A 230,686-nucleotide genomic window follows, 5' to 3' on the forward strand; every position below is an offset into this window, starting at 1 on the left:
CTAACACCGTATCGCCTGAAATTCACGAAACGCTGCGGTCTGCAGGCCTATGGAAGTTGGAATCTTGGCGGCATTGGGCCAGAGTCTGATTGGCTCTGCAGCAGAGAACCTGCTGGAAAAAGTAATGCCCCACGAGATAGCAGCTCGTGAGGCATTTTGTAACCAAGGCATTGTAACCAATGCCATACAGTAACAGGGCAACTACGTTAACCCTTTGAATTCATTTGGCGTCCCCAAGGGGATTTGAACCCCTGTCGACGGCGTGAAAGGACAGTCTCTAAAGTTGTAAATTCAATAAATTAGCAATGTTAGAGTGCATCCAGAAGCATCAAAAGACATCCGCATACACCCCGAACTAACCCCTTTTTAACCCTCTCCACAAGCGAGCATGTGTGTATAACCCGAGGGGCGCACGTTTAAATCCCCCCTCGCATCCGAATAATTCACGCTCTTACGGAGACGATCCGTAAGGGCCTTTTATTTCCCTACTTTTATTGGCTAGCTGACACTAGAAGAATTCCGAAAAAAGAATTTATCTACAACTCACTAATTGTTGATATACGCAGCGGAAAATCAACAGTTTGCGCCAGTAACTGACTGTTCTGCCTAATAATTCCGTATTCGCGTTTATGATTTGCCGGAGTGCGCCTACTGGCAATCAATACCCAGAGATTCTGGCACCTTTTGGTTGCACACCAACGTCAAAAAACTCAAAGGTCTGCCAATGTCTGGCGGGGGGCTGGATTACAAGCACGAAATGTGCACCGAAGGCTTCAATCCAGAAACTGGCGTCCGATTTTTCCAACCGAACTCGGGCATTAGCAGGGCGTCTTGCGCACAAGCTATAAATTTTCGTTTATCTAGGTCTTTAAATTTTATTCATAATTGCGTATAAACAGATCGCTCTTCCATTGTGCCAAATGCACCCATTAATGTTTGATTTAATTAATAATTTAATTCTGGAATAGTCATGCAGCTTGGATGGATAGACTTTTCAAGAGAAGATCGAAAAAAAGCACTCAGTGTTATCGCCCTGCTAACGGAAGAAGGCGTTTTGGATGAGCTCGGCATCGGGCCAGTCAGGGACGGCTTTGCCGATGTATTTTTCCCGGGAACCTCGACCATTCAGACCCGGGCAAAATATTTTTTTCTTGTGCCTTACGCACTTGATTTCATAACGCGGCAACGGCATACGAACCCTCAAGAATTTCTTTCAGCACTGGATATTCTGGAGCGTAAGTGCGGGCAGCGCCTGGCTGAACAGAATGCTGAGGGCACCATCGGCGAGCGAACAATAGCTGCGGGCGGATGGGTAAAGCGTACTCCGGCGACCATCTATTGGTCAGGGATCCGCAAATACGGTCTTCTCAAAAGCCCCGGACCTCTGTCCCTTTCTGAATACGCACGGCTGACCTGCAGCGAAACGAAGCAGCAGGCGGAACTCAAGAGGTCCGGCTACAGCCCCAGAGATGCAGCGGGAAACGCCGCCGACGATTCGGACGCCGGAAAACCCCTCAAAAGCATATCCTGGATTCTGCCTCCTTATCCGCAAGACTTGCTGGAGCATGTTTGCATGACTCTTTCTCATGAAGAAGCACTCCACCTGAAAGAGCGCATTGAAACAACACAGGCACGTTGTCTTCTGGCCCACATACTGCGTACCGGCAACCGGGAAATTCTCGATATTGATGATTTCAACGCTATCCCTATGGCCATGACCGCAACCTTTCCGCCGCATCTGCAGGAAATGTTCCTTCTCGCCAGAGCCTTCTCATCGCTCATCTACGAGGTTCGAATCCGCTATAATGCAATGTTGCCGGGTGGCCTGAATCAGGAAGCCGAAGAGGCTTGGTCAGCATTTACCGGTAATATGGACGAAGTTCTCAATCTGGACGTTTCTGCAGGGCTAGAGCGCCTCGGTGAGGTCAACAAAAAGTTGTTGAACTTTCTGGTTGGAGTGCAAGACGATATGCGGAACAAAAATTCAGCCGCCCTTGACGCCCGGATCAAACAGCGCGAAATAGCCCTGAAAGGCGAACAACGCGCCAAACTGCTTAACGGCGATGCCGGGAATACGGAAAAATGGATCGGCGGACGCAGGCTGGAGTATCGTTTCAGCGTTGCCAAACGCATGTTGCGGGACATTTTTCAAGGGTTGGACGGCTGATATGTTGAACCCCACCTCGGACAGACTCGATTACGGACGCCTTCTTTCTCCGCCTTATGGTTACGAACTTGTGGCCGCCATCGGCACTACCTATTCACTCGACTTCAGCGCATTAATTGGTGTCTGCATTGCCTTGGAACTGGCGGAAGAGCCTGACAGTCAGCTCCTCAAAAATCCAATCTGCCTTCTGCAAGCCCTGCGCCGGGCTGGGGACAAAGTCGCAGTATTCTGTCAGGCGGGCCAGATACAGGCTCCCTCTGACGCATCATCGCTATATATTCTTCTGGAAACCATCGTTTATCAAGTGCTGCTGGAAAAAAGAAAAAATCATCCTGTTTTTCATTCTTTTCATCCTAAATTCTGGCTGGCACGCTATGGCAACGCACAAGGGGACGAGCGTTGGCGACTTGTGATTTTGAGCCGCAATCTGACCTTTGACCGAAGCTGGGATGTTGCTGTGGCCTTAGATGGCGAACCGGGTAAGGACATAACCCCAAAAAATCAGCCGATAATTGATTTTTTGGGCTACCTGCGTAGCAAACTGCCCAAGAGCGCATCTGGAAAAAGAAAGGGGGCGCTGCTAGGTTCGCTTATGAGCGCCCTGCCTCGGGTTGTGTTTTCCGCGCAATCCATCGACAAATTTCAGGACTTCGAATTTATTCCCGTCGGCGTGCCCAATAGCAACGGCGGCATCTACACAATGAATGAAACCAAGCTGTTCAGTCATTCGTTTCAGAACCTTCTGATTATGAGCCCGTTTTTGAGTAAAGAACTCATCAAAGAGTTTAACACAAAACCTATGCAGAGTAATGCTCTCAAACGCGTGCTTGTAACCAGAAAGGAGGCCCTGTCAGAGTTCCAGGCGAATGACTGCGATAAGTTCGCCATCTATACAATGAAAAATGACATTGTGAACGGAGAGGCTAGCCTGTCTGAGGAACCAATGGAAACGCGGCAGCAGGATATCCATGCCAAGCTTTATCTATGGCACGAGCACTCAAACAGCGAGCTGTACTTGGGCTCAATGAACGCCTCAAACAGTGGTCGGAACGGCAACGTGGAATGCATGATCTGCCTGAAAAGCAGAAGCAGATGGCTTAATCTGGAAATGCTGACTACGGCCCTGTTCGGAGCGGATCCAGACGGGCCGCAGAACCCTTTTGAGCTCACCCCACTACCTCCGGCACAGAAGCAGGACGCCAATAAAACTGCCGCATTGGAAAAAATGATCAAGGCGCTTTGCCATGCAACGCCCCAGGCCTCCGTACGCGAAGAAGATGGCACATACACCATTACGCTCTCGTTTAAGGACTTGGAGAGTGGCGAAGGGTTGACCGTCAGCCCGCTGCTGACCAAACAGACCCTCGCGGTCAGCGAGCAATGCCAGTTCAGCGGGCTTGCTCTGCTGCAATTGTCCGAGTTCTACAGGGTAACGGCAGCAAACGAAGAGGTTCGGATCAGTCGAACGATAAAAATCCCCACTTTGGGCATTCCAAAGGAACGGGACATGGCTGTTTTCACATCCATAGTTAAAAATACCGGATGCTTCTACCAGTATATTTCATTCCTACTTAGTGATGATTATCTCTCCACCGCAGTGGAGAACGAGAACCTCAAGCACCCCGGCAAAAATTCCCACGGAAACAGTCTGCCGCCCGGTCTGTATGAAGAAATATTGCAAACAGCCGCCAGAACGCCAGATAAACTAAAGGAAATCGGAAACGTCCTCACCATGATCAAGAGCAAAGACGTCATTCCATCTGGTTTTGCCGAACTGTACGACTCTCTGAAACGGGCGGTGAAAATCAATGACTAATGTTCCTTTCCCTCTTGAGCAGGCTGAAGATACCATACTGCGGGGGCTGAAAGATTTTCAGCTCGCTACAGTAGAGCATATAGACTCGTTGTATAGAAAAGGTCAAAAAAGAGTACTGGTGTCCGATGAGGTAGGATTAGGGAAAACACTGATCGCCCAGGGCATGATCGCAAAAGTGGGGAGGCTGCGGCATGAGGAAGGCGATACTCTCTTCAAGGTGATCTATATTTGCTCAAATGCTGCAATCGCCGGGCAAAATCTTAATAAACTAAGCGTATACAAGAGCGTTGATAGCAAAGACACTACAACGACGCATGCAGCCCGTCTTTCAATGCAGCATCTGGCCATCTTTCAGCAGGAACAGGAAACTCTGGGAAAAAAACACTACATCCAGCTGATTCCGCTTACGCCAGACACCTCGTTCAATATTACCACTGGAACAGGAACAGTGCATGAGCGAGCGCTGATATTCAGCATTCTCAGTCATCTGCCCTATCTGCAAGACCACCTGTCGGCACTGGAAGAGCTGCTAACCGACTGCGCCACTGTAAGCTGGGCTCGCTGCGCCCAAGAGTACAGGAAACAGGTCGAAAGCTGCAATGCCACATCCAACGGGGACTATCTCAAATACATGCATGGGCAGATAGCCGCACACATGGGAACCCCTAGCAACGCATCATCGCTCCTAGCCCATTTGGTCACCCACTGCGAATTGATCGCGCAAAAACGTGCCAACACAGCGGAAGGAAGACGCCTTATCGGCAAGCTGCGCGTCATGTTCGCCCGGATCAGTCTAGAGCGCCTAGAGCCAGATTTTGTTATTATGGATGAATTTCAGCGCTTTAAACACCTGCTCCATCCAGATATGGAAACGGAAGCAGGCATGCTGGTAAACAAGTTTTTTTCCACTAATAGTGCGCGAATACTGCTTTTATCGGCCACTCCTTACAAATTGTACTCTACCTTAGAGGAAATTGAGGAAAACAAACAGGAGGATGAGCACTACAAAGAATTTTTGGAAGTGATGGATTTTCTTCAGGGTGACGCAGGGAAAAAGGCTACGTTCAACAATATATGGAGCAACTACTCCCTTGCCTTACGCTCTTTTTCCAAGGGCGACAGAACCTTTGTCCAGGTGAAAAAAAAAGCGGAAAACGCCATGTTCGAGACCATGTGCCGCACGGAACGAATCTCAGCGCAGACGGGTTCGGATATCATCGACACCTCCGCTGTAAGTGATGTTGTGCCTTCTGTGGCGGATATACAAACCTATTTGCAAATGCATGAACTACTGGAGGAAATTGATAGTGGCAGACGCGTGCCAGTTGATTACGTCAAGTCATGTCCGTATCTGCTTTCCTTCATGCAAGGCTACCAAGTAAAAGAGCATATTCAAAAATGTTTAAAAGACAATCCACGTTTGACCGCCAAGGCGAACAAAAGCACGTTGTGGCTCAAGCGGACCGATGTCGAAAAATTCAAGGTGGTTCCACCGAACAACGCTCGCTTGGCCTGCGTTCAAGGGGCAGCATTTGAGCAGCAGGCAGAAAACCTTCTCTGGATACCTCCATCATGCCCATACTACCCGTTGACTGGGGCATTCAGCGGGAAGCAACAGTTTTCCAAAATGCTGATTTTCTCCTCTTGGCAAATGGTGCCACGCATGCTTGCGACGATGCTTTCATATGAAGCAGAACGAAAAAACATTAGCAAAATTGCCAAAAAATACAGAAAAGCCAAACAAGAATCCCGCTACTTCACCAGCGAGGGAAGAGGGAAACGCTACCCGCTGGCCAAGCTAAATTTCTCGGTCTCACAGAAAGAGCCAAAGGGTATGGCCCTATTCTGCTTGCTTTATCCGTCTAAGAGCCTCGCCGATTGTTTCAGTCCTCTCGCTACGCTGAACAGTAAGCTAGACCTCAAAGCACTTGAAAAAAACGTTGGACAGGCTATCCGGGAACTCCTAAGGCCGCTTGCTGTATTCCAAGGCAAGAGCACAAGACCGGATGCACGGTGGTACTACCTCGCCCCCCTGCTCATGGATGGCCCGGAGTACGCGCGGGCTTGGCTCGCTAACGGGGCCGAGTTGACCCGGCAGACGGAAACCGATGATGACAATCTGGAAGGCAAGAACAAAGACGGACTAAAAGGATTCATGCGCCATGTGGAAGAATTGCAAAGGCTTCTAAAACAGGCGTTTGATGACGAGAATGACCCCTTGCTCCTTGGAGCGCAACCGGCTGATCTCATAACAGTTCTAACCAATATGGCCATCGCCTCTCCGGCAGTGTGCCTGTATCGCACATATCAGTCCATCTGTCCCGAAGCGGATGTAGGGGTGATGGCAAGCCAAGTCGCTGCCGTGCTCAGAAACCGCCTGAACACTCCCGAATCAACCGCCGTTATCGAAGCTAACTTTGGCAAGTCTGAGGAAGCACATTGGAAAAACGTACTCACGTATTGTGTGCAAGGTAATCTTCAGGCCGTTTTTGACGAATACGCACATATTCTTGTTGAATTCAATGGGTTGAGGGGAACGCTAGACATACTCGCATCTCTTCATACACTGATTATTGAGTCAATGCACGTCCACACAGCCTCTTATGCCATAGACACCTTCAGCGCATTGGAAAATCGGATAAAAGGAGGACAATCTCGCAGATTCAATATTCGCAGTCACTTTGCCGTATCCTTTACCAAAAGCGAGGGCAGAGGCAGGGGTGAAAGCGACCGCAAGGAAGCGGTTCGCAAATCGTTCAACTCGCCTTTCAGGCCATTTGTTCTGGTCACAACTTCCATTGGACAGGAAGGGCTAGATTTTCATTATTACTGCCGTAAGATAGTTCACTGGAATCTGCCATCCAACCCCATCGACCTTGAACAACGGGAGGGGCGTATCAGCAGGTATAAATGCCTTGCTATCCGACAGAATATCGCTCTGCGATACGGAGAAATACGCTTCAAAAAAGACCCCTGGTCCGAAATGTTTGCCGAAGCGGACCGAAAAGAACGCGGCCCAGGAGAATCAGAGCTCATTCCCTATTGGGGGCTATCTGCGCGTGATGATATGATCAAAATAGAACGCATCGTGCCCAGATACGCCTTCAGCCGGGATATCTCTTCATACGAAAGGTTAATTAAAATCCTTTCGCTTTATCGCCTGACCTTGGGGCAAGCCAGGCAAGAAGAACTTCTAGAGTCCCTGCTTGCTTCTTGCGACGATGCCGAGCAGTTGAAAGAACTGTTTATCAACATTAGCCCCTTTTATAGGAGAGCGTAAAAAATACTTTTTTCTGATGGGGTACGAGTGAATCAAAGACCGTGGTCTTCTTTTGCGGACTCGGATGCTGGAACTGGCAGAAGATCGGCGACGTTTCGGAGTTCCGCGTCTGCATGAATTATTGCGTCGGGAAGGCTGGTGCAGAATCACAAGCGGACAGAAAGGATTTACCAAGAAGAAAACCTTTCACTGCGCACCCGAAAGCGAGTGAAGCGTCCAAGCCATGCCCGAATTGTCCAGGCTGGCCCTGCTGGCCCAGATGAGCAATGGGCGATGGATTTTGTAAGCGACGCCCTTATGGTGGGGGCGCATCCGGATTTTGACAATTGCCGATCTGTGGGATCGCTTATGCCCGGCGCTCGAAGTGAAGATGTCGTTGCCTGAAGTTCGAGTTGTGCGTGTTCTTGAAAGAATACGCCTTCAAGGTCGGCTGCCGCAGCGTATCAAGGTTGATAACGGGCCGAAATTTAGCCGTAAGGCCCTGGATGCATGGGCTTTTGAGCATGGAGCACAGATAGAGTTTACTCGTCCGGGAAAGCCTACGGATAATGGGCACATTGAAAGCTTTAACGAAAATTCCGGGATGTGTGTTTAAATCAGAGCGTGTTTCTGTCCCTGCACGATGCCCGCAAAACAGTTGAAGCCTAGCGGCAGGATTACAACCAACGGCAACCGCACAGCTCATTGGGCTGGCTGACACCGAAAGAATTTCACGAAAGAGTATAACCTGTAATCCATTGGGAACCACTAACTTACAAGTGGTATACGCAGTGGGGTAAGGTCAATTCAGCCTGAATATATAGTGAGCATTCTATGAGCAGACCGTTCTTCAATCGTAGCCTTGCCGAGCTTGAACAAATTTTTGAGCAGCGGTCAGATGACCCTCAATTTCGTAAGCAACTGCACGATGAATTGGCATATAGAACAACTCAGCGGGCGGAGCGCTTGAAAAAACAGCTGACTGCACTGGAAGAATCAACAGCGCATGTCTCCAGCAAAAATGCTGTGGAGAATAAGCTCGCTCCGACACCTGCGAAGGGAAAAAATATAACAACGCAAAATGTGCCGCTTAGCGCTGTGGACGTCAGGCCTGCACCTGAAAAAATTCAACCAAGGATAGAAGCACCTCAAGAGACAAACGAAACTCTGGCTATCCATCCTGTTGAACCGATGTCGCTTAACCTGCCGCCGATAGTGGACGACTTCCATACATATTCTGGCCCAGAGTCAGTATTAAATGCTTGGACAGCTATAGAAGTTTTATCCCCGGTTACTTTTCTGAAGCCTGATTCTCTAGGGGATGGAAGCTCTTACAGCGTTGTTAAGTTTTCCAAAGGTCTGATGCCATGGGAAGACGGACAAAAGCGGTATCGTAAGGGGTACCGCCTTTACTATCAGGTTATTCTGGGTACCATCTCCATGGAACCTGCGATAGATGCCCTACTTAAGGTTTACACAGACACAAGAGCTCAGCGCCCGGCTACGAGAGGCGAAGCCGTGCTGGCAAGTGTCATGGTAGATACGGAGGGCCACCTTGCTGGACAAAACCCTTTGGTGATTTCCAGCTTCGGGTGGGGTGTCCCTGTTGCGCTTACAGGTAACATGCGAAGTTTGGAGCAATGGCCGCTAGCTGAACAAAAACTCATTGAGGCACTGACAGAAAAGCTGACCGTTCAAGATGAAGGCGGCAACCTACTCCCGCTTACAGCACATCATATTGCTGAGGCTTTTACCTGGCTGACGGGTACATTGTCGTTACCGCCAGACATTGTAAACAAGCCATATTTTGCCTTAGGCTCATTCCAGTGGAATCCATTGCCGGATGCGCCGGACCCCGTGTTGCTTAACTCGTTTTATCTTAAGGACCTTGCTTGGGCGAAAGCTATGGCTCGAGCCGGAACCCTTCCTGCCAATATGAAACGCTACTTTGGCGTGACAGCACCTGAAGCCCGCTGGAATCTCATGCACAGCAACGATGCTGTCAGGCGGGTTCTTGCTCCGTCCAAGTTCCCCGTGGCCTCTTGGCCCGGCAAAGGGCGTTACCCTTTGGCTCCTTTGCAACAGTGTGCAGTGAATATTGCTCTGAGTGATTTAAAAAATGGAGGCCTTCTGGCTGTTAACGGCCCGCCGGGAACGGGCAAAACAACACTACTTAGAGATATCGTTGCTGCAATTGTCACTGAAAGAGCCAAAGTGCTGGCCACATACGCAGATCCTGAAAAGGCGTTCCGCACTACCGGGCATAAGTTTAAGCGCGGCAACGCATTTCTCCATATGTATGCTGTGGACAAAAAATTACGCGGCTTTGAAATTGTTGTGGCCTCCTCCAATAACAAAGCTGTCGAAAATGTCAGTGTTGAACTACCTGGGCGCAACGCTGTGGCCGAAGACAGTTTTGCAGAGGGATATTTTTGTACGGTCGCCAGTGCATTGTTTTCAGAGGATGCATGGGGAGTGATTAGCGCTGTACTTGGAAATGCCAAGAACCGCTCGGAATTCCGTAAAACATTCTGGTGGGATCAAGATTGCGGGATGCTTGGGTATTTAAAATATGCCTGCGGTACCCCGGTGTATTATACAGATGACAATGGGGTGCAGTGTACCCCGCGCATTATTCAGCAAGAAAAACCTCCGATGAACCACGAGGAGGCATTGCTCCGCTGGGAAAATGCCAGAAAGCATTTCCTGCAGACGCAGGCAAAGGTTGAAAGTAGCCTGGCAAGTCTTCAAAAAATTCATGACCTGTATGACTCAATCTGCCGTCGTCACACAGAAATAAATAATGCTCGTGAAGAGCTACCTGTGCTTGAAAAACAACTTGCGCCTTTAGAAAACTTCTTTTTGCTTAATCAGAGTGCTTTTTCAAAAAAAGAGACCATATTTAGTGCGGCTACTGAGCAATACAAGTCCGTAGCAGCGGGTAAACCTGGATTTTTCAGCAGTTTGTTTTCTCGGGAAAGATATCGTTTTTGGCTTACTACGCTCGAACAGGCAGCACAGGAGTTGCAACATACCAGAAAGGAATATCTGCAGGCAAAAAGTGACCTTGAGGCTGTGATTGCACAAAAAAAAGCTTTATCCGAGCGTATTCAAGAAAGGACCAAAGCTATTCAGATCCTTTCATGGGAATTGGAAAAAGAGACTGAAGAATACGCAAAGTTGGCTGCAAGGCATACAGGAGCATTTGTTGATGCGTCTTTCTTTTTCAAAAGTCATGAAGAACGACAAATAACACCACCTTGGCTTGATGCGCAGACGGCTCGATTGCGAGGGGATTTGTTTGAAGCGGCTTTAGCGCTGCAGAAAGCCTTTGTCGACGGTGCCGCCCAGAAAATACGCCATAATTGCAACATATTTCTTGAAAACTATGGTTCAAAATCTCTCGGCAGCCCCAAAAAGGACTCTTTTATTGCTGACTTGTGGACTACTTTTTTCATGGTAGTTCCTGTTGTTTCAACCACATTTGCCTCAGTGGGGAGCATGCTGTCCGGGCTAGGACAAGAAGACTTAGGCTGGCTGCTTATTGATGAGGCGGGGCAGGCATTGCCACAGGCGGCTGTTGGTGCATTGATGAGGACAAAACGAGCTATTGTGGTGGGTGATCCATTACAAATTGAGCCTATTGTTGTGCTCCCGGAAAGTTTGACAGAAAAAATATGCGACAATTTTTCCGTAGACTGCGCCATCTACAATCCCCCAGGTGCTTCTGTGCAAACCCTTGCGGATCGTGCCACGGGCTATATAGGCAGCTTTGAGACGCAATTCGGCACACGAGAAGTGGGGGTTCCTCTTCTTGTACATCGCAGGTGCGCTGAACCAATGTTCTCCATTTCAAATGCTGTTGCTTATGAAAATTTGATGGTTCAGGCAAAACGCTCTCAACCGTCCTCAATTCTTGAAGTGGCAGGACCTTCGCGTTGGCTGCACGTTGCAGGCAATGCACAGGGGAAATGGTGTCCTCAAGAAGGCCAAAGTACCCTGCAACTATTGCAAACTATACGCACTGGCGGTTGTGAACCCGACGTCTACATTGTCACCCCTTTTGTTGATGTGCAAAACGGTCTCCGTAGCTTGCTGGCGACTTCGCCGATCCTTTCAGGCTGGGTGCCGGAGCCTCGTGCATGGGTAAAGGAGCGTGTCGGCACGGTACATACGGTGCAAGGGCGGGAGGCGGAGGCGGTCATTTTTGTTTTAGGAGCGCCAGAGGCAGGACAAAACGGAGCTCGCATATGGGCTGGGAAGTCCCCGAACTTACTTAATGTGGCCGTTACTCGGGCGAAAGAAGCAGTTTATGTTATTGGTAATGCCACGGCTTGGAAGGATTGCGGTGTGTTTCAGACTCTATATAGACGACTTATTCACTAAAAGTGTGTAGGAGAGGAGTGATGCCGCCCACCGGTGCAGAATTGTTGTATGATCGAGTTCAGCCCCTCTTTCTCTTAAAGGCAATGGGCCTCATCTTGCTCCTCTCCTGCTTTGTATTTCTATGAAATTCATGTACTTTTTGAATTGAATCAATCTGATGCAACAAAACAAGCTGTGACGCAACTGACTGCAGTTTGGAGCGCGATCTGAGGAAAAGTAATTTTTCCATCGGCTCAGCGAGAAGGCATGTTTGATTGATTACAGTATGGATTCTAGAAGTTTTTTTGATTGGATGGCTGATTGGAGAAGGCCGGGGAGCAGACCACTCTGATATGCCCCCATCAGGTTACAGCGTTTAGCCTAGGTGGCCTTTATATCGCTGTCTATTCTGATGGGGGCATATCAGAGTACCCCGGCCCTTTTCAGCTAACCATAAGTGTTGTTATTGTCGCGGACAAAAATGCGGTTCATTCCCGAAGGCTGAATTTAAACTGTCGGCTACCCACTAGAACTTGTAGATAAAGCTCACGTTGACGTTCCAGGCGTCCTGCGTGCTTACGCCGCCCATACGCGTACCGCTTGTGGTGGTGTAAGCACCCCAGACGTCCTTGGATTGGTCAAGCCACAGGGCAATGTAGTTGGCTTCCACCAGAATTTTGAAGTTGTCGTACATCTGGTAGGTAGAGGTAACGCCAAATTCCGCAGCGTAGTCGCGTGAGGTCAGGTACAGGCCGTAATAGTTGGCTGTGTTGAAATCGCCCATTGTGCCCGGGGTAACATCAGGGCGGAACATGGTGTAGCCATCAACATCCTTCTGCCCCTTGATGTACTTGGCCATGGTGGGGCTGTTGGTGCCGCCCATAAGGTTGGCATGGAAGGTATGCTTGAGCTTGTCGAGAAAGCTCACGTCCTTCACTCGCGCGCCCACGCCCCAGGTTCCCACAAAGGTAGAACCTACCAACGTGTCTCGGCCAAGGGTGAGTGTGCCCAGCGTACCAAAGCTGTCCAGCCCGTTGGTGCTCTCGTTGTTGGCTTCAATGGTGGGCATGCGTTCGGAACCGTTTTTCACGTTGCTGTCGTCGCCGCTCGTGTACCAGCCGTAAATACCGGGAATACCCCAGTCCATGCTGTATTCTGCCAGCAGCGAGCCATACCAGCCCTTGCGGTTCAGGGTTTCCACGCCGGTGTCAGACTGCCCGTAGTTAAAGCTCCACGCCAGACGAAAGGGATTCCAGGCCACGGCTTCGCCCGTCAGCCCCGCCCAAAACATGGTTGAGTAGGCGTTGGCTATCTGCCGCCCCACTTTGCCATTATTAAGGGCGTACACGGCAGGGGCAACACCCAGCGCACCTGCGCCGTCGTTGTTTTTGCCGTAAAAATCATTGCCTTTGCGAAAGGTATTGCTGCCAAAAGCGCCCACAAGACCCCAAGGGGTGATGTTTACACCCTCAAAGCGCAGCGGGGCTGCAAAGCCAAAAAGATCAAAATTGTCCAGATAATTCTGCGGCGAATTTCCCGCACCGGCCCAGTTGTCGTTGTAGGCGCGCGCCCAAAAACCTGTGAGTGAAAGGTGCTCATTAACAGGCGCAGAAACCGTTATGCCTGCGGTGTCGGCGTCAAATGCTTGCGATGCTTCGGTAACGAAATCGGGCATAAAAATGCGCTGAATGCCCATGCGAACCTTTACGTTGGTTTCGGGCATGGTCCAGTCAAGGTAGCTGTGCTTGATCTTGATAACGTTACCGTCCGCACCCAGGGCCGCGCCAGATTTGTTGCCAGCCTGCCCCCAGTATTGGCGGCCAATTTCAAAATACACGGTGCCGGAAAGCGCTTCTGAGGCAACGGCATCAAGCTGAAGGCGCACGCGCGACTTGGCCTCAAACTGGTCTTCATTATATCGGCCCCAACCTGTTGTGTGGTTAGCCGCCACCCCATTGGTCGAGCGCCCGCGCTCCATAAAGTTGCCGCCACCACCGTATTCAAAATTCATTATCCAGACGCCCTTGGTCTTGAAATCAACCGCATGCGCAGTTGTTGCAAGGCTAGGCAGCAAGACTGCGGCAGCCAGAAGCGATAAAACTTTTTTCCGCATCGTTCCCCCAATTTTGACGATAAGATTTTAAGTGGACACGATTTATATATTCGTGCTACCAAATTTGCTTGTGACGGCAGTGTTATCTTTGCTAAAAAAGTGCTACCACTGTCAACCCTAAATATGCCTCAGCGCACGGAGCGCAACATGCAAAAAATTGGATTTCTGTTGGCGGCCATCATCTGCTGCCTGAACATAACCGCCTGCAAAAGTGATGAAAAATCCACCGCGCAGGCCCAGCGCACCGAAATGGTTTACGCCAGCACCAAGGATATACGCATCATTAATCCCCACCTGTACTCTGGTGAGATGGCTGCGCAAAACATGGTTTTTGAGCCGCTGGTGGTGAACACTCCCGAGGGGGTCAAACCTTGCCTTGCCGAAAGTTGGGACATCTCGCCCGATGGCCGCGTGTACACATTCCATTTGCGTAAAGGTGTTACCTTTACCGATGGGGCTCCCTTTGACGCTGCCGCTGTAAAGTTGAACATGGATGCCATTGTTGCCAACAAGCCGCGCCACGCATGGCTTGATATGGTCAACGAAATTGAGAGCAACGAAGTAGTGGATGCGCACACCTACCGCCTTGTGCTCAAGCATCCGTACTATCCCACCCTGGTAGAGCTTGGGCTTGTGCGGCCGTTCCGCATGCTTTCGCCCAACTGCTTTATCAACGGCCAGACCAAGGACGGCGTTTCTGGCTATGTTGGCACTGGCCCTTGGGTGCTGACAGAACACAAAGACAAGCAATACGCGCTGTTTACGGCAAACAAAAACTACTGGGGTGTCAAGCCCAGGCTTCAGGCCGTGCGCTGGCGCGTCATGCCCGACCATCAGACCATCATGCTTGCTCTGCAAAAAGGCGAAATTGATCTTGTCTTTGGCGCAGATGGCGACATGCTGAACATGGACGCCTTCAATGCTCTGCAAAAAGAAGGCAAGTATGCCACACTTATCAGCAAGCCCATTGCATCGCGGGCCATTTTGCTCAATGCGCACCAGCCCGTTACAAAAGACCGTGCCGTGCGCATGGCTTTGCAATACGCCATTAACAAGCAGGCCATAGTAGACGGTGTGCTCAACGGCACGGAAAGCGTAGCCAATACGCTTATTTCTCCCACCGTGCCCTACTGCGACCTTGGCCTGACCGTGCGTAATTATGACCCAGCCAAAGCCGCTGCCATGCTTGATGAAGCTGGCTGGAAGCTCGGCCCTGATGGCCTGCGAGCCAAGGACGGGCAAAAGGCCATAGTGCGCCTGTACTACAATTCGCAAAACGCGCAGGAGCGCACTCTGGCGGAATATGTGCAGAGCGACCTGAAAAAGGTCGGCATTGAAATGAAGATCATCGGCGAAGAAAAACAGGCTTTTCTTGACCGCCAGCGTACGGGCGATTTTGAACTGCAATACTCGCTTTCGTGGGGAACGCCCTACGATCCGCAGTCATATCTTTCGTCGTGGCGCATACCCGCACACGGCGACTATCAGGCGCAGGTGGGTATGGAACGCAAGGAATGGCTGGATAAAGCCATCACTCAGCTCATGATCGAACCCGATGAAGCAGCCCGTAAGGCCATGTACAAGGAAATTTTGACCTACGTGCATGACGAGGGCGTGTATGTTCCCATTTCGTACTCTCGCACCAAGGCCGTGCACGCCAAGGCATTGCAGGGCGTTGGATTCGGCGTGTCGCAGTATGAAGTTCCGTTTGAAAAAATGTATTTCGAGAATACACCCGCCCGCTAGGCTGCGGGCATGATCAGGGGCGCGGGTTTGTATAACCGCAAGACCGCGCCCCATGCTCCACACATATGAAAGCATACATACTGCGCCGCCTTCTGCTGACAATTCCGCTTTTGCTGGGAATTTCTTTTGTTTCATTTATCATTATCCAACTCAGCCCCAGCGATCCGGCTGAGGTAGCTGTTCGGGTTAACGAAATAGTGCCCACAGACGAAGTACTTGAGCTTACGCGCGAGCAGCTCGGCCTCAACAAACCCTTTTTAGTGCGCTATGCAGACTGGATGTGCGCCGTGGCCCACGGCGATCTGGGCAGACGCTATGTGGACAACAAGCCAGTTGCGCAGGAACTGGCACGGGCCTTGCCGCCCACCCTGTGGCTAGCACTTGCGGCAACCCTGTTCATGGCGGTATGCAGCGTGGGCATGGCCTTTGTGTGCGCCATGTATGAGGGCCGCCCAGTGGATTATCTGCTGCGCGGATTCATTTTTTCCGGCACGGCCACGCCAGGTTTTTGGGCGGGGCTGCTGCTCATGTGGCTGTTTTCCGTCAAGCTCAACTGGCTGCCCACCAGCGGCATGCAGGGTGCAAGTTCTGTTATTCTGCCCGCAGTAACGCTTTCGCTCACCTACATTTCCACCTATGCGCGGCTGTTGCGCAACAGCATGGTGCAGAACAAGCAGAAGAATTCCGTGCTCTATGCCCGGGCGCGGGGGCTTACACGCGGCATGATCTGGCGGCATATTTTTCGCAATTCCCTGCAATCCACACTCACTGGCCTTGGCATGTCGTTGCCCAAGCTCATGGCCGGAACCTTTGTGGTAGAAACCATTTTTGCCTGGCCCGGCCTTGGCTGGTTGTGCGTTACCGCCATTTTTAACCGCGATTTTCCCGTTATTCAGGCATATGTATTGCTGATGGCCGTACTATTTGTGGGCTGCAACCTGCTGGTAGACATTTTGTGCGCGGCCATTGATCCGCGTTTGCGCACGCGGGAGCAGATATGAGGGTGTGGCGACGGCTGCGCAACGACCGCGTGGGCATGGTCTGCCTGTGCTTTTTGTTTGCCGTGGCGGCGCTGGCCTTGTGCGCACCGCTGGCTGCACCGTGTGACCCCACGGCCATTGATGTGAGAAACAAGTTCGCGGGATACTCGCTGATTCATCCCCTTGGCACAGACCAGTTGGGGCGGGACGTGCTTTCGCGGCTGATCTGGGGCGGGCGCGCAACTCTTGGTTTTTCGTTGCTGACCATGGGCATCACCCTTGTTATTGGCAGCGGGCTTGGCATCGTGGCCGGGTTCTGCCGAGGCAAGGTTGATGAAATTATCATGCGTTTTTGCGATGTGATGATGTCATTCCCCAGCGAGGTGCTCATTCTTGCTATAGTTGGCATGCTTGGCCCGGGGCTGGGTAATGTGGTCATTGCCAGCGTAATTGCAAAATGGCCATGGTATTCCCGCATGATCCGCTCTGTGGTCATGCAGTATACAGACGTCAACTATGTGCGTTTTGCCCGCGTGGCGGGCTGTGGCATGTGGCACATATTCCGCAGGCATCTGCTGCCGGGAGCACTGGGCGAAATTATCGTGCTGGCTACGCTCGATACCGGGGCGGTGATCCTGTCTGTTTCGGCCCTGTCGTTTCTGGGTCTTGGGGTGCAGCCGCCCACGGCTGAATGGGGTGCCATGCTCAGCGACGCCAAGGACATAATGTCCATGTATCCGCAGCAGATGCTGCCCGCAGGGCTGACAATCTTGCTGGTTGTGGCGGCCTTCAACTTTTTGGGCGACAGCCTGCGCGATGCCATCGACCCTGCTCATACCACTTTGCAGGGGGTGAGCCTGTGAGCGTGTTTGGCGGCGGCCAGCCGCAGGCGAGGGCTGATGCTGTGACCGAAGAGCCTAATGTGCCCACGGTTCTGGAAGTGCGCGACCTGCGTGTGGTGCAGCGAGCAGGCGGGCAACCTCTTGTGCACGGCGTAAGCTTCACGCTTGCCGCCGGGGCCTGCCTTGGCATTGTGGGCGAAAGCGGTAGCGGCAAAACCCTTACCTGCCGAAGCCTCATGGGGCTTTTGCCGCCCACCCTTGCGGGCGATGGCGGTGCGATATTTAACGGTATTGACCTTGTGCACGCCCCGGCAGAACAGTTGCGCCAGCTCAGGGGCAGCAAGATTGCCATGGTTTTGCAGCAACCCATGACGGCTTTTGACCCACTGTACACCATGGGCGTGCATTTTCGCGAAACTTTGGCGGCCCACGGGGCATATTCCCCCGCACAGGCCGATGCGCTGGCCGTGGCCATGTTTGGGCGGGTGCGCCTTGAAGCTCCGCGCGAAATTTTGCGCAGTTATCCTCACGAACTTTCGGGCGGCATGCTGCAACGCTGTATGATTGCCCTGGCTCTGGCCCTTGAGCCGCAGCTTATCATTGCCGACGAGCCAACAACGGCGCTGGATGCGGAAACCCAGTTTGAAGTTGTGCAGCGCTTTCAGGAACTGCGGGTGCAGTGCAATACCTCCATGATCTTTGTCTCGCACGATCTGGGCGTGGTGCAGCGTCTGGCAGATGCTGTGCTGGTGATGAAGGATGGCCGCTGTGTGGAATACGGCCCTGCGGAAACCGTGTTCAATGAGCCGCAGCACGAATACACACAGTACCTTATCCGCACCCGGCTTGCCCTGACGCGGGGTTTTGAATCCATGCTGGAGCGTACCCATGCTTGAGGTAAGGAACATCTGCAAAAGCTACGGCAAGGGCGGCCTGTGGAATCCCCAGCCCAAACCTGTGCTGCACAACGTGAGTTTTGGTATTCCAGCTGGTGCGACTGTAGGGCTGGTGGGCGAGAGCGGCAGCGGCAAAAGCACCCTGAGCCGCATTGTGCTGGGGCTGGAACGCCCCGACAGTGGCACCGTGTTGCTTGAGGGACAGGCTGTGCCCCTATGGCTTCGAGGCAATCCTGGCCGCATGAGCGTGGTTTTTCAGGATTACACCACCTCGGTCAATCCAGGTTACAGCGTGCGCAGCATTATTCGCGAGCCTCTGCTGGCTTGTGGCCGGGGCACAGGCTCGGACAAAGCCGTGCTAGCGCTGATGGACCGCGTTGGGCTTGCACCAAATCTTGCAGACCGCTTGCCCCACGAGGTCAGCGGCGGCCAGTTGCAGCGGGTATGTATTGCCCGTGCCATCGCCACAGCCCCCCGCTTTGTTGTTTTTGACGAGGCCATAAGCTCGCTGGATGTTTCGGTGCAAACCCGAGTGCTCGAATTGTTGCGCGAGCTGAAAGGCAACATGACCTATTTTTTCATTGCCCACGACCTTCAGGCCGTAACCTACCTGTGCGACGACATTCTCTTTATGCATCAGGGGCGCATTGTTGAACAGGCCGCAGGTTCAGGTCTGGCCGGTGTTTCGCACCCTTACGCACAAAAACTGGTGAGCTCGGCCATTTTGTTTCGTTCGGCCTGGAATGGCTGAGCATGGTCAAGACGCAAAATTCAAGGAGCCGTTATGAGCCAATACACCGCAGATACCGCCCAATTTCAGCCGGATGTTTTGCCCGTTCCAGGCTCTGCGCTTACTGGTCGTATAGAAAAATACTGGTCGCGCAGGGCTGAAAGCTACGGCGAAACACGGCGACACGAGCTTGCCTGTGACAAAAAATCCCTTTGGTTGAGCGAAATCTTACCCCATCTGCCCGCTGATGGGCCGTTGCGCATTATGGATGTGGGCACAGGCGCGGGCTTTTTCGCCATTTTGCTTGCGCAGCAGGGGCACAGCGTTTGCGGCGTGGACATGAGCCAGGCCATGCTGGATGAGGGTACGGCTCTTGCGCAACAGGCCCGCTGCGCCGTCACGTTTCAGCGCATGGACGCCTGCTGCCTGGAATTTGAATCTTCAAGCTTTGATGCGGTGATTTCGCGCAACCTTACCTGGACTCTGCCCGATGCCGCCGCAGCCTACCGCGAATGGAATCGTGTGCTGCGTCCCGGCGGCGTGCTGCTGAATTTTGACGCTGATTACGGCTCGGTTTCTTTTATTGATGTTGTTCAGCAGTCGGGCGTTCACGCCCACGCGGGCATGAATGACGACATGATGCTTGAATGCGAGAGCATTCGCCGACAGTTGCCGTTGAGTGCCGAATCACGCCCAGTGTGGGATATACAAATTCTGCGCTGTTCGGGATTTTCGGCCTGCTGGTGCGACACCGACCTGAGCTCGCGCATCTACACCCACCGCGATGAAACCTACAATCCAGTACCCATGTTTGCCCTGCGTGCGGTCAAGTAGCAGCGAGGGCTTTTGATATAGTGGGTTGCGGGCGAGTATCCACTGTGGCGTGGAGGGAAACCAGATGTGCAGCATTGACAGCAAGGCAGAGACTGTAAACGGCGATGTATCGCAGTACCGGCAGGAATCGGACGCGCTGGGCACAGTGGCCGTGCCCGCTTCTGCCTACTGGGGCGTGCATACGGGCAGAGCTGTAGCAAATTTCCCCCTTTCGGGCCGTGCGGTCAGGCCGCAGCTTGTGCGGGCACTGGCCCTGGTCAAGCTGGCCTGCTGCCGCGCCAATGAGGAACTTGGCTATCTGCCGCAAACCGAAGCACAGGCCATTGCCGAGGCCTGCCGTGAGGTTGCCGAAGGCGGTCTGGTTGAAGCCTTTGTGGTGGACGCCCTGCAAGGCGGGGCCGGAACCTCCACCAACATGAACGTGAACGAGGTAGTCGCCAACCGTGCAGAGCAATTGTTGGGGGGGCGGCTTGGCGAATATGCCCGCATTGATCCCTTGCGGCACGTGAATCTGCACCAGTCCACCAACGATGTGTACCCCACGGCTGTGCGGGTTGCCGCCATGTTTTTGCTCAAGGATATGGAGCAGGCCATTGCCACACTGCAAACGGCCTTTCAGGAAAAAGAACTGGCCTTTAGGCATATTCTTAAGGTGGGGCGCACCCAGTTGCAGGACGCCGTGCCCGTCACCCTGGGTATGGAATGCTCTGCCTGGGCAGAGAGCCTCTCGCGCGACCGCTGGCGGGTGTTCAAATGCGCCGAGCGGTTGCGGGTGGTCAATCTTGGCGGCACTGCGGTGGGCACGGGCATAACCGCACCGCGCAGCTATATTTTTCTGGTTGTTGAAAAACTGCGTGAGGTTACGGGGCTGGGCCTTTCGCGGGCAGAAAACCTCATGGACGCCACACAGAACTGCGACCCACTGGTTGAAGTGTCTGGCATTCTTAAGGCGCATGCGGTCAATCTGTTTAAAATAACCTCAGACCTGCGGCTGCTGGCATCCGGCCCAAGGGCCGGTATTGGCGAGTTGCGGCTGCCAGCCGTGCAGGCCGGGTCAAGCATCATGCCGGGCAAGGTCAATCCCGTAATCTGTGAGGCCGCCGCACAGGCCGCACTGCGGGTAATGGCCAACGACAGCGCCGTGACTCAGGCCGCTTTTTTGGGGCAGCTTGAGTTGAACGCCTTTATGCCCCTGCTGGCAGATTCGTTGCTGGGCAGCCTGCTGCTGCTGACCCAGGCTTGCCGCATGCTGGCCGAAAAATGCGTGCAGGGCCTGGAGGCGGATGAAGCCGCTTGCGCCCGCCACCTTGGTAATTCACTGGTCACGGTTACGGCCCTTGTACCCGCGCTTGGCTACGAGTGTGCGGGCGAAATAGCCGCGCAGGCCCATAGCACAGGGCAAAGTGTGCGCACCGTGGTGCTTGAGCGGGGGTTGCTGGAAGAGCATGAACTTGACCGGCTGCTCAGTGCCGAGGCCGCCACGGCCCTTGGGCACAGGTAGGCGGCTGACGGGTAATAACGCAACGGAGTTTTTGCCATGAATGAAACGCCCAAAAGTCTGCGTCTGCACATCGGCATCTATGGTCGGCGCAATGTGGGTAAGTCTTCTCTGCTCAACGCACTGGCAGAGCAGCAGGTTTCCATTGTTTCCGACACGCCCGGCACAACCACAGACCCGGTGGAAAAAACGCTGGAGCTTGCGCCCCTCGGGCCGGTGGTTTTTATTGATACTGCGGGCATTGACGACGTGGGCGCACTGGGCGAGCTGCGCAAAGAGCGCACTCTCAAGGCCCTTGAGCGCACCGATGTTGCCCTGCTGGCGGTGGAGCCGGATCAGTGGGGCGAGTACGAAGACTTTTTTGTGGCCCAGCTTCGCGAGCGCAACATTCCTTTTGGCGTGGTCTTTGGCAAGAGCGATCAGGCTCTTCCCGCTGCTGTGCATACATCGGTGCTGGAGAAGGGCGGCATCCGCTGGATGAGCGTTTCTGCCCTGACAGGCAAGGGCATGGGGCAGGTGCGCGAGGCGCTGGCGGCACTGGCACCAGAGCACTGGTTTGCAGAGCCGCGCCTTCTGGGCGATCTGTTGCCAGCGGGTGAACTGGCCGTGCTGGTGGTTCCACTTGATCTGGGTGCGCCCAAGGGGCGGCTAATTTTGCCCCAGGTGCAGGCCATACGCGATGTTCTAGATAGCGATGCATCGTGCATGGTGGTGAAAGAACGCGAGCTTGCTGCGGCCCTCGCCCGTCTGAACAGGGAGCCATGCCTTGTGGTCTGTGATTCGCAGATTGTACTCAAGGCCGTGGCCGACACTCCGCCGCATATTCCACTCACTACGTTTTCCATCCTTATGGCCCGATTCAAGGGTGATCTGGCGGCCCTTGCCCACGGGGCGGCTGCCATCGACCGCTTGCAACCCGGTGACGCCGTGCTGGTGGCCGAGGCTTGCGGGCATCACCCCTCGGCAGACGACATCGGGCGGGTGAAGATTCCGCGCTGGCTGCGGCAGTACGCCGGGGGCGATATTCGCGTGGACAATCTGGCCGGGCGTGACTTTCCTGATGATCTGAGCCCATACAGGCTGGTTATCCACTGCGGCGCGTGTACGTTTAACCGTCAGAGCATGCTTGCGCGGCTGGCGCAGGCGCAAACGCAGGGCGTGCCCATAACCAATTACGGGTTGGCTATTTCGCATGTGCAGGGGGTGCTGCGGCGGGTTCTTGAGCCTTTCCCCGCAGCATTGGCGGCATTTGATGCGGCACGGTGATCTCTCTGCTTGTCGTGTTTGTTTATAATGCCAGCGTGTTGACTTTAAAGTTGGCCTTTTGATTGAGTAAAAATTTGCTACGATATTGACAAAAGTGTTACTGTGGCGCAATCTGCTCAAAGCAGTGCGCATCCGGACTGGCTCCCATGGGTGGGAATAGACAGTGCTTCATGTGGAAGCAAATGGAGTTTATGGACTTTTGTTTCTATTAGGTGTTACTTTTTTTAAAAAAGTAACACAAGTGACACCTGCGACCACACTCGGCATCAGCACTGCACGTTACTGCTTAACGGTATAGCGACAACTGGCACAGAACTGGATGGTAACCATGCGCCGTGAAGAAATCATAGAACTTCTTTTTGAAACGCCCTTCGAGGCGCTTTGCGAGCGTGCCGCCCGTGTGCTGGAAGAAGAAAAAGGCTCACATGTGCATGTGCGCGGCCTTATTGAATTCTCCAATGTGTGCCGCCGCAACTGCCGTTACTGCGGCCTGCGTGCCGAGAATGCAAATCTGCGCCGCTACACGCTTGATAAGACCGATATCATGGCCGCCGCAAAAAATGCCGTTGCCATGGGCGCAGACACCATTGTGCTGCAATCGGGCGAATCGGCCATTGAACCCATGTGGCTGGCAGATGTGGTGGATTGTTTGCGCGGCGATTTAAACGTGCCCGTTACCTTGAGCGTGGGCGAGCACTCGCGCGCCGCATACGCACTGTGGAAAGAGGCTGGCGCAGTGCGCTTTTTGCTCAAGCATGAAACAGCCGACCCCAAACTCTACACGGCCTTGCATCCGGGGCATGAGCTTGCCGAACGCATCAGTTGCCTGCGGGTGTTGCAGCGGCTGGGCTACGAAATAGGTTCCGGCTTTATGGTGGGTCTGCCCGGCCAAAGGCCGGAAACGCTGGCTGACGACATCATTTTATCGCGCAGGTTGGGTGTTTCCATGTGCGGGGCTGGGCCGTTCATTGCGCAGCACGATACGCCCCTTGGCGGGCATCCGTCGGGCAGCGCGCAGCTTGCCTTGCGGGTAATGGCCGTCATGCGCATAGCCATGCCCTGGGCCAACATACCCGCAACCACGGCGCTTGCCACAGTGGACACACTGGGCGGACAACGCAATGGCCTGCTGGCAGGGGGCAACGTGCTTATGCCCTCGTTTACGCCGCCAGCCTACGGCAAGCAGTACCGCATTTACGACAATAAAAATCGGGTGGACATGCTGGGCGCGCGCAAGGCCATTGAAGGCGCGGGGCGTAGCCACAGCCTTGCCGATTGGCAGCCTCCTGCCGCTCAGGATGCCATTGCCAGAGTTGCGCCCGCTTTCTCAAGTGTGGCGTGCATGCTGGCAGGATAAAAACTTGCTGTTTTTTGTATCAACAGGCGGGCGCACATGCGCCGCCGTAGAAAAATCAACCTGTTACCCGCCAGGAGGCTGCAATGCCGCGCATTGATATGGAACACATCGCATACGAGCTCAATGTGCCCCCACAGGGCGCGGACGGCGACAAAATGTTTTTTGTGCAGATTGATCCCGAAAAATGCATCGGCTGCGATTCTTGCCAGGAATACTGCCCCAGCGGTGCCATTTATGGTGAAACAGGTCTGACGCACAAGATTGCCCACCCCGAACCATGTATCAACTGCGCCCAGTGTCTTACACATTGCCCGGAAATGGCCATCTACGAAGTGCAGACCTGGGTTCCCGAGCTGCAAAAAAAATTGCAGGACAAAAGCGTCAAGTGCATTGCCATGCCCGCACCTTCGGTGCGCTACGCCCTTGGCGAAGCCTTTGGACTTGCCCCCGGCAGTGTCACCACCGGCAAAATGCTGGCTGCCCTCAAGCAGCTTGGATTCGCAAACTGCTGGGACACGGAATTTGCCGCCGACGTCACCATCTGGGAAGAAGCCTCTGAATTTGTGGAACGCCTTGGGGCAAAGCGTGATCTGCCGCAGTTTACCTCATGCTGTCCCGGCTGGCAGAAATATGCCGAAACGTTTTATCCCGATCTGCTGCCGCATTTTTCTTCGTGCAAATCGCCTGTGGCCATGAATGGCCGCCTTGCCAAAACCTATGGTGCAGAAAAGGCCAAGTACGATCCCAAAAGCATCTATACGGTTTCCATCATGCCCTGCGTGGCCAAAAAGTATGAAGGCCTGCGCCAGGAATATGCTGAAAACGACCTGCGCGACATCGACGCAACCCTCACCACGCGTGAACTGGCCTATATGATCCGTCAGGCGGGCATTGATTTCAACAAACTGCCCGACGGCCAGCGCGACAGCCTCATGGGCGAATCCACCGGCGGCGCAACCATATTTGGCGTGTCTGGCGGCGTTATGGAAGCGGCTCTGCGTTACGCCTATCAGGCCGTAACCGGCAAGCGCCCTGAATCGTGGGATTTCAAGCAAGTGCGCGGCCTCAAGGGCATGAAGGAATACACCGTTACCGTCAACGGCATTGAGCTGCATCTGGCAGTTGTGCACGGGGCCAAGCGTTTTGCACAGGTATGCGACGAGGTGCGGGCGGGCAAATCGCCTTACCACTTTATCGAATTTATGGCCTGCCCCGGCGGCTGTGTGTGCGGCGGTGGCCAGCCAATTATGCCCAATGTGCTGCAAAGCGCGGAACGCAAGGCCACAAGCCTGTTTGCCAGCCTGAAGCAACGCCTTGCCAACACCCAGCCCAAAGCCTAGAGGAGCACGCCATGTCTATTATTGCCACCACTCGACGCGGATTTTTGAAGGGAGCGTGCATTCTTTCCGGCGGCTTGCTGCTGGGCGTGCGCATGGCCAACAAGGCCTATGCTGCGGCCAAGGATTTTAAAGATTACATGGGCGACCGCTCTGCCGCTGTGTACAACGCCGATTCGGCCTTTCCCAAGCGCGCAAGCCAGGACAACGCCCAGGTCAAGGCCCTTTATGATTCGTGGCTGGGCAAACCCCTGAGCCACAAGTCCGAAGAAAATCTGCATACCAAATGGTTTGACAAATCAAAAGGCCTCAAGGCTCTTACGGCTTCAGGTGAATACCCCAACCCTCGCCACAAGGAGTTTGAAGGTACCACCTATCCGTACGAATAAAGCCCGGCCTTTGCCTCCTGAGGGACCCCAAGACCCTTAGGCCAGACCCACGGCCGACACGGTTTGCCCCCCGTGTCGGCCAATTTGAATGCAGGGCTGTTCCTGCCATTTATTCAGGTCATCAGGCAGCCCGCACACTGCGCACACTGGCCGTTCACATCCGCAGTGGACAGCCTTATGAATATTTTTTTTGATTTCGGTGAGATATTCAGTGGCGGAACATGCCGCCAGCAAAAACGTCAAGTTTGCAGCCTGTATTTTCTCTGTTTGCGAAAAAGTAATTCCCACGGGATGTTTTTTCACCGCCTGCCTGTCGAGTTCTCTATGCCACTATGGCTGGTCACCCGCCCGCACCGCCTGAGAATATGGGTCTTGCCGGAGGTCTTTTTATGTATAATCCCCAGTCGTTGTGCGCAGATGAATTTATTGACCACAGCGAGGTGCTCGACACCCTGAGCTACGCGGCCGAGCACGCGCGCGATGCAGAGCTTATTGACACCATCATTGCCAAGGCCGCCCTGAAGAAAGGCCTGACCCACCGCGAAGCCTCGGTGCTGCTTGCCTGCGAGCTGTCAGAAAAAGTGGAACAGGTGTACAAGCTTGCCAACCAGATCAAGCACGATTTTTACGGCAACCGCATTGTCATGTTTGCGCCTTTGTACCTCTCAAACCACTGCATAAACAGCTGCGTGTACTGTCCCTACCACTCGCAGAACAAAAACATAGCCCGCAAAAAACTTACTCAGGAAGAAGTGGCCCGTGAGGTCGTTGCCTTGCAGGACATGGGGCACAAACGCCTTGCGCTTGAGGCAGGCGAACACCCCACCATGAACCCCATCGAGTACATTCTTGAGTGCATCAAGACCATCTACAGCATCAAGCACAAGAATGGGGCCATCCGCCGGGTAAACGTGAACATCGCGGCAACAACGGTGGAAGAATACACAATGCTCAAGGATGCGGGCATCGGCACGTATATTCTGTTTCAGGAAACCTACCACAAGCAGAGCTACGAAAAGCTGCATCCCGCAGGCCCCAAGCACGACTATGCCTGGCACACCGAGGCCATGGACCGCGCCATGCAGGGCGGTATTGACGATGTGGGGCTGGGGGTTCTTTTTGGACTGGAGGGCTATCGCTATGAATTTGCAGCCCTGCTCATGCACGCCGAGCACCTCGAAGCCGTACACGGCGTTGGCCCGCACACCATCAGCGTGCCGCGCATACGCCGTGCAGACGACATCAACCCCGATGTGTTCGACAATGGTATCAGCGACGATACGTTTGCCCGCATCTGCGCCTGTATTCGCGTGTCTGTGCCGTACACGGGCATGATTGTTTCCACCCGCGAGAGCAAGGCCGTGCGTGAAAAGGTGTTGCCGCTGGGCATTTCGCAGATCAGCGGTGGTTCGCGCACCAGCGTAGGCGGCTATTATGAGCCGGAGCCGGAAGAAGACAATTCTGCGCAGTTTGACGTGAGCGACCGCCGTACCCTGGACGAGGTGGTGCGCTGGCTCATGGAACAGGGGCATGTGCCGAGCTTTTGCACGGCCTGTTACCGCGAGGGCCGCACCGGCGACCGCTTTATGGCCCTGTGCAAGAGCCAGCAGATTTTGAACTGCTGCCACCCCAACGCCCTGCTGACCCTCAAGGAATACTTGCAGGACTACGCCTCGCCGCAAACCCGGCAGATGGGCCTTGCCATGATAGAGCAGGAGCTGAACAAAATTCCCAGTGACAAGGTGCGCAAAAAGGCTGTGGAATACCTTGCCGCCATTAAAAACGGCCAGCGAGATTTTCGATTCTGAAATTTGCTTTTCTGAAGTTTTTGCCTGAAGGCGGATCGGCCTGCGGCGCATTGGAAATATCCCAATGCGCCGCTCTTTGTTGATATGTGGATATTACCCCACTGCGTATGCCACTTGTAAGTTGCTGCTCTTACGCGGGATATAGGTGATATTTTTCCCTGAGGAGTTTTTCAGGAATCAACGTATGTCCACAACTAGTAGCGTGAGAGAAGTGCGGTAAGCGAGTTATCAAGGCCATCATGTAAGTCGTCATGGATATTGGTGACGCCCCGCCACTACGATGCGGCGTTTGAGATTTATATTCGCCGTAAATTTTACTGTGAATACTGCTTTTGCTGAGAATCCTAGTCACATTCACCGCAAAAAATGCGGATATTATGCGCGATATTCATGAAATACCGGACTGGTCGACATCTCAGTGGGGCATTGGAAAACTGACGAAGCAGCTTGCCGCCGTACGACACAAGCGGGGGCTGCTCTTAGGATGGATGTGTACCTTGGCTTCTCCATTCGCGCAGAGGCTGGTTTGGAGACTTTGACCCTAGATGTGGTGAAGTCGAGCACCATTGAAGGGGAATCACTTGATGTGGCGCAGGTGCGCTCTTCACTGGCTCGAAGACTTGGAATTGACATCGGCCGGTCTGATGCCCCCGAGCAGAAGCGTGGAAGGCGTTGTGGAAATGATGCTGGACGCAACACAGCTCCATGCTGAACCGTTAACAGCGGAACGACTGTTTGGCTGGCATGCGGCGCTATTTCCTACCGGATTCGGGGCATCACGGTGCATCACCGTGGGCGTGTGGCGCAAGGCAGAAGCCGGGCCCATGCAAGTTGTCTCCGGCTACATCGGCCATGAGAAGGTTCATTTTGAAGCCCCGGCGGCAGAACGCCTTGATGCGGAAATGAACCACTTTCTGGAGTGGTTCAATGCACCGTTGCAGATTGACCCTGTATTGAAGGCTGGAGTAGCGCATCTCTGGTTTGTGACTATCCACCCTTTTGAGGACGGTAACGGGCGCATAGTCCGTGCAATTGCCGATTGTGCCCTGGCACGGGCCGACGACAGCTCACAACGCTTTTACAGCATGTCCGGACAGACCGAGCGGGAGCGCAAGGAATATTACGATATCTTAGAACGCACCCAAAAGGGCGAATTGGATATCACGCCTTGGCTGAGCTGGTTTCTTGGCTGCCTTGGGCGGGCTATTGATGGAGCCGACGAAACCTTGGCCGTTGTCTTTCGCAAGGCTCATGTGTGGCAATACGCCAATCAATACCCGCTTAATGATCCGCCAGCGAACTATCATGAACCGCCTGTTGGCCGGATTTGAGGGGAAATTGAACAGCGGCAAATACGCAAAACTGGCGAAATGTTCGCCGGATAGCGCCTTACGGGATATTCGGGAATTGATGGGATATGGTATATTACAGCAAAGCGAGAGCGGCGGACGCAGCACAAATTATACATTGGTGGAGAAGGCTGCCAATCAGTAACGCCCTGAGATAAACGTTTTTAGTAAAAGCTAAAATACCAAAAGCCTTGCAGGGGATAACGACATTGAGACGTCCAGCAGCAGCCTTGATTGCGTTGGCCTATCTATTTCTGTCCTCCATGCGGCTCAGCGTCCTTGCTGGGGACACATATTCACGCCGTGTTTTCACACTTCCGCCAGTAAATCCCGCACAGGTGCCCTGTGGGCTCTCGTGGCGTACCTCAACGTGAGGAACAGTGTCGAAATCTGTCGGAAAAACTGCCCGTCAAAGGGGCTTGCCCCGTCTTTGGTGTAGTGCCAGAATCTGGCAGGCAGCGCCGCTAACCAGTGCATAAAGAAAGCTGGCCGTAAGGGCCACAGCCTGTAGCGGGCGTACGAAAAAAGGGCTACATCTTTCGATGTAACCCTTTGAATTCAATTGGCGTCCCCAAGGGGATTTGAACCCCTGTCGACGGCGTGAAAGAACAGACTCTAACATTGTGAATTCAATGAGTTAGCAATGTTAGAGTGCATCCAAAAGCATCAAAAGACATTCGCACACACCCCGAACTAACTGGAGTTGCCCCCGCTAAACCGGACACTCTAAGTTTTGCAATGAACGGATAAACTCACGAGGCGAGAGCATCCGTAGTGCCTTGTGCGGGGCATTCTCATTATAATCTTCAAACCAGCCAGGAAGCAGTGCCATCACCGTTTCCGCATCTGGCCGATCATTGCAGAAGACGTAATCCCGTTTGAATGTTTTGACGAGAGCTTCAGCCATGCCGTTGCTTTGGGGGCTGCGCGCCGGAGTAAATTTGCTGACGATGCCCAGTGCGGCGGCAAAAGCTATCGTTTCTCTGGCTGTAGCAGGAGCCGTTGTCTGAGAGCCATTCAGCTGGCTGCAATGTTTTGACATCCCCGACCGTTTTTCAACGCAGGCCAGCATGACGCTTTGCGCCATGTCGGCACTGTCTCCACCAGTAGTGGCGGAAAAGGCCATCACTTGGTCTGCTCCCCGTCAAGTGGACAGGTCAAAAGAGGCCAAGGCAACTAATCAAGCGGCCAGCTTTTTCCGAAATTCTATCGGAGAGAGCTGGCCGAGCCTTTTTTGAAATCTCTCCGTGTTGTAAAAACGTATGAGCTCTTCTACCAACGCAATTGTTTTCTGTGGGCTGCACAAACTCTTCCCTGCGAACGCTTCGGTTTTAAGGTGGGAAAAGAACGATTCCATGCAGGCGTTATCCAGGCAGTTGCCCCGCCGCGAGTGGCTGCCGCGCAAGCCTAGCCGTTCCAGTTCCACTTGGTAAAGTTTGTGGGTATACTGAAATCCTTGATCGGAATGTAGTATTGCTCCTGCCATGGCGGGAAGCTTGTCTAGGCTGGCAAACGCCAGGTCGAGAGTATTTCTGGCTGAAAAGCTGTAGGCAACAATCTCGTTATTGTACAAATCTTGAATGGCTGACAGGTAAACAAAGCCCGTCAAGGTGGGCAGGTAGGTGATATCTGTAGCAAGCTTTTTGCCGGGGTCAACGCTTTGGAAGTCACGCATCAGTAGATTGGGGAAGATGACGCTGCCCGACCGGCCAAAGTATCGGCGCTTCCTGCGTATGATGGACTGAATACCCAGTTCGCGCATGATCCGATAAACTCGCTTGTGATTAGCAACAATGCCCTCACGCCGTAGAGCTGCCGCCACACGCCGATAGCCATAGAAAGGGCGCACTGAATGGATGCCCTTGATATGTTCTATTAGATCTCTATTCTATGATCTGCGGCGTTTGCAGTCTTCCATTTGTAGTACCCAGATCGAGACAATCCTGAAAAATCCAACAATATTGACAGCAGACAAAGCAAACGCAATTCATCAACTATTTTGAAAAGAAATTTTGTTTTTGCGCTCCCCATTCGTGCCAGAATATTGAGCGATACAACTTTTTTAGATAGTCACGCTCCGCTTCCACATAGGCTAGCTTCTCTTCCAACGATGAGAAATTGGTACGCGGACGTCCTTTTCGAGGGCTATCAACTTTCCCTCTGCCATCATCCAGCGACTCGCCAAGCCTGACTGCGGCAACCCACTTTTGTAATTGAGTTTTGCTCTTGATTCCTAACTGTTCGCTTAATTCGCGGTAGCTGATGCCACCTTCAAGGTATCGGCGAACAGCTTTCAGCTTGAATTCCACGCTATAAAGAGCGTTCTTTCTGCCAGACATAAAACACCCCCATCAGGTTACAGCGTTTAGCCTAGGTGGCCTTTATATCGCTGTCTACTCTGATGGGGGCATATCAACTTCCCGGTAACAAGTATCCAGTGCAAAAATGACGCGCACCCGCTCACCGTTGTCGCAGGCAATCTCAAACCCGTCAGACACCAACGCTGATTCCGTTGCAGTGTGGAGACTTTGCCTGTGTGCGCTTTGCCGGGCTGACTGCCGGTAAACCGCGCCAGCAACAGATTGTTCTGCCTCATAATTCTGTATACGCGTTTATGATTGACCGGAGTGCGCCCACTGGCAATCAATTGCCGGTTAAGCAGTCGCTGTATACGCCGATAGTCGGAAGTCTGGCGTCCGCCCAAGAAGTCGACGATCAGCGGCAGGAGCAGTGCATCCTCCGCCTTGTTGTACCGTTCCGGGCGAGGCTGTGGGTTACGGCAACGCTCATAGGTGTTGGATCGAGACACCGCCAGGGCGTCCGTGACCCGTTTCACTGGAAATCCTCCACGCCGGACAAGGGCAGCCGCGAGATGAGTTTTTTTTCGCGGCCAATGCGGACGGCTTCGTTAAGAATTTCAACTTCCAGCGTTTTGTTGCCGAGAACTCGCTCCAACTGGCGGATTCGCTTTTTAAGGGCCTTTACTTCAGCAACGCTGACAACTTCGTCATTGGCTTCAATGGCTGTTTTGCCGCCCTCACTCATTTGCTTTCTCCAGCGGTAAAGCAGATTCGGAGATACGCCATACGCCCGTGCCACCAGGGAGACTGACTGACCGGGTGCCATACTGGCCTCTACCAGGCGAACATTTTCGCCGACAGACCAGCGACGACGGGGCGTTATGGTTACTATCTCCACCGTTGAACTTGTTTTAGCACTAGTTCTAGCCATAGTTCCAGCACCTCCTCCTTAGTTAGAGGGGTGTCCGGTCGAAATGGGGGCTACTCCACAACGTGCCACGACTTCTGCGGTTTCTGTAAGGCTGTTGAGGCTAGTGTGCCGTAGTGGTAGCCTACACTTTTGAGCGCGCTAGGGTTTAGCACGCCGGCTATTCAAAAATTGATACGTTCTCCTCCCTCACTCACGGGAACAATAAAAAATTCTTTGCAGCATGGGTTAATATGTATGCTGCAGTTTCCTGCAGTTATATGAAGCCAGAGTCTGCCCCGTGATATATGTTGTATTGTGACCAGCATCACTCTTAAATGATTGAGTAATATAGTTCGCTTAAATATGACTTTTTAGCTGTGTTAGTTTTGCATAAAAAAGTATTTTCCATTTTGCGTATATTAAATTAAAAATAATGAAAATATTGTATTTTGTGGAGGACTGCATGGAAATTTGGAAGGATATTACTAGCTTCCATTCAGTAGGAAGATGTGTAGAAAAGAGAGCGTTGTCTGAATCTGATGTTCGTGATTTTTTACAATTTTGTACAGAGCTAGTTTATTGTGATAAAATTCACGTTTCATTGCATGGCCCAGAGTATATGAGTGAAAAAACTAGGAGTATCAGTAATAAATTGATTAGGTTAGGGGTAAGTAAAGAATTTATATGCCTGTACTCTTATCCAGAAATAAATTCGATTAAAACAACATGTAGTGAAATTTCAAAAGGGTTATTGCCTTATATTGAACTAATGGATTTGTCTCCGGATGTATTTTGTCCCGCGCATGATGCAGTATTTCCAGATAACTATGTAGAAAGACTTAGCGATACAATAAGTATTTTCAAGGAAGTTATTCTGTGTGGAAAGAATACTGGCGATTATTCAAGTTCAATTGAAGAATCTTTAAATGATGATAAGCTGAATATAATATTATATATATTGTTGAATGATGAGCGTATACGTCAATTACTACAGTGTAAAATGGGCTCGCAGAATTGGACAGATGAAAATATTTTGTGTCTTATTGCTAATTTTAGAGTTGCATTAAATCAGGCGCTTTCTTCGCAGCAGGAATTAATATATGCGCCATCTTATGCAAGAGCTTTAAATAACAGAACTTCTTTGAAAAATTATGTTAAAATTTTGAACAGGTGGCTTGATAGTTTTGCAACAGACATAAAATCTAAGCTGGATTGTCATTTAATGTCTGATTTAAGTGTGCCCTCTGTTGTGAAGTTTTATTTGCTTACAGATGATTTGCAGCCAGAAAAGGTTATTTCCTTAGCTCTTGATATGCGTAATTCTTTGGATTGGTTGAGGAAGACTATTCTTTGCAATATAAATTCGATTCTTTTTGATCAAAAAGATGAAAATAGTTTTTTTGAAATGCAAAATGAACTAAAAAAATGTGAGCGAGAAATAATTTCTAGTATAGGTCATAATAATATCGCACATGAAGTTTGCTCTGCATTTTCAATAGACTCTGGATTAAACTTTTCTTTAAGTGGTGCTGCTATTAAATGTGGATCTATAGCATTAAAAAAAATCTTTACTAATGCCAACTATTCGTTATTCACCCGTCTTGCTAAGGTAGCATGTGTCGCTGATAAAGAAGAGTTAGATCTTAAGATAAGAATGTTATATAATAACTGTAGTTCAAAAAAATATTCATAGTTATGTAGTGGTCGGGTTCTTCTGGCCCAATTTTAGCTCCCGCATCTCTGGCGGTAATTGCCGCCCCTCGACCTCGCTCTTGTCGCTCTCCAGGCAGTGGTTCTCATCGCCCAGGATGAGCGCCACACCATCCACCAGGCGGCGTGGCCAGCTACGCACGCCGTGGATGTGCCAGCGCCAGCAGTGGGCGCTGATGATTTCATCCCCCCACCACAGCCCCACCGCCGCCCGCCTGCCGGCAGGGCCACCACTGGCCGCCACAAAGCCCATAGCGGCATTGGCCAGCCTGATCCCGCGCGATCAGCAGCTGTCTGGCGTCAGAGATATTCATTCCAGCGAACTTGCTGCGCCATTTGTAAAAGGCCGCATCCCAGATGCCTTCTGCCAGCATGATCGACAACGCGCATTCCTGCCTCAGTGGATAACGTACGGTATTTTTCGCACATTGAAAAAATGGAAGTAGCCCGCCAAGTCGGTTAGGTTTGGTTATCGCCAAACAACCACCAAACCAACGTGGAGGGCTACAGATGGAAGCTATCAGGACGAACGGTAAAAATAAAGTTCCGGTGATTGCTGTCGATGAAGAAGAATTGCGGACACACGTTTCCGAGGTTGTGCGCCAAAGTGTCGAGGAGACCTTGAATGGCCTGCTTGATGCGGAAGCTGACACGCTCTGCCAGGCCCGACGCTATGAGCGTAATGCCGATCGAGCCAGTACCCGCGCTGGTCATTATGAGCGGAATTTGCAGACCAAGGCTGGCACGGTTCAGCTTAAGGTTCCCAAGCTGCGACACATGCCGTTTGAAACCGCGATAATCGAACGGTATCGTCGCCGGGAAAGTTCAGTGGAAGAAGCCTTGGTAGAGATGTACTTGGCAGGCGTGTCAGTGCGTCGGGTCGAGGACATTACCGAGGCTCTTTGGGGCAGTCGAGTCAGTCCAAGCACAATAAGCGACTTGAATCAAAAGATTTTTGAGCGGGTTGAGGAATGGCGCAATCGACCACTTGAGCCGAAATCCCCGTACATTTTTGTGGATGGAATATGGCTGAAACGCTCTTGGGGCGGTGAAGTTCAAAACGTATCTGTGCTAGTAGCCATTGGCGTGAGTACCAGCGGCTTCCGTGAAATTCTCGGCGTGGCAGAAGGATCACGTCAGGATGCAGAAAGCTGGCGGCAATTTCTTCGGTATCTCCGAGAGCGTGGCCTTGAACAGATAGACCTCGTTGTATCTGATAAAAGTCTTGGCTTTCTGGAGGCGCTAGGAGAATTTTACCCTGATGCAAAATGGCAGCGTTGCGTGGTGCATTTTTATCGCAACGTACTGCATGCGGTTCCTCGCGGTAAAGCCAAAGAAGTTGCTTTGATGCTCAAAGCTGTTCATGCCCAAGAGGATAAAGAAGCCGCACGCCGGAAATCGGTGGAAGTGATAAGCAAATTACGGGCGCAACGTCTTGAGAAGGCAGCCAGAATAGTGGAATCCGGTTGTGACGAAACGCTTTCGTACTATGATTTCCCCGTAGCCCATTGGCGGCACATAAGGACGAACAATCCGCTTGAGCGTTTGAACCGTGAAATTCGCCGCCGAACCAGAGTTGTGGGGAGCTTTCCGGATGGTCACGCCGCCCTGATGTTGGTGGCTGCCCGCCTGCGATATATGGCTGGGCAACAGTGGGGCACACAACGGTATATGAACATGAACCAAGAAATATCAGCTTAAATCAGAGCTTTTGCGGCTCGATACGAAACCATGCTTCACCGACTGGCTGCTTCAAAATGTGCGAAAAATTCTGGACACTACCTGTTCCAATGGTACTACGGGCCGGAATTCAGCAGTAACGCATTGGATGCATGGGCTTTTGAGCACGGTGTGCAGATAGAGTTTACTCGTCCGGGGAAGCCCACGGATAATGGGCACATTGAAACCGTTAACGGAAAATTTCGAGATGAGTGTTTAAATCAGAACGTATTTCTGTCCCTGCACGATGCCCGTGAACGTTTGAGACTTGGGGCAGATTATAATCAGCGGCGACCGCACAGCTCATTGGGCTGGCTGACACCGGAAGAATTCCGCGAAAAGAATATAACGTGTAACCCATTGGGAACAACTAACATTTAATCTGGTACAAAAAAGGGCTGGTCACAGTGGGGTAAGGTCAGCAAGGTCAACGCACTTTTCGATGGCATGCTGAGTATATTGATGATAACTATTTATAATAAATAAACTCTTCTGCAGTATCATGCCCATTATGGAAAAAAACAACAATGTAGGACAATTTTTGGCTGAAATGTCCTACATTGTTGTTGTGGAGGAGATAATACTATTGTAATACTATTTAAGTTGTGATAGATATTGTCTTGCTGAAAGTAGTGTGTTTATTTCTGCAGCCTCGTTTATTGTAATACGTAGTAACCAGCCTTTTTCGTAAGGGGAAATATTGATAAGTGTGGGGGTTTCGGCTAATGCCTCATTGACCTCCAACACCGATCCAGAGACTGGCATAAACAAGGCATTGACAGCTTTTAACGATTCTATGCTGCCGAATTCCTTCCCTGCGGCAAAGGTACAGCCAGCTGACGGTAGATCCACAAAAGAAATTTCGCCCAGTTGATTTTGTGCAAAATCGCTGATGCCCAAGATATACGAATCCCCATCAGCCTTCAGCCAAATATGTTCCGATGTGTAGCCGCGATCTGCGGGAATGTTTATCGATTGCATTTGAAAACCTACTCGGGAGACTCCCAGGTTTGCGTTGACCAGCAAAAAAAGGCTTCAGTTCTTTGCTGGTAATATTTTTTAGATTGTTCTAGCCATGTTGAAAAAGTTTTTTGCGTTTTATTTAAAAGTTGTACGCAAGGTACAAAGAAACGTTCCATGAGTCCTTCACGTTGTCGCTCTTGCCGTTCATGCGACTATTTCCCCATACATCTGCACTTTTATCTAGGAACAACTTCATGTACGAAGCATCAATGCCTAGTTTGAGGTTCTCGTAGATCATATAGGTGTTGGTAATTCCACATTCCAGTGCGGTGTCTTTGGTAGTCATATATAGATTTTCCATACCGGTGGAATTCTCATTGCTATAGTTATTAGGCGACATCCAAATGTTAGTCTTCCCATGCAGTTTTTTGATTAAATTGGGATCATTTGTTCCGCCGATCAAATTGATTCGTATGGAAGAATCCAAATTTTCCAGTAAAGAAATTTTAGTTGTGCGAGCTCCAACACCCCATGTGCCTGCCATTGAATGGCCAATCATACTGTTACGGTCGGTGCTGGGACGGCCCCCAAAAAAGGCATAGCTTCCAAAACTACCATAGCCAATTTCATCTACATTGGTATATGGCATACGTTCTGAACCGTTGGATGTGTCGTCGTCATCGCCGGAAGTGTACCAAGCGACAAGGCCAGGGATACCCCAATTCATTTTGTATTCCAAAACAAGAGAAGCAAGCCAGCCTCTGCGGCTAGCGCTTGCATCGTCATATTGCGTGGAGCCGTAGTTAAAGTCCCAGGCGATATGGAATGGGTCGAGGGCCGTCACTTCTCCCGTTAGGCCAGTCCAAAACGCAGTCCCATAACTGGTGAGGGCTTCTTTCTTCATACCCATAGAAAGAGCGGTGAGGTTGCGAGTGTAATATATAGGCGCAGAACCACAAAAGTAATTGTCACCAACACGAATTGTATTGGGTCCGATCATGCCTACCATGACCCATGGGGTGACATTTAATCCAGTAACTGTCATAGGTAGCGTGGCACCGAACAAATCCATATTGTCAAGGAAATTTTGGTGGTTATCTTTTATCCCCCCCCCAACATAGTTATCATTGTAAGGACGTATCCAAAAGGCAGAGGCACTGATGTTTTGATTTATTTTGTATCCTGTAACAATGCCAGCGACATCTGCGCCCAGAATATTTGAATCGGTTGTGAAGCTTGGTAAATTTAGTGTTTGAATGCCCATGCGGATTTTCAAATCGGTTTTAGGCATCGTCCAGTCCAAATATGAATGCTTAACCTTTACAGAGTTTGTACCATCCGCCCCCAAGGCTGCACCGGATGAAGTTTGGCCCCAACGAAATTTGCCGATTTCAAGATGCAAAGTGCCAGATAGCGCCTCTGATGCTACAGCATTCAGCTGGATGCGCATTCTTGAGGTCATCTCAAAATCGTCGTATCCCAACCTATTATTATAGCCTACTGCCCCATTCCCTCCAGTGAAACGGCCAGATTGACCATAATCACCTAAAAATATCCAGCGCCCTTTTATCTTAAAGTCAACAGCACTAGCTGCAGGGGCCGCAAGACATATGAGCAAGGCTGCAAGCAATATTTTTTTAAACAAAAAAGTCATCTGTAGCTCCTTTGAGTAGTTAGAAGGCCACTTCAGTCTTTTCAACACGTGCAAGGTCCCTATTATACAGTGCCCTGACGGCAAACCAACAAAAGGCAACAAAAAGTTCCAGGAAAGAAAGGATGGTAAGGCTGGTTGCCAAGCCGTATGAATCTGACAGAACACCAGCGAGAAATGGACCGATGGCCATGCCGAGGGCGTTTTGCGTGAAGGTAAGAACCCCCATTGCAGTACCCCGATGATGGGGAGGGGTCAGGTCGGCCGTGACAGTATAACCGATAGGCAAAATACAGCCCGTAGCGCACATGCCGGTTGCAAAGAGCGTTGCTTGGAGGGCGGAGCCAGGTTTGCTGCATGTGAAGGCTATAAATTCCATGATAAAACAGGTCAGCGTGCAGCAGATGACAAAGGTCAGTGCGCGTGGGCAGCCACTTGTGCGGCGCAGATAGTCGATAATGGCGCCGGTCAGGATGTGGCCTGCGGCAAGTCCAATCCAGATGACCGTTGACAGAAGGCTTGCCATCGTGGGATCCATGCCAGCTTCGCGGTTGAAGTAGCTGATGCTCCAGTTAACCAAAACGCTGGCAAACATGTTGTGCCCAGCAAGAGCTAAGAAGGTTATGACGCAGGAAGGGGTACGAAGTACCGAAAGAATGACCTTCCCCCAAGGCTCGTGCTGGCTACAGACACTTGTATTTTGCTCATTGTCGTTGGTTTTCGTGGCTACTTTGAAGTCCTTCATAGCAATGCACAGGAATGCCGCAATGATGCCGGGAATGGCCACAATGCCGAAGGCGTGACGCCAGCCCCAATGCTGTGCGATGTACGCCCCTGCAACTATGCCCAGCGGGCCGCCGATACTAAAACACGTGATGAAGATGGATAATGCTGTAGCGCGGGTTTTTTCAGGAAAGCTGGCGCTTATAAGGCTTTGAGCTGCGGGAACGTATCCTGCTTCCCCTGTGCCGATGAAGAATCGGCATACAAGCAGGTGCATATATGTTCCCGCAAAGGCGCATGCCCCTGTGGCCAAACTCCAGAAAAAAGTCATCACTCCCATCATGTATTTGCGGCTCCATCGGTCAATGAGATAGCCGGTGGGAACCGTGAAAATGGCAATGGAGATGTTGACGATGGACACCAGCAGCCCCAGTTGGGAGTCGGTCAATCCCATATCACTTTTAAGATATGGAAAGAGTGATGCGAGAACCTGTCTGTCCATGAAGTCCAGGATGCAAAAAAGACATGACAGTGCTAGAGTAAAAAAAGCCGCTTTTTTGCCTACAGGCCAGATGAGTTTGTCCCCTTCGTTAGGTGGGGAAATATTGTTGGTGTTCATTGTTTCTCCTTTGAGTACATGACAGTTCTATCCTGTGATTGTCGGCCCACTCTCTTGTGAGTGGGCCAACAATGTCTTTTTAGTCAGACAGCAAGTCTTCCAAAAATGTACTGAGTTCAGTGAGAAGCTTTTTGGCTACATCAGGATGTTTGTTGAGAACATTCTTGAGCTGGAAAGGATCATTTTTCCGATCATACAGCTCGTCGGTATCGGGAACTTCTGCAACACTACCTGGGGTGCAGGTCCACTGTGCTTCCCCATCCAACGTAGCGGCATCCCTGTATTTTTCTTGGGATTCATTACTGTCAAGGGTGCTACCCCCAGTAGCGGCTTTGCTTTTTTGAATTTCGGCATAAGCCTTTACAATACCATCAAACATGCCCTTACCACCCACAGCGTGCAGATGCGAAGAATCGACGCTGGTGGCGTAGAAATCTTTACCCATGCGGTCAGCGCCTTCTGTTCTGACCCAATGCACATAGCTCCAGTCGTCAGTGTAGATGGCCCAGGAATAACCATGGTAACCGGCAATGGCGAAATCCCGAACTTTCTTGGCTTCGCCACGAAGCACAGGTAGCAGCGATTTGCCTTCCATATCCGGGTGAACGCCAATTCCAAGCCAATCACACACAGTTGGCGCCACATCAACGCTCTGCACATAGGTTTTGATGCGCTGCCCGGGCTCAATGCCAGGCCCGCGGGCAATAAAAACGATGTGCGCCAGCTCTTCATAAGGCCAAGGACGCGTTTTACGCATAATGCCGTGCCCGTGTTCCTTGTTGCCCATGGGTTCGCCGTGGTCAGAAACTACCAGGACCAGAGTGTCTTTTTCGAGCCCAAGGCGGCGAATCGTATCAAGGAATTTGCCAAACTGCTTATCGCACAGCGTGATGAGTTCGGCATACAGCATGCGAACATGGTGAAGCTGTTCTTCGGTGAAAACGCCATCGACCACGGAAGAGAAGGGAAGGAAGACATCCTTTCCATTATAGTCGGGATCATAGGGACATTTCAGATCACAGTCATAGACAGACGGCGGATCCCAAGGTTCATGCGGATCAAAACTATCGACCCAAAGGTAAAACTGCTTGTTGCGGTCAACCTGTTCAAGATACTCAGTGGCCTTCTTGAACGTACGGGTAACGTACCTGTCTTCTTCGCCACGCCAATGTTGACGCTGGCGCAAATAGTTCGTTATCTCGTTCATCGTATACTGCGCCGCTTTTTCATTAGTCTTTGCGACGTAGCCGTCGTAGCTCTCCTGATCGACATAATCCATCGGACTGTATTGCAGCAGAGGATCTTTTTCGTAAAAATAGTCATCTGCTTCATGCCCATGGGTAAACCACACTTTGTCAAACCCTCGTGTATATCCAAACTTCGGCAGGCGGTACATGGGGCAGTCAAAGATCAAGGCAGTGTCAATGGGGCGTCCCCAGCATAAATCGGCGATAGTGGTATCTTCTTTGGCAAGCGCAACCCAACCAGTTCTGGGCAGGGTGAATCGCCCCGTGTGCATTGCATGACGTACTGGTACTGTGGGCAGACCTTCGGCATAGGCATTTTCAAAAACAGCCCCTTCCTTGGCAAAACGGTCCATATTCGGAGTCTTTATCCAAGAGTTTCCGTAGCAACCCAAATAGTTGTATTGCAGGCTGTCAAACATGACCACAATGGCGTTTTTTTCCACATCGAACTCCTTTATTGTGAAAAAATTAACGATAGTCTTGACTAGGGATGTCAGCATATTAAAAGCAATCACTGTGCCAAATGGATTGTTTGTGAAAAAAAAGCGCTAACCGCGTGAATTGTTGGACATGCATTGAACGTGGATCCACTGGCCAGTGGTTGGAAATAGTATTTTTGTCCTAAAAAAAAACAAAAGTTGAAAATAAAGACAAATTAGAACAGACTAATTTTGTTGGTAGCCATTGATCGACTTCATGGAAATAAAAAGGAATCTGCATGCAAAGACTTTTAGGACTTCCCTCAAACGCTGTGATTTGCCTTCTGCTTATGCATTATGCTGAAAAGCCTTGTGCGGTTGAGGATATTACGGTTTTGACAGCTGCTGATAACAATGTGGCCAGAACGGTCATTGCGCAGCTATGCCAGAGAGGAATGGTCTTGGAAGATGCTGATGGGAGGTATGTTCCAGCTGAACAGTGCCCGAATGTAGATAACATTGTTACGGCAATAAAAAAACGCAATACTGCTTCTGATAGTGTTCTGGTTAATACCCTTCTTACTTATTATGACAAAAACTATAAAAAATTTTTGAAAAATGTTATTAGCATACTACATGAGCATGCAAGTAATAAAAGATATGCATATTTGTTTTTTTGCTATGAGTATTTTGCAAAGCTCATATTGCGTATGAGGATACAAATAAAAGATAGGCAGTTTAGCCTGTTGTTTATAAATTCGTGTATGATTATTCAACAGTTGAGTTTTAAAATTCCTTCGAGGTCACGGTATCAAATATTGTTATTTTATAAGGCGAAGGGTATCGCCATTATCGTTGGTGATAGACGAAATATAGGATATATAGACATTAATATAGGGACATTAAACATTACTGAAAAGGGAATTCGTTCCAATATATATTGTCGTAGAATGGACGATGGTTATAATACTATAGCTTCAATTTGCGATAAAGATATAATATTACGATCTGCTGATAAGATAATGCTATATTATATAATTAATTCTAGGCTAAATGACGCTATCTCATTCTTCTTATATATTAATTCAATGGATGAAGAAGACGTAGCACCATATAGGAAAGGGTCCTGGTTTATTTATGCAACAATGGCTGCAAGCTATGCTGGAAATTTTAAACTTGCTGAAGAAATATCGATACTTGGAATAAAAAAAATAGAACTGGAAAAAGAAGATTGCAGCGCAACTGACACCCTTAAGGCAATACTCGCTTTTATTTATTTCTATACGGGTAAGGACGCTGAGGGATTAGAAATTATTGATGAAATTATTTCTACAAGTGATGAGGTGGTTGAGTCATATGCAGCATTGTGGGCTACTCGAGCATTATCATTTTACCAGTATAAAATAGGCGAGTTGGAAAAATCCTGGAGCAACTTTAAAAAGTGTTTTGTTGAAAAAAAAGATTCCCTTCAACTACATGCAAATTATTTTATTGCGGCTTTTGTCCTGGACTTGATGTTTGCATATCAAGAAAGTAAAGTTGTTTTTCCTAAACAATATCAGTTTTTTAAGGAGCTTTCATTCGCGGAGCATTCACCTTTTCTTATCCTTCGTGGAACAGCCTTGAGAATAGGTGGGCAAATTTTGGCCATGGATGGGGCGGATTTTGCTGCTGCTGAAAAAAAACTGAGGGCTGCTCTGCGGCTTTTTCTTGGCATTCCTGCACCAATCCTTGCCGCCAACTGCCTTTCCTCTTTGGCCATGTTACATGTGAAGGTCGGCGAGATGGGGCCTGCGAGGCAAGAGGCTTTCCAGGCAAAAATGCTTTTTGATGCTTTGTCACCAGCATCTTTTCCAACACTGCTACAGCCATTAATAGAAGATGATGCAAATGCAGATTTAGACCGGATTAGCCATAGAAAAACAGTTGTGACGCAGTTCCTGCAGTCACTGCGAAGTTGTATGCAGACCTCTGTTGGCGACAGCAATGACGTTACCCCAATATTGGCAGCTCTCATGGGGTCTTTAGGCCTAGTCTCCGGGTGTGTGCTTGAAATGACGCATGGCAGCCTGATCCCTAGAGGTAGTATTAATTTCCCTTCAGACGGTGGCAGCACCTTGCGTGCGTCTCTGGTCCATAAGTCCCGTGAGATGGACGTCCCGTTGCTTCGGGTTCTTGAGCGGGGCGATGATGTTGTCACATATAAGAATGCGGTGATTGTGTTGCATATCCCCATGGGGATTTATGGTGCATGGTTTTTTTATATGCAAGGCACGATACTTCGGATCATGTTTAACTTTCTCTTGCGGCAACATGGAGCTGGCTTGGTCGAGGCTATTGCTGTTGGCCTTACCGCAGTGATCAAAAATAGCAAGGCTGTAGAGTGTAGAGTCACAACATTTCCTGTCTCAAACCCACAAGATAAAATAATTCCGCTTGATATGATTGTTGCTAGTAAAGGGATGCGAAAGATTATCCAGAAAGTTGATGCAGTCTCTTCAAAAGACACTGCGGTGCTGCTAATGGGTGAATCTGGCTGCGGCAAAGAAATGGTGGCGCAGCGGCTGCATGAAAAATCGCGACGCGAGGGGAGGTTCGTTTGCGTCAACCTTTCTAACCTTCCTTATGAGCTTTTTGAAAGTGAGTGTTTTGGGTATGAAAAAGGAAGTTTTACCGGAGCGCTGCAACAAAAAATCGGGCTATTTGAATTAGCCGATAATGGAACATTGTTCATAGATGAAGTCGGCGATATCCCTCTGCCCATTCAAGTAAAATTATTAAGGGTATTGCAAAATAAAACGTTCATGCGCATCGGTGGCACAAAAAATATTCACTCTGATTTCAGGCTGATCTGCGCGACCAACAGGGATTTGGTAAAAGCTGTAAAATCGGGCACATTCAGGGAAGATCTATATTATCGGATTAACGTTGTTTCGATCAATATCCCACCGTTGAGAGCGCGAGAAGAAGATATTGGCGTCATCGCAAAGTATTTTTTAAGGTACTATGCAAAACACCACAACGTTCCCGTGCATGAGCTGACAGACGAAGAAATGCAGTATCTTACAAATTATAGTTGGCCTGGAAATGTTCGACAACTGCGCAATTTTATTGAGCGTTTTTGTTTACTTAAAGATGGCTTTATGGAAGAGATCAGTGGAGCCCTTCCAGAAAATTGGCCAGCGAAGCAACACGCGGCATCCTCCAGTCGGGAAAAAGAAATGGTTAACTGTGCATTCCCCTGTTTGGAGGAAAAACCAAGCTTACAGGAGCTGGAAGACGCTTACTTTACGAAAATTTATAAGATGACGGCAGGAAACGTAGGTGGAAAAGAAGGGTTAGCCGCCATCTTGAAGATCAGCCGTTCCAAGGCCTATGCTTGGATTGAGCGCTTACGTTTACGGGAACGTTATTGCTTGGAGGTTAGACCCAACGCTGAGTTTAAGGAATCTTAGGCCCCATGCCTTGGTCCTTCTTCCCGTGTGGAGGGATGACTTTCCCAGCTTGATCAACAACAACTTTTTGGGCGGAAGTGAAGATTAAATTGAGTGCTTTCTCGGCCATAAGACTTTCTGTAAGCGTGTCTCCCATGTCGCTGGCAAAGACTTTACCGCGTAACATTTCTTCGGTACTGCCTGTGCGATGGGCCATTTCTCGTATGCTTTTGGCTAAATCTTGCTGCGATACGGTAATATCATGGGCATAAGCGTAGGCAAGCAGATAAACATGGCGCCGAGCATTTTCTTTTGCTATAGGGATGCCCTCTTGGCTGGCTGCCCGAAGGGCTGACCGGATGTGCTCTTTTGCTTCGGGAGCGCTGGTGCCGGTGCCAAAAAAAGCGCGCACGTTTTTTATGTATTCGGCAAGAAACATCTGTTGCAGGCTTTCCGGTATGGGGATTTCTACCCCGTCCAACAACAGTTGCATGAGTCTATTTTTCGCCTCTACTGTATGTAGTCGGGAGCTTTCGTTCATGACATGCATAAATGCCTGGGTCTTTAGGGCAACAGCGCTTTTATAACCCAAGCGAACAGCTGCGGAATCAGTGAGTTTTGGCAATTCTCGCTGGTACAATGCCTTCAACAATACTGTAAGCTGAACGTCTTTTCCCCGCACAAGGGGATCAGGGTAATCCGCTGGACAGCGCATCGTGTACTCGACCTGCTCTCCAACATGTATTTTTTTGACGTGCTGCTCCACCTCTCCGAGGTTATGCTCCACAGGAATGGCATTAATAAGTATCTTTATGTCTCGATTCGTTAGCCCTGGAACAGACTTACCATCAATGTGTCCATTGACTCGCAGGTCAACTATGTCGCCTGGCTGTGGGAAGCGAATTTCCGTCACTTTTGTTACAGTTGTGATGGGAACCATTAATCGTTCTACAGCCTTATAAAATTTTTCTGAAGAAAATTCCGGTTCATGAACAGTGAGTCTTATGTCGGAGAAATTTTCGGGAAAGGCAATAATTGGCAGAACTTCAATCTCAATCTCAAAAGTATATTCGTGCCCGTAACTCAGCCGTGGAAGGTTTATTGGACGTGGGCGACTGATAGGGTGACGACCTTCTTCTTTAAGAATTCTGTCCACTAATGTGGAAATCATGATGGACGTGGCTTTTGCCGCTACCGGTTCCCAAAAATCATCCCTATCACACGCGCTGGTGACATCAAAAGTTGATGGAAGGTCTTCCCTCAATTCTTCCTGAGCTTGCTGCAAAAAACTATTCAGTTCTTCGAAGGGAACTGTGATGGAAAGGTGCACTTGGATATCGTTGGCAATGGAAAATATGCGTTGCATGATTGGTCCGATAAGTTAGAATTGTCCTGCGCCAAGCATTTTAACGCCAAGATCACGTTCAATCCCGTCGTGCCCCATGATGATAATGTTTTTGCCGCGATACTCCGGTCGTCCAACCAATTGCAGGGCGGCATACAGATTGGCCCCCGTGGTCAAACCGCAGGGCAGCCCTTCCTTGTTAAGTATTCGGCGACTAGCGCGTACGGCATCTTCTATGCAAACGGGGAAAATTTTGGGATCCAGCTTGTAATTGAAAATATCCGGTATAAAACCGGCTCCAATGCCATGAAATGCATGTGGCGCCGATTTGCCACCTGAGAGCACTGGGGATTCTGCAGGTTCTACTGCAACAAGCTGGATTGATGGAAATGCTTCCCGCAGGCGGCTACCAACGCCCATGAATGTGGCCCCAGACCCGACTCCGGCAATGAAAATGTCTGGTTGGATCGCTAATTCGTTGCACTGATCTACGATTTCTTTTCCAGTTGAGCGGTAGTGAGTTTGGGGCCCTTCATTGTTGTGGAATTGATCTGAGTAGTAGGAATTCCAAGTGTCTATGTGCATATTGCTCGCAACTTTTGCAGCTGCCGCCATTCCCTGATTGCGAGGGGTGAAAGTAACCTGTGCACGAAGTAACCTAAGCAGGTTGGGAATTCTGTCGTCCTCTGGTTCCGGCATGACGACCAACAGCGTTACCCGCTGCGCAGCACACAGATAGGCTAAACTGATTGCAAGATTTCCGGTTGAAGATTCAATAATGCAACCATCCGGTTTTAATTCTCCGGTATTAATGCCCTGTTGCAAATAGCTAAATGCTGTTCTGTCGAGTGCGGAGCCAAATGGATTGCATACTTCGTACTTGATAAAAACCCTTCCCCCAATCATATGAGAGATGTGCTCAAGGAAAATGAGGGGGGTATTCCCGATACGTTCAGATAAATGCATATTTTTACCTATGAATAATTTACGGTTATATTGGCGCAACACGTTGTAAAAGCATGATAGCTGCCTCTCTTGTAATTGCTTCTCCTTCTTTCCATGCCCAAAAATTCCCATTTATTTCCAGCGTCGGAAGTCGTCCTGTAAGCCCCATTCGTGCAATAAGTGGAGGTTCAGACATGATTTCTATCTGCAATTTAATATGCAAAAATTGCATTGCGAGGTGAATGTTGTTGCAGCTTGCAGAAATTCTATCGGTGTCTGAATCCCATATGACTACTTTTTTGGTGATCATGTTGTTCTCAGCGGCTATATGCAGTTTTAAATATTTTTCCGCATCAGTTTGACGTCCCGGAAAGGAGGGCGGCCGTTTCCATTATCCCCTCGGCTAATGTTGGATGGGCATGGATCGTGCGGGCAATATCCTTTGCAGTGGCATTCATTTTTAAAGCAAGGGCTGCTTCTGCGATGAGATCCGTGGCGTGAGCACCGATGAAATGGGCTCCCAGTAATTTTTTGGACACGGCGTCAACAATCAAACGGAATTCTCCCTGCAATTCTCCCATGGCATGGGCTTTGCCCAATTCCCGCACGAGTGATGTCGCCACACAAATTTTCAGCCCTTTGGCAGTAGCTTGATCCTCGGTCAACCCAACTTCACCGATTTCTGGCGTGGTGAAAATGCCTGAGGGAACTATGTCATAATCTGGTGTGCATGATGCACCGAAGCAGTTTTCGACGGCAACCTGAGCTTCTGCGGATGCAACGTGGGCAAGCATGATGTGTTCTGGTCCGAGTATGTCGCCAATTGCGTAAATTCCTGGCACCGAGGTTTCCAGGTGTTCGTTGACGGCAATATAACCGCGTTTGTTCAATTGTATGCTTGCTTCTATAAGACCAAGCCCCTCTATGTTAGGTTTACGGCCCACAGTCGTAAACACGCAGTCAACCTCAAGGGTGCTTGCTTCTTTTGCGTCTGCAGGGATCAGCTCTTGAGGTAGGAACGGTGAGGGCCCCAGCGTCACTCGAACAGTTGCTTCGCTTGTTTCCGTAGCTGTCACAGTTCGGCAAAGTAGAGTCTTGATGCCCTTTTTCTTGGCTTCACGCATCAAGACCTTGCACATGGCTCCATCTACGGAAGGAATAGGGAGTAAGCGATTTTGGCCTTCTACAATGGTCACTTCGCTGCCAAATGACCGGAAGATAAATGCAAGCTCACAGCCAACAACGCCACCACCGACAACCAGCAACCGGGCAGGCACTTGTGTCAATTCCAAAGCATCATCGCTGGAAAGCACATATCTTTTATCAATTGGCAAGCTGGGGAGGTTAAGGACACTGGACCCTGTCGCTATGATAACTTTGTCCCCCTGAACTTCGCACACTGTCGCGTCAGGCAGCATCACCCGTACGAGAGACGCGCTCACCACCGAGCCCCGCCCTTTGATAATCCTCACGCCCAGACTGTGGCAGGTTTTTTCCAGACCATTTCTTAACCCTTCAGAAATTTTCCTTTTTCTAGCAATGATGGCAGGCATGTCCACCTGCGCCTCAGTAGTCGTAATGCCAAATTCTTTACTTCTCTTAATGGCTTCGAATACTTCTGCAGAGGACTTCAATGTTTTTGTCGGAATACACCCACAATTCAGACATGTTCCACCAAGAAGATTGGCTTCGATCAGTGTAACTTTTGCGCCTCGCTTGGCAGCAGCAAAGGCGGCTGTGTACCCACCAGGCCCTGCACCTATGATAGTGATCTGCATATTTTTATCCTTTACAGGTATGGTTAAGTTTGTATTCCATTTCGATGCCATCGTGTAGTGATGAGGTTACAAGGCATCCCTTGCGCATTACTTTTTCCACACGAGCAAATATCTCCTCAGAATCACCAGGGATTGTAACATTTGCATCTATAATGATTTTTGTGATGCGCCCAAGCCCAATGTCGTTTTTGCCAACCTCAAGGGCTGCGGTTGCTGACACGTGCGAAAAAGGCACATTGCGCGCTTCCATTGAACCTACAAGTGCTGACATGTAGCAAAATACCGCGGCACACCCCAATAGCTGCTTAGCGGTTCCACTTTTTTTTTCTTCAGGAAGGCCAGTATTGTCCACAGTAATACCCGGAAACGCGCCATCTTCAGTTTTCAAGGTGTGGACATCCCCTTCGCGGTTGTATTTAATGTTCACTTGCATGATGTCTCCTTAGTCGTGAGTATAAAAATTGCAGTAGTGCAGCTCGCCAGTGTGTTTTTATGCTTTTTGAGTCAAAGCAAAAATTATTCCAAAATAAAAAAATAATTATTTAAGTATGTTAGAAAAATATAATTATATTTTTTTCAAATTGTGTGCTTTGATTTTTTATTGCACTGAATTAATTATAAAAAAAAGCACACAAAACACACCAAAAAGTGCTTATGAGGCCAATGATGGAAAATTTGTCTTTTCGAGACCTATCAGTCAAACTTATGCAAACGCTTTCACTAGATGAAATGGCGCGACAACTTTGTTTCTTTTTGATTGATGCTGTTCCATCAGACAGAATGTTGTGGTATACTGTTGACCGCACTGCTCATTCAATGGATGTTTTAGTTGATTATACACGTGGGAGCACCACACGATCATACACACGTAAAGTCCCTCGTCTGTTACGTTCAAAAGGGATGAAATCACTGCGCCATAACGTACATCGTGATGTTTTTGTGTGTCATCGCTCTGCAGCAGTTCAAGATGTTTATCGATATATGAGAGATGCTTTCGGCAGCTTCTATAATTCTTTTTTATGCATTTGTATCCCTTCAAAGGAAGAAAATATACTTCAGGTTGTTTTTTGGATGTCGTTAGACGCTGAAAATTATACTGAAAAACACGTTGATTTTATTGTTGATTTTCGTCCATTGCTACAGGCTGCAGCTGATAGGTTCTTTTATGAATGGGACACGGTGTCTTTATCAATAAAGGACGACGGTGTTGTTGACAGATCCTCAGAGGAACTGTTGCGGCGTTGCAAAGGGTTGGACCCTACCATGAAACTCGTTGAGGCTGTGGCAGCGACCAAGGCAACGGTGCTGTTATGTGGGGAAAGCGGCGTCGGAAAAGAAATTGTGGCAGCCGCTCTTCACGCACTTTCTCACATGCGGCAGGCGCCACTGATTAGGGTAAACTGTGGAGCTTTGCCGGAGAACCTGATTGATAGTGAATTGTTTGGGCATGAGCGGGGTTCTTTTACTGGCGCATCAGGAGCACATGTGGGTTTTTTTGAACAGGCCGCAGGGGGGACGCTTTTTCTCGATGAAGTAGGAGAGTTGAGTCTTGCAGCTCAGGTGCGATTGCTTCGAGCGTTGGAGACAAAAGAAATACGCCGTGTGGGAGGAACCCGTGACATCCCTGTTGACGTCCGTATAATAGCCGCCACAAATCGCGATCTGTGGGAACAGGTCAGCCATGGGGCCTTTAGGGAAGATTTGCTGTACCGACTTGATGTTTTTACCATTACTATCCCTCCATTGAGCGCGCGTGCTAATGACATTCCTGTACTGGCTGAGCACTTCTACTCAAGATTTGTGCATACCCAAGGCATTGCGCATCCACCTTTGCTGACCAGGGCATTCATCCAATCGCTGGTTGGGCTTGAGTGGCCGGGAAACGTACGTCAACTGAGGCATGCGGTTGAAAGATCAATTATTTTCAGCCTCGCACTGGAAGAAAAAAAATTGGGAGCTGTGGATGGTTATGTCCGTAATCAGCGAGAGAATCTCCCGATGAATGATAAAAAAAATAAGCGAGGGCTCGTTCCTGATGAGCAGAGAATACGAGATGCGTTGACGAAGTCGGTTAACAGGATTCAAGGCAGCGAGGGGGCGGCGAAGCTTTTGGGGATCCCCCCAAGCACGCTACGTAAATATATGCGTATGTATGGTATTCCGTTGCCACGAGAACAGCGTACTGGCAAGTTTACCTCTCATGGGGAGTGAGCCTCCGAGAGGTTTCCTATTTGGACCGGATACCCAGCCAGGAAGGAAGTGCTGGAACGATATTTTGAACTAGTGCCAAAACAAAGGTCATGGTGGAGATAGTAAGAACGCTCCATTGGCACTGCCGGAAAGGTCGGAAAAATTAATGAACCTGACAGACAACGCTGCGAAAAAACGGAGTGACTATCAGATCAAGTCTGAACTACTCATCTAAGCTTTCTCCTGAGCCGAGAGATACTGCTGGCCCTGCTCATGCCAAAACCACGAATACCATAGTTGAAAACTCTTTGGTGTGATCTTTAGCCAAATACATGGCATGTGGAGTAGCCCCCATTTCGACCGGACACCCCTCTAGCTAAGGAGGAGGTGGTGCTGGAACTATGTCTGGAACTAGTGCTAAAACAAGTTCAACGGTGGAGATAGTAAACATAACGCCCCGTCGTCTGGTCTGCACCCCGTCAAGTAGACAGTTTAAAATGCCCCGCTGGCGATGATTAAGCGGCCAGTTTTTCCCGGTATTCTACCGGGGAAAGTTGGCCGAGCCTTTTCTGGAATCGTTCAGTGTTGTAGAAACGTATATACTCTTCAATCAGAGTGCTGTTTTCGTCTTTGCCCTGCACTGATTTCCCGAGAAAAATTTCAGCCTTCAAATGTGAGAAGAATGACTCAACGCATGCATTATCCAAGCAGTTGCCCTTCCGCGAATGGCTTCCTTGGAGCTGCAACTTTTCAAGCTGGTTATGATACAACTTGTGAGTGTATTGAAATCCTTGATCTGAATGCACTACCGCGCCTGGCATTGCCCGAAGTTTGTCTAATGTGGCGAGCACCAGAGCCAGGTCATTTCGGGATGAGAGGACGTGTGCCACGACTTCATTGTTGTACAAGTCTTGCACCACAGACAGATAAATGAAGCCGCTAGTTGTGGGCAAATAGGTTATATCTGTCGCAAGTTTCTTGTTGGGGCGTTGAGCTTTGAAGTTACGTCCAAGCAGATTCGGGAACACGGTGCTGCCGGATTTACCAAAGTAACGACGCTTTTTGCGAATAACGGACTGGATACCGAGCTTGCGCATAAGCCGATAAACACGTTTGTGGTTCACGACAAAGCCTTCACGGCGCAAGACCACCGTCATGCGGCGATAGCCATAAAATGGCCGCATGGAATGGATAGTTTTAATATGGGCTGTAATGTCGGCCTCACTATCCGCTCTAGAGATTGCCATTCTCCATTTGTAATAACCGGATCTGGATAGGCCAGAAAAGTGTAACAATGTTGCCAAAGATGAACGAACGCGCATCCCATCAATTATTTTGAACAGAACTCTTTTGGGTGCGCTCCCCATTCGTGTCCGAATCGGGAGCGATACAACTTTTTTAAATAGTCTCGTTCTGCTTTTACATAGGCGAGTTCTTCTTCTACAGATGAGAACTTCGTTTTGGGTCGCCCACGATGTCCCGCATGGCTGATTTTACCGCGTCCATCTTCCAACGATTCACCAGAGTTAACCTTGGCAACCCATTCTCGAAGAGTCTTTTTATCCTTGATTCCCAATTCTTCACAAAGTTGCCGATAGCTACGCCTACGTTCAAGGAAAAAGCTTTACGGCTTCTTCCTTGAACGTAGGTGAAATGTAGTCTTCTTACCGTCGGGCATAAAAGACCCCCATCATGGTTTCAAAGTTTAAGCCTAGTGGGGCTTTTTGGCTCTACCTCAAAGACGGGGGCATAGCGCCTCGACAAAAAAATGGGCATACCAAGCAAAGCCGGTATGCCCACCAGGGCAACCTTTATTTTCCGACCAAAGAAAAGAAGAGAAGGCCCTGTGGAAAGATTGTTAATTGGCTTGCGGGATTTTGCAATCGAAAAAGTGGTGAGTCGTACGCCCCCGGTTTTTGAGGTCAGATGGACGGGCAAGAACGCTTGTCCTCATTGCGCGTGCGATAATTTACGCGTCAAGGACTCATTTTGGCGGACGATCCGTAATATTTCCATTCATGGAAGGGCGTCACGTCTGTTAGTTCGCTGCCATAAATACCGATGCGAGAGCTGCGGCAGATATTTTAATACCACAGACTTGCAGGAATAAAGGTGTGGAGCAGGACAACAGAGCTGCTTAAGCGCAACATATTTCAGGCTTACAACAAAGGTGTTACCTGTAAGGAAATCGCCGATGAGCACCGGATTGGCGTTGCCAGCGTGGAGCGGTACTACCACCAGATGATGCCGCACAAGAGCAGCCACTGGGCAAACCGTACATGCCCGCGCATTCTGGGCATTGATGAGCATAGATTTACGCGCAGGCAGGGATTTGCGACCACCTTTTGCGACTTGGCCCGCCGCAGGGTATTTGACGTGGTAAAAGGGCGCAGTGCCGCCGATATGCGCGATTTTTTGCAATCACTGCAAGGCCGCCATAAAGTCAAAATGGTCTGTATTGATATGAACTCTGCGTATCGGCGACTTGTGCGGGAGTGGTTTCCCAATGCGCGCATTGTTGCGGACAGGTTTCATGTTATCAGGCTGGTGAATCAACACTTTTCAGAGCTGTGTAAAGCAATTGATGAAAAACAACTTGCCCATGGGCGCGGCGGTATGATGCGTCTTTTGCTGACTCGCCGTGATCAGTTAACAGACTCACAGAAAGAGCGATTACGAACATACTTTGCTGACAGGCCGGACATTGAATCACTGTACGAATTTTTGCATGACACCGCCGATTTATTGCGTGTGCGAGCGCAAAGTATCGATTCTTGCCGCAAGTATGTTGCTGAATTATTAGATAAAATTGATCAACTTCGAAAAACTAGCTTCGCGCCGTTGCGTACCCTGGGCAAGACGTTGCATAATTGGCGGGAAGAAGTGGCCCGAATGTTCCGCTTTACCCGGAATAACGGCATCACAGAAGGTTTTCACCGAAAAATGAAGTTGATTCAGCGGCGTGCGTATGGCTTTCGTAACTTCGAAAATTACCGCCTGCGTGTGCGCGTTTTGTGCTGCTGAAATGGCTGGGGAATCGTTCAGAAACCTGTCGGGAAAACTGCCCGTTGAAGGGGCTTGCCCCTGTCTTTGGTGTAGACCCGGCATTGGGCCTGAGCCTGATCGGCTCTGCGGCAGAGAACCTGCTGGAAAAAGTAATGCCCCACGAGATAGCAGCTCGTGAGGCATTTTGTAACCAAGGCATTGTAACCAATGCCATACAGTAACAGAGCAACTACGTTAACCCTTTGAAATCAATTGGCGTCCCCAAGGGGATTTGAACCCCTGTCGACGGCGTGAAAGGCCGTTGTCCTGGGCCGGCTAGACGATGGGGACGCGTCGTGAGGGGTGTATGTACGTCAAAAGCACAGAGGTGTCAAGCGGCAAATCAAAATCAGCATACATTTCAGCCCAAAACATTTTGTTTAGGGTTCACAGGCTCCAGCAAGGATGATCTGAAGCACTTCTGCCCGCTCGGTGCACGGGCGACTGCGGGCATGAAACAGTTGCAGGGGGCAAGGACAGACCGCTGCACATGCTGGCATTAACCAGAGCGTTGCCGACAGTTGCAGGGGCGTCAGGGACAGCTCCCTTGGGGACCACCAAGTTGTAAAAGGCGATCTAAACCGACGCCGAGGGATAATCTCTCAACCCAAAGGATCTACCGCCATTGCCAGCTCGTAGCCAGTTACAACTGGCGGACCATAGTGGTAATAATCCTCCATGCGACTACCCACACAGCAGACCTGTCAGTGGTCCGCACAGCAGCGCGCCGTCATCCAACGCTGCAATGCAACCCGGTTATCCAGAGCCTGTACGCGGCGGCTTATCATATATAATGGTCGGCAGACTTCACCGCACTTACAGTGCAAAAGGCACGGTAGCCCGCCCTATGCAGTTGCCGCCAGTTGCTTACCTGCAAGTTTGGGGCGGGGCAGATATACACCACTGGCAGGGTACAGTCTCGCCCTACCCTGCGGGCCATAAACCCCTGACGCATTGCAAGTTTGCCCCGGCCTGAGGTATAAGCAAGCCATGCAAAAATCCGGCGCTACAACCTCCCGTTCAGGCAACGTATCTCGCGCATCCGCCAGTGTGGACAGCCACCGCGAAGAGCAGCTGCGCCTCCTTCTGGACCTGTCCAACGTGGTCAACTCGGCTACCGATGTGGGCGTTGCCCTGAACAAGGCGCTGCAGCTTATGGCCGAGCACCTGCACATGATGCGCGGGGCCATCACGCTTATCTCGCCCAACAGCGGCGAAATCCGCATTGAGGCGGCCTACGGTCTCAAACCGGCAGAGGCCCGCCGAGGCCGCTATGTGCGAGGCGAGGGCATCACCGGGCGCGTTATCGAAACCGGGCGCTCCATGTATATATCTAATGTTTCCGAAGAGCCGCTGTTTCTGAACCGCACCCGTTCACGCGATCTGGGCAAAGAGGGTATTTCGTTTATCTGCGTGCCCATCCGCCTCAACGATCAGGTTGTGGGCGCGCTTTCGGTTGACCATCTGCTGGTGGACGACGCCACGCTTGAAGACGAAATGCGCCTGCTCACCATCATTTCTACCCTGCTTGGGCATGCAGCCCTTGAATCACAGGGACGCATGGACGAGGAAGCCTCCTCCCCCCTACGGCCGCGCGGTTTTGTGGGCAATTCTGAAGTAATGCAAAAGGTTTACGCACAGATAGCCCAGGTGGCTCCGTCAAGCACGACGGTTTTTTTGCAGGGAGAATCCGGCACGGGCAAGGAGCTTGCCGCGCGGTCCATCCACGCGGGCAGCACGCGCGCCAACAAGCCCTTTATCTCGCTCAACTGCGCCGCCCTGCCTGAAAACCTCATTGAAAGCGAGCTGTTCGGGCATGAACGCGGGGCCTTTACCGGGGCCAACGCTACCCGCAAGGGGCGCTTTGAACTTGCCAACGGCGGCACGCTGTTTTTGGATGAAGTAGGCGAACTCTCACTCATGACCCAGGCAAAACTGCTGCGTGTGCTGCAAGAGAGGGCCTTTGAGCGTCTGGGCGGCATGGAAACCCACTACGTTGACGTGCGCTTTATCACCGCCACCAACCGCGATCTGGAAAAAATGGTCGAAGAAGAAACCTTCCGACGCGACCTTTTCTACCGTCTCAATGTGTTTCCCATATTTTTGCCGCCTCTGAGCTTCCGGCCAGAAGACATCCTGCCGCTGGCCAACCATTTCATAAAAAAATATGCGCTGGCCAATGGCCGCAGCAATGTGCGCCTGTCCCTTTCTGTAATGGATATGCTGCAGCGCTACAGCTGGCCGGGCAACATCCGCGAGCTGGAAAACGTCATGGAGCGCGCCGTGCTGCTGCTCGGACGCGAGGGCCTTGTACTGCCCCAGCATCTGCCCCCCGCCCTGCACGGCAACCGCGCCGCCGCCGCTACATCGGGACACGCGCCGGGCCTGCTCAGGCAAGGGCTATCTGGCAGCTTGCAGGAGCAGCTTGACGAGCTGGAGCGGGCATCCATTACCGAGGCCCTTGAATACAGCCAGGGGCAGATGGGTAAAGCCGCGGCCAGCCTGGGTCTGACAGAAAGAATCATGGCCCTGCGCATGAAAAAATACGGCATCACTTACAAGGCTTTTCGGCCTGTGTACCGTAGGGAAGAAGAGGCGTAGAAAAAGACGAATCTACTGAATAGTATTTTTTAAAAATGGCAAAACGATCCTCAAATAGATAAAATTAGCAAAGTATTTTATGCTGTTATATAATTAGCTTCTCAAACAATCCAACTTGACACAATAATTTCTACATTTTTGTACAATCTTTAAAAACTTCTGTAATACTCTTATTTTAATCATTTTTTACGTACGCCCCCAAGACGCTGCCACACGATGCATCTTGGGGGCTCTTTTTTTCAACACAAATGTAGAAATTATTCTTTCCTGCCAATCGCCCGCATTCCCTCCCCTTACCCAGCCAAACAATTAAATTAAAATATATCAATATATTATGCAAATTGAGCCCCATCAGAAACAGCTTTGGCACAATTCATGCCTATACAAGGCATTGCTGCGGTGCTGTATCGTGGCGGTGGGCATGGCGCCGCCCACAGAGGATGAGGTTTTTTTTAAACGCGGAACGGAACGACGGAGACCCAGCCCGCTGCATCGTGCAGCACGTTGTCTCCCGCGCCGGATCCGAATACGCTGAAGGATGTCCGTATGAACGCCTCGGATACTGCATTTATTCTGATCTGCGCCTCCATGGTCATGCTGATGACCCCGGCGCTAGCCCTCTTTTACGGTGGCCTTGTTCGCTCCCGCAATATTTTGTCCACCCATATGCACAGCTACGGCGCGCTGGCGCTCATCTCTGTACTTTGGGCCATTGTGGGATACACCCTGGCTTTTGGCGAAGATGTGGGCGGCATAATCGGCGATCTTTCCTACCTCTTCCTCAAGGGTGTTGGTGGTGAATCGGCTCCTGCTGCCGCGCAGCTGCCCCACACGGTATTTATGGGTTATCAGTGCATGTTTGCTGCTCTTACCGTGGCCCTTATTTCAGGCGCCTACGCTGAGCGCATCCGCTTTTCCGCCATGCTTGTTTTCTCTGGCTTGTGGCTGCTCTTTGTTTACTCGCCCATGGCCCACTGGGTGTGGGGCGGCGGCTGGATGAGCAAAATGGGCGCCCTTGACTTTGCTGGCGGCGCGGTTGTGCACATGTCTTCCGGCGCGGCGGCTCTTGCCTGTGCCCAGGCTCTTGGACCGCGGCTTTCTACCGGCGCTTCGCACGCCACGCCCAACAACCTGCCCCTCACCCTTCTTGGCGGCGGCCTGCTGTGGTTTGGCTGGTTCGGCTTTAACGCTGGCAGCGCCCTGGCTTCCGGTCCCCTTGCTGGTCAGGCCCTTGTAACCACCCATATGGCTTCTGCCTGCGGTATTCTTGGCTGGATGCTCGTTGAATGGATTCGTACCGGCAAGCCCACGAGCCTTGGCGCCATCTCCGGCGCGCTGGCCGGGCTTGTGGCCATCACCCCCGGCGCGGGCTATGTTGAAGTGCTGCCCGCCATGCTCATCGGTTTTGTCGGCGGCATCATCTGCTACGGCGGCGTGCTGCTGAAGAACAAGTTTGGCTACGACGACGCCCTTGACGTGGTGGGCATCCACGGCGTCGGCGGCACCTGGGGCGCGCTTGCTACCGGCCTGTTTGCCTGCGCCGCCATCAACAACACCGACGGCCTGTTCTACGGCAATCCCAGCCAGGCCTGGATCCAGATCGTGTCCATTGTGGCTACCTGGGGTTATTGCTACATTGTTTCCCGAATCATCCTCTATGTGGTTGACGCTGTAGTCGGCCTGCGGGTTACGCCTGAAGAGGAATTCACCGGCCTCGATTTGAGCGAGCACAACGAACGCGGCTACTCCCTGTAGTCAACGGGAAACAGCAAAGGAACGACCTATGAAAAAGCTAGAAATCATCATCCGGCCCAGCATGTTTGACAAGGTTAAGGACACGCTTACCGACATGGGCATCCACGGCTTGAACTACGTTGAAATCAAGGGTTTTGGTCGCCAGCGCGGGCATACCGAAGTGTATCGCGGCACGACCATGCAGGTGGACTGCCTGCCCAAGATCAAGCTCGAAGTGGTGCTGCACGATGACATGCTCGAAACGGTTCTGAACGCTGTGGTTTCCATCTCCCGCACGGGTCAGGTCGGCGACGGTAAAATTTTCATCAGTGACGTTATGGATGCTATCCGCATCCGCACTGGTGAACGCGGTGACGAGGCTCTGTAGTCCGGGTTTACGTCTGTGTTAAGCAACAAAATGATAAAGGAGACGCGGGTATGAGTTCCCCCCGTAAAAAGGCATTGTTCAAAGTAGTGAACACTGCGCCGGTTACCCCCAGCAGTGCTGATGAAGTGGGTCGCAGTGCAGAAGATATCTTTGGCCGTTATGTGTTTGGCATCGCTACCATGCGCAAGCGTCTGCCCAAGGATGTGTTCAAAAAGCTGGCCAAGACCATCCGCGACGGCGAACGCCTGAATCCCGAGATTGCCGACGTTGTCGCCAACGCCATGAAGGATTGGGCCATCGAAAACGGCGCCACGCACTACACGCACTGGTTCCATCCCATGACCGGCCTCACTGCCGAAAAGCATGACGCCTTTCTGTCGCCCACCGTCGATGGTCAGGTTATCAGCGAGTTCTCCGGCAAGATGCTGATCAGCGGTGAGCCGGACGCCTCATCCTTCCCTTCCGGCGGCATCCGCTCCACGTTTGAAGCCCGCGGCTACACCGCGTGGGATCCTTCCGTGCCGGTATTCATCATCCCCTCTCCTTACGGGGCTGCCCTGCACATTCCCACGTACTTCTACTCGTATTCGGGCGAAGCTCTTGACCGCAAGATCCCGCTCATGCGCTCCATCTCGGCCCTGTCGCGTCAGGCCATGCGTATTCTCAAGCTCTTTGGCAACGCCTCGGCCAACTATGTGCGCGCCAATGTGGGCCCGGAGCAGGAATACTTTCTGGTCGACAAAAACCTGGCCGCCCTGCGTCCCGACCTGCTGCTGGCTGGCCGCACCCTGATGGGCGCGACCTCGCCCAAGGGTCAGGAGATGGAAGACCATTACTTTGGCTCCATTCCTTCCCGCGTGATGAGCTTCATGCAGGATCTGGAAAACGAACTGCGTTCGCTGGGCATCCCGGCCAAGACCCGTCATAACGAAGTGGCCCCCGGCCAGTTCGAAATTGCCCCGGTCTACGAAGAAGCAAACATCGCCTGCGACCACAACATGCTGTGCATGAACATGATGCGCCACATGGCCGGCAAGCACGGCTTTGTGTGCCTGCTGCACGAAAAGCCCTTTGCTGGCGTAAACGGCAGCGGCAAGCACAACAACTGGTCCATCAGCGATTCTGACGGCATAAACCTGCTCAACCCCGGTTCCACGCCGCTTGACAATGCCCAGTTTCTGGTATTCCTGGCCGCCGTGCTGCGTGCCGTGCATCTGCACAGCGCCGCCCTGCGCCTGGGTACCGTGGGCGCGGGCAACGACCACCGCCTTGGCGCCAACGAAGCCCCGCCGGCCATTCTGTCCGTCTACCTTGGCGAACAGCTCACCGACGTGCTCGACACCATCGTGAACGGCAAGGGTTCCAAAAACAAGAAGAGCTCGGTCATGGAAGTGGGCGTTTCCACCCTGCCTCCGCTGCCCGTGGATCTGTCCGACCGCAACCGCACAAGCCCCTTTGCCTTTACCGGCAACAAGTTTGAGTTCCGCGCCGTGGGCTCCTCGCAGTCCGTGGCTCCGGTCAATATCGCCCTGAACGCGGCCGTGGCCAGCGCTCTTGACGACATCGCCACCGAACTCGAAGCCTCCGTCGCCGGCGGCACCGAGCTGAAAGCGGCCCTGCAGGCCCTGCTGCCCCGCCTGTTCAAGGAGCACATGCCCATCGTCTTCAACGGCAACGGTTATGCTGAATCCTGGGCCGAAGAAGCCGCCCGACGCGGCCTGCCCAACTACAACAACACCGTCACCGCGCTTGAGCATTACAGCGATCCCGACGTCATGAACGTCTTCCTGCGTCACGGCATCCTGACCGAACGTGAAATCCTTTCGCGTCAGGACATCCTGCTGGAAAACTACAGCAAGACCGTGTGCATCGAAGGCAACCTGATGGCCGACATGATCCGCGCCTCTGTGCTGCCGCCCAGCCTGGACGCCCAGATCAAGGCTGCCGACGCGGTTGTTAAAACCCGCGCCGTGCTTGGCGACAAGACTGCGACCAGCGAAGAAGAATACTTCAACGAGCTGCGTGGTCACATCGTTGCACTCCAGAAGGGTGTGACGGTGCTTGAAAAGGCCGTGGAAAAGGCCCAGTGCACCGAAGGCGCACTGGAACAGGCCAAGGCGGCGCGTGACGGCATCCTGCCCGCCATGAGCGAATGCCGCACCCATGCCGACGCTCTTGAGCGCCTGGTAGATGACAACCTGTGGGTTCTGCCCAAGTACGCGGAACTGCTCTGGGCTCACTAGGTCGTTAAGAAATAGTTGGGGGCAGGGTGTCTCATCCCGGGGGGGAAGATGGTCTCCTTGCCTCCGGCCCCTGCGGTTTAGCCGCAGGGAGCCACGGGCCTCGCCGTTCGCCGCAACGGACGGCGAAGGCCAGTGGTCATCAAGCGGAGAGTCTGGCGGCTCTCCGCTTTTTTTTGCGCCCCGGCGTACCGCGCACGCGCTCCAGACGGCGGCAAGGCCGCACTGTGTTTACTTTTGCTTTGAATCAGAATAAATACTTATTTGTGATACTGCCAAGATAATCATGGGCAGCCTGTTTGGCCCCCCGTAGATAAGGAGTATATATGGCTGCGACACTGCGCTTTACAAAAATGCAGGGCATCGGCAACGATTATGTCTACGTAAACGGCTTTGAAGAACGCGTCGAAAACCCCAACGACCTCGCCCGCCAGATCAGCGACAGGCACTTTGGAGTGGGGTCTGACGGTCTCGTGCTTATCATGCCTTCGGGCACCTCCGACGTGCGCATGCGCATGTTCAATTCGGATGGTTCAGAGGCGGAAATGTGCGGCAACGCCATTCGCTGCGTGGGCAAATATGTTCACGACCACGGCATTCTGTCCAAAGACGTCATACGGGTTGAAACCCGCGCCGGTGAAAAAATCGTCCGCCTGCTTTTTGAAGGCGGCGAAGTATGCGGCGCTACGGTTGATATGGGCGAGCCGGTGCTTACCCCGGCCAACATTCCCGTGCTGGTCGAGGGCGATACCAGCGCCCAGCGTTTTGTGGCCCGCCCGGTCGAAGTGGACGGCGCAGGCTACGACATCACCGCTGTTTCCATGGGCAACCCGCACGCGGTTGTCTTTATGAAGGGCATAGACGACCTGGACCTGCCCAAAATAGGCCCCAACTTTGAGCATCACCGGCTTTTTCCGCAGCGCACCAACACGGAGTTTGTGGAGGTCATCTCTTCCACCAAGGTAAAGATGCGCGTGTGGGAACGCGGCGCGGGCGAAACCCTGGCCTGCGGCACCGGCGCGTGCGCCGTGGCTGTGGCCTGCGTGCTCAACAAGCTAACAGGCCGCGAAATTGACGTGGAGCTGAAGGGCGGCACCCTGCACATCCACTGGGACGAAATTTCCAACCACGTTTACATGACCGGCGGGGCCGTCACCGTCTTCACCGGCACTTACCACATCTGATTCAGAGGAATGCGATGACCAGCGTAAACAGCAATTTTCTCAAGCTGCAAAGCAACTATCTTTTTGCGGAAATAGCCCGCAAGGTCGCCTCGTTCAAGGAGGCCAACCCCGAAAAGCGCGTGATCAGCCTGGGCATCGGCGACGTTACCCGCCCGCTTGCGCCCGCAGTGATAGCTGCACTGCACAAGGCTGTGGACGACATGGGCGAGGCATCCTCGTTCCATGGTTACGGCCCGGAACAGGGCTACGCTTTTTTGCGCGAGATCATCGCGGAGCACGACTACAAGGCGCGCGGCGTAGACCTGAGCGCTGACGAAGTGTTTGTGAGCGACGGCGCCAAATCAGACGTGGGCAATTTTCAGGAGCTGTTTGATCCTGACAGCATTGTAGCTGTGACTGACCCGGTTTATCCCGTCTATGTCGATTCCAACGCCATGGCGGGCCGTTCCGGCGAGTTTGACGGCAAGCAGTGGAACAGGCTTGTGTACCTGCCCTGCCTCAAAGCAAACGACTTCGTGCCCGATTTTCCCCAAACCAGGCCCGACATGATCTACCTGTGCTACCCCAACAACCCCACGGGCACGGTGCTCTCGCGCCAGGCGCTGCAGGGCTGGGTGGATTACGCACGCCGCGAGGGCTGCGTCATCCTGTATGACTCCGCATACGAGGCCTACATTACCGACAGCTCCATCCCGCACAGCATTTACGAGCTCGAAGGCGCGCAGGAAGTGGCCGTGGAATTCCGCAGTTTTTCCAAAACAGCCGGTTTTACGGGCCTGCGCTGCGCCTATACCGTAGTGCCCAAGGCCCTGCAGGTCAGCGACGGCAAGGGCGGCAAAATTGCGCTTAACGGCCTATGGAATCGCCGCCAGTGCACCAAGTACAACGGCTGCCCCTACATCGTGCAGCGGGCCGCTGCCGCCACCTACAGCCAGGAAGGCCGTGCACAGGTCATGGACGTCATACACGGTTACCAGCGCAATGCGGAAAAGCTGCGCACCGCCGTTACTGGCATGGGGCTCTCCGTCTACGGCGGCGTCAATGCGCCCTACATCTGGGTGCGCGTGCCCGACGGCATGACCTCGTGGGGCTTCTTTGACCATGTGCTCAACAGTACGGCCCTGGTCTGCACGCCCGGCGCAGGCTTTGGCGCGTCCGGCGAGGGTTACGTGCGCCTGACGGCCTTTGGCTCGCCTGCCGATACGGAAGAAGCCATCAAGCGCCTTGCTTCGCTGAGCTAGACCCGGCAGCCGCGCCGCAAAAGGGCAACGCCGGAACACCCGGCAGCCCGCGTAAAAAGCACAGAACAAAGCCCGTTTCCGGGGAATGACGATCATTCCTCTGAAACGGGCTTTTGCCATTGTTCCAGCGGCCCACGGCCAGTCTACTGGTTTAAAAGTCCTCGCCGTACTTTTACGTCCGATTCACTCATATTATATTTTTTGACCACGTCTTTTTCGTCAAAAAAGACCACAAGCTCTTTCTTTTTACCGCTTGAACTGGCTGCAAAAATGCTCACCACGGGAATATAACTGGTTGCATCAGCGCTTATCTTGGCCAGTTCATATTTCCAGATTTCCATTCCGCTGTCTGTGTAAGACGTGTTGAGGGGCGAGCCAAACATACCCTTTACTTCGGCTTTTGTAGTTTCGCCGGGTTTGATTTTGTCACTAACTGACGCTTCCGTTTCCTTTCTCAGGCTGTCGTTGCCCGCTGTGGCGCAACCACAAATACTACCGCAAAGACACAGCAAAACGCACAGCATCGACAATCGAAAAAAGATTCTGCTATTCATTGTAACTCCAGTTAGACTGTTTATCCGTATAATTCAAACTATTCACATAACTATCTGCGAACAGCCCAATATAACCTGAACACCACAAATACCTGTGGCAAATACAGGATAGAGTATTTGCGTATAGGCTGCAGAGACTACACCATCAGTCTTGCTTAATTTTAAAACACAGCTGCGATAAAACCTGTCAAACCAGATAAATAGAGACGTGGACGTCTGAACCCGGCGTATTGAAACGCACCGGTCAATTTTTCTACAATGCACTAAGATATTGTAATGTTTAAAAACTATTAGATATCATTGCAACTGATCGGTTTTTATATACTACCAGAGAGCACGCCTCAACGCAGCAATCCACTGTGGATTACCTGACTGAAACGGTGTTGCTGAATTTTTGTTGCATCATCACAAGCAGCCAAACACGATGGCAACAAACAGGGTTGCGGCACTGTTTATGGGTATTTATGTTAAAATACTGGACATTAACGCGCCGTACCCCATAGTAAAAACGTCCGCCCCACACGGTTGCCATGGGCAACCCTGTTGGAACGGACGTTTTTACCGATACTAATACGCAAAAATAAAAAAATTATTCTGCACGCTTCGAGAGGCGTCAAAACGGAGCATGAACATGGATACGACAGGGGCCGCATTGCTGCCAACCAGCCGCAACTACACGGAAAATTGCCTGAAAAAACAAAAAAGGGCTTACGGTGGTTACCGTAAACCCTTGATTTTGCTGGTCGGGATGGCGCGATTTGAACGCGCGGCCTCAGCGTCCCGAACGCTGCGCTCTAGCCAAGCTGAGCCACATCCCGTCGAGGAAGGGAACATAAGCGAGACAGAAAACTTTGGCAAGTGATTTTTTATTTGTAAAAAAACAATGCCTGACGTAGCATACCAAAACTAGTGAGAGAATTTTTTGGAGTGAGCCTACCCTATGATTAGTGTCCTTGTGGTTGATGATTCAACCTTTATGCGCAACACAATTACTTCGCTTCTGGAGCAGGATTCTGAAATCAAAGTCGTGGGTACGGCCCGCGATGGTCAGGATGCATTACAAAAAGCCGAGGCGCTAGACCCGGACGTAATGACCCTTGATGTGGATCTGCCGAGGCTGGACGGCCTGGGGGTTTTGCAGCAGCTCATGAAAACAACGCCCATGCCCGTGCTGATGGTCAGCTCGCTCACGCAGAGCGGCGCGGAAAGCACACTGAAGGCGCTGGAATACGGAGCGCTTGATTTCATACCCAAAACCATGAGCAGCGACCGCGAAAATTTTGCGGCTGAACTGCAAAAAAAGGTACGGGCCATTGCGCGGCGCAAAACCATTATCAAGCTCAAGTACCGCCGCATCAACCAGATTCAGGTTACGGCTCCGCGTCCGCAGCCTTCGCAGCCTGCGGATTATGTTCAAACGCCCTGCCCCGGCCCGCGTGATCTGGTCGTCATCGGCGTTTCAACCGGCGGGCCGCCGGTTGTGCAAAAAATTCTTTCGGCGCTGCCTGCGGACCTTCCGGCCTGTATCCTCATAGCGCAGCACATGCCGGCGGCGTTTACCAACCCGTTTGCCAAACGCCTCGACAGCGTTTGCCAGATCGGCGTTACCGAAGCCAAGGACGGAGACAAGTTCAAATGCGGCCATGCCTATGTATGCCCCGGCGGCAAGCATATCGGCATACGCATGCGCGGCCCCCTGCCGGAAATTTTTGTGGCGGAGGAGCCCCGCGACGCGCTTTACAAGCCTTCGGCAAATGTGCTTTTTGAAACTGCGGGCAAAGCCATGGGCAGGCGCACATTGGGCGTTATGCTCACCGGCATGGGCTCAGACGGATGCGAAGGCTCCAAGGTGCTTCGCGAGAAGGGCGGATGCCTCATTGCCCAAAATGAGGCCTCGTGCGTGGTTTACGGTATGCCCAAGGCGGTTGTGGACAACAAGCTCGCCAATCTCATACTTGATGTGGACGATATTGCCAACTCTATCATCACAACGGTCAGAGGCTGACCCTATCGCAGCAGGACATGACTATGAACATGGAAAATCCCCAGCACAAAGCAATTCTTGAAGCCTTGCAATCAGGCGCTAATGACGCGATCCGCGACGCGGCGTTCAGCGCGGGCGACCAGGGCATGCAAGATGCAGTTCCCATGCTCTGCGAACACATCAAAAGCCCCAGCGTGGGCGTACAGGAAGCGGCGGAATACGCACTGCGCAAAATTCGCGGGCAGCAGGTGGTCATTGCCCTGCTGCCTCTGCTACGCAGCGACGAAGCCCCTGTGCGCAACGTGGCCATGGACATTCTGCGCGAGATCGGCTCGGACAGCATCGAGAGCATCCAGCCGTACATGCAGGACGACGATGTCGACCTGCGCATCTTTGTAACCGACATTCTCGGCTACTGCCGCACGCATCAGGCCTGTCTGCTGCTGTGCCGCGCCCTGCTCAAAGACCCGGAGGTAAACGTGCGCTACCAGGCGGCTGTCAGCCTTGGTACGCTGGCCTTTCCCGAGGCCGTCAACTCTCTGTGTCAGGCCATGCACGACGAAGAATGGGTGCAGTTTGCCGTGGTGGAAGCCCTGGCAAAAATCAAGGATTACTCCGCTGTCAGCGCCCTTGTTAAGCTGCTGTCGCAAGCCTCGTCCCTGGTCAGCTCGGCCATTGTGGACGCGCTTGGCGACATGGGGGACGTAAAGTCCATACCCCTGCTTTTCAGCTCGCTCGAAAACGTCCGCGAGGCCCTGCGCCACAAGATCGTCAAGGCCATTGTGCAGATTCTCGGCGGCAAGGGCCTGTCACTGCTGGCGGTCAAATCGCAGGAGCGGTTGCGCACCTACCTGCTTGATGCCCTTACCGATAATGACGAGGATATCCTCATGGCGTCCCTGCAGGGTCTGAGCGCCATCGGCTCGGATGATTGCACCGAGGCCGTCATCAACATGGCCGCCGAGCTCGACAAGGAACGCCAGGACGAACTGTACGAGGCGGCAATCAAGGCCATTGCGGCCATTGGTTACAACGATTCCATACGCGCGGCCCTTGTCAGCAAGGAAGAATCACGCAACCTCCTGGCCATGGAGGCTTGCCACCTTATGGGCGACCACCGCTGCGTGGGCGACCTCAAGGATCTTTTCTGGCGCGTCAGCCCCGAGCTGCAACGCATGGCCGCTGCCGAACTGGCCCTGCTCGGAGACTGCAACGACGCCCCCTTCTTCGTTACCGTCATGAACGATTCTGAAGATGCCGAGGTGCTCAAAAGCGCCCTGGTGTTTTTTGGCAATCATCCCACCTGCCCTGATGTGGAAGACCTCGTCTTTGCCCAGATAGACCACAAGTACGTGGACGTTAAGGAAATGGCGCTGGAAGCCTGCATCAATTTGCACAGCCCCAAGCTCAACGAGCTTTTCAAGGAACGCGCCCGGAGCGACGACCCCATGCAGCGCATGATGGCCGTGTATGCCCTTGGCCGTTACAGCATTACCGAAAACATGGCAGAAATTACCGCGGCGCTTGACGACGAATCTCCCCGAATCCGGCAGGTGGCAGTGGAGGCATTTTTGAACCTCGGCGAAAACGCAGAAGAGAGTTTGCCCCTGCTGCTGCCCCGCCTGACCGATGAAGACAAGGATGTTCGCCTTGCTGTGGTTGACCTGCTTGGTCAAATCGGTTCTCCGACAGTGTTGCCATACATTCTCAATGCGCTTAACGATGACAATGAATGGGTGTGCATTCGCGCCATCGACGCGCTCGGCATGCACCGGGTTGCCGATGCCGTGCCCCTGCTTGCCCAGATGCTTGAAAGCGCAAGCCCCATGGTCGCCCTCAAGATCGTTGAGGCCCTGGGCAAAATTGGCGGCAATGTGGCCTTCAGCGTGCTACTTGGCATGATGAACCACGAAGATTCGGAAATTCAGCATGCGGCGGAAGAAGCGTTGGCAACGATCCAGGCCGAACAGGAGTAGGTATGTCCCAGCCCCCTACGTTATTTCCCAAAAGCCCGCTCGGCGCTACGCCGAATAGCGGCAACGCGCAGACCTCTGCCGGTGCCGCTGCTACCCCGGCAGAGCAACGTCCCCGGTTCGGCTCAACAGTGCCTGGGGCCGCGCCGGCAATGCCCGCAGCCAAACCGGCCACGCCCACACCGGCTTCACCTTTCAGGTCTGCCGTGCCCCCGCTGGGTGCGCAGGCCCAACCAGCGGGCGCGCAGGCGGCAGGCTCTGCCTTTCGCTCGCCCACTGCCCCTGCAGGCACGGGCCTAGGCGGTGCCGCCGCTGGTACGCGTCCGCCGCTGGGGCAGCCGGGATTTGGTCAAACCGCCAGGCCTCCGCTGGGTTCCACGCCGGGCTCCACCCTGCCCCCCCGCACGGGCGTCACGCCGCCAGCGAGCGGCATGGCGGCTCAGCGCCCCGCGCAGACCTCGCCTGCCACAAGCGCACTGCGTCCGCCGCTTACGCCCGCTGCCGCATTTCGCTCGCCCACGCAGGCAACCGACAGTGCCCGCGCAGCATCGCCCTTTCGCAAGGACCTGCAGATTTCTGACGAGGAATTTTTGCAGCTGCGCGACTTTATCTACCAGCAATGCGGCATTTTTATTGCCGAAAACAGAAAGTACCTTGTTGAAAACAGGCTCTCCAACCGCATTAAAGAACTGAACCTCAAAAGCTACAGCGATTATTACAACTTTTTGCGGTTTGACGGCAGTCGCCGCACCGAGCTCAACAAGCTGTTTGAGGTTGTCACCACCAACGAAACCAGCTTTTTCCGCAATCCGCCGCAGCTTGAGGTGTTTCAAAAAAGCGTGCTGCCCGACATTCTCGACCAGTGCCGCAAGGCAGGCCGCAAAAAGCTGCGCATCTGGTCCGCAGGCTGTTCTACGGGTGAGGAGCCCTACACCCTCGCCATCATCCTGTGCGAGGTGCTCAAGGGCGAAATTTCCAGCTGGGACATCAAAATCACCGCAAACGACCTTTCCGAAGCCGTTCTGGCGGCGGCGCGGCGCGGCGTCTACAACGACTACGCCCTGCGCACCACGCCCAAAGAGATCGCGGACGCCTATTTTATCAAAGAGGACGCCCAGTACAAGATCAAGCCGGAACTGAAAGCGCTCATTTCTTTTGGCCAGATCAACCTCAACGACAAGGAACAGCTCCGCCGGGTCGAAAAGTCGCAGATCGTCTTTTGCCGCAATGTTATCATCTACTTTGACGATGAAATGAAGCGCAAGGTCATCAACGCCTTTTACGACAACCTCGAAATTAACGGCGCTTTGCTTATCGGGCACTCCGAATCGCTGCACAACATCAGCCGCGCGTTTCAGCTAGAGCACCACAAGGGCACCATCGTCTACAGAAAACTGAGCTGATGCATGACAAATGTGCGCTAAAATTCTGGCTATTGCCAATCAGAAAGGGGGCGTAGGCAAAACTACAACTTCCATTACCCTGAGCAGCGCCCTTGCGCGCCAGGGCAAAAAAATTCTTATTCTTGATCTGGACCCGCACGCATGTGCCACACTGCATGCGCGCATATACCCAGAGGCCATCGACTGCAGCCTGCACGACCTTTTTCTTGCGCAGGAAGAAGCGTGGCCCGACATATGGCCGCGGCTTATTCATCCTGACGCCCTGCCGGGAGTGGATGTGGCCCCTGGCAGCATTCGGCTTTCCGAGCTTGAGGTTGATTTTCGCGAGCGGCAGGCCAAGGGCAGCGTGCTTTTGCGCAGCCTCGGCCAGATACGCGACAGGTATGATTTTATTGTTCTGGATTGTCCGCCGCATGTGGGCATACTGCTGGTCAACGCCCTTGTGGCCTGCGACCTGCTGATAATACCGATACAGACAGATTTTCTTGCGCTGCACGGGCTCAAACTGTTGTTCGATACGCTGCACACGCTGAACAAGGCTCTGGGCAGGGCCATCCGCTACCGGGCGGTGCCCACCATGTACGACAAGAGGGCCAAGGCTTGCACACGGGTTTTGGAACTGATGCGACGCAAAATGGGGCAATCCATGTTCACTACCGTTATCGGCGTTGACACGCACTTTCGCGAGGCAAGCGCCCAGGGTTGCACCATTTACGACATTGACGCCCGCTCAAGGGGCGCGGGTGGCTATGATTCGCTTGCTCAGGAAGTGGTAACGCTATGGTAAAAACGCCCGAAGAATACTTTGCCGACCAGTGCCTTGCCGTGCCGCAGGCTGCCGACGCAACCCTGAGCACGGCGGAGAAGGCTTTTGTGCAAAAATATCTTGGCAGCGATACGCTGCAGGATATGCCCGTACTCGAGCCGGAACAGGTGCTCGCCGGACCAGCGGCCCTGTCGCCAGACCACGACGCCGAGCCACGCGCTGCAAAGCGCGCAGGCGCGGAGGCCTCCTTGCCTTCGTTGCGCACACGGCTTGCAGCGCAGGAACAGGTGCAGATGGTTTCGTTTTATGTACGCGAACAGGTTTTTTTACTGCCTGTTTCAGTGATTGTGGAGGTGCTGCGCTACATGCCGCTGACCCGGCTGCCCATGGCGCCCCCGTTTATTGCAGGCGTAGTCAACCTGCGGGGCAAGGTAACCCCGCTGCTGCATCTCGACGCCTTGCTGACAACCGATCAGACCATGCGCTACACGCAAAAAAGTTTTATCATTGTTTGTGGAACAGATGATATGCAACTTGGCTTAATAATTGACAAAGTGCATACCATGTATATGGTTTCAAAAGACAGTATAAGCTGGAATATTGAAGCGCAACTGGGCGAAGGTGCAGATTTTCTGTGCGGCCTGGCCAATATCAATGAACGACTCCACGGCATTATCGACCCGGAAATGATTGTCGACAAACTCATTGAAATATAAACCGCCAAAGTGGTTGGCGCGTTTGCATGATCGACTTGCCAACAATCTGAATAATCTCTAGAGTTCGGTGAATTTTGTACGGCAGCCAACATCAGACGGACAGGATCACACACATGAAAAAACATATTATGGTCGTAGACGACTCCAAAACTATCCGTAACCTGGTGGCCTTTGTTCTGAAAGGCGAAGGCTTCAAGGTCAGTACTGCCGAGGACGGCCTGGACGCCATTGAAAAGCTCTACAGCCTTGAGCCTGTAGACCTTATTGTTTCGGACGTAAACATGCCGCGCATGGACGGCTTTACGTTTATCCGCACAATACGCGCCCAGGATGCCTATAAGGATATTCCCATTATCGTGCTTTCCACAGAAGGTCAGGAAAAGGACATTCAGACGGGCATGAGCCTGGGCGCAAACCTGTACATGGTTAAGCCGGCTCAACCTGAAAAAATGGTTCGTAATATAAAGATGCTTCTGGGCTAGCCGATAAGAAAGACAGTATATGTCCACTTCGGACAATAGTGTGCTTTCAGCCATATAAAGGTATAGGTTATGAGCCAGGAATTTTTTGATCCGGAACTTTTCGCCGACTTTATCGCGGAAGCCAAAGAACATCTCGAAACCATCGAGCCCAATCTGCTTGAACTTGAGAAGGCTCCGGACAATCTGGCACTGCTGAATGACATTTTCCGCCCCATGCACTCTCTCAAGGGCGCGTCGGGTTTTCTGGGGTTGAACCGCATCAACCAGCTTGCGCACAAGTCCGAGAACATTCTGGACGAGCTGCGCAAGGGCACCATGGTGGTGACCTCGGAAATTATGGATGTCATTCTGGCTTCCACGGACGCCTTGCGTCAGATGATAGATAACCTTGAATCCACCAACGCCGAAGGCGATGTGGAAATCGATCATATCATGGCGCAGATCGAAGCCATCATGGCTGGCGAAACTTCGCCCCAGGTGGCTGCCGAGCCCGCTGCCGAAGCGGCCCCCGCCAATGCCGTTTCCGCTGCCGAAGCAGTTGCAGACGACGCTCAGGCCGCCAAAGAAGCAGCCCCCTCACTTCAGGCAGAAGACAACGCTTCAGCCGCTGACGAGCCAGACAGCGAGGCGGCCCCCACGGGCAACGGCAGGCAAAACTCCGACGCTCCGGCCATGACAGGCAAGGAATGGGTGCTCACCCTGCCCGACATACCTTCGTATGCCCTCACCGCGTTTGGCGAGGGGCATCTCAAAGATTTTATCGACGAGTCCAACGACACCATCGAAAGCCTGACCAACGGCCTGCTCGATCTGGAAGAAAACCCCGTTGGCCGGGACGAACTGGTCAACGATATTTTCCGCTTTTTCCACAACATGAAGGGCAACAGCGGCATTATCGGCTACGCAGAGCTGAATGCCCTTACCCACGAGGCGGAAACCCTGCTCAACAATGTTCGTCAAGGCAAAATTACCCCGACCCACGAGCTCATCGACCTGCTGCTGCTTGTTGTCGACGTGCTTGAGGCTCAGGTGCAGCGCATCAACATTGAAGCGGGCACCGCCACCCCCTTCAATATCGAGCCAGTGGTCAAACAGCTTCAGCTGGCCCAGACCGGCGGCCCCATTTCGCTGCCGCAAGAGCTGCTCGACGCGCAGGCCAGCCAGAACGGCGCCGCAGCCGGGCAGCAGGAAGCTGAAACAGAGCACGCAGATGAACCGGCAGCCTCCGCCAGCCAGGAGGAGCACGCCCCGGTTGAGGTGGTCATGCCGACCATCATTGCCGTCGGTGCTGAAAATGACGACATCGACGCCTTCCGCGCCACCGTGCGCCAGCAGCTTGAAATAATTCATGCCGCCCTTGAAACGCTCAAAAAAGACGGCAGCCACAAAGATTCCATCGACGCCATCTTCCGCTGCCTTGTGGCGGTCAAAAACGCCTGCGGCTTTATGGACTTTGAAGAAATCAAGGTCTATGCCGAGCGCACTGCGGGCATTGTGGATCAGGGACGGATCAGCGGTATTGATTTTGGCCTGATGGTGGACCTGCTTGAACAGGAAGTTGCCATCATCAAGGACATGATACAGCAAAAGCTGGACGGGCCAGCCCCGGCTCCTGCGGCCCAGGTTGCCGCGCAGCCCGCAGCGCCTGCCAGCGCGGCCAAGCCTGCCGATGAGCCAGCTCCGCACGCGCAGAATGAGCAAGCAGGCAAGCATGAGCCTGCCCCTGCCGCGCACGCGCCTGCGGCCAAACCGGCGGAACACGCCGCTCCGGCCCCGGCGGCTGCAAAGCCCGCGCCCGCAAGGCCAGCGCCCGCCAAGCAAGCGGTTGCAGCCAGGCCAGCTGCGCCCGCCAAACCTGCCGCACCGGCCAAGCCCGCCGCGCAGGCGGCGGCCCCGACTCAGGAAAACCACAAGGGTTCATCCACCATCCGCGTTGACCATGAGCGCCTTGACCATCTGATGAACCTCATCGGCGAGCTCATCATTAACCGCAACCGGTACACCCTTATCGCCCGCTCGCTTGAAGACAACGGGCACGATGTAGATATTTCGCAGGTAGCCCAAAGCCTTTCTGAAACCACCTATGCCATGGCCCGCATTTCGGACGATTTGCAGGACACCATCATGAAGGTGCGCATGGTGCCGGTTTCCTCCGTGTTTTCCCGCTTCCCCCGCCTGGTGCGCGACCTTTCGCGCAAAAGCGGCAAGGAAGTGGACCTGATCATGGAAGGTGAGGAAACAGAACTGGACAAGAGCGTGGTGGAAGTTATCGGCGACCCCCTTGTCCACCTCATCCGCAACTCGGTCGACCACGGCATTGAACCGGAAGAAGTGCGCCTGGCCGCTGGCAAACCCGCCAAGGGCAAGGTCACGCTGCGCGCCTTCCACAAGGGCAACTCTGTGGCCATTGAGATTGAAGACGACGGCAAGGGCATAGACCCGGTAAAGATGCGTGAGGTAGCCGTGCGCAAGGGCGTCATCACCTCTGAGGAAGCCGCCCAGCTCGACGACCGCGAATCGCTGGAGCTGATCTTTGCCCCCGGTTTTTCGTCGGCGGAAAAAATCACCGACATCTCCGGTCGCGGCGTGGGCATGGATGTGGTGCGCACCAACATCAAAAACCTCAAGGGCAGCGTCAGCACATATTCCGAGGTGGGCAAGGGCACACGCTTCACCCTCAGCCTGCCGCTTACGCTGGCCATCATTGACGCGCTTATGGTCAATGTTTCCGGCCAGATGTATGCCATCCCCCTTGATGCTGTCTCTGAAACCACCAAGATTGAGGCCGAGCGCCTCACAGACGTCAAGGGCCGCAAGGCCGTTACCCTGCGCGGCGAAGTGCTTGGCGTTGTCGAGCTTTCAGAAATGCTGGGCCTGCCCCGCACCGACCCCCTGCCCGACGTTCTCTCTGTGGTAGTCATCCACGACAACGACCGCCGTCTGGGCCTCGTGGTCGACCGCCTGCTTGAACGCCAGGAAATCGTTATCAAGCCCCTCGGCGCATACCTTGGCGACCTCAAGGGCATTTCGGGCGCGACCATCATGGGCGACGGCTCGGTCATCCTTATTCTTGACCCGCACGAAATTTACATCCTGGCCACATCCAAGGCCTCGTCCATGGGATCAGGCGACCAGGGTAAACAGGCAATTTCCGCCAGAGTGTAAATGACAGGGGGCTACGACCCCCTTTCTGTTTTACAGCCTTATCGCACAGGGCATACCATGATCGAACTGTTGAGCAACCGTCGCAGCATACGCAAGTTCACCCCGCAGGCGGTGAGTGAGCAACACATTGAAAAACTCCTCGCCGCCGGGCTGCTCGCACCCTCCTCCAGGGATACGCGGCCGGTTGAGCTGGTGGCCGTGCGCGACAGGGCGGTTATCAAAGCCCTTGCCGCCTGCCGCGACTCAGGCACCATGCCCCTTAATACGGCCTCGCTGGTTGTGGCGGTAACGGCCAATACCGGCAAGGCTGACGTGTGGGTTGAAAACGCCTCCATTGCGGCCATTCTTGTGCAGCTTGAGGCCGAAAAACTGGGGCTTGGCTCGACATGGGTGCAGATGCGGCTGCGCACCAACGGCGACAAGTCCGCCGAGGACGAAGTACGCAAAACACTGGGCGTCCCCGCCAATTACGGTGTGCTCTGCCTGCTGGCCATTGGGCATAAGGACGAAATCAAGCAACCCCGCCAGCTCGACGAGGCAGATTGGGCGCGCACCCACAGCGAGCACTTTTAGGCTGTTTTTTGGGGGTCGGTTGCACACGCGAATACGCGGGTAGAAGCAGAAGACGCACCCCAGCCATGCGCCGAGGCATGACGGCTGGACGGGGTCGCCATTTTTTGAGAAAAATTCTTGCCTTTCCACTCTGCATGAGCTATATGACCTTTTCGCGCGGTTACGCCCACATGCAACGCTGTCATCTTTTCGGCGCGGGCTTTGTTTTACGCCGCATTTGAAATGAACTATTTTTTTGCATATACGGAGGAATGTATGAGCAAGGAATGCATCTTTTGCGGCAAAAAGCCCCAGGTCGGCAATCTTGTGAGCCACTCCAACATCAAGACCAAGCGCCGCTTTAATCCCAATCTGCAGCGCGTGCGTCACCAGTTCCCCGACGGTAGCGTGCGGACCCTTTCCGTCTGCACCCGTTGCCTGCGTTCTGGCGTTGTGGTTAAGCCCACGGTGCGCAAGCAGGCTTAATTGCCTTTTTTTTGCAGTTCTTAGCCCCGACAGGTTTCTGCCGGGGCTTTTTTGCTTATGCGCACACCAATACCCAAGGTATTTGCTTTTTCGCGCTACTGGCGCATCCGGCGCAGGCCCAACAGCCTGCCCCTCGACTGGCGTCCTGTGGCCGGGTCGCAGGGCTACACCCGCTATACGAGCTTTCGCGAATGGCTGCTTGTGCTCAATGCCTGCGGCATACCACACCAGACAGCCCAAATGGGCGGGCGGGAATATATTTATGTACCCGCGCTGTACGAAAATATCGCCCTGACAGAGCTTGGGGCCTTTTACCGCGAAACAACAAGGCCCGCCCCCGAGCCGACGCCTCTCAGGGTTTTTCCGCACGCTTTTTTGGCGGCTCTGGCCCTGCTGCCGGTCATACTGTGGCACGGCTGGCGCATGGGCTGGTGGCATGCCCCGCAGCCGCTGCCGCAGCCCGAGCTGTGGAGCGGCGCTGGCGTGCTCGACATCGTGCGGGTTCGCGTTTTTAACGAGTGGTACAGAACCGTCACCGCGCTTGGCCTGCACGCCAGCCTTACCCATCTGTGCGGCAATGTGGCCTTTGGCTCCATATTTCTTACGCTTCTGGCACGCCTCACAGGCGTCGGCAGGGCCATATGGCTTACGCTGCTTGGCGGGGCGCTGGGCAATGCCCTGACCGTGCTGCTGCGTCCGCATCCGGTGCTGAGCATGGGTTTTTCTACTGCGCTGTTTGCCAGCATTGGGGCTATTGCGGGTTTTATGGCAAACCAGCAAAGCGGCAGGCGCAAAGCCATGCTGCCGGTGGCGGCGGCAGCCGCCCTGCTGGCCATGCTTGGTACTGAAGGCGAAAATACCGATTATGCCGCCCATCTGGCCGGTCTGGCCTGCGGGCTGGCGTTGGGCGCGTTTGAGGCTTGGAGGGTGCGCAACCACCATGCTGGTCTGGGCCAGTGGAGTGCGGCCGCGGCAACGCTTTTTGTGGTCTGCGTCGCGTGGTGGCGGGCCTTTGCCGCCATAAACGGCTGACAATGCAAAAGGGCCCTGACGAGCATGCTCGTCAGGGCCCTTTTGCATTGTATTGCGCACACGACAGGCGGCAGGCGTCTTTGCCCCCAAGGCCGCGTTCCTTACTTCGACCCGCAGCCCGGCCCGGCTTTAAACAGTTTTGCCGTTCTTGCTCAACTTGTGCAGCGTACGCCCCAACGGAGCCTCCCTGTGAAAAAGCAGCAGAGGCAGTATGGCCCCGATAGCCAGAGCGCACATGATAAAAAAGGCCGTCAGCCCGTTGTAGACAACGCTCACCAGCACAGTCTCCCCCTGGGGGGTCCCCGCTGTATTGAGAAACTTCAGGGTAGCCAGAATAGCCTTATAGGCAAACATACCGGGTATCATGGGCAGCAAAGCGGGGAAAACAAACATCTCGGCCGGGGTGTGACACCGGCGCGCGATGGGCATGCTGCAAAAGGAAATGATCAGCCCGGCGCAGAGTGAGGCGCTGGCGATGCCCACATGCGCCTGCAGCAGCAAAAAACGGCTCATATGCCCTGTAGCCGCGAGCAAACCGGCCATAACGGCAATACGCTTGGTCGGCCGCGAAATGGCCGCAAAGCCCACGGCGGCAATCGCCGCAAGCAGCCCGTCAGCAAGACAATCCACCAGCATCATAGTGAATCCACCCCCATCAGCAGCATGGTTGTGGCCAGCCCCAAAGCAATGCAGATGATGAGCGTGCTGGCCTGAATAAGCCGCGAGACGCCCATGAGCACATGCCCGTCAAGGATGTCGAGCATGGCGTTGATAAGGGGGATGCCGGGGATAAGAAAAAGCACGCTGGCGGCAATGGCAGTCTGCGGTGTGCCGCCCAGCTGCAGCACTATGCCCACAGACGCCAGCAGCGAGGCTGCAAACGCGCACAAAAAAAAGGTGACCTTTACATCCAGGCCCCAATGCAGCAGCTTTTGCCGCAGATAAAAGCCCAGCAGGGTCGCGCAAAACACCAGACCCATGGCTGTCAAATCGCCGTTGAACAGGCCGCAGAAGGCCGCATTGGCGCACGATACAAGAAATCGCAGCAAGACGGGGTTGATGGTAGGCACCGCGCAAATGGCGCTGAAGCGCTGGCGCGCCTCGTCAAGGCTAAGGTTTTCGTCAGCGATGCTCCAACTCAAGGCATTGAGAGCGGCTACCCGCTGAAAATTGGGCGCGCCCGACACAATGGAGCTCACCGCAGTACGGCGCTCAGCCGGAATGCCCCCCTCGGCAGGCTTGATGACCGAAAGCATCAGATGCTTGGGAAAAATGGCCAGCTCAACTTCAAAACCATATGCGCGCGCAATGCGGCAGGCGGTGCGGTCCACTCGTGTGGTCTGCCCGCCTGCCCCAAGCAATGTTGAAGAAAATACCTGAATAAATTCAATAAGTTCTTTAGCTGTAAGAACGCCAGGCGCATTGCCCGAAGCCCCGGCGGCCATGCCGCCGGCAGCGTCCGCCATTGCCCTGTCGCCCTGCAGAGCGCATGGCGTAAACATAGACAGTTCGTTCAGACTGCCCTGCCTGTTTGTCAAACCCATAAACTAGATCCCTGTTTCATTATCAAGAAAAACCCAATGCAGCATGCGCTTGTGCACACGCAGCCGGTATTCTGCCTGCTGCACCAGCAGCGAGGCCTTGCTTGCCAAAATGGCGTCGTCAACCCCAATGGCCGCCACGGGCGAGGCGCTCAACATCAGATGCACATCGGTCGCCGCCTTGGACAGCAGCTCAGGCCCAACGCGCCAGTGCGCACGCTCCTCATCCGTCAGGCCGCTGCGGCAGCCCGCAAAAACATAATTGGCCCCGCGCACGGCTTCTTCGGGGCTATCCACAAAGGTGACATGCGTGCCCAAACGGGCGGCGGTCTCTTTGAGCGGCCCTGCGTCGCTGCGCGAGGGCAGCGCCACCCGCAACGCAAACGGAAACCACGCCGTGGCTTCTATGAGCGAATGCAGCGTGCCGTTGACGCAGCCCATCCAGCCGCAGCTAACGCCGTTGAGATAGCGCGAATTGCGCAGCATACAGGCAATGTCTGCAAGGGCGTGCGCGGGGTGCGCGTCAGGGCTGCCAGCATTGATCAGGGGGAAGCGCAGACACGAGGCCTCCATGTCCCACCCGCCCACGGGCATGCCGTACATATACAGGCAGTCGATATAATAGCTGAAAACCGGCAGAAGCTGTTCCTGATAATCGCTCATTTCGGTACGCCAGCTGCCGCGGTTGCCTTCATAAACCACGGCGCCGCCCATCTGCCGCACAGCCGCCGACACGCAAAGCCGCTCGGGCAACGAGTGTTGCGAAAACATCAGCAACGCTACGCGCTGCGCCATAAAATCGGATTGCATTTTCGGTTCCGGCATGCCCAAAGCCTGCTGCACCAACAGCCAGGAAGCCTTTTCCCCAAGGCTTTTGATACTCAAAATATGTCTTGCCATATATCCTCCGTGACGGGCGTCACATACAGATTCTTTGGCCCGTAATAATATCTTATCAATGCAATAAATTTCTGTCCAGCAGCGCAAAAACTAGAGCCAGCAGATGACAAGGGTTGCCGTCCGTGGCCAGGGCATTTTTTACCATCATGAAAAAAACAGCACATGGCTATTTTTGTCGCATTAATACCCATTGTGTACTTGTGATTTAATCCACTTTTCAGCTAAAGTACGAGGGCCCACTTGCAGGGCCTACAGGAGCAAGAATGAAAGCTTTTCTTTTTGATCTGGACGGAACGCTGATTGACAGCCTGGAAGACATCGGCCAGGCCTGCAACGACGTTCTCGCCAGCCACGGCTACCCCGTGCATCCCCTGCCAAAGTACAGGTATTATGTGGGACGCGGTTTTCACAAACTCGTCAGCGACGCCCTGCCCCTGGGCGAGAGCGCGAAACTTTCCACAGCCGAGCTCTCCGCTCTGGTAACGGAGGCCCGCGCTCAGTACGGCAACAACATGTGCGTGCACACCAGGCCCTACGACGGCATTACCGGGGCCCTGCTGGCTCTGGCCGCGCAAGGTCATGCGCTGGCGGTGCTTTCAAACAAGCCTGACGACCTTACTGTCGCGCTGATCGGCCGCTATTTTCCCGATGTGCCTTTTGCGCTCGTGCGCGGAGGCCGCGATGGCGTGCCCCTCAAACCCGAGGCGGACGCCCCCCTCGACATGTTGCGTCAGATGTCGGTTTTGCCCGCCGACAGCTTTTATGTAGGCGACAGCAATGTGGATATATTTACTGCCCGCAATGCGGGTATGACCTCAATCGGCGTAGCCTGGGGTTTTCGCGGTGCGGAAGAACTGCGCGCAGCCCAGGCCGACCATGTTATCGAAGCACCAGAGGCGCTGCCGCGTCTTGCAAGGGAGGCATAGCATGAAGCGTCCCATCATTGAGATCGATGAAGAAAAGTGCAACGGTTGCGGGCAGTGCGTACTCGACTGCGCCGAGGGCGCTCTTGCCATCATTGACGGCAAGGCCAAGCTGATAAGCGATATCTACTGCGATGGCCTCGGCGCATGCCTGAACTGCCCCGAGGGAGCATTGCGCCTTGTGGAAAGGGATGCGCCGGAGTTTGACGAAGAGGCCGCGCTTGCCGCCAAGGCAAAACGCGAGGGGGCGCAGTTGCCCCAGCATCGGCCCCACGGCGGCTGCCCTGGCAGCATGGCGCGCACGCTCACGCCGCTTACCGGCGGCCCGGCCCCTGCGGGAGCTGCCGGCGACCTGCAGGCGCAGGTGCCCACATGGCCCATCCAGCTGCGCCTGCTGCCGCCCAGCGCGCCTTTTTTGAAGGGCGCCAACATATTGCTGGCCGCGCACTGCGCGGGCTTTGCCCTGCCCAACCTGCATGCCGACTGGATGCGCGGGCGCGTCCCCATTATTGCCTGCCCCAAGCTTGAGGATAACGAAATTCTGGTGGAAAAGCTCACGGCCATCATCCAGAACGGCGGCATTGCGGGCATTACTGTCCTGCGCATGAGCGTACCCTGCTGCGGCGGGCTCGAGCGCCTGGTGCACCGGGCGCTTCAAGCTGCCGGCAGCACCTTGACGCCGGAGACGCATATTGTACAATTGTAAAAAAATAAGCATACTTTTGCATGAACCCGCAGGGAACATGTAAAAATTCACTGAGGCTCGCCTTGACAAAACATAGTGTAGTGCTATGTTTTAAAGACGAGCCTCAATTGTTTGTAATTGCCGACAAACTCAACCCCACAGACGGGGCTTGTAATGCGGCGGAACACAAGGCCCGCCCAGACAGACAGCTTTGCCGAGAAGGATCATAGACATGCCTATCAAGATTCCTGCGGATCTTCCCGCCTGTGCAGCGCTTGAGAGCGAAAACATCTTTGTGATGACGGAAGACCGCGCCGTCCAGCAGGACATACGCCCGCTGGAGATCGCCATAGTCAACCTTATGCCCACAAAAATCGCCACAGAGACCCAAATGTTGCGGCTTTTGAGCAACTCGCCCCTGCAGGTCAACATCACGCTGCTGCGCACCGAGGCGCACGAATCCAAAAACACGCCGACACAGCATCTGGAACGTTTTTACAAAACATTTGGCGAGATCCGCCACGGCAGCTTTGACGGCATGATCGTGACAGGAGCGCCTGTGGAGCATCTGCCTTTTGAAGATGTGGATTACTGGCAGGAACTGCTGGAGATAATGGCCTTTGCGCAAAGCCGCGTATATTCCACCCTGTACATTTGCTGGGCGGCGCAGGCGGCCCTGTACCATTTTTACGGCATACCCAAGTACACGCTGCCTGCAAAGCTGTCGGGCATTTTTGACCACAACATTCTTCAGCCGGGCTGCCGCCTGTTCCGGGGATTTGACGACACGTTTACAGCCCCCCATTCGCGGCATACGGAGGTTCGCGCCCAGGACGTAAGCAATCAGCCAGCCCTGCGCGTTCTGGCCCAGTCGCCTGAAGCGGGTCTGGCCCTGGCCGAAAGTCTCGACCACTCGCAGGTCTTTATGACCGGCCACCTTGAATACGACAGGGATACCCTGGATGCGGAGTTTCGCCGCGACCTCGAGCGGGGCATGAACCCGCAGCCGCCCAGCCACTATTATCCCGACAACGATCCCACTCGTCCGCCCCATGTCAGCTGGAGGGCGCACGCGCATCTGTTTTATTGCAACTGGCTCAACTACTATGTTTATCAGGAAACGCCCTTTAGCCTTACCGCTATCGCCCGTAACCGGCAGGGCATGTAAGCACCGCTGCACACTACAGGGAAACGAGGATGCCAATGCGATTTTCTACCAGAACCCGTTATGGATTGCGCTTTTTGCTGCGCCTGGCGGCACAGCCGCAGGGCACGCTTTTGCAACTGGGGCAAGTGGCCCGCGAGGAAAACATATCTTCGGGCTATCTGGAGCAAATAGTACGGGCGCTGCGCCCCATGGGCATTCTCAGGGCCGTACGCGGCTCAGGCGGCGGATACTCTCTTGCCAAACCCCCGGCTGATATTAACATAGAAGAAGTCTTTCAGCACCTTGAAGGTGAAATTTCCCCTGTGCGCTGTCTGAGCAAGGGCCGTCACTGCCAACGCGAGGGTCACTGCTCCACACGGGGCTTCTGGACAGAACTGGATGGTCACATCCGCTCCTTCCTGCAAAAGCGCACCCTGCAGGAAATAATCGACACAGAGAAATGCTCCGTAACGGGAGGCAATCATGTGGAATTACACTAAAGCCGTTCACGACCACTTTCTGCATCCGCACAATGTGGGTCCCCTGGAAGACGCCAACGCCATAGGCGAGGTAGGCAGCCTGACCTGCGGCGACGCCCTTAAGCTCTACCTCAAGATCAACGACCAGCATATCATCGAGGGCGCGAGCTTTGAAACCTTTGGCTGCGCCAGCGCCATTGCCTCCAGCTCTGTGCTCACAGACATGGTCAAGGGCATGTCGGTCGAAGACGCCCTTAAAATCACCAACAAGGACATCACCAACGCCCTTGGCGGCCTGCCCAAGCAAAAAATGCACTGCTCCGTCATGGGGCAGGAGGCCCTTGAAGCCGCCATCCGTCAGTGGAAGGGAGAGCCTCCGGTGCCCCACGCCCACGAAGACGGCAAGCTTGTGTGCAAGTGCTTTGGCATCACCGATGCCCAGATCATACGCGCTATTACCGAAAACGGCCTTAAAACCGTTGAAGAAATCACCAACTACACCAAGGCTGGCGGCGCGTGCGGCGAATGCCTTGATGAAATCGCCGAGATACTGGCCGCCCAGCTCAAGCAAAAGCCGCTGGTCGAGCTCAAGCCCAGACCGCGCCTTACCAATGTGCAGCGCATGCAAATGGTGCTGAAGACCATTGAAGAGGAAATTCGCCCGCAGCTTGCGGCCGACGGCGGGGACATTGAACTTGTGGATGTGGACGGTCTGCGCGTTGTGGTTTCCCTGCGCGGGCGGTGCGCCCAGTGCCGCTCCAGCGAGGTGACCATTCGCGATCTGGTGCAGCGCATGCTGCGCGAGCATGTAGAAGCCGACATCGTGGTTGAGGAGGCCTAACCGCCATGAAGACCATCTATTTTGACAACAACGCCACCACAGCGGTGGCGCCTGAAGTTCGCGAGGCCATACTGCCCTACCTGGGCGAATTTTATGGCAACCCTTCGAGCATGCACACCTTTGGCGGACAGGTGGCGGACGCGGTTGAAACAGCTCGCGAAAACATGGCCGCCCTGCTGGGCGCAAGCCCGGACGAAATCATCTTTACCTCGTGCGGGTCTGAAAGCGACAACGCCGCCATCTGGTCGGCCACACAGACCCAGCCCGAAAAACGCCACCTCATCACAACAAGGGTTGAGCACCCTGCTGTGCTCAGCGTCATGCAGCACTGGGAACGCCAGGGCTACCGCGTCACCTACCTTGGCGTAGACAACAAGGGCCGCCTTGATCTGGATGAATACGCAGCAGCCCTCACCTCCGACACGGCGCTGGCCTCCATCATGTTTGCCAACAACGAAGTGGGCAACATCTACCCCATCCAGCAAATGGCGGAAATGGCCAAGGACAAGGGCATTCTGTTCCACACCGACGCCGTGCAGGCCGTGGGCAAAACCCCCATTGATCTGGCCCATCTGCCCGTTGACATGCTTTCGCTCTCTGGGCACAAGCTGCACGCCCCCAAGGGCATTGGCGTGCTCTACGTTCGCAAGGGCGTTCGTTTTCGCCCGTTTTTGCGGGGCGGGCATCAGGAAAAAGGCCGCCGCGCCGGTACGGAAAACGTGCCCTATATTGCCGGCCTTGGGGCCGCAGCCAAGCTGGCCGCTACCCACATGCAGGAAGAACGCGTCAACGTTGCCCTGCTGCGCGACAGGCTTGAAAAGGGCCTTGTGGAACGCATACCCGACTGCATGGTCAACGGCGATGTGGAAAACCGCCTGCCCAACACCACCAATATCGCCTTTAAAAACGTGGAAGGCGAGGCCATCCTGCTGATGCTCGACAGGCTGGGCGTGTGTGCAAGCTCCGGCTCGGCGTGCACGTCGGGCAGCCTTGAGCCCTCGCATGTGCTCCGCGCCATGGGCGTGCCGTTTACCTTCGCGCACGGCTCCATACGCCTTTCGCTTTCGCGCTACTCAACGCAGGAAGAAGTGGACTTTGTCATCGAAAACTTCCCCGACGTGATCAAAACCCTGCGCATGATTTCGCCCTTTAAAAACTAGCTGTTGCCCATACCCAATAGCAAGCAATAACTCGTGTACAAGCAGTGCCGCTCCCCAATACAGGTGCGGCACTGCTTTTTTGGGACACGGCGAGTCGCTGGCAGCTGCAGGCCGGCAGTTGAAAAATGCACGGCCGCAGCGCATCCTGACGGGCCATATTTTTTTTGCGTGCTGCAGCCAACTGCCGCATGTGGCTATTGCCTCCATGTCGCTATTGACCTTTCGTTTTAATTTGAATAGCCATCTTGTGATGGGAGAATACGTTTCATGCGGTCCATTCGTCTTTTTGATTTGCTGATGGGTTTTTCGCGCGCACTTGATATGGTTACGCCATTCCTTGCGGGTCATCATTTGCGCGTTGCCTTTTTAAGTCAGATTATTGCCGAGCGGCTGCGGCTTTCCGCCTCCTCCCGCAAGTACATGCTTATGGCCAGCATGCTGCACGACATAGGGGCCATACCGCTTAAAAGCGAGACCAAGGACCTTGTTTTTGAACGCAACAAGGCACTGCACTGCCGGGCTGGCTGGGCCTTTTGCAAAACAACCGGTCTGCCGCGTCCGGTTTGCGACATGGTGCTGCACCACCATACGGAATGGGACAGTTACAGCCCGGAGGATCAAAACGCCCTGCCTGCCAACTGCATACACATGGCTGACAGGATTGATATTGCCCTGCGCGGCAAGCAGTTTGCTGACCTGCGCGGCATCTGCCGCATGTTGCAGGCCAAAACCAGTGAATACGCCCCTGAAAACCTCGCGGCGATGGAATCCGTTGCTGACGATGCCGCTGTGAACAGCCTTTTGGCCAGTCCCCAAAAAATGGAACAGCACCTGGCCTCAACCTTTGGCATGGTTGTTCTTGGCCCGGTGCAGCTTGTGGATTTGTGCGGCCTTTTTTCGCAAACCATCGACTCCAAAAGCCCCTTCACGGCCACGCATTCCATGGGCGTGGCGCACACGGCCCGTATGCTGCTCAAACTCAGCCGTATGGCCGATATCGGCGACCTTACAACCATGTTTATCGCCGGGCTGCTGCACGACATAGGCAAACTTGCCATCCCATTGGAAATTTTGGAAAAACCAACGTCCCTTACCCCTAAAGAAATGCTGCAAATACAACAGCACGCCCAAAACAGCCTGGAACTTTTGGGTTCCATACCCGGCTTTACCTGCGTGCGGGAATGGGGGGGAAGACATCACGAACGCATTGACGGCACAGGCTACCCCGAACGAGTCAAGGGGAGCGGCCTTTCCCTGCCGGTGCGCATTATCGCCGTGGCGGATGTTTTTACCGCGCTGACAGAAGACCGCCCTTACCGTCAGGGCATGCCCCTGCCCAAAGCCATGGCGCTCATTGAGTCCATGGCCGAGCTTAACTACCTCGACGCAGATGTGGTAAGCCTGCTCGCCGACAATGTGGCTCAGGTAAACAGGGCGCGCATCCGCGCCCAGCGCCGCGCGGCTGCAAATTTTGTGGTCATGCGCAGATTGTGCGGCGCGACTGCTGCGGCCTGATCCCCTGCCGCATTCCCCACACTACCCATAGGGGAAACAAAGGGGCGTTCCTGTAATTTTTCTGCTTATTGCTCCCCCTTGCAGGTCTGCTCACCTACAGCCCACGCATCCTTTTTTGAGCGCTGCGGTTATCCTTTCACTTGTCTTTTCTGCCTGCGGGCTTGTGCCGCGTTACAGGTACCTGCTGCCCCTGCGCAAACTCTCCGCCGCAGTGTCCCAAAAGGTCGACGAGGCCCCGCTGGTCATCACCACAGCATGCGATGTTATACGCGTGCTCGAAGACAGCCTGAAAACGCGGGCGGGCGCGCTCAGACGCGACCTCAACGAGGCCCGGGGTACTGTCGAAAAACTGCAGCACGAAGTGCAAAGCCTGCGCAAAGTCGCACCGAGACCGCTCAGGCCCAGCGCTGCACTGTCCACGCCCACCCCTGCACTGCCGCCCTCGCACGGGCAAAAAAAAGCCCCGCAGATGCGGGGAACACTGGTTTATGAATGGCAGCTTATGAAAACTGCCCCTGCCTGCGCCGTGCCAGGGGAGATATCACGGGATGTTTCTGCGCCGAGGTTGCCCAGCACTGATGCCTTCTGGCGAAATCACTCAGCTGCGGCGCAGCCCTGCGGCTATCCGCTCTCTGTCGGCGCGGTCAAGCAGCCGCTGGTTTGAGCTGCCCCTGAACTGCAGCTCAAGATCGCGCAGGTCTTCCATGTAGGGGCCGTCCACAAGAATATCCGTCAGATCCAGCAGCCGGCCTGTCCAGGGGTCGTCGCGCGCCAGCAAGGCCTCAAAAACATAGCCGGTGTAGGTCATCACGCTTTTTCCCATGGCTCGCGCGCCCGCTGCCACGGCGCAAAGCGCCTCGGCCTGCTCAAAAGGTTCGCCGCCCGACAGCGTTATACCCGACAACAGCGGATTTTCCGCCATCTGGGCAAGGGCGGCCTCTGCCGTCAGCAGAAAGCCGCCCTCAAAGCTGTGCGTCTGCGGATTGTGACACCCCTTACAGTGGTGCGGGCAACCCTGCGTAAACAGTACATACCGCAGCCCCGGTCCGTCCACTATGGATTCCTCCACAATGCCCGACAGCCGCATGAGCGCGGTCTTGCATGATTCAGGCATGCTTGACGCGGTCGTGCTCTTCAGCGCGTTTGGCGTTGTTGAAACGGTCAAGCGTTCCCACAAGGTAACCAGTGATGCGGCGGGTGCGTTCAAAACCCACATTCTGCCCAACCAGTTTCTGTGCGGGTTTGGTTTCCGCAAACAGACTCGATTTCATCAGCATGTGCTCTCTCCTTGCTCTAAGCAAAAGATGGTGAAAAAAATGTATGTTACCGCTAGTCCCACTTGGGGGTGTGCGGGTATTTTTTGCGCAATTGTTCAAGCAGTTCGGCGCTTACGGCCTCGCCTTCCTTGCGCCCGCAACGGGGGCAGGCTCCGTTGATCACGCCCACGTAACCGCAGACAGGGTCGCGGTCGAGAGGATGGTTGATGGAGCCGTAGCCAACGCCGTTGTCGTGCATAAAACGGATAATACTTTCAAATGCCTCAAGATTTTTGCAGGTGTCGCCGTCCAGCTCCACATAGGTAATGTGGCCTGCATTGGTCAGGGCATGATAGGGAGCCTCAATCTGTATTTTTTTAAAGGCCTTGATGGGGCAATACACCGGCACGTGGAAGGAGTTGGTATAATAATCCCTGTCGGTGATGCCGGGGATGCTGCCGTACTTGGCCTTGTCGAGCGTGACGAAGCGCCCGCTGAGACTTTCGGCGGGGGTGGCGATGAGTGAAAAATTGAGACCGGTTTTTTCCGCTTCTTCGTCGCAGCGCTTACGCATCTGGGAGATGATTTCAAGCCCCAGTTTCTGCGCTTCTTCGCTCTCGCCGTGATGTTTGCCCACAAGCGCCTTGAGCGTTTCGGCAAGGCCGATAAAGCCCACCGTCAGCGTACCGTGCTTGAGCACTTCTTCAATGCTGTCGTCCCAACCCAGCTTGTCAGAATCAAGCCAGATTCCCTCGCCCATGAGGAAAGGATAGTTGCGCACCTTTTTGGCGCTCTGGATCTTGAGCCGGTGCAAAAGCTGGCGAAAAACGAGGTCGATCTTGTCGTTGAGCAGGGCGTAAAAACGGTCTATGTCGCCCCGCGCGTCCAGCCCCAGGCGTGGCAGGTTAATGGACGTAAAACTCAGGTTGCCGCGCCCGCAGGTTACCTCCCGGTCTTTGTCGTACACGTTGCCGAGCACGCGCGTGCGGCAGCCCATATAGGCCACCTCGGTATTGTAGTCGCCCGGATGATAGTACTTCAGGTTAAACGGCGCGTCGAGAAAGCTGAAATTGGGGAAGAGCCGCATGGCGGATACTTCCATGGCCAGCTTGAACAGGTCGTAGTTGGGATCTTCAGTATTGTAGTTGACGCCCGACTTGACCTTGAAAATCTGCACGGGGAAAATGGAGGTTTCGCCGTTGCCCAGCCCGGCCTTGGTGGCGCGCAGCAGGTTTTTGATAACCATGCGGCCTTCAGCCGAGGTATCCGTGCCGTAGTTGATGGAACTGAAGGGAACCTGCGCCCCGGCGCGAGAATTCATGGTGTTGAGGTTGTGGATCAGGGCTTCCATGGCCTGATACGTGCGGCGCTCGGTATACTTGAGGGCCTCGCCCGCAGCGTAGGCGTGCGCACGCGCCGCAATGTCGCGCTGATCTTCGGGGGCAGCCGCTGTCAGGGCAGCGCCAAAATCGTCGCAGGTGCCCAGGCGCGGGCCTTCGGGCAGCAGACCAATGAACCCTCTGGCGGCATCAATGGCGGCCTGTTCTTCAAGCCCGTTACTGATGCGCAAAAAGGCGGCAAAGGCGCGTTCATATTCCTTGCGGTAGGTTTTGACGACGCCCTCGGCCATGGCAAAGTCAAAATGCGGCACGCTCTGGCCGCCGTGCATTTCGTTCTGGTTGGCCTGAATGGCGATGCAGGCAAGGGCCGAATAGCTCTCAATGGAATTGGGCTCGCGCAAATGCCCGTGCCCCGTGGAAAAACCGTTTTTAAACAGGGGGATCAGGTCTATCTGGCAGCACGTTTCCGTGAGCATGTAAAAATCTTTGTCATGAATATGGATGTCGCCGTTGATATGCGCGGCCGAGGCATCCTTGGGCAAAATGTAATTGTCGATAAAAAACTTTGAGCCTTCAGAACCGTACCTGAGCATGGTTCCCATGGCCGTATCACCGTCGATATTGGCGTTTTCGCGCTTTATATCCTCCTGCAGGGCAGGAGAATAGGTGAGTTTTTTATAAATATCCATGAGATACGATTCCGCATTACGGATCTTCGTATGCTCTGCGCGGTAGAGAATGTAGGCCTTAGCGCTTTTGGCGTAGTCGTACTGGATGAGCGTTTCTTCAACAACATCCTGAATTTCTTCAACATGTTTGAGACTGCGCGACTCCAGCTTTTTGCACACCTTTTCGGTGACAAACAGCAGGTCGGTGGGCGACATGTCTTCACCACCCACAGCCTGGTTAGCCTTGGTGATGGCATTGAGAATCTTGACCGAATCAAAAGGCACTTCCGTGCCGTCGCGCTTTATTATGCTGACGAGCATGCAATTCGCTCCAACTTGTGGGCCATGAACAAAAAGGCCGCCCGGTCAAAACGGGCGGACGGGCCATTGCTGGCCCATTTGTGATGGTTCTTCCGCAAAAGCCCGTTGCAGAGGATCCTTTTTCTAAGAACGGTTGAAAGCAGGTCTTCCGGCTTGCCTGCCGCATTTCTGCCTTCCCAGATTACCCAGTGGCATGTAGTGAAATGCGGTTTTGAACAGGCTCACGGCGGCGGGTCCGCTCCCGATTTGCACGGGCATTCCCTATTAAGCTCCATGGCGCTTTCAATGTCTAGAAAATCTCAAAAGACTTGCATTGTGTCAATAAATGCGCAAAAAAAACATGTCCAAGGTTCAAAGCAAAACACTGTTTAGATTACTGAAATTTGTTATTTGCCCTTATTTTCACCATGTACAGGCCGCACAATAGAGGGGCGGTGACAAAATTGTTCGCCCTTGTAGGCTGCCGGATCACGTCAGGTGACCTGCTGCAACTGTGATGTTGATTGCGCTCACGAAACATTTCGCCATGCACGCAGGCACGCTTGCCCGCATGGCGCTGCCGCTCCTGACACGGCACTGCGAACGCAGCCGATGCCAGTGCGAGCCTTCAGTAGAAGGCAGTTCCAATAAGCGCAAAAATGAACCTACTCTACCCCCGCCCTCTTTTCAAGACGGCCCCCCCGCAGCTTGGGAACTTAGGGAAAACTTGACATTCTAATTTGCCCGCAAATTGCCAAAAAATCAGCCTGCAAAAACTTTTTTTGTATGATAAACTGAGGGTTGGGCAAATTTTCATTTACTCCCCCTCATCCGTTGTGCGCCGCGCCAACCGCCGGCTTTTGCGCATCATGGGCACAAGGCGCACTGCCAGCCTCCCTGCCGCCGCAAAAAAAGAGCCGTACAGCTTGCCGCCTCCCCGCCAGATGCGGAAGGGCGGCCCAGCCATACGGCCCGGAACAGGCGTAATCGCCGCCTAGGGCAGCAAGGTCATGTTATACAGATTTTTTTCATCCAGGTATTTTTGCGCCACTGCCTGAATATCCGCCGGGGTCAGTTTGGCCGCCTTGTCGATGAGCGACTTGCTGAAATCGCGCGGCAAGCCCAGCACCGCATCTGTCGCGGCAACTCCGGCGCGGGCGTCAAGGCTCTGCTTGTCGCGGTAGTACTCGCCAAGCAGACGGTTGGCCCCGGCTTGCAGCAATTCCTCGGGCAGGGGTTTGGCCTTGATGTCGGTAATAATCTTGGCAAAGCCCTCGCGCGCCTGCGCGACCCTGTCGGGGGTGGTGCCAATGTAAAAAGCCATCATGCCCGCCTGGGGCATGGCGCGGTAAAAGGCCGTGACCGTGTACCCAAGGCCCTGCTCGTCGCGCATCTGGCTGAACAGCAGGCCGCTTTGCCCGGAGAGCACCGACTGCAGCAGCATGAGCGCGGGCGCGTCGGGATTCGTATAGGGCACAGCCTTAAAGACCTGCAGCACGTGCGCCTGGTTGCGGCCCGGCAGGTGCAGGTCGAGGCTGCGGGCGTCGCCCCACGAGGGCGTTGCCAAGGTAAAGCCCTTGCCGTCAGGCGTGGGCAGGCTGCGGGCAAAGGCCAGCACGGCCTCGCGGTCAAAGTCGCCCGCCACGGCAAGCACCCACGGCTGCACCAGCTGTTTCTCCCAGAACCCACGCACATCCTTGGGGGTAAACTTGCCAAGGTTCGCCTCCGTGCCCAGGCTGTCATACCCGTAGGCCTGCCCGCCAGGAAAGAGGAAGGGATTGACGCGGGAGAACAGATACGCGGTAGGCCTGTCCGCACGCTGACGGATGGCCGCCTTCATGTTTTCCGCCTCTCGCTTGATCTCCTTGGCTTCAAACCGGGGCTTGCCCAGCACGTCGGACAGCATGGCGAAATAGTCGGCGTTAAAGCGCGCGGGGCCGGTCACCGAAACGGTAAAGGTCTGCAGTCCAGCCTTGGCGCTGAGCGAAGCGGCGCGGTCGGCAAAATACCTTTCAACGGCCTGCGCATCCAACTTGCCGCAGCCGTCGCCAATCGTGCTGGCCGTCAGCTCGGCGAGCCCCTGCTGCTCGGGCTTGAGCAGCGCGTTGCCGCCGGGCAGCATCATGTCCATGGCCACATAGGGCACGGTTGCGTCAGGGATGAGAATAACCGTGCGGCCCTGGCCCAGGTCGACAACCTCCTGCTGACCGGCCGATGCCGCGGCCTGCTTTGCCGCCTTGGCGGCGGCAGCTCCGGGCCAGTTTTTTTGCAAAATCGCCTCAAGGTCGGGCAGCTTGACGTTTTCGGGCGCAAGCACGCGCACCCTGACCAAACCGGGGTCAAGCCAGAGGTCAATGGCCTGCTGCACCTGCGTCTGCGACACATTGCGCTGGGTGAAACGCAGGTTTTGTTCCGCCTGGTTGCCGCCCAGTTCAAATTGCACAGCCCCCAGCCAGGCCGCCAGACCGTTGAGCGTCTCCGCCGAGCGGTCAAGGCTGTCCTCAAGGTTGTAGCGGGCGCGCTTGAGGGCTTCAGGCTTGAAATCCGCAGCCTTGAGTTTGGCAAGGTCAGTGGTCAGCCCCTGCCAGAAGGCCTCCAGCTTTTCCGGCGCCATATTGGCGGTGACGTACAGCATGCCCGCGCGGTCAAGGCTCATGTTGCCCACGCTTATGCCGTCCACGAGCTGCTTCTCGTATTCATACTTGCGGCTCAGCAGCGAGGTTCCGTCGCCGCCCAGCAGGTAGCTCAGCACGTCGAGGTCCACAGACCGCAGGTCGCGCAGAGAGGGCGCGGGAAACGCCATGCCGAGGTAAACCTTGTTCCAGGGGCCGCGCACCACTTCAACGCGGGGGCCGCCGGGGGCTTTGCGCAAATCAACCGCAGGGGGCGCAACAACGTCGTTGGTATTGGTCAAACCGCCAAAAAGCTCCTGCGCGTGCTGCTGCACGGCCTGCGGGTCAACATCGCCCGCCACCAGCAGCAACATGTTTTGCGGCTGATACCAGCGCTGCACATAAGCGCGCAGGTCGTCAGCCGTAACAGCGCGCACGGTTTCCTTGAAGCCGATGATGGGCCGCCCGTACACGGTATTTTGCAGGGTCGAGGTTTGCAGGCTTTCAAACAGCCTGCTCATGGGCGAATCCTGATCGCGCTCAAGCTCGGAGATCACCACTTCCTTCTCCGACTCCAGCTCCTTGGGATCAAGAGAGGCCTGGAAGGCCATTTCCTTGACCACATCCATGCCCATGCGCCAGTGCGCAGCGGGCATGTCGGTCATGAACCAGGTTTTGTCAAAGCTGGTGGCAGCGTTGAGGTAGCCGCCAAGGGCCTCCACATCACGCGCCACCTGCCCCTTGGGGCGGTGGTCTGTGCCCTTGAACACCATATGCTCAAGCAGGTGGCTGATGCCCGCCTGTTTGACGTCTTCGTTGACAGAGCCAGTGCGCACATACAGACGGGTCGCCACCAGCGGAAAGCGGGTATCCTTGATGATATACACAGAAAGCCCGTTGGGCAGACGCGTCAAAACCTGCTGCTCTCCCGGCGCGGCAGAGGCCGCGCCAGCCAGCAAGGCCAGCAGCAGGGGCAATAACAATAAAATGCGTTGCATGGTTGCTCCTGAAAATAGATTACAATCCGCACCATCACGGCAGACAACGAGAGGTATACGGCCATGACCGGGATTGCTGTTGCACCAACTGAAATAATAATACCGTCAGCGCGGCGATGCAAGTCGCCGTCAGGGGCGTGTACCCAAACGGCAGCCGCGCTCACGTAAATCTGCTCGCGCACAAAGAAGGCCGCAAAAAAAAAGCCGACAGTCGCGCGACTATCGGCTTGAGCGCTGGCAATGCAGCGCAAAACAATACTCCCAACCGGCTGCCCTGCCCCGGCAACAGCCGGAGCAAAACCGCTAGCCTCCCAGGTAGGCTTCCTTGACTTTGGGGTTTTCAAGCAGCTCTTGCCCAGAACCTTCAAGCACCACGCGCCCAACTTCAAGAATGTAGGCGTAGTGCGCCACCGAGAGGGCCGCAAAGGCGTTTTGCTCAACCAGCAGCACGGTTTTGCCCTCTTCGTTGATGCGCTTGACGATGTCGAAAATTTCACGCACCAGCAGCGGGGCAAGGCCCAGCGAGGGTTCGTCGAGCATGAGCAGGTCAGGACGGCTCATAAGAGCACGCCCCACAGCCAGCATCTGCTGTTCACCGCCAGAGAGCGTGCCGCCCTTCTGCCAGCTGCGTTCCTTGAGCCGGGGAAACAGGCTGTAGACCCACTCGATATCGTGGGCTATCTCGGCCTTGTCGCTGCGCGAGTAAGCGCCAAGGTGCAGGTTTTCCTCTACCGTCAGATGGGGCAGTATGCGCCGCCCTTCCGGAGAAAGCGAGATACCCTTGCGCACCATGTCTTCCGGCTTGAGCCCCATGAGCGAAACCGGAGCATCGCCCTCGTGACGGGTCAGCAGAATGTCGCCGCTGATGGTTTTATTCAGGCCGGCAATGGAGCGGATAATACTGCTCTTGCCCGCGCCGTTGGCCCCGATAAGCGTCACAATGCTGCCGCGCGGGATATTCAGGCTAATGCCCTGGACGGCCTGGATGCCGCCGTAGCGCACGTGGAGATTACGAATTTCAAGCATGATGCACCCTGTCCATATCTGTCGGTCTGCTTCGGGAACAGATTCCCGTTGCCAGTCTTTTTGCTGCGCCCTGCCGCACGGTTTCGCCCCGCTGGGCGGCATTACGGCGCAGCCGATAGCGGGCATGCGGAGCCGTACGCCCCGCAGCCCGGCCCACGGTTATATAGCTTTTTCCATTGAGGCGTCCTCGCCAAGATAGGCGCGGATAACCACAGGGTTGTTGCGTATGGCTTCCGGATTGCCTTCAGCGATAAGAGCGCCGTACTCCATAACCCAGATGTACTGGCACACGCCCATGACCACCTTCATATCGTGCTCGATGAGCAGGATGGTGAGGCCGAATTCATCACGGATATGACCAATAAAATGCATGAGCTCAAGGCTTTCCTGCGGGTTCATGCCTGCAGCTGGCTCGTCGAGCAGCAAAAGTTTGGGCTCGGTGGCCAGGGCGCGGGCAATTTCGAGCCTGCGTTGCGCGCCGTAGGGCAGGCTGCCAGCCTGATCATCAAGGTTGGCGCTCAGGTTCACCCTATCTGCCAGCTGCTTGCTTTTTTCAACAATGGCGGCTTCTTCTTTATAAAACGCTGGTATGCCCAGAGGAGCCATCCACCAGGGGCAGTGCCTGCGCACGTGACAACCTACCATGATGTTTTCGAGCACGGTCATCTGCTGCGAAAGGCGGATATTCTGAAACGTGCGGGCCATGCCCAGGTTGCAGATTTGCGCGGGGCCAAGCCCCTTGACGCTCTTGCCGCCAAAAATCACGTCGCCTTCCTGAGGGGTGTAAAAACCGCTCAGCACGTTAAAGGCTGTGGTTTTGCCCGCGCCGTTGGGGCCGATAATGCCCGCAATGGAGCCCTTGGGCAAGGCAATGGAAAGATCGCTCACGGCGGTAACGCCGCCAAAACGCATGGTTACGTCTTTGGCCAGCAGCAGTGCGCCCTCGTAATTGGGGGCCTTGGGCAGAATGAACTCGCTCATGCCTTGCCCCTCCTGAAGAATGCACCAATAGTTTTCCAGGTCAGCTCCCTGGTTCCCATGATGCCCTCACGCCGGTAAAGAATAATTGCCAGCAGCACCAGCGAAAACACCACCATGCGCATGCCGGGGATGCCGGGAATTTCGATGAACCCCAGATTTATGGGTTCTTCAATGGCGCGCAGCCATTCAAGCAGGATGGTGATGACCGTAGCGCCCAGCAGGCTGCCCGTCAGTGAACCAAGACCGCCAGCCACAACGAACATGAGCACGTTGAAGGTCAGCAGAAAGTTGAACATTTTTGGGTCGATGGTCGAAAGGTGCGTACCCAGCAGCGCCCCGCCCACACCGGCAAAAAACGCGCCGATGCAGAACGAGAGCACCTTGTAGCGAAACACGTTGATGCCCATGACCCGGGCGGCAATTTCGTTATCGCGTATACAGCGCAGCACGTTGCCGAAATTGCTGAATATCAGCCGCGACAGCACAATGAGCGTAAACAGCGTCCAGATATAACACGAGAGCAGGTCCGCATGCCCGGGAATACCCTTGATGCCCAGCGAACCGTTGGTCACCGAGGTGGCGTTGACAATGATGACGCGGATGATTTCGGCAAAACCCAGGGTGGCTATGCCAAGATAGTCGTCGCCGAGGCGCAGCACGGGCACGGCGATGATAAAGGCAAAGATGGTGGCCACCAGCCCGCCAGCCAGCACCGAAACCCAAAAAGGCGTGAACAGCTCAGAAAAAGGCCAGATGATGGGTTCGAGAATCCACATCATCTCTTTTTGCTCGGGGTTCAGGATGCACAGGGCCGATACATACGCGCCGATGGCGATAAAACCTGCGTGCCCCAGCGAAAAAAGACCGGTGAAGCCGTAGATGAGATTGAGCGAAAGCGCCAGGATCGCGTTGATGAAGATGAGCTTGGCGATATAAATCTGATAATCGCCGAGAAAACTTTCTGCCTGGGAGAGCACTAGGCCAAACAGCAGCATGACCATGATGCTCAGAAGTGTGCTTCTGTTCAGGCGCATTAGATCTTCTCCTCCATTCGCTCGCCCAGCAGACCCGTGGGCTTGAACAGCAGCACAAGCACCAGCAGCACAAAGGCAAAGGCGTCTCGATAACCGGAAAGCTCAGGCATAAAGGCCACTGTCATGATTTCTACAAAGCCCAGGGCAACGCCGCCGATAACCGCGCCCTGGATGGAGCCGATGCCGCCAAACACTGCGGCGATAAAGGCCTTGAGGCCCGGCATGATGCCCATGTAGGGGTGCACCTGCGGGTAGCGCAGGGCCCACATGATGCCCGAGGCCGCCGCCAGCGCGGAACCAATGCCAAAGGTAAGGGCAATAATGTTGTCCACGCGCACGCCAAGCAGCCGCGTTGTTTCAATATCTTTTGAAATGGCGCGCATGGCGAGGCCGGGCTTGGTGCGGTAAACCACGTACAGCAGAATGCCCACAAGCACGATGGTCATAGCGGGCACAAAGGCCGTGAGGGGCAGAATGCGTATGCCGCCAAGCTGCCATTCGGAAACCAGCCACTCCGGCTGCAGTACGGGGCGGGGCTGACCGGTAAAGATAACCACGGCAAGGCTTTCAATAAAAAACGACACGGCAATGGCGCTGATAAGCGCCGAAATTCTGGGGGCATCGCGCAGGGGTCTGTAGGCTATCCTTTCCACAAGGATGCCGAGCACGCTGGCGCCCAAAACGGCGACCACAGCGGCTACGCCCCAGGGCCAGCCGAAGGCGAATGTGCCAAAAAAGACAAAGTACGCGCCTAGCATCAAAATATCGCCGTGGGCAAAGTTGATCAGGCGCAGGATGCCGTAAACCATGGTGTAGCCGATGGCGATTAGCGCATACAGCGACCCAAGGGTCAGGGCGTTGAAACAGTGCTGCAAAAACATGTCAAGGCTCATGGGCCACCTCAGCGCCTCGCAACGGACAAAAGGCCACAACAGGCCCCCTCCGCCCGAACAGCGGCAAAAAAAGGAAAAAAGCGCCCCGCGGCGATTCCCGCCGCGGGGCTGATCAGATGCTAATTTATTTGGGGGTTACTTCGCCCACATAAACGCGCTTGCCATCCTTGTATTCAATGATGCCCACGGGCATTTCAGCGTCATGGGTCTTGTTGATGGTCAGCAGGCCCAGAGCGGTGGGCAGATCCTTGGTTTCCGCAAGAGCCTTGGCAATGGCCTTGGGGTCGGCGGAATTGGCGCGCTTGATGGCGTCAAGGATCAGGAAGTAGGTGTTGTAACCAAGAGCGCCGTTAACGTTGGTTTCCTTGTCAGGATAGGCGGCCTTCCAGGCTTCGGTGAAGCGCTTGGCGGCGGGGCTCATGTTGGGCATGGCCGGGTCGTAAGGGAAGGTGGTGTGCAGGAAGCCCTCGGCAGCCTTGCCGCCGAGCTTGAGGGTGTCGGGGTTGTCCATGGCGTCTGCGCCCATGAGGCGGAACTTGGCGCCAAGCTCGCGGGCCTGCTTCATGATGATGGCGCCTTCGGCGAAGTACGCGGGCATGAAGACGATGTCAGGCTTTTTGGCGATAAGTTCGGTCAGCTGGGCGGTAAAGTCCTGATCGCCGGAGCTGTACTTGAGGGTGGCCACAATTTCGCCGCCGAGCTTCTTGAAGTCGCGGGTAAAGAAGCTGGAGAGGCCCACAGCGTAGTCGCTGGTCATGTCCATGAGCACGGCGGCCTTGCGGAAGCCGAGGGTTTCATAGGCATAGGTAGCGGCAGCGGCGCCCTGGTAGGGGTCGATGAAGCAGGCGCGGAAGTAGTACTTCTTGCCCTGGGTCACGAGGGGGTTGGTGCACGAGGTGCCCACGCCGGGCACGGCGGCCTTTTCGGCCACTTCTGCGCCGGCCATGGCCAGCGAGGAGCCGTAGGTGCCGATGAGGGCAACGACCTTGTCGCGTTCCACAAGGCGCTTCACGGCGTTGGCCGATTCGACCTTGTCGGACTTGTTGTCGACCACCACCAGCTCAACGGGGCGATCAAGAACCTTGGGCATTTCCTTCTGTGCAAGACGCACGCCCTCAAGTTCGAGCTGGCCGCCAAAGGCATTCTGCCCGGTCAGGGGAAGGTACACGCCAATTTTGATGGGGGTGGCATCGGCGGCAAGCGCCTGGCCGGCAACGCCGAAGGTCAGCGCCAGACCAGCCAGCGCGGCAAGAAATTTACCCAGTTTCATCCTAACCCTCCAAAGGTTGTGCGTTCAGAGCGGCCTTCCACAAGTATGGCCGGTCGCTCCATACTATAGCCGAGTTGCCTTCAGGCTGCAATTGCAATTAGCTGCCCCTGCGGCAACTCACAGACAACATGCGGCATAACGCGCAAAAAGTCGCGCGTCCGGCCTTGAGAATCTGTCCCACTCCGCCGTCAGTGCCAGCCCGGGGACAATGGCCCTGACAACGGGAATGTCAAAATCCTTTCTGGTCAAATCCACATACAGAGGACTTCTGCCGTGCGCCGCAAGCACCGACTCAAGCAGCCGACGATTGGCGCGGGGGGAGGGCAGGCTGTAATCCGGCAAGTCCTCTAACACACGAACGGGCAGTCCGGCTAGTCCTGATCCCGAGGGATGCGGGGGCTTGCCCTGAGATGTTGAATACGGCCAGGGCGTTTCTGTCAGCGCGGCCAGCGCGGCGCGCGCGCCGCACAGGTTTGCGCCCGTGGCCCTTGCGACCGATCCGTCGCGCCCGGTCACAAAGCACTGATACACGGGCAGCCCCAGCTCGGTGGTCAGATCCTGAAACTGCACCCGGATGCCGCAGGCTGCGTAATCGTCAAGCAGCGACTGCACCAGCTTGTCGTTGCTGCGCAGGGTAAAGCAGCGCGTGCGGCTGTAGGGGGTGGTAGCCTCGGCGTCGCGCTCGGCAACTTCCGTCAGAGCCGCCACCACGGCTTCGTCCATCATATTGCCCGACGCAAGCCCGGTGGAGCCGCCAGCCAGAAACAGAGCCTGCTCGTCAAGGTTGCAGAACAAAAAAACAGCCTGTGCAGGAACCAGCACCGGAGAGCCCGACACGTCGCTGGCGGCGAGCCAGTGCAGCGGCGCATTCTGATAGGGGGCCTCAAGGGGCAGCAAATTGGGGTCCAGCGCAGCCCTGCCCTGCTCCACCAGCTCCGAAAATCTGGCCACCGTCAGGGGCAGATCAGATTTGCGGTTCAACACCATCCCTGCGCAGGCGTCAGCGTCTTTTACACAATTGCAGGGGCCAACGCTCACATAGGCGCTTGCCCGCTCCACAATTTCCATGGCGTACGAGGCCCTGGCCCCTGCCAGCGAAAGCCCGCGCCCGTAGGCCGTCGCCTTGCCCTTAAGGGTGTGGCGCACCGCGCCGCTCTGCACCGCAATATCCACCTGCCAGCTCCGCAGCAGGGCAATAGGCGAAAGCGAGGCCTCATGGCGCATCTCCGGACCGTCAACAACACCGCTTTCCATCAGGGCGTCCATGGCGCGCAGATAGGTCTCCTGCGCTGGCGGGCGCTGCCACGGGTCCCAATTCTGCGCCGTGAGCGCCTGGTGCTGCCGCGCAAGGGCATCGGCGTGCGCCGCCATGCGCCTGCCCACGGCGTCGAGCGCTTCGGCGCTAAAAAGCGGCCCTATGCCCGCCTCGTCCAGCCGGGGCAAGGTATGGTGATCGCAGATATTGGCGCGAAAAAGAGCGCTCCAGGCGGCTGCGGTTGCATGATCAGGCAGAGTCGCGGCCCTGAGGTACACTGCGGGGCTGTACGCGGCCAGACGCGCCGCCGCGTCAGCCGGAAGCCCCCCGCCCTGCCGCGAGGTTTCACCCCCAAGCAGGGCGCACTCGGCCAGCAGGGCCGCCAGTACGGGCCGGGCAAACACGTCGTCTGCCGCATCGTAGCAGCTGACCGCAAGCGCGCGCCGCTCATCCTGCGGTTTGCCCGCCAGCTGCCGCAACAGATGCAGATGCAAAAAATCGTCCATGGGTGCTGCCTCGAGCCGGGCAAGAGCCTGCTCAAAGCTCAACGCGAGAGGCGGGATACACGAAAAATAGCCCGTTGTGGCCTGGGTCTGCTCATGAGTGTAGGCATAATCCAGCACCGTCAGCTCACTGTTTGTGCGTGCCGGATGCGCAGAACTGTTGTCTTTCATACCTTCCCCGGTCTTGAGGCGCTCATGCGAGCTGTCCTTGTCGGAGCCGCGCGGCGTTTATATTCCTACAAAAGCGCTCAGAAACTCCATAAAAAAAAGCGGGCCGACATGCGACCCGCCCAAAAAAAGGAAGCCCTCCCAAGAGAGGGCTTCCACAAAGGCATATTAACGCTTGGAGTACTGGTACCGGGCGCGGGCAGCACGCAGACCGTACTTTTTACGTTCTTTCTTACGGGCGTCGCGGGTAAGAAAGCCAGCTTTCTTCAGCATGGGGCGCAGGGCCGGGTCAACCAGAAGCAGCGCACGGGAAATGCCGTGGCGCACGGCTTCGGCCTGCCCGGTGACGCCGCCGCCGGCAACATTGATGCGGATGTCAAACTTGTCGGCCAGCTTGGCAAGCACCAGAGGCTGACGGATGATCATCTGCAGGGTCTTGCGAGGAAAATAATCCTCGAAGCTGCGCCCGTTAACCGTGATGCCGCCGGAACCGGCGTAAAGTCGGGTACGGGCCGTGGCGGTCTTGCGGCGGCCTGTGCCGTATTCAAATTTCTCGCTCATGGCTCTTTACTCCTTAATGCGGCAGCGTCAGCGGCTGGGGATTCTGGGCCGTATGCGGATGTTCGGACCCGGCGTAAATCTTCAGTTTCTTCAGCATGGCGCGGCCCAGACGATTCTTGGGCAGCATGCCTCGCACCGCAGCGGTAAGCACGCGGGCGGGCTTGTCGGCCAGCATGTCGCCGAGTTGGGTGGTCTTGAGGCCGCCCACCCAGCCAGAGTGCCGGTAGTACTTTTTGTCGGTCAATTTTTTGCCGGTAACTTTAATCTTTTCGCAGTTTACAACCACGATAAAGTCACCGTTATCCATATGGGGAGCGAATTCGGGCTTGTGCTTGCCGCGCAGGCGGTGGGCTATCTGGCTGGCCAGACGGCCGAGCACCTGATCCTGAGCGTCAACCACGAACCATTCACGGTTGATGTCTTTGGGGGTGGGGCTGAACGTCTTCATCGGAGTGACTCCTCACATCTGCAAATATCAGCGGCCGTTAGGCAGCAAAAAGATCCATTGCGCGATGTGCCGTCGAACGGGGGTGACGACAATATCGCAGTAAAGGCAGCTTCAATACTATAAACACCAAAAGCTGTCAAGCATTCCACCCCTCAAAGAGATGAAAAACCGACCAGTCTGGCGCGCACAGCGCAGGGATATGGCAGATTGCAGTGCCGCCGCCAGCAGGCGCGCCCAGACAAGAGCGCGGCCTCTCGCGCCGTGGCCACAGATCGGCACATTCCCGGCATCAGTGTTGAAGCCCTTGAGCTTTACCTCACTCCCTTCTATAGTGCAAACTGTTTTTTTGCGCAGTCATTTTCTGGGAGGGATTGCATGCCCGTAATTCGCAAGAACCTGCTCCAGCTCATTTTTTCCGGCGCGTATCTGCTGCGCTGGAACGACAAGCTGCGGCCCGTAGAGCTGCTTGAAACCGACAAACAGGCCCATAAAATGTTGCTCGCCTGCGTATTGTGGCACGAAAATTCGCGCCACATGCCAGACCCCCAGCGCGTGGCCCTTGCCACGGAAGTTATCGAGGGCGGCCTGTTCGACTATTTTTACCGCCTCATCATCACCGACGTTAAGCCGCCCATCTACTATAAAATCAAGGAAAACCCCGAGCAGTTCCGCCAGCTGACAGCGCATGTGCTCGACAAGCTGGAACCGGCCCTTGCCCCGCTTGGTCCCTTTTGGGAGCGCATGCGCCAGTGGCACGCCAGCCCCGACGACGATACCCCTGCCCGCCGTATTCTCACCGCCGCCCACCTCTTTGCCTCGCAGTGGGAATTCAAGCTCATCGAACCGCTCAACGCCCCCTTTGACGATGAAATGGGCGACATCGGCCAGTCGTTTCCTGACCGGCTCGATACGTTTGCCGAGCTGCACGGCCTTGCCGCCATGCGCACGCCCGGCACGGCCCTGTCCCGACTGGCCAACCTGTGCGGGCAGCTGCGCTTTCAGGTGCGCTGGACGCAGGCCCCGCGTATCCCGGCCACGTCTGTCCTCGGCCACATGTTTATTGTCGCAAGTTACGCCTACTTTTTCAGTCTTGCGGTCAACGCCTGCCCGGCGCGGGCCAACAACAACTTTTTTTGCGGTCTGTTCCACGACCTGCCCGAGGTGCTCACTCGCGACATCATCTCGCCGGTCAAGCAATCCATCTCGGACCTGCCAAAAATTATCAAGGAATACGAAGATAAAGAGCTTGAGCGGAGGGTTTTTGGCCCTCTGCGACACGAGGGCTTTACCTCGCTGGTTGAACGTATTGAATACTATCTGGGTGCTGCCGTGGGCTCCGAATTTCAGGAATGCGTGCGCGAAAACGGCGTTGCCCGCGCGGTTGACGGCTATCAGGCTCTTGCGGCCTGCAACCATAACGAGATGGACCCCAAGGACGGGCAACTGGTAAAGGTTTGCGACAATCTGGCGGCTTTTATTGAGGCCCACAGCTCCATACGCAACGGCGTGTCCTCCCCGCACCTGCTGGAAGCCTGCGTGCGCCTGCAGACGCGCCTGCGCGAAAATTCACCCAACGGGCTGGGGCTCGACGCCCTGCTTGCCGACTTTGACTAACACCACAACGCCATGAAAATTTTACCCCGCTCTCTCAAGGCACTGCCGCTTCTGGCGGTGATGACGGCCCTGGCCTGCCTGCTTGCCGCCAGCCCCCGGCCCTGTTTTGCGCTTGCCATTTCCAAAGGGCTGCCCTTTTACGCGCAGGACATGGAATTCTACTACGAGCACCACCGTGTGGAGGCCCTGCCCGGGATATTGCGCACGTTTGACGCGCAGGGGGTGCTGCGCGACAGCCTCAAACAGATTATGCTGGCTGCGTTTATTGGGCAGGTGCTGCGCGACGACCCGGCCGCGCGCCAGCGCATCTTGCCGCCCGCCCCGACCCTGAGCCGCGATGGGCGGCGCACGCTGGCCTGGGCGGCCCATTTTGCCCGGCTGCCTGACGAGGCGGCCCTGCTCGCCAATCTGCTGCAGCCCTCGGACAACCTGTTGCTCGACCAGATACGCCGCAGCCCCAGCCCGGTGACCAGCTGGGATATCTATTCCGAAAAATCCGTTCTGCAGATGTATTGGGCGGCGTTTATGGCCTCTGGCAGCAACGAATTTCTTGATGTCATCATTCGTGCGGCCCTGCACTATGCCCGCCTCAACGCCGAGGGTTTGCGCAATGACGATACGTTTTCGGCAAGTGCCGCTGCGGCGGCCTCGCTGTATGAATTCTCTCCCCGTCACGCGGCCGTCAAAAAACGCGTCGAGCAATTTTTGCAAAAGGCTTCTGGCCCGGAAGCCGAAACACTGCGCATCATCCTGCGCAAGTAGCGGAGCACGCAAACGGCACGGCAGGGCTGACATGCAGAAATTGCCGAGACGGGCGGGCATGATTGAAAAATGGGACAGACAGGATGGCCGCCGGGGCAGCTCCCCCTCTGCCAGCAGGGCTGAAACGCAAACCGGGCACGGGGCTGACAGTCGGCCGGTATAATCAAGCAGGCAAACCACATACCGGCTGGCAGCGCTACTGCAAGCGCACCAAAAGGCTCCACCCCTTGCGGGATGGAGCCTTTTATCATCGAGACAGGCGGCCGGGCCGCCCCGCTCTAGCCTTTTTTCATGTGTTCGATCAGGTCGATGAGGCTTTTCGCCTGCGCGCGCAGCGAACCAAGCTCCTGCATGGCAACCTGCATGGATTGCGCGGTGCTGGCGGCAATATGGTTAACGTCGGCTATGGACCGGTTTATTTCCTCGCTGGTGGCGGACTGCTGCTCGCTGGCTGCGGCGATGGCCCGCACCTCGTCGGCGGTCTGCTCCACCATGATCACAATCTCTTTAAGGGCCTCGCCAGACTTGTTGGAGTAGTCCGTGGCGGCGGCAACATTGTCAACGGACTTTTCCACCTGCTGGATGCTCTGCCCGGCGCTCTGCTGGATAGCCGCAATGGCGTTGCCCACGTCGGTGGTGGAAGACATGGTTTTTTCCGCCAGTTTGCGCACTTCGTCCGCCACAACGGCAAAGCCGCGTCCGGCGTCGCCCGCGCGGGCGGCCTCGATGGCGGCGTTGAGCGCCAGTAGGTTGGTCTGGTCGGCGATGTCTGAAATAACACCCATAATCTGGTTGATGGCCTTGGCATGGTCATCGAGCTGGGTCATGCCCTCCTTGAGCGCTTGCGACTGGCGTTGCACTTCCTGAATGCCCGTCACAGCCCTTGAAACGATCTCGGAGCCTACTTCTGCCTTGCGCTTGGCGGCATTGGAGATATCCGATGCGCCGCCAGCATTTTTTGCTACCTCAAGCACGGTTGAATTCATTTCTTCCATGGCGGTGGCGGTTTCTGCCAGACGGCTCGCGGCATGGTCAAGCGCTCCGCCGGTGCTTTCGACCTGCTCGGCAATATCGTTGATGGAGGCGTTGAGCTGCTCCACCACGTTTTCTATCTGGTCGGCGGCGCTCATCATACCTTCGTGCTTGGCCTGCTCGGCCATGGCCTGTGCGGCGCGGGCATCTTCCATGGCGGCCTTGGCCTCTTCACCCATTTTGCGGGCTTCTTCAGCCTTTTCGCTGGCCTCAAGCACGAGCTTGCGCAGGTTGGTTTCCATCGTGCGCAACGAATCGGCCAGATGCCCCATATCGTCGCGGCTGTGCACTTCAAGCTGCGCCTCGGTATCACCCCCGGCTATGGCCTGGGCGTACGCGGTAATTTTGCGCACCGGCGCGCTGACCTTGAGCCCTAAAACAAGGGATAAAATCAGCTGAAAAACAAGCAGCCCAACGCCAATCCAGACAGAGTTGCTGATGGCCGTCTTTTCAAGCCGTTGCAGCTGGTCAATGGGCATGCCCACAAACCACATGCCCACAATCTTGTTGTTGGCGTCCTTTACCGGCCAGTAAGCCGAATTGTAATCCACGCCCAAAATGTTGTTGTGCGCAAATACGGTTTCGCCCCGCTGCAGCACCGCCGCTAGTATCTCCGGCGCCTGCAGTTTTGTGCCCACAGCCCGGTTGCCGTCATCCTTCAGGATGGTGGTCATTACACGGGTGTCGCCCTTGAAGATGGTGACGTTAACGCCCGATATGCTCTTGAGCCAGTCAAGATAGGCAGGGGCCACCAGCGACGTGCCGATGGAAACGCTGCCCACAAGCTTGCCCTCGTGCATTACCGGGTAACTGGCGCGGATGGTAAAGGGAACCTCGGTGCCAGCAACAACGGCAACAGCTGGGGAACCCTTGAGGGCCATGGCCACTGTTTCCTGATTTGTGACGCTGTCGCCGTGCTTTTTGGAATGCCCGCGTGCGATGACCATACCTTTTTCATCAGTAATGGTCATAAAGTCCGACCCGGCCTTTTTCATCAACACGATGCCGATTCGGGACGCCGCTTCGGTATCTTTTTCCGCCACGGCCTTATTAAAATCATCGTTTTCTGCAATAAGGTCAGCGCATTGCAAAAAATTTTGCGAAGTTGTTTCGTTGGCAGCGCTGATAACATGCTGCATCCTTGTGATGCCCCTGTTCAGTTCGTCTTCAATCGGAACTTTCATGAAATGGATTGAGACAAAAAGCACAACACCACAGCATGTGATCAGCGCACCAAAAAGCGACCCGACATATGTGTGCGCAATAGTCCAACGCATGCCCTTCTCCTTGCCAAGAACGTATACCACCAAATTTTACCGTGTCACAGTGCCCGTCGCTGGATGGGGAAAGCCAACAGCAGGCGTACAACCCTCCCCGAGCAACCCAGCCATCGGTTGCAGGGGCATATGTGCGGAACAAAAAACAGTATATCCTCATAGAGCATTAACGACTTGAATAAAAAAAAGAATAGGGCAGTCAGCGACATTTATTACAGGAAAATAATTTTTTATTCATAAAAACGATAATATCATATATACAAAAACAGTAACAGATATGCCAGTTGGGTCAATGGGTTTTATCCATCAGATGCGGATACTTAAATTTAAATCTGTATAAATCCGGTTTGTTATGAGCAGTTAAATTTCGATAGTTTGTGATTTTTTTTTCAATCACTCCATTTTTCCCTTGCGGCAACTACGCTGCACGACGACAAAAAAATTCGCAACCGTACGGCGAGCTGCAAAAAAACAACGGAAAAGGCCTGCTTCTGCCCCGCAATTGCAGCCATCGTCGCAAGCGGAGCAGAAGCAGGCCCATGAACAGCCAAAATAAAAAAAACTACTCTGACAGTTTGTGGCGTACCTGGCGGCACAACCCCATAAGGGCATCGTATTCGTGCCGCAACAGTCCGGCGCGGCTGAACAGCCGCCGCCACGGCATAAGAAAATAATCGGGGTTGTCGCCGTGCAGATAATCAAGACGCAACAGCATGTCTTTAAGCGATTCCATGAGCCGCTCCTGCTCCGCCGCCGTCGCCACCCGGCCGCCGCGCGGCGTATCCGCTGGCCTTTCGCCGTGCTGCAGGGCGCGCACGGCATTGGCGCAGGCATAGCTGAGCAGCAGCACCGCCTGGGCAAGATTGAGCGAGCTGGCCGCCGGGTCGGTAGGGATGGTCACCAGCCGGTGGCAGTGCATGATCTCGTCGTTATTGAGGCCACGGTCTTCCGGCCCAAAAACCAAGGAGACGCGCTCGCCGTTTGCCATGGCGACAGCGGCCTCGCGCGCGGCCTGCTCGGGCGAGAGCAACGCCTGCCGCCAGCCGCCTGTGCGTGCGGTGGTTCCAAATACCAGAGAGCAAGGGGCCACGGCCTGCTCGACATTTTCATGCACTTCAACGGCATCGAGCAGATTCTGTCCCTTGGGCGTGGCGAGGGGGCGGGCTTTTTCCCTGTCCCACCGCTCGGGGTCCACCAGGCGCAACGTGGGGCAGCCCATGTTGACGCAGGCGCGCGCCGCCATGCCGATATTTTCGGGAAAGCGCGTTTTTACCAATACAATTTCAAGGTTTTGCAACAGCATTATCAACCTCAGCACAGGCCCCGCAGCAGGTTCAGGAGCACCTGCGTGGAGGCATCGGGAGAAAGAACCGGGGGCAAGCCAGACGGCATCTTGGGCCAGATGCGCCCTGCGGCCAGAGCCAGCATGGCTCCGCCAGCGCCGCACTTGCACACCGTGCCCAAAAAACGGCCCATCATGGCGCCAAAGGCGGCATCCAGCGCTTCGCGCAGCGGGCGGCCTTTAAGGCGCTCAACGGCAAAGCAGCCTGTCCATGCGCCCGCGAGCGCGCCAATGAGCGCCCCAAGCCCAAAAAACAGCGGGGCAAGCAGTATGGCCCCCGCTATGGCCCCAACCATACCCGCAAAAGTGCCGGAAGAGCTGGAGCCATAGCGTTTGGCCTTGAGTATCTGCATGCCCATTTCCAGAGCTTCGCCCACCAGGGCAATGCCCACCATCATGATCCAGAACCACATATCCATGGAGGCCGTGCCCGGATGCACCACCTTCCACAACGCCACAAGCCCCAGCAGCACCCAGTTGGCGGGCAGCCCAAAAATATTGAGCAGCAGCACAAAGCACAGCAGCGTTATGAACGCCCCGGCGAGCATAGAGGCCAGGGGAAAAGGCAGAAAATCCATGCGGTCTCCTCTGATGACTACTTTTTGTTGCGCAAATCCTGCAGACGCACGGCCTTGCCCTCTGTGCGCGGCAGGCTGTTGCTCTCCACAAGTTCGACCTTGGGCGTGACAAGGATTTCGTCGCGCAGGCGCGAAGCAATGGCCTTTTGCAGGCTTTGCAGCACGCGCATGTCTTCTACAAAATGCTCGTCCCGAATTTCAATCTGCACGCGCATGACATCGCCCAGGCCGTCGTTTTCGAGCAAAATCAGGTAACTCTGCCCCACTTCGGCAAAGGTCATGATGACCTGCTCGATCTGCATGGGGTAGACGTTGACGCCCTTGATGATAAACATGTCGTCCGCACGGCCAAGGATGCGGTCGATGCGGCGGTGCTTGCGTCCGCAGGCGCATTCGCCGGGTATAAACCGGGTAAGGTCTCGGGTGCGGTAGCGCAAAATGGGCATGCCCTGGCGGCACAGGCAGGTCATGACAAGTTCGCCCACTTCGCCTTCGGGCATGGGCTCGCCGGTTTCGGGGTCTACGATTTCGGGGATATAGGCGTCTTCCCACAGGTGCATGCCGCTCTGGTGCGTGCATTCAAAGCCCACGCCGGGGCCGTTCATTTCAGACAGGCCGTAGGAGTTGTAGGCCTTCATGTCAAAGAGGTCTTCAATACGGCGGCGGAATTCCTCGGTATAGGGCTCCGCGCCAACCAGGGCGATGCGCAGCGGAAACTCGCGCGGGTCTTCACCCATGGAGCGCAAATGCTCACCCAGAATAAGGGCGTACGAAGGCAGGATGTGGGCCACGGTGGTGCGAAAATCCTTGGCGAGCTTGATCTGCCGCCGCGAGTTGCCCGCACCGGCGGGGATGGTCATGCAGCCCAGGCGCTCCGCGCCAAAATGGATGCCCAGACCGCCCGTGAACAGCCCATACCCCGACATGTTCTGAAAAACGTCGTCGCGGCGCACGCCCACCATGTGGATACTGCGCGCCATAAGGTCGGCCCAGGAATTGATGTCGTTCTGCGTATGGCAGATGGCTACCGGCGAACCGGTGGTGCCGCTGGAGCAGTGCATGCGGACAATCTCGGACTGCGGAACGCACAAAAGCCCAGTGGGATACTGCGAACGCAGATCCTGCTTTGTGGTGAAGGGGATGCGCCGCAAATCATCCAGGCTGCGGATAGAATCGGGCCCGATACCAGCCTCGTCCAGACGCTGACGGTAAAAGTCGCACTTGCGCGTCTGCGCCACGGTGCTTCTAAGCCGCGTAAGCTGTGCCTGCTCAATATGATCCCTGCTCCAACACTCCGCCTCATCAAAAAATTCCATGCCGCCTCCTCAGATTCATGCCGCAACGCCCCTTGGCGCAATGGCTTGTAATGCACACCCACCCGCGTAGCGGGCAACAACACTATTCTCCCAACCGGGCGTGCGCCCACCCCCAGACAAGGCCGAAACATCCGGCGATCATCATATCGCCGTGCGGGGCCAAAAAACGCCCATAACCCTGCAGCATGGCGCGCTTGGGCCCCGTAATATATGTGGGCTCATAACCGCCAGATTCTTCGCAGTACGGGCCAAAAGCAGTACCGTGCCCGCCGCTGGCCTGCACTTCTTCCGCCGGCAGCCAGTGTTTGCGAAACTGCTCAAGGTCGCCCAGCAGCTGCTCAAGGGAGCGCATGCCCGTGTGATGCTCGTAAATGCCGCGCACCTGCCCCCGGTACACCAGCGCGGCCACGGTATGCCCGTTGCCCACGTTGATGACGGTGATGCCCTGCCGATAGCTGCGGTCCATAACCTCTTTATCGCACAGCGCGCCAAGCAGGGCGCTAGCCCCGGTATCCGCAACCGGGCCGCCTGTTTTTTCGTGCAGGGGCACAAGGCGGGTCAGCGCGGGGGGCGGGGTTTCGTATATCCAGCGAGCCGGGTCGGACGACGACGCCAGCAGATCCGTCCAGGCGCGCATGCGGGCCTGACGGTTGCCATGCGTATGAAACCCGTGATCCTGCGCGGCCGCAATCACCAGATGCGGCAAGGGCAGACCCGCGTGACGCAGCAGCCCGCCCCAGAATTCCGGCGAATAATCTGTCAAAAATACAGGAACACTGCCCTCGGGACAAGTGGAACACACCTCAACCCCCAGGTTGCGCACCACTTCCTCGTTGTCGTGGATGCCGCGAGTGGCCGCCGCAGTGGCGCTGACAGCAAAACCCGCCGCAAGATGCTCCTTGATGGCCTGGGTAAAACCGCCGCCCATGTTGCCGCCGTAAAGCCAGATGCTGCGCTTGAGCAGCGTCAGCTCCCTGATGCGCTGGGCCACGAGCCGCGCGGGCGCGGGCAATACAAAGCGAGGCCAGTTTTCGCATTCAAGGCCGGGGCGGGCCAACAGGGCGTCCTGCGTGCCGCTGCCTATATCAACGCACAGCACCGGTCCCGTGCCGCGCAAAAACTTTTGTACGATTTCGTCCATTTTCACCTCTCAAGAACGAAAAAATCTACCTGTATCAATCATCAAGCGCAAGTCTTCGCGACTTTTTGAAAAAAAAGCTTGCCAAGGATCTTGGATTACGATACTTCATCTTCTCGCGCCGAGGTGGTGGAACTGGTAGACACGCTATCTTGAGGGGGTAGTGAGAATTCTCGTGCGGGTTCGAGTCCCGCCCTCGGCACCACGAAAAGATAAAGGATTACAACAGATTGTTGTAATCCTTTTTTTGTTTGCCTATGGCTTGGGATGCGCCTTCCAGGGGTCTACACCAAAGAGGCTCTACACCAAAAACAGGGGCACGCCGTCTTTAGCAAGAAGAGTTGCCGTCAGATGACGAATGGCGTGCAGGCAGAAATGCTCGACACCTGACTTTACGCAAAGCCTGCGGGCGAGCCGTGATCCTGTTCGCGTACGGCTTACCATTGCGGTGACAAAACACATATTCCTTATTCCATCCCTCCTTGCGCTGCTCCACCAGCAGCGATCTTAGCGTGCTGGTCATGGGCACGGGGTCATACTGCGTCCACCACCCTATCCAGCACTCGCTGTTCTGTGCTGGTCATGGGCACGGGGTCATACTGCGTCCACCACCCTATCCAGCACTCGCAGTTCTGTGCTGGTCATGGGCACGGGGGCATACTCCATACCGCCGCCCTTTCCCTTGCGGGTTCCAGGCATGACTATTCGGCCAGAAGCGTGGCACCGCCTTAGAGCAATAGACGAATACACCGGGGAGCCCTCCATCGGCTTTGCGCTAAAAATACTTTCTTTCGTCTTTGTGCGTTCTGTGGAGCTGCGCGGTGCTGAATGGCGTGAATTTGATTTTGAAGCCGCAATGTGGGTTATCCCGGCAGAGCGGATGAAAATGAAGCGGCCCCACACTGCTTCCGTGGCCCGTCAAGTTCTCTCTTTGTTGGGTGATCTGCGCAACACGACTGGAAACGGTCAGTTTCTTTTTCCAAGCTTGTTTAGCGCCAGCCGCGAAACGGCGCTTCGTGCCAAGGGAATGCAGGATCAAACGCAGGGGCTTTTGCCGATATGTTTTGATTTACATATGCATATTATTTGCACTGAATTAATAATAATTTCTTTAGTGTAACTGTAATGTGATATTAATTACATATAAGAATTATATTGATTATTTTTTTATAAATTATAAAGACAGTAATTATTTGCCATGGTAATATGCAGATAGTCTAAATATAGATAGGAGATTTTATGGATTATCTATTCAAATTGGCCGATGTGGCACTCAAGAGCGTTGGTAAAAAGACATTCACCCTTGAAGATGGGCACAGTATGACAATTTCTCCATCAGGTGATGGAAAAACCATGAAAATTGATATTGACGACGGGGAATCGTACAAAACCAGGGGAAGTAACAGCTTTGTCTCTCAGATAGTAAAGATTTTAAAAAATAGAGGGGTTGCATGGTGGGATGAAACGAAAGAAGGGCAAGACAATGTTTACAACGTTCTTTCAATGTATGAACAATTTGAAGATGTTCCTCAGCAAGAACGCCAGGATATGCTCGGTAACAACTGTTTTGTTAACTCACATTAATGAATCGCATTTGTACATGTTTGTAAAAAAGTCCACAACTTCACAATTTAGTCTATTTTATAACCTTTTACTTTGCTTACGCGGGTCAAAAACTCCCTCCTTCTTCGCGGGGCATCCCAAGCCAGAAAGAGGAATGGAGAATTATCAATGAACATAAGCTCAAGACAACGTGTCGAGATGGAACGTCTTTTATTTAATTGGAAAAAATATCTGGATAGTATCCCACCTGCATCGAATGATTTAAAGTTGCACAAGTGGCTTGGAATGAACACCGCTATTGTAAAAAAAGATAATTTTAACAACACCTTGAGGTCTTTTGTTCATGACATGAGGACGCGTCTTGATGCGTTGCCGTAATAAACATCGGTAGAAAGAACATTAGGGCCGGGGAAACGTGATCACCTTCATGCAATGACCGGCCTGAGGGGGGGGGCATGGCAGATATTCTGCACGGGGTATTCCCACAGTACCCAGCGAAGGCCCTAAAAAATTCTTAGGCATCCAACCCTTTTCGCATTGAAAGCTCTCTATAAAACCACCTCTTCATCAATTCTGCTGAAATGATGTACAAAGCGAAAATTGACAGGATCACACCATACGACAGCAATGGAACGGGCGTGAATCCAAATAATCCAGCCAATGGAGCGCTCGGAATGATAATGACGAGCGCAGCGACCAGCACAGATGCAGTCGCGAGACACGGGCTCGGTTTGTTTTTAAAAAATGGCGTTTGTGACCGGACAATCAAAACGATGAGCGTAGCGAAAACAACTGATTCGATGAACCACCCTGTGTGGAATTCGTGCTCCTTGGCGTGAAACAAAAAAAGTAAAACGCCGAATTTATATAATCAAAGACGGAGCTCAGAATGCCAAATGCGAGCACGAATCGCTTGATAAACCGGTGTCCCATTTATGGGGAGACCGTATCCACTCGACATCAAGTGCGTCGGAAGAGATAGCCATAGACGGAAAATACGTCATGAGATTCGTCAAAAGCATCTGCGTGGGCAGACGTTGCAGAAAGGGCATAACCAAAGATGCTCCGGCCATACTGAACATGTTTCCAAAATTTGCGCTTGTTGTCATAAGATGAGCTAGTTTAGACTTGATCGGACAGGCAACGCCGTCAAAACAGAGTGACTGTCAGATCAAGTCTAAACTAATACAATTAATTAATAATCCTATTAAGCCGACGCAGTTCTGCTACAAGAGAACCTACCTCTTTCTGCAAACTTCCAACCCTGCTGACAATATCGTCTACAATAGTGCACGAAGGATCTTCGGGACAGCGAAACAGGTCTGCGACTGAACAGTCAAGGCATTCTGCTATCGCCTGCAGGCGACCAACATGTGGCGTGTTGCCACCAGATTCAATCCGGCACAAGGAACCGCTCGTGATACCAAGTCTTGCAGCCAGGTCGCGTTGTGTAATCTTCTTTCTTTTTCGACGCGAAGCGATGTTTGCACCAACGATCAGAGCAAGTTTGTCCTGAGATTTAGCATTCATATCGTTCGTCTCGTGCGATAAGTTATAAAGCGGTTGCTCTTAGCCAATGCCTCCCACACATCCCCTTCAGACCCAGACATGCCATTTATTCTTTTGCGGCTGATTTTTCTGTTTGCACCACACCACCACCAAGAACCTTGTAAAACTCTATGCGATTCTGGTCGCGTCCCTGGTTTACGTCCACCAACGTAAGCTGGGCTGCAAACCACTCACGCTGCGAAACCAGTACGGTTAGATAGCTTTCAATCCCCTGGTTGTACCGCGCCTGCGATAGATAATATGCTGCACGGCAAGCCTCGGTGAGATCCCGTTGTGCCTTGAGCTGCTTTTCCCATGATTCACGCAGTGCAATGCCGTCCGAGACTTCCTTGAACGCAGTTTGAATTGCCTTTTCATATGTTGCGACAGCGATCTTTTTTTGCGTTTCAGAAACAGAAAGTGTCGCCAGATTTCTGCCGCCGTCAAAGATTGGCAGTGACGCCTGGGGCAGGAATTGCCACACGCCAGTGCCGTTGCCAAATATGTCGATCAATTCTGGCCCCATACTGCCAATACTGCTTGTAAGTGAAATGCGTGGGAAAAAATTGGCCCGCGCTGCGCCAATGTCCGCATTGGCGGCCTTGAGCAAATGCTCTGCCTGGAGGATATCTGGCCGTTGCAAAAGAACCTGCGAGGGCAATCCCACTGGCAGGTCACGGTATGGCTGCATATTTTTGATCAGCTTTGCCGGTAGCAGTTGGTCATCAACAGGCCTTCCCACAAGCAGAGCAAGTGCTGACCGGGAAGCCGCCACCCTGCCAGAGTACAGCCCGCAACTCACCCGGGCCTGATCCACGCTGGTTTCAGCCTGACGCAAATCAAGCTCGCTGGAAACACCACTTTCATACCGGCGTCTGATCAACGCATAGGAGTCTGACTGGCTCTTGAGCATATCCTCTGAGATCTGCAGCCGCTCCCTGTCCCCCACCAGGGCAACGTAGGCTTGCGCCACCGAGGCTACAAGGCTGATTTTTACGCTGCGGCTGGCTTCTTCCGTTGCCAGATATTTTTCAAGCGCTTCATCCTTAAGGCTTTGGATGCGCCCAAAAAGATCAATCTCAAATGAGGTCAAACCCACGCTCAGGGCAGATGCATGTGTATAGGCGTGCCTTCCGCTTGTGGTGAGGAAGTCAAAATTGTCCTGGGTCAAGCTTGAGCCCTGCGCATTGATTGTGGGCATCTGGTCTGCACGCTGTATGCGGTACGCCCCCCGGGCAGATTCAATATTCAGCAGGGCGATGCGCATATCCCTGTTATTTTCAAGTGCGAGTGATATAAGATTGCGCATGTTTGGGTCAGCAAAATATTGTTCCCAACCAAGCCTTGCGGCCAGTTCTTTATCCGCCACAGTAGCAGATGCGTCTGGTACATATCCCGGCCAGTTGGCCTCTATAGGCATTTCTGGTCTTTTATATGTGGGTGCCATGGAGCATCCCGCCATCAAACCTGCAAGTAACAGTATTGCCAGCCTGCTCATTGGCGAACTCCCTTGGATGCAAAAATGGCAGTAACGATGACGAAAAACAGCGGGATAAAAAACACCCCCAGCAAGGTTGCCAGCAAGGTTCCCCCCATTACGCCTGTACCCAGAGCATTCTGCCCTCCCGAACCAGCGCCCGAGCTAACGGTGAGGGGCAAAATGCCCAGCAAGAATGCCAGCGAGGTCATGAGAATTGGCCGCAACCTCAGGCGGGCTGCTGAAATTGCGGCCTTGGCCAGGTTTGTGCCGCTGTCGTGCATCTCCTTGGCGAATTCAACAATCAGAATGGCATTTTTTGCAGAAAGGCCGATAACGGCAAGCAAACCTACCTGAAAGTAAACGTCATTATTGAATCCCCGGCAAAAGACCCACAACAGTGAGCCAAGAGCACCTAGCGGCACAACCAGCATTACTGAAAAAGGTACAGACCAGCTTTCATACAGTGCCGCCAGGCACAAAAATACCACCAGCAAAGACAGCGCATACAACAGCGGAGCCTGCGCCCCCGACTGACGTTCCTGAAACGAAATGCCTGTCCATGAGTGCCCCATACCGGCAGGAAGCTGATCCATCATCTTTTCCATTTCAACCATGGCTTGCCCCGTACTTTTTCCCGGTGCGGGGCTACCCAAAATTTCAAGAGATGGAAGTCCGTTGTATCTGTTCAGGCTGGTAGGGGCGTATTCCCACTGGCATGTGGCAAAGGCGCTGAAGGGCACCATTTCTCCGCGACCATTACGAAAATACCACTTATTCATGTCTTCAGGCGTCATGCGGTGTTCTGCAAGCCCTTGGACGTAGACCTTTTTAACTCGCCCACGGTCTAGGAAATCGTCGGCGTAGGCGCTTCCCCATATGGTGCTCAGCGTGGCATTTACATCGGCCAAGTTCAGGCCCAAAGCCCCAGCTTTTTCTCGATCGACATGAACACGCAGTTGGGGCTGATCTTCCATCCCGTTGGGGCGTACTGCCATAAGGGCACTATTTTGTGCCGCCATGCCCAGCAGCTGGTTACGTCCAGCCAGAAGGGCCTCGTGCCCCACACCGCCCACATCCTGCAATTGCAGGTCAAAACCCGAAGCGTTACCAAGTTCCTGTATTGCAGGCGGTGCAAACACATAGACCTGGGCGTTCGGCAAACCAGCAAACCGCCTGCGTGCACGGTCAACGAGGGCGTCAACCTTTTGTGAATGCGATTTCCTTTTGCTCCAGTCATGCAAGCGGGCAAAAATCATGGCGCCGTTCTGGCCGCGACCAGCAAAGTTGAAACCGACAACAGCCATGCAATTCATAACCGTGTCTTTTTCATCATTGATAAGGTAATTTTCAATTTCCTTGACGACAGTTGTTGTGTCTTCAAGTGTTGCCCCTGGGGGCAACTGCGCCATCATCATGGCAACGCCCTGATCCTCGTCTGGCAAAAAGCCCGTGGGCAAGGCCCGAACAAGAACAAGCAAGCCCACAATAAAAACAGCATAGATGAACATGCACCGGCCAGACCGGCGCAAGCACATGGCCACGCCCTTCTGATAACGTTGCAGAGTACGGTCAAACCATTTGTTGAACGCCCCAAGAAAACCGTGCTGTGTCAGGTGGGCCCCCTTGGGCGGCTTTTTCAGCAAGGTGGCACAAAGAGCCGGGGTAAATATCAGGGCAACTACAACCGAAAGCACCATGGCCGAAACAATGGTTACGGAAAACTGCCGGTAGATGACGCCCACAGACCCTTCCATAAAAGACATGGGAACAAAAACCGCCGACAGAACCACGGCGATGCCCACCAAGGCACTGGTTATTTGCGACATAGATTTTTTGGTGGCTTCCTTGGGCGGCAGCCCATCCACATACATGATGCGCTCCACGTTCTCCACAACCACGATGGCGTCATCCACAAGCAGGCCAATGGCCAGCACCATGGCAAACATGGTGAGCGTATTAATGGAATAGCCCAGCGCGGAAAGAACGCCGAACGTACCCAGCAAAACAACCGGAACCGCCAGAGTTGGAATAAGCGTGGCGCGGATATTCTGAAGGAACAGGTACATGATCAGCACGACCAGCGCGATTGCTTCTACCAGGGTTTTTACAACCTCGTGAATCGAAATTTCCACAAAAGGCGTTGTGTCGTAGGGGTACACCAACTTGAGCCACGAAGGGAAATAGGCGGACTGCTCCGCCAGATACGCATCAATATTTTTTGCCGTTTGCAGCGCATTGGCCCCAGTAGCAAGCTTGATGGCGATATTGGCAGCGGGCTTGCGCATGAACCGGCCAAAGATATTATAAGATTCCGACCCCAGTTCTACCCGCGCCACATCCCGCACCCGCACCATTGAACCGTCGGGGTTTGTACGCAGAATAATCGCCCCGAACTGTTCCGGGGTTTGCAAGCGCTCCTGAAGCGCAATGCTGAGATTGATTTTCTGACCTTGCACGGCTGGCGCACCGCCAAGCTGACCAGCTGAAATCTGGGCGTTCTGCGACTGGATAGCCGTAATAGCATCGCTGGGCGTAAGAGAATAGCTGCGCAGCTTGTGCGGGTTCAGCCATATGCGCATTCCGTAGATACTGCCGTAAAGCGTCGCCTCGCCAACACCGGGCAAGCGGCTGATGCCGTCGAGCAGTTGCGAACCCACATAGTCGCCAATGTCGCCCACTTCTTTTGAGCCGTCTTCGGAAATAAATCCGTAGACCTTCATAATGGTAGAGTTGCTCTTCTTGACCGTAATGCCCTGCCGCTGCACCTCATCCGGCAATAGCGGCATGGCCAGTTGCAGCTTGTTCTGCACCTGAACCTGAGCGATATCGGGGTTAGCTTCCGCGCTGAACGTCAGCGTCAGTTCCATATTGCCGGTAGAATCGCTGGTGGAGGCCATGTATATAAGATGGTCCAGACCTGTCATTTTCTGTTCTATAACCTGGGTGACCGTGTCCTGAATGGTCTGCGCCGATGCGCCTGGATAGGTGGCAGATACAACTACAGAGGGTGGCGCGATTTCGGGGTATTGCGATATTGGCAGGCGCACGATGGACAGCACCCCCGCAAGCATGATGATGATGGCAATAACCCATGCAAAGATGGGGCGCTCAATAAAAAAGTGAGACATCAGCGCTCACCGCCCATTGCCTGCGGGGCATGCTCTGACGGCAAAACTTTTACGGTCTGGCCAGGGCGGATTTTTTGCAATCCGCTGGTCACCACACGTTCCCCTTCATGCAGCCCGCTCAAAATGACCCAGCTCACACCGTGAGTTCTGCCCACAGATACGGGTCTTGCCTCTACCTCACTGCTTTCGTTAACCAAATACACGCTGGCATTGCCCTTGGCGTCGCGCATCAAAGCTTCCTGCGGCAAAAGTATTGCATGGTCGTTGGTCCCTTCGTCCAGCTCTACCCGCACATACATGCCAGGCAGGATAACGTGCTCATGGTTGGGAAAAATTGCCCGCAAGGTAACGGAGCCTGTGCTTTCATCTACCCGCACTTCCTGAAACTGCAGCGTGCCCCGGTCAGGGTACTCTGTACCATCTTCCAAAAACAGGTGCAGTGAATGATTGTCCGCATCCGAACGCTGCAACCTGCCGCTATCAAGGTTGCGTTTAAGATGTAGTAATTCAGTGGCAGATTGGGGCATATCCACATAGACCGGGTCAATCTGCTGCACGGTTGCAAGCGCAGTAGACTGATTCTGCGTTAACAGAGCGCCGGGCGTAACACTTGATCGGCTGATTCGGCCACTAATGGGAGAAGTTACCTTGGTATAGTCCAAATTGATTCGCGCCGTCAGCAATGCTGCTTTGCACACAGCAACATCTGCCAGAGTCTGCTTGTACGCGGCATCTGCATCTTCAAATTCTTGTCGGCTCACTGCATTAATGCCGACCAAAGACTTATATCTGTCAAATTTCAGTTTTGCAGGCAGCACATTGGCCTCAGCCCTTGAAAGTGATGCTTTTGCACTGTCATATGAGGCGATATAGACGGCAGGGTCTATTTGATACAGCACCTGCTTTTCCTTGACGTCTCCACCTTCCTCAAACAGCCGCGCCTGTAATATACCGGTAACCTGTGGGCGTACCTCTGAAATCTGGAAGGCCGAAACCCGGCCCGCCAGAGTAGTTCTGAAATTAACCGATTGGGGATGAACTGTGCATACGGATACTTCCGGCACGGCTCCGCGGCCCCCATCACGGTCACCAGAGCACCCTCCCCCAATGATGGACAGCGCGGCAACGCATAAAAACACTCCCGTCCTTACAGCAAGCATACGATTCCCTTCTTTTTGGTAAATTAAAAATATCGGCTAGTTATTCAGATATTTTAGATTTTGGTTGCTTTCAAATTGGCTTTAGTTAAACTAAAATGACTTGATTGTTAGTAAGTCCATTAAAAATATCTGTCAAGAATGGTCCATTTGGCGAAGTAAAAAAAAATTGATACGTAGCACCTCACCGTAATGCCAACACTCGCTGGAAGGGACATTTGCTGGCAATCAAACCAAATCAAGCTTGCAGGGGAGAGAACATGCCCAAGCAGATCACACGCAAATATTCTTCTCCGCTGCGCGAGCAGCAGGCAGCCCAAACTCGAGGAAAAATTATTGCGGCAGCAGAACACCTGCTACTTACCTGCGGATACGCAAAGACCACAGTGGAAGACATTGCGGCGGCAGCAAATGTTTCACCCCAAACGATCTATGTGATATTCAAGAATAAACCCGGCATTATGACTGCCGTGCTTGAGCAGGCCTTTGAGGATACAGAAGGGCAACTGGCCGCAACACGCGCCTTGGAAGAAGCTGACATCCATGCAAGGATCCGGCGCACGGTTGCCTTTCTTGTCCAGGCTCGCAAGAAAGAAACACCGCGTTATGAGCTGCTGCGCAATGCGGGTATCTTGTCGCCAGAATTGGCAGAAATTGCCGCAGCAGCTGAACTTTCCGCGCAAAAAAAGCAGGCAGAGCATACGCGACACATGCTCGAAGGGGTCCCCCTGAAGCAGGGAATTACAATAGAGAAGGCCGTGGATATCTGGTGGTATATTACTCACCGCGAAGGATATCAAACTCTCGTGCAAAAACGCGGTTGGAAACACAAAGTGTATGAAGAATGGCTCATTGAAATGTTGGAGTCTGCCACTTTAAAAAAATAATCTTGCTGTGATGATGTAGTTTTTGAATTTAATCAAGCACGCTGCGCAACATTTCAATACTAAAATTCTACTATAAAACATACAATGAAGTTATAAATATGCTGACACATTGTGGCCGTCAATCCAGTCCCCAGCGTTAAAATTTTCGTTATGTCTCTGTCACTTGCCTCTGGATTTTCACGTAAGTCATAGCCCCCCTAAAAGTATGCCCTGAAAAATTAGTGTTCCTGACACAGAGCACACGAATGAAACGTAGCAGACTCGCCGAAGAGCAGATTATTGGGATATGGCGGCAAGCCGGGGCAGCAGTGCATTTTGTCAGCCTGTGCCCTCAGGCTGGCATCTCGGCTGGCCCTTTTACAAATGGCGCAGCACGTCGGTGGAATGAACGTCTCTGCAACCAAGCGATTGCGTCAGTTGGAGGCAGAAAACGCCCGGCTGAAAAAAATTGACGGCGAGCAACCTATTGATATTGTGGCTCTTATGGTAGGTAAGGCAAATAGAAGATTATTACGACAATATAAAAACACGCCAATAGTTATATCTTGCGCACATGCCTGTCGCAGCGTTGATCAAGGGTTTCTCCAGCGCAGCATGATCTGACCAAAGGCCGCCGAAACATCTGCGTACAGAGTTTCCGCATCTGCTCCAAAGGCGCGTTGCCTTTTGCTTGCCAGGATAAGGACAGCGTGCAGGCCGTGCTCGGCATAGAATGGTTTGGCAAAATACGAGCGCACGCCCTGCGGGGCAAACAGGGCCCAGTCAATGGATTTTACGCTGTCCAGGGTGTCCTCGACAATCAGCGAGCTGAGGCTGTAGCGCTGTATATCCTGGGCAATTGTGCCTTCGTAGGCATGTAGGGTTCCCCATTCAAGGCCATCAAAAGCAGACCCCACGCCATAGACGGCCACTCTGCCGTTACCCATCTGAATATGCGACAGCAGCAGCCCGTCAACTTCGGGTTTGCAAAGCCCGTGCAGTTTTTCAAGCGCCGGGCGCAGATCGCCGGTGCAAATTGCGAGCGCTCCATCATCATCCGGTTTCACGGGTTTGGCATCAACGTTGACCAGCGCGGCCCGCACCACCTCCTTGCCCGGCTCGCCCCACAAGGTGAGGCGTACGTGTGCAGAAAACAGCCCGCGCTCGGCATTGCCCAGCAGCAGTTTACCCGACCACGCATCCCGCTCAACAGCCTTTTCCATCGCGGTCAAAAAAACTTTCATCACAGACGGCGGCACCACATCTTCGAGCACAAGCGCGCGTTCCTCCTGCTCCTCCCCCCAAAAAAGCATTTGCGCGGCGGTGTTGACGTCGCACAGCATTTGCTTTTTCAGGTCTACGGTAAATACCGGGTAATCGGCATCGCCCACGCGCATCTGAAGCTGCGCATTGTAGCAGGCAGAATTATAGCCGCCGGGCAAAAACGCCTCTTTCAAAAAACCGCTGTAAACATCCTGCTCCGGCTCTGGCCAGCCCTGCAAAATGAGCGGCGTGCGGCCATCGTCGTATTTCAGCCTGAAGATGGCGGCGGCAGGCCGCCCGGCATGGATCATGTCCCAAAACTCCACAAGCAGCGGATAATCCTGTTCCATTACCACCTGCTTTCTGAATGCGGCATTTTTCAGCAGCTGCGGAGCATCAAAACCCGCGCCGCGCCATCGGGTAAAAACCTCAAGACGCGACTCGCGCTGGCAAATGCTCCACAATAATCCAGGAAACCCCTTGCGCCATTGGAGAAAACGCGCCATGCCAGCTCCCTTTGTTGACAATAAAAACACAGCTCGGACGTATTGGCAGTAAAATAGACGCTAACCATGAGCAAGACTTTTTTACGCACAGCAGTGGTCTGACCACTGGCATAAAATTAAATATAACTCTGCTATCCCACCCGTATAATCTGCTTTTTATTCCCACAATTGTACACATACTTTTATAGTGGTCATACCAAATAAACAAAAATACATCATGTTTTTCATCATGTTAAATATAATTAGAAAAAAATTTTTGGTTATATTGCCAAAAAATTCACAGGCGCGCACAATGAAGTCATATAAAAGTACTTGAATACGCTTTGCCTGGAGGACGCCCATGATCACGCCAGCAAACGCCGAAAACCCGCTGGAACACGCCCTGTTGCAAGGGCGCTGGTCGCTGTTTGAACGCCTGCCCGCCGAGCGGCACCTTGCCGAAGAGCTTGGGGTCAGCCGCGCGACGTTGCGCACGGCCCTGAGCACCCTTGTGGGCAAGGGTATTCTGGAAACCCGCCGCAACAAGGGCACATTTGTGCGTGCCCTTCCCTGCAACCCTGACGCCGCCAGCCTGGCCGACAGCCTGCGGGCCATGAATATCGTCATGACCCCCTTGCTGGCAGCGGTATCTGGCTCATTTGCGCCATCAGTCATGCTGACGATCGAGCGGCATCTGCCCTCCATAGGCATGGCGCTGCACAGCGGCGACATGCGCCTGCTGGCGCAGCATCACCTCAAATTTTTCTCCATACTTTTACGGGCCATCGACAACGCCCGCCTTGCGCAGGCCGGCGCAGCCACCCTGCCCGATGTTGGCGCGCTTGCGCGGCTGCTGCAAGAGTGCAGCCAGGCGCGGCTTGAGGAGCTGTTCAAGCATCTGGCCCGCACGCTGCACGGTCTGCGCCATGCAGACGCGCAAGCCTGCGCATCTTCCGTTTCGGCCTACGCAACATGTCTTTTGCAAAGCCTTGGGGAAGAAGAATGATAGACCAGCAAAGACGCAATTTTTTACGGGGAAACTGGCGCGCTGTTTCCCCATGCATACCGGGCGAGAGCTTCGATGCAGAGGCCTTGACCTTTAACGGCGAGGCGCTGCTGCCGCCGGAATTTTCGCCCGGCATGTTGCGGTTTGAAGGGCAGCGGCTAGGGCTGCCCGTGGATAGCATGAACGAGGATGCACTGATTCGAGCAGTTGCACAGGCAATGCGCGCGCAAGCGCGCCCCCCCGTGGAAACGGAAACCCCGCAATCTTGAGGAGGGTTCTATGGCTGACCACGATATTCCCTATCTTGAAGAGCGAAAGCTCATCAAGCGCTGGCAGGGCCCTTGGCCTGTATTGGCCAACATGGCGGTAACTCTCGCCATATTTGCCGTAACCTGGTGGATTTTTCAGGATCCACGCGGCATCATGCGCTTTTATACGCCCTATGTGGGCTACAACTATTGCCGCTGGTGGCTCATTATTCTCATCTGGATGGCCTATATTTTCGATTTCTGGCCGTTCAAACGCAACTGGATACGCAATGCGCACCCCCTGCAAAAGGGCCTTGTGCTTTCGCTTGTGTCAGTAGGCGTTATGATACTGATGATTCACGGTTTTTTTGAAAACATTCTGGGCAATTTTGCTTTTGCCTATTTTAGCCCGCACCAGTTGCAAAAGCTGCCAGGGCTGACCGAATTCTACTCCACAGAATACGCGGCCCAGGCCTGCATGATGTTTGCCGTTATTGCCTCGTGGATCAGCCCGGCCTGGATTGTGGCGCTGGAAGGACGCCCCTGGCAGAACGAGGGCCAGCCAGTCAGAGGCTTCAGCATATGGCTGGGCACGTTCTGCCTCAGTCTGGTCATCTACTTTATGACCATGCACAACCACATGGGCATTCTGTATTATCCATGGCAGTACTTTACGGCCATTACGCCGCCGTACTGGGAATCGTTTGCCCAGACCGTTTCCGCCAACTTCCATGTGGCCTGGATCATGTGCTGCACCGTTGTGGTGTGGTTTGTGGAAGGCATATGGGAACGCTACCCCTTCTGCCTTATCAAAAGACCGGGGCTGCGCCGTTTTGTGACGTTTTTTGGCATCATAGCCATCTCCGTTTCGCTGTGCTTCTTCTTCTGGTACATGCAGGAACTCGTGTGGGGCGACGCCATACGCGGTCACCGGCGTGATGCCGCCCCCGACTGGCGCTGGCTGCATGTGGGCGAAACAGCCATCTTCTTCCTTGTACCGGCGTTATTCCTGCAATTCTATTGCGGCAACTGGCCCAACAAGTTCAGCACTCCGGTAAACGTACTTATCCGTACAGCACTGGTGGCCCTTGGCGGCATCGCCGTGTACTGCCTGTACTACAAGTACGCCCACTTTGTGCTCGGCACGCAAAAGGGCTTTTCTCACCCGCAGCAGTTCCCCATGATACCCATGATCTGGCTCATCGACATCTGGCTGATCAACTGGTGGTTCATGGACGGCTGGCCCGGCTGGAAGCGCGAATTGCGCACCAGCGAGGAGATCGCCGCCGACGAACACGCCTTTGCCGCCCAGAGCGCCTGGACCCCGGCCATGATTCCCGGTCTTGTGGTGGGCATTCTCGCTGGCGTTATTCTGTACTTTGCCATAGTGGCCGCGCTGCCCTGGTTCAGCGCACACTTCACCCTTGTGCAGTAGGGAGAACAACATGGACAGACGAGAATTTATCAAGGGTGCCGCGTTAGGTGTCAGCGTAGGGGCCATTGGCGCCATGGGCGCGTATTCATACTCACCCATGCGCAGGGCCTTTCTTAAGGACGTAAAGCGCGGAACGGCAGACATCGGCGTATGCAAGGCAATCAAGATTACCAACATCTCCGAGACGAGCTGGTTTGACAACGGCATCTTCATGAAGGATGTGACCGGCGCGGGCGGCCTGCTGGTAGACCAGTACACGTTCAACTGGCCCCCGTTCGGCAACGGCAAGGGCGTCGGCAAGGGCAATTACGCCGACGGCATGAAGCTGATCAAGCACCTGTTGCCCAACAAGCTGGAAGAAGCCTGGCAGATCGTACGCGAAAACAGCGTGCATTCGGAGAATGCCGGTGGTTTTTCATGCCTTGTCGAAATTGAGGCCATGGACGGCAAGGTGACAAAATACCTTTTTGACACCGGCTGGAATTACCTGTGGATGGACACCTGCTACAAGCGCGAAGGCATCGACACCATGCTGGCAAACAATGAAATTGCCGCAATGATCCAGACGCACGAGCACATGGACCACTACTTCGGCCTGCCCGCCGTAACCAAATACAACCCGAATATCCATATCTATACGCCCAACACCTTTTACCCCAACGGCAAGCAGTATCTCAAAGACTGCGGCCATGTGGGCAAGTGGACAGAAGTACCCAAGGGCCTGCACAAAATTCAGGAGGGCGTAGCCCTCTACGACTTTGACTGCCCCATCATCTTCAAGGTGTTTGGCGAAATGTCGCTCTACTGCAACGTAAAAGATATTGGCCTTGTAAGTATTACCGGGTGCTGCCACCAGGGCATCATTCTTTTTGCCGACACAGCCTACAAGACCATTGCCTACGAAAACGACCAGTTCTACGGACTTTACGGCGGCCTGCACATCTCGCCCTTTGACGACTGGGACCCAAAGTACGACGATCTGGTGATAGGCCTTAAAAAGTGGGATCTGCAACGGGTGGGCTGCAACCACTGCACCGGGCTTATCACGGCCCAAAAGTTTGTGGATGCCGGTTACCCGGTTGTGAAAGGCACGGCGCGGTTTCGCTCCAAAACAACAAACTACCTCGGCAACGGGGACGTCATCAAGTTTCCCTCGTAAACGGCCCGGCCGGGGGGGGCATCCCCCCTCCGGCCAGGTTATGAACACAGCCTACCACGACGGAGAACAGCCATGCGCCTCGACACGCTATTGCCGCGCCCCCTCTCGCCAGAAACAGATGCAGAAAGTCCATCCATACTCAACTGCCTGCTCTCCGGCATACACCTTGACCGCAGACGGGCGCGGGGGCTGGGCTGGCGAGGGGTACGCCCCTCCAACCAGCTGTATGCCGCCTGGACATGCCGGGTGGCGGATTCTCCACACGTCTACGGCCTGGTTTTTCAGGAAGAACACACGGATGATTCTTTTCTTTACGGCACGTTTACAGCGCACGTCTTCCCCGATGCGGCAGATCCCGTCCTCGACATGTTTCCTCTACAGGCCCTGTCGCTGGCCCTGGGTGAGGGATACGGGGAAAGCGTGCGCAATCTCTCGCTGCACGCGCCAGAGCTTGCCCCATTCTGCATGGGTACCATCCAGCTTGTCGCCGCGCTGGATGGCACAGGCCTGACCCTGTCCGTATCCGCACCGGCCAGATACCGCCAGATTTCCAAACAGGGAATTGCCGCGCAGTACCCAGCCGCATCAGGCAGTAACGCCGCACAAGCCGCGCAGTCTTTGGCGTGGATTGTTCCACCCGGCGGGGTGGAATATGATGTGCCCGCATTCAGGCTGCTGCTGCGGCTCTTTACAACGCTAACGGCCACTGCCCGTACCCTGTTTGACGAAGAGCCGCGCCTGAGCCTGCACATGACGCCGCTGGCGCAGGCGACCGCAGACCGAAAAAATACCCTCCCCCAGGTTCTGTCGCTGCAAGCGCAACTGGGAACAGGCCCGCAGGCCCCGACCCGAGCAGCTCGTGGCAGCAATGACCGTGCGGGGGTGGTCGCCGCCCGGTCTGCTGACGGCAAGGTTCTGACGCACCTGCCCGGCCGCCAGCGCCAAAGGGCTGCATGCCCCGACGCCGATCTGCCGGTCATGCACATACTGACCGGTTTTCTTGGCGCGGGCAAAACCACCTTTCTGCGTCGCTGGCTGGATTATCTCAATGGCCGGGAGCAGTACGCCGCCGTCATACAGAATGAATTTGGCCGCATAGGACTTGATGCTTCTCTCACTCGCGGGGAGACGCATGTGGAAGCGCTGGACGAAGGTTGCGTATGCTGCTCGCTTGCAGACAGCCTGCGGCCCGGCCTGCAACGCCTGCTGGAAGCGGCCCCCGCCGAACAGATAATTCTTGAAACCACGGGCCTTGCCAACCCCGCCAACGTGCTTGAATCCATGAAAGACCTTGACGATCTGGTGCGGCCTGGGCTGATCATAACGGTCGCCGACGCGCTGACCTGGGACGCATCCTGCTCTGGCATCAGCATGGCGCAGGTAGAACAGGCCGATGTCATCATTGCCAACAAGGCCGACGCCGTCTCCCGGCAACAGCTTGAGACGATGATGCACGATCTGCGCCGCCGCAATCCCAAAGCCGTTATCCTGCCCGCAGCGCAGGGCAACATATCCTTTGCCATTCTGGACTCCCTGCACACCGCATGGCTTGACGCCCAAGGTCTGCCGCCTTCGCGCATTCCCCGTCTGCGCCCCATGAACGCCTTGCGCAACCTCAACCATACAGACGAGGGGTTTGCCTCGTTTTGCCTTAACCTGCCGCAACCGGTCAGCGTAAAAGACATAGAGCGCATGGTGGATTGCGCTGGCCCCGGGCTGTGCCGGGCCAAGGGCATTGTCAATCTTTGCAGCGATGGAACCGTCATGCCAGCCGTTGCCCAGTACGCCGCAGGCCGCCTGGAATTCGAAGAAGCCCCCGATGGATCTGACGAGCGGTACATGGTCTTTATCGGGGTGAACCTGTCGCCGGTTGACGCTCCCAGTCAGAGCGCGCCAACCGACTACTGAAACGGCGGCTCCACCAATTGCGGTTGAGGCACAAGACAGCCCGCCACAACAGCATAAACCCTGCCGGTACTGCGTGCCGGTTGCGTCAAGGAGGCAGTAATGAACATCATTGCACTTGGGGGATGGATGATGTGGCCCCTGCTGGCCGTTTCCATTCTTGCCCTGACGGTGATTGTGGAACGCCTGCTGCTGTACGCATCGTGCGGCTTGCCCGATGACGGGCTGAGGGCGGCCCTGCTCAAAGCCTCGTGCAACGGCGATGTGGGCGCGGTGGCGCAACGCATGGCCGCAGTGCCGCTGCTGCAACCATTTGCCGGGCTGCTCACAGTGGCAAGCCCCAACCGCGAATCAACCCTGCATCTGGCTGGCGAGCAGATTCTTGAGCAACTGGAACGGCGGCTCGGCCTGCTTGGCGCCATTGCCCGGCTGGCTCCCCTCATGGGGCTGCTGGGTACGGTAAGCGGAATGATCTCCATTTTTTCCCGCATCGCGCACGCCACCAACGGTGTGGACATGAGTATGCTGGCCGACGGCATCTGGCAGGCATTGCTCAACACGGCCTCCGGCCTGTGCATTGCCATTGTTGCCCAGTTTTCGCTGGCATTTTTTCATGCCCGCCTCAAAAACATTGCCAGCATGCTTGATGCTGCGGGCAATGCAGCGTTGATGCAAAGCGCTCCCAGCACCGGCGATGCCTGCTGAATTGTTTTTTTCGCTGCACGAGCTGCGGCACGCTCTGCGGCACCATCTTCTGACGCAGACATGCCCGGCAAATTCCCTCTTGCTGCTCAAAGGAGGCAATGCAGATGCTTCGCCTTTCCCGTCCGTTGAACGCAACGTATGAGTACGACCTGATCCCGCTCATAGACATGCTATTTATATTGCTTATATTTTTTGTTATTGCCGCGGCATTTGCGGTTCGCGGGCTTGAGGTGGATCTGCCTGCGGCCAACAGCAGCAAAACGCTGTCAGGCAGGGTGATTGAACTGCGCCTTACCGCTGACGGCGATATTCTTTGCGAAGGGCAGCCCCTGCCCCGGCAGGAGGTCAGGGGCAAACTGCACGAGCTTGTGCGCGGCTTCAGGAGCAGACCGGGCAGACTTGTGCTGGCCGCTGACCCCAAGGCGCCGGTAGAAAGCCTGATATTTCTTGTGGATGAAGTGCGTATGCAGGGCGGTGAAAAACTGATTATCGCCACCACTGGGCAACCGGCAACGGACAAGCCATGACCACCACCGAGCGATTTTACGCCGCGCTTGCCATTTCGTGCCTTGCTCACTGGGGCATGCTCCACCTGTTTGGCGCAGTCTCCGCGCAAAATTCGCTAGGCACGCCAATAACCATCAGCATGGATTCTCTTGGGCTTGGGGCTTCACCGGAAGGCGGCGCTGGCATCAGCATGGAGGCCGCCCCCAACCGGGTTGAACCGCAAAATACGGCAGACAAAAGGCGACAGGCTTTTTTTGCCTTTCTGGACGACCTGGATGCTGCAGTACACGCCCACCGCATGGATGGAGGCGAAGAGGGACTGCTTGGCGTTGCAGCCTATGCTTTTACCGTGCGGCCCGACGGCAGTTTTACCGACCCCGTGCTGCGGCAGACATCCGGTTCTCCTGCTCTCGATGCCGCGGCATACCGGGCTGTTTGCGCGGCCAGCGGCAGCGTGAAGCGCCCGGAGATTCTGGGCAACGGCGATATCCCCGTTATTCTGCATGTAAAATATCAATACGGCTTGCGTTAGCGCAGCCCCCAGCCAGTCTCCCCCTTCACTAGCCATGCAGATCAAGAAGCAAGTTCACCGCCGGGTTCAAAACCCGCGTCGACCTGCATGCCCGGGGCATACGCCTTGCCCGGGGCATACGCTTTGTCCGGGCCCGCCAGCAATTACGGCGTGCACCCAATCAGGTTTTCCAGTGCAAGCCGCAGGCCGGGGAACAGATTGCAACCGGCGTTGCATTGCCTGACGCTCCTGCCGCCGGGCTGCAAAAAACGCAGCCAGCGCCATCGAGGATCCCCCTCCCGGCATTTTGGTTTAGCCGCCAGGATACCATAATTTGCCGGCATCCCGTCTGCAACGCGCCACTTGCCGCCATTGGCTGCGCCGCCGGGGCACATACAGTTTCATAAAGATTATCAAGTTAAATTGTCCCTGTGGAATAAAGCGCCGTGTCAAATTGCCGATAAGAAAGAAGTGCAACGATGCATCCCTTCCGGCATGGAGAGCAAAATATGTTTAAAGAGTGCAGCATTAAATGGAAAGTTCTTGGCGTAGCCCTGATCGGCCCGCTGGTGATCGCCGCGATCATGGCATGGGAGCGGGTGGACGACATCCATAGTGGCGCGGAAGAAGCTATTGTGGAAAAAAGCCGCACCATTGTGCTGATGGCTGAAGCTATCCGCAATGAAATGGGCCACAAGCTTGAAATAGGGATAATGAAGCCCTTTGACCAGTTGCCAGCCGACAAGGTTCTTGATGCTGTACCGGTTGTTACGGCCATGCGCATGGCCGCCCAAAATTCAAAGCAGGCTGGCTACGAATTCAGGGTCCCCAAGGTGCAGCCCCGCAACCCCGTCAACACGCCCACGGAGCTTGAGCTCAAGGTGCTGAAGCAGCTTGAGGAAAAAGGGCTTTCGGAAGTTGTCATCCGTGAGCACGACAAAATACGGTTTTTCCGGCCAATCAGGCTCACCAAGGAATGCCTTTTTTGCCACGGCAACACCGCTGGTGATAAAGACGTTGTAGGCGGCACCAAGGAAGGCTGGAAAGAAGGTGAAATCCACGGGGCCTTTGAAGTTATCAGCTCGCTGGAAAAAGCCAACACCCAGACTGATATGGCCAAAATCAACGTCACAATGTGGACAGCCGGCACGCTTGCCATACTGGCAGCATGCGCCTGGATACTGCTGCGAAGCGGCATTATCAACCCGCTTGAGCGTATCCGTAAATTTGCCGCCGCTGTTGCTCAGGGCGATCTTAAAGCCCGCCCTGACGGCGAATTTCATGCCGAGCTTTCTGATGTAAAAGAAGCCATTGAAACAATGGTGGACAACCTCAAGGTCAAGATGGACGAAGCCGAGGACAAGGGCAAAGAGGCCGCCGCGCAGGCTGTCCGCGCAGAAAATGCCCTTGTCGAGGCAAACCAGCAGGGAGAACGCGTTTCAACCCTGCTGGGCCAGATGCAAACCGTTGCCCGTCAGGCCATAAAGATCGCGCAGCAGGTTTCGCAGTCGGCAGAAGCCCTTGCCACGCAGGTTGGCCAGGTTACCGCCGGGGCCAGGCAACAGCAGACCAGATCCTCTGAAACCGCCACGGCTATGGAAGAAATGAACGCGACTGTTCTTGAGGTTGCGCGCAGCTCTGCCAGCTCTGCTGCCAGCGTTGATCAGGCGCGCACCATGGCCTCGCAAGGTGAACGTGTGGTCATTGAAGCTGTAGAGGCCATACGCGCAGTGCGCACCCAGACCAGCGAGCTGCAGGGCACCATGTCCTCGCTTGGCAGTCAGGCCGAAGGCATCAGCCGTATCATGAACGTCATTTCCGACATCGCGGACCAAACCAACCTGTTGGCGCTCAATGCCGCCATTGAAGCGGCTCGCGCGGGCGACGCCGGTCGTGGTTTTGCGGTTGTTGCCGACGAGGTGCGCAAACTGGCGGAAAAAACAATGTATGCCACCAATGAGGTCGGCTCCGCCATCCAGTCCATCCAGACTGGAACGCAAGCCAGCCTGCAAGGCATGGAAAAAGCCGCCCAGGCCGTGGAACAGGCCACATCGCTTGCAAACCAGTCGGGCGAAGCTCTCAAGCAGATTGTCGTCCTTTCGGAAGACAACTCCGACCAGGTTCGGTCGATTGCCACCGCTGCCGAGCAACAGTCCGCCACCAGCGAAGAGATCAACCGCGCGGTCGAGGACGTCAGCCGCATTGCAACCGAAACCGTCGACGGCATGGCGCAAGCCAACGCGGCGGTGGCTCGCCTTGCGGAGCTTGTGCGCGATCTGGAAAACCTCATCGACAAGCTTGAAGCAGCGGGCAAAGGCGACAACATGTAAAGGCGGCAACCTGTCAGTCCGCCTGAGTACTTGCGGACCATGCATAAAAACGGGCGACTGTGCATATTCTGTCTGCCCCGGCCATATTCCACCCTGTTCATAAGCAAAAACGGCGAGTTACTGTCAAAGGTAGCTCGCCGTTTTCTTTGCATATACCAAAGACGTAACGTCAACTTTCACTGCGGGATCACGCCGTTATATCCGCTGTGCTGCATGTGCAAGCACCGGCAGGAAATGCGGGATTTTTTTGAATCTTGCGTGTTACTTTTTTTAAAAAAATAATATTTCATGTTGATAGTCTGTAAAACAAGCCAGTTATAAATTCTCAATCGTATATCATGCGTGGTTTTGCGCACTTTTGTGAGCGGATGCACTTTCAGATGGATAATTAATGTATTAATATGATTGAAAAAAAAATGCCTTTAATTGTACATTTTTGAACAGAAGCATGTATTTTTTTTAACAATTATTGACACAATCTTTTGGGTAGAGTAGTATTTAACATAATTTATAAATTCACAATCGACTATTGCTTTAATCGTTTGTGGATTGATCAAGTATATCTTTTCGTAAATTTTATTCCTATTACAAGGAAAAATTTATGTCTAGCACCGAACTTGTTGATATCGTCTACATCATGGCGTTCTGTCTTGGCGGCATGAGCTTTGCCCTCGGCCCTTTTGTCATTGTATTTTTTCTTGCGCCCCGTATTACGCGCAACACCGTGGGCAAAACACGGCAAATAGTTGAATGCGGCATTGACCCCATTGGTGACGCCTGGATCAAATTTGGCGCTGTGTACTATATGTACTCGCTGTTGTTCCTCGCCTTTGCGGTTGATATTCTCTTTCTCTTTCCTGTTGCTGTTATCTACAACAAAGCCTCGCCTGTCAGCGATTTTTTGACCTTCGCGGAAGTATTTCTGTTTGTGGGCATTCTGTCCCTTGTCATTGTCTATGCGTGGAGAAAGGGAGTGTTCCAATGGCAACGGAAAATATATTTGGATCGGTAGTCCACTTTTCGAAGCTCGATGTGCTGCTTGACTTGTGCCGTGCCAACTCGCTCTGGCCCATGACCTTTGGCCTTGCCTGCTGCGCCATTGAAATGATGGCAACCGGCGCGTCCCGTTTTGATCTGGCACGGTTTGGGGCTGAGGTGTTCAGGCCGTCGCCGAGGCAAAGCGACGTGATGATCGTTTCTGGCACCATCAATAAAAAGATGGCCCCGGCCGTGCAGATTCTTTACGACCAGATGCCCGAACCCAAGTGGGTCATCGCCATGGGCAACTGCGCCATTTCCGGCGGGCCATTTGTGTACGAGGGCCAGTACGGCGTTGTGGAAGGCGTGGGCAAGCTGTTTCCTGTGGACGTGTTTATTCCCGGCTGCCCTCCCCGGCCTGAAGCGCTTATCGAAGGTATTCTCAAGCTTGAAGAAAAGCTCACCGGCACCCGCCGCTGGCCGGTGGTGACGCCCCCCGGGCTGCCCGGCCCCGCTGCGGCGCAGGCCGAACGGGCCAAAACCGCAGCCTCGGCGCTAACTGCACAGGATGAGGCGGGAGGGCAACAATCATGAACGCGGATACCCTTAACGCGCAGCTGGCAGCCTTGCCCGGAGCCGTGTTGCGCGCCACCGAACACGCGGCTGTAGGTTACGACCTCTCTACGACGCTGCCGGAAAGCTCGCTGATCGCCGCCGTAACCATTATGGACAAGGCCGGATACTTTATTGAAGGCATGACCGGGGTGGATTGGCTTGGCGAATGCGAGGCCCTGCGCAAAGAGGCCGAAGCCAAGGCCCAAAAGGCCGCCGAAGCCGCGGCCGCCAGCAGGGCTGATGCCGACGCGCCGGGGGCTGACGCCGCCAGGCCCGCCCCACCGGCTGAAACCCAGGAGCAGGGTTGCCCCCCGCAGCAAGACGAGCTTGAAGTGGTGTACGACTTCAACCTCTATGCCGCCCGCCACCGGGTATGCCTGCGGGTGCGCACGCCGCGCGCAAACCCGCTGATCCACACCATTGCCGAAATATACCCCATAGCCCACTGGCACGAACGCGAAATACACGAGTTCTTTGGCATCGTCTTTATCGGGCATCCATACCTTATCCCCCTGCTGCTGCCCGAAGACGCGGAATACCACCCATTGCTCAAGGACTACAGCGCATGAACTATCTTGCCCAAAGTCCCACCGACGAGCGGTTTGTTCTCAACCTTGGCCCGCAGCACCCGGCCACGCACGGCGTTTTGCGCGTCAAGATGGTCATGGACGGCGAGTACATCGTGGAGGCCGAGCCTGTGCTTGGCTACATCCACCGCATGCACGAAAAAATGGCCGAAAACCGCACCTGGGCGCAGTTTATGCCCAACACGGGCCGCATGGATTACCTGCATGCCCTGGCGTACAACCACGGCTACGCCTGCGTGGTTGAGCGGGCCGCCGGCATTGAAGTGCCGGAACGCGCCGAGTTTATCCGCGTAATCACCAACGAGCTGAACCGCGTTTCAAGCCATCTCCTCTGGTTTGGGGCCTTTGTGCTTGATCTTGGCGGTTTTTCGCCGCTCTTGTACGCCTTTGACGATCGCGAGCAGATACTTGACCTGCTCGAAGCTGTCACCGGCTCGCGCCTCACGTACTGCTACTTTCGCTTTGGCGGCGTGTACAACGACGTTGACGACGCCTTTGTCACAGGCACGCGGGCCTTTATTGCGCGCATGCGCGAACGCCTGCCCATGTATCACGCCCTTGTCTCCCAGAACCTCATTATCCAGCAGCGCCTTGTGGACGTGGGCATCGTACCCGCCGAGATGTGCCGCAAATACGGCGCAACCGGCCCTGTGGCGCGGGGCGCGGGCATTGCCTTTGACGTGCGCAAGCACGAGCCATACGGCGTCTACGACCGCTTCGACTTCGACGTGCCGGTGTACCCCGAGGCCGACTCCATGGCGCGCTACAAGGTGCGCATGGACGAAATTGAGCAGAGCCTGCGCATCATTGAACAGGCGCTCGATCAGCTGCCCGGAGGGCCGGTTATGGCGGCCAAGGTTCCCAAAACCGTCAAGCCGCCCAAGGGCGACTATTATCATGCGGTGGAGACGGCGCGCGGCCTTTTGGGCATCCACGCCGTCAGCGACGGCAGCGGTACTCCCTGGCGGCTCAAGTGGCGCACGCCCTGTTTTTCAAACCTGCTCGTTTTTGGCGAGGCCAGCAGAGGAATGCTGCTGCCAGACGCCCTGGCGCTGCTCGGCAGCCTTGATCTGGTTATTCCCGATATTGACCGCTAAGGAGAACAGCCATGACGTTTTACTCCGAAATGCTGCGTCTTCTTGGGTATCTGGTAGGGTTCCTTGTCTTTGTGGCGCTTAACGCCGCCTACCTTGTGTGGGTTGAGCGCAAGGTGGCAGGGCACATACAGCGGCGCGTAGGCCCCAAGGAAGTTGGCCCTTATGGCCTGCTGCAGCCGATTGCCGACGGCCTCAAGCTTATGGCCAAGCAGGTGTTCATCCCCAAAGATGCCGACGGCGTGCTGTTTTGCCTCGGCCCCGTGCTGGTGATGACCCCGGCCTTCATGAGTTTTGTGACCATCCCCTACACCGAGGGCCTTGTGGCGCGCAACCTCAACCTGGGGCTGCTGGCCATCTACGCCTTTGCCTCGGTAAACGTGCTGGGCCTGCTGCTGGGGGCCTGGGGCTCGCGCAACAAGTACGCCGTTATCTCCGCAGCGCGCGTGGTCTCGCAAAACGTGGCCTACGAAATACCCATGCTGCTGATTGTGGTGAGCCTCGTGATGGTGACCGGCACCCTCAACCTCAGCGAAATCGTGGGCACGCAGTCCGGCGGGTTCTGGCACTGGAACGTGCTGCGCCTCTCGGCAAGCCCGCTCATGCCCGTCTCGTTCATCATCTTTTTTATCTGCATGCTGGCAGAGACAAACCGCGCCCCCTTTGACATGGCCGAGGCGGAAAGCGAGCTCATCGCGGGAGCGTTTACGGAATACTCGGGCATGGGCTTTGGCGTGTACTTTATGGGCGAGTACGCCAACGTGGTGGTGGGCGCAAGCCTGCTCACCCTGCTGTTTCTTGGCGGGTGGGATTGCCCGCTTGGGCTGTGGCCGGGGGCGCACTGGTTTGCCATCAAGCTCTACGCGGTCATTTTTACCGTCATATGGGTACGCTGGACGTTTCCGCGCACCACATTTTACGGCCTGCTCAACCTTTCGTGGAAGGTGCTCATACCAATTGCGCTCGTCAATCTTGTCATTACCAGCGCGCTGCTCAAGGTGCTGTAGCATGAACGCATACTTTAAAAATATCTTTGCTGGCGGGTGGAGCCTCTGTGTGGGCATGGGCATAACGCTGCGCTATTGTTTCAAGCCGGTGGTCACAAAGTCGTACCCGCGCGAGGTGCTGCCCATACCGCCGCGCTACAGGGGCCACATCGACCTTGTATACGACCCCGAAACCGGCACGGACAGGTGCATAGTGTGCGGGTCGTGCCAGAAGGCCTGCCCCTCGGGCTGCATCGAGCTTGCTGGCGAAAAGCTGGAAGGAGCCAAAAAAAAGACCCTCACGAGCTACAAACTCAATTTTACCAAGTGCAGCCTGTGCGGCATGTGCGTGGAATCGTGCCCCACCAACGCGCTCACCTTTTCTCATGACTACAATCTGGCCGGTTTTGACGAGGCGGAGTACCACTTTGACCTTGTACGGCGGCTCAAGGAGCGTCCCTGATGTTGAGTCATGAAAGTATGCAAACACTGGCTGAGGGCATCTTCTGGTTTTTTGTGCTGGTGACCTTTTGCGGCGCGATACTGGCTGTTTCCGCGCGTACGCTCATACGCCGCGTGGCCGGGCTTGCCCTGTGCTTTACCGGCGTGGCCGGGCTTTACTACTACCTGTCGAGCCCCTTTGTGGCCTTTATGCAGATGCTTGTGTACGTGGGCGCGCTGTGCGTCACCATAACCTTTGCCATCATGCTGGCCGAAACCTCGGACGCCAACCGCGCCCCGCGCCGTCACAGGCTCAACATGGCTCTTGGGGCGGCGGCCAGCTGCACCATCACAGCCGTGCTGGCGGCGCTGTCCATCACAGCCCCCTGGCCCGACACGCCGCAGGCGCAGACCGAGGGAACCATCGAACGCATAGGCCAATCGATGCTGAGCACGTACTCCTTGAGCTTTGAGCTTATTTCCGTGGTTCTGGTGGTGGCAATGGTGGGGGCGCTCGCCCTGGCCCGCCACGGGAGGGACAAGTGATGCACTACGCCAGCCTGAGTCAGCATCTTGAAACCTATCTGGTTATCGGCGCGGCCCTGTTTGGTCTGGGGCTGTTTGGCATGGCCATGCGCCGCACGTTCATAGGCATGCTCATCGCCTCCGAGCTCATCCTCTGCGGGGCCTCGGTCAACTTTATGGCCTTTGGGCGATTTTGCGCGCCGGATACGGCAACCGGGCAGATCGCCGCCCTGTTTGTCATGGCCATCGCGGCGGCGGAAGCGGTTATTGTGCTTTCCATCATCATTGCGGTGTACCGGCTGTACCGATCTGTTGAAACAGACGCGCCGTCAGACCTCAAAGGGTAAGGGGAACAGCGTATGGATATTGTTGAATCCGTCAGACCCCTGGCCGCCATACTTACAGCACTGGTCGGCGCGTGCCTGATAATGCTGGCAGGGCGTCGGCCCAACCTGCGCGAAACGGTTTCGTTCGTCACGGCGGCGGTCATGTTCTGCATCATCGTCTCCATGATCGGCGATGTCGCGCCCGCCCCCCTGGGTCGCGGCCATACGCTGCACCTTACGGTTTTTGCCATTTTGCCGGGGCTGTCGGTGAGCTTCAGGGCCGATGCCTTTTCCATGGTTTTTGGGCTGGTCGGCTCGTTTTTGTGGGTCATCACCGTTTTTTACGCGGCTGGCTACATGCGGGGCCTCAACGAGCACGCCCAGACGCGCTTCAGCGCCTGTTTTGCCCTGACGCTCTTTGGAGCCATGGGCGTGGCCTTTGCCGACAACCTGTTTACACTCTACCTGTTTTATGAAGTGGTGAGCATTTGCACCTACCCCCTTGTGGCCCACCATCAGGATGCCGAGGGATACGACGGCGCGCGCAAGTACATTGTGTACCTCACCGCCACGGCCAAAGGCCTGGTGCTGCCTGCCATGATCGTTATCTACGTGCTGACGGGCAATCTGGACTTTGCCCACAACAGCCATTCGGGCATCCTGCAAGGCGGGGCCAGCGATGCGCTGGCAACCGTGCTGTACGTTTGCTGCATTCTGGGTTTTGCCAAAAACGGCATCATGCCCTTTCACCACTGGCTGCCGGGGGCCATGGTCGCTCCCACGCCTGTCTCCGCCCTGCTGCACGCGGTGGCGGTGGTCAAGGTGGGCGTGTTCTGCACCACGCGCGTCATGCTGTTTGTGTTTGGCACAGACCTGATGAAGGCCCTCAATCTGGGCATACCCACGGCCTACTTTGTGTCCTTTACCATTCTTGCGGCTTCGATCATCGCCCTGACCAAGGACAACCTCAAGGCGCGGCTGGCGTATTCCACGGTAAGCCAGCTTTCGTACATCATTCTGGGCGTGGCCCTGCTGACGGTGGACGGCATACAGGGCGGCATCGTGCATATCGCCAACCACGCCTTTTCAAAGATCACGCTCTTTTTCTGCGCCGGCGCGATCTACGTGGCAACGCGCAAAAAGTGCATTTCTGAAATGAGCGGCCTTGGCCGCACCATGCCCTTTACCTTCGCGGCCTTTGCCGTGGCCTCGCTTTCCATGATCGGCGCGCCGCCTGTGGCCGGTTTTGTAACCAAGTGGAAGCTGCTGGTGGGCGCCATGGAAATGCCCACGCATTCCATGGGCATATTGCTGGTGCTCCTGGCAAGTACGCTGCTGAACGTGGCCTACTTTGCGCCGGTGACCTACAAGGCATTTTTTGGCAAACGGCCAGAGGGCGAAGAAACGGGCATCCGTGAAGCCCCGCTGAGCATGGTTGTGCCCATCCTCATAGCGGCTGGCGTTTCCGTGTTCATTGGCATTTACCCCGATGCCATCATGTCCTTCGTGAAGGTGGTGACAGGATGATAGTGAACATCATCGAATTTTTCCGCGCCCGGCTCAAGGCGACCATCCGCGTGTGCCTGGTCGTGCTGGCGGCACTGGTGGCATGGGACGCCCTGTTTGTTTCAAAAGAGCATGTGCACACCTTTGTGGAGCGCATACCCGGCTTCTGGGCCGTGTTCGGCTTTGTGGCCTGCGTTGTGATTATCATCGTTTCCAAGTGGTTCGGCCATTTGGGCATCATGACCCGCGAGGATTATTACGATGACTGAATCATGGATCCACCCCTCCGCCGTTCTGTTGCTGGGCGCGGTAATACTGCCGCTGCTGCCCAGGGCCGTACGCCGCGTTTTTATCGTACTTGTGCCTGTGCTGGCCTTTGGCGCGGTGTTGCTCATGCAGGGACACAACGGCGTGTACGGCGTTGTGCCGTTTATGAACTGGGAGCTGACCTTCGGCAGGGTTGACGCGCTGAGCTTGGTCTTTGCCTACATCATGACCCTCATGTGCCTGATCGGCTCCATCTACGGCCTGCATGTGGAGGAAGCCGCGCAGCACTCCGCCGCATGGATCTACGTGGCGGGCTCGCTGGGCGTTATCTTTTGCGGCGATTACCTGACGCTCTTCCTCTTTTGGGAGATGATGGCCTTTTCGTCCGTATTTCTGGTGTGGTTCAGGCGGCGCAAGCAGTCGCTGGCCTCGGGCTACCGGTATCTGCTGGTGCACACCGCAGGCGGCCTGCTGCTGCTGGCGGGCCTTGTGCTGCGCTACAAGGCCACGGGCGACCTCAATTTTGGACCCATCGGCGTGGCCGACCCGCAGCTGTACACCTACCTGATCATGGCCGGGTTTATCCTCAACGCGGCCGTGCCGCCCCTGCACGCCTGGCTGCCCGACGCCTACGGCGAGGCTACGGTGACGGGCGCGGTGTTTATGTGCGCCTTTACCACCAAAACCGCCGTGTACGTGCTGGCGCGCAGCTTTGCGGGCATGGAAATACTGGTGCCGCTTGGCGTGTGCATGGCCCTGTACGGCGTTGTGTACGCCGTGCTTGAAAACGACGCACGCCGCCTGCTGGCCTACCACATCATCAGCCAGGTGGGCTACATGGTGGCCGCAGTGGGCATAGGCACGCCGCTGGCCATCAACGGGGCCTGCGCCCACGCCTTTGCCCACATTCTCTACAAAGGGCTGCTGTTCATGGGCTGCGGCTCGGTGCTGCACATGACGGGCGTAAGCAAGTTTACCGAGCTCGGCGGCCTGTACAAAAAAATGCCCAAAACCTTTGTGTTTACACTGGTGGGCGGGCTTTCCATCTCGGCCTTTCCGCTGTTCAGCGGTTTTGTGACCAAGGCCATGATCGTGGCCGCCGGATTTGAAGCCCACAACTACTGGGCGGGCTTTTTGCTCACGCTGGCCTCGGCGGGCACATTTTTGCACACGGGCCTGAAGGTTCCGTACTTTATCTGGTTTGGCAAAAACAACTGCTCGCAGAAAACATGGGAGCGCGCGGGCGACCCGCCGCTCAACATGCAGGTGGCTATGGCCGTGGCGGCATTTTTGTGCATCTTTATCGGCTGCTATACGCCCTACCTTTACGACATGCTGCCCTTCCCCGACGTGGCGGCGCAGTACCACCCCTACAGCGCGGCGCATATCTCTGAAACTTTGCAAATACTGCTGTTTACGGCGCTGGGCTTCTTTTTGCTGCTCAAAAAGCTTACGCCAGAGCCCACCATCAGCCTGGATCTCGACTGGTTTTACCGCATGGGCGGCAGGCTGTTTTACTGGTTTGCGCGCAAGCCCGTGCAATCGGTGGACAACGCCGTGGGCGAAGCCTGGAACCGTCAGGGCATAGTGCCGCTCATGCGCACGGCGCGCTTCTGGTCATGGTTTGACTGGCACGGCATTGATACTGTGGTTGACGGTACGGCCCGCGGCGTGCGCGCCCTTGGCGGGGTGTTGCGGCTGGTGCAGAGCGGCAGCCTGCAAATCAACATCATTTCCATGGCCGCAGTGGTGGCCCTGGTGCTCACGCTGCTGGCTTTTGTCTGAGCCGCGCAGAAAGGAGATCGCCGTAATGGATTTTCTGAGCATGAACACCCTGGGCTACCCCATCCTCAGCATTCTTGTTTTTCTGCCGTTGGCAGGGGCTGTCATTGTGACCCTGCTGCCGACAGAAAACAGCGTGAAGATGTGGACGCTCTTTGTCACGCTGGCAAATGCCGTCATTTCGCTGCCGCTGTTTATGCGGTTTGACCCCACATCCGCCTTGTACCAGTTTGCGGAGCACCACCCGTGGATTGAGAGCTTCAACATCAACTACACCCTGGGCGTGGACGGCATTTCGCTGCTGCTGATAATGATGACGACCCTTATCATGCCGCTGTGCGTGCTTGGCTCGTGGCGGTACATCAAAACCCGCATCAAGGAATTTATGGTCTGCCTGCTGGTCATGGAAACATCCATGCTCGGCGTGTTCATGGCGCTGGATATGGTGCTGTTTTACGTGCTGTGGGAGGCCATGCTCATACCCATGTACCTGCTCATCGCCGTCTGGGGCGGCCCGCGCAAGAGCTACGCTTCCATCAAGTTCTTTTTGTACACGCTTGCTGGCTCGGTGTTTCTGCTGGTGGCCATTGTGGCCCTGTACATCAATCAGGGCACGTTCAGCATACCCGCGCTCATGGGCCAGCAGTATTCCGAGCGCTTCCAGCTGCTGGTGTTTCTGGCGTTTTTTATAGCATTTGCCATCAAGGTTCCCATGTTTCCCTTCCACACATGGCTGCCCGCAGCCCATGTGGAGGCCCCGACCGCAGGCTCGGTGATTCTGGCCTCGGTGCTGCTCAAGATGGGTACATACGGTTTTTTGCGCTTTTGCCTGCCCATTACGCCCGGGGCGGCCATAGGCCTGCTGCCCGCCCTGCAGTGGCTCTCCATCGCCGGCATCATCTACGGCGGCCTGACGGCCCTTGCCCAGCAGGACATGAAAAAGCTCATCGCCTACTCCAGCGTTGGGCATATGGGCTTTGTGACTCTGGGCATATTTGCCCTCAACCAGCGCGGGCTTGAGGGCGCGCTGCTGCAGATGATCAACCACGGCGTCACCACCGGAGCGCTGTTTTTGTGCGTGGGCATGGTCTACGAGCGCTCGCACAGCCGCGAGCTTGCCGACGCCGCCGGGCTGGGCAAGTTTATGCCCATCTACGTGACGTATCTGACGTTTTTTTCGCTGTCGTCGCTGGCCTTCCCCGGCACAAACAGCTTTGTGGGCGAGTTTCTTATCCTCGCCGGAGCCTTTTTCAACAACAAGATTGTGGCAGTATGCGCCGTGCCGGGGGCCATACTTGCGGCGGCGTACATGCTGCGCATGCTGCAGCGGGTAATCTGGGGCGGCACCAACAACCCCGACCAGTCGCATATGAACGATCTGGGCTGGCGAGAGGCCGTAACCCTTGCCCCGCTGCTGGTGTTTGTTTTCTGGATCGGCCTGGCCCCGGAACCTTTTTTGCGCGTCATGAGGCCGAGCCTTGACCATCTGCTGGCGCAGACCGGCTACCATGCCACAAGCGCGCTGGCTCTTGCGGAACTTGTCGCGCGTTGACCGAACCCCAAGCTCAGACATAAGGCCTAAGCATGAACGCACATCTTTTTGCACCGGAACTGGTTCTTCTTGCAGGCTGCCTGCTGGCATTCTGCATGACAATGACGGAATCCCGGACGCAAACCCTGCGCCTGGTGGTTCTTTGCGTGGGGGCGGCCTTTGCCGTCGCCTCTTTCGCCAGCCTGTTTGCCAAGGGAACCCTGTTTTACGGAGCCTACAAGGTTGACCTGTTTTCGCAGCTGGTAAAATGCGTAATGTCTGCGGGCTTTACGCTCATGCTGCTTTTTGGGGCGGACACCAAGGGTATTTCTGTACGCATGCGCCCTGAATATTATTTCTTTTTGCTCTCAAGCCTGTTGGGGCTGACATTGCTCTCAAGCAGCGTGGAGCTCATCACCCTGTTCATCGCCCTTGAGCTGTCGTCGTATTCGCTCTACCTGCTGGTGCCCATGCGCACGCCCTCGGACAATATGCGCGCGCCCATGGAGGCGGCCATCAAGTATCTGCTGTTTGGCGTAACGGCCTCGGGCATCATGCTCTTTGGCATGAGCTGGATTTTTGGCATAGCGGGCAGCACCTATCTTGAGCAGATACTGCCAGCCATGCGCTCGGCCCTGTCGCATGCTGACAGCCCGCATGCCTTTGGGGCGCAGGCTGCCGCGCTGGTGGGCCTGCTGATGCTGTTTTGCGGCATGTTTTTCAAGCTGGCGGTGTTTCCCTTTCACTTTTGGGCGCCCGACGTATATCAGGGCGCGTCCAACGACACCACGGCCTTTATCGCATCCATTCCCAAAATTGTGGCTGTGGCCGTGCTGGCGCGGTTCTGCTCGCTGGCCTTTCCCGGCGAGGGGCACATTGCGCTGCTGCTGACGGGGCTTTCCATCGCCTCCATGTTTTACGGCAACCTCACGGCCCTGGTGCAGACAGACGTAAAGCGCATGCTGGGCTTTTCGGGTATTGCGCATGCCGGGTATATCCTCATGGGCATGGCCACCATGCAGGGCTGGGGCATCGCCACATCGCTGTACTACGCCACAGGCTATCTGTTCATGATGCTGGCTGCCTTTCTGGTGTTGTGCACTGTCTCCCCTGACGGCAAAAACCTGACCGTCAGCGATCTGAACGGCCTTTCGCGGCGATCCCCCATGCTGGCCTTTGTGCTTGGCGTAAGCATGTTTGCCCTGGCGGGCATTCCGCCCTTTGTGGGCTTTATGGGCAAATTTCTGCTGCTGACCGGCGCGTGGCGGGCGGGGCATACGGCGCTGGTGATTATTGCGGCCATCAACACGGCCATCGGCATCTACTATTATCTGCAGGTGGTGCGCGCCGCGTACACAGAGGCGGCCCCGCACAATGCCGAGGCCATTATACCGCACGCAGGCGCGCGCATGGCGGGCATATGCCTTGTTGGCCTGTTGCTGGCGCTGGGCATAGCGCCCGAAAGCATGATCCGGCTGGCTACGGAAGCAGTGCTGGCGGCCTGGTAGCCAGACAGGGACAATCCGCACAAAAACCTGCGACATCGGCCCGTGAACAACCAGCATGCGGCTGTAACGACAGACGCAGCTGGCATACCCACCGAGAGACATCGTGACAGTACAGCGCCTGGTTCGCCCGGCAGCATAAAAGGAATTGGGCCTTCAGCCCAATTCCTTTTTGCGTGTGGACCAACGCCCGACGGGCTATCCGCCCCGTAACAAAAAACTGGTCCGCCTTCGGCAGCAATTGCCAGAAAGCGGACCAGTCACAACGGTGAACACCGTTTGTTACAACACTATGCTAATCACACACGCCTTCGTGTTCCGGGCCTTCAGGAACCGTGCAGGCCTGCTGCCGTTTACCGGTTCCGTTGCATTCAAAACACTTGGAGTCATCTTTGTTCTTGCCGCTGCCGTGGCAAGCCGGGCACTTGGTGTACTCGTCTTCTTTCATTTTCTGGGCCATCTCAGATTCCTCCTTTGAGAGTTGTGCTCTATACAGATTGTTAGCACCTCGACCACGAGGGCACAAGGCCGACCTTATGCTCTGGAGCGGCGCAAACCGCTCAGGCATTGCCGATCAGCAGACCGGTGAGAAAAACAAGAACGCCCCCCAGCACCACCTGCAAAGCGGCGGAAAGCACAGGGGTATCCATGTACCGCGACCGTATCCAGGTTATCGAGGCAAGTTCCAGCACCACCACGGCCAAGGCCGCCATGAGCGCCGTATGATAATTGACGATAAGAAAGGGCAGCGTATGCCCTATGCCGCCGAGGGTCGTCATGAGGCCGCACACAAGGCCTCGCACCCAGGGGTGCCCACGGCCTGTTATGCTGCCGTCGTCTGAAAGCGCCTCGGCAAAGCCCATGCTGATGCCCGCGCCCAGCGAGGCTGCCAGGCCCACCAAAAAAGCCTGCCACGTATCCTGCGTAGCCGCCGCAGCCGCAAAGACTGGCGCGAGGGTGGACACGCTGCCGTCCATAAGCCCGGCCAGCCCTGGCTGTATGACCTGCAGGGCGTAAAGGCGGCGCTGCGTGGCTTTTTCCGAGTCCACAGCCTCGGAGTTCAAATGCTCGCGCGAAAGCCGCTCGGCGTTGACCTCATGCCTGCGCTCGGCCTGGGCCAGATCGTCCAGCAGCAGACGTATCTCGGCATCTGTAGCTCTGGCGGCGGCTTTTTCATAAAACTGCCGGGTCTCATACTCCATTGAAGCTGTAAACCGGCGCACGGCCTCAAGGCCCAGAGGCCGCACAAGCCACAGCGGCTTGCGCTGCACAAAGCCTTTTACATCCTGCCTGCGGATAAGGGGGATATGCCCGCCGAACTTTTTGCGGCACAGATCTGTAAGCTTTTGGCGATGCACGGTTTCTTCCGCGCCCATGCCGGAAAGCAGCGCCGCAGTGGCCGGAAAGTCGTCTCGCAGGGCATCGGCAAAGTCCGCGTAGATGCGCTCGTCTTCTTCTTCAAGCGAAATGGCCAGAGCCAGAATTTCCTGCTCACTGAGATCAACAAATTTTTTCATGATTCCTTACCACTACGGCAGCTCTCTTCATAAGGCAGGACAAGCCCGCATCAACGCCTTACGCCCTCACGCGCCGGCGCCGGACTGATGCCAGCACCGGCGCGTGGAGTTGTTTTGCGCCGCTAAAGGCGACTAAAACTCCGCGTCAATATCCACAATGCCCGTCACCTTGTGGTTCACGAACTCCTTGATGCCCAGCCCGATCAGCTCGCGCCCGTAGCCGGAGCGCTTGATGCCGCCAAAGGGAATATCCGCCTTGACCATGGTGGGGTGGTTTACAAAAACCATGCCCGTTTCAATACGGTCAGCCACTGCTCTGGCGTGTTTTGCGTCTTTTGAAAACACCGAGCCGCCCAGCCCAAAGGGGGTGTCGTTGGCGATGCGCACGGCGTCATCGTCATCCCTGGCGCGGAATATCATGGAAACAGGACCAAAAAACTCCCACAACCTCGCCGGGTTGGCATCGGCCACGCCGGTAAGGATGGTCGGCTGCACAAACGCGCCCCTGACCGGAACCTTGGGCCCAACCTGCTGCGCCTTGGCCCCGGCGGCCACGGCCTTGGCTATTTTGCCGCGCACAAGGTCAGCCGCGCCCTGGGACGAAAGCGGCGCCAGCGTGGTGGCAGGGTCCATGGGGTCGCCAGCCTTGAGCGCTGCGACGCCCTTGGTGTATTTTTCCATAAACTCGTCGTAAATTTCGTCGGCCACTATGATGCGCTTGGACGAAACGCAGACCTGCCCGGCGTTCCAGTGCCGCCCAAACACCGCCCAGTTCACGGCTTTGTCCACATCCGCATCGGCCAGCACCACAAAGGCATCCGACCCGCCGAGCTCAAGCGTGGATTTTTTCAAAGCTCTGGCCGCCTGCGCGGCAACCACCGCGCCAGCTTCTTCCGAACCGGTCAGGGCCACGCCGTGCACGCGGGGGTCGTTAAGAATCATCTCGATCTGCTCCCTGGTGGGGTACAGATTGATAAACGCCCCGGCGGGCAGCCCGGCCGCATGCATGAGCTTTTCAAACCGCGCTGCGCTTTGCGGCACATTGGAGGCGTGCTTGAGCAGCATGGTGTTGCCCGCGGAGAGCTGCGGGGCAAGGATGCGGGCTATCTGATAGTAGGGGAAGTTCCACGGCTCAATGGCCAGCAGCACGCCCAGAGGCTCGTGCGTAACCCAGACCTCGCCCTCGGCCGCGTCGCTCAGGGGCAGCTTTTCGGGGGCGAGCAGCTTTTGGGCATTTTGCGCATAGTATTCAAATATTCTGGCCGAAAGTTCCACCTCTGCCCGTGCTTCGCCAATAATTTTGCCCATTTCAAGGGTCAGCAGAGCCGCGTGCTCTTCCATGCCCGCCCGCAGCAGGTCGGCCGCCTTTTGCAGTATTTTTGCTCTTTCCCCAAACGAGGTTTTGCGCCACTGCAAAAAAGCGCTGTGAGCGCTTGCTATGGCTGCGGTTACTTCCGCATCGGTTGCTTCGGGAAAGGTCTTGAGGGTTTCGCCCGTGTAAGGATTGACTGTTGCGTATGACATTGTCTGCCTCAAATTTGCTTCGCGCCCGGCCAGATCTCCAATGGAAACCTATGGTCAAAAACGTGTATATGGGTCTGTTTCAGGCGGCTTGCGCCACCTGCCTTTTTTCCTGTCAAAAATCAGTTAACACCGAGAGCTGGTTTGGCAAGATGTCTATTGAAATTAATTATCAATAAATTATTGAGGTCAGGGACTACCCGCAACGCAGGCAATTCAGCATGCCCGGCGCATGCACAGCAATGGCGGCGGATTGGCGGCGAATTGGCAACGGACTGGAATGGCTGGCATAACCGCGCCACGCAAAAAGCCGACCCACAGGGGGTCGGCTTTGGCTGATTGCTGCGACGTTGCGCGCGTAAGATGCGGCCTACAGAATATACTGGCTCAGGTCCTGGTCGTCGCGCACGTCTTGCAGATGCTCTTCCACATAAGTCTTGTTTACCACCACCTGCGCGCCGGGCATCTCTGGAGCGTCAAACGATATGTCGGCCAGAATTTTTTCCATGATGGTGTAAAGCCGCCGCGCGCCGATATTTTCCGTGCGGGCATTGGTGTCTTCGGCAAAGGCCGCGATTTCTTCCAGACCGTCATCCGTAAAGCTCAGGCGAATCTGCTCTGTGGCCAGCAGGGCTTCGTACTGCTTGGTCAGGGCGTTGTCCGGCTCTTTGAGGATGCGCAAAAACTCTTCCTTGCCCAGGGGCTGCAGCTCCACCCGCAGGGGAAAGCGCCCCTGAAGCTCGGGTATCATGTCCGACGGTTTGCTGAAATGGAACGCGCCCGCCGCGATAAACAGGATGTGGTCGGTGCGGATCATGCCGTACTTGGTGTTGACCGAGCTGCCTTCCACAATGGGCAGCAGGTCGCGCTGCACGCCCTCGCGCGATATGTCGGAGGTACGGTTTTGCGACGAGCTGGCGATCTTGTCGATTTCGTCAATAAAGATGATGCCCGTCTGCTCCACACGCTCGCGGGCCTTGTCCACCAGGGCATCCTGGTCCACCAGCCTGCCCGATTCTTCCTGCACCAGCACGGCAAAGGCGTTGCGTACCTTCATTTTGCGGCGGCTGTGCGTGGGCGGAAAGGCCTTGCTGAACATGTCCTTGACCTGGCCGCCCATCTGCTCCATGCCGGGGATGGCAAAAAGATCAACGCTGCCTCCGCCCTGCTCGGTCACTTCCACTTCCACTTCGCGGTCGTCCAAAAAACCCAGGCGAAACTGCTGCAACAGCTTTTCGCGCGTGGAGGTTCGTTCGTCCGAGCCAAACGAGCTGGGCAAGAGCAGATCCATCAGGCGCGATTCCGCAGCGGCCTCGGCAGCCTTGCGCACGCGGGCGTTTTCCTCATCTCGCATAAGGTTGATGCCGATTTCCATGAGGTCGCGCACCATGGATTCCACATCGCGTCCCACATAGCCCACCTCGGTAAACTTGGTGGCCTCCACCTTTACAAAGGGCGCACCCGAAAGCTTTGCCAGACGGCGGGCGATTTCGGTTTTGCCCACGCCCGTGGGCCCCATCATGATGATGTTCTTGGGTGAAACCTCGTCGCGCAGCTCCGGCGCCAGGCGCTGCCGCCGCCAGCGGTTGCGCACCGCAACGGCCACCATGCGCTTGGCCTGCTCCTGTCCCACCACAAATTTATCAAGTTCGGCAACGATGCCGCGAGGTGTCAAAGTGCTCATCAATCGCTCCTGCTGAAAACATATTCTTATTAAATATAGGCACTGCCGCCCATATGGCAATGGACGAAGCGCCGTTTTGTCCATAGGCAGCCTGCCCCGCACGGCTCACCAGCTCTGCGGCAAAATCGCTGCCAGCGCGGCGACGTCATCACAGTTGCTCTTGCGAAGAATTTTGGCCAACGATACACTGAATTAATGCTGGGCAAAATTATTTCCGCATTTTTTAATAATAATAATCATTGACAATAAAGCCTTGATGCCACAGAATCCAAGAACCCTGAAACAATAAGGAGTTCCCTATGAATACAGTTACATTTAAAGGCAATGTCATGCATCTTGAAGGTTCCCAGCCTGCCGTCGGCGGCAAGGCCCCCGATTTTACGCTGACCGCCAACGATATGAGCCCCCGCAGCCTCAAAGATTACGCTGGCAAGGTGCTGGTGCTGGTGTGCGTTCCGTCGCTTGATACTCCGGTGTGCGATATGGAAGTGCGCCGCTTCAACACCGAGGCCGCCGCTCAGTCAGACAAAGTGCGCATTGTGGCTGTCAGCCGCGACCTGCCCTTTGCACAGGCCCGCTGGTGCGGAGCAGCTGGCGTAACCGCCGTTGAAACTCTTTCGGACTACCGCACCGCCGCCTTTGGCAAAACCTACGGCGTCCTGATCAAGGAGCTGGACCTGCTGGCCCGCTCCATATTCGTGGTCGGCCCCGACGGCACGCTGGCTTACAGCCAGCTGGTAAATGAAGTTACCCACGAGCCCGACTACGCAGCCGCCCTTGAGGCCGTGAAAAAGCTCGCCTAGCAGCACCCTGGCTGTACGCAAAACCGCCTTCCCCGTAAAACCGGAGAAGGCGGTTTTTTGCATTCTCATTGCAGTCAGCGCACAAGGTGCGGTTATCCGCGTCTGCGCTCTCTCGTCTGCGCAGCCACAAGGCTCAGCCCAAACCAGCAGCAGGCCACAAGTATGATCGTAGCGCCGCTTGCCGTGGCCAGCCACTCCTGCGCCGACAGCGCAAGCCCCGCAAAGGCTGACGATGTGCCCACCAAAAGCGCCCACCAGAACATGCCCCCGGCCGAACAGGCAAGGTTGCGGGCGGTGGCGGCAGGCACGATCAGCATGGCGGTAACCAGCAGCACGCCCACCGCCCATACCGAAAACATCACCACCAGTGCCAGCAGACCCGCAAACGCATACTGCCACAGGGCCACCCGCACGCCGTGAACCCGCGCCATGACAGGGTTAAGGGCAATGTACAGCAACCTGTTGTAGCCAAAAGCCTGAAACACCAGCAGGGCCGCAAACAGCAACGCCAAAAAACCGATCTCGCCGTCGGTGATGGTGAGGATATCGCCGTAAAGAAAGCGCTGCATATCCCTGCCGATGCCCTCGGCTCGGCTCACCACGGCAAGGCCAAAGGCCACCACGGCGGAAAAAACAATGCCGATGACCGTGTCGGACGAAAGATCGCTTTTGCGGCGCACTGCCATGATGCCCAGCCCCACCAGAATGCCAAAAAGGGGCATGGACAGACGGGGCGGCACAGCCAGTATCAGGCCAAGGGCAACACCGGCAAAGGCCGAATGCCCGATGGCATCTGAAAAAAAGGCCATACGAAAATTGATGACCTCCACTCCGAGCACCGAGGCCATGGGGGCCAGCAGCAGCAAACCCAGCAAAGCCTGCTGCATAAAACGCATCTGCAGACAATCGAGCGGGATCATGGCAATCAGCGAGTAGACAGGGCTGAGATCAAGCACGGGGGGCTCCCTGACTTGGCGTCTTTGCACCGCTGCGGGCGGCCTGACGGGCGGCCTGGCGTCGCGCGATGGCCGAATAATTGGGCAGCAGCCCCTCGGCTTCGCTTACAGCGCCGCACTGCGGGCAGCCGGGGTCTTCGGGATCGCACTGGTCGGGGTACAGATGAATGGGCACGCCAAAAAGCTCCATCAGGGTTGACGAAATGAGCGTGGCGCGGGGTGCGCCCATGGCGCACACGGTCTTGTTGAGACAGATGACATGGGTGGCATAGTGCGCCACCAGCGGCAGATTGTGGCTGACCATAATCTGCGTAAAACCGCGCTCGCGGCGGGCTGCATCAAGCATTTCCCAAAACAGCCTTTCTCCGCGTATGTCAACGCCTGCCGCCGGTTCATCAAGCACCAGCAGCTCAGGATCACGCCCCAGCGCGGCCGCCAGCAGCACCCTGCGCAACTCGCCGCCCGAGAGGTCGCCCATGCGGCTCTGCTCGAGATGCTCGGCCTTGACCATTTGCAAAAGCCTGCGCCCTTCTGCCCGTGCAAAGGGGCGCAGGCCCAACCAGAGTGGCTGTTGCTGGCAGCTTAACGCCATAAATTCGCTCACGCGCAGGGGCAGGCTGCGGTCCATGCTCAAAAGCTGCGGCACATAGGCCATGCGCGGTTGCCGTCTCGCGCCAGCAAACTGGATGCCCCCCGTGTACGCAAGCTCGCCGATAAGACAAAGCAGCAGCGTGGTCTTGCCTGCCCCGTTGGGGCCCACAATAACCGTGCTGCCGCCCGCTGGCGCGGTGGCGCAGATGCCTTCAAGGATATGGTTGCCCCCCCGGCTGAGGCATACATTCTCAAAGCAGACCGAGGGGGCAAGCATTGTGTTGTTATTTGGCAAAAGACTTCTCAAGAATCGTGCAGTTTTTCGTCATTACCGTCTCATAATAATCAAGCGGGGCGTTGGTCGGCCCGGAAGCCAGAGGGTCAAGCTGCACGGCGGGCACGCCCGTCTCCGCGGCAAGGGCCCTCACGGGCTTGTCTGAATACTGCGGTTCGCCGATAAGCACAACAGGCTTTGATTCTTTGGTTTTTTTTACCAGTTCAAGCAGACGGGCCGCAGAGGGCTGGGCTTCTTCGTCTTCCTGAATAACGTCCACGAGGTTCAGCCCGGCATCACGCACGAGGTAGGCCATGCCGTCGTGCAGGGCCACCACGTTTTTGTTGGCGGCATTGGCGCCCACAGCTGCCATGCGCTGGGCAAGGGTCTCAAGCCTGGCGGCATAGGCCTCCGCCGCTTCGGGGCAGTTTTTGGCGGCGACAGGCTCGGCCGCAGCAAGGCCGCGTCCTATGTTGCGAACCATGGCAGCAGCCTGCAGCGGGCTGGAAAAAATGTGCGGATTCGCGCCGCCATGCTCGTGCCCATGCTCGTGCGCTGCTTCATGCCCCTTGTCGTGCGGCTCATGCCCCTTTGCCGCCGCTGCGGCATGGTCAGCCTCGTGGGCTTTGTCCGTACCGGCGTGCCCGGCGTCGTGGTCGTCGTCCTGGTCTTCAGCAATGGGGGTGATGCCCGCGCTGCTGTCAATAACCTTAATCTTGCCAGCCGATGCCAGCGGTTTTTCCAAAAAAGCTTCAAGCCCCAACCCGTTGATAACCACAATGCGGGCCTTCGAAAGCTTTTGCATGTCCTTGGGCGTCAGGGCGTAGTCGTGCGGGCAGCCGGTCTGGGCCGGTATGAGCAGGTCAACCTGCACATCGGGGCTCGACTGGGCGACGGCGCGGGTAAGCAGATATACAGGGTAGGTGGTGGCAAGAACGCGCACCTTTGGTTCCGCTGCTGCAGCGCCGGTAACCGCAAACATGGTCGCCAGAAGCGCGCCTGCCAGCATAAGGCCATATTGTTTGCCCTTGACGGACAATACAGAAAGACATTTGCACATAGCATTGACTCCTGTTTATGAAGTGCTCTGCTCCAATAAGACCCGTCTGTGGGCATGTCAAGGGCGCAAATTTAAGAGCGGCAACAATCTGTCAGCGTGCCGGAATCCAGTGTTTAATAAAGCTGCCGTCTTCAATTTCAAAAAAAGCCTGCATGAGTTCCTCATCAGTATTCATGACGATGGGGCCGCCCCAGGCCACAGGCTCGCGCAGCGGCGCACCCGAAACAAGCACAAAACGGCATTGCGCATCGCCGCCCTCAAAGGCGACGGCATCCCCCCCGCCCAGCAGGTAGGCATGACGGGCCAGCACCGGCGTTTTGCCATCCAGCAAAAAGCAGTCGCCGTCATAGACATAGGCAAACACCGTGTGCGCGGGGTCGGTATCCACCTGCCAGCGCGCGCCCGGTTTGAGGCATACATCAAGAAAGCGCACATCCACATAATCGCCCTGCGCAGCGCCCCGCGTATCTTTGTATGAACCCGCCACCACCGCCACCGAGGCGTCTGCCTCCTCCACGCGTACAACCAGGTCCGTGGTGATGTCGCGGTACTTGGGGTCAACCATCTTGTGCGCTGCGGGCAGGTTGATCCACAGCTGCAGGCCAAGCATGCGCGGCGAGGCCAGCGGCATCTCCTGATGCAGAATGCCGCTGCCTGCGGTCATCCACTGACAGCCGCCATCGCGGATGACGCCAGCATTGCCCAGGCTGTCCTTGTGCTCGATGGCGCCGTTGACCAGATAGGTGAAGGTCTCAATGCCCCGGTGCGGATGGGTGGGAAAGCCCTTGATGTAGTCGTCGGGATTTGTCGAATCAAAGGCGTCAAGCATAAGAAAAGGGTCAAAGGTCTTGACCGTGGGCGATCCCAGCACGCGCACAAGGCGTACGCCCGCGCCGTCAACTGTCTGCCGTCCGATGACGTCCTGAACTATGGTCCGTAAACCCATGTGGACCTCCCGGCAGGCGGTGGCCGCAGCTGACCTGCCCTCGACCGTGCTTGATTTTTTTACCCTGCCCAGTATGGTTGCCGCCTTGGCGGGCAGGCACTGGCACAGGGCGGCCCTTTTAAGGAGAAAACGTGCAAAAAATACTTTTCAGCCTCATGCTATTTGCGCTCTGTGCGGCGCTGGCCCCTGCGGCGTTGCGGGCCGCACCCGACGCGCCCCAAGCTGCAAGCCCCCCGCAACAGCAAGAGAACGCCCCGCAAAACCCGCCAGCTGCAAGCGCCCCGCATTCACTGCCGCCGCTGCGCCAGCTTGTAACCTCGCCCTTTGGCAACCGGCGCATGCCCGGCTGGCTCAGCAGTCGCGGCGCGGTCATACGCGACCATGCGGGCATTGATATCCGCGCCAGAATGGGCTGGCCCGTCACAGCCTTCAAACCCGGCAAGGTAATACGCGCCGGGGACAACGGCCCGCTGGGCATCTCTGTCGACATCCGGCAGGACGACGGCATGACGGCCCGCTACGGCCATCTGTCAAAAACCCTGGCAAACGCAGGGCAACGTGTTGATGCTGGCGAACCGGTGGGCCTTGTGGGCTGCACCGGCAGGACCACTGGGGCCCATCTGCATTTTGGCCTGCTGGATGCCGCGGGCAAGGCCGTTGACCCCATGCCGTTTTTGCAGACAGCCGACCAAGTGTTGCGCCCCGACCCGGCCGACATCCCCCTGGTACTGGAAGCCCAGTCTTGCGGGCCGGTGCTGCGCGGCCCCGATGGCCACCCCACGCGCATGGGTGATGTGCTGAAAAACCTCGATAATTACACGCCCCCGCCCATTCCATCCTGGAACGAACGCCCCGGCGCGCAGTAACTCAGCCAGCGCTGTGCCGCCGCTTGCGGGTCTGGCCTGTCTTTTTTTTCGACGCTGGCCACAGGGCCGCTACCAGCACAATCTGCCCGACCACAAGTACGGGGTCACGGTCAAAAAGCCCGGCGCAAACCACCAGCGCCGCGCCGATCAGGGCGGCTGCGCGACTTGGGCGGTACACGCCCGCAACCTGCAAAACCGCGCCAAACCCCAGCAACGCAGCAAACAGCAAGGCTGGGAGCGTTTGTCCGGCAAGCTGCAGCGTGACCGGCGGTGCGGACAACACCTCCGCCCGCGCCGCGGCAGCCAGAACAAAAACCGTCAACGTCGCGCCTATTCCCAGACCAGCGCGCACCACTCGCCGTCGATAACCCGGCGGGGTTTGGGCAGGCATTGGGCCATGTAGGCTTCTTCAACGCTGTCGGCCTGGATCTCGAGCAGGCCCGAAAGCACCAGGCACGCACCGGGCTTGCAGGCCCACACAATGCGCGGGGCCAGGTCGATGAGCGGCCGCGCCAGAATGTTTGCCAGCACCAGATCATAGGTGCGGCCTTCGAGCGCATCAATGCTGCCAAGGCCGACCTCAAACCCGTCGATGCCGTTTATGCCCCGGTTTTCAATGGCATTTTCCACTGCCAGCATGTCAATGTCGTAGCCCTCGCCGGTCAGGCCGCTCTTGCAGCAGGCAATGCCCAGCACGCCCGAGCCAGTGCCAAGGTCAAGAAAATGCTGCCCGGCTTTGACGCGCCCGGCGTCAACCAGATCGCTCAGCACAGTGAGGCACAGGGCCGTGGTGGCATGGTGGCCCGTGCCAAAGGCGCTCTTGGGCTCGATAATAATTTTTTCCCGTCCAGGAAAATCAGGGCTGTCGGCCAGCCAGGGCGGCAGCACCACAAACCGCTTGCCGCAGGGCACCGGGGTAAAAAACTGCCGCCAGGCGGCCAGCCAATCCTGGTTTTCAATGGCGGTCAGCGAGTACTCCGCAGCGGGAATACGGGCCTGCAGGTCGCTTTGCAGGTTGTTGATAAATTCGGGGTTTTCGCAATGCACGCGAAAGCGGGTTTCGCCCGTGGGCAGGGTTTCTTCTTCCCAGCCAAAAGGCACGCCCAGAGTCAACAGGCCGGTGGCGCGGTCAGCGTCTTCTTCGGCCACTACCATTTCCAAACGAAAAATCTGCTTCATAATCCTCTCGCTCAGTGTTTGCGGCGGGGCCACTGGCACACCTGCCGACCTAGCCACAATGCCAGACTTCCCTTGCCGGGTCGAGTCCCTTACGGCAACAAGAAAAGCCGCGCAAAACATACTTAATTGATAAGGATTGCCATGCCGCGCAAATGCGGGTATGGTGCATGACTTATCAATGCCTTTGTATTCCCCATTGCAAGGAACATCCATGTCTGATCCTCAGTGTCCGCCCCAGGCCTCACAGGAATCCGGGCCGCAGATTTCTGCGGTGCACGCCGCAGAGCTTGCAAGCCTGCTTGACCGCATCCGCACCGATTTTGAGGTGGAGTTTGAACCGCTGCACGTGGACGAAAACCCCCTGCAGGTGCTCTCCATACAGAACATGAGCGCGCATCTGGACAAGCTGCTGCAGCGCAAGGCCATACATGATCCGCTCAAGGATCTGCCCCTGTGGGCAAAGCTGTGGCCCGGCTCGTTTGTTTTGGGCCGCCTGCTGCGCAAGTACGAGCCGCAGGGCAAAAGCCTGCTTGAGCTTGGCGCGGGCTGCGGCGCGCTCAGCCTTGTGGCCGCGCGCTACGGGTTTGCGCGGGTGGTGTTGAGCGACGTGGTGGAGCAGGCCCTGCGCTTTGCACGGGCCAACGTGCTGCGCAACGGTCTGGGCGACCAGATCGAGGTCACCCACGTGGATGTGACCGCGCCGGGGCGCGACCCCCGTTTTGCGGGCGGCTTTGACATCATCGCCGCCTCCGAGATTCTCTACCTCGACGACCTGCACCGGCCCCTGGTCAAGTTTGTGGACCGCCACCTGGCCCCCGGCGGCAAGGCCTTTTTCTGCACCGACGTGGCCCGCGCCAAGCCCCATTTTGGCAAGCTCGCGGCCAAGACCTTCAAGATTACCGAAGGTCGCATCGGCGTTAAATCACAGGACGAAAACGGCGAGGAACAGCGCCGCCTGTACAGCATTTTGATTTTGGAGCGGCCATGAACGAGCAGTTGCCCCGCATAACCCTTGCCCCCTGCCCCAAGGGCTACACACGCGACCTCGACAAGACCATGACCCCCGCGCAAACCATTGCGCGCGTGCGCGAGCGGCTTGATTCGTCGCGGCTTGATATTTTGTCCAAAACACGCCGCGTAGATGTGGGGCGGCTGGGCATACCGGTTTTTTTGAGCGTATGCGGGGCTGATGCCCGGCGCATCATGCCCACCCGCAAGCAGATGGGCAAAGGCTCCTCTGCCGAACAGGCCGAGGCCTCGGCGCTCATGGAACTGATGGAACGCTTTGCCTTTTTCAGTTTTTGGGAGCAGCGCCCCCACATGGTCAGCGCCACATGGAGCGAGGCCGAGGCCCGCTTTGGCAGCGACCTGCTGCCCCTCGAGGCCATGCTGCGCTCGGTGGACGACAACCTGTCGCCGCAAAACGCGCGGCGCGTGCTTGACCTGACAAGCTGGCAGTTTTACCCCGCCACCCGTCTGCTCGACGGCAAGACCGTGTGGCTGCCGCTCGACTGGTTCAAACTGCTGGGTGAATTTAACGGAACCTCTGCAGGCAACAGCCGCGAGGAATCGCTGCTGCAGGGTCTGAGCGAACTCATCGAGCGCCACGTCTGCTGCCGCGTTGACCGCAACCAGCCCACCACGCCCACCATCGACCCGGCATCCTGCTCGTCCGACCCGGTGCTGGCCGGGCTGCTTGCCGCCTTTGAGCGCGAGGGCGTGCGCATGGTGCTCAAGGACTTTTCGCAGGGCATGCCCCTGCCCACGGTCGCCGCCGTGGCCTGGGATCCCAAGACGTTTCCCCATTCGTCTGAAATCGTCTATACGGCGGGCACTGCGGCCTCACCGGCCAAGGCGGCCATCCGCGCCGTCACCGAGGTGGCGCAGCTGGCCGGCGATTTTTGCACCCGCGCCTGCTACGAGGCCTCCGGCCTTTCCAAGTACACGGAGCTCGCGCAGATCGACTGGCTTATCGAAGGTCCCACCGTTGCGCTCTCAAGCCTGCCCTCGGTTGAAAACGCGGATATTTGCGAAGAGCTGCTCACCGCCCTGCGCGGCCTTGCCCCGTTGGAACTCTACGCGGTTGAGACCACGCACCCGCGCCTGGGCATACCCACGCACTACAGTATTGTGCCCGGTCTGCAGTTTCGCGAGCGCGACCGCAACCAGAGCCTGGGGCTCTTTGTGGGCCGCAAACTGGTGGAAGAAGCAGACGCGCAAACAGTGCTGCACGGCTTGAAAGTGCTTGCGGACTGCTACCCCGACGCGCACTTTTTGCCATTTTTTGAAGGCATGCTGGCCTTGCGGGCAGAAGATTTCGACACGGCGCGCAGCGCCTTTGCCGCTGCGGTTCCCCTGCAACCCGATGCGGATTCCAAGGCGCTGGCCGCCTTTTATCTTGGCTATACCGACACGCTGCAGTGCCGCTGGCAGGAGGCCCTGCCCGCACTGGCCGCCGCAGCCGGGCTGTGCCCCGACATGAAGGAATACGGCAATCTGCTCGGCGTGGCCCACTTCAAGACGGGCGACTACGCCAAGGCCGCCGAGGCCTTCAGGGCGGTGCTGCGTGTGGACAAGGGCTCGGCCATGGATCTGGCCAACCTTGGTCTGTGCGAAAAATTCATGGGCAATGCCGAGCAGGCGCGCGAATACCTGAGCGCCGCGCTGGAGCTGGACGCAAGCCTGGACTTTGCCCGCACTCATCTGGCCGAGCTGGGAGATTAGGCAGGGCATCCGCCCCTCCCGCATGGGGCAGGGCGCATACCGGGCCCTGGGCTAAGGTTGGCGGCCTGCAAGGCATGGCTGCCGCGCCCCGTTTTTGCGCACCAAATGCATCCGCGCCGGAATTTTGATGCTCGCGTACACACGTACAGCGCATTCAAATTCCGGCGTTTTATTGTGCCGCGTAAAGCGCGCCACGACCCACTCAAGCAACACAAATCTGCAATTATTGAATAAATACAAATTTTGCTTCAGCATGGCTCTGCGGTTATACTTATGGACGGCCAGAAAAAAATGACGCTCACCCCGCATGGGGAACGTCAGGGGCGGCAACGCTCCGCCGAAAGGGGAGAAATGTAGTGAGCTTTGCAGTCAAAGAGATTTTTTATACGTTGCAAGGGGAAGGCTTTCACGCTGGCCGCCCTGCCGTATTTTGCCGTTTTTCCGGTTGCAACCTGTGGTCGGGGCGGGAGGAAGACCGCCAATTTGCCAAATGCCGGTTTTGCGATACAGACTTTGTCGGGGCTGACGCATCGGGCGGAACATTTGAAAACGCCTCGCAGCTGGCCCGTGTGATCTGTTCCTTTTTTCCCAGTTTTACGCATGCGGGCTATCGGCCTTACGTGATCCTTACAGGCGGGGAGCCAGCCCTGCAGGTTACGGACGAGCTGGTGCGGGAGCTGACCCGCCACGGCGCGCAAGTTGGTATGGAAACCAATGGCACGCTGGCGCTGCCTGACGGGCTGGACTGGGTCACCGTCAGCCCCAAGGCCGGGACCAAACTGGTTGTTGCCTCCGGCAACGAGCTAAAGCTTGTCTGGCCGCAAGAGGGCATCGCGTTGCAGGACTTCGAGCAGCTTGACTTCGACCATTTTTTTCTGCAGCCGTGCGACGATGCCGGTCAAATGCAGGCAACACAAGACGCTGTCAGAATCTGCCTTGACCGCCCCATGTGGAAGCTCAGCCTTCAGACGCATAAGTTTATTGGAATTCGGTAGGAGACAATATGGATATTTTCGTTTCTATGACGTTTGACGCTGCGCACCGGTTACCCAAGGTTCCGGCAGGGCACAAATGCGGCAATTTGCATGGGCATACTTTTGCTGTTGAGGTGTATGTTCAGGGCGATGTGTCCGAGTCCAACGGATGGGTCGTGGATTTTGGCGACATCAAGGCGATTGCCAAGCCGTACATTGATCAGCTGGACCATACGTATCTGAATGACATTGAGGGGCTTGAAAATCCGACCAGCGAAAATATCGCTATCTGGATTTGGGGCAAGCTTGAGTCCCAGATCAGGGGTCTTTCAAAAATAGTGGTCAAGGAAAGCCCCACGTCTGGCGCTGTGTACACCGGCAGGTAACGGAAAATACAGACAAAATTTAAGGGATGCGGTGCAGAGCCTGTCAGGCTGATTTACGCAAACCCGGCTTTTACGGCCTGGAGGCATGATCGCCGGGCTTTTGTTGCTCGCATACTCGAGCGTCCTACGCGCAAAATTCCGGCGATTCCTTTTAAGACCACCAACAGCGTATGCGGCGTCTGGTTAAAGCGGAATCAGAGTCGAAGCGGAAGCGTATTCTGGCATTTACGCGGCGCGTAGGGAAATCGCCTGAGTGAGCGCAGCGAGGGAAGGAAGCCCCGCAGCAAAAGACGCGTTGCCCTCGCACCTGGCGAAAATGGAAAGGCCCTCTGAGGGGTGCAGACCATTTCAATGATCGGGGTTTTTTGCGTGTGGGGAATAAACTTTGAAAGAGGAATAAAAATGGTTCTCACCAAAGATGGGGCATAGCGTCCCCGGCCTGAAACTAGCAGCCCCACATGTTCCTGCCTTTCCAGCCCACTAAATATATAAAAATCATAATGATGCGTCGGCAGTGCTCTTGTTCGGCCTCAAGCTTAGGGAATGAGAGTTGGCATTGGTTGAAGATGCGCGCTCAATAGGAGATAGCCCCCGGTCAGCATGCGATGACCGGGGGCTGCGCTATGGCTTGTAAATTATGTAAAAATGAATATCTTCATTGCCATGCATAAGCCGTAACGTACGTTTATACAAGAGATTTAGCCTATTGCCGTCACCGGTGTTTTTTGTTTATTCGGGCAGCACAAGCGGTTTTTCTCTGGTTTCGTATTTTTGAGCCTGCTGGAGAACTTCGACAAAGTAGTGCTGGCAGTTGTGAACTACAGCGTTGTAGGTCGGGGGCACGAAATTTTGATTGAGGGCGGTATCCATCTGATTTTTTTCTCTTTCATGAGCGACATCGAGCCTTGCCTTGTCGATGTATTCCTTGCGATATTTAGGGGCTTCGACTTGATATCTTTTTAAGTCTTCTACGGATTCAGAAAATTCGCCGGAACCGGTCAGGCCAAAATTGCTGCCTTCGTTGCCTACAAAGTGCATATGGTCATAGTGTAAGTTGAAGAGCATAACTTTTCTACCGTACATTTTTTTGCCTATATCGTCTGGAAGTCCGAGTTCTCTCACCCCCATGCGATAGTAGGGAACAGCCGCATCTGGGTCTGGCGAATACGGTTGCAAGGTAGAGTGGTCGCTGAGCGTGCTTTTTTACCACGTCAGCAATGCTGGCTGGGTACATGCGCTCCTCCAGCGGAGCATTTTGCGAAACAGGCATGGGGGCCTCAAGCGCAGTCTGCGGTTTGTGCGAGGGTATGGTTGCTGCCTTTGCAGAGCCTTTAAAAGTGAATTGCCCATTGCTCAAACGCGGCTGGTCTGAAACGTCGGGCCCCATGTTTCTGGCATTAAAGTTGTTCCCTGACATGTCTCCTCCTTAAAGGGTTTGGGGGAGATATAGCAGGGGCGGACGTTTTTGTAAGACTGAAACGTTTCAGTAGTTTTTTGTCCTTTTCAGTTTGATAAATAATGGTGTTTTATGGTAAGAAAAAATATATTTTTCAGATAGTTATGGAATATTACTGAAGCCACGGCAGGGCATAAACGCTGAATTTTTTGCAAATCACGACAAAAAATGTTTTATTTTTTTGCCAAAATTTGAGCATGCCGGCGCAACGCACATAAACAGCTATTGAAGGTTTACATGACATCCCCAACAAGCGCGGAAATAAAAGCAAAAGTTGTGGGCCTAGTGCGAGAACACTGGCCTAATATTATTATCTTGATCTTTACTTGGTTCGGTGGATTGGTCGATGACGACTATATGGGGCATGTGGTACAGGCCGTTGGGGCGGCTGGAGCTATTGCGCTGTTGTCAATTTTTAATTTGCAAAAAAATATATGGATTTATATCTCAGGTATGGCTTTATGTTTCATAGGTGCTGCCGAAATAATAGACACTCAGCATATCGCTGAGATGATGGGCCTTGGATGGTTGTCCCCATGGTCTATCATCGTAATAACAATTGCAGTTCAGGGCTCTATTGCTTCGTTTATCTGCTTGCTGTTCTTGTATATATTCTTCTTTAGGTCGCAGATTAGCGCCGCAATGCTGGTCAAGGTCCCAATTTGTATGTTATTTCTGCTCGCGGCCCTAGGGCCAACCTTTATGGAGTTTTGGATGATTCTGGCCTTAATCGTCTTCGGGCCAAGATAGTCGCGCATTCTGGCTCAAACTGATTGTAGTTGTGCGCTAGTGAATGAGTAGCCGCCAAGCAGCGGGGTTTACATGACATCCCTAACAAGCGCGCAAATAAAACAAAATTTTTTGTTTAGTGCGGCCGTATTGGCCTATCATCATTCTAATTATTATAATAGTAGCGGCTTGGAAAGGTGGAGTTATGGGCCTAGTTGTTCAGGCCGGGACGCTTGCCCCCTGTCTTTGGTGTAGAGCCGGAACCGCTTCATAAAATTTCACAAGCAAAACCCCCGACCATCTTTTGGTATGACCCCCATCAGGTAGACAAAGCAAAAGCCCCACTAATCCCACAAAACCCTGGTCATCACCACGCAGTCAGCCACCATACCGGGTTCAAACTGCTTTCCCTCGCCATTGCTGATGGTAACGCGCACGGGCACATACAGTTGCGGGCTGGAGGCGGTTTCCTTTGCATCCTTGCTGCCCGCAGTTGCATTGGGCGGCAAAGGCTGCGGTTCAAGACGGTCGTAGATGCGCCCCTCAAGCTTGATGCTGTTTTGCAGGCTGATGGCGCACTTTTGCCCCGGTTTGAGCGCGTTGGCGTCATCCTGGGTAAAATAGGCCACAATCCAGAACGATTTTTGCGCTTCCGCGCCCTCGGGCAAGAGCAAAACGACAGGCTCGCCGCGTTGCACGCTTTGCCCCGGCATGGCAAGACCGCGCAGGATGCGTCCGTCCTGCGGGGCGTACAGGTTGCCGTCCACCGCCTGCTGCGGGGCGGCGTTTGCCAGCGCGCCCAAGGCTCCCGCGACATACTGCGGCGCGTAGCGGTTGCGCGAGGCCATCTGCTTGTAGCGCAGGGTTTCCTCGCGCACGCGGGCAAGCTCCTGATCTATGGCGGCCCGCACAAGGCTTGCCTGCTCAAACTCCACTATGGCCCGCTCCTTGGCCTGCCGGGTGTGAGCCTCGGCCTGTCTGGCAGCGGTATAGCGCGATGCGCCGACGGCGCGCTCGCCGCCCTGACTGTCGAGCGAGCGCAAGGCCAGCTGGGCGCGCACATGCTCCGCCACGCGATCTTCACGGTTTTTTTGCTTGCGGTCTTCCTCATGCCGGGCAAGGGCTATGCGGCGCACCATATCCTGCTCGGCATCCTGCGCCTGTTTTACGCGGGCGGCGGTTTCATCCATGCCGGGAGGCCCCGCCATGACGCGCAGGTTGGCTCCCTCGCGCCCAGCGGCGGCGAGCTGCCGCGCGTAGTTGCTCGCATCAAGCCGGGCAACTACCTGTCCCTTTTTGACGCGGTCGCCCTCGCGCACCATCACAGACTCCACCCGGGCGGGAAATTCGGAAGAAACCGTATACACCATACCGTCAAGCATGGCCCATGTGCTGCTTATCCTGCCTGCCTCAAGCCACCACCAGCCCCCGGCTATCAGGGCGGCGATCACCCACAAGGGCAGCAGACGCACCAGCAGACGGCCATGCTTTTTCAGCGGGGCCTCTGGCATTTGCAAATACATCGGTTCAGGCATGGCAAGTCCTGTTGGTTGGAGCATTTTCATGACATTATCATAAAAACATGCAGATACTGTACCATCCTAACCGCAATGCCCTTTACAAGCCGAACGCAGACGCTTACAAAGTCTGCATTCACGGAGAGCGCGGCTGCCTGCCGTCAAAACTCCGCCAGGGGAGTTGACACACATCATGGTTTTATCGCGAATCTGCGCCCTGCTCTGTCTGGGCTGCCTGCTTGCTGGCTGCGGCACTACCCGCCCTGTCGTCGTGGTGGAAAAAGACGAATTTATGAAAATGGCGCATAACATGCCCAAAGAGCTGCAGGCTCGCGACCTGCTGGACAAGGACGGCTCGTACACGGCCCCCATGTCCTTCAAGGGTCTGAAAGATTATGGCGACATTCTGTTCGCCCGCCTCTCGCCCGAATTTATGCTGCAAAACGACGCAGCGCACGATGTGTATCTTGGGGCCACGTTTTCGGCCACCATCCTGCCCGACAGCCGCGTGCAGCACTTCCCCAACGGTTTCAACATAAACCATGCCACGCAGATAGTTAAAGTCAAGATGATCGGCATCGCGGACTGGAACGGGGACGGACAGGACGAATGGATAGTTTCGTGCTATGTGGAACCCAAGCGCGGCGGCCGCACCCGCATCTATTATGTGCTTGTGCCCCCGCCACTCAACAACGAAGAAAAGCTCAAGGGCACCGTGGCTGCCGTGTATGAATGCTTTGGCCTTTCGTGCACCCTGTACGTGCGCGACAGCAAGGTTATTCAGCGCGACTCCGCCGACCCCCTCGCACCGCCCACAGAAGTGCATGACGTTGTACCCGGCCTGCAACCCGTGACTACGCCGCCGAGCAAAAATCCGTCCAAGAGCGGCGGGCTGGAAGAACGCAGCCTGTAAGGCCGCGTTGCGCAACGGCCTGCTGCCAGCCCCATATTGCAAAAGGCTGCCGGTCTGATTGACCGGCAGCCTTTTTGCGTAAAGACGCATCAATCACCTACGCGCCAGTTCGGCATGCCTGCAGGCTGCGCCCTGCAACTGACCTGAAAAAAGCCCACATACCAGGCATACGACGCAGATGCAGCTGTAGACATGGCAGCCGCATCCGGCGCGGCGCGGCCTTATCGGCTTGCGGACGGGCCCAGCCGTCAAATTTCAGCCGCCGGGCGATTCCCTCACCACTGGCTCAGCGCCGCGCACCCCCCTCGACAGTACGACACTGCCGCTACATGATTGGTCGCAACCATCACTGCAACACGCATCGCCCCCAAAGCCGTACTGAGGCGGCAGCCACGCGCGATTGTCGCCGATAAACAGAAAAACGCCCGGCGCATAGGCCCGCAGCTTAGGCCTGCGCACAGGCCCGGAGCACAGGCATGGAGCATAGACCTGGGGCGTTGCAGCGTCCGTGTTTGCGCACGCCGCAAAAAACCCCGCCGGAGCAGGGGTTCGACTCCTGAGAGTCTGCTTCCCTGCCCCGGCGGGGCAAAGTCATATCAAGGCAAGCTAAAGCTTATTTGAAAGCCTTTTCAAAGTTGGGCACAACCTGCTTTTTGCGGCTCATGACGCCGGGCAGCCACACGGACTTGCCTTTGGGCTTCACGCCAAAAGCCTTTTCCACCACGGAAGGATCGTCGGAAACGATCAGCATTTCAGAGCCTTCCTTCATGATGTCGGTAAGCAGCAGGAACACGCTGTGACGGCCTTCGCCCTTCACGCGGGCGATTTCGGCCTGCAGGCCAGCCTTGACGGGTTCCAGAATGGAAAGGTCGACCACTTCCAGCTGGCCGATGCCAACCTTCTTGCCGCCCATGTCAAAGTCCTTGTAGTCGCGGAAGACCAGGTCCTTCATGGAGGTGCCTTCAACGGCGCTCTTGACCTTGAACATTTCCATGCCCAGAGTCATCACGTCGCTCACGCCGGCGATTTTGGCCAGTTCTTCAACGGCCTTCTTGTCGGCGGGGGTGCAGGTGGGCGACTTGAAGATAACGGTGTCGGAGAGAATGGCGCACAGCATGCCGCCAGCGATGCCCTTGGGAATTTCCACGCCGTAGAAGTCAAACATGTTCTTCAGCACGGTGCAGGTGCAGCCCACGGGCCAGATCCAGGCTTCGAGGGGCGCGGAGGTGGTCACATCACCAAGCTTGTGATGATCAGCGATGCCGAGCACACAGGCGGAGTCCATTCCCTTGGGGGCCTGAGCCAGATCGGAATAGTCCACCAGGTACAGATTCTTGCCAGCCACGTCGGCAACAACCTGAGGAGCGGTAAGACCGAACTTCTTGAGCACGAATTCGGTTTCAGGAGTGGGCGCGCCCTGAGCGGCAGGGGTAACGTCCAAACCGCGCTTGCTGTACAGGTCGGCGGCGGCAATGGCAGAAATGATGCTGTCGGTATCGGGATTCATGTGACCAATAACTAATGCGGACATGACAGTCTCTCCTTCCGGGATTGTTCGGGTATGCGGTTCAGTGCGACCGCTTTGTTCTCTTTAGCACAAAGTCATGCTCATGCCAAGGTCTTCTCGCAAAAAAACCCGACACAGATAATCTATCGTTTGGATATGGATATGTAACATTATAAAATTAAATAATATTTTTTAGGTCGTGAATTATTTATTTTTTCGATGCTTTAGGATGGGCCTTGTCGTAGACCTCCATCAGGTGCTCAAGACTCACCTGCGTATAGCGCTGGGTAGTGGTCAGCCTGCTGTGCCCAAGCAGCTCCTGCACGCTGCGCAGGTCGGCACCGGCTGCGAGCAGGTGCGTGGCAAACGAATGCCGCAGGCTGTGCGGCGACACCGTAAAATCAAGCCCGGCCCTGCGGCAAAGGCGTTCGATGATGCGCGCCGCCTCCCTGCGGTTGAGGCGCGAGCCGCGCGAGCCCACAAACAGCGCCTGTTCGTCGGCCAGGGCCATGAGCGGGCGCTCGTCAAGCCAGCTCTTGAGGCTGTCGCAAGAGGTGTCTGAAAGCGGGGCAAGCCGCTGGCGCGACCCCTTGCCCATGACCCGCAGCACGCGCGACGAAAGCTGCACGTCATCCACATCAAGGCCCAGCGCCTCCGAAATACGCAAGCCCGAGCCGTACAGCAGCTCGGCCAGCGCCAGATCGCGGCAAAGAAGCCGCTCTGCTTCGGCGCTGTCGGGCATGGCCCGTCCCTGCCCGGTGTTGCTCGCGGCGCTGTGCCCGGCATCAAGCAGGGCAAAGGTTTCGTCCACGTTGAGGGCGCGCGGATGGCGCTTTTCCTGCCGTGGATTACGCACCTGCGCTGCAACGTTTTCCGTCACCCCGCCGCTACGCTGCTGAAAACGAAAATACGACCGCGCTGCCGCCAGCTTGCGGGCCATGGAGCTTTTGGCCTCGCCCAGGCGAAACAGCCAGGCCAGATACGCCTGAATGTGCCGCTTGGTCACGCCCTGCGGCCTGCCCAGATCAGCCTGCTGCCCGCGCAAAAATTCCGCCAGTTGCCCAAGATCGCTGCCGTAGGCCTTGAGCGTGGCCTGCGATGCGCCCTTTTGCACTTCCATCCAGGTCAGGAATGCGTCAATGAACAGTTGTGCGCGGTCCGGGCCGGGCTTGCCCTGCCCGGCATTTTTACTTTCTGCGGATTTACCCGCCGCCCCGGCGGTAGCCTGCGCGGAGGCCATAGCTGTCGATTGGCCTGCAGCCAGATCGACCGATTGACCAGCGGCTGCCTTGCGGCCTCGCCCCGCATTTTTGGGTGCGCCTTGCCCGCCGCTCATGGCATGGCCTCATAGCGCGCTCCGGGCAGACGCCGCACCTTGCCAAGCATTTCCAGCCCCACCAGGGCGGCGTTGGCCGCCGCAGCGCTGAGCCCGGCGGCATCGGCCAGTACATCGGCATGGGTGGGGCCGTGCTGCAACAGATACTCAAGAAGCCCCGCGTTGCCCCCCGCGTTGACGGCATGCTCCGCAGCGGCGCGCTCCCCTTCATTGAGCGGCGGCGCGCAGGGGGCGTCAGCGGCCTTTTGCCCGGCACTGCCGCAAGCCGCATCTGTCGCTGCAGCCTGATGCGCAGAAGACCCGGACACAGCGTCAGGCGAGGCAGCCAAAGGAGATTTGGACAAAGATTTTGGCGCGGGTTTCGGCGCAGGGGGCGGCGCGGTCTCCGGTGCAGAAACCTCCGCCTGCAGGCCCTCCTCCTGCGGAGGTACACTGTCTTCATTTATGCCAAAGGGCCGCAGCTGCCCGGCCAGATCGCGCAGCACGTCCTCGGCGCAAAACACGGCGTGCGCGCCCTGCCGCACAAGGTCCTGACACCCCAGACAGTGCGTATCCAGCGCAGGCCCCGGCACGGCGTAGACCTCGCGGTTTTGCTCCAGCGCCAGCCGCGCCGTGATCAGGCTGCCCGACCTTTGGGCGGCCTCCACCACGAGCACGCCCAGCGAAAGACCGCTGATGATGCGGTTGCGGATGGGAAAGTTTCCCGCGTGCGGCACAGTGCCGGGCGCAAATTCCGAAACAAGCAGCCCCCGGCGCTCCATGGCGTCAAATACCGCAAAATTTTCTGCAGGATACAGCACGTCGATACCGGTTCCCAGCACGCCGATGCTGCCCCCCACCCGCGCGAGGGCGGCCTCGTGGGCGACCCTGTCGATACCAAGAGCCATGCCCGAAACAATGGATATGCCGCAGGCCGAGAGGCAGCGCGCCATGTATTCCGCCACGGACCTGCCGTGCGGGGTCGCCTTACGCGAACCCACCACGGCAAAGCCAGGCGATTGCAGCAATGAAAGGTCGCCCCGGCAATACAGCAGCACGGGGGCGTCGATGACGGAGCGCAGCAGCGCGGGGTACTGGGGATCAGTCCAAAGGACAATGGAAGCGGAAAGGTCGCGGGCGCGGTCCCATTCATCCCGGGCGGTAACGCGCCACGAGCCTGTGGCCAGCTCGGTTGCCTGCCCCTTGTTGACGCCCGCCTCGTTCCACAGCTGGCGGCCCTGCACGGCGGCATAGGCAGAGCCAAAATGCCGCACCAGCCGGGCTGCCGTGCGTGCGCCAAGACCACGGCAGTGCCGCAGGGCAAGGCTGGCCCAATATTCCTTGCGGGCGGCTTCGTCCATACTTGCCCAGCTGTTGCCCTGCTGGGTCATGCCGCCTCCGCTGCAAAAATCCAGGCCCGCACGCCGCCCATGCTAACGGGCCAGCCCGCGCGAACGGGCAATGCCGGCGGCTTCCGAACCAGGAAACTGCGACAAAAGCTTTTTGTACGCCTGGGCGGCGCCTTCCTTGTCGCCCATCCGGCTCAGGGTCATGCCGGTTTTCAGCAGGGCATCGGCGTTTTTATGGTGGCTGGGCCACTGGCTGTTGACCTTTTGAAACTGCGCCAGCGCTTCCTTGTATTTGCCCTGAGCGTACAGGCCCTCACCTATCCAGTATTCCGCGTTAGCGGCATAGCGGCCCTGCGGATACTGCTGCAAAAAGGTCTGAAAGCGGCTGATGCTGTCTGCGGCCCGGCCCGCCATGGCGGGCTGCAAGGCGGCCTTGTAGGCGGCATCCTCGCCCTTGCCGCCCTTGGGCAGCGGGGAGGGCTGCGCCTGCGCTGCGGCGGGCGCGGGTTCGACAGCCGCGGGGGTTGCCGTTGCGGCGGGAGCCGCAGGCGCGGACGCAGGCGCGGACGCAGCGGCGTTTTTGGCAGCGGCCTTGCCCTTGGCGTTTTTGCCCGTTGCTGGCGCGGCAGCCTCGCCCGGCAGGGGCGGCAGGCCCAAACCTGGACGCTCCGGCGGCAGGGAAAGGTCTGCATGGGGCACTGCAGGCACAGGAACATCCGTATTGCCCCCTGCCGCAGCAACGGGCGGCAGCATGGGCTGCACAGCCGCAGCCTGTTTGTTGGCTGACGACGCAGCTTCGGGCGGCAGCGCAAACCCACCGGCGGCAGTGCTGGCCCCCTTGGCGGCGGCTTGCGACTTTTCTGAAGGGGTGCTCTGGGGTGCGGCCTTGGCAGTCGCCCCCATGGCCGGTTCGACCTCGGGTTTGGCGGCTTCACGTTGCGGGGCAGCGGGGATGGGCCTGATTGTGGCCGCAGGATCCGCCGGGTTGATGGGGGCTTGCGCGGCTCCTGCCCCGCCGGATTTGACGGCAGGCTGCGGCGCGGCCTGAGCTGCAGGTTGAACTGCCGGTTGTACTGTCGAGTGCATGGCCGGTTGGGCTGCGGTCTGGCCCGCCCCCTGAACCGGGGGCAACTGCGGGCTCGCGACGGGCACAGGGCCGTGCGCGGTAAGCTGGGCTTCCGGCTGGGCCTGCGTGGCCAGCACGCTTTTATGCGGCTGGGGCGGAATGATGGGCACCACGGTCATGCCGGTCTTTTGCCCGCCACGGGTGCGCACTTCGTAAACCCTGTTGTTGAGCTGGGCAACCTGGGTATCAAGCGTGGTTACGTTCTGTTCCAGCGTGCGCAACCGCTGATCGGTTTCGCGCAGCAGCTTCTGGTTGGTCTCGCTTGTAGACTCAACATGACGCACCTTGTCGGAAGAAGCGCACCCCGCAGCCAGCGCAAGGCAAGTCAGCGGCACAACGATCAGTGTTTTCATCCCTGTCTCCAGCACAAGAGTATTCTTGCGTTGAAATATCACATACTGCGTCAAAAATCCGCAACAGACGCCCATGATAAATTTTCGGCAACAGCGGTTTACCCCATTGCAACAAAAGCAGACGTCAAACCGCGTAAGCAGCCAAGCTTTCTTGTGCCTCAAGCCCGGCCATATTTCAAGAACTCTTGCAGCGGCTGCGTTTTTCAGGCAAGAACAGGCTTGCTCACGCTATTGCGGCACACTACGTATGAATGAACAGGGCATTGCGGCGCAAAAAAAGCTGCCGCGCCGCCCGTCGCGTGCGTCTTGCAGCTGCAGACAACCTGCAGAAAACATATGAACCGTTTTTATCCGGCATCAAGCCACACCGGAGGCGAAGCCTGATGAATTTTTTTCAGGAAATGACAGCGACCCTGACCACATGGATGAACGCGTTGCGGCATCTTGGACAATCCTTTCCGCTGGCGGGCATGGGGCTGGACATCCTGAGCGTGGCCCTGCCGCTGGCCGCCTTGCTGGCCTTTGCGGGTCTGGGTTTTATGTCGGCCACGGCGAGGACTCTGGCGGTGACGCGCAAGCGCGTCTCATACGAAAAATGCGCGCGCCAGCTGGCCCTGCTGGCTCTGCTGCTGGGCTGGACGCTGCTGATCTGCGGCCGGGTCTGGCTGTTTTTTACGCAAAGTTCCTACACGCCCGACTCGCTGTCCGACTTTATGGTCGAGATGAGCTGGGTCATGCTTGGGCTGGCGGTGCTTTTTAACAGCCTGTATTTTGCCCTGTGGAAATTTTTGATCAAAATGCCCATGCTGCATGCGGGGCTGGGCGTTGTAAGCGGCATCCAGGCCTGCATCGCCACGGCTGCTTCGCTGGCAGCGGCCCGCATGCTTGCGGCGCTGGCGCGCCCCGACGCGGATATGCTCACCCTTGGGCATATCTATGTGCCGGGCTTCGGAACCCCTTTCTGGTGCGCCCTTTTCTGGTCGCTGCCCCTCATGCTGGCGGTCGCAGGGGCCATGGGAACCTTCTGGCTGGCGCTGCGCCGCAAATACGACGACTATGGCCGCGACCACTATAATACCATGCTTCCGTGGTGCGCCACGTGGGCGCGCAATGCCTGGGCGGTATTTTGGGTGATCCTGCTGGCGTCCTCGGTATTTGACGTGCAGCGCGAATGGCAAAACGACACATTTACAGTTATGGACGCCTTGCTTGAAAGCGCCGAGCTGCTGCTCTGGCTCGCGCCCGCCCTACTCTGGACCCTTGTGGCGCGCAGCGCAACCCCCATGCGCCACAAGCTGACCCTGCTGGCCGCCCTGGTGCTGGCCGTGGGCGTCATGCTGCCCTTCTACCTCAACATGACGGAAATCAGCCTGCCGGTATCCCTGACCGACGGCATCGACTAGCCACAGCCCCCAGAGCTGACGACAAATGCAAAAAACCCCGCCTCACTGGCGGGGTTTTTTGCTGGCATGCGCCGCACAGACTATATCTGCGCGGTTATTTTTTACCGTACTGCCTGCGCCACTCGTCAAGAAACAGCAGCGAGGCCTCGGTTTCTGTCAAGGCGCCGCTGCGGGCGCGCAGGGCGTTTATGACATCGTCAAACCCTGCATTGGGGCCAAGCCCCAAGCCCTGAACCACATTAGCCAGCTCGCCCCTGAGCTCGGGCGTAAGCACTGCCTCCACATCCGGGGGCAAGGCCTCGCGGGCCGTCTCCGCCTGCGGCCACGGGCCAAGCCGCTGCTCCATAAATGAAAGCAGCGAGGCCATGCGCTGCTCGTAGGTGTGGTCGCGCAGCACTCGGGCGCGGGCACGTTGGGCAAAGGCCCTGCGCTCTTCGGGATGCGCCGTAAAATGGTCGATGGCGGCATAAAATTCGTCCAGAGTGCCAAAGGTTGCCAGTTCGTCCTCAGCAAACAGATCCGGCATGAGCGCCCGTCTGTCCACAAGCTGAAAAGCGCCCATGGCCGCCAGCTCAAATGTGCGCGGGTTGACAAAATCCCCCCTGCTCACCAGTTCGGCCGTGCCAAGACTGGAATGCAGGTTGAGGTTCACGCGCGTGGCATTGTATATCTTGACGCTTTCCTCTGCCGATATGCGCGCGCCGCCGCGTTGCACATGGCCGGCAAGCAGGGTTTCGCCGTCCCAGTCCGACCCCCATATTTTAAAGTCGCGCCCGATGAGCCGCCTGAAAGCCAGCCGCCGGTTGGGATAGCCCGCGCCCAGAAAGCCAATGTCCGCCCCGTACTCGCGCCGCTCCTGATCGCTCAGGCTGAGCGGCTTGTGAAAATCGGGCTGCGCCGCCAGCGGCAGGTACAACGCGTTGTTCTGCCCGATGCCAACCAGCATGGACAAAAAAGGCTCCTTCTGAATGACGGCAAAAACATCGTAGAGGGGGGCGTAGCCCTTCCAGTAATCAAATATCTCGTGGTCTTCCACAAACCACATGGCCGTGCGCACGCCCGACCGGCGCAGGCGCTGCAAAAGGCTGCGCCCCAGCGGGGCCTGAGCCATGGCAAGCACCAGGTGCGGCTCCTGCGCCTGCACCTGCGCCCACACGGCCTGCGACACCACCTGCAAAAAAGAATTCTCCAGCTGGGCCGTCTGCGCCGGGGCCAGACCAAGGCCGCGCAGGCCGGTAAAGCCCGCGTGCAGCAACGGGGCCTCAAACACGCGCACGCTGTGCCCCAGAGCGCCGAGCGCGCTGGCGCAGTATCTGCCTATGGGCAGCGAGCCACCGTACATGGGCAGCACCACAAGGATTCGCAGAGGAGCGGCAGGCATCAGCAGTATCTCCCTGGCGGCAACATCCAGTCCGCATCGTTATAAAGCCACGGGTCAAGGTCGGCGGACTGCAGGGCGACAGCAGCGCTGCCCGTTGGTTCCGCCGACAGGTGCAGCCGCGCCGCCAAAAAATTGCGCACATACCGGCGCTCTGCCGCATGCGGGTCGTCGCCCGCCAGCAGCGATGGGCGCGCCCCGAGGGCATCCATGCCGGTGCGCCACAGCTGCAAACCGGCGGGGAGCTGCGGCCATTTTTTTGCGTCGGCCCCTACAGAGGACAAGCCGGATTTTATCTGCCCAAGCACAGCCGCAAGCGAACGCAAAAGCTCCACCTGCGTCAGGGGCTGCCCGCAGGCGACGTCGTAGGGGCAGGGGGCGGACTCAAGGCACGGGCCGCAGGCGCGGCAGGCCTGCCACACATGATGGCCCTCGCCGTAAGGGCCGGTTTCGTGCAGCCAGGCGGAGGACAAAAAAAACGCGAGCACTGGCACGCCAAGGTGCGCCCCAAGGTGCATGATGCCCGTATCGGGCGTGATCAGCGCGTCCAGCCCGGTGACCGCAGCCGCAAGGGCGGGCCAGTCTGTCTTGCCGCTCAGGTCTTCAACCATGGGCAGCATCTTGGGGGGCAAATGCCGCAGCAGTTGCCGTGCGGCGGGTTTTTCCGCCGTTGAGCCCAGCAGACGCACGCGCGGGCCGCCCAAGGCCCCAAAGGCCGTTCGCACCACCTCGGCCAGCACCGGCACAGGTAGCGAGCGGCGCGATTCGCGCCCGGCCAGCACAACGCCCAGCCCTTGCCCGCCGGGTGCGGCTGCGGGGTTAACCCTGCGCGGGTCAACAGGAGCCTCGGCAAAATGCCCCCAAAAATCCACCAGATTGAGCGGCGCGAGTGCGCGCCGCTCGCTGAGCCTGAAGGCCAGCCGCGCCCACGGCGAGCGGGTGACGCCCCCTGCGGCGGGGCGGTAGCCGCGCACGGTCTGCGGCTCAAAGACACGGCACAGCGCCGCCGTAGCGCCGGAAAAATTGCAATTGTACACGGCGTCAAAATGCATGCCCCGCCAGCGGGCCAGAGCTGCGGCGTTGCGGGCCATGGCCTGCTCCTCGGGCTTGCCGTGCACCGCAAGGGCGTGCAGCTCGGCAAAAGGAAAAAGCAGCCGGGCCAGAGGCGTCAGGCCCGCATCCACGGCAAGGTGAACCTCGCCGCGACCCGCCAGACTCATCAACAGTCGCTTGGTCTGCACCAGATCGCCAAACCGCGCCGCCTGTATGACCAAAAATTTCGCCATGCCCTTCCTGCGTGTCTGTTAATCGCCGTTGCCGCAAACAAGCTGCCAATTGCGCACAATCTAAGGCAATACCGCCACCTAGGCAAGCAAGGGGCGGCGCGCTGCACTGGCCGGGGCAACCGCAGCCACTTTGCAAATACGTTGAAACGCAGGCCCTTTGCAAAATATTTCGGGCTGCTGTATGCTGGTTGTCAAGATTGTTTCACCCATTGGATCACACATGCGCACACAGCCCCCCGCACCGCTCTACCCCATATTTATTTCGCTGACGGGCATTCGCTGCCTGCTGGTCGGCTTTGGCCAGGTGGGGCAACGCAAGCTTTCAGGTCTGCTGGCCTGCGACCCGGAGTCTGTGCTTGTGCTTGATCTGGCCGAGCCTGCGGCGGAGGAAGCTGACGACGCGTCCAGACTGCTGCGCGACCCTCGCGTGCGCTTTGAGCGCCGCGCCTGCACCAAAGCCGATCTGCAGTGCTGCGCGCTGGTTTTTGCCGCCACGGGCAGCCCGGCTGAAAACAGCCGCATAGCAGACCTGTGCGCCGCAGCGGGCATATTGTGCAACAGCGCCAGCAAGCCAGAAGAAGGCTGCTTTCAGGTGCCTGCTGTTGCCCGCAGCGCGCCGTTGGCGGCGGCTCTGTCCACCGGCGGCGCAAGCCCCGCTCTGGCGCGCCGCTGGAAGGGCGAACTCGAGCGCTGGCTTGAGCCCCGCTCGCGCATGGCTGCCCTTATGGGGCGGCTGCGGCCTCTGGTCCTTGCCTTGGGTGAAGATACAGGGCAAAATACCCGATTGTTCCGAACGCTGGCCGAGTCTTGCCTGCAAAAGTGGCTGGAGGAAAACGACCAGGAAAACTGTCGCCGCTGTCTGCAGGCGGAACTTCCGCCCGCATTGCACGCTCATATAGCGGAGTTGCTGAATGATCTCCCCTGAATTTTCCACCGCCGTCACCCTGTTGCTGTACGGCTCCGCCAGCGTGGCCGGGCTTGCAGGCATTGTCGCGCGCACCGCCCTGTGGCGCAAAATCGGCTGCTCGCTGGCTGTGGCGGGCTTTGTCTGCCAGACGCTCATGCTGTTTCTGGGCTTTCACAAGGCCCTGCCCGGCGGTCTGAGCGCGGGCGCGTATTTTCAGCTGATGGCGTGGTTTGTGGTGCTGTGCGGCATTGCCGCCTGGGCCAAGCTGCGGCAGGAGATACCGCTGGTATTTGCCGCGCCGCTGGGCCTCATGCTGTTTGCCATGTCGGCCCCGTATCTGGCCGCTGTGGTGCAGGTTCCGCCCTCGCTCAACACCTCGTTTTACGCGCTGCACATCGGGGCGCTGTTTTTTAGCCTGGCCCTGCTGGCCCTGGCCTTTGCCGCCGGAGCGCTGTTTTTGTTCATCGAAGGACGCATAAAAAGCAAGCTGACCATGAAGGGCTTTTGGCTTGATATGCCCGCCCTGTCCATGCTCGACAAAATCAACGCCTTTACGACCATGGTGGGCTTTCCGCTTTACACGCTGGGCATCGTATCGGGGCTTATCTGGGCCAAGCCTATTTTTGGCGGCACGGTTACGGGCGACCCCAAGGAAGTCATCAGCATTGTGATCTGGCTGTTTTACTCCGTCTTGTTCCACAACCGGCTCACCAAGGGCTGGAAGGGACGCAAACCGGCGCAGCTGGCAGTTTTTGTCTTTGTTCTCTGCCTTTTTTCAATCATTGTGGTGAATACCTTTATGGAAACCCACCACGCATTCATCCGGCGCTGACCGGGCTACCGCCATGGACTGTGATATCTTTCTTGTCGGCCTGAATCATCGCACTGCCAGCGTGGACGTGCGCGAGCGTTTTGCCCTGGTCAATCATTGCGATGAAGAACATTGGGCCGTGCCATGTATAGGCGCGGTGAGCGAAAGCGTGATACTTTCGACCTGCAACCGCGTGGAGCTGCTGGCTGCGGGCAACGGCGACGTGGCCGGGCAGATGCTCGAAAACTGGGCCGTCGCCCGGGGGGCCAAGCCTGAAGAGCTCAAGCCCTACGTGTACGTGCACAAAAATCTGGAAGCCGTGCGTCACCTGTTTTCAGTGGCTTCAAGCCTTGACTCCATGGTGCTGGGCGAACCGCAGATTTTGGGCCAGCTCAAGACCGCATACCGCAAGGCGGTCAAGTGCCATGCCACGGGGGTTATTCTTAACCGCCTGGTGCACAAGGCTTTTTCTGTAGCCAAGCGCGTGCGCACCGAAACAGCCGTGGCCTCAAGCGCTGTCTCCATCAGTTACGCCGCTGTGGAGCTTGCCAAACGCATCTTTGGCGACATGAACACCCACAAGGCCATGTTGGTGGGCGCTGGCGAAATGGCCGAGCTGGCCGCCATGCACCTGCTGCAGGCGGGCATTGACGAAATACTGGTGGCCAACCGCACGCTGGCGCGCGGGCAGGAGCTGGCGAAGCAGTTCAAGGGGCGGGCCATCGCCTTTGAAGACATGGCCCAGCACCTCACCGAGGTGGATATCATCATCACCTCCACCGGCTCGCAGGAGCCCATCATCCGCGCACGCGACATACGCGCCGTGCTCAAGGCCCGCAAAAACCGACCCATGTTCTTTATCGACATAGCCGTGCCGCGCGACATCGACCCCGACGTCAACGGCCTCGACAACGTCTACCTGTACGACATCGACGACCTCAAGGAAGTGGTGGAAGAAAACCTCGCCACCCGCCGCGACGAGGCCGCCAAAGCGGCGGACATCGTCAACGAGGAAGTGCTGCTCTTTTCGCGCTGGCTCTCAAGCCTTGACGTGCAGCCCACCATTGTCGATCTTATCCAGCGCGGCGAGCGCATGGGGCAGGAGGAACTGGCCAAAACGCTCAAACGGCTCGGCCCTGTGAACGACGAAACCCGCGACGCCCTTGAGACGCTGGTGGGCGCGCTGGTGCGCAAACTCAACCATGACCCCATCATGTTTCTCAAGCGCGGCAGCATGTCCCAGGAGGGCAACGGCCCGCGCATCAGCATCACACGCCGTATTTTCAATCTGGACAAAACAGGCTGTCCCTACTCGTCGGAGGAAAACTGATGCGCTGGTACGGAATTGACGACCTTACGGAAGAAGACACCGCAAAACTGACCGCCACGCTCACCGAAATGGAGCTGACATCGGGCATGGAGGGCCTTTTTTGGCTGCCTGTCCCCGCCGACTTGCTTTCACCCGTGCAGCAGGAGCATGAGGAAAGCTGCGGCCCCCACGTTATGGGGCTGGAAATTGAAGAAAACTTTGCGCGGCTTGAGCTGCTGGTACGCGCGCGGGGCCGCATGCGCTGCGAATGCGTGCACTACGCCTCGCCCGAACTGCGCGACCGCATGATCATATGGCTTGAAACGCTGCTGAAAGATATGGGCATCAATCCCGCCTAGGTGTAATGTTCCAATAGGTTGTTCACCCTCCCCAAATCGGTAAAGCTGGAGTTACCACACACAGCAAACCGAGAGAGGGAAAGGGTGAACAGCCATAAGAATGCCAAACTGACGGTTCGTAGTCGAGAAGAAATGGTGCGGCGTATGCAGCATGAACCAGCGGCAAAAGTGGCGGCTGGTTATGGCGTAAGTTTGCGCACCGCGAGGAAGTGGAAAAGTCGGCATGCTCATGGTGGGCAAGACGCACTTGCAGACCGCAGTTCGCGCCCCAGACATTGTCGCAACATACTATCTGAGCTTGATTTTTGTCAGATATACACGCTGCGAAAAGAGAGAAAAACCGGGGATGAAATCGCCCTACGCCTGGGCATTTGCCGAAGCAGTGTTTTTCGTGTTCTGCGGCAACTTGCCTGTTCACGGTTATCATCACTGGAACACAAGGAACCAATTCAGCGCTATCAATGGGAAAATCCAGGGCAAATGCTGCACCTGGACATCAAAAAGCTGGGCAAGATTGATGGCGTTGGGCATAGAAAAGCGGGAACGCGGCAAGTTCATCGCAGACGGCCAGGATGGGAATACCTGCACGTGTGCGTGGATGATGCTTCCAGAGCTGCGTACACCGCCGTCCTTCCAGACGAAACAGCCAAATCGGCGGTAGAATTTTTATGGTTTGCCGTTTCATGGTACGCCTCACACGGCATCAAGATAGAACGAATTCTGACGGATAACGGATCTTGCTACAGGTCAAGGAAGTTTCGTGACGCCTGTCGTGAGTTCGGAATAACGCATAAGCGGACACGGCCTTATCGACCACAAACCAACGGCAAGGCTGAACGCTTCATCAGAACAGCAATGCAAGAGTGGGCATACGCAGAAACATATACCCACTCTTGGAAAAGAACAGCGTATCTGCCGATATGGACGCATCGTTATAATTTCTTGCGACCACACTCGGCTCTTGGCAGAAAACCTCCAGCTTCAAGGCTGGGAGGGTGAACAACGTGTTGACACTCTACACCTAGGCGCGGATTATTGCTGCGGCATCGGGGGCGGCGCAAGCCGCCCAGACCTGATCTGCCACGCAGCCCCTGCAACGAAAATCCATTCCACCTATCGGCCCCCGACAGGCCCGCCCCCCCTCTGGCCCGACCCTTTTGCAACCCAATCCGGCAAGGCCTCTCCATGGCCCGCTCCGGCGACGCAGCAGATACTCCATGACAGAACCGCTTTTGCCGACATTGCAAAACCTTTCCGCCCAAACGGCCCGTCTGTGCCTTGAGGTGGAGCGGTTTTGCCTTGTGCGGCTGGGGCTTGCGCGCGGTTCAACGCTGCTGCTCGCCCTCTCTGGCGGGGCGGATTCCACAGCTCTTGCGCTTGTGCTGCACCTGCTTGCCCCACGCCTCGGGCTGACCCTGCACGCCATGAGCGTCGACCACGGCCTGCGGGAGGAATCCGCACAGGACGCTGCATCTGTACTGCAATTGTGCCAGCGGCTGGGCATTGCCTGCACGGTGCGGCAGGCCGATGTGCGCGGGCTGGCCGCAAGCGGCGGCATCAGCGTTGAAGACGCGGCCCGCAGACTGCGCTATGCTCTGCTGGAGCGGCAACGCACCGCTCTGGGAGCCGACTTTATCGCCCTTGGACACCATGCCGCAGATGTAAGCGAGGACATATTGCTGCGCCTGACGCGCGGCACTGGCTGGCCCGCCCTTGGCGGCATGGTCGCCCGCGACGACGAGCGCCGTCTGCTGCGCCCATTGCTGGCCTCTGACGCGCACGCACTTAAAGACCTGCTGCGCGAATGCGGCCTCGGCTGGTGCGAGGATGCCAGCAACCAGAGCCGCCAGTACAAGCGCAACAGGCTGCGCCTCGATGTATTGCCCCTGCTGCGACAGGAAAACCCGGCGCTCGACCGCACCCTGCACGATCTGTGGCAGCTCGCCCGGCTTGATGAAGATTACTGGAATAAAACGCTGGACGCGGCTCTGGTTGCGCACCCATGGATTGTGGGGGAGCCTGCGGCGGAGTTGCAGAAGGATCAAAGCACTGCCAGCGGCCCAAGTCTGACCCTGCCCGCAGGGTTGCTGTCGGCGCTGCACCCAGCTGCTCGATTGCGCCTGTATATGCGGGCTGTGCGTTGGTTATGCCGTCCTGCGACGGGGAAGGCAGGTGTGGACTCTGACAGTATGGGCCAGCTTCACGGCCAGGCCCGCGCCCGTACCCTTCTGGCGCTGGACGACGCCCTTGCCAAGGGGCGGGGAAACACGCTGTTTCAGTTGCCTGGCGGGCTGGTGGCGTACCTGAAGGGAGGAAGTGTTGTTTTTGGGCGCTGCGCGGTGGTTTCGTTGCAAGACTTCACGCCTTGATCGCGAGAGATTTATCAATGCCCGCGCCACTGCAACGAAACAGATTACTTGCCGACAGGATACTATCGTCGGCACGAATGCTGCATAAATTCAGGGTGTCTCTTCGCAGACACGCGTAACCAGTAGCCGGAAATTGAACCAGATGAATTTTACTGACGTTGCCATGCCCTATATTTTGCTTTGCCTTCAACTTGTGTTGTCGGGTCTTGGCATCGTTTTTTTAGTTAGCGGCATTGATGAATTTTTTATCGACTGTATTTATCTTGTCTTTAAAGCGTATCACAAGCTTTTTATCAGACGCAAATACCCGCCGCTGACGGAATCGCAGCTGCTTTCCATACCTGAGCAACCCATTGCCATAATGATTCCCTGCTGGGATGAGTCTGACGTTATCCGGCGCATGCTTGATAATACAATAAAAACTGTCAATTATTCAAACTACCAGATTTTTGTCGGCACATACCCCAACGACCCCCAAACCCAGCGCGAGGTGGCCCTGGCAAGCGAGGTCTACGGCAACGTAAACAGAATCGTATGCCCCAAGGATGGCCCCACCAACAAGGCCGACTGCCTGAACTGGATTTACGCCGGTATCCGTCACTATGAAAAGCAGCACGGCGTAGAATTTGCCATCTACGTGATGAACGACTCAGAGGACATTGTACATCCATTATATCTAAAGCTTTTCAACTATCTTATTCCGCGCAAGGACATGGTGCAGCTGCCGGTTTTTCCCATGGTGCTGCGGTGGTGGAACTTTACCGCCGGGCACTATGCCGACGAATTTGCCGAAAACCACGCCCGCGACATGCTGGTGCGCGAAATTTTGAGCAAATCCGTGCCGTCGGCTGGCGTCGGCAGCGGGTACAGCCGCCGCGCACTGGAACTGCTGGCAGCGGACAGCAACAACCAGCTTTTCAACATTGATTCCCTTACCGAAGACTATGACTTTGGCATGCGCATGCGCAAATTTGGCCTGCGCCAGATTTTTGTTCGCCAGATTTTGCATCGTCAGATAAGCCGCACAAGCAGGTTCACCGGCAGGCGGTATACGACCTCAAAAAGGGAATATATCGTTATCAGAGAATTTTTCCCCCGCACATTCACCTCGGCAGTACGGCAAAAGTCGCGCTGGATCATGGGCATAGCGCTTCAAGGCTGGGCGAGCATAGGCTGGCAGGGCAACTTTTGGACCCGCTACATGCTGTACCGGGACAGAAAGGGCCTCGTAACCAACATCGTCAGCATGACGGCAAACGTCGTGGTGCCCGTGGTCGCCCTTATCTGGCTGTATACGCAGATCAAGCCCGATGCCTATAATTATCCCCCCATTGTCGAACGGGATACCTGGCTTTGGTATTTACTGCAGATCAACCTGTTCTTTTTCTTTTGGCGGTCGTTCTGCCGTCTGCTTTATGTATATTTTGTATACGGCTTTGGCGAGGCGCTCCTTTCCTTTCCCCGGCTTATCTGGGGCAACGTGATCAACTTTGCGGCAACAATGCGGGCTTTCAGGCTTTATGCCCGCTATTTGCTGACCGGCAAAGTCATTGCCTGGGACAAAACCGACCACGTCTACCCCTCCGAAGAAGACCTGATGGCCTACCGACGCAGGTTGGGCGACCTTATGCTGGAAAGGCATTTTATCACCACCTCCCAGCTTGACGAAGCGCTCGCCCGGCAAAAGGAATCGGGCCTCCCCCTTGGGCACGTATTGCTCGATATGGGGATGACAACCGAGGACAAGCTGATTCAGATTCTTGGCCAGCAGTTTCACCTTGAAACCAAGGATGTTGACCCGTTTTTGACGCCGATGGACGCGTTGACGGCCATTCCCCGTAAAATGGCCCTGGCCAACAGCGCCTTTCCCCTTGAAATCAGGCCGTCGGGCGAACTTGCCGTGGCGGTGGAAAACCCGCCCTCGCAGCAGGCCATTACCGAAATGGAACGGGCTGCAGGCCGCGCCATTGTGCTGTATCTTGTGACCAAGAGCGATCTGGCCTACGCCCTGCGCTTCGGTTTTGACCGCATCGCCGCCGCAAATTCACAGGAAACCATGCAGCTGGTGCAAAAAATCAAAAACTCCGGTCTACTGACAGACGAGCAGGTGGAAAACGCCTTTCGCCAGCAGCGCAAAACATATGCCCGGCTGGGAGACGTGCTGGTTCAGGAAAAAATGCTGCAGTACAAGCAGTTGAAAGAAGCTGAAGCGCGATATTTTGCCCTCAGCAACCCAAGGGAACGGTTTGGCGTTTACCTCGTCATCCAGGGGTACATCACCCGAGACCAGCTGGTGCAGGCGCTTAAGCTCCAGGAACCCACCTGCGCAACACTGCAGTGTACCCTGCTCCAGCTTGGCTATGTATCGCAAAAGGATATTGATGCCCTTGAAGCCCTGCCGCCCCAAAGCGAGGTCAGCCATGCCTGACAGCACCACGCCGTTGAAGCACAGGCGACGGCCCCGCACCCGCCAGCTGCTGCGCTGGAGCATCCCGGCCCTGCTGGCGCTGTGGCTTGCGCCCACGGTCACGCCCGTAGCGGCTGCCGACGCGCCCCGGCAAAACGAACCGGCCCAGGCGTCCAAAGGCTTTTTTCAGGACCGGCTGAACCTCTTCAAGAGCTACCCGCACCTGGACATGGCCTACCGCAGGCAGAACCAGGGGCAGCTTGAGGAAGCGGCAAAAGAATTCCAGCAGTACCTCGCCCTGCGGCCAGACGATGCCAAGGCGAGATCTGACTACATGAACCTTCTTTTTCGTATGGAAAAGTACGCCGAAGCCCTGGCCCTGCTCGACGGGCTGCCCGATGCGGATACAAATTACGACCTGCAGCAGCTCAAGGCCTCCATATTTATCAAGCAGGGGCGCTCGGCAGAGGCCCTCGACGCGTACGCCAAATCTCTGGCCGCAGCGCGTAGCGATGCGGAAAAGCTCACTGTATTGCAATCTATGGCCTATCTGAGCCAGCAAGGCGGCCTGCTGGAACAGGCCAACCAGTACCTTGCCCAGGCGCGGGCCATAGCCCCGCACAATGCCCCTCTGCTGCAAAAGCAGGCCGCCATCGCCAGCATGGCGGGCAACAAGGGGGAGGCCGTACGGCTGAGCAGAGAGCTGACAATCATTGATCCCTCGCCGCAAAACCGCACCACCCTCGCCAACAACCTTTTTGCCGCCGGGCAGTACGCCCAGGCCGCTGACGAGTACGCCCATCTGACAGACAGCGACAGCCAGATGCTGCTCAAGGCGGGCCTGAGCTTTGCCGCAGCGCATGACAACGCCAACGCCGTGCAGTACCTTGAAAAATATCTTGCACTCAACGAGCCCCGTCAAACCGGCGATGCCATGCTGGCCTTGGGCAACGCCTACACAGAGCTGGGCGACGGCACGCAGGCGGCACGCACGTACAGAGAGTATCTGGGCTTTGCCACAGAGCCGCGCCAAAAAGCCGCCGCCCTGCTGGCGCTGGGCAATGCCTACGCCATAGCAGGCGATGCCCGCAAAGCCTATGAAACATACGACACGGCCCAAGCCCTGTCCGAAGAGTTTTCGCCAGCTGAAAAAAAACAGCTGTACACGTCACTGGGCTTGTCAGCGCTGGCTGCATCCTCGCCCGAGCTGGCCCTTAAGCCTTTGCAGACGGCCCTGCCCCTGCAGGAGAACCTGCAAAACAAGAATCTTGTGCTGCAGTCGCTCGCGCAGGCCCTCACCTCGCTGGGCAACCTGCAAGAGGCCGCAGAGGCATGGCGAACCGCAGCGGCGAGCCCCGGCGTCACGCCTCAGGGCCTGGCCCGCTGCAACGAAAACCTGGGGTATATCCTGAGTTCGCTCGGCGACCATGCGGGAGCGCGCGAGGCCTTTGCCCGCGCCGTTGCCGCAGGCGGCCCCAGCTGGGAACTGATGCTGGCTCTCGCCCAGGCGGACTTTATGACCGGGCGCTTCAACGACGCCCTCGAGCATTTTGAAAAATCAGAACAGTTGCGCCCATCGCCCGACACCAGGCTGGCCCTGGGTCACACGTATGAACGGCTGGGCAAACTGGGACTGGCCATCGTCAACTTTCAGAGCGTCGCCGCCCACATCCGCACTCTGCCTGCCGCCCAGCAGAATGAATATTATAAAAGCATGGGCTACCTGTATTCGGTAGAATCACGGTACGACGCGGCTGTGGAAGCATACGGCAAGGCGCTGACGCTGCGCTACGACGACGCCACCGCCGTCAGGCTTGGGCGTGCGCAGCGCATGTCAAACCAGCTGGACGCGGCCCGCCAAACGCTGGAGGCCGTCAACGCCCAATCACTGGATGCGGATATGCGCCTGCTGCGGCTTTCTGAGCTGGCGACCATTGCCGACCAGGAGCAGCGGTACCCCGACGAGGATGCCTTGCTGCAAGAGGCCCTGGCCCTGCGCGACACCGCCGATCTCAACTTTCGCCTGGCATCGCTCAAACGCCGGACCAATCAGCTGCCCGACGCCATCCGGCTGTACCGCAAAACTGTTGAGCTGGAAGACTCCGGCTCGGCACAGGCGGCCCTTGGCTACGCCCTGAGCGACGACGGCCAGTTTGCCGCCGCGGCTCGGGCCTTTGAGGCCGCGCTGCAAAAGGAAGAAGGCCTCGCCCCCCTTTATGAAGACCTTGGCTATGCTTATATGCACGATTCGCAAAACAGCCGTGCGGCTGAGGCTTTCAAACGCGCCATAGACAACGCCCTGGCCCAGGCCGATGCTGTTGACGGCGACAAGGACGCCGCCGACAAGGCTTACAGACTGCGCAAAGAAGTCACCAAGCTGCAGACCCACCTGACCACAACGGCCTATCTTTCTTATGCGCCCGGCGCAACGGGCAGCACAAGCTGGTCGGGCGGCGACTCGTCGCGCACGGTGCGGTCGGGCGGCGGCGTTGAGCTGGCCTGGATTCCGCCATTTATCGGCCTGCGCGACGACCGCATTTTGCAGGTTATAGGGCGCGTCAGCGCCAACCTTGATAAAAACAATTCATTTTCATTCGACAACAAGTCCTGGCAGGGCGCGGTGGGCCTGCGCTACAAACCCTTCCAGAGCCAAAACCTCAGCGTGGGCGTGGAGAGGCTGTTTCATCTTGGCAGAAATGCCGAAGACAACTGGCTTTTCCGTGCCATGTATTCCTGGTCCGACGGGCTTGACCTGCAACCCGGCAAGGACTTCTGGAACTACTCGTTCATATACGGCGAGTACGACTACTACGCCGACTACAACGCTCGCAGCGCCCTATACGGCGAGGTCAGACAGGGCGTAACCTTTAACCTGTACGACAAATGGCTTGTTTCGCCCCATCTGGTTGGCGACTTCAAACTGATTGAACCGGACAGGGACCAGGATTCACTGGCTGAGATCGGGGCAGGCTTTTCGCTGCGCTACCTGTTGCCTGCCCATGCCTATGAAGTGTCGCGCTCGTCGCTGGAATTTTTGCTGCAATACAAGTACGGAACGCTCTTTCACGCGCTGAGCAACAATAAAAATAACAACATCAATTCCGTGTTTCTTACAACCATCATTACTTTTTAGTGGAAAACCAGTATGCGCTACGCACGTTACCTGCTGTTTTTATTACTGGTATGCACTATCCTTGCTCCCGCGACAGCCGGAGCAAAGGACAGAACGCCGCGCTTTACAAGCACGTTTATGCAGTTGTGGGACACGCACTCCACCTGGGAGAGCACCCGCTGGAACGACCTGTTTGCCTCGCTGCGGGCCATTGGCATTACCGAAGTCATTGTCCAGTGGACAACCAGCCACGACAGTGCAGGCCCGGCCAGCGCGGCAATGGCGGAAGGCGCGCAGGCCCCGCGCCGCGCGGCAGCTCCCCTGCGCCTGCACCCGGCCCTGCCCCTCGTGCTGCAGGCGGCCAAGGCGCAGCATATGCAGGTTGTGCTGGGCCTCGCCCATGACCCGGCCTACTGGGACAAAATCAAATCAGAACCAGAGCTTGTACGCCGCTACCTGCGCCAGCTGGGCAACGTCAGTCTGCAGGCTGCCCGCGCCGCAATGTTGCTGCCTGACAGCAAAGAGGTGGTCAGCGGTTTTTACATTCCGCAGGAAATTGACGACAAAACGTGGCTCGAACCAGAACGACAAAACGTGCTTGTGGAGTACCTGACTAATCTGAGGGCTGGGCTGCAAACAGCTGCTCCGGGCCTGCCCGTGGGCATATCGGGATTTTCCAACGCCTTTGCCGAACCGGCCATGCTGGAGCGGTTCTGGCAAACGCTGTTAAAAAAATCCGGGATAGCGCGCCTGCTGTTTCAGGACGGCGTGGGCGTGCACAAGCTCCGGCTGCAGGAGACGGGCCTGTTTATGGCGGCGGCGGCGCGCGCAGCGCTGCAGGCTGGTGCAACGCTGACCCCTGTGGTCGAAGTCTTTCGTCAGGTTGACGGCCCACCGGTCAACGACAAGCCATTTCGCGCCGTGCCCGCAGGCATGTCTGGCCTGCAACGCCAGCTGGCCATTGCCTCGGCGCAACCCCACGCGGGCATTGCGGCGTTTAGCCTGCCCGAATACTGCTCTCCATATGGCATCAAGGGGGCGGCCTCGCTTTACGCGCAGTATAAGGCCTACATCCGCCGCTAGCCAGTCTGGTTATTCAGCACAGCAGCCGCAGCGCACAAAGCCGACCAAAGGCTGCCGAGTGCCGGCGGCCGTGCGCCATCCACAACCTGCACCCGCACTCTGACAGAAAAATACTTTTATTTTAAATAATTAGATACATTGGCGTCGCCAACTCGCGGGGTCTTGGCATCATGCTTGTCGACAGATTGTACAGCAAGTACAACCGGGCATGTCGCTCCAGTCTACGTTCATGCGCAAATGAAATTACCTAACAACTTATTTTTATTAAGTAAATTTTGTTTTACAGAACAGCCTTTACGGAAAATCCGCAAATTCGACACAGCTCATTTGCTTATATGGCAAAATTTTCGGTAATAGTTTTGCTGCACAAACTGTCCTGAAACATGAATCAGACAACTTCATTGCAAACAGATTAACAATTATTTATACATATATATACATATCATTACATACACACAAAAAAATCTTTGGGGGCGTTGAAACGAAATTTATTTTTTTCAGAACAAAGTTATGTGAAATTTCGGCAAATATCATCCTGCTATCTGTTTATAAAAACAATTAACCAATCATTGGAGCATGTCCTGCAGACAGCCTCTGGAATCATCGATTTGACGCCTGCGCATAAAATATTTATTTTGCCGACCAAGTTAATGCTGTCTCAACAAATTTTGCCGTCTTGCCCTGCCCCACACAAAGATCGCTTGAGATGAAGCTGCATGGATAACCCGCCTTAACTTGGTTAAAACGGGCGTGCACGTTGCGCTTGCCATCATGTGGCAACGCACTGCCACCAGCTGGGCTACAATTTTTAGGACGCGCTAACTACGAGAGATATCTGACTGTTATTCTGCCTGGCCAGACCGGCATGCGTTATTCACTGCTGACGCTGGGGCAAATTGATGCTACGCTATCATTTGAGAATAGTGCATGTAAGAATAAGTCCGCTATAACCGCCGCAGAAAAAAATTTACGCTTGGAGCATTTTAAGACAACAGGACAAGCATCATGTTTCTTTGACGCAGTAAATATTTATTTTGAGATACGACACAATGCAACTGGCTTGACTGTATTGCGATAACATTGCGATGCAAAGTCAATATTGGAGATGAAGTAATCAATATCTCTACTAATACAAGCACAATATAATACAGGTTTTGGAATACTACCATGCTGAATGACAGAAAAAAACAGGCTTACAATTACCTTAGGAATGCAATCATTAGCAATGAGCTTGCCCCTGGAGCGCCCATTCGCGAACAGGAGCTGACAAAGCGCCTGAAAATGAGCCGTACCCCCATCCGCGAGGCCATGCGCGAATTGGAAAAAGATGGGCTTTTGATCAGCTACCCTGCCAGGGGCACCTTTGTTTTGGTGGTATCGCCTTCAGATGCTGCTGAAATTTATGATCTGCGGATACTGTGCGAACTTTGGGCGCTGGAGCAAGGCCTGTCGAGGATGCACGACAGCGAGATTGAAATTATCAACAGGCTTACCAAAGAAGCCGAGACAAATATCGACTGGGAAAAATTTCATCTTTCTGACCTGCTGCTGCACAACCTCATTATTGAAAAAAGCTACAACAAAAGGCTGGTGTCGTTTATACAGGCCATTAACGGTCAAATTGAACGCATCAGAAGATTCAATGCCAAGGGCAAGGCCAGATATGACCTTGGTATTGTAGAACACAAAAAAATTCTCAATGCTCTGTTCAACAGAAATCTGCCCGCCGCCAAAAAAGCGCTGGAAGAACACCTGCGCACAAGCCGGTCTACCGCCATTGAAATTGCCAAAATGTTTGAAATGCAGTCCGTGCCCCATAAATCCTGATTGCCCCTCTCCTCTATACGACACTTTCCCGCGATTATTTGCAGCAATGCGCTTATGTGCGCTTGCCGATTGAGCAAAAGCGCCCATGGGAAGGACATGGGCGCTCAAGGGAGAGGAAGGGGCGCGAGGCAAATGCGCCCCTTCCTTGTCGTGGAGGAGGGTTAGAACTGATAGACGAAGGTCACGCCCACATTCCAGGCGTCGCGCACGTTGTCGCTCTTGCCGTTCATACGGCTGTTGCCCCAGACGGTCTTGGACTTGTCAAGGTACAGGGCATCGTAGTTTGCATCGAGGTAGACAACAAAGTTGTCGTACATCTTGTACTTGTTGCTCAGGCCAAATTCGAGCACGCCGTCATTGCGCGTCAGATACAGGCCTTCACGCCCGGCGATGCTGCCGTCGTTGGCAGACATCCATGAGCCACTGGAATTGTTGATCTTCTTGAGAATGCCCGGATCGTTGGTACCGCCCATGTAGTTGATGCGGATGGTGTGGGAGAGGTTGTCGATAAAGCTCATGTCCTTCAACCGGGCGCCAATGCCCCAAAGGCCGGACATGGACTTGCCCACGAGGCTGTCGCGGCCCATGATCGGGTCGCCATGGAAGGCAAAGCCAGAGAAATCGTTGGGGTTGTTGGGGTGCATGAAAGGCATACGCTCCGAACCGTTGCCCAGATTATCGTCGTCGCCTGAGGCGTACCAGCCGTAGAGGCCGGGGGTGCTCCAGTCAAGCTTGTATTCCAACAGCACCGTACCCAGCCAACCAGACCTGTTCATGGAGCTGTCGTCATACTGCACTGAGCCGTATTCGAAATCCCACGAAATTCTGAACGGATCAAAAACCGTAACCTGCCCGGGCAGGCCGAACCATACGGCATTGCCGTACTGCGACAGCTTCTGGTTATGACGCCCGCCGTAGAGGGGCAACAAGCCCGAGCGCAGCGAAGAGCCAGAGGCGTTGCTGGCGTAGGTGTATATCTGGGTGTTGTTGACGGAGTTATAGTTGATGGCGGGTCCGATGCCGGCATACATGCCCCAGGGGGTTACCTTGACGCCGTCAAAGGTCAACGGCACGGTCAGGCCGAAGGCATCAAGGTTGTCCATATAGTTGGCGTAACGGTTGGTCGCCGAAGTGGAGTTGTCATTAAGAATGCGGGCCCAGAATGCGGTGACGCCCACGTTTTCATTGAAGGCGTACGAAGTGGTGATGGCCGCCACGTCGTCAGCGAGCACCTGGTTGCTGTTGATGAAATCGGGCAGCTGCATGGGCTGAATACCCATACGCACTTTCAGATCGGTCTGCGGAACCATCCAGTCAAGGTAAGCACCCTTGACCTTTATCCAGGTGCTGTCGGCGCCAAGCGCGCCACCGCTGGAATTGGCGCCCCAGTACTGGCCCATGCCACGGTTGTAGCCCCCAATCTCAAACTGCACGGTTCCTGACAAATTTTCCGAGGCTACGGCTTCGAGCTGCAACCGGACCATCTGATTCGCTTCAAATTCATCTTCAGACTGGTTAAACCCGGTTCGGCCACCGCCGCCAGTAAAGGAACCGTTCTGGCCGTAACTGAAGTTATACGACCAGCGGCCCTTAGCCTTGAAATCGACGGCATTTGCCCCTGCCGGCAGCGCAAACAACAGGCCTGCCGCCAAGAGTAATACTGCTATCTTTTTCATCCTCTGCTTCTCCTTTCTTAACTGTGCACAACACACAAAGCCTCTGCCACTCTATTTACCAGGTGCATGCAGTGCAGCGTTCGTTCCTCAATAAACACAACCCAGACAATGCACCTGGCAAAAAAACATATCTATATTGCAACTATAAGTTGCATTAGCTGCTTGTTATCCAAACCTGTATTCAACACCGAGAGTTCCACAGGGGTACTCCCATTTTTTTATAATTGTTTTTCCGCACAAGACGCGGCATGTTCCGCATTCAAGACATCCTGCATAGTCGAAGATTATTGCGCCGTCTTCGCCACGCTTGTACAAGCCTGCAGGACAGGCCATCATCAGCTTTCTGAACTCTTCTGGATCAGGGTTGTCGACCAGTTCAATATGAGCGTTGCTTTCATCCACATAAAATTTGTTGACGCCAAGTTTGACATCCACGTTTACGCTGTTCATATGGAACGCACTCCTTTGAAGCCGTCTTTCATCAGGTTCAGGGGGCCAACCTTTTTGACCTCGCCCCAGAGTTTTTTCCAGAGGGGCTGTTCCGGCCCGTTGATGGTGAACATCTGGCGCATCACGGCTGCGGCCATTTGCGGGTAATCGTTAAAAATTCGAGAATTATCCAAAAATGCTGGCAGGTTTTTATAAAGATTCATGTCCTTCATGATGAAGCTTTCATCCAGAAGGGTTTTGTAGGAGGCAAGACCGGCTTCGCTGAAATCATTTGCCTTGCGGGCGGCCATAACCGCCTTGGCCGCGGCTTCGCCAGAAGCCACCGCCAGATCCATGCCCCGCACCGTGTAGCCCACGTTGAGGCAGAAGCCCGCAGCGTCGCCCGCGATCAGCACCCCGTCACCCACAAGCTTGGGCACCATGTTGAGCCCGCCCTCGGGCACAACGTGCGCCGAGTACTCAACAAGCTTGCCGCCGCTCACCAGGGGAGCCACCGCCGGGTGATTTTTAAAGTCTTCGAGCATTTGCGGCACGCTCTTGTTGGTGAGGGCCACGCTGTGCAGGCCAAACACAAGGCCCAGAGAAACGGTGGTTTCGTTGGTGTAAAGAAAACCGCCGCCCAGGTATCCGTTGGAGGGGGACCCGGCAAACAGCCAGGCCATGCCGTCCTTGCCCACGCAGCCAAAACGGTCGGCCATCTGGGCGGGGCTCAGCTCTATGAGTTCTTTCACCCCCACAGCCACGGTGTGGGGCGTAACCTTGTCGACCATGCCGAGCTGTTCGCCCAGTATGGAATTGACGCCGTCCGCCAGTATGACCACATGGGCCTCAAGCTCATCCTCGCCAGCTTTCACGCCGCAGACCTTGCCGTCACGCACGATGAGCTCTTCCACCCGCACGCCGGGGATAGGCTGCGCCCCGGCGCTTTCGGCCTTTTCCATAAACCACTGGTCAAACTTGCCGCGCAGGACCGTGTACGACTGCTCCTCGGGTTGCATGGAGCGCGCGGTCTGGTAGTCCATGGTCACGGCGCTGTCCGCGGTCAGAAATGAAATCTTTTCGCGGGCGACGCGCCGTTCAATCGGAGCCTCGTCGGCAAACCCGGGCATGATCTTTTCCAGGCTGTGCGCGTAGAGACGCCCGCCGGTCATGTTTTTGCTGCCAGCGTAGTTGCCCCGCTCTATCAGCAGAACAGAGAGACCTTCCTTGGCAAGCAGATAGCCGGCGGTGCAGCCGGCCAAACCGGCCCCCACGATAATTGCGTCAAACTTGTCATCCGACATAGCGCCACCTCTCGGCATAATTTTGCATCAGCCCTTGAAGCGTCATACGGGCCCGCACGAACTCGAATCTGTACCCTGCCGCCGCTGCGTCGCCTTGCCAGCAACTGGCCGCGCCTTGCGGCAAAAATCGTCCACAACCGGCATACAATCACAACGGCAATGCAAGCTGCCTTGCTTTGCGGCTTTCCCGATCGGTGACGCATCCTCTCGGGAAAGCCGTTTCCACGGGGGTTTATTACGCCGACATTACTCATGTAAGTCAGCAATTTAACATGATTTATTTCAACAAACTGGTCAGGCCGGGCAAAACCTTGTACAGGTCTCCCACAATGCCGTAGTCCACAAAATTGAATATGGGGGCGTTTTTGTCCTTGCTGACCGCTATGATCACCTTGGAGCCGTTGGCCCCAACCATGTGCTGGATCTGGCCGGAAACGCCCACGGCAAAGTAGACGTCCGCCTTCAGCATCACGCCCGAGACGCCAACGTAGCGCTCGCGCTCCATCCAGCCTTCGCCTTCAGCCACGGGGCGGGAGCAGCCAAGCTCAGCGCCAATGGCGCTGGCGAGGTTTTCCGCCAGGGCGAGATCTTCCTTTTTGGCAAAGCCGCGCCCCACGCACAGCACTCTTTTGGCTTTGCACAGGTCAACGGAGCTGCCCTGCTTTGACGTCAGCCCCACGACCTTGGGCATAACGGCCGGTGGCACAAAAACGCCCTGCTTCAGTTCGGCCTTGAGTGAAGCGTCGGGGGCTGCAGGTTCGTACGAGCCGGAGGCCAGGCTAAGAACGCAGACCGGCGAGGTGATCTTTTCGCTGCCGGAGGCCAACCCGCCAAAAACCATGCGGCTGACGGTGACGGCATCGGCAATTTCAATCCTGGTCACTTCATTGGCCACAGCCGCGCCAAGCTGCACGCCCATGCGGGCGGCCAGGGCGCGGCCTCGCTTGCTGGGGGGCACAAGCACCATGGCCTTTTTGCCGCATGCGGCAACCACGGCAGCAAAGGACGGTGCGTAATCTTCAAGCATTACGCCATCCTGCGGGGCGAATGTATATACGACACCGGCACCAAGCGATGCGGCGTACTGGGAGTCTTCGTCGGTTCCCACCACAAAAGCGCACACGTCTTCGCCCAGGGCGCGGGCCCCGGCAATGATTTCAGGCAGGCGGTCCCTTTTATCGCTGAACACAAAAATTATGGGCATTTTAGACATTGCTCACTCCTTACAACTAGTTCAAAATCTTGCGGATATTGGCCGCAAAAGCTGCGATCTGTTCTTCCGAATCGCCCTCGATGATCTCCCTCTTGCGATCTGTCTGATCAGGAGCAAGGATGGAGAGCATTGTGCTGGCGGGGTCAGAACTGTAACCGGCGTCAGCCAGCGCAATTTCTTCCACCGGCTTTTTGCTGGCGGCCAGAATGGCTTTCATGCTCGGGATCTTGGGCACATTGATGTCGGTGGTGACAGAGAGAACCGCAGGCAGGGGCACGTCGACGATTTCCACTTCGTCCTCCAGATCGCGCTCTACCCGTGCGGTGGATCCGTTGATCGTGATTTTGCCCACGCTGTTGATGCTGGGCACGCCCAAAAGCTCGCCCAAAAGCAGGCCTGTCTGCTGCGCGTAAAGGTCAGCCGAGCCTTCGCCGCACAGGATGAGGTCAAAACCCAGCTTTTTTGCTGCTCCGGCCATGATTTTGGCGGTTTCACCAGGCAGTATCCCGACAAGGGCATCGTCGCCCACCACGGCAAGGCAGTCGGCCCCACGGGACAAAATATCCTTGCGAACCTTGGTGTTGCCCGTGCTCGCCTTATCGCCGACGGTCAGGGCGGTTACGGTGCTGCCCTCCTGGGCAGCCGCCAGTTCCACACTGGCTTCAAGGGCGTTCAGGTCATAAAGGCTGATCTTCAAACCGGCTTTGTCCAGCTTGAGGGTTTTATCGCTATTTACGGAGATGTCCTGTTCTTCAGGAACAATCTTGCAGCAGGAAATGATTTTCATAGTTCTCCTCGCGTCTTATTAATTTAAAATTGATTATGCCCTGTATCTTGATGGACAAGTCACGGAACAAATACAGTGCTTATGCTCTAGATTCCGTATTCCCTGGCCTCCCTGCACTTGTTCAGAACAATGGTCAGGACTGTTCCAAGGCTACCAAGCATAATGATAAAGATGGTCATTGGCGCATATGAACCACTGGTTCCATGCAGCAGCCCCGCCACGTAAGGTCCCAAAAATGACGCCACAATGAGCACCATATTGACCATGCTGAAATTTACCGGGTAGTTGGATTCGCCATAAAAGGAGCGGATAAAAACGGCGTTCATGGGCAGCACGCCGCCAAAGCTCAGGCCGGTCAGCACAAAGCCAGCCACGGCAAGCTTGATATCGCCCATTCGCAAGGCGTACAGCAGGATGCCCCCTGCAATGCAAAAGCCCGCACCCACAAGCAGCATGACGCGCGCACGCCCGATTTTGTCGTACAGGCCGCCCACTATCACGCGCCCAAACCCGTTGCAGACGGAAACAACGCCTGCCAGCAGGGCGGCCTCATCCGCGCCTATGGCCATGCCCGCCATAAAGGGCACAGAATGGGCGATGAGCATGAGCCCGGCGGCGGAAAGCAGGCTCGACCATGCAAAAAATATCCAGAAGCTTGGCCGACGCAGCATGAGCGACGCCGTTATGTCCTCCCGTCTCTGCCCCCCGCAGGCTGCGGAATTTTCAGCGCAGAGCTGACCGGCTTTGGGGGGGGCCATAACCGCAGAGCACAGCAGAATCACAACCGGAAACACCACGCCGATGGCAAAAAATGTCAGCCGCCAGCCGATGGCCTTGACCAGCAGGCTGCCCGATGCCCCAAGCACCATGCCGCCAAAGCCAAAGGCCATCATTAAAAGACCCGAGATAAAGCCTGTACGGTCAGGAAACCAGCGCAAAACAGTGCTCAAAACAGCATTATAGGCCAAACCGACGCCAAGGCCGACTAACAGGCCGTAGGTCAGGTACAGCGCGGTCAGCGACGTGACGCGCGAGGCAAGGCAAAAGCCCGTGCCCATGGCCAGAGCGCATCCCCACAGGGCAACGCGCGAAGAAAATTTTTTCTGCAAAATGCCCGAGATCAGCCCGCCGATGCAGAACATCGACATGCATATGGAAAATGCCATTGATGTTTGCGATCGCTGCCAGCTAAATTCTTTCTCCATTGGCCCGGCAAAAACAGACCACGCGTACACCACGCCAAGGAGAAGAAGCGTAAGCATTCCTGAAAGTGCTATCAGATGGCGCTTTTGCATCAGAGTGCCCGCTTTTCTTGCAATACGTTATTCATAATCAGCTCCAACCCATCTTTTGTTAGTATTTACTTGCCCGGTAATGTTCATTTTTTGCTGGAGCCGACATGTACAATATGTACGTTACATTTCATGTTTGCCGATTTGCCACGCAATCCGGTCCTGGTGCGGCTGCTGCAGCCGCAAATGGCGGCCTGCGCCATTTATCGGCGGCCCCGGCAACAGCCGGGACCGCCGGACGCATGGCATCCTACCCGAGCACGTGCTTGGCAATGACGATCCGCTGAATCTCGCTCGTACCTTCAAAGATTTCGGTGAGCTTGGCTTCGCGGAACAGCCGTTCCACAGGGTAAGATTTGGTGTAGCCCATACCGCCGTGCAGCTGGACGGCATGGTGGGTCACAAACATGGCGGTTTCGGCGCAGTACAGTTTGGCCATGGCCGATTCCTTGCTGAACTTTTCGCCTGCATCCTTGAGGGCCGCGGCGCGGTACACCAGCATGCGGGCGCAGTCCACACGGGTGGCCATGTCGGCTATCATCCACTGCACGCCCTGATTGGCGGCAATGGGCTTGCCAAACTGGATGCGTTCCTTGGTGTATTTAACGGTGGCGTCCAGAGCGCTCTGGGCCAGACCAAGAGAGATGGCGGCGCAGCTCATGCGGCCGCTGTCCAGTGTTTCCATGGCGATCCTGAAGCCCTGGCCTTCCTTGCCCAGCAGATTGGAGGCAGGTATGACGCAGTCGCAAAAATCGACGGCGCAGGTTTCAGACCCGTTCATGCCCATCTTTTCTTCGGGCTGACCGATGGTGATGCCGGGGGTGCCCTTTTCAACCAAAAAGGCGGTGATGCCCTTGACGCCCTGGCTCTTGTCGGTCATGGCCAGCACAATAAACACTGACCCGGCGGGCGCGGCTGTGATCCACAACTTGGAGCCGTTGATCACATAGGTGTCGCCCTTGCGCACGGCAGTGGTCTGCTGGCTGGCGGCATCGCAGCCGGCCCCAGGCTCCGAAAGGCAAAAGCAGCCGAGCTTGTCGCCGCTGATCATGCCGGGGATCAGGCGATCCTTGATTTCATCGTTGGCGTACTTGAGCAGAATCGGGATGGTAAGCGAGCACTGCGAGCCGATGATCATGGCATGGGCGGCGCTGACTTTGGCAATTTCCTCTGTGGCCAGCACATAGCTGATGGCATCCGCGTTGCTGGCGCCGTATTTTTCGGGCAGGCAGAAGCCAAACAGTCCCAGATCAGCCATGGGTTTGATGCTCTCGGACGGAAACCGGTGGTCTCTGTCGATCTCGGCGGCAATGGGGGCCACATGCTGTTCCACAAATTCCTTGACCATGCCCTTGATCAGGGATTGTTCTTCGGTAAGCGAAAAATCCATACGAGTTCCTCTTTTTCAGACAGTTATGCGGGTGCTCCGCCAGCAACGGCAGGCGACCGGGCATTCCCCCCCCGCTCGCCGCTTGCCTGGCGCTAGGGTCTTTCGTGCGCGCCGTTGCGCTTTGCGTAGCCGCGTATTTTCATGGGGCCGAAAAGCAGCAGCGGTATGACGGTAAGAATCAGGCCAAACAGCCCCATGTACGCAAAGCCCTTGGCCACAATGGTCACCAGGCCAAGCTGGGACACGGCAAATGCATAAAGCAGTGTAATAAGAGCAATTATGCAGTTTCTCGAACGCAGTGAGGGTATTTTTTCCTCGGGCAGCAGCTTCCAGACCTTGGAATTCTCAAAGCGGCGCACCGAAGAGAACACAAAGGCGAACGCCGTAGAAATAAAGGCGAAGAACATGGCGATGGTGTAGAATGTACGCAGCAGGTTTTGATCAAGATGTTCAACGATGTAGAGCACCGGAATCGGGATCTTTTCGCTGAGCACTTCGGGGTAGTAGCCAAGCAGCATAAAGCACACCAGGGACAGGCACGTGCCGTTGATCAGCACGCCGGTTAAGGCGGCCTTGGCGCAATGCGCGCGGGTTTGCAGGGGTTCGGCCACCGAGACAAAAGGCGCGATAAAGGTTTGGAACGAGCAATAAATCAGGGTCATCCACAGAGCGTGGGTCCAGCTGAAATCGGCCGGGGCGATCTGGTTGTGGATGTTGGCAAGGATCACGTCCCACTTGGTATTGATGCCCACAGCCACCACCGCGCCCAAAAAGAACAGCAAGGCGACGGTCTTGATGCCTGCCAGACGGCGCACCAGCTCAGCGCCAAACACCGAGCACAAGAACACGATGGAGGTCATGATCATGGTGCCGATGAAATACGGAGTGCCAAACGAGTGCTCCAGAATGGACGAACCACCGGCGATGGCCGCTGCCGGAGGCATGCACAAAAAGATGATGAAAACAGCATCTTGGAGGTTGGCGAAAATCTTGTCGTAAGGATAATAAAAGCGGTCAACCCACGACCGCAGGTCGTACGACTTGCTGACGCGCGCAAACTCCCACATCATAAAGACGCAGCAGCCCTGAATGCTCATGGCGAGGAAAGGAAGGAACACGCAAGTCCAGCCGCTGGTGAGAAAATACCGCACTTCTTGCTGCCCGGAGGCAAAACCGCCGCCGGAGTGCATGGCAAACCAGAAGGTTGAACACAACAACCAAGCAGGAATGAATTTTTTGGTCATACCCAGGCCCATTTTTTCAAAGGGTTGAGAACCGCTCCCGATACAGCACTGGCAAGCAGTGCGCCTCAAGCGCCGCCCGTTTTCATAAAACCGCCACCCATCAATGTTCCCGCGCCGGAACCACTCCGGCGCGGGAACACCAGTCAGGCCGAAATCACGTCTGCAAATGTCTGCAACGCAGTGCGCGCCTGTTCAAAGCTGCGCATCTGCTGGTCAACCTCAACGCTCACCATGGGGATACCCGCTGCATCGAGGGCCTTTTTCACCATGGGGAAGTCGAATTCCTCGGGGTCGCAAAACTTGGTCATCAAAAAGACAACGCCCTGCGCGCCGTGCTTTTTGACCATGTCCACAAGCATGGGGCCGCGTTTTTTGTCGGGGTCGTACAGCACAGAGCAGCCCTCCATGTCGGAGATCTGTCTGGCCAGGGCATTGAAGGGGTCGGCGTCCGCCGGGACATCGGTGCGGTACTGGCGCGACTCCTGCGCCACTTCGTCCGCAACCACGGCAAACTTGTTGTCGGCCAGCACCTGCAGCAGGGCCGGGCTGTCAGCCAGAATACCCGTGGTGACGACCTTGTGCCCGTTCCATTCCTTCACGGGCTGCTGGCGGCACTGTTCAATGATCTGCCGGACAGCGGCCGTATGCTCGGCCCTGTCCATAAAACCGCCGCTCTTGATGACGGCATTGCGCTGCGCGGGCGAGATCAGGTGGGGGTACAGCGCGGCCACATCGGAAAATTCACGCAGGGCGTCGCGCTGGGCATTGCAGGTGTCGATGGCCTTTTGCAGCGAGGCCTTGTCCACCTTGCGGCCCGAAATGGCCGACAGTTTTTCGGCAATGGCCACGTACTGCTTGCGCATAAACTCGACGCCAGCAGGCAGCTTGCGGTTTTGAGGATGGATAACGGGGATGAACGGGACGTTTTTGACGCCCACCTTCCAGTTTTGCCCCAGGCACTTCAGCGTGTCGCACAACACGGGGATCATGGCGCCGGAGAGCTTGTCGAGCTTGCCGTTCAGCCCCATCTCAAGGCAGGTCTGGGCAATGCCGCAGTAAAAGGAAGGAAAGTACTTCTTGGCGCTGGATATTTCCATTTCAGCGCCCCAGACGGCAAAAGGCGTCATGCCGGCGGCGATCACCAGCTCGGCGGGCGAATACACGGGGAAGCAGCCAATGGCCTTTTTGCCCTGCGCCACCATTGCGTTCAGCTGCGCAGCCGGGTTGGCCGCCACATCACACAGTTTCTGAAGGGTATCGTTGAGCGTGCTCATTATGCTTTCGCCTCCTTATTGGCAGCCATCACTTCGCACAAAGCTTCAATGCGGGTCTGGTACTGAGCTTCTGAGAAGACGCGGGGGTCAGCCTGGTCGCCATCAAAGGTAACGGTGGGGATGTGCAACGTGTCGCGGATGCGCCGCTCCACTTCGGGCATGATGCCGCTCCAGAGCTTGCAGCTTCTGTTGGTATGGATGATGGCGCCGTCGATCTTGTTTTCGCGACCCACGTTGATGCGCATGTCGGCGGCACGCTCCAGAGACACGCAGTTGGGCACGTACGAGTAAGCGCGCATCATTTCGGCGGTGTTGTTGTAAAGAACGCCAAAGGCTGTAGCGTAGACTGTTGCAGTAACGTTAATGCCGTGCTCCTTGAGGGGAGCCGAGGTGGCGCGCAGGTAGGGCCAACAGGCGATGCCTTCAAACAGCACGCGATACTTCTGTTCGCCCTTGTAGGTGGAGGCGCCGGTTTTGACGGCGGCCTCGTATTCGTCGGCAAGCTGCTCAAAAGCCTCGGCAGCCTCAACTGTGCCCCGGGCGCACACGGCAACGGCCATGTGGTTGAACAGGTCAAAACCGTTGAGGGGCGAAGGCACGTACTTGGTGAACTCGGCAGCGCGCAGCCAGGCCTTGGCCGTGCGCTGCGAAACATCCATTACTTCCTTGAAGCGCTTTTCAGAAAAGGGCTTTCCGGTAATTTCAGAAAGCTGCTGCATGGCATGGTCAAACTGCGCCTTGATGTATTCCACCGAAGCATCGTCGGTTTCGTAATCATTCTTGAACGGAATATCGATGAGGATCATGGGGATATTGCGTTCTTTGGCGATGTTTTCGTACCACTTGATCATGCAGTTGCAGATATTGTTGCAGCACAAAACAAAGTCAGGCTGGGGCATATCCATTTCTTCACAGCTGCCGATGTCAAGAAATGCCAGGCTGGTGCGCGCATAGGCGCAGATATCGTTGGAATACCCCAGACCTTCGGCGTGCTCGCACATGCGCAGGCCGCCGCCCTTGGCCGCAATGGCTGCCGCCTGGTTTTCGGGATAGACAACCTTGATGCCCAGGGTCTGCGGAATTTCCTGCGGAAAATTCGAGGCGCACCACCCCACCATCTCGCCGCGCTTCTTGGCCTCCCAGGCCTCTTCATAAGCTTTTGCGGCAATGTCGCGCAGTCGTATTTTTGCCGGCACCGGTTCGCCAACATTCTGTTCACTCATGGGATGTCTCCTTGAGCTAAGATTTTTTGGAACAGCTGTCGTACGCGTACAGGGCCGCGCCCAGAGCTCCGCACAGCACGGAGAGGGGCGATACCTGGATTGACGTATGCAGCTCTTCCGAAAGGATGCGCACAACTTCAGCGTCGGCGGCCACGCCGCCAGTCATGGCGACCAGGGGCGTGACGCCGACCCGTTTCACTAATCCTGCGGTTTTGCTTGCGATCGAATGATGGATTCCATCAATAATGTCAGGAATTGATACTCCGCTTGCGAGATGCGAAATAACTTCAGATTCTGCAAACACTGTGCATGTAGAGCTTATTTTGACAGACTTTGTTGCCTTTGCGCCAAGTGATGCCATTTCAGATAACTTGACCTCAAGCACTCTGGACATAACATCGAGGAATCTTCCTGTACCAGCAGCGCATTTGTCATTCATAACAAAGTTTACAAGCATACCTTGTTCTGAAATCTGCATGGCTTTTACGTCCTGACCGCCTATATCTATGAGCGTACGTACTCTAGCAAACAGGCGCACGGCCCCCCTTGCGTGGCAGCTCAGCTCGCTCACCTCTTTGTTCGCCTCTTTGACCGAATTGCGCCCGTAGCCCGTGGCGCAGACAAAGGCTATGTCGCCAGCGCTTTTGCCGCAGGCCGCCAGGGCTTCGTCCATGGCCCTGCCAGGGCCGCTGGTGCCCGCACCTACGGCAACGACCGACTTGGAGACGATGTCTTCACCGTTCTGCAGGATGATGCATTTGGAGGCGGAAGAACCGATGTCTACGCCCATTGTCAAAATGGAATTCATGCACAAGACCTCATTTCACCTTACTTCCAGGCGCAAACTTCCTTATTGGCGATCATTTCGTCGATCTGTTCCTTGGTGTAGCCAAGGCTGCCAAGAATCTTGTAGTTGTCGCCGCCCACAAGGGGCGCCTGCTTGTATTCGGGCAGGCCCATTTCTTCAAAATCAATGGGGATACGCACGAGGGTACGGTTGTTGCCGTTGGGGTATTGCATCTTGTAGAAGGAATCGACAGACCAGGCCTGCTTGTCTTCGAGGATTTCTTCCCAGGTCTGCGCAATGGAGAAGGGGATGTCGTGGGCGGTGAATATCTCGGCCCATTCCTTGACGGTCTTGGTCTGGAAGGCATCCCACAGGATGTCGTACAGCTCGGGCGAACGCTTGTGCTTGGCCACGACCTCCATCTTGGTGTAGCGCTCATCTTCGGCCAGATCTTCACGGCCGATGCACTTCATAAAGGTGGGATAGTACGCGTCGTAGACTGGCATGCAGATCTGGATGAAGCGGTCATCCTTGGTCTTGTAGGCCACGATGAAGGGGCTGATGGTTTCGCGGCGGTCGATGGGGTACACCTGGCCGTAGTCGGTGTACTGCGCGCCCTGAATCATGATGCCCTGGGTGTAGATGGCCGTGTGCAGCAGGTTGGTGGAGACCTTTTCACCCTTGCCGGTGCGCTGGGCGTTGATGTAGGCGGCAAGAATGCCCGCAGCCAGCATCATGCCGCACTGGTGATCGCCCAGACCGGGGACCACGTTCATGGGCACAGTGCCCTTTTGGTACAGGGTACCCAGCATGCCGCCGCGGGCAAAAAAGGCAGTGTAGTCAAAGCCGGGCAGGTCTTTGTCCGGTCCTTTTTCGCCGTAGCCGGTGGCATTGGCGTAAACAAGCTTGGGAAAAACAGTTTTGAGGTCGGCGTATGAAAGCTTGGCGCGTTCAAGCGCCTGAGGACGCCAGTTGGTAACAAAGATGTCGGCCTTTTCCAGAAGCTGAAAAAGAATTTTTCTGCCGCCGGGGCTCTTCATGTCCAGCCCCAGGCTCAGCTTGTTGGCGTTTTCAAGATCAAAGGTTGTGTTTTCGCTATGGTCCTGCGGGCGTCCCTCGGTGGGGGCAGTCCAGCGCAGGTTGTCCCCCTTGGCGCCTTCAATCTTGATAACCTCAGCGCCCATATCAGCGAGCATGCGCGTAGCGGAAGGAACGGCAATAAAGGTTGCCAGCTCCACAATTTTGACACCTTCCAGCAATTTTCTCTCAGACATTGATTTTCTCCTTAATTGCGGTGACTACAGAAATAACAATTTACTATTACCTTAAATGCACTATTACTAAGCGCATTCAGCACTTAATTTATCTTTTAAGTATTGAATATTGATCTTACCATTATCATTTAAAGGCATTTCATCAATGATCATAAACTTACTTGGAATCTTATAGTGAGCAATTTTTCCTTCAAGTTCACTTTTTAAACCATACTCACTCAACATATATCCTGAATATGGAATAACTACTGCAATAGCTTCTTCGCCAAGGTCTTTTGAGTAAATACCAAATACCTTTGCCTGATGAACACCGGCAATTTTTTTCAATGCGCACTCAATTTCCATTGGGCTTATATTTTCACCACCACGCACAATAATATCTTTAATTCTATAGGAGTAATGCCAATCACCATACATATCTACAAATCCAGCATCGCCAGTGTGGTACCAGCACCTGTCATCCATCACCGTTGAAACCTGTCCGTGCAGGCCGAGGTACCCCCTCATCACATGAAATCCACGGGTCCACAGCTCGCCGGTTTCTCCGGGCAGCAGCTCATCGCCGGTTTCCGGATCGACAACCTTCATCTCCACACCTGGCAAGGGCACGCCGATGGTGGTGCACTTCAGCTCTATATCCGCGTCGGGAAATGTTTGCGTGCAGCAGGGCGAGGTTTCCGTTTGCCCATAAGCGATGGAAAGCCCCTGCATGCCAAGCCTGTTTACGATGGCAGCCACAAGTGATTCACTGCACTGAGAACCGGCAATAATGCCTTTTTTGAGAACAAGATTATTTGATCCGCTCGCAGATACGGCTTCCAAGAGTCTTCCAAACATTGTCGGCACGCCGTGCAAGACAGTACATTTGTATTTTTCGCAATATTTTATGACGTCAGAGACCCTGTACCGCTCAAGTATTACCAGCGGAACGCCGCAGGCGATGCTGCCAATGAGACATGTAGAAAGACCAAAGCAATGGAATAGCGGCACTGCCATGCAGCACAGATCTTTTGCGGCATCCAGCCCGAGGCGCTGAATAGAGAGAAAGGCGTTGTTGACCAGGTTGTCGTGCGTAAGCATGACGCCCTTGGGTCGGCAGGTACTGCCAGAGGTAAACAGGATACAAGAAACATGCTGCGGCTGGACGGCTGCGCGGATGCCGGCATAAAAATCGGCGGAAAGGCTTGCGCCCAGAGATGCAAGGTCAGCAGTGCTCACAGATGAGGCAATGGAGTTGTCGCCAAGGCTTACCGAAAACTTGAGCGTCGATGGCTCGGCGGCGTCCGCGCCGTCCATAAACAATCCATCGACTATCGCCGCGTAATCCACATCGCGGTAGCCGTCCGCATAACATATGCACGCGCAACGGGTGCGGCTGACAATGTCTTCAATCTCCGGTCTGGTCAGATGGATATTGACCGGCACAAAAACCGCTCCAAGTTTGATGGCCGCAAGCCCGCAGACAATCAGCGAAACCGAATTACACGACCAGCCCACAAAGGTATCACCTGCACGCAGGCCCTTGACCCACAACCCCCTGGCGTAGGCATCGGTCAACGCGTCAAGCTCGCTCCAGGACAACCTCTCGCCTGTGTTCGCCTGAATCAGGGCGTCCGTTTCCGGCCAGGTTTCGGCAGCGCGGCTGAGAAAGTCGCCAATGGTCATTGCAAAAGGCCTCATACTTACCCCTTGATCAAATTCAGCATTCATAAATCGCGTCAGGGCACGCACCGCCAAACAGGTATTTCTTTAGAACTCACATTGTCGACAATTAAAATTCAATTTGTTGAAAAAAAATATCATCTACCAAGTCAATTACAGAAAATTTGTGAGATAAATTCAGCTTATTAAAAACAATAAAAAATATATTTTAAAGTAAAAGTCTAAAAAAAAATTCTAGTTGTATATATATTCATTCAATTACTATTGCAAAATTACTACTGCTTCTTCTTTTAAAGCCAAAACTAAATAACTATTATTTTTTTGTTTTACTTATTAAATAGATTTAACATTTATGAGTCACAACAAATACTGCTTCTGCTTGTCATAATAATTTTATCATTCATTGTCGACAATAAAAATTCATATTTTTTTATAATACCTTTTTTTCAATAGCTATTTCATCAAATGAAATTTTTCTCATATAAAAAAAATCAATTAAAACAGAATAATATAAACAAATACCAATTGTCTCTCCCAAACACATCCACAAAGGCCCTAACCACTGCCTGGTGTTTTTTCGACTAGCCTCCTTTCATTTTGCTGTCAACAGCCATTTTTCAAAAAATTCAAATTGTCGACAATTTGAATTTTTTTTGTTCATCTTAATCCAAAGTCTCGTTTGCGCTAAAAATCACAATCTAAGGAAATACCACTCATACTTTTACAATTTTGGACATGATTTTATTTAAAATAGACAGTATATCTATTTTTGAAAAAAAATTGTCACATATGAATACTTTTACTATTGCAACTTATTATGTTTTTAATTGTATACAATGCAATAAATTAATTTTTACATTCTGCATTTTACATTAGTTGCGGATATTTTTTGTAAAAATAGCTTTTTTTTAAAAAAATATTATTTCTTTACTTTTTAAAAACACGATGAGAATGCTCTCTTTAGCAGAGCATCAAAAAGTTCGTTCCTCAAACGTTCTGAAGCTGTTTTTGAGACTGAAAAAACAACTGGCGAGGTAGAAGATGGCTCAAGCTATCGACACAGTTCATGCCCCAAGTAAAATCCGATGGCTTTTGCTTGGGATCGTCTTCATGTCATGCCTTGTTGCGTATCTGGACCGGGTTAACCTCTCGGTCTGCGCTACGTTCATTATGGAAGATATGAAATTTGATCGAGTTCAGCTCGGCTATGCAATGTCGGCTTTTTTTGCCGCCTATGCCCTGACCCAAATTCCCGGCGGTATTTTGGCCGAGCGATGGGGCATACGAAAAAACGGTGCTTTTGCAATGTTTTGGTGGTCGTTGTTTACATTTTTGACGCCCCACGCCTGGGGCTTTGCAAGTTTTGTAGTGGTGCGGTTTCTCTTTGGCCTTGGCGAAGGCCCGCTGTACCCCAACAACGGCTTCTTTTTTGCCAAGTGGTTCAGTTCTAAAGAAAAAGCCATTGCAAACTCGTGGATGAGCGCAGGCACGCTGCTTGGACCGGCCCTGGGGCCGCCGCTGACTGTATTTTTGGTGACGCACACGAGCTGGCACTGGGCCTTTTATGTATTTGGCTTTGCAGGATTTATCGCCACTGCGCTGTGGTGGATCTACGCCAGAGACACCCCGGCCGAGCATCCCAAGATCAATGATGCGGAACTGCTGATCATTACTGAACAGACCAACGTTCAGGATGCCGTTTCCGAGGCGTCCAAAAAGATCAAGACGCCCTGGGGCAAGTTCCTTAAAAACCATAGGTTCTGGGCCATTGGCTTTCAGTACATGGCCAACAACTACATAACCTTTTTGTTTATGTCGTGGGTGCCGCTGTACCTGCAGCAATCGCGTGGCGTGAGCTTTACGCAGATGGGCGCGCTTGCCGGCTTGCCGTTTTTGGCGGCGGCCATCAGCACCGTTCTCACCTCCATTTTGAGCGACAAACTGGTGCGGATGGGCAAATCCAAAAAGCTTACCCGCTCTGCCTTTGGCTTTTTGGGCATGAGCGGCTGCGCTGTGTTTCTCTACTTTGCAACCCAGGTCGACACGGTTGCCCAAAACATCGCCCTGCTTTCCTTAAGCTACGGTTTCCTTGGCTTTAACCTTACCGCCGCCTGGGCGGCCTGCCAGGACATCGGCGGCAAGTACGGCGGCACGGTTGCCACCTGGATGAACTTTTGGGGAACCATTGCCGGTGTGGCCGCCCCGATTTTGACGGCTCTTTTCGTTGATTGGGTGGGTTGGGAAAACGCCTTTGTCATCAGCACCGGCATCGTCGGTTCTGGTGCGCTGACCTGGCTGATTATCAATCCTGACAAAAAACTGGTCGAAGACTAGGCAAACCAATCCGGGCAGGCCATTTGCGACCTGCCCGGATTTTAAACACTATGCTAGAAGGATGGCCGCATATGCAGTTCAATTTTCCTCCGATCGACATCCCTGTTGAGGGCCTCGACAAGGTCAAGCTCCCCAAAATGTATTCCATTACTCAGCGGTACGACGACCAGCGGGTTGCGGACATCTCGGGGCACCTTGCAGCGCAGCTTGAATCGCAGATCGGCAACAAGGGGGCCTTCAAAGGAAAAAGCATCGCCCTTACCGTGGGCAGCAGGGGCATACCCCACCTTGACGTCATGGCCAAAACCATCTGCGACCAGCTTAAAAAATGGGGGGCCGCGCCGTTTATCGTGCCCTCCATGGGCAGCCACGGCGGCGCTACGGCAGAGGGGCAGATAGAGATGCTGGCCGGGTACAACATCACCGAGCAGAGCATTGGGGTTCCGATCAAATCGTGTATGGATGTGGTGCAATATGATGCGCTTGACGACGGCACTCCACTTTACTGCGACAAAAACGCCTGGAGTGCGGACGGCATTGTTGTGTTCAACAAGGTCAAGCCCCACACCGATTTTCGCGGTGCGCACGAAAGCGGCCTGGCAAAAATGATCGCCATCGGGCTGGCCAAGCACAAGGGCGCGTCCATGTTCCACATGAAGGGCTTTGCCTGCTTTCCCGACGTGCTGCCTGTCATCGCCGAAAAGTTCATCAAAAAAGGTCCGCAACTCATGTTTGGCGTGGGCGTTGTGCAAAATGCCTACGACGAGGTCTGCAATATCGACGTGTGCCCCAAAGAGGGCATCATCAAGATGGATGCCGACCTGCTGGTCGTCGCCAAGGGCAAGATGCCGCGCTTCAAGTTTCAGGAATGCGATGTGCTTGTCATCGACGAAATAGGCAAAAACATCAGCGGCAACGGGCACGACCCCAACATTGTAGGGCGCAACAACTCCGGCGACTTCCCCGAAGTGTTCACGCTCAAGCGTCTGGTTATCCTGGGCATAACCCCAGAATCGCACCACAACGCCGCAGGCATCAACCTTGCCGACATCACCACCCGTGGGCTGCTTAATGACGTGGACTGGCGGGCCACATGGATCAACGTGCTCACCGCCAACCGGCCCAACGGCGGCAAAATTCCGGTCTATGCCGAAACTGACCGCGATGCCGTCATCATGGCCATTCGCACCGGCGACAATGTCGATTTTGAGCACCCACGGGTCGCCCATATTAAAAACACGCTCTGCATGACCAAAATCGACGTTTCGGAAGCCATTTACAACGAAATCAAGGACAGGGACGACGTAAGCCTGATCAGCGGCCCCTTTGAGCTTGATTTCAATGCCGATGGTCGTCTCACGCCTCTTGAAGAAGCCTGATCCTGCCCGGCGCGGCAGCCGTCAAGGCCTGCCCGCCTGTGCCGCGCGCCGGGCACCCAGGCGCTGCAGGGCAATGCATGCCAGCCGTGCGCAACGCCCTGTGCGGTCTTGCCGTCCATCCTCACCCGTTGCGTGCGGGCTATCCCTACCGCCTGCGACAACGGGTAAGGATGGACGGCATACAAACCTCCAGCAGCAACCACGCTACGGCAGCATGGGCAAAGCTTCGGTCCTGCGGTCGCTGCATCATATACGCACAATAAAGTAAAACAGTATTCATGTTTCAAACAATATTCTGTTTATTAGTATACTGCTTGCTTATTACAACGCACCGCACATCAAATAATTTTATTCTACAGCATTTATGACATATATTAAAGCATAATTTATAATTAACAAAAAAATTCTATCAATTTCGATTTTATTTTGCATACAAACCAACCAGGACGCATCTGAAATACAAAACTTCAAGAGAATACAAATAAAAAATACGTATACCACAAGGAGCCTGCAGATATGAAAGGAAGCGTCAGAATGAAGCTATTGGTGCCCTCCATAGCCATGCTGGTTTTATGCATGGGGGTATCAAGCTATTTTTCTTCCCAAAAATCCGCACATGAGGCATCGCAGGTGCTGGTTGGCACGGCCCGGCTTGCGGCACAGGACGTAAGCAAAAATCTTGATGATATGCTGTCATTTGTGTGCAACGTGCTGGCGCTCGAGAGCGGCAACGAGATACTTGACGGGCTGCTAACCGACAAGGGCCCGTCAGAGAGTGAATTTAACGATGCGGTCAAGCTGCTCAAAAAGCTCGTTGCAACCAGCAACCTTGTTTCCGCAGCCCGCGTCTACAACACGCAGGGCAAATGCATCGTCAGCGATACGGGGATTACCAATATAGATGTAAAGGACAGGGATTATTTTAAAAAGGTCATGACAGGCCAGACCAACATAAGCAACCCGCTTATAAACCGGGCCAACAACCTGCCCGTATGCGTCATATCAACGCCGATCATCCGCAACGGTAAAATCACCGGCGCGCTGATTGTGGGCATAGACCTGTCGCCATTTACCGAAAACATGATCGCGCCCATTAAAATAGGCGAAAAAGGCTATGTGTACCTTGTGGACGGCAACGGCATCACGGTAAGCCACCCGGACGCAGCGCAGATCATGCAGCTCGACATCTCCCGCTTTGAATGGGGCCGCAAAATGCTCTCCACCGGCAACGGCAGCACTGAGTACTCATTTGACGGGCACGGAAAAACAGCCATCTATGCCAAGGTCAAATCCACCGGCTGGATTGTGTGCGCCATTGTCAGCGAGGACGACACTACAGCCGTTGCCCGGGTCATATGGACATCGAGCATGGTTTTGAGCGGCGTCGGCGTGGGGCTTGTGTGTCTGATCCTCATTTTTATCGTCAATCCCATCCTGGCCGCCCTGCAAAAGTGCGTCGCATTTTCCGAGGCGGTCACCATGGGCGACCTTGGCAAGCAGCTTGAAATCAACCGCACGGACGAGCTTGGCAAGCTTGGCCGCTCCCTGTCCATCATGGTTGAAAAGCTTAAAGAAATGGTGGCCACCGCCGAAATCAAGACGACGGAATCCGAGGAGCAGACCCGTAAGGCCAAGACAGCCATGGAACAGGCGGAAGAAGCCCGCCGCCAGGCGGAAGAAGCCAAGCGCGAGGGCATGCTTGCCGCCGCAGGCCAGCTCGAGGAAGTGGTGTCAATCATTTCTTCGGCATCAACGCAGCTGTCGGCGCAAATCGCGCAGTCGCACCAGACCACGCAAGAGTCGGCCCAATGCCTCGCTGAGGCCGCCGACGCCATGAACCAGATGACCGCCGCTGTGCACGATGTGGCCGCCAGCGCCTCAAGCGCGTCGAGCATGTCTGAAAAAACCAAGGCGAACGCCGAGGATGGGGCAAACATCGTGCGGGAATCCCTGCAGAGCATTGCCAAGGTCAACGAAGTGTCCATGGAGCTGAAAAAAGACATGACCCAGCTCAACGAACACGCGCAGGCCATCAACCGCATAATGGGCGTTATTTCAGACATTGCGGACCAGACAAACCTGCTGGCGCTTAACGCGGCCATTGAAGCGGCCCGCGCGGGCGACGCAGGGCGCGGCTTTGCCGTTGTGGCCGATGAGGTGCGCAAACTGGCGGAAAAAACCATGACCTCCACGCAGGATGTGGGCAATGCCATTACCGCCATCCAGAGCAGTACGACAAAAAGCGTCTCCGGCATGGACAACGCCCTGCAGCAGGTTGAAACGGCCACAGGCTGCGCGGGCAAATCCAGAGAAGCGCTGCAGCTGATTGTCAGCGATGTGGAATCCACAGCCGGGCAGGTGCGGGCCATCGCCGTTGCCTGCGAGCAGCAGTCGGCGGCCAGCGAGGCCATCAACAATTCCATTGAGCACGCCAACAGCATGTCCGAGCAGACGACCCAGGCCATGACCGAATCCGCGCGGGCCGTGGCCGACCTGGCCCAGCAGGCGCAAAAACTGAGCGCCCTGATCAGGGAAATGAAAAACGGTTAGGCGGCAAAACCATCAACACAAAAAAAGGGCCGGCAATGCAAAGCTGCGCTGCTGGCCCTTTACGGTATATCATGAACATACTCTATTATGACTGCTTTTCCGGCATCAGCGGCGACATGAACATGGCGGCCATGATTGATCTGGGAGTCGACCCGCACTACCTGAAGGCCGAGCTGGACAAACTTGGCCTGGGTGCGGAATTTGAGCTGAAGGTCTCCACCTGCGCCTGCAGCGGCATCAAGGGCACGCAGGTGCATGTCTGTCAGGACGGGAAAAAGTACCACGATCGTGGTCATGCTCATAACCTTGCACATGACCTTGCGCATGACCACGATCATGACCATGCCGCAGAGCCATCATGCGAGCATGCCGGACATGCGGAGCACCACCCCGCGCATGACCATGCTGTCGCCAGCGCCGCCCGCCATGAGCACCACCACGCGCAGCACAGAAACCTTGCCGCCATAGAAGCCATCATCATGTCCAGCGACCTGAAGCCAGAGGTAAAGCAGACGAGTCTGCGCATCTTTGACCTCATAGCAAAGGCCGAGGCCAAAGTTCACGGCAAGCCGGTCGGCGAGGTGCACTTTCACGAGGTGGGCGCAACAGATTCCATTGTGGACATCGTGGGCGCGGCCATCTGTTTTCACGCGCTGCGGGTGGATGCCGTGTGGGCCTCGGCCATCGAGCTTGGCAGCGGGCTTGTCCACTGCGCCCATGGCGTCATGCCTGTACCGGCCCCGGCAACGACAGAGATAGTCCATGGGCTGCCCACAACCAGGGGCGGCACAGACCACGAGGCGACAACCCCCACGGGGGCGGCCATCATAGCGGCGCTGACCAGCCGCTTTACCTCAACGCCAGCCATGTCCACCAGCAAAACGGGCTATGGCATAGGGCACCGTCAATCCAGCCGCCCCAACATGCTGCGGGTATTCCTTGCAAGCGACGACTGCCCTGCCCATATGTAGCGCAATTTCCAGGTACGACAAATGACAAACGACATGTTGCAAGACCTGCTGTCAGCCGTTAAAAACGGCGGGCTCTCCGTAGCTGAGGGCATGAATGCCCTGCGTGATTCAGCTTTTCTGGATTTGGGGCATACAAAGTTCGACGCGCACCGCGCCCTGCGGAACGGATTTCCCGAGGTGGTCTACGGCGAGGGCAAAACGCCGGAACAGGTGGCCGAAATATTTTGTCTGCCGGGCACGCAGGGCAACATACTTGCCACGCGCGTTTCGCCCGAGATGGCCAGTCATGTCCAATCCCTATGTCCGGATGCCGAGTATAACCGGCTGGGGCGTACCCTGACCCTGGCCCGAAGCCCCCAGGTGTGGAAGCAGGGCGAGGTGGCCATTGTCACAGCGGGCACGTCCGACCTGCCCGTTGCGGAAGAGGCGCACGTAACCTGCGGCATGCTGGGGTGCAAGACCCGCATAATTTCCGACGTCGGCGTAGCGGGCATTCACCGCCTGCTGACGTGCCTGCCCGCCATCCGTTCCGCGCGGGTTGTCATTGTGGTTGCGGGCATGGAGGGTGCGCTGGCCAGTGTTGTGGGCGGCCTGATACCGCAGCCAGTTATTGCTGTTCCCACCTCTGTAGGGTACGGAGCCTCCTTTGCCGGCCTTTCAGCACTGCTTGGCATGCTCACCTCCTGCGCGAGCGGCGTTACTGTGGTAAATATAGACAATGGTTTTGGGGCCGCCTGCGCCGCTTGCAGAATAGCCAATGCGTAACATGACAAAAACACTGCAGTAAACGCCGAGAGGCCAGACTGTCGCATTACACTGCGGGCTTTTCCGCTGCAGCCATCACACTACAGCAACAGCGCACTGCACAGCCGTATTTTTTCAGCAACAGGACACTATATGCGAATAGCCGTATTTGAAGTCAAGGATTGGGAAGAACAGTATTTTTGTCAGGCCGTCGCATCCGGCAGGTACACCCTTGAGCTCAGTGAAAACAAGCTCACAGCCGACCTCGCACGCACGCTCGAGGGCTTTGACGCGGTCTCTGTTCTTGAGAGCGCTCTGGACGCGCCTGTTCTCGACATCATGAAAAGCCGGGGCATACGGTTTATCACCACCCGCACAACCGGCTACGACCAGATCAACGTGGCGTACGCAAAATCCATAGGCCTCAAGGTTGCCAATGCCCTGTACCCGTCAGATGCGGTGGCCGAATTTACAATCCTGCTCATGCTATTGAGCCTGCGCCACTACAAGGCCTCGCTGTACCGCGTGGCCACCAACGATTACTCGCTGGCTGGCCTGAAAGGCAAGGAGCTCAAAACAATGACCGTGGGCGTGGTGGGCACAGGCGGCATAGGCTCCTGCGTGGTGCGCCTTCTTGCCGGTTTTGGGTGCAGGATACTGGCCTACAACAAAAGCCAGAAGCCCGATCTGGCCGCGCTGGCGCAATACACCGACATGGAGTCAATCTTCCGTCAGAGCGACATCATCACCTTTCATATTCCGCTGACCGATCAAACCCGGCACATCGTCAACGACGCATCGCTAGCCAAAATGAAGGACGGCGTCATCCTGATCAACACGGCCAGAGGCGAGCTGATGCGCACCGAAGCGCTTATCGCCGGGGTGGAGTCTGAAAAGATCGGGGCGCTCGGGCTGGATGTGTTTGAAGAAGAGCGCGACATCTACCACCGCTACCGTACTACAGACATCATAAAAAACCGCAATATGGCCTACCTGCGCCAGTTTCCCAATGTTGTCATGACGCAGCACATGGCCTTTTTTACCGAGACGAACATCAATTCAATGGTCTGCGACAGTCTGGACAACCTGTTAAAGATGCACGAAGGCCAGGGGTATTACGAAATATAATATCCATGCCATCCGGGTATTTTTTCTGCCCCGCAGGCTTCAGGCGCGCTGGTCAGACTTACTGCGCGCTCAACGACAATTCCTGCCCGGTTACGCCGCAATAAACTATAAGCAGCTCGGCGCCCTCGCTGTCCGTGTACCCATAGTGCGGCTTGTTGACCATCTCGGCCAAAAAATCGCCCTGCGTGAGATGCTGCTCCTGGTTGTCGCGTTCACTCTTTACGGTCAGGCTGCCCTTATGCACATAGGCGATGTTGGGCATGGGGTGCGTGTGGCTTGCGAGCCGCGAGTTGGGCGGAATCACGATCTTTACAATTTTAATGTCCGCGTTGCCCGTCGGGTAAGCTCCGTATTCCGTACCATCCCATGACCGTACCGCCTCAAACAGTAGGGTTTTGCTCACTCCCGCCGCAGGGGCCGTGGCGGCAATGGCCTGGCCAATGCCCGCGACCCGCTCCTTGCCGCCAGCCCAAAACCCTGCCCCAAATATGACCAGCCCCGCCACCACACCGAAAACCCAATTTTTTTTGAACACGCAAATCTCCACTTTCCGCTGCCGCCCCAGGGCCGCACCGTAGCCGTTTTTATGTTGACGCATTTATCCCCATCCAGTACCGACTACTTGCGCCATATCCCATATGTCGCTGCGTCCTCAACTTAACAGGTTAGACACGCAGAGTCATGCCAACAGACGGGGGCGTCATGCTCCGCAGGCTAGAAGTATTGCAAAAGCACCATGCCTGCAGCCCCCACCGCCAGCAGCCACAGGGCGTTGATGCGCGTGTACATGACGCACAGCGTCGAAATTGCGGCAAAAACATAGGCCGCCCACCCGCCCTCAAGACTTTGCAAAAGTACATAGGCTGAAGCCAGAACCATGCCTGCGGCAACGGGGCGCAAGCCTGCTTCCAGGGCCACCTGCCAGCGTGCCCCCCTGTGATTTTTCCACACGCGGGCAATGCCGTACAAAAGCAGTGCCGTTGGACCAAACATGCACACGGTTGCTACCAGCGCCCCCCAAAAACCAGCAACCTGCCAGCCTATAAGTGTCGCCAGCAGTGAGCCTGGCCCCGGCGCCATACGCGCAATGGCAAAATCGTTGAGAAACTGCGTCGCCGTCATCCAGCGATGGACATCAACCACCTGGTGCTGAATATCAACCACGACAGCTTGCCCGCCTCCCACAGCAGCCAGCGAAAGTGGAGCGAACACACGCGCCAGATCAATGCAGAGTGCAAATTCAGATCTCACTTGTGTTCCTCTGGCTTTTTCAATGCGCGCCAATATTCCATGGCAACTCCGGCAAATCCGCAGACCACAACTGTCCAGATTAACGACCAGTGCAATATGCCAGCCGCAACAAACGTTATCACCGTCAGTAAAAGCGGAAAAATGCGACGCGGCAGCAAAGCCACAGCCGTGATGCCCATTGATATTGACAGCCCGATTGCAGCTGCCGCCGCCCCGGCCAAGGCGATATGCGTTACGGGAAACTGGGTCAGCTGGGCAAATGAAACTCCAAGCAGCACTATGAGCAGGGCCGGAAGAAACAAAATACCCATGATGCCCGCAAATGCCCCACGCGATCCACCCAGCTGATAACCAATCCAGATTGCCATGTTTGACACGTTAACCCCAGGCAATGCCTGCGACAGGGCAAGACCGTTCAAAAAGGATTCTTCATCCATCCAGTGACGTTCGTAAACAAAAAGACGCATCATGCGCCCGCTCATTCCTCCGCCAAAACTGGTTAAACCTATCTGCGTAAAGGCAAAAAATATGTCCTTTACCCCTATAGGCGTACGGTTTTCGGGTGATTGCTTTTGCACAGCATTCAACATCAATGAACCCTTTGGATTTTCAGATGGCTATGAAATGACGGGCAAATACGCGGGCAGACAGAAGCAGACAGGCGTTGTCGAGTATCTCGACGCGGAGGCGGTGTTATTGAGGGCAGCTAGCACCGCACAGGGTGGTCACGGCAGACAGATGCCATCTCTGCAGTAGGTACGAAGAAACCCGCCAGCTTGTCAAATTGCACCTTGCCCAGAGCCAGCCTGAAAGCCGCGACCGCAACGCTCCGGGCGCCCCGCCGCGCGGATGCCGTGCAGCCGCAAGCTCTCCCCAACGGTACGCCGCCCTCAGCAGGGATGCGCAAAAGAACTGCCGGGCATGCGGCGTAACTATATCGTCAAGAATACTGGGGATCAAACTGCGCGCGAAGCGGCCACAGCAGGGCGAACCTGTCAAATACGATTGCACCCACAGCTAAAGATGAGTGGGCATACGCGCAAACGTACACCCACTCACCAAACGCGACAGCGAATTTGCCACGCAAAAGAAGAACCAATACCGTTGGTAACGTCCGCACTGCGCCGTAACAAGCCCCACCAGCATCAAAGAGGACTGGGGGAGAGTCGCACGCAGGCGCTCCGGGGCCAATCCTTCCGTTTTTTTGCAAACCCGCAGGCAATCCAAGAAGCTTTGCCGCATGTTTTATTTCACGTGCGCGCATGCACGGTTGCCGCCTCTGGCAAGACGATTATGCGCAAAGCCGGATCCCAGGATTTTACCTCGGTTCGCAGGCCCTATGCAAAAATGACGTCTTCGTTGATGGCGGCAATGTCCTTGCAGCCTGTCAGAACCATGGTCTGCACCAGTTCGCCCTTGAGCTGGGCAATATACTTGCTTACGCCCGCAGCTCCCCCGCCTATGGCAGCCCAGACAATCGGACGGCCAATGCCCACAAGGTCGGCCCCAAGCGCCAGCATCTTGAACACATCGGCCCCGCTGCGCACGCCGCCGTCCGCCATGATCGTTATCTGGCCCTTAACCGCTTTGGCAATCGCAGGCAGCACCCGCGCAGTACCGGGGGCATACTCCATCACACGGCCGCCGTGGTTGGAAACAACAATGCAGTCCGCCCCGGCCGCCACAGCTTCCCTGGCGTCCGCGACCGTCATGATTCCCTTCAGGATAAACTTGCAACCGGCCTTATGGATTTTTTCAACAATCGCGGCCAGTTCCTTGGGGGATTTGGGGCCAACGGGGTGCCCCATCTTGCGCAGGGTAATCAGGCCGGCGGCATCGATATCCATGCCCACTATCTTGCATCCGCTGGCAAAAGAGCGTTCGAGCTTTTCGTCAAGCTCGTCACTCTCCCAGGGTTTGATAAAAGGAATACCGTGCCCCTTGGCCGCAGTTATGGCCGCAAAAGCAGACTGGGTAATTACCGGGGGCACGCCATCGCCGGTGCAGCCGATCACGCCCGCGTCCTTGCAGCCTTGCACCACGGCCTCGACATATTGCTCTTCGGTTACGGCATCATTAAAATTGAACATGCCGCCAATAGGTGCGGCCACTACGGGCATGTCCAGGTTCAGCCCAAGGCAGCTACAGGATGTGTCGGGAGCGCTGGCTGTATGGATGAGGCGCATGTTCAGGGCGATCTCCGCCAAGGCCTTGACGTTGTTTTTAAAGGCAGTGCCGCTGCCCAGCCCGCCCATGCCGGGCACCTCGCCCGCGCACGCTCGACCGTCGCAAATGGGGCAAAGACGGCAAGACCCCCGCATGAGTTCCTTGGCTTTCTGGCGAATATCTTTCATACGAATCTCCATTATAATTAAAAAATACGGTCTGCTTATCTACAATGATAGCAAAAACCGCAATAGCTTACTATCAATACAAACAACATGACTGACAGTTTGTCATTTATAAGAATACGCCCGCTTTACACAAAATGCAACAAAAATACGATGTTCATGATCTTGCGGCACGTAATAATACCATAAAATTCAACAAATACAATAAAATAATAAGCTATAGTGCAAATTTCCCACCAGACTTCGCGCGGCAAGACTCAACGCCGCGCCCAGATGCTGCCGAGAATATGGATGTCTTTGATGATAATAATGTGTAATTTTGTATCGTCTTTTCGCCCACCATGGCCCTGTTGCAATGTATTTTTATGCAACACTGCCGCATGTAAAACACATTGCCCTGCCCCGTCGTGATACAGGCAATCACGCGAAAACTTTACTAAGTGTCAAGGGCATGCCAAACCTGCAACGGACGTTGTTGCCTGTGCCTTGACATTTATTGAATGATTCTGCGCGCTACCCCAAAAATCGGTGGTATTGCTAGGGCAAATATTTCAGGAGTTCACATGGATCAGCAGGAAAATCGAAAAAATGTTCTTCGCCACTTGGGACAACTTGGCGTGGATTACGCAATAACGGAACATCCGGCGGTTTATACCATCGAGGAGATGCTAAACTCGGGTATCAAGCTCATGGGCGAGGTATGCAAAAACCTGTTCATGCGAGATTCCGCTGGCAAACGGCATTTTCTCGTCACCATACCCAACGACAAAAAAGCCCCGCTGAACATCTTGCAGCAAAAACTCGGAACATCCCGACTCAGCTTTGCGTCCGAGAAGCGCCTTGCCAGATACCTTAAGCTGCATAAGGGAGAAGTAACCCCCTTTGGCATTCTCAATGATGAAGGCCGCGATGTTGAGCTGGTATTTGATTCCACGCTTGAGGGCAACCCATGTCTGGGCGTGCACCCCAATGACAACACGGCAACGGTATGGATTTCTTTTGCAGATTTGCACCGAGCGGTTGCCGCACACGGAAACCGTATCCATATGCTCTCTCTGCGCGGGGTAAGGTCACCGATATAAGAGGCGTCAAATCTATTTTTATCCCAGGCAAAAAATCCCTGTATTTCTCCATTTGAGATTTTCACACAAAATCTAACTACCCCTTAGTTTTTTTCGTGCATGTAAGAAGCTGTCATGGCGGGGATTTTTGCTTTCTGGCAAGAAAAAACGGTTTTTTATGCAGGAAGTGTGCTCTTTAGAACTCGACCGGAATAAAAAACCGTTTTGACGCAGCCAGAAACAAAAAGCGCCCCATGCCCCGCTTTCCCGGCGCAAGATGGATTTTGTTCTCAGGCAAGAAAGACAAGGCGACTTTGAGGGAGTGTGCTCTTTAGCACTCGACCGAAAAAGCCGCCGCTGTATGACGCAGCCTGAGGGCAAAAGACGCTTGCGCCCCCTAGTGGGCGGAGCCCCAGTCACGCCCCTGCCCCCAGTCCACAACCAGCGGTACAGACAAAGCCGCGCCCCCCGGCATAACCCCGCTCATAAGCGCCGCCACCCGCTCGCCCGCAGCGGCAGCCGCGTCCGTGGGCACTTCCAGCAGCAGCTCGTCGTGCACCTGCAAAAGCAACCGCGCATCAAGCCGCTTCAACTCTGCATCATGGGCCACAGCCAGCATGGCAAGCTTGATGATGTCGGCGGCTGATCCCTGAATAACAGTATTGATAGCCTGCCGCCGCGCCAGGGCATAGTTCTGGCCGTTGGCGGAATGGATGTCGGGCAACAGGCGCCGCCGCCCGCCAAGGGTCGTCACATAGCCCTGCCGTTTGGCAACGGCCTCGACTTCTTCATAAAATTCCTTGAGGCCGGTGAGGCGCTCAAAGTAGCGGGCAATGAATTCCTTGGCCTCGTTGGAGCTGATTTTCAGCTCCTGCGCCAGTTTTTGCGCGCCCATGCCGTAGATAAGACCAAAATTGATGGTCTTTGCATTGCGCCGCTGGTCAGGGCTTACCTCGCCTGGCGGCAGGTCGTACACCAGTGCCGCCGTGCGGGCGTGGATGTCCTCGCCGTTGCGAAAGGCCTCAAGCAGCGCGGCGTCCTGCGACATATGGGCCAGCACGCGCAGCTCAACCTGCGAATAGTCGGCGGAAACCAGCAGATTTTGCGGCCCGGCGATAAAACACGAACGCATGCGCTTGCCCAGCGGCCCGCGCACGGGGATGTTCTGCAGGTTGGGGTTGCTGGACGAAAGCCGCCCCGTGGCCGTGGCCTTCTGGTTAAAGGTCGTATGGATGCGCCCGCGAGAATCCACAAGGCGCGGCAGCGGGTCCAGGTAGGTGGAGCGCATTTTTTCCAGCTTGCGAAACTGCAGGATGCTCTCGACCACAGGGTGCTGCCCCGCCAGCTTTTCCAGTGTTTCCTGACTGGTGGAGGCCTGCCCGCCACGGGTTTTGCGCGGCGAGGGCAGCTTGAGGGCGTTAAAAAGCACCTCGCCGAGCTGCTGCGCCGAGCGGATGTTGAAGGTGGTTCCCACTGCGGCAAAAACTTCTTGCGTGAGACGGTCAATCTCGCTCTGCACGTCTAAAAGAAAAGTCTGAAAAGCTGCAGCGTCAATGCCCACGCCGCGCGCTTCCATCTGGGCCAGCACGGGCGTGAGCGGCAGCTCAAGCGCCCGGTAGAGTTCAAGCAGGCCATCGGCCTCCAGCCGCTGCTCCATAACGGCAGCCATGCGCAGAGCCATGCTGGCCGGGCCGTTGCCGCCCTGCCCTTCACGCAGGGGCGCGCCCCAGCGCACCGCCAGCCGGGGCCAGCCGTAGTCGCTTTCCTCGGGGTTGATGAGGTAGGCTGCCAGACCAAGATCAAAGAAAAAGGGAGGCGTGGCTTCGGTTGGCAGCTTGCACCAGCAGGCGGCGGCAATCAGCTGCGCCTTGAGGTCAGCCGTCACCAGTCGCTGCGCCCCGGCAAGCCAGGTGCACAAATCGTCTGTGGAGCCGCCCCAGCGAAAATCGTCGCTGCCAGCCACGCCCACATGCGGGGGCTTGCCCTGCCCGCCGGGCCAGACCACCGCCACCTCGCGCCCGGCGCAGGAGGGCAACAGCCCGGATTGGCCTATGAGCGGCGCTTCCGGCTCGTCGGCCACATCAAGCAGGCTCATCTGAGGGCCAGCTCCGGCTGAAGGGCGCGGCTTCGCAACGGCCTTGTCCGCTGAGACGTCCAGCAGGCCCTGCTGGGCGGGACGCGACACAGCAGACTGCAACGCAAAATCGTTGGGTGATGCCGCACCAGCGGGTACAGCGCCTCCTGTCGGGCTGGCAGTGCTGCCCGCGCGCTGCGGGGCGGCCTCGGCCATCGCAGGGGCGCGGTGTTGCAGGCGGGCCAGAGCAGCCATGTCGCGCCGCAGGGCGTGCAGCTCAAATTCGTCAGCCATGGCCGCGCACTGGGCTTCGTCCAGCGGGGCTACGGTCATGTCGTCAATGGTCAGCTCCGTGCAGGTGTCGAGCGAGAGCGACGTAAGCTGCCGCCACAAAAACATGTTTTCAAGGTGATCGCGCAGCTTGTCCTGAATTTTTGGCGACAGCAGCGCAAAATGATCGCGGATATCCTCAAGCGTGGGACAGATTTCAAAAATCTTCTGCGCCGTCTTGGGGCCGATGCCCGGCACGCCGGGAATATTATCGCTCGTGTCGCCCACAAGGGCCTGCACATCGGCCCACTGGTCGGGGCGCAGGCCGCTCTCTGCCGTAAAATCGGCGGCTGAGAGCAGTTTTTCTTCCTTGGAGGCAGGGTCCCACATGTAGACGTTGGGGCCAAGGCACTGCTTGAGGTCTTTGTCGCCGCTCACGATAATCACGGGCCTCTGGGCCGAAAACCGCGCCGCCAGCGAGGCAATGCAATCGTCGGCCTCGCAGCCGTCCGAAATTTCCACGGGTATGCCCAGCGCCTTTACCATGCGCACAATGGGTTCCATCTGCCGCACCAGATCTTCAGGCGTGGCGTCGCGGTTGGCCTTGTACAGCGGAAACAGGTCGTGCCGAAAATTTTTGCCCTTGCCGTCTTTGACAAACAAAAAAAGACCGGGGCGCTCGTCGCGCAAAATGCGCAACAGCACGCGGGTTACCACCACCAGCGCGTTGGTGGGAAACCCGTCGGAACGCTGCATGTTTTTGTTGGCAAAAAACCCGCGGTAGATAAAGGCGGAGCCGTCCATAAGAAAAAGCGGCTCGGCAGACAGATTGAGGCGTTGTTTCAGCGACATGATTGCCCGGTGGTTTGGGTTTTCAAAAGATTGCAAGACGGTGCGCAGGCATGGACGCTTGCGAAGAATTTGCGCTACGCGTATAGTATAGTGATGGAAACAAGTCCGCAAGTGACCGTATCTGTTCAGGGGCCGCTGTTGCGCGTGTGCGTTGGCGGGCGCTGGAATATGGACGAACCCTGGCCCAGGGAGGCAGCCGCCGCCCTGTCCCAGACCGCCGACCAGCGCATCCGCGAAGTGTGCCTTGCCAGCGAGGCCCTTGGGCAGTGGGACAGCACACTGCTTGTCTTTGTGGTACAGATGGTCAAAGCGGCTCGCGTCCGCAATCTCACGTTGCGCACCGAGCTGCCCGAAGGACTTGAGCGCCTCATCAAGCTGGCCTTTGCCGTACCCGCCAAGGAGGGCTCGGCCCGCAGCAAGAGCACGGCGGGCTTTGTGACCCGCGTGGGCGAGAGCGTGCTGGCATTGCCGCCCAAGCTTTATGATTTTCTTAATTTTCTTGGCGAAGTGGTGCTTTCCATCTGGCGGCTGTTTTTGGGCCGGGCCAAGATGCGCCCCATGGACCTGTTTGCGGCCATGCACGAATGCGGGGTGGCAGCCCTGCCCATCATATCGCTGACCAGCCTGCTGTTTGGCCTTATTCTGGCCTTTGTGGGCGCTGTGCAGCTTACCCAGTTTGGCGCGCAGATATACGTTGCCGGGCTGGTGGGCATAGGCATGCTGCGAGTCATGGGTGCCATCATGGTCGGCGTTGTCATGTCGGGCAGGGTGGGCGCGGCCTACGCCGCCCTTATCGGAACCATGCAGGTGAATGAAGAGGTAGACGCCCTCTCCACGCTTGGCATTTCTCCCCACGATTTTCTGGTATTGCCGAGGGTGCTGGCCCTCATGGCCATGATCCCCCTGCTGACCCTGTATGCAGACCTGATGGGCATTATTGGCGGTTTTTTGGTGGGCACGGCCATGCTGCACCTCAACCCGCTGGAATACGTCAACGCCACCATCCAGATGGTTCCGTTCAAGCATGTGATTATCGGTCTTGTGTACGGAACGGTTTTTGGCGCCATTGTGGCCGTGGCCGGGTGCTATCAGGGCATACGCTGCGGGCGCAGCGCCCAGGCCGTGGGCCAGGCCACCACCACCGCGGTGGTGCAGGCCATTGTGGGCATTATTGTGGCCACAGCCATCATCACCATCATCTGCAACGTGCTGGAAGTGTAACATGCCCGACGCCGCGCGACCTTCCATCGACCTTTCCCGCCTGAGCGCCGCCGAGGGAGCCCTTGCGGATGACGGCATACGCATACGGGTGCGCGACCTCACGGTGGGCTTTGGCTCGTTTGTGCTCATGCGCAACGTGTCGTTTGACGTGCGCGTGGGCGACATTTTTATGGTCATGGGCGGCTCCGGCTGCGGCAAAAGCACGCTGCTGCGCGTGCTCATGGGCCTCAAGGAACCACAACAGGGAAGCATCGCCTATAACGGCGAAGACTTCTGGAACGGTACGGAAGAAAGCCGCCGCCGCATCATGCGCAGCACAGGCGTGCTGTTTCAGGGAGGCGCGCTGTGGAGTTCCATGACCCTGGCGGAAAACGTGGGGCTGCCCCTGCAGCAGTACACTGACCTGTCTGAAGATGAAATCAGGGAGCAGGCTTCGCTCAAGCTGGCGTTGGCGGGTCTGGCCGGTTTTGAAGACTATTACCCCTCGGAGATCAGCGGCGGCATGCGCAAACGCGCGGGTCTGGCGCGCGCGCTGGCCCTTGACCCGCAGATACTCTTTCTGGACGAGCCCTCCGCGGGGCTTGACCCCGTAAGCTCGCGCCTGCTGGACGACCTTATCCTCGAGCTGCGCGACAGCCTGGGCACGACCTTTGTCATTGTTTCGCACGAGCTGTCGAGCATTTTTACCATTGCCCGCAACAGCATTTTTCTTGATGCGCAAAGCAGAACAGTCACCGCCAGCGGCAACCCCAGCGAGATGGCAAAGAACCCCTCCACCGACCAGAGCGCCATGCTCTTTTTGACCAGAGGCGGCATGCGCGGGCATACTGAAGCGCAGGCCGACGACGCGCAGGCGTCAACGTCACACAAGGAACAAGCCCGATGAACTCGCAATCATACAAGACGACTGTTGGCGCTTTTGTGCTGGGGGGCCTTGCCCTGCTGGTCATGGGCATCATCCTGCTGGGCGGAGGTCGCCTTTTCAGCAATGACCTTGAATACGTCATGTACTTTGACGGCTCGGTCAGCGGGCTTTCTACCGGCGCGCCGGTGGTGTTCAGGGGCGTGCCCATGGGCAGCGTTACGCGCATCAACCTGGTGGCCAATTCGCGCGACTCCAACGTGACCATCCCCGTTTACGTGCGCATCGACGAGCGCAGCTTTGTCCGCGCCAGCGGCACGGCCACGCCTTCGGAATCTTTTCAGCAGGAGATCATCCGCCGCATGGTGCAGCGGGGCCTGCGGGCGCGCCTGCAGCTGCAAAGCCTCATCACCGGCCAGTACCGCGTGGAGCTTGATTTCTATCCGTCCACGGCGGCCAACTTCCGCTCCGCTACGCCGGACATGGAAATTCCCACCATCCCCTCGCCCATCGACACGCTGCAGAGCACGCTTTCGCAGATGCCGCTTGAGCAGATGGTCAACTCACTAAGCGCCGTGCTGCAAAACCTGGCTCTGGGCCTGAGCGACGACAAACTTGGCAGGGCGCTCACGGCATTTACCGAAACCTTTCAGGAGGCCCACGGCATTCTGCACGCTGGCTCCATACGCAATAATACGGAGCAGGTTCTCAACAACCTGAGTTCTGCCAGCGACTCGGTGCAAAAAGAGCTGCCCGCCACCATGATCGCCTTCCGCGAGGGCATGCAGAGCATGGCCGTCGCGGCGGATCAGCTGCGCGTGGCCACGGCCTCGGCCCAGGGCATACTGGGGCGCGATTCGCCCACCATGAACGACCTGCGCCGTCTTCTCAAGGAAAGCACCGATGCCATGCGCGCCATGCGTGCCCTGGCCGAAACGCTTGAACGCAATCCCGAAGCGCTGCTCCGGGGTAAGCAAGGAACACGCTGATGCAACGCAATATCCTTATACTCTCGCTTGTGCTGCTTGCGCTTTTGAGCGGCTGCGGACGCAGCGCGCCCACGCGCTACTTCCTGCTAGAAAGCGCGCTCGACCCGGTCAAGGCCGACAGCCTGCCCAGCAAAAATCTGCGGGTGGCGCAGGTTACCGTACCGGATTATCTGGACCGCAACAGTATTGTCAGCCGCGTGAACGGACAGACCGAGCTGGTAGTCTCGCAGTTTCACGCCTGGGCCGAGCCTGTGGCGCACGGCGTACGCCGGGTGGTGCAGGAGGTGCTTACCCCTCCCATGCTTGCGGCCGGGTTTAATGTGCTGGCGGCAGGCGACGACACCAGGGCGGACTATGTGCTGCTGATCGACTTGCAGCGCCTGGACGGCAACTTTGACTCCTGCGCCGTGCTTGAAGCGCGCTGGACGCTTAAAAACCGTCACGACGACGTGATCGCCCGCGGCATCTATGCAGACGCAGAAGCGGTAAACGGCAAAACCTACGACACGCTCACCGCAGCGGAAAGCCGCATGGTGCGTCGCATGGCGGAGCATCTGGGCAACCGACTGCCGGAACTGACACGGAGCAAACCATGACCAGGGCCGAGGATGCAGACGACCCCGCGCGGGAGCAACGGTGCAACAAAATTCTGCTGGTGGACGATGCGCCGGAAAACCTGCGTATCCTCAGCGAATGCCTGCGCGACAAATACACCATCATGTTTGCCAAAAACGGGCCGGACGCCCTGCGGCTGGCCCGATACCAGCCGCCGCCGGACCTCATCCTTCTGGACGTGATCATGCCCGGCATGGACGGCTATGAAGTGTGCAGAAAATTGCGGGACGAAACGCAGACGCGCGATATCCCCATTATGTTCATCACCGCCCAGAATGAAGAAACAGACGAAGCCAAGGGCCTCTCGCTGGGCGCGCAAGACTACATCACCAAACCCTTCCGCTCGTCCCTTGTACGCAACCGCGTAGCCAACCAGCTCAAATACAAACGCTATCGCGACCACCTCAACGACATGGTGTTCGAGCGCACGCACCAGCTGGCCCTCACCCAGGAGGCCACCATTCACGCCATGGCCAGCCTGGCCGAATGGCGCGACACCGAAACCGGCGCCCACATCAAACGCACGCAAAATTATGTAAAGACCCTGGCCCTCTACATTTCCCAGCTGCCCCAGTACAGGGACGAGCTGGACCTGGACTCCATCTCGTGGCTTTACCTCTCCGCCCCGCTGCACGACGTGGGCAAGGTGGCCATTGCCGATACCGTGCTGCACAAGCCCGGCCCCCTCACCGACGAGGAGTACGAGGCCATGAAGGAGCACACCACCCACGGACGCGCCGTGCTGGCCTCGGCAGACAAATTTTTGGGCGAAAACTCCTTTTTGCGCATCGCCAGCGACATTGCCTATTGCCACCATGAGCGATGGGACGGCAAGGGCTACCCGCGCGGGCTGTCGGGCAGGGAAATCCCGCTTTCGGCACGCCTCATGAGCGTGGCCGACGTTTACGACGCGCTGCGCAGCAAACGCGTGTATAAACCCTCCATGCCGCACGAGACAGCCGTGCGCATCATTGTGGATGGCCGGGGAACCCAGTTTGACCCGGACATTGTGGACGCCTTTGTCGCCCTGCAGGAAGACTTTCGCAATATCGCCAGCAAGTATTCCGACATGTAGGGCGCCGGCGGCTGCGCGCGCAACCGCCGCACCCAGCCGGGGCTACCGCCCCTCATGCTCGGCAAACACGTCCCTTGCGGCAAAAAGCCCGTTGAGCGCAGCGGGAAAACCCGCGTACACGGCCATCTGCATGATGACCTCCATGATTTCCTGCCGCGTGCAGCCCACATGCAGGGCGGCGGCAATATGCACGCGCAACTGCGGCGCGGCATTGCCCATGGCAGTCAGGGCCGCCACCACGGCTATTTCACGGCTTTTCAGATCCAGCCCTGACCGAGAGTAAATATCGCCAAAAGGAAACTCCACAAGATACCGTGCAAAATCCGGGCTGATGGCCCGCACGCTTTCAAGCACCTCTTCTCCGCCCCTTCCGTCCACACGTTCCAGCATGGCAAGCCCTGCGGCATAACGATCATTCTGCATAAAAATCTCCTTTAAGGCCGCTGCACCACGGCCACTGGCGAATATGTATGCCGTTGCGCGGGCTTTGCCTCTTGCTGATTTGGTGATACCTTTAAGGTATGGCAAACGATGTATTTGATACGCCGGACTGGCGGCTGCTGCGCTATTTTTCGATAGTTGCCCAAGAGGGCAGCATGCGCCGCGCCGCAGACAGGCTGTTTATGACCCAGCCGCCCCTGAGCCGCCACATGCAGCGTCTGGAAGAGATGCTGGGCGTCACCCTGTTTACGCGGCACAGCAAGGGACTGTCGCTGACCGCCGAAGGGCTGGCAGTGCTGCGCATAGCGCGCCCCGTGCTGGAGGCGCAGGACGCGGCGGCTGACCGCCTGCGCAATCTCGGACGCAGCGATGCGGCAAAAGCGGACAAGACGCTGACCGTCGGCCTGACGACCGCTTTTGAACAGGGAGTTTTTTTGCGCTTTATCCAGCATGTGGAAACGCACTGGAGCGGCGCAACGCGCTTTGTGCGGCAGTCGTCCCCCCGGTTGGCGCGGGACGTACGCCGGGGTAAACTGGATGCCGCCCTGGTGGCCCTACCCCTTGACCATGCGGGCATACGGCTTTGCCCCCTGCCCTATGCCGAACCCCTGCTCGCAGTTTTGCCCGGCTGCCGCCACGACGCACCAGCCATGGCCCGCCCGGAGCAGGAACGTCTCTCCCTGCAAGGCCTCAACGACAGGCCTCTTTTTTGGTTCAGGCGCGAGAGCAACCCCGCCTTTTTTGACCACATGCGCGGCGTATTTGCACAGGTGGGGTTTGCGCCCGCCCATCTGGAAGAGCCGGAAGAATACGATGTGCTGCTGGCCCGCATTGCGCAGGGCGAGGGCATGGGGCTGTTGCCCCGCTCGTTTTCCGCCATTGGGCGCGAGGGTGTGGAGTTTTGCCCGCTGGCCGAGGCAGGACTATTGCAGTTGCGCCTTGGGTTGGCGCTGCCCCTGCGCGACGGCGGCAACGGCGCTGCCGCAGATGCCGCCCTGGGGCAGGATGCCGCGCCGCCGGCCGAGCGCATGCTTGCGGACGCCGCCCGCTGCCTGGGCTGAAGCAGGCCCTAAAAGGCGCAAGGGGCAGAGAGGTGGCGGGCTGAAAAGCACCGCACCGCGCAAAAAAGCCCGGCAGCCAAAGCCACCGGGCAGAATGCGCACTGCGCAAAAAATACTTACTGCTTTATCATGACCTTGGCTGGGCGCAGCAGGCGGTCGCCAAGCCTGAAGCCGCGCTGCATCACGCGGGCCACGGAGTTGGGCGCAAAATCGGGCCGGTCTTCAAATCCCACTGCTTCGTGCACGTTGGGGTCAAACTCTTCACCTTCTTCGCCCAGAGGCTTGAGTCCGTGCTTTTCCACCACATCAAGCAGCAGTTTGTGTGTCATGGCCACGCCCTGCAGCATGTCCTTGCAGGCTTCGTGCTTGCTGCCGTAACGCAGGGCCAGATCAAGGTTGTCCAGCGTGGGCAGCAGGTCGCCAAGGACCTTCTCCGCCGCGTAGCGCATCTGCTCTTCATGCTCGCGCGTGAGGCGTTTCTTGAAATTGTCCATCTCAGCGGCGGTGCGCAGGCGCATTTCGTTCAGCTCGGCCTTGCAGCGCTCTTCGGCGCTTTGTGCGGCTGCCGCTTTGTCGAGGGCGGCTTCGTCGTGCGCTGCGTCGGCAGCATTTTTGCCCGCGTTTTGCCCAAACAAAATGCCGTCTTCTTCAAGAAAACCATCTTCAGGCTTTTCGGGCTGGCACTCTGCCCGCTCGTCGGCGTGGCCGCCCTGCTGTCCGTAGGGATGGTTTATTTTATGACGCTGCATGCTTCCTCCTGAATCGACCCCTGACGGGTCTTGATGCTTTCAGTTAAGTAAGTATGCTTATCCTCCCTGTCAAGGCGCTGCCGTAACAGCACAAAGTTTTGCGCTGCCCCGCGCCGCCGCCCGCCATAGCGCCTCTGGCAGGCCATCTGCGCCTCGACATTCTGCGTCGGCTTCTGTATATTGCTCGCACCAGAAGAGGAACAGCACTATGACATGCCGAATTTTGACGCTGCAACATGAACAGGAATGGCCCGCGCTGGCCCAGTGGCTGCAAGGGCGGCGCAACCCCGGCAACGGGGTGGAAAGCGCCGTTAACGACATTATCTCTGCTGTACGACAAAAGGGCGACGACGCCCTGGTGGAGTACACGCGCAATTTTGACTGCCCCGATTTCGCCCCGCCGCTGCGCGTCAGCGAGCAGGAAATCGCCAAGGCGGCCGCCTCGGTAACTATCGAAAGCCGTGAGGTTATCGGCGAGGCTGCTGCCAATATACGCTCTTTTCACGAGGCCCAGGTTGAAAAATCCTGGTTTCTCACCCGGCCCGACGGCAGCATTCTGGGTCAGCAGGTTACCTCGGTTGACGCGGGCGGCCTGTATGTGCCCGGCGGCCAGGGGGGCAACACGCCCCTTGTCTCCAGCCTGCTGATGAGCGCCATACCCGCCCAGGTGGCGGGCGTGCCGCGTCTGGCCGTGTTTACGCCGCCGCGCAAGGACGGCACGGTCAACCCGCATATTCTTGCGGCCGCGCACCTGCTTGACATCGACGAGGTCTACCGCGTGGGCGGGGCATGGTCCATTGCGGCCATGGCCTACGGCACGCAGACCATCCACCCTGTGGACGTCATTGCCGGCCCCGGCAACATCTTTGTCACCACGGCCAAGCGCCTGGTGCAGGGCTCGGTGGGCATAGACATGATTGCCGGACCCAGCGAAGTACTGGTGCTGGCAGATTCGTCGGCCAACCCGGCGTGGCTTGCCGCCGATATGCTTTCGCAGGCGGAGCACGACGCCCTGGCCTCGGCCATCTGCATTACCGACGACGCCCGTCTGGCCGACGCCCTGCAGCAGGAGCTCAAAAAGCAGTGCGCAGCCCTGCCCAGAGCCACCATCGCAGCCCGCGCGCTTGAAGACTGGAGCGCCATTGTGGTTACGCCCAACATCTCCATAGCTGTGGCTGTGGCCAATATGGTGGCCCCAGAACACCTTGAGCTGTGCACCCGCGACCCCTGGGCCGTGCTGCCGTTTATACGGCACGCCGGGGCCGTGTTTATGGGCCAGCACAGCCCCGAGCCTGTGGGCGACTATTTTGCCGGACCCAACCATGTACTGCCTACGCTGGGAACGGCGCGGTTTTCCTCGGCCCTTTCGGTGCAGACCTTCTGCAAAAAAACCAGCATTGTGGCCGCTTCTTCAACCTTTTTACAGCAGAATATGCAGTCCATAGCCGCCCTTGCCCGGCTTGAGGGCCTGGAAGCCCACGCCCGCTCCGTTGAAGCGCGTGGAAAAAAATAAAGGGCTGGAGGAATCAGGAGCCATCATGAAAGTCGTGGTAAAAACAGAGATCAGCGCCTACCCTCTTCTTTCACGCGGGAAAGTGCGCGATATCTACGATGTGGACGAAAAAAACCTGCTCATTGTCACCACTGACCGCATGTCGGCCTTTGACGTGATCATGAATGAACCCATCCCCTACAAGGGCGTGATCCTTAACCAGATCACCCTGTTCTGGATGGAAAAATTCAAGGATATCATTCCCAATCACCTGGTTGAAAGCGACGTTAACCGCTTCCCCGCTGCCCTGGCCCCCTGGAAGGACGAGCTTGAAGGCCGCGCCGTTATCGTGCGCAAGGCCAAACCCCTGCCGATCGAGTGCATTGTGCGCGGCTACATCACCGGCTCCGGCTGGAAGGATTACAAGGCCACCGGCACCCTGTGCGGCTACAAGCTGCCCGCCAACCTGCGCGAATCGGACAAGCTGGAACCGGCGCTGTTTACGCCTTCCACCAAGGCCGAGCTTGGCAAGCACGACGAAAACATCAGCGTAGCCCAGGCGGCTGAACTGCTTGGCGCGGAAACCGCCGCCCAGGTCGAACGCACCACGCTTGCCATTTACGAGGCCGGGCGCACACATGCCGCCGGTCGCGGCATTATCGTGGCGGACACCAAGTTTGAATTTGGCTTTATCGACGGCAAGTTGCACCTCATTGACGAAGTGCTTACGCCCGACTCCTCGCGCTTCTGGCCTGCCGACCAGTATCAGCCCGGTCAGGGCCAGCCCAGCTTTGACAAGCAATACCTGCGCGACTGGCTTGAAAAACAGCCATGGAACAAACAGCCCCCGCCGCCCGCCTTGCCTGAAGAAATCATCAAAGCCACGGCGAACCGCTATCAGGAAGCTTACAACATCCTGACAAAGTAAAAAATCAAGCGCGTCCGGCACATCAGTGTTGGACGCGCATTGGCGTGAAGGTCTCGGTACTTTTTTCACAAAGTTTCGGGTCTCTTCATCGACCTGTCGTCCTCTGTCCGACAGCGCCGCGTTGTTACATGCGGCGGCTTTTTTTCGCCTGAACGGTCGCTGTCGCTATTTTGATACACCTCTGTCCGATTTTTCGGTTTGTATTTTTTCAGGAGGCTCCATGCTGCTGCAAGGAAAGAAAGCTCTTATACTGGGTTTGGCCAACAACAGAAGCATCGCTTACGGCATTGCCAATGCCCTTAAGGAACAGGGCGCCCGCCTGGCGTTCAACTATGTGGGCGAAGCCATCAAAAAGCGTGTCGAACCCCTGAGCGATGAGCTCGGCGGAGAATTTACGTTTCAGTGCGACGTTTGCGACGATGCGCAGATTCAGGCTGCCGCCGACCTCGTCAAGGAAAAATGGGGCGACCTGGACATACTTGTGCACTCTGTGGCCTTTGCCAACCGCGAAGACCTGGGCGGCCGCTTTGTCGACACCTCGCGCGAAGGCTTTCGGCTGGCCCTGGATGTTTCGGCCTACTCGCTTACCGGTGTCTGCCGCGCTTTTGAGCCCCTGCTGCACGAAGGCTCGTCGGTCATAACCATGACCTACCACGGCTCTACCAAGGTTATTCCCGGCTACAACGTCATGGGCGTGGCCAAGGCCGCGCTTGAGGCCTCCGTGCGCTACCTTGCGTGCGACTTTGGCACCAAGGGCATCCGCGTAAACGCCATCAGCGCAGGCCCCATCAAGACCCTGGCAGCCTCTGCCGTTTCCAGCATGAAGGATCTGTGCAGCATTGTTGACCGAAACGCCCCCCTGCACCGCAACGTCACCACGGGCGACGTGGGCGGCACGGCCCTGTACCTTGCCTCTGACCTTGCCCATGCCGTGACCGGTCAGGTGGTCTATGTGGACAGCGGTTTCAGCACCATAGGCGTGATGGGCTAACGGCTTCTGTGGCTGCCCGCCGCATTTGCGGCGCTGGCGGCAACACCTGAACGTGCGCACGCGCACTGGCGCGGCCTCAGCGGCCTGAAGCCGTCAGAAGGATCGATCATGGACATCCTGACACTGAACGCACTGGGTATCACCGTCATGGCTATCTTCGGCCTGTGGGTCTTTTATCGTGCCGCCCAAATTACAAAAAAGCGGCGGCAGGATGATGAGCGCAAAAACAACGACCGCAAGGACGACTAAGGCCAGGCGCATCAACGTAACGCGCGCATGATTATGCCAGGGCCCGCAGGCAATCGCCTGCGGGTCCTGTTTCAGTCCGCAATGGCGCAATTTAAGCTTTTGGCAGGCTTGCAAAACAGGGCTGCGCCGGTCGTAAAAATTGCAACAAACTGCCCATATTCATTTTTTTTGCTTGCAATTGCTCACTGCCTGCTATATAGGTATTCGGCTTTGAGCGGTGAACATCACCGAATGGAGAGGTGT

187 protein-coding genes, 4 tRNA genes, 7 pseudogenes and 1 riboswitch (1 of these 199 only partly in view) are annotated in these 230,686 nt (G+C 55.9%); of the genes and pseudogenes, 117 read left to right on the forward strand and 81 right to left on the reverse strand.

Annotated features, from left to right (window positions below; all coding sequences use genetic code 11):
• Nucleotides 1-49 precede the first annotated feature (49 nt).
• The 7 genes and pseudogenes from DDIC_RS13880 (at nucleotide 50) to DDIC_RS07855 (ending at nucleotide 11,628) form a co-directional block, all read left to right on the forward strand.
• Nucleotides 50-193: a hypothetical protein gene (locus tag DDIC_RS13880; protein ID WP_211088861.1), complete on the forward strand. Its 144-nt coding sequence runs from the start codon at nucleotides 50-52 to the stop codon at nucleotides 191-193.
• Between the two features lie 777 nt (nucleotides 194-970).
• Complete coding sequence (locus DDIC_RS07835) at nucleotides 971-2,167, forward strand: DUF6361 family protein (protein ID WP_136399925.1); 1,197 nt, start codon at nucleotides 971-973, stop codon at nucleotides 2,165-2,167.
• Between the two features lies 1 nt (nucleotide 2,168).
• Complete coding sequence (locus DDIC_RS07840) at nucleotides 2,169-3,983, forward strand: phospholipase D family protein (RefSeq protein WP_136399926.1); 1,815 nt, start codon at nucleotides 2,169-2,171, stop codon at nucleotides 3,981-3,983.
• Nucleotides 3,976-7,263, forward strand: a complete 3,288-nt coding sequence (locus DDIC_RS07845) for a DEAD/DEAH box helicase (RefSeq protein WP_136399927.1) — start codon at nucleotides 3,976-3,978, stop codon at nucleotides 7,261-7,263. Before DDIC_RS07840 ends, DDIC_RS07845 begins: the two co-directional genes overlap by 8 nt.
• A gap of 307 nt (nucleotides 7,264-7,570) precedes the next feature.
• Nucleotides 7,571-7,858: pseudogene (locus DDIC_RS14160) on the forward strand (DDE-type integrase/transposase/recombinase); the annotation flags it as partial.
• Between the two features lie 53 nt (nucleotides 7,859-7,911).
• A pseudogene (locus tag DDIC_RS14165) lies at nucleotides 7,912-7,989 on the forward strand (integrase core domain-containing protein); the annotation flags it as partial.
• An 87-nt stretch (nucleotides 7,990-8,076) separates the two neighbouring features.
• Nucleotides 8,077-11,628: a DEAD/DEAH box helicase gene (locus DDIC_RS07855; protein ID WP_136399928.1), complete on the forward strand. Its 3,552-nt coding sequence runs from the start codon at nucleotides 8,077-8,079 to the stop codon at nucleotides 11,626-11,628.
• Between the two features lie 505 nt (nucleotides 11,629-12,133).
• On the opposite strand, the gene DDIC_RS07860 is transcribed toward DDIC_RS07855, so the two are convergent.
• Nucleotides 12,134-13,720 carry an outer membrane homotrimeric porin gene (locus DDIC_RS07860; RefSeq protein ID WP_168732499.1) on the reverse strand — a complete coding sequence of 529 codons (1,587 nt, stop codon included), beginning with the start codon at nucleotides 13,718-13,720 and terminating at the stop codon, nucleotides 12,134-12,136.
• 147 nt (nucleotides 13,721-13,867) lie between these two features.
• On the opposite strand from DDIC_RS07860, the gene nikA reads away from it, so the two are divergent.
• The 14 genes from nikA to DDIC_RS13965 all read left to right on the forward strand — a co-directional run bounded on the left by nikA (nucleotide 13,868) and on the right by DDIC_RS13965 (nucleotide 28,734).
• On the forward strand, nucleotides 13,868-15,466 hold the full coding sequence (nikA, locus tag DDIC_RS07865; RefSeq protein ID WP_136399929.1) for a nickel ABC transporter substrate-binding protein: 1,599 nt from the start codon (nucleotides 13,868-13,870) through the stop codon (nucleotides 15,464-15,466).
• A 65-nt stretch (nucleotides 15,467-15,531) separates the two neighbouring features.
• Nucleotides 15,532-16,467, forward strand: coding sequence for a nickel/cobalt ABC transporter permease (gene opp1B, locus DDIC_RS07870; RefSeq protein WP_136399930.1), 936 nt, complete (start codon nucleotides 15,532-15,534; stop codon nucleotides 16,465-16,467).
• Nucleotides 16,464-17,309, forward strand: coding sequence for a nickel/cobalt ABC transporter permease (opp1C, locus tag DDIC_RS07875; RefSeq protein WP_136399931.1), 846 nt, complete (start codon nucleotides 16,464-16,466; stop codon nucleotides 17,307-17,309). The genes opp1B and opp1C overlap by 4 nt, the downstream gene beginning before the upstream one ends.
• A complete protein-coding gene (locus DDIC_RS07880) occupies nucleotides 17,306-18,184 on the forward strand; it encodes an ABC transporter ATP-binding protein (protein WP_211088862.1) in 879 nt (292 codons plus the stop codon). Before opp1C ends, DDIC_RS07880 begins: the two co-directional genes overlap by 4 nt.
• The gene (locus DDIC_RS07885) at nucleotides 18,177-18,935 is read left to right on the forward strand and encodes an ABC transporter ATP-binding protein (RefSeq protein WP_136399932.1); all 759 of its coding nucleotides are present in this window, start codon (nucleotides 18,177-18,179) and stop codon (nucleotides 18,933-18,935) included. The genes DDIC_RS07880 and DDIC_RS07885 overlap by 8 nt, the downstream gene beginning before the upstream one ends.
• Before the next feature lie 33 nt (nucleotides 18,936-18,968).
• Nucleotides 18,969-19,748: a class I SAM-dependent methyltransferase gene (locus tag DDIC_RS07890; protein ID WP_136399933.1), complete on the forward strand. Its 780-nt coding sequence runs from the start codon at nucleotides 18,969-18,971 to the stop codon at nucleotides 19,746-19,748.
• A gap of 64 nt (nucleotides 19,749-19,812) precedes the next feature.
• The gene (locus DDIC_RS07895; protein WP_136399934.1) at nucleotides 19,813-21,249 is read left to right on the forward strand and encodes an aspartate ammonia-lyase; all 1,437 of its coding nucleotides are present in this window, start codon (nucleotides 19,813-19,815) and stop codon (nucleotides 21,247-21,249) included.
• A gap of 36 nt (nucleotides 21,250-21,285) precedes the next feature.
• The gene (gene hydF, locus DDIC_RS07900; protein WP_136399935.1) at nucleotides 21,286-22,512 is read left to right on the forward strand and encodes a [FeFe] hydrogenase H-cluster maturation GTPase HydF; all 1,227 of its coding nucleotides are present in this window, start codon (nucleotides 21,286-21,288) and stop codon (nucleotides 22,510-22,512) included.
• Nucleotides 22,513-22,840: 328 nt separating this feature from the next.
• The gene (hydE, locus tag DDIC_RS07905) at nucleotides 22,841-23,869 is read left to right on the forward strand and encodes a [FeFe] hydrogenase H-cluster radical SAM maturase HydE (RefSeq protein WP_136399936.1); all 1,029 of its coding nucleotides are present in this window, start codon (nucleotides 22,841-22,843) and stop codon (nucleotides 23,867-23,869) included.
• Nucleotides 23,870-23,952: 83 nt separating this feature from the next.
• Nucleotides 23,953-25,209: a [FeFe] hydrogenase, group A gene (locus tag DDIC_RS07910; protein WP_136399937.1), complete on the forward strand. Its 1,257-nt coding sequence runs from the start codon at nucleotides 23,953-23,955 to the stop codon at nucleotides 25,207-25,209.
• 11 nt (nucleotides 25,210-25,220) lie between these two features.
• The gene (locus tag DDIC_RS07915; RefSeq protein WP_136399938.1) at nucleotides 25,221-25,595 is read left to right on the forward strand and encodes an iron hydrogenase small subunit; all 375 of its coding nucleotides are present in this window, start codon (nucleotides 25,221-25,223) and stop codon (nucleotides 25,593-25,595) included.
• A 389-nt stretch (nucleotides 25,596-25,984) separates the two neighbouring features.
• Entirely contained in the window at nucleotides 25,985-27,403 is a 1,419-nt protein-coding gene (gene hydG, locus DDIC_RS07920; RefSeq protein ID WP_136399939.1) for a [FeFe] hydrogenase H-cluster radical SAM maturase HydG, read from the forward strand.
• Nucleotides 27,404-27,887: 484 nt separating this feature from the next.
• Complete coding sequence (locus tag DDIC_RS13960; RefSeq protein ID WP_247647421.1) at nucleotides 27,888-28,115, forward strand: DUF4172 domain-containing protein; 228 nt, start codon at nucleotides 27,888-27,890, stop codon at nucleotides 28,113-28,115.
• Nucleotides 28,084-28,734 (forward strand): Fic family protein, encoded by a 651-nt coding sequence (locus DDIC_RS13965; RefSeq protein WP_247647596.1) that lies wholly within the window; start codon nucleotides 28,084-28,086, stop codon nucleotides 28,732-28,734. The genes DDIC_RS13960 and DDIC_RS13965 overlap by 32 nt, the downstream gene beginning before the upstream one ends.
• A 730-nt stretch (nucleotides 28,735-29,464) precedes the next feature.
• On the opposite strand, the pseudogene DDIC_RS07930 reads toward DDIC_RS13965, so the two are convergent.
• From DDIC_RS07930 to DDIC_RS13970, 3 pseudogenes are all read right to left on the reverse strand, one after another.
• Nucleotides 29,465-29,884: pseudogene (locus DDIC_RS07930) on the reverse strand (integrase core domain-containing protein); the annotation flags it as partial.
• Between the two features lie 48 nt (nucleotides 29,885-29,932).
• Nucleotides 29,933-31,091 (reverse strand): annotated as a pseudogene (locus DDIC_RS07935) (IS3 family transposase).
• 75 nt (nucleotides 31,092-31,166) lie between these two features.
• Nucleotides 31,167-31,983: pseudogene (locus tag DDIC_RS13970) on the reverse strand (transposase); the annotation flags it as partial.
• Nucleotides 31,984-32,425: 442 nt separating this feature from the next.
• Between DDIC_RS13970 and DDIC_RS07950 the strand changes: the two are divergent.
• The 4 genes and pseudogenes from DDIC_RS07950 to DDIC_RS07965 form a co-directional block, all read left to right on the forward strand.
• Nucleotides 32,426-33,655, forward strand: coding sequence for a hypothetical protein (locus DDIC_RS07950; protein ID WP_136399943.1), 1,230 nt, complete (start codon nucleotides 32,426-32,428; stop codon nucleotides 33,653-33,655).
• A gap of 193 nt (nucleotides 33,656-33,848) precedes the next feature.
• Nucleotides 33,849-34,118 carry a hypothetical protein gene (locus tag DDIC_RS07955; protein ID WP_136399944.1) on the forward strand — a complete coding sequence of 90 codons (270 nt, stop codon included), beginning with the start codon at nucleotides 33,849-33,851 and terminating at the stop codon, nucleotides 34,116-34,118.
• 64 nt (nucleotides 34,119-34,182) lie between these two features.
• Nucleotides 34,183-35,373, forward strand: a complete 1,191-nt coding sequence (locus tag DDIC_RS07960; RefSeq protein WP_136399945.1) for an IS256 family transposase — start codon at nucleotides 34,183-34,185, stop codon at nucleotides 35,371-35,373.
• Between the two features lie 99 nt (nucleotides 35,374-35,472).
• Nucleotides 35,473-35,772: pseudogene (locus DDIC_RS07965) on the forward strand (integrase core domain-containing protein); the annotation flags it as partial.
• A gap of 213 nt (nucleotides 35,773-35,985) precedes the next feature.
• On the opposite strand, the gene gcvH reads toward DDIC_RS07965, so the two are convergent.
• The 4 genes from gcvH to DDIC_RS07985 all read right to left on the reverse strand — a co-directional run bounded on the left by gcvH (nucleotide 35,986) and on the right by DDIC_RS07985 (nucleotide 41,037).
• A complete protein-coding gene (gcvH, locus tag DDIC_RS07970; RefSeq protein WP_136399947.1) occupies nucleotides 35,986-36,372 on the reverse strand; it encodes a glycine cleavage system protein GcvH in 387 nt (128 codons plus the stop codon).
• A gap of 121 nt (nucleotides 36,373-36,493) precedes the next feature.
• Nucleotides 36,494-38,008: an outer membrane homotrimeric porin gene (locus tag DDIC_RS07975; RefSeq protein WP_168732500.1), complete on the reverse strand. Its 1,515-nt coding sequence runs from the start codon at nucleotides 38,006-38,008 to the stop codon at nucleotides 36,494-36,496.
• Nucleotides 38,009-38,027: 19 nt separating this feature from the next.
• Nucleotides 38,028-39,347: an MFS transporter gene (locus tag DDIC_RS07980; RefSeq protein ID WP_136399948.1), complete on the reverse strand. Its 1,320-nt coding sequence runs from the start codon at nucleotides 39,345-39,347 to the stop codon at nucleotides 38,028-38,030.
• 79 nt (nucleotides 39,348-39,426) lie between these two features.
• Nucleotides 39,427-41,037, reverse strand: a complete 1,611-nt coding sequence (locus DDIC_RS07985) for a sulfatase (RefSeq protein ID WP_247647422.1) — start codon at nucleotides 41,035-41,037, stop codon at nucleotides 39,427-39,429.
• 275 nt (nucleotides 41,038-41,312) lie between these two features.
• Here DDIC_RS07985 and DDIC_RS07990 point away from each other — a divergent pair, with 275 nt between their 5' ends.
• Nucleotides 41,313-44,468, forward strand: coding sequence for a sigma-54 interaction domain-containing protein (locus DDIC_RS07990; RefSeq protein WP_136399950.1), 3,156 nt, complete (start codon nucleotides 41,313-41,315; stop codon nucleotides 44,466-44,468).
• Here DDIC_RS07990 and DDIC_RS07995 read toward each other — a convergent pair.
• From DDIC_RS07995 to DDIC_RS08010, 5 genes are read right to left on the reverse strand one after another with little or no spacing between them, the layout of a single operon-like run.
• Nucleotides 44,455-45,813 carry a trigger factor gene (locus tag DDIC_RS07995; RefSeq protein ID WP_136399951.1) on the reverse strand — a complete coding sequence of 453 codons (1,359 nt, stop codon included), beginning with the start codon at nucleotides 45,811-45,813 and terminating at the stop codon, nucleotides 44,455-44,457. The genes DDIC_RS07990 and DDIC_RS07995 overlap by 14 nt on opposite strands.
• A gap of 15 nt (nucleotides 45,814-45,828) precedes the next feature.
• Complete coding sequence (locus DDIC_RS08000) at nucleotides 45,829-46,758, reverse strand: PLP-dependent cysteine synthase family protein (protein WP_168732501.1); 930 nt, start codon at nucleotides 46,756-46,758, stop codon at nucleotides 45,829-45,831.
• A 25-nt stretch (nucleotides 46,759-46,783) separates the two neighbouring features.
• A complete protein-coding gene (locus DDIC_RS13790) occupies nucleotides 46,784-47,047 on the reverse strand; it encodes a hypothetical protein (protein WP_168732502.1) in 264 nt (87 codons plus the stop codon).
• 43 nt (nucleotides 47,048-47,090) lie between these two features.
• Nucleotides 47,091-48,515 carry a dihydrolipoyl dehydrogenase gene (gene lpdA / locus DDIC_RS08005; RefSeq protein WP_136399953.1) on the reverse strand — a complete coding sequence of 475 codons (1,425 nt, stop codon included), beginning with the start codon at nucleotides 48,513-48,515 and terminating at the stop codon, nucleotides 47,091-47,093.
• A 4-nt stretch (nucleotides 48,516-48,519) separates the two neighbouring features.
• Nucleotides 48,520-48,948: an OsmC family protein gene (locus DDIC_RS08010; RefSeq protein WP_136399954.1), complete on the reverse strand. Its 429-nt coding sequence runs from the start codon at nucleotides 48,946-48,948 to the stop codon at nucleotides 48,520-48,522.
• Between the two features lie 230 nt (nucleotides 48,949-49,178).
• Between DDIC_RS08010 and DDIC_RS08015 the strand changes: the two genes are divergently transcribed.
• A complete protein-coding gene (locus DDIC_RS08015; protein WP_168732503.1) occupies nucleotides 49,179-50,726 on the forward strand; it encodes a sigma-54 interaction domain-containing protein in 1,548 nt (515 codons plus the stop codon).
• Between the two features lie 494 nt (nucleotides 50,727-51,220).
• Here the strand turns inward: DDIC_RS08015 and DDIC_RS08020 are convergent, their stop codons facing one another.
• A complete protein-coding gene (locus DDIC_RS08020) occupies nucleotides 51,221-52,153 on the reverse strand; it encodes an IS3 family transposase (protein WP_247647597.1) in 933 nt (310 codons plus the stop codon).
• Nucleotides 52,154-52,497: 344 nt separating this feature from the next.
• On the opposite strand from DDIC_RS08020, the gene DDIC_RS14170 reads away from it, so the two are divergent.
• Nucleotides 52,498-52,815 carry a transposase family protein gene (locus DDIC_RS14170; protein WP_168732504.1) on the forward strand — a complete coding sequence of 106 codons (318 nt, stop codon included), beginning with the start codon at nucleotides 52,498-52,500 and terminating at the stop codon, nucleotides 52,813-52,815.
• 2 nt (nucleotides 52,816-52,817) lie between these two features.
• Complete coding sequence (locus tag DDIC_RS08030) at nucleotides 52,818-53,729, forward strand: ISL3 family transposase (protein WP_168732505.1); 912 nt, start codon at nucleotides 52,818-52,820, stop codon at nucleotides 53,727-53,729.
• Nucleotides 53,730-53,964: 235 nt separating this feature from the next.
• Here the strand turns inward: DDIC_RS08030 and DDIC_RS08035 are convergent.
• Nucleotides 53,965-54,041: transfer RNA gene (locus DDIC_RS08035), tRNA-Glu, on the reverse strand.
• A gap of 699 nt (nucleotides 54,042-54,740) precedes the next feature.
• On the opposite strand from DDIC_RS08035, the gene DDIC_RS08040 reads away from it, so the two are divergent.
• The 6 genes from DDIC_RS08040 to DDIC_RS08065 all read left to right on the forward strand — a co-directional run bounded on the left by DDIC_RS08040 (nucleotide 54,741) and on the right by DDIC_RS08065 (nucleotide 63,138).
• Nucleotides 54,741-56,351, forward strand: coding sequence for a sigma-54 interaction domain-containing protein (locus DDIC_RS08040; RefSeq protein WP_136399958.1), 1,611 nt, complete (start codon nucleotides 54,741-54,743; stop codon nucleotides 56,349-56,351).
• Nucleotides 56,352-56,897: 546 nt separating this feature from the next.
• The gene (locus tag DDIC_RS08045) at nucleotides 56,898-58,106 is read left to right on the forward strand and encodes an ammonium transporter (RefSeq protein WP_136399959.1); all 1,209 of its coding nucleotides are present in this window, start codon (nucleotides 56,898-56,900) and stop codon (nucleotides 58,104-58,106) included.
• Nucleotides 58,107-58,134: 28 nt separating this feature from the next.
• Complete coding sequence (locus DDIC_RS08050; protein ID WP_136399960.1) at nucleotides 58,135-58,473, forward strand: P-II family nitrogen regulator; 339 nt, start codon at nucleotides 58,135-58,137, stop codon at nucleotides 58,471-58,473.
• Between the two features lie 50 nt (nucleotides 58,474-58,523).
• Nucleotides 58,524-60,716, forward strand: coding sequence for a glutamine synthetase III (locus DDIC_RS08055; protein ID WP_136399961.1), 2,193 nt, complete (start codon nucleotides 58,524-58,526; stop codon nucleotides 60,714-60,716).
• Between the two features lie 323 nt (nucleotides 60,717-61,039).
• Nucleotides 61,040-61,897, forward strand: coding sequence for a diaminopimelate epimerase (dapF, locus tag DDIC_RS08060; protein ID WP_136399962.1), 858 nt, complete (start codon nucleotides 61,040-61,042; stop codon nucleotides 61,895-61,897).
• A 14-nt stretch (nucleotides 61,898-61,911) separates the two neighbouring features.
• Nucleotides 61,912-63,138: an LL-diaminopimelate aminotransferase gene (locus tag DDIC_RS08065; protein ID WP_136399963.1), complete on the forward strand. Its 1,227-nt coding sequence runs from the start codon at nucleotides 61,912-61,914 to the stop codon at nucleotides 63,136-63,138.
• A 143-nt stretch (nucleotides 63,139-63,281) separates the two neighbouring features.
• Here DDIC_RS08065 and DDIC_RS08070 read toward each other — a convergent pair whose 3' ends face one another.
• A complete protein-coding gene (locus DDIC_RS08070; protein ID WP_247647423.1) occupies nucleotides 63,282-63,692 on the reverse strand; it encodes a hypothetical protein in 411 nt (136 codons plus the stop codon).
• Between the two features lie 740 nt (nucleotides 63,693-64,432).
• Nucleotides 64,433-64,510: transfer RNA gene (locus DDIC_RS08075), tRNA-Pro, on the reverse strand.
• A gap of 122 nt (nucleotides 64,511-64,632) precedes the next feature.
• On the opposite strand from DDIC_RS08075, the gene DDIC_RS08080 reads away from it, so the two are divergent.
• From DDIC_RS08080 to DDIC_RS08125, 10 genes are all read left to right on the forward strand, one after another.
• Nucleotides 64,633-65,697, forward strand: a complete 1,065-nt coding sequence (locus DDIC_RS08080) for a protein-glutamate methylesterase/protein-glutamine glutaminase (protein ID WP_136399964.1) — start codon at nucleotides 64,633-64,635, stop codon at nucleotides 65,695-65,697.
• Nucleotides 65,698-65,720: 23 nt separating this feature from the next.
• Nucleotides 65,721-67,652: a HEAT repeat domain-containing protein gene (locus DDIC_RS08085; RefSeq protein WP_136399965.1), complete on the forward strand. Its 1,932-nt coding sequence runs from the start codon at nucleotides 65,721-65,723 to the stop codon at nucleotides 67,650-67,652.
• Nucleotides 67,653-68,215: 563 nt separating this feature from the next.
• Nucleotides 68,216-69,052 carry a CheR family methyltransferase gene (locus DDIC_RS13975; protein WP_247647598.1) on the forward strand — a complete coding sequence of 279 codons (837 nt, stop codon included), beginning with the start codon at nucleotides 68,216-68,218 and terminating at the stop codon, nucleotides 69,050-69,052.
• Between the two features lie 10 nt (nucleotides 69,053-69,062).
• A complete protein-coding gene (locus DDIC_RS08095; protein WP_136399967.1) occupies nucleotides 69,063-69,839 on the forward strand; it encodes a ParA family protein in 777 nt (258 codons plus the stop codon).
• The gene (locus DDIC_RS08100) at nucleotides 69,833-70,534 is read left to right on the forward strand and encodes a chemotaxis protein CheW (RefSeq protein WP_136399968.1); all 702 of its coding nucleotides are present in this window, start codon (nucleotides 69,833-69,835) and stop codon (nucleotides 70,532-70,534) included. Before DDIC_RS08095 ends, DDIC_RS08100 begins: the two co-directional genes overlap by 7 nt.
• 113 nt (nucleotides 70,535-70,647) lie before the next feature.
• Nucleotides 70,648-71,016, forward strand: coding sequence for a response regulator (locus DDIC_RS08105; protein WP_136399969.1), 369 nt, complete (start codon nucleotides 70,648-70,650; stop codon nucleotides 71,014-71,016).
• Between the two features lie 69 nt (nucleotides 71,017-71,085).
• The gene (locus DDIC_RS08110) at nucleotides 71,086-74,181 is read left to right on the forward strand and encodes a chemotaxis protein CheA (RefSeq protein ID WP_136399970.1); all 3,096 of its coding nucleotides are present in this window, start codon (nucleotides 71,086-71,088) and stop codon (nucleotides 74,179-74,181) included.
• Between the two features lie 57 nt (nucleotides 74,182-74,238).
• Complete coding sequence (locus DDIC_RS08115) at nucleotides 74,239-74,754, forward strand: nitroreductase family protein (RefSeq protein ID WP_136399971.1); 516 nt, start codon at nucleotides 74,239-74,241, stop codon at nucleotides 74,752-74,754.
• A gap of 255 nt (nucleotides 74,755-75,009) precedes the next feature.
• Nucleotides 75,010-75,219 (forward strand): 50S ribosomal protein L28, encoded by a 210-nt coding sequence (gene rpmB, locus DDIC_RS08120; protein ID WP_027180796.1) that lies wholly within the window; start codon nucleotides 75,010-75,012, stop codon nucleotides 75,217-75,219.
• A 57-nt stretch (nucleotides 75,220-75,276) separates the two neighbouring features.
• Nucleotides 75,277-76,251, forward strand: coding sequence for a rhomboid family intramembrane serine protease (locus DDIC_RS08125; RefSeq protein ID WP_247647424.1), 975 nt, complete (start codon nucleotides 75,277-75,279; stop codon nucleotides 76,249-76,251).
• Nucleotides 76,252-76,380: 129 nt separating this feature from the next.
• Here the strand turns inward: DDIC_RS08125 and DDIC_RS08130 are convergent, their stop codons facing one another.
• From DDIC_RS08130 to DDIC_RS08140, 3 genes are all read right to left on the reverse strand, one after another.
• Nucleotides 76,381-76,890, reverse strand: coding sequence for a threonine/serine exporter family protein (locus DDIC_RS08130; protein ID WP_136399973.1), 510 nt, complete (start codon nucleotides 76,888-76,890; stop codon nucleotides 76,381-76,383).
• Nucleotides 76,887-77,717, reverse strand: coding sequence for a threonine/serine exporter family protein (locus tag DDIC_RS08135; RefSeq protein ID WP_247647425.1), 831 nt, complete (start codon nucleotides 77,715-77,717; stop codon nucleotides 76,887-76,889). The genes DDIC_RS08130 and DDIC_RS08135 overlap by 4 nt, the downstream gene beginning before the upstream one ends.
• Nucleotides 77,718-77,798: 81 nt before the next feature.
• Complete coding sequence (locus DDIC_RS08140; RefSeq protein ID WP_136399975.1) at nucleotides 77,799-78,692, reverse strand: ornithine carbamoyltransferase; 894 nt, start codon at nucleotides 78,690-78,692, stop codon at nucleotides 77,799-77,801.
• A 263-nt stretch (nucleotides 78,693-78,955) separates the two neighbouring features.
• Here DDIC_RS08140 and DDIC_RS08145 point away from each other — a divergent pair, with 263 nt between their 5' ends.
• The 8 genes from DDIC_RS08145 (at nucleotide 78,956) to DDIC_RS08180 (ending at nucleotide 86,106) form a co-directional block, all read left to right on the forward strand.
• A complete protein-coding gene (locus DDIC_RS08145; protein ID WP_136399976.1) occupies nucleotides 78,956-79,618 on the forward strand; it encodes an HAD family hydrolase in 663 nt (220 codons plus the stop codon).
• A gap of 1 nt (nucleotide 79,619) precedes the next feature.
• Nucleotides 79,620-80,321 (forward strand): ATP-binding protein, encoded by a 702-nt coding sequence (locus DDIC_RS08150; protein WP_136399977.1) that lies wholly within the window; start codon nucleotides 79,620-79,622, stop codon nucleotides 80,319-80,321.
• A gap of 211 nt (nucleotides 80,322-80,532) precedes the next feature.
• The gene (gene metA / locus DDIC_RS08155; RefSeq protein ID WP_136399978.1) at nucleotides 80,533-81,468 is read left to right on the forward strand and encodes a homoserine O-acetyltransferase MetA; all 936 of its coding nucleotides are present in this window, start codon (nucleotides 80,533-80,535) and stop codon (nucleotides 81,466-81,468) included.
• A gap of 35 nt (nucleotides 81,469-81,503) precedes the next feature.
• Complete coding sequence (locus DDIC_RS08160; protein WP_136399979.1) at nucleotides 81,504-81,947, forward strand: RrF2 family transcriptional regulator; 444 nt, start codon at nucleotides 81,504-81,506, stop codon at nucleotides 81,945-81,947.
• Nucleotides 81,931-82,767, forward strand: coding sequence for a Fe-S cluster assembly protein NifU (gene nifU, locus DDIC_RS08165; RefSeq protein ID WP_136399980.1), 837 nt, complete (start codon nucleotides 81,931-81,933; stop codon nucleotides 82,765-82,767). Before DDIC_RS08160 ends, nifU begins: the two co-directional genes overlap by 17 nt.
• Before the next feature lie 5 nt (nucleotides 82,768-82,772).
• Nucleotides 82,773-83,927, forward strand: coding sequence for a cysteine desulfurase NifS (gene nifS, locus DDIC_RS08170; protein ID WP_136399981.1), 1,155 nt, complete (start codon nucleotides 82,773-82,775; stop codon nucleotides 83,925-83,927).
• A gap of 267 nt (nucleotides 83,928-84,194) precedes the next feature.
• Nucleotides 84,195-85,442 (forward strand): HD-GYP domain-containing protein, encoded by a 1,248-nt coding sequence (locus DDIC_RS08175; protein WP_136399982.1) that lies wholly within the window; start codon nucleotides 84,195-84,197, stop codon nucleotides 85,440-85,442.
• Nucleotides 85,443-85,557: 115 nt separating this feature from the next.
• Entirely contained in the window at nucleotides 85,558-86,106 is a 549-nt protein-coding gene (locus DDIC_RS08180) for a hypothetical protein (RefSeq protein ID WP_136399983.1), read from the forward strand.
• Here the strand turns inward: DDIC_RS08180 and nrdG are convergent.
• The 12 genes from nrdG to rplM all read right to left on the reverse strand — a co-directional run bounded on the left by nrdG (nucleotide 86,041) and on the right by rplM (nucleotide 100,755).
• Entirely contained in the window at nucleotides 86,041-86,556 is a 516-nt protein-coding gene (gene nrdG, locus DDIC_RS08185) for an anaerobic ribonucleoside-triphosphate reductase activating protein (RefSeq protein ID WP_247647426.1), read from the reverse strand. The genes DDIC_RS08180 and nrdG overlap by 66 nt on opposite strands.
• Nucleotides 86,549-86,719: an anaerobic ribonucleoside-triphosphate reductase gene (nrdD, locus tag DDIC_RS08190; RefSeq protein ID WP_136399984.1), complete on the reverse strand. Its 171-nt coding sequence runs from the start codon at nucleotides 86,717-86,719 to the stop codon at nucleotides 86,549-86,551. The genes nrdG and nrdD overlap by 8 nt, the downstream gene beginning before the upstream one ends.
• Nucleotides 86,720-86,771: 52 nt before the next feature.
• On the reverse strand, nucleotides 86,772-89,027 hold the full coding sequence (locus DDIC_RS08195) for an anaerobic ribonucleoside triphosphate reductase (protein WP_136399985.1): 2,256 nt from the start codon (nucleotides 89,025-89,027) through the stop codon (nucleotides 86,772-86,774).
• Nucleotides 89,028-89,148: 121 nt separating this feature from the next.
• Nucleotides 89,149-89,326, reverse strand: a riboswitch (cobalamin riboswitch).
• Between the two features lie 674 nt (nucleotides 89,327-90,000).
• Nucleotides 90,001-92,616, reverse strand: coding sequence for a M16 family metallopeptidase (locus tag DDIC_RS08200; RefSeq protein ID WP_211088863.1), 2,616 nt, complete (start codon nucleotides 92,614-92,616; stop codon nucleotides 90,001-90,003).
• Between the two features lie 303 nt (nucleotides 92,617-92,919).
• Nucleotides 92,920-93,642 (reverse strand): ABC transporter ATP-binding protein, encoded by a 723-nt coding sequence (locus tag DDIC_RS08205; RefSeq protein ID WP_136399986.1) that lies wholly within the window; start codon nucleotides 93,640-93,642, stop codon nucleotides 92,920-92,922.
• Between the two features lie 159 nt (nucleotides 93,643-93,801).
• Nucleotides 93,802-94,623, reverse strand: coding sequence for an ABC transporter ATP-binding protein (locus tag DDIC_RS08210; RefSeq protein WP_136399987.1), 822 nt, complete (start codon nucleotides 94,621-94,623; stop codon nucleotides 93,802-93,804).
• Nucleotides 94,620-95,657, reverse strand: coding sequence for a branched-chain amino acid ABC transporter permease (locus DDIC_RS08215; protein WP_136399988.1), 1,038 nt, complete (start codon nucleotides 95,655-95,657; stop codon nucleotides 94,620-94,622). Before DDIC_RS08215 ends, DDIC_RS08210 begins: the two co-directional genes overlap by 4 nt.
• Complete coding sequence (locus tag DDIC_RS08220; RefSeq protein WP_136399989.1) at nucleotides 95,657-96,550, reverse strand: branched-chain amino acid ABC transporter permease; 894 nt, start codon at nucleotides 96,548-96,550, stop codon at nucleotides 95,657-95,659. Before DDIC_RS08220 ends, DDIC_RS08215 begins: the two co-directional genes overlap by 1 nt.
• Before the next feature lie 124 nt (nucleotides 96,551-96,674).
• A complete protein-coding gene (locus tag DDIC_RS08225) occupies nucleotides 96,675-97,820 on the reverse strand; it encodes an ABC transporter substrate-binding protein (RefSeq protein WP_136399990.1) in 1,146 nt (381 codons plus the stop codon).
• 117 nt (nucleotides 97,821-97,937) lie between these two features.
• The gene (locus tag DDIC_RS08230) at nucleotides 97,938-99,749 is read right to left on the reverse strand and encodes a YcaO-like family protein (RefSeq protein WP_136399991.1); all 1,812 of its coding nucleotides are present in this window, start codon (nucleotides 99,747-99,749) and stop codon (nucleotides 97,938-97,940) included.
• 165 nt (nucleotides 99,750-99,914) lie between these two features.
• Nucleotides 99,915-100,307: a 30S ribosomal protein S9 gene (rpsI, locus tag DDIC_RS08235; protein WP_136399992.1), complete on the reverse strand. Its 393-nt coding sequence runs from the start codon at nucleotides 100,305-100,307 to the stop codon at nucleotides 99,915-99,917.
• Between the two features lie 13 nt (nucleotides 100,308-100,320).
• Nucleotides 100,321-100,755, reverse strand: a complete 435-nt coding sequence (rplM, locus tag DDIC_RS08240) for a 50S ribosomal protein L13 (RefSeq protein WP_136399993.1) — start codon at nucleotides 100,753-100,755, stop codon at nucleotides 100,321-100,323.
• Nucleotides 100,756-101,130: 375 nt separating this feature from the next.
• Between rplM and DDIC_RS08245 the strand changes: the two genes are divergently transcribed.
• Nucleotides 101,131-102,369, forward strand: coding sequence for an HD domain-containing protein (locus DDIC_RS08245; protein ID WP_136399994.1), 1,239 nt, complete (start codon nucleotides 101,131-101,133; stop codon nucleotides 102,367-102,369).
• Between the two features lie 12 nt (nucleotides 102,370-102,381).
• Nucleotides 102,382-103,131, forward strand: a complete 750-nt coding sequence (locus DDIC_RS08250) for a translation initiation factor 2 (RefSeq protein ID WP_136399995.1) — start codon at nucleotides 102,382-102,384, stop codon at nucleotides 103,129-103,131.
• A 278-nt stretch (nucleotides 103,132-103,409) separates the two neighbouring features.
• Here the strand turns inward: DDIC_RS08250 and DDIC_RS08255 are convergent, their stop codons facing one another.
• The 5 genes from DDIC_RS08255 to DDIC_RS08275 form a co-directional block, all read right to left on the reverse strand.
• Nucleotides 103,410-105,440 carry a methyl-accepting chemotaxis protein gene (locus DDIC_RS08255; protein WP_136399996.1) on the reverse strand — a complete coding sequence of 677 codons (2,031 nt, stop codon included), beginning with the start codon at nucleotides 105,438-105,440 and terminating at the stop codon, nucleotides 103,410-103,412.
• 562 nt (nucleotides 105,441-106,002) lie between these two features.
• Nucleotides 106,003-106,743, reverse strand: a complete 741-nt coding sequence (locus DDIC_RS08260) for an RNA methyltransferase (RefSeq protein WP_136399997.1) — start codon at nucleotides 106,741-106,743, stop codon at nucleotides 106,003-106,005.
• 8 nt (nucleotides 106,744-106,751) lie between these two features.
• A complete protein-coding gene (locus tag DDIC_RS08265) occupies nucleotides 106,752-107,360 on the reverse strand; it encodes a DUF456 domain-containing protein (RefSeq protein WP_136399998.1) in 609 nt (202 codons plus the stop codon).
• A gap of 17 nt (nucleotides 107,361-107,377) precedes the next feature.
• Nucleotides 107,378-108,676, reverse strand: a complete 1,299-nt coding sequence (locus tag DDIC_RS08270; protein WP_136399999.1) for a phenylacetate--CoA ligase family protein — start codon at nucleotides 108,674-108,676, stop codon at nucleotides 107,378-107,380.
• Between the two features lie 82 nt (nucleotides 108,677-108,758).
• A complete protein-coding gene (locus DDIC_RS08275; protein WP_136400000.1) occupies nucleotides 108,759-109,817 on the reverse strand; it encodes a DUF1786 domain-containing protein in 1,059 nt (352 codons plus the stop codon).
• 117 nt (nucleotides 109,818-109,934) lie between these two features.
• Here DDIC_RS08275 and DDIC_RS08280 point away from each other — a divergent pair.
• From DDIC_RS08280 to DDIC_RS08290, 3 genes are all read left to right on the forward strand, one after another.
• A tRNA-Leu gene (locus DDIC_RS08280) sits at nucleotides 109,935-110,019 on the forward strand.
• A gap of 492 nt (nucleotides 110,020-110,511) precedes the next feature.
• The gene (locus DDIC_RS08285) at nucleotides 110,512-110,934 is read left to right on the forward strand and encodes a tyrosine-type recombinase/integrase (protein ID WP_136400001.1); all 423 of its coding nucleotides are present in this window, start codon (nucleotides 110,512-110,514) and stop codon (nucleotides 110,932-110,934) included.
• A 119-nt stretch (nucleotides 110,935-111,053) separates the two neighbouring features.
• A complete protein-coding gene (locus DDIC_RS08290) occupies nucleotides 111,054-111,398 on the forward strand; it encodes a hypothetical protein (RefSeq protein ID WP_136400002.1) in 345 nt (114 codons plus the stop codon).
• A gap of 493 nt (nucleotides 111,399-111,891) precedes the next feature.
• On the opposite strand, the pseudogene DDIC_RS14175 reads toward DDIC_RS08290, so the two are convergent.
• The 5 genes and pseudogenes from DDIC_RS14175 to DDIC_RS08315 form a co-directional block, all read right to left on the reverse strand.
• Nucleotides 111,892-112,227 (reverse strand): annotated as a pseudogene (locus tag DDIC_RS14175) (cation transporting ATPase C-terminal domain-containing protein); the annotation flags it as partial.
• 341 nt (nucleotides 112,228-112,568) lie between these two features.
• Complete coding sequence (locus tag DDIC_RS08300) at nucleotides 112,569-112,907, reverse strand: helix-turn-helix domain-containing protein (RefSeq protein WP_136400004.1); 339 nt, start codon at nucleotides 112,905-112,907, stop codon at nucleotides 112,569-112,571.
• Between the two features lie 85 nt (nucleotides 112,908-112,992).
• Nucleotides 112,993-114,423, reverse strand: a complete 1,431-nt coding sequence (locus DDIC_RS08305) for an efflux transporter outer membrane subunit (protein WP_136400005.1) — start codon at nucleotides 114,421-114,423, stop codon at nucleotides 112,993-112,995.
• Nucleotides 114,420-117,533 (reverse strand): efflux RND transporter permease subunit, encoded by a 3,114-nt coding sequence (locus DDIC_RS08310; protein WP_136400006.1) that lies wholly within the window; start codon nucleotides 117,531-117,533, stop codon nucleotides 114,420-114,422. Before DDIC_RS08310 ends, DDIC_RS08305 begins: the two co-directional genes overlap by 4 nt.
• A complete protein-coding gene (locus DDIC_RS08315) occupies nucleotides 117,533-118,597 on the reverse strand; it encodes an efflux RND transporter periplasmic adaptor subunit (RefSeq protein ID WP_247647427.1) in 1,065 nt (354 codons plus the stop codon). Before DDIC_RS08315 ends, DDIC_RS08310 begins: the two co-directional genes overlap by 1 nt.
• A gap of 353 nt (nucleotides 118,598-118,950) precedes the next feature.
• Here DDIC_RS08315 and DDIC_RS08320 point away from each other — a divergent pair, with 353 nt between their 5' ends.
• Nucleotides 118,951-119,577, forward strand: a complete 627-nt coding sequence (locus DDIC_RS08320) for a TetR/AcrR family transcriptional regulator (RefSeq protein WP_136400008.1) — start codon at nucleotides 118,951-118,953, stop codon at nucleotides 119,575-119,577.
• A 572-nt stretch (nucleotides 119,578-120,149) separates the two neighbouring features.
• On the opposite strand, the gene DDIC_RS08325 is transcribed toward DDIC_RS08320, so the two are convergent.
• A complete protein-coding gene (locus DDIC_RS08325) occupies nucleotides 120,150-121,325 on the reverse strand; it encodes a hypothetical protein (RefSeq protein WP_136400009.1) in 1,176 nt (391 codons plus the stop codon).
• A 340-nt stretch (nucleotides 121,326-121,665) separates the two neighbouring features.
• Between DDIC_RS08325 and DDIC_RS08330 the strand changes: the two genes are divergently transcribed.
• The 21 genes from DDIC_RS08330 (at nucleotide 121,666) to DDIC_RS08430 (ending at nucleotide 143,256) form a co-directional block, all read left to right on the forward strand.
• Nucleotides 121,666-122,310 (forward strand): GntR family transcriptional regulator, encoded by a 645-nt coding sequence (locus tag DDIC_RS08330; RefSeq protein ID WP_136400010.1) that lies wholly within the window; start codon nucleotides 121,666-121,668, stop codon nucleotides 122,308-122,310.
• 279 nt (nucleotides 122,311-122,589) lie between these two features.
• Nucleotides 122,590-123,993, forward strand: a complete 1,404-nt coding sequence (locus DDIC_RS08335; RefSeq protein WP_136400011.1) for a hypothetical protein — start codon at nucleotides 122,590-122,592, stop codon at nucleotides 123,991-123,993.
• A gap of 10 nt (nucleotides 123,994-124,003) precedes the next feature.
• The gene (locus DDIC_RS08340; protein ID WP_136400012.1) at nucleotides 124,004-125,152 is read left to right on the forward strand and encodes an MBL fold metallo-hydrolase; all 1,149 of its coding nucleotides are present in this window, start codon (nucleotides 124,004-124,006) and stop codon (nucleotides 125,150-125,152) included.
• Between the two features lie 72 nt (nucleotides 125,153-125,224).
• Complete coding sequence (locus DDIC_RS08345; RefSeq protein WP_136400013.1) at nucleotides 125,225-127,060, forward strand: CobW family GTP-binding protein; 1,836 nt, start codon at nucleotides 125,225-125,227, stop codon at nucleotides 127,058-127,060.
• 99 nt (nucleotides 127,061-127,159) lie between these two features.
• The gene (locus DDIC_RS08350) at nucleotides 127,160-127,762 is read left to right on the forward strand and encodes a MotA/TolQ/ExbB proton channel family protein (RefSeq protein WP_136400014.1); all 603 of its coding nucleotides are present in this window, start codon (nucleotides 127,160-127,162) and stop codon (nucleotides 127,760-127,762) included.
• Nucleotides 127,763-127,860: 98 nt separating this feature from the next.
• The gene (locus tag DDIC_RS08355) at nucleotides 127,861-128,289 is read left to right on the forward strand and encodes an ExbD/TolR family protein (protein ID WP_247647428.1); all 429 of its coding nucleotides are present in this window, start codon (nucleotides 127,861-127,863) and stop codon (nucleotides 128,287-128,289) included.
• Nucleotides 128,286-128,801: an energy transducer TonB gene (locus DDIC_RS08360; protein WP_136400016.1), complete on the forward strand. Its 516-nt coding sequence runs from the start codon at nucleotides 128,286-128,288 to the stop codon at nucleotides 128,799-128,801. Before DDIC_RS08355 ends, DDIC_RS08360 begins: the two co-directional genes overlap by 4 nt.
• Nucleotides 128,802-129,289: 488 nt before the next feature.
• Nucleotides 129,290-131,110, forward strand: a complete 1,821-nt coding sequence (locus DDIC_RS08365) for a methyl-accepting chemotaxis protein (protein ID WP_168732506.1) — start codon at nucleotides 129,290-129,292, stop codon at nucleotides 131,108-131,110.
• A 601-nt stretch (nucleotides 131,111-131,711) separates the two neighbouring features.
• The gene (locus DDIC_RS08370; protein ID WP_136400017.1) at nucleotides 131,712-132,122 is read left to right on the forward strand and encodes an NADH-quinone oxidoreductase subunit A; all 411 of its coding nucleotides are present in this window, start codon (nucleotides 131,712-131,714) and stop codon (nucleotides 132,120-132,122) included.
• Complete coding sequence (locus DDIC_RS08375; RefSeq protein ID WP_136400018.1) at nucleotides 132,092-132,682, forward strand: NADH-quinone oxidoreductase subunit B; 591 nt, start codon at nucleotides 132,092-132,094, stop codon at nucleotides 132,680-132,682. The genes DDIC_RS08370 and DDIC_RS08375 overlap by 31 nt, the downstream gene beginning before the upstream one ends.
• Nucleotides 132,679-133,272 carry an NADH-quinone oxidoreductase subunit C gene (locus DDIC_RS08380; protein ID WP_136400019.1) on the forward strand — a complete coding sequence of 198 codons (594 nt, stop codon included), beginning with the start codon at nucleotides 132,679-132,681 and terminating at the stop codon, nucleotides 133,270-133,272. The genes DDIC_RS08375 and DDIC_RS08380 overlap by 4 nt, the downstream gene beginning before the upstream one ends.
• Complete coding sequence (locus tag DDIC_RS08385; protein WP_136400020.1) at nucleotides 133,269-134,387, forward strand: NADH-quinone oxidoreductase subunit D; 1,119 nt, start codon at nucleotides 133,269-133,271, stop codon at nucleotides 134,385-134,387. The genes DDIC_RS08380 and DDIC_RS08385 overlap by 4 nt, the downstream gene beginning before the upstream one ends.
• 11 nt (nucleotides 134,388-134,398) lie before the next feature.
• A complete protein-coding gene (nuoH, locus tag DDIC_RS08390; protein ID WP_136400021.1) occupies nucleotides 134,399-135,391 on the forward strand; it encodes an NADH-quinone oxidoreductase subunit NuoH in 993 nt (330 codons plus the stop codon).
• Between the two features lies 1 nt (nucleotide 135,392).
• Complete coding sequence (locus DDIC_RS08395) at nucleotides 135,393-135,833, forward strand: NuoI/complex I 23 kDa subunit family protein (RefSeq protein WP_136400022.1); 441 nt, start codon at nucleotides 135,393-135,395, stop codon at nucleotides 135,831-135,833.
• A 17-nt stretch (nucleotides 135,834-135,850) separates the two neighbouring features.
• Nucleotides 135,851-136,357, forward strand: a complete 507-nt coding sequence (locus DDIC_RS08400; protein WP_168732507.1) for an NADH-quinone oxidoreductase subunit J family protein — start codon at nucleotides 135,851-135,853, stop codon at nucleotides 136,355-136,357.
• Nucleotides 136,357-136,683, forward strand: coding sequence for an NADH-quinone oxidoreductase subunit NuoK (gene nuoK / locus DDIC_RS08405; RefSeq protein WP_136401073.1), 327 nt, complete (start codon nucleotides 136,357-136,359; stop codon nucleotides 136,681-136,683). The genes DDIC_RS08400 and nuoK overlap by 1 nt, the downstream gene beginning before the upstream one ends.
• 12 nt (nucleotides 136,684-136,695) lie before the next feature.
• Complete coding sequence (locus tag DDIC_RS08410; protein WP_136400024.1) at nucleotides 136,696-138,189, forward strand: monovalent cation/H+ antiporter subunit D family protein; 1,494 nt, start codon at nucleotides 136,696-136,698, stop codon at nucleotides 138,187-138,189.
• Nucleotides 138,190-138,191: 2 nt separating this feature from the next.
• Nucleotides 138,192-138,437: a hypothetical protein gene (locus DDIC_RS08415; protein ID WP_211088864.1), complete on the forward strand. Its 246-nt coding sequence runs from the start codon at nucleotides 138,192-138,194 to the stop codon at nucleotides 138,435-138,437.
• Nucleotides 138,430-140,220: a Na(+)/H(+) antiporter subunit D gene (locus tag DDIC_RS08420; RefSeq protein ID WP_136400026.1), complete on the forward strand. Its 1,791-nt coding sequence runs from the start codon at nucleotides 138,430-138,432 to the stop codon at nucleotides 140,218-140,220. The genes DDIC_RS08415 and DDIC_RS08420 overlap by 8 nt, the downstream gene beginning before the upstream one ends.
• A 25-nt stretch (nucleotides 140,221-140,245) precedes the next feature.
• Nucleotides 140,246-141,769, forward strand: coding sequence for an NADH-quinone oxidoreductase subunit M (locus tag DDIC_RS08425; RefSeq protein ID WP_136400027.1), 1,524 nt, complete (start codon nucleotides 140,246-140,248; stop codon nucleotides 141,767-141,769).
• Nucleotides 141,770-141,801: 32 nt separating this feature from the next.
• A complete protein-coding gene (locus tag DDIC_RS08430) occupies nucleotides 141,802-143,256 on the forward strand; it encodes an NADH-quinone oxidoreductase subunit N (protein WP_136400028.1) in 1,455 nt (484 codons plus the stop codon).
• Nucleotides 143,257-143,548: 292 nt separating this feature from the next.
• On the opposite strand, the gene DDIC_RS08435 is transcribed toward DDIC_RS08430, so the two are convergent.
• The 4 genes from DDIC_RS08435 to hslU all read right to left on the reverse strand — a co-directional run bounded on the left by DDIC_RS08435 (nucleotide 143,549) and on the right by hslU (nucleotide 147,975).
• Nucleotides 143,549-143,713, reverse strand: a complete 165-nt coding sequence (locus tag DDIC_RS08435) for a chaperone protein (protein ID WP_136400029.1) — start codon at nucleotides 143,711-143,713, stop codon at nucleotides 143,549-143,551.
• 100 nt (nucleotides 143,714-143,813) lie between these two features.
• The gene (gene mbfA, locus DDIC_RS08440) at nucleotides 143,814-144,770 is read right to left on the reverse strand and encodes an iron exporter MbfA (protein WP_136400030.1); all 957 of its coding nucleotides are present in this window, start codon (nucleotides 144,768-144,770) and stop codon (nucleotides 143,814-143,816) included.
• A gap of 132 nt (nucleotides 144,771-144,902) precedes the next feature.
• On the reverse strand, nucleotides 144,903-146,294 hold the full coding sequence (locus tag DDIC_RS08445) for an NAD-dependent succinate-semialdehyde dehydrogenase (protein WP_136400031.1): 1,392 nt from the start codon (nucleotides 146,292-146,294) through the stop codon (nucleotides 144,903-144,905).
• Between the two features lie 367 nt (nucleotides 146,295-146,661).
• A complete protein-coding gene (gene hslU / locus DDIC_RS08450; protein WP_136400032.1) occupies nucleotides 146,662-147,975 on the reverse strand; it encodes an ATP-dependent protease ATPase subunit HslU in 1,314 nt (437 codons plus the stop codon).
• A gap of 299 nt (nucleotides 147,976-148,274) precedes the next feature.
• Here hslU and tpx point away from each other — a divergent pair, with 299 nt between their 5' ends.
• Nucleotides 148,275-148,778 (forward strand): thiol peroxidase, encoded by a 504-nt coding sequence (gene tpx, locus DDIC_RS08455; RefSeq protein ID WP_136400033.1) that lies wholly within the window; start codon nucleotides 148,275-148,277, stop codon nucleotides 148,776-148,778.
• 92 nt (nucleotides 148,779-148,870) lie between these two features.
• Here tpx and DDIC_RS08460 read toward each other — a convergent pair whose 3' ends face one another.
• The 4 genes from DDIC_RS08460 to DDIC_RS08475 form a co-directional block, all read right to left on the reverse strand.
• Entirely contained in the window at nucleotides 148,871-149,734 is an 864-nt protein-coding gene (locus tag DDIC_RS08460; RefSeq protein WP_136400034.1) for a metal ABC transporter permease, read from the reverse strand.
• On the reverse strand, nucleotides 149,727-150,620 hold the full coding sequence (locus tag DDIC_RS08465) for a metal ABC transporter ATP-binding protein (protein ID WP_247647429.1): 894 nt from the start codon (nucleotides 150,618-150,620) through the stop codon (nucleotides 149,727-149,729). The genes DDIC_RS08460 and DDIC_RS08465 overlap by 8 nt, the downstream gene beginning before the upstream one ends.
• Complete coding sequence (locus DDIC_RS08470) at nucleotides 150,610-151,659, reverse strand: metal ABC transporter substrate-binding protein (protein ID WP_136400035.1); 1,050 nt, start codon at nucleotides 151,657-151,659, stop codon at nucleotides 150,610-150,612. Before DDIC_RS08470 ends, DDIC_RS08465 begins: the two co-directional genes overlap by 11 nt.
• 91 nt (nucleotides 151,660-151,750) lie before the next feature.
• Nucleotides 151,751-152,605 (reverse strand): pirin family protein, encoded by an 855-nt coding sequence (locus DDIC_RS08475; RefSeq protein WP_136400036.1) that lies wholly within the window; start codon nucleotides 152,603-152,605, stop codon nucleotides 151,751-151,753.
• Nucleotides 152,606-152,736: 131 nt separating this feature from the next.
• Between DDIC_RS08475 and DDIC_RS08480 the strand changes: the two genes are divergently transcribed.
• Nucleotides 152,737-153,471: a M23 family metallopeptidase gene (locus DDIC_RS08480; protein ID WP_247647430.1), complete on the forward strand. Its 735-nt coding sequence runs from the start codon at nucleotides 152,737-152,739 to the stop codon at nucleotides 153,469-153,471.
• 1 nt (nucleotide 153,472) lies between these two features.
• Here the strand turns inward: DDIC_RS08480 and DDIC_RS08485 are convergent, their stop codons facing one another.
• Both DDIC_RS08485 and DDIC_RS08490 read right to left on the reverse strand, forming a co-directional pair.
• Nucleotides 153,473-153,793 carry a hypothetical protein gene (locus tag DDIC_RS08485; protein WP_136400037.1) on the reverse strand — a complete coding sequence of 107 codons (321 nt, stop codon included), beginning with the start codon at nucleotides 153,791-153,793 and terminating at the stop codon, nucleotides 153,473-153,475.
• Nucleotides 153,794-153,801: 8 nt separating this feature from the next.
• Nucleotides 153,802-154,650 (reverse strand): 50S ribosomal protein L11 methyltransferase, encoded by an 849-nt coding sequence (locus DDIC_RS08490; protein WP_136400038.1) that lies wholly within the window; start codon nucleotides 154,648-154,650, stop codon nucleotides 153,802-153,804.
• A gap of 211 nt (nucleotides 154,651-154,861) precedes the next feature.
• Here DDIC_RS08490 and DDIC_RS08495 point away from each other — a divergent pair, with 211 nt between their 5' ends.
• The 4 genes from DDIC_RS08495 to queD all read left to right on the forward strand — a co-directional run bounded on the left by DDIC_RS08495 (nucleotide 154,862) and on the right by queD (nucleotide 158,734).
• Nucleotides 154,862-155,638: a class I SAM-dependent methyltransferase gene (locus tag DDIC_RS08495; protein ID WP_136400039.1), complete on the forward strand. Its 777-nt coding sequence runs from the start codon at nucleotides 154,862-154,864 to the stop codon at nucleotides 155,636-155,638.
• Entirely contained in the window at nucleotides 155,635-157,374 is a 1,740-nt protein-coding gene (locus tag DDIC_RS08500; RefSeq protein ID WP_136400040.1) for a YcaO-like family protein, read from the forward strand. The genes DDIC_RS08495 and DDIC_RS08500 overlap by 4 nt, the downstream gene beginning before the upstream one ends.
• Before the next feature lie 356 nt (nucleotides 157,375-157,730).
• Nucleotides 157,731-158,369, forward strand: a complete 639-nt coding sequence (gene queE / locus DDIC_RS08505) for a 7-carboxy-7-deazaguanine synthase (RefSeq protein ID WP_136400041.1) — start codon at nucleotides 157,731-157,733, stop codon at nucleotides 158,367-158,369.
• An 8-nt stretch (nucleotides 158,370-158,377) separates the two neighbouring features.
• Entirely contained in the window at nucleotides 158,378-158,734 is a 357-nt protein-coding gene (gene queD / locus DDIC_RS08510) for a 6-carboxytetrahydropterin synthase QueD (RefSeq protein ID WP_136400042.1), read from the forward strand.
• 729 nt (nucleotides 158,735-159,463) lie between these two features.
• On the opposite strand, the gene DDIC_RS08515 is transcribed toward queD, so the two are convergent.
• On the reverse strand, nucleotides 159,464-159,817 hold the full coding sequence (locus tag DDIC_RS08515) for a hypothetical protein (RefSeq protein WP_136400043.1): 354 nt from the start codon (nucleotides 159,815-159,817) through the stop codon (nucleotides 159,464-159,466).
• A gap of 610 nt (nucleotides 159,818-160,427) precedes the next feature.
• Between DDIC_RS08515 and DDIC_RS08520 the strand changes: the two genes are divergently transcribed.
• Complete coding sequence (locus DDIC_RS08520; RefSeq protein ID WP_136400044.1) at nucleotides 160,428-160,940, forward strand: hypothetical protein; 513 nt, start codon at nucleotides 160,428-160,430, stop codon at nucleotides 160,938-160,940.
• 323 nt (nucleotides 160,941-161,263) lie between these two features.
• Here DDIC_RS08520 and DDIC_RS08525 read toward each other — a convergent pair whose 3' ends face one another.
• Nucleotides 161,264-162,454, reverse strand: a complete 1,191-nt coding sequence (locus DDIC_RS08525) for an HlyD family secretion protein (protein WP_168732508.1) — start codon at nucleotides 162,452-162,454, stop codon at nucleotides 161,264-161,266.
• Nucleotides 162,455-162,629: 175 nt separating this feature from the next.
• On the opposite strand from DDIC_RS08525, the gene DDIC_RS08530 reads away from it, so the two are divergent.
• Entirely contained in the window at nucleotides 162,630-163,349 is a 720-nt protein-coding gene (locus DDIC_RS08530; RefSeq protein WP_136400046.1) for a hypothetical protein, read from the forward strand.
• Nucleotides 163,350-163,962: 613 nt separating this feature from the next.
• Here the strand turns inward: DDIC_RS08530 and DDIC_RS08535 are convergent.
• The 4 genes from DDIC_RS08535 to ybgF form a co-directional block, all read right to left on the reverse strand.
• Nucleotides 163,963-164,880 carry a manganese-dependent inorganic pyrophosphatase gene (locus DDIC_RS08535; protein WP_136400047.1) on the reverse strand — a complete coding sequence of 306 codons (918 nt, stop codon included), beginning with the start codon at nucleotides 164,878-164,880 and terminating at the stop codon, nucleotides 163,963-163,965.
• Between the two features lie 184 nt (nucleotides 164,881-165,064).
• The gene (locus tag DDIC_RS08540; RefSeq protein WP_247647431.1) at nucleotides 165,065-166,192 is read right to left on the reverse strand and encodes a tyrosine recombinase XerC; all 1,128 of its coding nucleotides are present in this window, start codon (nucleotides 166,190-166,192) and stop codon (nucleotides 165,065-165,067) included.
• Complete coding sequence (gene dprA, locus DDIC_RS08545; protein WP_136400048.1) at nucleotides 166,189-167,562, reverse strand: DNA-processing protein DprA; 1,374 nt, start codon at nucleotides 167,560-167,562, stop codon at nucleotides 166,189-166,191. Before dprA ends, DDIC_RS08540 begins: the two co-directional genes overlap by 4 nt.
• A 42-nt stretch (nucleotides 167,563-167,604) precedes the next feature.
• On the reverse strand, nucleotides 167,605-168,999 hold the full coding sequence (gene ybgF, locus DDIC_RS08550) for a tol-pal system protein YbgF (RefSeq protein WP_136400049.1): 1,395 nt from the start codon (nucleotides 168,997-168,999) through the stop codon (nucleotides 167,605-167,607).
• Nucleotides 169,000-169,382: 383 nt separating this feature from the next.
• Between ybgF and DDIC_RS08555 the strand changes: the two genes are divergently transcribed.
• Nucleotides 169,383-170,402: a hypothetical protein gene (locus tag DDIC_RS08555; RefSeq protein WP_247647432.1), complete on the forward strand. Its 1,020-nt coding sequence runs from the start codon at nucleotides 169,383-169,385 to the stop codon at nucleotides 170,400-170,402.
• Nucleotides 170,403-170,496: 94 nt separating this feature from the next.
• Here the strand turns inward: DDIC_RS08555 and DDIC_RS08560 are convergent, their stop codons facing one another.
• Together DDIC_RS08560 and DDIC_RS08565 are read right to left on the reverse strand one after the other, a co-directional pair.
• Nucleotides 170,497-171,783 carry a CgeB family protein gene (locus DDIC_RS08560; protein ID WP_136400050.1) on the reverse strand — a complete coding sequence of 429 codons (1,287 nt, stop codon included), beginning with the start codon at nucleotides 171,781-171,783 and terminating at the stop codon, nucleotides 170,497-170,499.
• Nucleotides 171,783-173,066 carry a glycosyltransferase family 9 protein gene (locus DDIC_RS08565; protein WP_136400051.1) on the reverse strand — a complete coding sequence of 428 codons (1,284 nt, stop codon included), beginning with the start codon at nucleotides 173,064-173,066 and terminating at the stop codon, nucleotides 171,783-171,785. Before DDIC_RS08565 ends, DDIC_RS08560 begins: the two co-directional genes overlap by 1 nt.
• A gap of 220 nt (nucleotides 173,067-173,286) precedes the next feature.
• On the opposite strand from DDIC_RS08565, the gene DDIC_RS08570 reads away from it, so the two are divergent.
• From DDIC_RS08570 to DDIC_RS08615, 10 genes are all read left to right on the forward strand, one after another.
• A complete protein-coding gene (locus DDIC_RS08570) occupies nucleotides 173,287-173,991 on the forward strand; it encodes a precorrin-2 dehydrogenase/sirohydrochlorin ferrochelatase family protein (protein WP_136400052.1) in 705 nt (234 codons plus the stop codon).
• A complete protein-coding gene (gene ccsA, locus DDIC_RS08575) occupies nucleotides 173,978-174,805 on the forward strand; it encodes a cytochrome c biogenesis protein CcsA (protein ID WP_136400053.1) in 828 nt (275 codons plus the stop codon). Before DDIC_RS08570 ends, ccsA begins: the two co-directional genes overlap by 14 nt.
• A 13-nt stretch (nucleotides 174,806-174,818) precedes the next feature.
• A complete protein-coding gene (gene hemA, locus DDIC_RS08580; protein ID WP_136400054.1) occupies nucleotides 174,819-176,114 on the forward strand; it encodes a glutamyl-tRNA reductase in 1,296 nt (431 codons plus the stop codon).
• A complete protein-coding gene (locus DDIC_RS08585) occupies nucleotides 176,114-176,452 on the forward strand; it encodes a hypothetical protein (RefSeq protein WP_136400055.1) in 339 nt (112 codons plus the stop codon). The genes hemA and DDIC_RS08585 overlap by 1 nt, the downstream gene beginning before the upstream one ends.
• 84 nt (nucleotides 176,453-176,536) lie before the next feature.
• The gene (locus DDIC_RS08590) at nucleotides 176,537-177,451 is read left to right on the forward strand and encodes an IS481 family transposase (RefSeq protein ID WP_136400056.1); all 915 of its coding nucleotides are present in this window, start codon (nucleotides 176,537-176,539) and stop codon (nucleotides 177,449-177,451) included.
• Between the two features lie 218 nt (nucleotides 177,452-177,669).
• Nucleotides 177,670-178,821, forward strand: coding sequence for a tRNA lysidine(34) synthetase TilS (gene tilS, locus DDIC_RS08595; protein WP_136400057.1), 1,152 nt, complete (start codon nucleotides 177,670-177,672; stop codon nucleotides 178,819-178,821).
• A gap of 142 nt (nucleotides 178,822-178,963) precedes the next feature.
• A complete protein-coding gene (locus tag DDIC_RS08600) occupies nucleotides 178,964-181,249 on the forward strand; it encodes a glycosyl transferase family protein (protein WP_136400058.1) in 2,286 nt (761 codons plus the stop codon).
• Nucleotides 181,242-184,361, forward strand: coding sequence for an NfrA family protein (locus tag DDIC_RS08605; protein ID WP_168732509.1), 3,120 nt, complete (start codon nucleotides 181,242-181,244; stop codon nucleotides 184,359-184,361). Before DDIC_RS08600 ends, DDIC_RS08605 begins: the two co-directional genes overlap by 8 nt.
• 12 nt (nucleotides 184,362-184,373) lie before the next feature.
• Entirely contained in the window at nucleotides 184,374-185,423 is a 1,050-nt protein-coding gene (locus tag DDIC_RS08610) for a DUF4434 domain-containing protein (protein WP_136400060.1), read from the forward strand.
• A gap of 1,167 nt (nucleotides 185,424-186,590) precedes the next feature.
• Complete coding sequence (locus DDIC_RS08615) at nucleotides 186,591-187,250, forward strand: GntR family transcriptional regulator (RefSeq protein ID WP_136400061.1); 660 nt, start codon at nucleotides 186,591-186,593, stop codon at nucleotides 187,248-187,250.
• Between the two features lie 161 nt (nucleotides 187,251-187,411).
• On the opposite strand, the gene DDIC_RS08620 is transcribed toward DDIC_RS08615, so the two are convergent.
• The 13 genes from DDIC_RS08620 to DDIC_RS08680 all read right to left on the reverse strand — a co-directional run bounded on the left by DDIC_RS08620 (nucleotide 187,412) and on the right by DDIC_RS08680 (nucleotide 202,853).
• Entirely contained in the window at nucleotides 187,412-188,926 is a 1,515-nt protein-coding gene (locus DDIC_RS08620; protein WP_168732510.1) for an outer membrane homotrimeric porin, read from the reverse strand.
• 165 nt (nucleotides 188,927-189,091) lie between these two features.
• Nucleotides 189,092-189,376, reverse strand: coding sequence for a ferredoxin family protein (locus tag DDIC_RS08625; protein WP_136400062.1), 285 nt, complete (start codon nucleotides 189,374-189,376; stop codon nucleotides 189,092-189,094).
• Nucleotides 189,373-190,659, reverse strand: a complete 1,287-nt coding sequence (locus DDIC_RS08630) for an FAD-dependent oxidoreductase (protein ID WP_136400063.1) — start codon at nucleotides 190,657-190,659, stop codon at nucleotides 189,373-189,375. The genes DDIC_RS08625 and DDIC_RS08630 overlap by 4 nt, the downstream gene beginning before the upstream one ends.
• 277 nt (nucleotides 190,660-190,936) lie before the next feature.
• Nucleotides 190,937-191,872, reverse strand: a complete 936-nt coding sequence (locus DDIC_RS08635; RefSeq protein WP_136400064.1) for an FAD-binding protein — start codon at nucleotides 191,870-191,872, stop codon at nucleotides 190,937-190,939.
• A gap of 16 nt (nucleotides 191,873-191,888) precedes the next feature.
• Nucleotides 191,889-192,659 (reverse strand): putative electron transfer flavoprotein FixA, encoded by a 771-nt coding sequence (fixA, locus tag DDIC_RS08640; protein ID WP_136400065.1) that lies wholly within the window; start codon nucleotides 192,657-192,659, stop codon nucleotides 191,889-191,891.
• Between the two features lie 86 nt (nucleotides 192,660-192,745).
• Nucleotides 192,746-193,954: an MFS transporter gene (locus tag DDIC_RS08645; protein WP_136400066.1), complete on the reverse strand. Its 1,209-nt coding sequence runs from the start codon at nucleotides 193,952-193,954 to the stop codon at nucleotides 192,746-192,748.
• 247 nt (nucleotides 193,955-194,201) lie between these two features.
• Nucleotides 194,202-195,341, reverse strand: coding sequence for an acyl-CoA dehydrogenase family protein (locus tag DDIC_RS08650; protein WP_136400067.1), 1,140 nt, complete (start codon nucleotides 195,339-195,341; stop codon nucleotides 194,202-194,204).
• 92 nt (nucleotides 195,342-195,433) lie between these two features.
• A complete protein-coding gene (locus tag DDIC_RS08655; RefSeq protein ID WP_136400068.1) occupies nucleotides 195,434-196,585 on the reverse strand; it encodes a YkvI family membrane protein in 1,152 nt (383 codons plus the stop codon).
• Nucleotides 196,586-196,728: 143 nt separating this feature from the next.
• Entirely contained in the window at nucleotides 196,729-197,859 is a 1,131-nt protein-coding gene (locus DDIC_RS08660; RefSeq protein WP_136400069.1) for a 2-hydroxyacyl-CoA dehydratase subunit D, read from the reverse strand.
• Nucleotides 197,859-199,082 (reverse strand): 2-hydroxyacyl-CoA dehydratase subunit D, encoded by a 1,224-nt coding sequence (locus DDIC_RS08665; protein WP_136400070.1) that lies wholly within the window; start codon nucleotides 199,080-199,082, stop codon nucleotides 197,859-197,861. Before DDIC_RS08665 ends, DDIC_RS08660 begins: the two co-directional genes overlap by 1 nt.
• Nucleotides 199,083-199,098: 16 nt before the next feature.
• Nucleotides 199,099-199,890: an acyl-CoA dehydratase activase gene (locus DDIC_RS08670; protein ID WP_136400071.1), complete on the reverse strand. Its 792-nt coding sequence runs from the start codon at nucleotides 199,888-199,890 to the stop codon at nucleotides 199,099-199,101.
• A gap of 20 nt (nucleotides 199,891-199,910) precedes the next feature.
• A complete protein-coding gene (locus tag DDIC_RS08675) occupies nucleotides 199,911-201,143 on the reverse strand; it encodes a CaiB/BaiF CoA transferase family protein (protein ID WP_136400072.1) in 1,233 nt (410 codons plus the stop codon).
• A gap of 66 nt (nucleotides 201,144-201,209) precedes the next feature.
• The gene (locus DDIC_RS08680; RefSeq protein ID WP_136400073.1) at nucleotides 201,210-202,853 is read right to left on the reverse strand and encodes an AMP-binding protein; all 1,644 of its coding nucleotides are present in this window, start codon (nucleotides 202,851-202,853) and stop codon (nucleotides 201,210-201,212) included.
• A 1,062-nt stretch (nucleotides 202,854-203,915) separates the two neighbouring features.
• Between DDIC_RS08680 and DDIC_RS08685 the strand changes: the two genes are divergently transcribed.
• The 6 genes from DDIC_RS08685 (at nucleotide 203,916) to DDIC_RS08710 (ending at nucleotide 211,911) form a co-directional block, all read left to right on the forward strand.
• On the forward strand, nucleotides 203,916-205,139 hold the full coding sequence (locus DDIC_RS08685) for an MFS transporter (RefSeq protein ID WP_168732512.1): 1,224 nt from the start codon (nucleotides 203,916-203,918) through the stop codon (nucleotides 205,137-205,139).
• A 71-nt stretch (nucleotides 205,140-205,210) separates the two neighbouring features.
• Nucleotides 205,211-206,518 (forward strand): lactate racemase domain-containing protein, encoded by a 1,308-nt coding sequence (locus DDIC_RS08690; RefSeq protein ID WP_136400075.1) that lies wholly within the window; start codon nucleotides 205,211-205,213, stop codon nucleotides 206,516-206,518.
• 534 nt (nucleotides 206,519-207,052) lie between these two features.
• Nucleotides 207,053-209,068, forward strand: a complete 2,016-nt coding sequence (locus tag DDIC_RS08695; RefSeq protein ID WP_168732513.1) for a methyl-accepting chemotaxis protein — start codon at nucleotides 207,053-207,055, stop codon at nucleotides 209,066-209,068.
• Nucleotides 209,069-209,139: 71 nt separating this feature from the next.
• A complete protein-coding gene (locus DDIC_RS08700) occupies nucleotides 209,140-210,039 on the forward strand; it encodes a LarC family nickel insertion protein (protein WP_136400077.1) in 900 nt (299 codons plus the stop codon).
• Between the two features lie 21 nt (nucleotides 210,040-210,060).
• The gene (gene larB, locus DDIC_RS08705) at nucleotides 210,061-210,804 is read left to right on the forward strand and encodes a nickel pincer cofactor biosynthesis protein LarB (protein WP_136400078.1); all 744 of its coding nucleotides are present in this window, start codon (nucleotides 210,061-210,063) and stop codon (nucleotides 210,802-210,804) included.
• A gap of 132 nt (nucleotides 210,805-210,936) precedes the next feature.
• Entirely contained in the window at nucleotides 210,937-211,911 is a 975-nt protein-coding gene (locus DDIC_RS08710) for an NAD(P)-dependent oxidoreductase (RefSeq protein WP_136400079.1), read from the forward strand.
• Between the two features lie 58 nt (nucleotides 211,912-211,969).
• Here DDIC_RS08710 and DDIC_RS08715 read toward each other — a convergent pair whose 3' ends face one another.
• The 4 genes from DDIC_RS08715 to DDIC_RS08730 form a co-directional block, all read right to left on the reverse strand.
• Nucleotides 211,970-212,446: a cupin domain-containing protein gene (locus tag DDIC_RS08715; RefSeq protein ID WP_168732514.1), complete on the reverse strand. Its 477-nt coding sequence runs from the start codon at nucleotides 212,444-212,446 to the stop codon at nucleotides 211,970-211,972.
• Between the two features lie 179 nt (nucleotides 212,447-212,625).
• Entirely contained in the window at nucleotides 212,626-213,162 is a 537-nt protein-coding gene (locus DDIC_RS08720) for a chromate transporter (RefSeq protein WP_211088865.1), read from the reverse strand.
• Entirely contained in the window at nucleotides 213,159-213,752 is a 594-nt protein-coding gene (locus tag DDIC_RS08725) for a chromate transporter (protein WP_136400081.1), read from the reverse strand. The genes DDIC_RS08720 and DDIC_RS08725 overlap by 4 nt, the downstream gene beginning before the upstream one ends.
• Nucleotides 213,753-214,499: 747 nt before the next feature.
• Nucleotides 214,500-215,516, reverse strand: coding sequence for an alpha-hydroxy-acid oxidizing protein (locus DDIC_RS08730; protein WP_136400082.1), 1,017 nt, complete (start codon nucleotides 215,514-215,516; stop codon nucleotides 214,500-214,502).
• Between the two features lie 560 nt (nucleotides 215,517-216,076).
• Between DDIC_RS08730 and DDIC_RS08735 the strand changes: the two genes are divergently transcribed.
• The gene (locus DDIC_RS08735) at nucleotides 216,077-216,595 is read left to right on the forward strand and encodes a prolyl-tRNA synthetase associated domain-containing protein (protein ID WP_136400083.1); all 519 of its coding nucleotides are present in this window, start codon (nucleotides 216,077-216,079) and stop codon (nucleotides 216,593-216,595) included.
• A 376-nt stretch (nucleotides 216,596-216,971) separates the two neighbouring features.
• On the opposite strand, the gene polA is transcribed toward DDIC_RS08735, so the two are convergent.
• Nucleotides 216,972-219,770, reverse strand: coding sequence for a DNA polymerase I (gene polA / locus DDIC_RS08740; protein WP_136400084.1), 2,799 nt, complete (start codon nucleotides 219,768-219,770; stop codon nucleotides 216,972-216,974).
• 111 nt (nucleotides 219,771-219,881) lie between these two features.
• Here polA and DDIC_RS08745 point away from each other — a divergent pair, with 111 nt between their 5' ends.
• From DDIC_RS08745 to DDIC_RS08765, 5 genes are all read left to right on the forward strand, one after another.
• Entirely contained in the window at nucleotides 219,882-220,991 is a 1,110-nt protein-coding gene (locus tag DDIC_RS08745) for an MlaE family ABC transporter permease (protein ID WP_247647433.1), read from the forward strand.
• A gap of 127 nt (nucleotides 220,992-221,118) precedes the next feature.
• Complete coding sequence (locus tag DDIC_RS08750; protein WP_247647600.1) at nucleotides 221,119-221,877, forward strand: ABC transporter ATP-binding protein; 759 nt, start codon at nucleotides 221,119-221,121, stop codon at nucleotides 221,875-221,877.
• Entirely contained in the window at nucleotides 221,874-222,842 is a 969-nt protein-coding gene (locus DDIC_RS08755) for an MlaD family protein (RefSeq protein ID WP_136400086.1), read from the forward strand. The genes DDIC_RS08750 and DDIC_RS08755 overlap by 4 nt, the downstream gene beginning before the upstream one ends.
• Nucleotides 222,842-223,438, forward strand: coding sequence for a PqiC family protein (locus DDIC_RS08760; protein ID WP_136400087.1), 597 nt, complete (start codon nucleotides 222,842-222,844; stop codon nucleotides 223,436-223,438). The genes DDIC_RS08755 and DDIC_RS08760 overlap by 1 nt, the downstream gene beginning before the upstream one ends.
• The gene (locus DDIC_RS08765; RefSeq protein ID WP_136400088.1) at nucleotides 223,435-224,532 is read left to right on the forward strand and encodes an HD domain-containing phosphohydrolase; all 1,098 of its coding nucleotides are present in this window, start codon (nucleotides 223,435-223,437) and stop codon (nucleotides 224,530-224,532) included. Before DDIC_RS08760 ends, DDIC_RS08765 begins: the two co-directional genes overlap by 4 nt.
• Nucleotides 224,533-224,574: 42 nt before the next feature.
• On the opposite strand, the gene DDIC_RS08770 is transcribed toward DDIC_RS08765, so the two are convergent.
• Nucleotides 224,575-224,955 carry a carboxymuconolactone decarboxylase family protein gene (locus DDIC_RS08770; protein ID WP_136400089.1) on the reverse strand — a complete coding sequence of 127 codons (381 nt, stop codon included), beginning with the start codon at nucleotides 224,953-224,955 and terminating at the stop codon, nucleotides 224,575-224,577.
• 98 nt (nucleotides 224,956-225,053) lie between these two features.
• Between DDIC_RS08770 and DDIC_RS08775 the strand changes: the two genes are divergently transcribed.
• Nucleotides 225,054-226,034 carry a LysR family transcriptional regulator gene (locus DDIC_RS08775; protein WP_136400090.1) on the forward strand — a complete coding sequence of 327 codons (981 nt, stop codon included), beginning with the start codon at nucleotides 225,054-225,056 and terminating at the stop codon, nucleotides 226,032-226,034.
• 116 nt (nucleotides 226,035-226,150) lie between these two features.
• Here DDIC_RS08775 and grpE read toward each other — a convergent pair whose 3' ends face one another.
• Nucleotides 226,151-226,783 carry a nucleotide exchange factor GrpE gene (gene grpE / locus DDIC_RS08780; RefSeq protein WP_136400091.1) on the reverse strand — a complete coding sequence of 211 codons (633 nt, stop codon included), beginning with the start codon at nucleotides 226,781-226,783 and terminating at the stop codon, nucleotides 226,151-226,153.
• 208 nt (nucleotides 226,784-226,991) lie between these two features.
• Here grpE and hisD point away from each other — a divergent pair, with 208 nt between their 5' ends.
• The 5 genes from hisD to DDIC_RS08800 form a co-directional block, all read left to right on the forward strand.
• Nucleotides 226,992-228,296 (forward strand): histidinol dehydrogenase, encoded by a 1,305-nt coding sequence (hisD, locus tag DDIC_RS08785; RefSeq protein WP_136400092.1) that lies wholly within the window; start codon nucleotides 226,992-226,994, stop codon nucleotides 228,294-228,296.
• 25 nt (nucleotides 228,297-228,321) lie between these two features.
• The gene (locus DDIC_RS08790; RefSeq protein ID WP_136400093.1) at nucleotides 228,322-229,203 is read left to right on the forward strand and encodes a phosphoribosylaminoimidazolesuccinocarboxamide synthase; all 882 of its coding nucleotides are present in this window, start codon (nucleotides 228,322-228,324) and stop codon (nucleotides 229,201-229,203) included.
• Nucleotides 229,204-229,423: 220 nt separating this feature from the next.
• Nucleotides 229,424-230,194 carry an enoyl-ACP reductase FabI gene (locus tag DDIC_RS08795; RefSeq protein ID WP_136400094.1) on the forward strand — a complete coding sequence of 257 codons (771 nt, stop codon included), beginning with the start codon at nucleotides 229,424-229,426 and terminating at the stop codon, nucleotides 230,192-230,194.
• A gap of 108 nt (nucleotides 230,195-230,302) precedes the next feature.
• Nucleotides 230,303-230,443 carry a hypothetical protein gene (locus DDIC_RS13795; protein ID WP_168732515.1) on the forward strand — a complete coding sequence of 47 codons (141 nt, stop codon included), beginning with the start codon at nucleotides 230,303-230,305 and terminating at the stop codon, nucleotides 230,441-230,443.
• A 233-nt stretch (nucleotides 230,444-230,676) separates the two neighbouring features.
• A tRNA-Ser gene (locus DDIC_RS08800) sits at nucleotides 230,677-230,686 on the forward strand; it runs 82 nt beyond the window's last position.

The organism is Desulfovibrio desulfuricans, assembly GCF_004801255.1.
Lineage (GTDB): Bacteria > Desulfobacterota > Desulfovibrionia > Desulfovibrionales > Desulfovibrionaceae > Desulfovibrio > Desulfovibrio desulfuricans_C.

Coding starts and splice junctions, on each gene's coding strand:
- DDIC_RS13880 (WP_211088861.1), top strand. CDS start 50: ATGGAAGTTGGAATCTTGGCGGCATTGGGCCAGAGTCTGATTGGCTCT.
- DDIC_RS07835 (WP_136399925.1), top strand. CDS start 971: ATGCAGCTTGGATGGATAGACTTTTCAAGAGAAGATCGAAAAAAAGCA.
- DDIC_RS07840 (WP_136399926.1), top strand. CDS start 2,169: ATGTTGAACCCCACCTCGGACAGACTCGATTACGGACGCCTTCTTTCT.
- DDIC_RS07845 (WP_136399927.1), top strand. CDS start 3,976: ATGACTAATGTTCCTTTCCCTCTTGAGCAGGCTGAAGATACCATACTG.
- DDIC_RS07855 (WP_136399928.1), top strand. CDS start 8,077: ATGAGCAGACCGTTCTTCAATCGTAGCCTTGCCGAGCTTGAACAAATT.
- DDIC_RS07860 (WP_168732499.1), bottom strand. CDS start 13,720: ATGCGGAAAAAAGTTTTATCGCTTCTGGCTGCCGCAGTCTTGCTGCCT.
- nikA (WP_136399929.1), top strand. CDS start 13,868: ATGCAAAAAATTGGATTTCTGTTGGCGGCCATCATCTGCTGCCTGAAC.
- opp1B (WP_136399930.1), top strand. CDS start 15,532: ATGAAAGCATACATACTGCGCCGCCTTCTGCTGACAATTCCGCTTTTG.
- opp1C (WP_136399931.1), top strand. CDS start 16,464: ATGAGGGTGTGGCGACGGCTGCGCAACGACCGCGTGGGCATGGTCTGC.
- DDIC_RS07885 (WP_136399932.1), top strand. CDS start 18,177: ATGCTTGAGGTAAGGAACATCTGCAAAAGCTACGGCAAGGGCGGCCTG.
- DDIC_RS07890 (WP_136399933.1), top strand. CDS start 18,969: ATGAGCCAATACACCGCAGATACCGCCCAATTTCAGCCGGATGTTTTG.
- DDIC_RS07895 (WP_136399934.1), top strand. CDS start 19,813: ATGTGCAGCATTGACAGCAAGGCAGAGACTGTAAACGGCGATGTATCG.
- hydF (WP_136399935.1), top strand. CDS start 21,286: ATGAATGAAACGCCCAAAAGTCTGCGTCTGCACATCGGCATCTATGGT.
- hydE (WP_136399936.1), top strand. CDS start 22,841: ATGCGCCGTGAAGAAATCATAGAACTTCTTTTTGAAACGCCCTTCGAG.
- DDIC_RS07910 (WP_136399937.1), top strand. CDS start 23,953: ATGCCGCGCATTGATATGGAACACATCGCATACGAGCTCAATGTGCCC.
- DDIC_RS07915 (WP_136399938.1), top strand. CDS start 25,221: ATGTCTATTATTGCCACCACTCGACGCGGATTTTTGAAGGGAGCGTGC.
- hydG (WP_136399939.1), top strand. CDS start 25,985: ATGTATAATCCCCAGTCGTTGTGCGCAGATGAATTTATTGACCACAGC.
- DDIC_RS13960 (WP_247647421.1), top strand. CDS start 27,888: ATGGATGTGTACCTTGGCTTCTCCATTCGCGCAGAGGCTGGTTTGGAG.
- DDIC_RS13965 (WP_247647596.1), top strand. CDS start 28,084: ATGATGCTGGACGCAACACAGCTCCATGCTGAACCGTTAACAGCGGAA.
- DDIC_RS07950 (WP_136399943.1), top strand. CDS start 32,426: ATGGAAATTTGGAAGGATATTACTAGCTTCCATTCAGTAGGAAGATGT.
- DDIC_RS07955 (WP_136399944.1), top strand. CDS start 33,849: ATGATTTCATCCCCCCACCACAGCCCCACCGCCGCCCGCCTGCCGGCA.
- DDIC_RS07960 (WP_136399945.1), top strand. CDS start 34,183: ATGGAAGCTATCAGGACGAACGGTAAAAATAAAGTTCCGGTGATTGCT.
- gcvH (WP_136399947.1), bottom strand. CDS start 36,372: ATGCAATCGATAAACATTCCCGCAGATCGCGGCTACACATCGGAACAT.
- DDIC_RS07975 (WP_168732500.1), bottom strand. CDS start 38,008: ATGACTTTTTTGTTTAAAAAAATATTGCTTGCAGCCTTGCTCATATGT.
- DDIC_RS07980 (WP_136399948.1), bottom strand. CDS start 39,347: ATGAACACCAACAATATTTCCCCACCTAACGAAGGGGACAAACTCATC.
- DDIC_RS07990 (WP_136399950.1), top strand. CDS start 41,313: ATGCAAAGACTTTTAGGACTTCCCTCAAACGCTGTGATTTGCCTTCTG.
- DDIC_RS07995 (WP_136399951.1), bottom strand. CDS start 45,813: ATGCAACGCATATTTTCCATTGCCAACGATATCCAAGTGCACCTTTCC.
- DDIC_RS08000 (WP_168732501.1), bottom strand. CDS start 46,758: ATGCATTTATCTGAACGTATCGGGAATACCCCCCTCATTTTCCTTGAG.
- DDIC_RS13790 (WP_168732502.1), bottom strand. CDS start 47,047: ATGATCACCAAAAAAGTAGTCATATGGGATTCAGACACCGATAGAATT.
- lpdA (WP_136399953.1), bottom strand. CDS start 48,515: ATGCAGATCACTATCATAGGTGCAGGGCCTGGTGGGTACACAGCCGCC.
- DDIC_RS08010 (WP_136399954.1), bottom strand. CDS start 48,948: ATGCAAGTGAACATTAAATACAACCGCGAAGGGGATGTCCACACCTTG.
- DDIC_RS08015 (WP_168732503.1), top strand. CDS start 49,179: ATGATGGAAAATTTGTCTTTTCGAGACCTATCAGTCAAACTTATGCAA.
- DDIC_RS14170 (WP_168732504.1), top strand. CDS start 52,498: ATGCCCACCAGGGCAACCTTTATTTTCCGACCAAAGAAAAGAAGAGAA.
- DDIC_RS08040 (WP_136399958.1), top strand. CDS start 54,741: ATGCAAAAATCCGGCGCTACAACCTCCCGTTCAGGCAACGTATCTCGC.
- DDIC_RS08045 (WP_136399959.1), top strand. CDS start 56,898: ATGAACGCCTCGGATACTGCATTTATTCTGATCTGCGCCTCCATGGTC.
- DDIC_RS08050 (WP_136399960.1), top strand. CDS start 58,135: ATGAAAAAGCTAGAAATCATCATCCGGCCCAGCATGTTTGACAAGGTT.
- DDIC_RS08055 (WP_136399961.1), top strand. CDS start 58,524: ATGAGTTCCCCCCGTAAAAAGGCATTGTTCAAAGTAGTGAACACTGCG.
- dapF (WP_136399962.1), top strand. CDS start 61,040: ATGGCTGCGACACTGCGCTTTACAAAAATGCAGGGCATCGGCAACGAT.
- DDIC_RS08065 (WP_136399963.1), top strand. CDS start 61,912: ATGACCAGCGTAAACAGCAATTTTCTCAAGCTGCAAAGCAACTATCTT.
- DDIC_RS08070 (WP_247647423.1), bottom strand. CDS start 63,692: ATGAATAGCAGAATCTTTTTTCGATTGTCGATGCTGTGCGTTTTGCTG.
- DDIC_RS08080 (WP_136399964.1), top strand. CDS start 64,633: ATGATTAGTGTCCTTGTGGTTGATGATTCAACCTTTATGCGCAACACA.
- DDIC_RS08085 (WP_136399965.1), top strand. CDS start 65,721: ATGAACATGGAAAATCCCCAGCACAAAGCAATTCTTGAAGCCTTGCAA.
- DDIC_RS08095 (WP_136399967.1), top strand. CDS start 69,063: ATGTGCGCTAAAATTCTGGCTATTGCCAATCAGAAAGGGGGCGTAGGC.
- DDIC_RS08100 (WP_136399968.1), top strand. CDS start 69,833: ATGGTAAAAACGCCCGAAGAATACTTTGCCGACCAGTGCCTTGCCGTG.
- DDIC_RS08105 (WP_136399969.1), top strand. CDS start 70,648: ATGAAAAAACATATTATGGTCGTAGACGACTCCAAAACTATCCGTAAC.
- DDIC_RS08110 (WP_136399970.1), top strand. CDS start 71,086: ATGAGCCAGGAATTTTTTGATCCGGAACTTTTCGCCGACTTTATCGCG.
- DDIC_RS08115 (WP_136399971.1), top strand. CDS start 74,239: ATGATCGAACTGTTGAGCAACCGTCGCAGCATACGCAAGTTCACCCCG.
- rpmB (WP_027180796.1), top strand. CDS start 75,010: ATGAGCAAGGAATGCATCTTTTGCGGCAAAAAGCCCCAGGTCGGCAAT.
- DDIC_RS08125 (WP_247647424.1), top strand. CDS start 75,277: ATGCGCACACCAATACCCAAGGTATTTGCTTTTTCGCGCTACTGGCGC.
- DDIC_RS08130 (WP_136399973.1), bottom strand. CDS start 76,890: ATGATGCTGGTGGATTGTCTTGCTGACGGGCTGCTTGCGGCGATTGCC.
- DDIC_RS08135 (WP_247647425.1), bottom strand. CDS start 77,717: ATGGCGGACGCTGCCGGCGGCATGGCCGCCGGGGCTTCGGGCAATGCG.
- DDIC_RS08140 (WP_136399975.1), bottom strand. CDS start 78,692: ATGGCAAGACATATTTTGAGTATCAAAAGCCTTGGGGAAAAGGCTTCC.
- DDIC_RS08145 (WP_136399976.1), top strand. CDS start 78,956: ATGAAAGCTTTTCTTTTTGATCTGGACGGAACGCTGATTGACAGCCTG.
- DDIC_RS08150 (WP_136399977.1), top strand. CDS start 79,620: ATGAAGCGTCCCATCATTGAGATCGATGAAGAAAAGTGCAACGGTTGC.
- metA (WP_136399978.1), top strand. CDS start 80,533: ATGCCTATCAAGATTCCTGCGGATCTTCCCGCCTGTGCAGCGCTTGAG.
- DDIC_RS08160 (WP_136399979.1), top strand. CDS start 81,504: ATGCGATTTTCTACCAGAACCCGTTATGGATTGCGCTTTTTGCTGCGC.
- nifU (WP_136399980.1), top strand. CDS start 81,931: ATGTGGAATTACACTAAAGCCGTTCACGACCACTTTCTGCATCCGCAC.
- nifS (WP_136399981.1), top strand. CDS start 82,773: ATGAAGACCATCTATTTTGACAACAACGCCACCACAGCGGTGGCGCCT.
- DDIC_RS08175 (WP_136399982.1), top strand. CDS start 84,195: ATGCGGTCCATTCGTCTTTTTGATTTGCTGATGGGTTTTTCGCGCGCA.
- nrdG (WP_247647426.1), bottom strand. CDS start 86,556: ATGCCTGAATCATGCAAGACCGCGCTCATGCGGCTGTCGGGCATTGTG.
- nrdD (WP_136399984.1), bottom strand. CDS start 86,719: ATGCTGATGAAATCGAGTCTGTTTGCGGAAACCAAACCCGCACAGAAA.
- DDIC_RS08195 (WP_136399985.1), bottom strand. CDS start 89,027: ATGCTCGTCAGCATAATAAAGCGCGACGGCACGGAAGTGCCTTTTGAT.
- DDIC_RS08200 (WP_211088863.1), bottom strand. CDS start 92,616: ATGCAACGCATTTTATTGTTATTGCCCCTGCTGCTGGCCTTGCTGGCT.
- DDIC_RS08205 (WP_136399986.1), bottom strand. CDS start 93,642: ATGCTTGAAATTCGTAATCTCCACGTGCGCTACGGCGGCATCCAGGCC.
- DDIC_RS08210 (WP_136399987.1), bottom strand. CDS start 94,623: ATGAGCGAGTTCATTCTGCCCAAGGCCCCCAATTACGAGGGCGCACTG.
- DDIC_RS08215 (WP_136399988.1), bottom strand. CDS start 95,657: ATGCGCCTGAACAGAAGCACACTTCTGAGCATCATGGTCATGCTGCTG.
- DDIC_RS08220 (WP_136399989.1), bottom strand. CDS start 96,550: ATGAGCCTTGACATGTTTTTGCAGCACTGTTTCAACGCCCTGACCCTT.
- DDIC_RS08225 (WP_136399990.1), bottom strand. CDS start 97,820: ATGAAACTGGGTAAATTTCTTGCCGCGCTGGCTGGTCTGGCGCTGACC.
- DDIC_RS08230 (WP_136399991.1), bottom strand. CDS start 99,749: ATGAAAGACAACAGTTCTGCGCATCCGGCACGCACAAACAGTGAGCTG.
- rpsI (WP_136399992.1), bottom strand. CDS start 100,307: ATGAGCGAGAAATTTGAATACGGCACAGGCCGCCGCAAGACCGCCACG.
- rplM (WP_136399993.1), bottom strand. CDS start 100,755: ATGAAGACGTTCAGCCCCACCCCCAAAGACATCAACCGTGAATGGTTC.
- DDIC_RS08245 (WP_136399994.1), top strand. CDS start 101,131: ATGCCCGTAATTCGCAAGAACCTGCTCCAGCTCATTTTTTCCGGCGCG.
- DDIC_RS08250 (WP_136399995.1), top strand. CDS start 102,382: ATGAAAATTTTACCCCGCTCTCTCAAGGCACTGCCGCTTCTGGCGGTG.
- DDIC_RS08255 (WP_136399996.1), bottom strand. CDS start 105,440: ATGCGTTGGACTATTGCGCACACATATGTCGGGTCGCTTTTTGGTGCG.
- DDIC_RS08260 (WP_136399997.1), bottom strand. CDS start 106,743: ATGCTGTTGCAAAACCTTGAAATTGTATTGGTAAAAACGCGCTTTCCC.
- DDIC_RS08265 (WP_136399998.1), bottom strand. CDS start 107,360: ATGGATTTTCTGCCTTTTCCCCTGGCCTCTATGCTCGCCGGGGCGTTC.
- DDIC_RS08270 (WP_136399999.1), bottom strand. CDS start 108,676: ATGGAATTTTTTGATGAGGCGGAGTGTTGGAGCAGGGATCATATTGAG.
- DDIC_RS08275 (WP_136400000.1), bottom strand. CDS start 109,817: ATGGACGAAATCGTACAAAAGTTTTTGCGCGGCACGGGACCGGTGCTG.
- DDIC_RS08285 (WP_136400001.1), top strand. CDS start 110,512: ATGACTATTCGGCCAGAAGCGTGGCACCGCCTTAGAGCAATAGACGAA.
- DDIC_RS08290 (WP_136400002.1), top strand. CDS start 111,054: ATGGATTATCTATTCAAATTGGCCGATGTGGCACTCAAGAGCGTTGGT.
- DDIC_RS08300 (WP_136400004.1), bottom strand. CDS start 112,907: ATGAATGCTAAATCTCAGGACAAACTTGCTCTGATCGTTGGTGCAAAC.
- DDIC_RS08305 (WP_136400005.1), bottom strand. CDS start 114,423: ATGAGCAGGCTGGCAATACTGTTACTTGCAGGTTTGATGGCGGGATGC.
- DDIC_RS08310 (WP_136400006.1), bottom strand. CDS start 117,533: ATGTCTCACTTTTTTATTGAGCGCCCCATCTTTGCATGGGTTATTGCC.
- DDIC_RS08320 (WP_136400008.1), top strand. CDS start 118,951: ATGCCCAAGCAGATCACACGCAAATATTCTTCTCCGCTGCGCGAGCAG.
- DDIC_RS08325 (WP_136400009.1), bottom strand. CDS start 121,325: ATGGCGCGTTTTCTCCAATGGCGCAAGGGGTTTCCTGGATTATTGTGG.
- DDIC_RS08330 (WP_136400010.1), top strand. CDS start 121,666: ATGATCACGCCAGCAAACGCCGAAAACCCGCTGGAACACGCCCTGTTG.
- DDIC_RS08335 (WP_136400011.1), top strand. CDS start 122,590: ATGGCTGACCACGATATTCCCTATCTTGAAGAGCGAAAGCTCATCAAG.
- DDIC_RS08340 (WP_136400012.1), top strand. CDS start 124,004: ATGGACAGACGAGAATTTATCAAGGGTGCCGCGTTAGGTGTCAGCGTA.
- DDIC_RS08345 (WP_136400013.1), top strand. CDS start 125,225: ATGCGCCTCGACACGCTATTGCCGCGCCCCCTCTCGCCAGAAACAGAT.
- DDIC_RS08350 (WP_136400014.1), top strand. CDS start 127,160: ATGAACATCATTGCACTTGGGGGATGGATGATGTGGCCCCTGCTGGCC.
- DDIC_RS08355 (WP_247647428.1), top strand. CDS start 127,861: ATGCAGATGCTTCGCCTTTCCCGTCCGTTGAACGCAACGTATGAGTAC.
- DDIC_RS08360 (WP_136400016.1), top strand. CDS start 128,286: ATGACCACCACCGAGCGATTTTACGCCGCGCTTGCCATTTCGTGCCTT.
- DDIC_RS08365 (WP_168732506.1), top strand. CDS start 129,290: ATGTTTAAAGAGTGCAGCATTAAATGGAAAGTTCTTGGCGTAGCCCTG.
- DDIC_RS08370 (WP_136400017.1), top strand. CDS start 131,712: ATGTCTAGCACCGAACTTGTTGATATCGTCTACATCATGGCGTTCTGT.
- DDIC_RS08375 (WP_136400018.1), top strand. CDS start 132,092: ATGGCAACGGAAAATATATTTGGATCGGTAGTCCACTTTTCGAAGCTC.
- DDIC_RS08380 (WP_136400019.1), top strand. CDS start 132,679: ATGAACGCGGATACCCTTAACGCGCAGCTGGCAGCCTTGCCCGGAGCC.
- DDIC_RS08385 (WP_136400020.1), top strand. CDS start 133,269: ATGAACTATCTTGCCCAAAGTCCCACCGACGAGCGGTTTGTTCTCAAC.
- nuoH (WP_136400021.1), top strand. CDS start 134,399: ATGACGTTTTACTCCGAAATGCTGCGTCTTCTTGGGTATCTGGTAGGG.
- DDIC_RS08395 (WP_136400022.1), top strand. CDS start 135,393: ATGAACGCATACTTTAAAAATATCTTTGCTGGCGGGTGGAGCCTCTGT.
- DDIC_RS08400 (WP_168732507.1), top strand. CDS start 135,851: ATGCAAACACTGGCTGAGGGCATCTTCTGGTTTTTTGTGCTGGTGACC.
- nuoK (WP_136401073.1), top strand. CDS start 136,357: ATGCACTACGCCAGCCTGAGTCAGCATCTTGAAACCTATCTGGTTATC.
- DDIC_RS08410 (WP_136400024.1), top strand. CDS start 136,696: ATGGATATTGTTGAATCCGTCAGACCCCTGGCCGCCATACTTACAGCA.
- DDIC_RS08420 (WP_136400026.1), top strand. CDS start 138,430: ATGACTGAATCATGGATCCACCCCTCCGCCGTTCTGTTGCTGGGCGCG.
- DDIC_RS08425 (WP_136400027.1), top strand. CDS start 140,246: ATGGATTTTCTGAGCATGAACACCCTGGGCTACCCCATCCTCAGCATT.
- DDIC_RS08430 (WP_136400028.1), top strand. CDS start 141,802: ATGAACGCACATCTTTTTGCACCGGAACTGGTTCTTCTTGCAGGCTGC.
- DDIC_RS08435 (WP_136400029.1), bottom strand. CDS start 143,713: ATGGCCCAGAAAATGAAAGAAGACGAGTACACCAAGTGCCCGGCTTGC.
- mbfA (WP_136400030.1), bottom strand. CDS start 144,770: ATGAAAAAATTTGTTGATCTCAGTGAGCAGGAAATTCTGGCTCTGGCC.
- DDIC_RS08445 (WP_136400031.1), bottom strand. CDS start 146,294: ATGTCATACGCAACAGTCAATCCTTACACGGGCGAAACCCTCAAGACC.
- hslU (WP_136400032.1), bottom strand. CDS start 147,975: ATGAGCACTTTGACACCTCGCGGCATCGTTGCCGAACTTGATAAATTT.
- tpx (WP_136400033.1), top strand. CDS start 148,275: ATGAATACAGTTACATTTAAAGGCAATGTCATGCATCTTGAAGGTTCC.
- DDIC_RS08470 (WP_136400035.1), bottom strand. CDS start 151,659: ATGTGCAAATGTCTTTCTGTATTGTCCGTCAAGGGCAAACAATATGGC.
- DDIC_RS08475 (WP_136400036.1), bottom strand. CDS start 152,605: ATGGGTTTACGGACCATAGTTCAGGACGTCATCGGACGGCAGACAGTT.
- DDIC_RS08490 (WP_136400038.1), bottom strand. CDS start 154,650: ATGAAGCAGATTTTTCGTTTGGAAATGGTAGTGGCCGAAGAAGACGCT.
- DDIC_RS08495 (WP_136400039.1), top strand. CDS start 154,862: ATGTCTGATCCTCAGTGTCCGCCCCAGGCCTCACAGGAATCCGGGCCG.
- DDIC_RS08500 (WP_136400040.1), top strand. CDS start 155,635: ATGAACGAGCAGTTGCCCCGCATAACCCTTGCCCCCTGCCCCAAGGGC.
- queD (WP_136400042.1), top strand. CDS start 158,378: ATGGATATTTTCGTTTCTATGACGTTTGACGCTGCGCACCGGTTACCC.
- DDIC_RS08515 (WP_136400043.1), bottom strand. CDS start 159,817: ATGTACGGTAGAAAAGTTATGCTCTTCAACTTACACTATGACCATATG.
- DDIC_RS08520 (WP_136400044.1), top strand. CDS start 160,428: ATGACATCCCCAACAAGCGCGGAAATAAAAGCAAAAGTTGTGGGCCTA.
- DDIC_RS08525 (WP_168732508.1), bottom strand. CDS start 162,454: ATGCCTGAACCGATGTATTTGCAAATGCCAGAGGCCCCGCTGAAAAAG.
- DDIC_RS08530 (WP_136400046.1), top strand. CDS start 162,630: ATGGTTTTATCGCGAATCTGCGCCCTGCTCTGTCTGGGCTGCCTGCTT.
- DDIC_RS08535 (WP_136400047.1), bottom strand. CDS start 164,880: ATGTCCGCATTAGTTATTGGTCACATGAATCCCGATACCGACAGCATC.
- DDIC_RS08540 (WP_247647431.1), bottom strand. CDS start 166,192: ATGAGCGGCGGGCAAGGCGCACCCAAAAATGCGGGGCGAGGCCGCAAG.
- dprA (WP_136400048.1), bottom strand. CDS start 167,562: ATGACCCAGCAGGGCAACAGCTGGGCAAGTATGGACGAAGCCGCCCGC.
- ybgF (WP_136400049.1), bottom strand. CDS start 168,999: ATGAAAACACTGATCGTTGTGCCGCTGACTTGCCTTGCGCTGGCTGCG.
- DDIC_RS08555 (WP_247647432.1), top strand. CDS start 169,383: ATGAATTTTTTTCAGGAAATGACAGCGACCCTGACCACATGGATGAAC.
- DDIC_RS08560 (WP_136400050.1), bottom strand. CDS start 171,783: ATGCCTGCCGCTCCTCTGCGAATCCTTGTGGTGCTGCCCATGTACGGT.
- DDIC_RS08565 (WP_136400051.1), bottom strand. CDS start 173,066: ATGGCGAAATTTTTGGTCATACAGGCGGCGCGGTTTGGCGATCTGGTG.
- DDIC_RS08570 (WP_136400052.1), top strand. CDS start 173,287: ATGCGCACACAGCCCCCCGCACCGCTCTACCCCATATTTATTTCGCTG.
- ccsA (WP_136400053.1), top strand. CDS start 173,978: ATGATCTCCCCTGAATTTTCCACCGCCGTCACCCTGTTGCTGTACGGC.
- hemA (WP_136400054.1), top strand. CDS start 174,819: ATGGACTGTGATATCTTTCTTGTCGGCCTGAATCATCGCACTGCCAGC.
- DDIC_RS08585 (WP_136400055.1), top strand. CDS start 176,114: ATGCGCTGGTACGGAATTGACGACCTTACGGAAGAAGACACCGCAAAA.
- tilS (WP_136400057.1), top strand. CDS start 177,670: ATGACAGAACCGCTTTTGCCGACATTGCAAAACCTTTCCGCCCAAACG.
- DDIC_RS08600 (WP_136400058.1), top strand. CDS start 178,964: ATGAATTTTACTGACGTTGCCATGCCCTATATTTTGCTTTGCCTTCAA.
- DDIC_RS08605 (WP_168732509.1), top strand. CDS start 181,242: ATGCCTGACAGCACCACGCCGTTGAAGCACAGGCGACGGCCCCGCACC.
- DDIC_RS08610 (WP_136400060.1), top strand. CDS start 184,374: ATGCGCTACGCACGTTACCTGCTGTTTTTATTACTGGTATGCACTATC.
- DDIC_RS08615 (WP_136400061.1), top strand. CDS start 186,591: ATGCTGAATGACAGAAAAAAACAGGCTTACAATTACCTTAGGAATGCA.
- DDIC_RS08620 (WP_168732510.1), bottom strand. CDS start 188,926: ATGAAAAAGATAGCAGTATTACTCTTGGCGGCAGGCCTGTTGTTTGCG.
- DDIC_RS08625 (WP_136400062.1), bottom strand. CDS start 189,376: ATGAACAGCGTAAACGTGGATGTCAAACTTGGCGTCAACAAATTTTAT.
- DDIC_RS08630 (WP_136400063.1), bottom strand. CDS start 190,659: ATGTCGGATGACAAGTTTGACGCAATTATCGTGGGGGCCGGTTTGGCC.
- DDIC_RS08635 (WP_136400064.1), bottom strand. CDS start 191,872: ATGTCTAAAATGCCCATAATTTTTGTGTTCAGCGATAAAAGGGACCGC.
- fixA (WP_136400065.1), bottom strand. CDS start 192,659: ATGAAAATCATTTCCTGCTGCAAGATTGTTCCTGAAGAACAGGACATC.
- DDIC_RS08645 (WP_136400066.1), bottom strand. CDS start 193,954: ATGCAAAAGCGCCATCTGATAGCACTTTCAGGAATGCTTACGCTTCTT.
- DDIC_RS08650 (WP_136400067.1), bottom strand. CDS start 195,341: ATGGATTTTTCGCTTACCGAAGAACAATCCCTGATCAAGGGCATGGTC.
- DDIC_RS08655 (WP_136400068.1), bottom strand. CDS start 196,585: ATGACCAAAAAATTCATTCCTGCTTGGTTGTTGTGTTCAACCTTCTGG.
- DDIC_RS08660 (WP_136400069.1), bottom strand. CDS start 197,859: ATGAGCACGCTCAACGATACCCTTCAGAAACTGTGTGATGTGGCGGCC.
- DDIC_RS08665 (WP_136400070.1), bottom strand. CDS start 199,082: ATGAGTGAACAGAATGTTGGCGAACCGGTGCCGGCAAAAATACGACTG.
- DDIC_RS08670 (WP_136400071.1), bottom strand. CDS start 199,890: ATGAATTCCATTTTGACAATGGGCGTAGACATCGGTTCTTCCGCCTCC.
- DDIC_RS08675 (WP_136400072.1), bottom strand. CDS start 201,143: ATGTCTGAGAGAAAATTGCTGGAAGGTGTCAAAATTGTGGAGCTGGCA.
- DDIC_RS08680 (WP_136400073.1), bottom strand. CDS start 202,853: ATGAATGCTGAATTTGATCAAGGGGTAAGTATGAGGCCTTTTGCAATG.
- DDIC_RS08685 (WP_168732512.1), top strand. CDS start 203,916: ATGTCATGCCTTGTTGCGTATCTGGACCGGGTTAACCTCTCGGTCTGC.
- DDIC_RS08690 (WP_136400075.1), top strand. CDS start 205,211: ATGCAGTTCAATTTTCCTCCGATCGACATCCCTGTTGAGGGCCTCGAC.
- DDIC_RS08695 (WP_168732513.1), top strand. CDS start 207,053: ATGAAGCTATTGGTGCCCTCCATAGCCATGCTGGTTTTATGCATGGGG.
- DDIC_RS08700 (WP_136400077.1), top strand. CDS start 209,140: ATGAACATACTCTATTATGACTGCTTTTCCGGCATCAGCGGCGACATG.
- larB (WP_136400078.1), top strand. CDS start 210,061: ATGACAAACGACATGTTGCAAGACCTGCTGTCAGCCGTTAAAAACGGC.
- DDIC_RS08710 (WP_136400079.1), top strand. CDS start 210,937: ATGCGAATAGCCGTATTTGAAGTCAAGGATTGGGAAGAACAGTATTTT.
- DDIC_RS08725 (WP_136400081.1), bottom strand. CDS start 213,752: ATGTTGAATGCTGTGCAAAAGCAATCACCCGAAAACCGTACGCCTATA.
- DDIC_RS08730 (WP_136400082.1), bottom strand. CDS start 215,516: ATGAAAGATATTCGCCAGAAAGCCAAGGAACTCATGCGGGGGTCTTGC.
- DDIC_RS08735 (WP_136400083.1), top strand. CDS start 216,077: ATGGATCAGCAGGAAAATCGAAAAAATGTTCTTCGCCACTTGGGACAA.
- polA (WP_136400084.1), bottom strand. CDS start 219,770: ATGTCGCTGAAACAACGCCTCAATCTGTCTGCCGAGCCGCTTTTTCTT.
- DDIC_RS08750 (WP_247647600.1), top strand. CDS start 221,119: ATGCGCAACGTGTCGTTTGACGTGCGCGTGGGCGACATTTTTATGGTC.
- DDIC_RS08755 (WP_136400086.1), top strand. CDS start 221,874: ATGAACTCGCAATCATACAAGACGACTGTTGGCGCTTTTGTGCTGGGG.
- DDIC_RS08760 (WP_136400087.1), top strand. CDS start 222,842: ATGCAACGCAATATCCTTATACTCTCGCTTGTGCTGCTTGCGCTTTTG.
- DDIC_RS08765 (WP_136400088.1), top strand. CDS start 223,435: ATGACCAGGGCCGAGGATGCAGACGACCCCGCGCGGGAGCAACGGTGC.
- DDIC_RS08770 (WP_136400089.1), bottom strand. CDS start 224,955: ATGCAGAATGATCGTTATGCCGCAGGGCTTGCCATGCTGGAACGTGTG.
- DDIC_RS08775 (WP_136400090.1), top strand. CDS start 225,054: ATGGCAAACGATGTATTTGATACGCCGGACTGGCGGCTGCTGCGCTAT.
- grpE (WP_136400091.1), bottom strand. CDS start 226,783: ATGCAGCGTCATAAAATAAACCATCCCTACGGACAGCAGGGCGGCCAC.
- hisD (WP_136400092.1), top strand. CDS start 226,992: ATGACATGCCGAATTTTGACGCTGCAACATGAACAGGAATGGCCCGCG.
- DDIC_RS08790 (WP_136400093.1), top strand. CDS start 228,322: ATGAAAGTCGTGGTAAAAACAGAGATCAGCGCCTACCCTCTTCTTTCA.
- DDIC_RS08795 (WP_136400094.1), top strand. CDS start 229,424: ATGCTGCTGCAAGGAAAGAAAGCTCTTATACTGGGTTTGGCCAACAAC.
- DDIC_RS13795 (WP_168732515.1), top strand. CDS start 230,303: ATGGACATCCTGACACTGAACGCACTGGGTATCACCGTCATGGCTATC.